A 230,686-nucleotide genomic window follows, 5' to 3' on the forward strand; every position below is an offset into this window, starting at 1 on the left:
CAGCTCCACCAAAAAGCCAAGCCTCACGCATAGAGGAATTAAAATAAGTAATAGCATATAGCTGCTTTTACGTTAAATTAGGAAAAAACACTGCACCAGACATTAATGTTCGTGCAGTGTTTTATTGTATTGTTTAATAATGCTTATTGATCGCTTAAACGTTTCCCGGCAACGGCATAATGATTTTTGGACATTTCTTCAATAAAGACAACGATGTTTTCCTGTTTAGCTCCTGTTGTTTCCTTTACCGCCTCAGTGACTTTTTCCACCAACGCTTTTTTTTGTTCCTCAGTACGACCTTCAAGCATTTTCACTGTTACGTATGGCATGATCATTCCTCCTCTTATGTAATTCAATCACAAGTAGTGTTCCATATTTTCAGTGGATATGCAAGGGGCAGCTGTGAAACTTCCTCTTTTCCCTTTCTGAAAAGAATCATGTATACTTTAAATGGAATAAATTCTTTTATTTATTAGTCACCAATAACCAACTAGATAAGTGGCGGCTGTCATATATCTCAAACATTAAATATTTTGGCAAACTGTGTAGGAAAGAGATTGAATACATAAAATGAATATGGAGGAGTTTTACGGTTGGAACAATTTTTAGCATTTCCCATAAATCAAATTCCGTATGTGGTGATTACCTTAATGGTTGCATTTACGGTACATGAATTTGCCCATGCCTATGTAGCATACCGTTTTGGTGATCCTACAGCGAAAAATCAAGGGAGATTAACGTTAAACCCCATTCATCATCTTGACCCAATTGGTACGATCCTCATTTTTATTGCCGGTTTTGGCTGGGCAAGACCTGTCCCTGTGAACCGTTTCTTTTTCAAAAAGCCGCGCCTAGCGAGTATTATGGTTTCAATTGCAGGGCCGTTGAGTAATTTGGTTATGGGCTGTATCGGCTTTATTATTTGGTATGTCCTTGTGGGAACAGGACTTGCTGTAGAAGCGCCTATTTATGTGTCAGAGTTTCTTGATATGTTTATTAAGTTAAATTTGCTCTTGTTTGTTTTTAACTTATTGCCGTTCCCACCCCTCGACGGTTATCGTATTATTGAGGATTTAGTACCTGCGACCGTTCGACCGAAGCTGACGCAGTTCGAACAATACGGCTCCATTATTTTTTTAATTTTAGTCATTACTCCGTTGGATCAATATACGATTCACCCCATTTTAAATACTTTTTACCCGGCAATTGTCGGAGGACTAAATGACTTTTTCTATTACTTATTAACATAATGCTTGAAAGGGAGGAATTCCGATGACTGAGAAGAAAAAAAAGGTTGGTTTCAATATTATTAAAAGCGATCCGATGGATGGTCATAAAGGATTTGGTGTTGGAACTTTAAGTTTAGATAATATTTCACCAGTTATTATTGATGTTGAGGCAGGAGAAGCGGTCGTCGATATTGGAGCATTGCATGCCCGAAGTGCAGTAGAAAAACGAATTAAATTTTTAAAAAATAAAGAGGAAGTTCCGAACGGAAAGCCTTACTGGTTAGTATGGGTCACCATCGATCGCAATGAAGAAGGACCTTATTATGCAGGGGTTACTGCTTGTGAAATGACTGTTGATCAGGAAATTCGCAGAGGGTATAAATCCCTTCCCGAACATGTGAATCGTATGGATAAATCGCTGAAGCGCCATATTATTGTGGAGCATATGGATGAGAAATCGAAACGGGTTTTAGCTGACTTTCTAAGGTCACATAATGAAGATATGTGGGAGAGGTCATCCCAACAGTTGAAGGATGATTTAATCGTATCAGGCGGTTGATAACCGCCGTTTTCTTTGGTGCTTGCTTGTCTACTATTTCTTTATCTACCATGGTCATTCCGCTCCTCTAAAGCTTCGCGCGGTAATGCGTCAAATGCTTTCAATGATGATAGCTATTATTTTTGACTTTGCTTCACTTTGGACTGGATAAAAAGTTTGATTTAAGCGTAACAGTACAGGCTTTATTGAAATTGTGTCTAAAATGTGACAGTTTTCTGAATTTTTCTAAGAGGACTTGCTGTTTTTCTATAAAAAAAGTACACTATGGTCAGCGAAACACGCTATAAAACTAGGACAAGAAAAGCCTCGGCCTTTATTAAAGGTTCGAGGCTTTTCTATAAGTTATTTAAGAAATGTAGGGCGGATGGAGTGGCATGTGGCAGTCATCCGATGGAAACAATTATTTATTTTTTGTGAATTGGACGTCACGCTGAGCCATATGGAGCAAAAGTTACTCCATTCACTTCAATCAAAGACCAGCACTCATTTAACCCCACATAAAAATTTTCTTATACCATGGTACTTTTTCCTCATGATCATGAGGGACTTCTTTTTTAGGGAGCTCTTCATCTTCGAGAATATGGTCAATGCAATATTCGGTTGGTTCCGTTCCGGCTACATAATAGGTGAGCCGTTTTACAGGGCAGTCTTTTGTCGCTAATTTTCCATTTTCCGGGTTAATATAGATGCCGACTGTACCTTTAGGTGCTTTAAACGGTTTAACTGCTTCACCTGCAAGAGCATCTTCCATAAAATGAAGCCAAATGTTTTTTGCATAGCTTTTTTCAGCGACGATTTCAATCGGTTTTCCTTGATCGTAGCCTGTCCATACAGCGGTGACAAGCTGTGGAGTAAAGCCGATCATCCAGTTATCGGTATTGGTCGAACCTGATTTACCGGCATAGATTCTCGTCATATCATTAATGACGGTATTGCCTGTTACACTTGTATAACCATTTAATTTACGATCAAACATTCCCGTCATCATATGAGTCGTGACAAAGGCTGCGTCTGGGCGCAATACTTCTTCATCCACTGGATTATGCTCATAGATAACATCGCCGCGATGGTTTTCCACTCTTGTTATTAACACAGGTGTAACCTTTTTTCCACCGTTGGCAAAGTGGCTGTACGCATTGGCCATCTCGACGACCCGCACTCCTGAAGTGCCGAGTGCCAATGATGGAACCTCCTGTAATTTTGTTGAAATTCCTAATCTTTTCGCTGTTTCTATTAAAGCATCTTCGCCTAAAAATAAATGGGTTTTCACGGCAAAAACGTTGTCAGAGAGAGCGAGTGCCTGAGCCATCGTAATTTCCTTGTTTGCATACAAATTATTGTAATTGTGCGGAGTGTAATCTGCTCGATTGTCATCAAATTTAAAAGTTGTAATTTCACTGCGCATCGTTGTCGACGGGGTAAACCCTTGTTCAATCGCTTTATAGTATAAAAAGGGTTTCATCGTCGAACCGGGTTGTCTCACCGCCTGTGTTGCCCGGTTAAAAGGGCTGTTCTCATAATCGCGACCGCCAACCATTGCCTTCACATGGCCATTGGCAGGATTCATGGCCACCAATCCGACTTGAATCTCGGAATCTGTCGCAATTAACTTATCAATATTTTTTTCTGCATCCTCCTGTTGCTTTGTATTGAGTGTTGTGTAGACTCTTAGGCCTCCCAATTCAATAGTACGTTCATCTAAATGGAGAACATTTTTCAAGGCACTTTTAACCGCGTCCTGAAAGTAGGGAGCAATTTTTCCGATGGAGTGACTATGTTCGCCAATAATGTCAAGCTTTGCTTGTGACGCAGCAGCAGCTTCTTCCTCTGAGATCAGTTCGTTGTTGGCCATCATTTTTAAAACAAGCTGTTGACGAGACGTTGCTTTCTCCATGGAGGCTAGAGGGCTGTAAAGGCTTGGTCCCTTAGGAATTCCTGCTAGCATCGCCGCCTCCGCCAAACTAAGATCGGCAGCATCTTTTCCAAAATAAAACTGACTGGCTGCTTGAATGCCGTAGGCACCTTCACCGTAATAGATTGTATTTAAGTAGCCCTCCAATATTTCATTTTTCGTATAATTCATCTCAATGCGAATCGTATAAAAAGCTTCCAATAGCTTTCTTTTCCATGTTTTCTCATGCTCTAAAAACAGATTCCGTGCATATTGTTGACTGATCGTGCTTGCACCTTGCACTTTCGCCATCGCTTTAATATCCGCTACTACCGCTCCGGCGATTCGTTTATAATCAAAGCCATGATGTCGGTAAAAACTCCGGTCTTCAATGGCTAAAGTGGCATCGACCAATTCTGGAGCAATATCCTCAAGCGCAACCCAATATCGCTTTTGTCCGCTATGGCTTTCTCCGATAATTGTTCCATCATCAGAATAGTAGAGTGATGATTGTGGAACGGCCAAAGGTGGAGGGCCTAGAATTTTCGCATAAATAAGGATGCTCACATAAACGATCAATGCAAAAGCTAGGAAGATTGAGCCGATAATGAGTAGGGCTCGCAAATATTTTAGCGTTCTCTTAAACCTTTGATCTGTCATAAGTTCCATTGCTTCATCCCCCCTTGCCATCTATTTATTCGTTATGTCTAGTATGAAAAAAATGGCATCGTTTTAAACATGAAAGTCGAAAATTTACAATTCTATTAAGCAAAGGTTTAGCGGACGGCAGATTTTCTAATTTTTTTCTTGCATTTTTGCTAGATTCAACTATACTTTTCTCATGTTTGCAAAATGTTGGGGAATAATAGCAACTGCAGATCCAACAGCTGTATCCCAAGTTGGACATAGTGAAGAGACACTGTTGTCTGATGCTAAGCTTTCGGGCGGTTTTGGCACCGTTTAATGTGGTAAAAGCTTGTAAAAGTTTGATTTTGTAGCAGTCTCTCAACGGCTCACATGCCAATATAGAAAGGACTGAAGCAGATGGGTATTTGGTTTACGGAAAAACAAACGGAAAACTTTGGAATAACGATGAAAGTGAAACAAACTTTACATACGGAACAGACTGATTTTCAAAAACTTGATATGATTGAAACAGAAGAGTGGGGCAATATGCTTCTTCTCGACAATATGGTGATGACGTCTGTAAAGGATGAATTTGTATATCATGAAATGGTTGCTCATGTGCCATTATTTACACATCCTCAGCCTGAGCATGTTTTAGTAGTGGGCGGTGGTGATGGAGGCGTTATTCGTGAGGTATTAAAGCATCCAAGTGTGAAAAAGGCGACGCTCGTTGACATTGATGGCAAGGTTATTGAATACTCTAAGAAATTCCTTCCCGAAATTGCAGGTAAGCTAGATGATCCACGTGTCGATGTCCGTGTTGACGATGGGTTTATGCATATTGCTAAAAGCGAAAACGAATATGATGTCATCATGGTCGACTCTACTGAACCAGTGGGTCCTGCCGTTAACTTATTCACAAAGGGTTTTTATGCAGGAATTGCGAAAGCGTTGAAGGACGATGGGATTTTCGTTGCTCAATCCGATAATCCATGGTTCAAAGCAGATTTAATTCGCAGTGTTCAAAAGGATGTCAAAGAAATTTTTCCCATAACTCGTCTATATACAGCGAATATTCCAACCTATCCTAGTGGACTTTGGGCGTTTACGATTGGTTCAAAGAAGTATGATCCATTAGAGGTACCCGCGGAGCGGTTCCACGAAATTGACAGCAAATACTATACAAAAGAATTGCATAAGGCAGCCTTTGTTCTGCCGAAATTTGTACAAGATTTAGTGAAATAACTGGAGGAAAAGTGAATGCGTTTTGATGAAGCTTATTCAGGCAATGTTTTTATTAAAAGTCACCCGAATTTTGAAGAAAGCCAAGCGGTGCTGTACGGAATGCCGATGGATTGGACCGTAAGCTATCGACCAGGTTCTCGTTTTGGTCCCACGAGAATTCGTGAAGTTTCAATCGGGCTAGAAGAATACAGTGCTTACTTAGATCGGGAATTAGAGGAAGTGAAATACTTTGATGCGGGTGATATCCCCCTTCCTTTTGGGAATGCGCAAAAGAGCCTTGATGAAATTGAAAATTTCGTTGATAAAGTATTAGCCGCAGGGAAATTCCCACTAGGAATGGGAGGAGAACATCTTGTCTCATGGCCCGTTATAAAATCGGTCTATAAAAGGTACCCGAACTTAGCAATCATCCATATTGACGCCCATGCGGACCTGCGCACCGATTATGAAGGAGAGCCATTATCCCACTCAACTCCAATTCGCAAGGCAGCGGAATTGATCGGTCCAAAGAATGTATACTCTTTTGGGATTCGGTCTGGGATGAAGGAAGAATTTCAATGGGCGAAGGAAGTAGGGATGCATATTTCAAAATTTGATGTTCATAAGCCGCTAATGGAGATCCTTCCGGTTTTGGCTGGACGACCTGTTTATGTGACAATTGATATCGATGTGCTCGATCCAGCGCACGCGCCTGGAACAGGAACAGTTGATGCAGGAGGAATTACGTCACGAGAACTGCTTGCCTCAATTCATGAAATCGCTCGCTCTGATCTCAATGTTGTGGGAGCTGACCTAGTCGAGGTTGCCCCGATATATGACGCTTCAGAACAAACGGCTAACACCGCCAGCAAGCTTATTCGAGAAATGATTTTGGGCTTTGTCAAATAATACAATCGGTCTTTGACTGATTGTATTTTTTCTGTTTCTAGTAGTTTTGCTTTCAACTTTGTTGGGCACAATTAAGAACTGCTCTGTTGATTTGAATGATCACGGGAGGTTTTTTCAGTGAGAATATATCGATGATTTGAGTAGTTTTGACAAAATCTAAATCGTGATATAGTTATCCTGTTGAATGGGACTTGTAGTGGTATAATAGTATACGACCCTGAGTCATTGTACTCTGTCATTCACTGGAAGTGAAGGGCGTCAAAATAATTATGATTTCAATAAAAAGGATGTGTCGCAGTTGTCAGGACGTCCAACAGAGCAAAAGCCTGTGAAAATAAATGTAAATACGACGATTTGGGACAACGGTGAGAAGGAAACTTTTGAATTAACGACATTTGGACGATACTATGAAAAAAGGGGTTCTGCCTTTCTCCAATATGAAGAGATTATGGAAGAAGGCACCGTTAAATCGATCGTAAAGATCTCAAAGGATGAAACGCTAATTTTACGAAGTGGCGCTGTTAATATGAGAATGGTGTTTGAAGCGAATAAAAAGCACCCAGGTAGGTATGAAACTCCGTTTGGAACGTTGGGAATAACCACGAAAACAAAGAGCCTTGTGCATCGTTTGGAAAATGAAGCGGGAAGGCTCTCTATTTCTTATGATTTACATATGCACGGAGCCCTTGCAGGAATGTATCAATTGGATATTAAGTTTGAGGAGGAGAAAAAATGAATATCGTCGAGGAAGTACAAAGTAAATTAAAAGATGAAATCAGAGCAGCTGTCATTAAAGCAGGTTTGGCACAAGAAAATGAGCTGCCGAACGTTGTCTTAGAGATTCCGAAAGATAAGACGCACGGTGATTACTCAACAAATATGGCCATGCAATTAGCAAGAGTGGCAAAGAAAGCACCGCGTATGATCGCAGAGGAACTTATCAATCACTTTGATAAAACAAAGGCTTCCATTGAAAAAATTGAAATAGCCGGTCCTGGATTTATTAATTTTTATATGGATAATAGCTACTTGACCCATTTAATCCCAACCATTCTTCAGGCAGGAGAAAACTACGGTGAAACCACGGTAGGGAATCACCAAAAGATCCAAGTTGAGTTTGTGTCAGCGAACCCTACAGGAGACCTCCATTTAGGACATGCACGCGGAGCGGCGGTTGGAGATTCTTTATGTAATATTCTAGCTAAAGCGGGTTATGATGTTTCTCGAGAGTATTATATTAATGATGCTGGAAATCAAATCAATAACTTGGCTCTGTCAGTAGAGGCCCGTTATTTTCAGGCGCTTGGCTTAGAGAAAGAGATGCCGGAGGACGGTTACCATGGGGAAGATATTATTGGCATCGGGAAAAAATTAGCGGAAAAATTTGGTGATAAGTACGTTCATGTCGAGGAAACGGAACGCTTCGATACATTCCGCCAATACGGTCTTCAATATGAAATGGAAAAGCTTAAAAAAGACTTGGAAGATTTTCGCGTCCGCTTTGACGTTTGGTATTCTGAAACATCCCTTTACCATAATGGAAAAATCGATACCGCCCTGCAAAAGCTCAGAGATAATGGCTATATTTATGAAAAAGACGGAGCAACATGGTTTAAATCAACGGAATTAGGGGACGACAAGGACAGAGTGCTCATTAAGCAAGACGGTTCGTATACGTATTTAACACCGGATATTGCTTACCATAAGGATAAATTAGATCGCGGTTTTGAAAAGCTGATAAATATTTGGGGTGCTGACCACCACGGTTATATTCCAAGGATGAAAGCAGCGATTCAAGCATTAGGTTATTCTAAGGATGCACTTGAAGTCGAGATTATTCAGCTTGTGCACCTTTATAAAAACGGTGAGAAAATGAAAATGAGCAAACGGACGGGGAAAGCTGTCACGATGCGCGATCTAGTCGATGAAGTAGGATTGGATGGGGTCCGCTATTTCTTTGCGATGAGAAGTGCCGATACACACATGGACTTTGATTTAGACTTAGCAGTTTCCCAATCAAATGAAAATCCTGTTTACTATGCTCAATATGCCCATGCCAGAATTTGCAGCATATTACGTCAAGGCGAGGAACAAAATATCACCATTAGCAAAGAGGTTGATTTAGCACAAATTACGGCTGAAAAAGAAATTGAAGTGTTAAAGAAGCTCGGTGAATTCCCATTAGCAGTGGCTGAGGCGGCAGAAAAGCGGATGCCGCATCGTATTACGAACTATATTTTTGAATTAGCATCAACCTTCCATAGCTTTTATAATGCGGAAAAGGTACTGGATGTGGAAAATATGGAACGGACGAAGGCGCGTCTTGCTCTTATTAAATCAGTTCAAATTACTCTTAACAATGCATTATCATTAATCGGAGTATCAGCTCCTGAAAAGATGTAACAGCTGGGTCTCCTTTGGAGACCCTTTTGAAATTAGCAGAACAAGGATGAGGCAAGATGGAGGCAATAACGATGAATTATGACCGAACAGTTGAGGAATTTCTAAATCATCAAGAGATTTACATTCCTGTCGATGTGCGATCTCCCGGTGAATTTCAGGACAGCCGCATTCCGAATGCAATTAATGTTCCTCTATTTACGGATGAAGAACGATCTGAAATTGGTACATTATATAAGCATGAAGGTCAAAAGGCGGCTAAATGGAGAGCAATGGAATTGGTTTCTCCGAAGCTTCCGTCGCTATTAGAGGAAATTAGAGAAATTGAAAAAACAAATAGGAAGCCTCTTCTTTACTGTTGGCGTGGAGGAATGAGAAGTCAGTCGATTGCCCATTTTGCCATGATGTCTGGTTTACATATACAACGGCTAGAAGGTGGCTATCGAGCCTATCGCGAGTATATTGTTGACCGCATCCCGACCATGCTTCCAAAACAGGCAGTTGTCATTTATGGTTTAACGGGTACAGGAAAGACAGAGATTCTTCATCGTCTAAAGGAATTCGGTTATCCGGTTCTTGATTTAGAAGGCTATGCCAATCATAAAGGTTCTGTTTTCGGAGCGATTGATGGGCATCAGCCATATAATCAAAAAATGTTTGATGCTTTATTGTTTGAAGACTTACAATGCATTGCAAACAGTCCATATTTTTTTATGGAGGGAGAAAGCAAACGAATTGGCCATGCTGTTCAGCCCCAAGAGCTTTATGAGAAGAAGGAGAATGGCATTCATATTCGCATCGTTTCAGATTTGCAATCAAGGGTCGAGCGGATTTATGAACAATATGTTGAAGAAACAGACGCTTTCCACGCTAGAGTGGAGTATGCCTTGGGAAGAATTATAAAAAGAATTAAGCCAGAGGAAATCCAAAAGAAAATTCAGCACTGTTTGGCAGAGAAGAACTATCGTGAAATGATTCAGTTACTTATTGTTCATTATTATGATCCGAGATACGATAACAAAATTAATGAAAGCTTGAATACAGCTCTAGAGGTTCAATTTGAGTCGCCAGAAAAAGCAGCAAAACAGATTATGGATTTTATTGAAGAGAGATTCGCGTCTCACCCGAAAAGCTTAGTCTAGATAATTGAGCTTATTCTGGGAAAAATAATGTTAGATTCCTATGATTTTGAAGGAGGATAACATGAAGCTTGTACTTTTATCAATTCTCACAGGATTTATCGTCGGCTTTATTTTTGCTTTGCTTAAGCTTCCGATCCCTGCACCGCCTGCACTTGCCGGGGTAACAGGGATCATTGGGATTTATTTTGGCTTTAAAGTATATGAACAAATATCACCGTGGTTACAGCGAATTTTTAGCTAGGAAATGCGGAGGGGCGGCTTTTTTTATGGCTTCCCTCCTTTGTACTTCCATTTGAAAGGAACCTGAAGATGAAAGCGGAACAAACTGATTTTTTTATTAATCAATTACATTATTGCATTAGGTCTGCAAATGATGAGGATGCAAAAGAACTATCTGAAGTAAGAGTGCAAATTGATGGTGAAACTGAAAATATGGCTCGGGAGCAAGGCGAGGGATACATAGATGAGCAAGGATTTAAGCGGATCATTGCGGAGGATCTCCAAGCAGAAAAAAACCTATTTCTTGTTACCGAAACGAATGGGAAAATTATTTGATTTTCGAGGTGTGAAGGAAACAAGTTGAAGAGAAGCTTACATAAAGTCGAATTCGGAATCTGTGTTTTAAGAGAATATTGGGGCTTTGGCATCGGAAGAAATTTATTGCAGCAATCGATTCAATGGGCTGACAGCAATGGAATCATCAAAATGGAATTGAACGTTATTGAAACAAATGAAAAAGCGATTAGCTTATATCAGAAAAATGGTTTTGCGGTTGAAGGTGTTTTAAAGAAGGATAAACGTTTATCAGATGGGAATTTCTACAATACGATAGTGATGGGACGACTTAACCAAAATAATTAATCATGATTGCTTAATATATCATTTTGTGATATATTTTTAATGTGATATATCATAAAGTGATATAAAAGGAGGATGAAATGAAATCATTAGAACAGCTTACGGATTCAGTATTTTACATTATGGCAGCATTAACGGAGCCAAGGCACGGCTATGCAGTCATGAATTTAGTGGAAGAAACGACAAACGGACAGGTTGTAATCGGGCCTGCGTCGCTCTACACGATTATTAAAAAACTATTAAACGAACAACTAATTAGCCTCCACGATGATACGGATTCACGCAGAAAAGTCTACGTATTAACCAAAAAAGGATGCGATATTTTACGTGAGGATATTAAACGGCGCAAAATCATGGTCGAACTGGCGGAAAAAGGACTTGAGAGGAGATGGGAGTAATGGCGCAAACGAAATATCTAATGTCAAACGGACTCGCCTTTTCAGAACAAAAGGACATGGAAACGCTTAGGAAAAAGGCGTTAAAAGGCTGGAACTTAAAGGGTTTTCGATTCATGGGCTATAAACTTGAATATGGGGAACCAGAGGATGTCATTTATAGCATCGATTATCGCTTGTTGGCGCCTGATGAAGAAGCGGAATACTTTGAAATGTTCTCTTCAGCAGGCTGGACTCATGTTTGTTCTGAGTACGATAGGCATATCTTTAAAGCAGAGCCAGGAACAGCGCCGATCTATAGTGATATAGAGTCCAAGATAGACAAGATTGATCGCTTGGCAAACCCAATAAAAATGGTTGTACTATTTCTAGTCGGAATGATGCTTGCATTTTGGTTATTGTTCACCTTTGCCTCAGGGATTGTTCAAAGCGTCAGTCGAGGGATTTTCCTTTTCTTTCTCGTCCTAACGATTCCGGCACTCATGACTTTATTTGCAACTTACTATCATAGGTGGAAAAAGCTATAGGAAAGAAACAACCATTCCGTTATCTAAAATGAATTGTAGCCATATTTGCACAGAAAAAGAGGATACCAAGTTTGGAAAGTCCGAATAGAGAGCGACTATTCGACCGGAAAGGGGAGCCCGCGAGCAGGAAGAATCCGAATAGAGAGTGTATTCGGACAGAAAAGGGAGCCCGCGAGCAGGAAGGGTCCGAATAGAGAGTGTATTCGGCAGAAAAGGGAGTTCGCGAGCAGGAAGAGTCCAATAACGATTTTAGTTAGAATAGTTTGCAGATTCGGCTGGTGAACAGTTGCCGGGGGGGGGGCCAGCCGAGTCCGAATGCTTCTCAAATAAAACCTCAAAAAGGTACAAACTGATTATTGTCTGTACCCAATGACTTTAAACGAAGTCTTATAAAAAATGGGAGATCGATTTTGCAACTCCTTCTTTAATACGCGAGAAGAGACTAAGGGAGTTTAAATCCTCTAATGAAAGCTTCACTGAATCCTGTAAATCTTTTTTTAAAATAAGTTTAACTTCTTCAATCACTTGCAGGTCGTAAATATAGCAGTTTATTTCGTGATTAAGAAAGAAGCTGCGATTATCAAAATTAGCTGTTCCGAGGTCGCAAATTTGATCGTCAAATAGCAGGATCTTGGCATGATAAAAGCCATTTTTAAACTGGTATACATTGGCGCCGGCAGCGATGATGGCTCTCAGGTGTGGAAAGGACGCTTCTTTTACAAGGATATGATCGGATACATAAGGGACAATGATTGTTAATTCCACTCCCCGTTTCAGTGCATCAAGAAGGTCGTCGAGAATTCTTTTACTTGGAATAAAATAAGGGCTTCCAATAGTGATCGATTTTTTGGCTTGCTGGATGAGAGTTGAAAAAGTGTCTTCTAAAATAAATCCTTCTGTTGAAATGATTTTATGTCGGCTTCTGCCTTTTTCCAATGGTGGAAAATAGATTTTGTTTTGCCGTAAGTTGGTCTTAGTTGCTTCTTGCCAATCAAGAAGAAATTGCTGTTGTAAATCGAGAACGCCCTCGGCAGTAATTTTAAGATGATAATCACGCCAAGGGCTAAGCTTCGGATCTAAGTCAATGTATTCATTGCCGACATTGTAGCCACCTATATAGCCAATTTTCCCATCGATCACAGTAATTTTGCGATGATTGCGTACTTGGGAAGAATAAAAATAAAAAGGAAATGTTGGTACGTTGGAAAAAGCAAACTCTGCTCCAGCACTTTGCAGTTCCTTAATCTTTTTTCTTGAGACCTTTAGGCTCCCAGCCCAATCGAGTAAAAGTCTGACCTCGATACCTTCCTCTGCTTTCTTTTTAAGAAGAGAAAGAAATTCATTGCCGAACCGATCATCATTGCAAATATAAAATAAGACGTGGATATGTTTTTTGGCATGATTAAAATCATCAAACATATGATTAAATAGGTCAGTCCCATGAGTGAAGATTTCAAGATTGCTTTCACGGAACGGAAAGGCATTGCTTTTTATCGTCGGCAATTGCTTTTTTCTTCCAAATTTATAATCAAAGGTCAAAAATGCACCGATGACAAAGATAGCAATTAAAATAAAAATTAGGATTTTCAATGCTATCCGCTCCTTTATCTGATTGGTAATCATATTGTCCCCGAAATAATACCTTCTATAACGGTTTTTCAAGTCTGATTTAAAAAGAAAATATTGACTGAACGCTCATTCATTATATAATGGAATTATATAAATTCTGAAAATTTTACATGTTAGGACCATTTCACTCATGGTAAAGCTTCGATTGTGAAGGGCTCTGTTATTAAAATTTTCCTCACTCAACAATATTCGAATAAAGAAAGGAGCGTTTCATTTCAAATGAATGGACTATTATGGATCAATCTTATTGCAACCCTTTTTGTAATCGCTTACGGAGTGAGCCTTTTTGTGTATGTTGTGAAAACAAGGATCGAATACATTAAGCTCGGGAAAAAAGAAGAGTTTGATAACAATGTGAAAGAACGGATGAACAAAATATGGGTGATGGTGTTCGGGCAAAAAAAGCTTCTTAAGGACAAAAAGAGCGGAATCATTCATGTAATGTTTTTTTACGGTTTTATCCTTGTACAATTCGGAGCGATTGATTTCATTATCAAAGGGATTTATCCTGGCGCCCATTTACCATTTGGCCCCCTTTACGGTGGCTTTACATTCTTCCAGGAAATTGTCACTTTAATCATTTTAGTGGCGGTTGCTTGGGCTTTCCATAGACGTTATATTGAAAAGCTCGTTCGGCTAAAAAGAGGTTTTAAGTCAGGATTGGTATTGATTTTTATTGGCGGTTTAATGCTTTCAGTACTGCTGGGGAATGGTATGAGTATGATCTGGCATGGGCATGAGGCTACTTGGACGGAGCCTGTTGCTTCTCTCATTGCGACAGCGTTTTCGGGTATGGGAGAGACTGCTTCTATCGTTGTCTTTTACCTCGCTTGGTGGATCCATTTACTGTTCTTATTAACTTTCCTCGTCTATGTGCCGCAAGGGAAGCATGCTCATTTAATTGCGGGTCCAGCAAATGTTTACTTTAATCGCCTTGAAAAACCAGGGAAATTAAGAAAGATTGATTTTGAAGACGAAACGCAAGAAACGTTTGGCGTAGGGAAAATTGAGGACTTCACACAGCTTCAATTAGTGGATTTATATGCTTGCGTAGAGTGTGGACGCTGTACAAATATGTGTCCGGCGACCAGTACGGGAAAAATGCTTTCACCGATGGATCTTATTTTAAAGCTTCGCGATCATTTAACAAACCACGGTGCGGCCGTAACCTCGAAACAGCCGTGGGTTCCAACCTTCGCTTTTGCAAAAACACAAGGGAATCAGCTTGCTCTTGCCGCTGCAGGAAAAGGTGTTGAGGAGAGTGCTGCGTCCCTTGCTTACAGCCCGAGCTTAATAGGTGAGGTGATTACCGAAGAGGAGATCTGGGCTTGTACAACTTGCCGAAATTGTGAGGACCAATGCCCTGTTATGAATGAGCATGTAGAAAAAATTATCGATCTTCGCCGTTACTTAGTGTTAACGGAAGGAAAAATGGATGCGGATGCTCAGCGTGCGATGCAAAACATTGAACGTCAAGGAAATCCATGGGGGTTAAACCGGAAAGAACGTGAAAATTGGCGTGATGCTAGAGAAGATGTAGAAGTAAAAACGGTGAAAGAAATGAAAAAGGCAGGTGAAGAGTTCGAATATCTTTTCTGGGTAGGCTCTATGGGTTCTTATGATAATCGTAGTCAAAAGATAGCCTTATCATTTGCAAAATTATTAAATGAGGCAGGGGTGAAATTTGCCATTCTTGGCAATAAGGAAAAGAATTCTGGCGATACGGCCCGTCGCCTTGGAAATGAGTTTGTCTTCCAGGAGCTTGCTGCCAATAATATTGCAGAATTTGAAAAAAATGACGTGAAAAAGATCGTGACGATCGATCCACATGCATACAATATCTTTAAGAATGAGTATCCTGATTTTGGATTAGAGGCAGAAGTCTATCATCATACGGAAGTCCTGTACCAATTGGTGAAAGATGGCCGCTTAAAACCGAAATATGCGGTCAATGAAACCATTACTTTCCATGATTCTTGTTATTTAGGGCGCTACAATGAAGTCTACGATCCGCCGCGTGAAATTCTTAAAGCGATTTCAGGTGTGAAACTAGTGGAAATGGAACGGAACCGTGATACGGGGATGTGCTGTGGAGCTGGCGGAGGTCTGATGTGGATGGAAGAGGAGACCGGACACCGCATTAATGTTGCTCGCACAGAGCAGGCATTAGAGGTTAATCCGACTGTTATTAGCTCCGGGTGTCCATACTGCTTGACAATGCTTTCCGATGGTACTAAAGCGAAAGAAGTAGAAGAGCAAGTTTCCACATATGATGTTGCAGAACTTCTAGAAAAGGCAGTTTGCGGCGAGGCTGCAGAACTAGCTTCGTAAAGAATGGCTCCAGCGAGTTATCAGCTCGCTGGAAATGCCAATTTTTTTTGCTATAATCATTCGGAATTTTTGATTTTTTAAAAACATATTCAAATTTTTCAGTGGATACTGTAAAATGAGTGTGAATAAAGCGTTTTCAAAATCTGCGAGACAGTATGGAAACGAAAAGTTTCCATTTCTTCACGTTTAACTTCGAGCGAGCGTTCAGTCAGTCATGTTCAACACCTACCAAGATCAATCAAATCTTATGAATTCCATTAAAAATTTAATAGAAAAGGAGAATCTAGGATGGGGAAAACAGTCATTCTCAGCGGGGTAAGAACGCCTTTTGGCAAATCAGGAGGAGCATTAAGCAGTCTTACAGCTTCAGATTTAGGAGGAATTGCCGTTAAAGCAGCTTTAGAACGGGCGCAAGTGAAGGGGGAAGAAGTGCAGGAGGTTATTTTAGGAAATGTTCTGCAAGGTGGTCAAGGGCAAATTCCGTCACGGCAAGCGGCTAAAAAAGCTGGTATTCCTTGGAGTGTGAAAACAGAGACAATTAATAAAGTTTGTGCATCTGGGATGAGGAGTGTCACTTTGGCGGATCAAATAATTCGCGCAGGAGATGAGGAAGTAATCGTAGCCGGTGGGATGGAATCGATGAGCAATGCCCCGTATTTTTTACCGAATGTCCGCTTTGGCCTGAAAATGGGAGATTCCGTTGTAAAGGATTTAATGGTGCATGACGGATTAACATGTAGCTTTACAGGCGTCCATATGGGGACATACGGAAATGGGGTTGCCGAGGAGCTAGCAATTAGCCGGGAAGAACAGGATCAGTGGGCTTTGCGCAGCCATGAGCTCGCATTAGCGGCGATTGAATCAGGAAAGCTCTCTGAAGAAATCATAGCAGTCGAAGTACGGCAAAGAAAAGGGGCAGCGGTGACGGTTTCCGCCGATGAGGCGCCAAGGAAAGATACATCACTTGAACGATTGGCGAAATTGCCGCCCGTATTTGATGCTGATGGAACGATTACGGCGGGTAATGCCCCGGGGGTAAATGATGGAGCTGCTGCCCTCGTGCTCATGAGTGAAGAACGAGCGATAAGAGAAGGAAAAACGGTGGAAGCCTACATTATTGGGCAGGCAGCAGTTGCGGTTGAAGCTAAGGACTTTCCGAAAACCCCTGGAATGGTCATTAATGAGCTTTTGGTGAAAACGGGAAAAAGCGTTGAGGAAATCGCGCTATTTGAAATTAATGAAGCTTTTGCTGCGGTTGCCCTTGCCAGCAGTCAGATCGCCCAGCTAAATCCAGAAAAGGTCAATGTAAATGGTGGTGCGGTTGCTTTAGGACACCCAATCGGTGCGAGTGGTGCGAGAATCATTGTCACGCTTATGCATGAATTGAAGCGTCGTGGAGGCGGTATAGGAGTCGCAGCCATATGCTCCGGCGGTGGTCAAGGGGATGCCATTATGATTGAAGTTCCAAAGGGTGAAGCCTAATGAAGATAGATAAAATAATGGTGATTGGTGCAGGGCAAATGGGCTCAGGTATTGCCCAAGTATGTGCTCAGGCCGGATTTAAAGTGCTATTGCATGATTTGAAAACGGAATTCGTGGAGAAGGGGCTAAGTGTAATTAAAAAGAATCTGGCGAGACAGGTCGCGAAAGAAAGAATGACTGAGGCAGAGCTAGAGAATATTTTAGGAAACATCACGCCATCCACCGAACTCCGCAATGCCGGTACTGTCGATTTGGTCATTGAGGCGGCTGTGGAAAATATGGAAATAAAAGCGGAACTTTTTAAGGAGCTAGATCAACTCGCACCTGCTCACGCGATTTTAGCAAGCAATACATCCTCCTTGCCAATTACAGAGATCGCCGCCGCTACGACACGGCCGGAAAAAGTGATAGGGATGCATTTTATGAATCCTGTTCCAGTTATGAAGCTCGTTGAAATTATTCGCGGACTTGCAACAGCAGATGAAGTGTACAACACGATTGAAGATATTACCAAAAAATTAAATAAAGTTCCAGTTGAGGTGAATGATTTTCCTGGATTTGTCTCCAATCGAATTTTAATGCCGATGATTAATGAAGCGATTTATACCTTGTATGAGGGCGTGGCTACGAAAGAAGCGATTGATGAAGTGATGAAGCTCGGTATGAATCATCCGATGGGGCCGTTAACACTCGCCGATTTTATCGGATTGGACACATGTCTCTACATTATGGAAACGCTTCATGAAGGCTTTGGTGATGATAAATATCGCCCATGTCCGCTGCTGCGCAAATACGTCAAGGCAGGCTGGCTTGGTAAGAAGTCAGGAAGAGGATTTTACGAATATGCATAAGGATTGAACTTTTCCGGAATCAACACTGAAAATTTCGGAATTCGTACTCACTTTTCCGGAATTCGCACTCGTTTTCCGGAATTAAGGCTTAAATTTCTGGAATCAACACCAAGTTTTCCGGAATTACATCAAGAAAGGGGGAGAAGTATGAATTTGCGATTGACAGACGAACAGGAAATGTTGCGAAAAATGGTTCAGGATTTTGCACAGAAAGAGATTGCCCCATTTATTGAAAGGATGGAGCAAGGTGAATTTCCACGCAGCATTGTCAAGCGAATGGGCGAGCTTGGTTTGATGGGAATTCCTGTTCCAGCAAAATATGGCGGGGCAGATATGGACTTTATCTCTTATATATTAGCAATCCATGAAATTTCCAAGGTTAGTGCGACGGCTGGCGTCATTTTATCTGTCCACACATCCGTTGGGACGAATCCGATTCTTTATTTTGGAAATGAGGAGCAAAAGGAAAAATATGTTTCAAAGCTTGCTTCTGGTCAATATTTAGGGGCATTTTGCCTAACGGAACCAAGCTCGGGCTCAGATGCAGGGAGTATAAAGACAAAGGCGGTATTAGACGGTGAGCACTATATATTAAATGGTTCAAAAGTGTTTATTACGAACGGTGGAGAGGCGGATATCTACATCGTCTTTGCTTCGACAAGACCAGCGGCAGGTGCAAGGGGGATTTCAGCTTTTATCGTGGAAAAGGATACTCCAGGGCTTATTGTCGGCAAAGATGAACATAAAATGGGCCTGCACGGATCGAGGACTGTTCAGGTGACCTTTGAAGATATGAAGGTAGCAAGGGAGAATCTCCTTGGCCAGGAAGACCACGGCTTTAAAATTGCGATGGGGAATTTAGAAGTTGGCAGAATTGGCATTGCAGCTCAGGCACTTGGTATTGCAGAAGCCGCATTTGAAGCAGCGACGAATTATGCAAAAGAGCGCCATCAATTTGGCAAGCCAATCGCCACTCAGCAAGGGATAGCATTTAAACTTGCCGATATGGCTACGCAGATTGAAGCAGCAAAACTATTAATCTACCGAGCGGCTGATTTGAAAGCAAATGGATTGAAATGTGGAAAGGAAGCATCGATGGCCAAGCTTTACGCTTCAAAAACGGCAGTTTCCGTAACAACAGAGGCGATTCAAGTATTTGGCGGTTATGGCTATACAAAGGATTATCCGGTAGAGCGTTATTTCCGCGATGCAAAGGTAACGGAAATTTATGAAGGGACAAGTGAAATTCAGCGTATTGTGATTAGCAAGAATTTATAAAGAAAGAGGGAGCAAAAATGAGATTCCAATTATCCGAAGAACATGAAATGATTCGTAAAATGGTAAGAGACTTTGCAAATAATGAAGTCGCCCCCACTGCTGCTGAACGGGATGAAGAGGAACGTTTTGATCGGGAAATTTTCACACAAATGGCGGAGCTCGGTTTAACAGGAATTCCTTGGCCAGAAGAGTATGGGGGAATTGGCAGTGATTATTTAGCGTATTGTATTGCGGTTGAGGAATTGTCCCGAGTTGACGCATCCATCGGTGTAACTCTCTCAGCCCATACTTCCTTAGCTGGCTGGCCAATCTATAAGTTTGGCAGTGAGGAACAGAAACAAAAGTATTTACGCCCGATGGCTTTGGGGGAAAAAATCGGTGCTTACGGATTAACAGAACCAGGAAGCGGCTCGGATGCAGGTGGTATGAAGACAACTGCTCGCCTTGAAGGTGATCATTATGTTTTAAATGGTTCGAAAATTTTTATTACAAATGGCGGAGTAGCAGACATTTATGTCGTCTTTGCCCTAACCGATCCAGCCCAAAAGACTAGGGGAACGACAGCCTTTATTATTGAAAGTGGTTTTCCAGGTTTTTCGGTGGGGAAAAAGGAGAAAAAACTCGGGATTCGTTCATCACCAACGACGGAGATCATTTTTGAAGACTGCCGTGTGCCGGTGGAAAATGTACTAGGCCGAGTTGGCGAAGGCTTTAAAATCGCGATGATGACATTAGATGGCGGGCGTAACGGAATTGCCGCCCAAGCAGTTGGAATTGCTCAAGGGGCATTGGATGCAGCAGCCAATTATGCAAAGGAACGTCATCAATTTGGCAAACCAATCGCTGCCAATCAAGGGATCGGTTTTAAATTAGCAGATATGGCTACGAATATTGAAGCGGCTCGACTATTAACCTATCAAGCGGCATGGCTTGAATCGGAAGGGCTTCCATATGGGAAGGAATCGGCGATGTCAAAGCTATTTGCTGGGGACACAGCGATGAACGTGACAACAGAAGCGGTTCAAATTTTCGGCGGCTACGGCTATACGAAGGATTATCCAGTTGAACGGTTTATGCGCGATGCGAAAATTACGCAAATTTATGAAGGGACACAGGAAATTCAACGTCTTGTTATTTCAAGAATGATAACAAAATAAAAATCTCCTGAAAAAGGAGGGAGGATATCATGAATGAAAAAGCGTGAGGTTCATGCATCCGTAAAAGATGAGCGTCTTGTCATAAAAAGGAGAAATCAAATGATTAAAGGGGCTGTTACGCTTTTTAAAGAAAAGGGATTCCACCGAACAACAACAAGAGAAATTGCAAAAGCAGCTGGGTTTAGCATTGGAACGTTATATGAATATATTCGTTCGAAGGAAGATGTCCTGTATTTAGTGTGTGACAGTATTTATGATGAGGTACACAATCGCCTACAAAAGGATATTGATACAAAACGCGGAACTCTTGAAAGCCTTCGACTTGGCATCGGCAACTATTTTAGAGTCGTAGATGATCTTCAAGACGAAGTGCTTGTCATGTATCAGGAGGCGAAATCTCTTTCCAAGGATGCACTTCCATATGTGTTGAGAAAGGAAGCAGAGATGGCGCTCATCATTGAGGATATTATTAATCGTTGCGTTGAAAATGGTGAGTTGGAACTGTCGGCAGAACAGGTGAAGCTCATGTCACATAATATTGTTGTATTAGGGCAAATGTGGGCGTTTCGCCGTTGGAATATTCAAAAGATGTACTCTCTAGAGGAATATATCGAAATTCAAATCAAGCTTATTTTTGAGGGGATTAAGAACAAAGAAGTTTCATCACCATGAATGGAGCCAGCTTTAAACATGAATAAAGGGTGGCTTGAATAATCATCGCAGGAACAATTCGGGCTTTCATTGTTCCGAGGTGTCCTGCGCTTTTCTAACTAAGGGGGAGAAAGATGAGTACGCAGACTATTTATAAGCCGAAAAATCATATCCGTTTTGTGTCTGCTTCCAGCTTGTTTGATGGGCACGATGCCTCAATTAATATTATGCGCCGCATCCTTCAGGCAAGTGGAGCAGAAGTGATTCATCTCGGGCATAATCGTTCTGTGGAAGAAGTGGTAAATGCGGCTATTCAGGAGGATGTCCAAGGGATTGCCATGTCTTCTTATCAAGGTGGGCATGTTGAATATTTTAAGTATATGTACGATCTGTTAAAAGAAAAAGGAGCCTCCCATATTCGTATTTATGGCGGCGGGGGCGGGGTAATTATTCCGCGTGAAATCAAGGAGCTGCATGACTATGGAATTGCGCGAATTTTTTCTCCGGAAGACGGCCGGAAGCTCGGTCTTCAAGGCATGATTAATTTGATGCTGCAGGAATGCGATTTTCCAACGATCGCAGCAGATGTCTCGAACTATATCAACAAGGTGTCGGAAGGAGATGTAGTGGCGACGGCAAAGCTGATTACGTTAGCAGAGCATCAAACAATTGAAGTGGCGACGGCAACTGAAGCAGCTGTATTAGAACAATTAAAATCGATGGATAGACAGGCGCCAGTCCTTGGAATAACAGGAACTGGCGGTGCCGGGAAAAGCTCCTTAACCGATGAATTAATCCGTCGTTTTTTAAATGAGATTCCCGAAAAAAAGGTTGCCATTTTGTCGGTCGATCCTACGAAGCAAAAAACAGGAGGCGCGCTTCTTGGTGACCGTATTCGCATGAATTCCATATTCTCACCACGCGTCTATATGCGGAGCTTAGCAACAAGGGAGTCGAAATCCGAGCTGTCGTTGGCAATTAAGGAAGCGATTGCTGTTGTCAAAGCGGCAGGCTACGATTTAATCGTTGTCGAAACAAGTGGGATTGGTCAAGGAGATGCAGGCATTACGGAGATATGCGATGTCTCGATGTATGTCATGACCAGTGACTTTGGCGCGCCTTCCCAGCTCGAAAAAATTGATATGATTGATTATGCCGATTTAATCGTCATTAACAAATTTGAGCGAAAAGGCTCGGAGGATGCTTTAAAGCAAGTGCAAAAACAATATCAGCGAAGTCGTATGCTCTTTGAAAAAGAGTTGGATGATATGCCGGTCTTTGGAACGATCGCTAGTCAATTTAATGATCAAGGAACGAATGCTCTATTCGCTGCATTAATCGAAACGATTAATGAAAAAATGGCTACGAATTGGGGCACCTCCTTCAGTAAAAATGCGAAAGTTGAAAAGCAAAATATCATCATTCCTAATGAGCGTCGTTACTATTTAAGGGAGATTTCCGACACAGTTCGAAAATATCACCAAACAGCGGAGGAACAAGTGGAGCTGGCAAGAAGGCTATTCCAAATAGAAGGTGCATTGGAGGCATTGAAAGAGAGAGAAGAAAATGCCGAAGCCCTCACTGCTCTCCAACGTTTAAAGGAAGAGGTGGAAAGTAAGCTCACCCCTGAATCAAAAAATATATTAGAAAATTGGGAAGCGACAAAAGAAAAATATGCTGGAGAACAGTTTGTCACAAGAATTCGTGATAAGGAAATCGTGACAGCTTTAAGAACGAAAAGTCTGTCAGGACTTAATATTCCAAAGGTTGCTTTACCGAAATACAAAGATTATGGCGAAATTATCAAATGGGTCTATAAAGAAAATATTCCAGGCAGCTTTCCCTACACTGCCGGGGTTTTCCCTTTTAAACGGGAAGGTGAGGATCCGAAGCGTCAATTTGCCGGAGAAGGGACACCTGAAAGAACAAATCGCCGTTTTCATTATTTGTCAAAGGATGATGCGGCAAAGCGCTTGAGCACGGCTTTCGACTCGGTCACATTATACGGAGAAGACCCTGATTATCGACCGGATATTTATGGGAAAGTTGGGGAAAGCGGTGTCAGTGTTTGTACCCTTGATGACATGAAAAAGTTATATAAAGGCTTTGATCTTTGTCATCCTTCAACCTCAGTATCAATGACGATCAATGGACCTGCACCAATTATTTTGGCGATGTTCATGAACACGGCCATTCAACAGCAGGTAGACAGGAAAGAGGAAGAACTGGGCCGTCCTTTGAGTGAGAAGGAGCTTGAAGATGTAAAAGCTAAAACATTGCAAACGGTGCGGGGAACGGTGCAGGCTGATATCCTTAAGGAAGATCAGGGGCAAAATACATGTATTTTTTCCACGGAGTTTGCCTTAAGAATGATGGGTGATATCCAGCAATATTTTATTGACCATAAAGTTCGTAATTACTATTCTGTTTCTATTTCCGGCTATCATATTGCCGAGGCGGGAGCAAATCCGATTTCGCAGCTCGCATTTACACTGGCCAACGGCCTTACCTATGTGGAGTATTACTTGAGCCGTGGCATGCATATTGATGATTTCGCACCAAACTTATCCTTCTTTTTCTCGAACGGATTGGATCCAGAGTATACGGTAATTGGTCGTGTAGCACGGCGAATTTGGGCGACTGTTATGAAAAATAAGTACGGGGCCAATGAACGTAGTCAAAAGCTTAAATACCATGTACAAACGTCAGGCCGTTCCCTCCATGCCCAAGAAATTGATTTCAATGATATAAGGACGACATTGCAGGCTCTAATGGCTCTCCATGATAACTGTAATTCTCTTCATACAAATGCATATGATGAGGCCATTACGACGCCAACAGAGGAATCGGTAAGACGGGCAATGGCCATCCAAATGATTATTACAAAGGAACACGGATTAACGAAAAACGAGAATCCGCTGCAAGGTTCTTTTATTGTCGAGGAGTTAACGGATTTAGTTGAGGAAGCCGTTTTGCAGGAATTTGAGCGGATGGATGATCGCGGCGGTGTGTTAGGAGCGATGGAGACTCAGTATCAACGAGGGAAAATTCAAGAGGAGTCAATGTTTTACGAAATGAAAAAACATACTGGCGAGCTTCCGATCATTGGCGTCAATACTTATTTAAATCCAAACCCGCCATCAGAAGAGGAATTGGATAATATGGAGCTGGCCCGGGCCTCTAAGGAGGAAAAGGAACTGCAAATCCGGAATTTGCAAGAGTTTCAAAAAAGGAATGAAGATAGAGCAGAGATTGCTTTAAAACGCTTAAAAGAAGTCGCGGTTAGCGGGGGCAATATTTTTGCTGAATTAATGGAAACAGTGAAAGTAGCAAGTCTGGGACAAATTACCCGTTCCCTTTATGAAGTAGGCGGACAATATCGCAGGAACATGTGAGTGATCAGACCAGGGGAAACGGTTTTCTCTGGTCTGAATTATTTTGTTTTCCCAAGTAATGAAGGAAAATAGGACAGGATCTTTACATTTCTTTACAAAATATATTTAGAGGAATTTTCACATTATCAATCATTTTACTTTATAATCAAGATAGTATGCAGATTGGGATGTGAGCGACGTTGAGAAGACGGATTATCATTTTTTTGACATTAAGTGTCATCCTTATGACCCTTGTTTTTTTATATGAGCGGCAGTTGGGTGCTGTTTCTTTTTTCCTATTGGCAATCTTTTTTTTTACGCTTGCCTACGATCAGTTGTCCGATCCGTCAAAGAAGAAAAGGAAACAAAAAATGAAGCAAAAATCACCTTGAGATATTACCTTAAAATAGATGAAGTTACAACTTTTAGAAAAAAGTAACAGATTGACTAACTGAAACTAGCATAAAGGGCTATATTTTGTTTATAATGGAGAATATGCTATTCAGAGTGTCAACAGAAGTAATATCAGTCGTAAGTGCTGATAACTCTAGGTTTACAGTGTTTAGATGGTGAAAGGATGTGCAAATATTGAGTCTTAAACAATTCTCAAAAGAACAATTGCAAGAAATGTCATTAATAGAAATGGCTTACGAATTATTGAATAGTCAGAAGCAGCCAGCTTCATTTAAAGAAATCATGGATGAAATTACGGCAACATTAGGGTTAACGGAAGAAGAAGTACGAGCAAAAATTGCTCAGTTCTATACCGATTTAAATATTGATGGTCGTTTTCTCTCGTTAGGTGAGAACCGCTGGGGACTGCGAGTTTGGTATCCAGTTGATCAATCTGAAGAAGAAGTGATCACACCAACTAAGCCAAAGAAGAAGAAGGCTAAGAAAGTATTGGATGAAGACCTTGAGTTCGAAGAGGATGACGATGAAGACGATATCGATTATGATGATATTCTCGCTGATGAAGATGACGATGATCTACTAGATCTTGACGAAGACGATGAGGACTTCGATGAAGATTTTGAGGATGACGATGATGATCTTCTAACGGCTGATGACGATGAAGACGACTTTGATGATTTAGATGATGATCTGGATGAAGACGAGGAAGAGGATTTATAATCTTGACTTTTTTATAAGAGGCTTGTAGAATCATTTTTGGGCTCCTTAAAAAAGGAACGACAATAGTGATATGATTTACGCTCCCTTACAATAATTTGTAAGTGGGGCGTTTTTATTTTATCTAAAAGGGAGACTCTTTTATTTCCATAGAAGAGTCTCGCGAGCTTTATGAAGAGTAGTCCAAAATAAATAGCTTATCAATTTTTGGCATTCAGCGATAAGAAAAATAAAGATTGAGAAAACTAATGGGTGCAGGTGGTACATCTGATCTTTTCATAGGCAAATTTCTAGATATCTATTACCCCTAACGCAAGCAATATCAAATATATCAACGGTTCACAGGCGATGCGAAAGAGGTTTTATTTTATGAAAAACGGGCAATTTTTAGTTTAAGTATTAAGAACTGTTTTTCATCATTATTTTCGCTTTGTGGATATGCAAGTAGGAAAAATTAATCTAAAGGGGGATTTTTTTGATGACAAAATATATCTTTGTAACTGGTGGAGTGGTGTCATCGCTAGGAAAAGGAATTACTGCTGCTTCACTTGGCAGATTGTTGAAAAACCGAGGCCTGAGCGTGACAATTCAAAAATTCGATCCATATATAAATGTGGATCCTGGAACGATGAGCCCGTACCAACACGGAGAGGTTTTTGTAACGGATGATGGTGCAGAAACGGATCTAGACCTTGGTCATTACGAGCGTTTTGTAGATATTAATGTGACGAAGTTCAGCAATGTAACAACAGGAAAAATTTATTCAACCGTTTTGCAAAAGGAACGTCGTGGCGATTATTTAGGAGGAACTGTACAGGTTATTCCACATATTACGAATGAAATAAAAGATAGAGTGTTCCGTGCCGGTCAAGAAACGAATGCTGATGTCGTGATAACGGAAATCGGGGGAACGGTTGGCGATATCGAATCATTGCCTTTCCTTGAAGCGATCCGCCAAATCAAAAGCGACATCGGACGTGATAACGTCATGTATATCCACTGCACCTTAGTTCCTTATATTAAAGCGGCAGGTGAAATGAAGACAAAACCTACGCAGCATAGCGTGAAAGAGCTGAGGAGCTTAGGAATTCAGCCAAACATCATTGTTGTTCGTACAGAAATGCCAATTGCTGAAGATATGAAAGATAAAATTGCCCTGTTCTGTGATATTGATCCAAGAGCTGTTATTGAATGTCCAGATGCAAGCACTTTATACTCGATTCCTCTTACATTACAAGAGCAGCATATGGATCAAATTGTGTTAGAGCATTTAAAAATTCAAGCTCCAGAGGCAGAAATGACTGAATGGAAAGCATTGGTTGATAAAGTCCTTAACTTGTCAAAAACAACAAAAATTGCCCTTGTTGGGAAATATGTCGAGCTTCAAGACGCATACATTTCTGTGGTCGAAGCATTAAAGCATGCAGGCTATGCCTTTGATGCAGACATTGACATTAAGTGGATTAATTCAGAAGAAGTGAATGCAGACAATGTAAGGGCTCTTCTTCAAGATGCAGACGGTATTCTTGTTCCTGGTGGATTTGGAGACCGTGGCATCGAGGGGAAAATCCTTGCGACGCAGTTTGCTCGTGAAAATAAGATTCCGTTCCTGGGTATTTGCTTAGGAATGCAGCTAGCTTCAGTAGAGTATGCCCGCAATGTTCTTGGTTATACAGATGCACATTCAGCTGAAATAGCTCCAAATACAACGCATCCGATTATCGATTTGCTTCCTGAGCAAAAAGATATTGAAGATTTAGGGGGAACCCTGCGTCTCGGCTTATATCCATGTAAGCTAACTGAAGGATCAAAAGCGCATGCTGCTTATGCTGATGAAGTAATCTACGAACGTCATCGTCATCGTTATGAGTTCAATAATAAATATCGCCAAGAAATGGAAGAGGCTGGTTTCATTTTCTCTGGTACGAGTCCGGACGGACGCTTAGTGGAAATTATTGAATTAGCAGACCACCCTTGGTTCGTGGCTTCTCAATTTCATCCGGAGTTCACATCAAGACCAAATCGTCCACAGCCATTATTTAGAGACTTCGTAGAAGCATCCATGAAAATTAAGAAGTAGGACGAAAGTATTATAATATGAAAATGGCGTATAACTGGATCCAGTTTATACGCCATTTTTTGGTTTGGATAAAGTGCGCGAATGGTTCATATCAGCTTATCTCGGCCGACTCCAAACCGGCGCTTGTGCGAGTATGTGTATTCGGCTGAACAGAAGTATACGGTCGGAGAAGAGGTAAATCGGCGATCATACGTATTGACTGCTACTCGGTACCATCCCGTTCGTTCCGGACGAATGGACTTCGAATTCGGTCTATTCGAGAATACCTGCGTTCGTTCCGGTTGAATCGGCCTCGTTATCGGCAACAATCCGGAAATACTCCGGTCAAATCGGGGCCCCTAATCGAACATGCCCTCCTAGTAGTCTGCCAAAATTTCCTTTAAGGTTAAGGTTAATCCGTAATAGACAAAAAGGGCTGCCATGGAAGCTGGATAGCCGTAACGGCTTCCATCTTCATCAGGGAGCAGGGCCCTTGTTACGTGTAAATTAATATGTACATCAGAGAGTGCGGCAATACACTCCTTCTCATCGTTGGATTTTGTTGCAACGGTGACAAAGGGAATTCTCTGTTCCCGTAACCACTTGGCAACTTTCAGCGTCTCTTCGTCATTGGAATATCTTGAAAAGATAACAACTCGATCTGCTGCAGTGACTTCCTGCTCATGACCTTCCAAAGGCTTAGCATTCTTTAACGGTTCGCTGCTATGAAATGCTTCGGCTAATATAGCTGCCATTTCCTGCTTTCCATACAGGTAAATGAGCCCGTCTCCGACCGCGGCTTGTGCGAGCAATCTCGCTCCATCTTCGAATGAAAATTCTTCCTTTTCATGTATTCGATTAAATAAACCCGTTAATTGGGTGGAAAACATTTTTAACATCGTAAAACCTCCTCGTCTAGATTATAATCAAGCTTTTTGGAAAAAGGCAAAATAATGATTTATTATGCAGGAATCTGAATGGAAGAAATAGAATTTAATGAGGTGGAAGGATTATCAACATTTTCCATCAATAGTCAGGCAATATCTTAAAAAGAATTTGCCCACTTCTCTTATTGGTTTCTTTCTCTTACATCAGGGGAAAAGAACTGAACACAGAATGTCTTTCAGAATGGTGTTAAAAAATTTGGAAAAAGGAATGAACTATTCCTCTATTATTTGTTTTTATCAACTTGAGCCATGCTGAAATTCATATACATAAATTGTCACAACAGCATCAAAGTAGATTCTAAATTGAGGAAGAGGTGGTTTTATGAAAGGGAAGATTTTAATTGTTGATGATCAGTTTGGCATTCGTATTCTGCTAAATGAGGTGTTGCAAAAAGAAGGTTACGAAACCCATCAGGCGGCGAATGGAGTACAGGCTTTAGATATTGTGGCAAATAACTGCCCAGACCTTGTGTTACTTGATATGAAAATTCCAGGGATGGATGGAATTGAGATTCTTAAAAGAATGAAGCTCATGAATAATGAAATTCGAGTCATTATTATGACTGCATATGGAGAATTGGATATGATCCAAGAGGCTAAAAATTTGGGTGCTTTAGCTCATTTTGCCAAGCCGTTTGACATTGATGATATTCGTGAAGCCGTAAAAAAATATATTTCTGTTGCGGAAGAGTAAAATGATATTAAATTTTTATGAACAATACTGTTTTGGAATGGGTGCTTGCTGCAATAAGATTTCTTTGTTTTGAGCGCTCAAAGACAACGGTTTCAATTGCTTTGATAGTTTTTTGTCTTTTACATATTTTTGCCTTTGTCCACAATCTGCATAGCTTTTCTTGAGCATATTTGGTAGAATGTTTTACAGGGTCATTCTTCACAATGCTTGAATGATAAGTACATAACCGGGATTTATAAAGGGAAAACTCTTAAAGAATTCAGCTGTTGGGAGAATAGATCATGTAAAAGGAGGAAGAAAAATGCCTTTAGTTTCAATGAAGGAAATGCTTATTCAAGCAAAAGAGGGCGGCTATGCTGTCGGCCAATTTAACCTTAATAATCTAGAGTTTACACAAGCGATTTTACAAGCTGCTGAGGAGGAGAAATCTCCAGTAATTCTTGGCGTATCTGAGGGTGCAGGTCGTTATATGGGAGGCTTTAAAACTGTTGTTAAAATGGTTGAAGGGCTTTTAGAAGACTATAAAATTACAATTCCAGTGGCGATTCATTTAGATCACGGGTCAAGCTTTGATAAATGTAAGGAAGCGATTGATGCAGGTTTTACTTCTGTAATGATCGACGCTTCACATCACCCTTTTGAAGAGAATGTTGAAACAACGAAAAAAGTAGTTGAATATGCACATTCAAAAGGTGTTTCTGTAGAGGCTGAGCTTGGCACAGTTGGCGGTCAAGAGGATGATGTCGTGGCAGACGGCGTTATTTATGCTGATCCAAAAGAGTGCGAAGAACTAGTGAAGCTAACAGGCATTGACTGCCTTGCTCCAGCATTAGGTTCCGTTCATGGACCTTACAAAGGAGAACCTAATCTTGGCTTTAAAGAAATGGAGGAAATCGGCAAAGCAACAGGCCTGCCTCTAGTTCTTCATGGCGGAACTGGTATTCCAACAAAGGATATTCAAAGGGCAGTATCTTTAGGAACAGCCAAAATTAACGTAAATACTGAAAACCAAATTGCATCTGCGAAAAAAGTACGTGAAGTGCTTGCGGCAGACACTGAAGTGTACGATCCGCGTAAATATCTTGGACCAGCACGTGAAGCAATTAAAGAAACGGTTATTGGCAAAATGCGTGAATTTGGTTCTTCAGGAAAAGCGTAATATTTCCAAAACAATGAACATGTCGACATAAAACCGCCTTTTCCCTTAAGGCGGTTTTAATTTCATTATTCTTGAATTTGCCTCTTATTTTGGGAGGATATGCTCTTTTGCTTAATTGAGTCAATAGTAGTGCTTGATAGCATACATATAATGAAAAAGGAGAAATGGACGATGAAATTTTTTATTGATACGGCAAATATAGAAGAAATTAAAGAAGCTTTTTCCCTTGGTATTATCGCTGGTGTGACAACAAACCCATCGCTTGTAGCAAAAGAGAAAAATGTTACATTCGAGGAACGCCTTCGTGAAATTACTGCTCTCGTTCCAGGGTCCGTTAGTGCAGAGGTTATCTCGCTTGAGGCAGAAGGAATGATCCGCGAAGGGCGTGAACTGGCAAAAATAGCACCAAACATCACGATCAAAGTGCCGATGACACCGGAAGGTTTAAAAGCAGTATCTGTTTTTTCGAAAGAAGGAATTAAAACGAATGTGACATTGATATTTAGTGCTAATCAAGCTTTGTTAGCAGCTCGTGCTGGAGCTTCTTACGTTTCGCCATTTCTCGGAAGACTTGATGATATCGGTCATAATGGCTTAGAGCTTATTTCCACTATTTCTGAAATCTTCGCTATCCACGATATTGAAACTGAAATTATTGCAGCATCTATTAGACATCCACAACATGTAACAGAGGCAGCTTTACGAGGTGCCCATATCGCAACTATTCCCTATAAGGTAATTCTGCAACTGTGCAATCATCCTTTAACGGATAAAGGAATTGAGGCATTTTTAGCAGATTGGAAAAATCGAGAAACAACATAATACATGTATTTTTTACAAACATAGGCGAGGTGCCAAGCTCTACATTTATGGTAAAGTGGTTAATGAAATAATCATTTTAAAAACAACGAATGTATTTGCTTGAACATGTCTATATTGCTAAATAAGCGAGTAGATTGGTTGACCCATATTCTTTCATCATCAAAGTCGTGATGTTTGGAGGAAGCTACCTGTAAATGACAACATCATACTTAGAAGGGAGTCAGAGATGGATAAGCTCAAAATTGCAGGCGGTTACCCTTTAACAGGGACAGTGCGGATAAGCGGTGCCAAAAACAGCGCTGTGGCTCTTATCCCGGCGACTATATTAGCCGATTCACCTGTTACGATTGAAGGTTTGCCGGAGATTTCTGATGTCGAGTTACTGAAAAGTCTTCTAGAGGAGATTGGTGGATCTGTGCAGTTTTCTAATCATGAAATGACCGTAGATCCTTCTTCAATGATTTCCATGCCATTGCCGAATGGGAAAGTGAAAAAGCTTCGGGCCTCCTATTATTTAATGGGAGCGATGCTCGGACGCTTTAAGAAGGCCGTCATCGGTTTGCCAGGAGGATGCCATTTAGGCCCGAGACCGATTGACCAGCATATAAAAGGTTTTGAAGCATTGGGTGCGAGTGTAACAAACGAGCAGGGAGCCATTTATTTGCGTGCCGACGAATTAGTTGGTGCTAGAATTTATTTAGATGTGGTCAGTGTTGGAGCGACCATCAATATTATGCTTGCAGCTGTCCGCGCAAAAGGACGTACGATTATTGAAAATGCAGCGAAAGAACCTGAAATTATTGATGTCGCCACCCTTTTAACGAATATGGGCGCTAAGATTAAGGGAGCAGGTACAGATGTCATCCGTATCGACGGTGTTGATGAGCTTCATGGCTGCAGACATACGATCATTCCTGATCGGATCGAGGCGGGCACATATTTGATTTTAGGTGCAGCGGTGGGTGAAGGAATTCTTATCGATAACATTATCCCTCAACACCTTGAATCATTAATTGCCAAATTGAGGGAAATGGGCGTTCCGATTGAGACGAAGGATGATCAGGTCTTTGTTGGAAAAGCGGATATTTTTAAAGCGGTAGATATAAAAACGCTTGTATATCCAGGGTTTCCAACTGACCTGCAGCAGCCTTTTACCTCATTGTTAACAAAGGCAGAAGGAACGAGCGTTGTCACGGATACGATTTATGGTGCCCGCTTTAAGCATATTGATGAGTTGCGAAGAATGAATGCTAATATTAAGGTGGAGGGGCGTTCGGCAATTGTTAGCGGTCCGGTCAAACTTCAAGGAGCTAAAGTAAAGGCAAGTGACCTGCGTGCAGGGGCGTCTTTAATAATAGCTGGATTAATTGCAGAAGGGGTCACCGAAATTACTGGAGTCGACCATATAGATAGAGGCTATAGTCATCTAGTTGAAAAGCTCGAAGGCTTAGGAGCAACAATTTGGAGAGAGCAGCTTTCGAAAGAAGAGATGGAGCAAATGAAACAAGCTTAAACAAACTAGAAATGGCAGATTGTTACTTCAGTCGTTCATATGCTGGAGGATAGTTGGGGGAGGAAGACCGATGGAAAGAAGTTTATCAATGGAATTGGTTCGTGTCACAGAGGCGGCTGCATTGTCATCTGCTCGTTGGATGGGTAGAGGAAAAAAGGACGAAGCTGATGATGCTGCGACAACAGCGATGAGAGATGTTTTTAACACGATCCCGATGAGAGGTACAGTCGTAATCGGTGAAGGTGAAATGGACGAAGCGCCGATGCTTTATATTGGTGAACAGCTAGGAACTGGAAACGGACCTGAAGTGGATGTTGCTGTCGATCCTCTGGAAGGGACGAATATTGTCGCTTCAGGAGGATGGAATGCGCTGGCAGTAATTGCAATTGCTGACCGGGGCAACCTGCTTCATGCTCCAGACATGTATATGGACAAAATTGCTGTGGGTCCGGAATCTGTCGGTCAAGTTGATATTAATGCTTCTGTCACTGATAATTTAAGAGCGGTTGCAAAAGCTAAAAATAAAGATATCGAGGATGTTGTGGCAACGGTATTGAATCGTCCGCGCCATGCCAAAATCATTGAAGAGATCCGTGAAGCTGGTGCGCGTATTAAATTAATTAATGATGGAGACGTTGCTGGTGCGTATAATACGGCATTTAATCGGACGGGGGTAGACATTTTATTCGGCACAGGTGGAGCCCCGGAGGGAGTGCTTGCAGCAGTCGCCTTAAAATGCTTAGGTGGTGAACTTCAAGGAAGACTTCTTCCTCAGGACGATGCAGAATTAGAACGATGCAAGAAGATGGGGATCGAGGTGAATAAGGTGCTGCGGATGGATGACCTTGTGAAGGGGGATGATGCCATCTTTGCAGCAACTGGTATTACAGACGGTGAACTACTGAAAGGTGTGCAATACAATGGGGCATACGGTTCTACTCACTCAATCGTCATGAGAGCCAAGTCGGGAACAGTACGCTTTGTTGAGGGTCGCCACAGCCTTAAAAAGAAACCTCATTTAGTGATAAAATAACCTATTCACGCTCTGGCTCCTCCCATATTTGAGCCAGAGCTGCAACCTAGAATAACGAGAGATCAAAACAAAGGTTTAAGAAAGTTGAGGTCAACAGGAAGACATCAACTCCTTCCAAAACAAAAAACCTTCCTAACATGACAACCAAATTAAAAATTTATATTGATTACTATTTATAAAACAGGGTAAAATAAAAATTGTTTTTTATTGAAGTCAAGTTCTCACAATTTAGGCGAAGTATATAAAACGATATTTATACGTTCGTTTTCCCAATCGGGATTTTCCAAACCAAGGCATTTTTCTGATCGATGAAATTGACTGAAAATAAGTGAATTTATCTCTTCTCATGCTTCTTATAGCCTCAAAATGAATTCTTTCCTTATTTTTTAGCGAAGTCCCGTGATCAATAAATAAAAAATAGTTCGTCAAACTAGAGGCTCAAGATAAAAAATCCAATTTATAAAAATTAAAGAGTGGTGTAATGATGGAATTAACAATTTCAGGCTTAGAAAATATGAAGCTAAAAGAACTCTATGAACTTGCAAAAACTTATAGAGTATCTTACTACAGTAAACTAACAAAAAAAGAACTAATATTTGCCATCCTCAAAGCACGTGCAGAGCAGGAAGGTTATTTCTTCATGGAGGGAGTACTTGAGATTATTCAATCTGAAGGATTCGGTTTCCTGCGCCCGATAAACTATTCCCCTAGCTCAGAAGATATTTATATTTCTGCATCGCAAATTAGAAGATTTGATTTAAGAAACGGTGATAAAGTTTCAGGTAAGGTTCGCCCTCCTAAAGAAAATGAGCGTTATTTCGGCCTTCTTCATGTTGAAGCAGTGAATGGAGATGACCCAGAATCAGCGAAAGAACGTGTTCATTTCCCGGCCTTAACTCCACTCTATCCAGATAGACAAATGAAGCTTGAAACAACACCGAAGCACATGTCTACGAGAATTATGGATTTAATCGCACCAGTTGGATTTGGACAGCGCGGTTTAATCGTGGCGCCGCCAAAGGCAGGTAAAACAGTGCTATTAAAACAAATTGCCAATAGTATCACCACGAATCATCCTGAAGCGGAGTTAATCGTTCTTCTCATTGACGAACGTCCGGAAGAAGTAACAGATATTGAGCGTTCTGTCGCAGGTGATGTTGTCAGCTCGACCTTTGATGAAGTTCCTGAGAACCATATTAAAGTTGCAGAGCTCGTCCTTGAAAGAGCAATGAGGCTTGTTGAGCATAAAAGAGATGTTATTATCTTAATGGATAGCATTACACGTCTTGCCCGTGCCTATAATCTTGTCATCCCGCCGAGTGGACGAACTCTCTCCGGAGGAATTGATCCTGCTGCATTTCATCGACCAAAGCGTTTCTTTGGGGCAGCCCGAAATATTGAAGAGGGCGGCAGCTTGACGATTTTAGCGACAGCTCTTGTCGATACAGGATCCCGTATGGATGATGTTATTTACGAAGAATTTAAAGGGACAGGGAATCTTGAGCTTCACCTTGATCGCGGCCTTGCCGAGAGAAGGATTTTCCCTGCGATTGATATTCGTCGTTCTGGTACACGTAAAGAAGAACTACTTATTCCGAAGGATCATTTAGATAAGCTGTGGGCAATCCGTAAATCAATGACGGATAGTCCAGATTTTGTGGATAAATTTTTACGTAAGCTTAAATCAACAAAATCGAATGAAGAGTTCTTTGCCAAGCTTGATGAGGAGATTAAAGCGAAGCGATCTTAAATTCTTAAGCTAATTTTAAGCATTTTCCTGAAAAAATGCATATCTTTTAAAGGGAGGTTGGCATAAGACAAAATCTATATGGTGTGAAAAAATTCTCATATTGCAAAACAGATCTCTCGCTGTTATAATAGATTTTGTGCGTTTATGATTTTTAGACAGCATGGCCATACTATGCTGTATATGATAACTCTGTTTCGAAAGATTCAGGGCGGAAGGAGATGAAAAGGAATGAAATCAGGAATTCATCCAAATTATAAAAAAGCAACGGTGAAATGTGCTTGCGGTAACGAGTTTGAAACAGGTTCTGTTCAAGAAGAAATCCGTGTTGAAACTTGTTCTGAGTGCCATCCATTCTATACTGGACGTCAAAAATTCGCTGAAGCTGGCGGACGTGTTGACCGTTTCAATAAGAAATATGGCCTTAAATCACAACAACAATAATCAATCATTAAACAGGCAGAACCTTTGCCTGTTTTTTATTTCAATTTTGCCAAATTTCCAAGGATTTATATCGATCATTTTTACATAGATTGAGTCCAAGTCATTGTGCAAGTGGAAAGGAAGCTTCTCCTAGTTGAAGCTAGAACATGGTGACATTGGTTCGAATCGTATGTATCATGGAAGGAGAGACCTGTACATGTATGTAGTAAATCATCACGGCTGGGTGGAAGTAGTGTGCGGAAGCATGTTTTCTGGTAAATCGGAGGAACTGATTCGCCGCGTTCGTAGGGCTGAATACGCGAAACAGAAAGTGGTTGTTTTTAAGCCGAAAATTGATAACCGCTATAGCAGCGATGCTGTTGTCTCTCATAATGGTACATCATTCAATGCTATTCCAATCGCTCATTCAACAGATATTTTTAAATATATTGAATCAAATGAAGAGATAGTGGCCATCGATGAAGTTCAATTTTTTGATTCAGAGATCGTGAGCGTTATTCAGCATTTAGCAGATAGTGGCCATCGTGTCATTGCTGCGGGGCTTGATCAGGATTTCCGCGGCGAGCCTTTCGGGCAAATGCCAAATATAATGGCGATTGCAGAATCGGTCACAAAGCTTCAAGCAGTTTGCACAGTGTGCGGTTCGCCGGCTAGTCGCACACAACGTTTAATTAACGGCAGTCCTGCTTCCTATGATGATCCTATTATTTTAGTAGGAGCAGCAGAAGCATATGAGGCCCGTTGTCGCCATCATCATGAAGTTCCAAAGTCGCCGAACGTGCTAGCAAAAAAAAACATATCTAAGTCAGTTTGACGTAGTGCGGCAACTATTTGAAGAGATCTTTTAACTATAGCAGGTAAAGGAAATGGCGTGTGTTTCTTTCCTTGTTTTTTATTTTTCGCAGGAAATCTGCTTTCCGAATTATTACGAAGGCGCTCTGTGCTTTTGTTTTGTTGAGAAGATTATGGAAAAGGTAAGAAAGCCACTTGTAGGCGATGCGAACGTTTGCTGCCATGAATTTAAAGAAGATGATCACTTGGACATGTCAACCTGCTTTTAAAAGAATCATTTTGGGGGGCCTTGACTCCGGGTGAATTTGCCGGAACAGGTGGGATCCCACGGGAGCGCCTGCGACCGAGGCCCACGCTTGTCTTCCGCAGTAAATTTAACCATAAAAAACACCCCGTAAATTAGAATGGTGTCTAACTTTACGGGGCACATCAGTCCCGCTGCCTTTTGTTGGTGAAAAACCACTGTCCGTTGCTGATTATAATCTTATATGAACCTCCGTACCGTCCTTATCTTTAATATCCACGAGAACAAGGCCCTTATAATTTTTTAACTCTCTGATGATTGGCTTAAGCATTTCTTTTTCAATTGGTGGAAGGGTATAGTCCATTTTTTTTCTTTCAAAGTGTTCTTTTGTCCGCTTGCTAAGCTGTTGTTGAACCAATTTTGAAGATAAAATCGAGATGCCGATGTCTAATATAGCATACGGAATGGGGATGGAAAAATGGATGTCCTTTGTTTTCACTTTTAAATGTATCATAATCACTCACTATTCAATGATGACAGAAACGGTATCGCCGTTTGCTGACTTCACATCAACAATGGGGCCATCCAATTCATTTTCAATTGCATCAATAATAAGATTTATATCAATATCCTTTATATATTTCTCGGACTCAGGGATGCTTGCCGCGATGCTGTGACCGGCCATTAAAACGACCTTAACAAGCTTTAGGGGCAAATTGACTGTTACATTATCGTTATCCGTTGATTGAATTCGAACTTTGAGCATTTTGTCTAAGTAATTGTTCGTTTTTGGTTTTTCAACAAACAACTCTGTAGATTCTTCTTTGTCCTGTAAAATTTGAATCAGTTCTGCCCCCTTATCGGCATCAATTTTTCCATCTTGAACCATTGTTAATATTTTGGCAATTTCCTCTCTCATCGCTCATTCCTCCTATTCTTCTTTTAACAGCTTAATGGCTTCTTCTGCAGTAATTTCTCCATTTTCTAACATCGTTACAACTTTCTTCTGATCTACTTCATTTTTCTTCTTTGATTCATATCCAAGTGCCGAAATGATATCGGTTAATTTCCCGCGAACGGTTGGATAAGAGATCCCCAGTTCTTTTTCAACTTCTTTGATATTTCCTCGGCATGTTAAAAATATCTCAACAAAATGAAGCTGTTCTTTTGACAATGAAGCTAGTTTAGACAATTCAAATTCATTCTCAATGGTTGTATGACAATGGGAGCAGTGTAGCTTTGTAACCTTCAATGTTTTACTGCAGACAGGACAGTTTGTAATGATTTTATAAGTCATTATTAAAACCCTTTCCTTTGTTTGTTTTGATTATATATCAAATAATTTAAATAGTAAATAATAAAAATTGATATTTTTAATAAAATTAATTAATTATTTTTATTTTAAATTAAAAATATTGATTTTTATAAAAACATATCGCGATTAAACAAAAAGGAAATAACTTCTTCTGCACATTTTCGAAAATTGGGCATTCTAAAAAGAGAATAGTGAAGGATGTGAGATGAATGAAGAAATTTTCGTTGCTTGTCTTTCTTTTCTGCTTAACGGCCTGTAATGGCGCACTGCAAAATGAACTGGTTGAAGATAAAAATCCGACCGAAACGAATGTAATGAATCGTGAACTTCCTGGAAGGACAATGTCTGACCAAAATCCGAATTTAATTCATACAGGTTCAGAACGTAATCAAGGAACGGATATCGAGCATGCGAAAAAGGTCATTTCTGATACTGGTGAATTCACTCCTGATTCTGTTTGGATTAACGGCAATGATTTATGGGTAACGGCTCATACAGATAAAAATCTTTCCGCAAAGGAAAAAATGGAGGCGCAGGCTAAACTCCATAAAATTTTGATTGCCGCACTCCCTAGTTATGATATCGAAGTCAAGGTTAATGAGGATTAATGAAAAGCATGCTCAAACTTGGGCATGTTTTTTTCTGTTTGGTTTTGACGATGTTTTACCTCTATACTATAATTAGAATGTTATGGGTATTTGATGGAGTCCACAAATCAATAATTGAAAACTAATGATAAAATGCCAATTAGTAAAGTTTTTATAAATGAATGGATGTCAAACCCTTTATAAGGGAAATAAACCTGAGGTGAAACACATGTTTGATCGATTACAAGCGGTAGAAGACCGTTATGAGAAGTTAAATGAACTACTGAGCGATCCGGAAATTGTTAATGATCCGAAGAAATTACGAGAGTACTCTAAGGAACAGTCAGATATTCAAGAAACAGTCGACGTTTACCGCGAATATAAAGAGGTGCGCTCGCAATTTCAAGATGCAAAAGCGATGCTTGAGGAAAAGCTCGATCCTGAAATGCGTGAAATGGTAAAGGAAGAGCTTAGTGAACTAGAAGAAAGGGTGGAAGAGCTTGAAGCTCGTTTAAAGATTCTTCTGATTCCTAAAGATCCAAATGATGATAAGAACGTAATAATGGAAATTCGTGGGGCTGCTGGTGGCGATGAGGCTGCCTTGTTTGCAGGAGATCTTTATCGCATGTACAGCCGTTTTGCAGAAGCACAGGGCTGGAAAATAGAAGTAATTGAATCCAGCTCCACTGGTGTAGGCGGATTTAAAGAAATTATCTTTATGATCAATGGAAATGGTGCTTATTCAAAGCTTAAATTTGAAAATGGAGCACATCGTGTTCAGCGTGTTCCTGAGACTGAATCTGGTGGACGTATTCATACTTCTACAGCGACAGTAGTTGTTTTGCCAGAAGCAGAAGATGTTGAAGTTGAAATCCATGATAAAGATATTCGCTTTGACACATACGCTTCTTCTGGTGCGGGTGGACAGAGCGTCAACACGACCATGTCGGCTGTACGTTTAACCCATATTCCTACCGGCATTGTTGTTACTTGTCAGGATGAAAAGTCCCAGCATAAAAACAGGGATAAGGCAATGAAAGTATTGCGTGCTCGCGTATACGATAAATTTCAACAAGAAGCGCAAGCAGAATATGACCAAAATCGGAAATCTGCTGTTGGAACAGGCGATCGTTCAGAGCGCATTCGCACATACAACTTCCCGCAAAATCGTGTGACAGATCATCGTATCGGATTAACCATTCAAAAGCTCGATCAAATTTTGCAAGGGAAATTGGATGAAATTATTGACGCTTTAATTCTAGAAGATCAGTCCGCAAAATTGGAAAGTGCTTCAGATGTGTAAGAAAGTGTTCGAAGCCCTCAAGTGGGCTTCTTCTTTTTTAACGGAACGGGGTCGCGATGAAAATGCGGGGGAATTATTGCTTCGTCATTATATGGGTACGAGCCGAGCAAAATTGTTTGCGAGCTTCCGTGATGAGCTTCCGCAGGACGTTTGGCTAGCTTTTGCAAAGGCAGTCCATCAACATGGTGAAGGGGAGCCGATACAATATTTAATCGGATACGAGGAATTTTACGGTCGAACTTTTTCAGTTAATAGAGAAGTTCTTATTCCAAGACCAGAAACGGAAGAGCTTGTCTATCATGCTCTACAGCGGATAAAGGAAAAGTTTGGGGATAAGGCCGCTTCTCTTGTGGACATCGGGACGGGCAGTGGGGCTATAGCGATAACGATGAAGCTGGAAAGGGAAAACCTCATCGTCACAGCGACAGATATTGCCAGGGAATCTCTTGAGGTAGCGAAGCAAAATGCAACTGAGCTAGGAGCGGAGATTTCTTTTGTTGAAGGCGATTTACTAACACCTTTCATGGAAAAAGGGCAAAAATTTGATGTTCTTCTTTCGAATCCCCCCTATATTCCTGAAGGGGATCGGGAAACGATGTCGGTAGTAGTTACAGAGCACGAGCCACATCGAGCTCTTTTTGCAGGGAACGATGGGCTTGACATTTATCGCCGCTTACTGGAGCAATTGCCATTTGTTATGAATGAAAAGGCAATGATTGCTTTTGAAGTTGGGGCTGGGCAAGGTGAGCTTGTGGCGCAATTGGTGCAGGATGCCTTTTCGCAGGCAAGCGTTGAAATTATCCATGATATTAATGGCAAGGATCGCATGGTGTTTGCTGAATGGGGATGACGAGAAGGACTTCTTAGGAAGCCCTTTTTTGTTTGACCGATAAAACGGGATGAAGACCGATATATTGATTTTAAGGCCGATATAATTTGATAAAGACCGATATAACACAATGAAGGCCGATATATTTAATTAAAGACCGAAATCGGAAAAACACGACTGGTAAAAAATTTTAATTTTAATAGTTTAAGATTCTCAACTCCTGTCCACACTGTGTGGTGAAGGGGTGGTCAAACATGAAAGCCAAAACAGTAGCAATGGCATATATTTTAATTCTGTCAATTGGAACAATTTTTAGTTTATATATTCCTAAAAATGAAGTAACTGCGAATGACTTAGTTGTGATTCCGAATGAAGCGATTCGGTTGCGTATTTTAGCAAATAGTGATCATGAAAAAGATCAAGAGATGAAAAGAAAAGTCCGCGATGCCATTAATGCAGAAATTACAGCATGGGTGGAGGATTTAACTTCTGTAGAAGCAGCACGCAGATTAATAGAGTCAAGAATGCCGGACATTCAAAAGATTGCAGAAAACGTAGTACGTGATAACGGCAGCACCGATAAAGTGGAAGCTGCTTACGATAAAAAAGTCGAATTTCCAACAAAGCTATACGGTGAGTTTCTCTATCCAGCAGGTGAATACGAGGCAATTCTTGTTACGATTGGAGAAGGGCAAGGTGCGAACTGGTGGTGTGTTCTTTTTCCCCCGCTATGCTTCCTTGATTTTTCCAACAGTGTAGCAGTAAGTGAAGGGATAGACGAAGAATCGGTGGAAGTCGAACAAGAGAATCAAGAGAATCAAGAGGAGCCGCTTTTCGTCGAGGATGAAGAAGAAGAAGTGAAAGTAAAGTTCTTCCTAGTAGAAATTTTTGAAAAGATCTTTGGATAATAGGATTCGGATCTTCTGATTACGTACAGAAAATGCAAATGAACGTAGTACAATGTATTCTAGCAAAAAGTGTTCTATCTACAACATATCCACATATTAATAGAGTAGATATTAAAAAAAGAGGTGTTAGTAGGTGGAAGCATTAGTACGTTGTGCCCGAATGAAAGATAAGGATAAGTTAGTAGCATTTCTAGAAAAGGCGAACCTTGGAACAGAAGGGGTCGAAGCAGCGATCGATTACTTTTTAATTCTGGAAGATGAGGATGAACGAATCCTGGCAACAATAGGGATAGAGCCGTTAGGGGCATATGGCTTACTACGTTCTTTAGCAATGACGCAAAAACTTAGTGAAAATGATTTACTTTTTCTTCTTGAACAAATGCTTAAGCTTGCCCGGGAAAAAAAGTTTGAAAGTCTATATCTTGCAACAAACAAACGCTCTGCGCTATCGTTATTTTCAGTATTGGGTTTTGACAGAGAAGATAAAGAGAATTTGCCTAAAGGATTATTTGCTTCAGAGCATGTGAAACATATTATGAATGTGGACAATTCGTTATTTATGTGTTTAAAACTTGAATAATGTGGATATATCCACAAAGTTATCCACTTTTCAAACAGTTTTATCCACAATTTGTGGATAAAACTTGAGAATCATATCCCCTTCTCTTATACTTTTTTACGTGATAAAGTAGGAAAGTACCGTTTAGATGGAAGGAAAAAGAAGGTGGAAGATTATGGATACATTATACTTGAAAGTGGATAAAAATGTGGATAATCTGTCAACATATCCACAAATAATAGATGCTGCAGATAGATTAGCGAAAAATGAGGTTGTCGCCTTTCCGACGGAAACCGTTTATGGTTTGGGTGGAAACGCAAAGTCAGATGCTGCGGTGAGGAAGATTTTTGCAGCAAAAGGAAGACCGAGTGATAATCCGTTAATTATTCATATAAGTGAATTTCAGCAAATTGAGGAGTTTGTTGCGGACATTCCGCAGACGGCGAAGCTTTTAATGGAAAAGTTTTGGCCAGGTCCTTTAACGATTATTTTTCAAAAGAAAGCAGGGGTACTGTCTGAACTTGCAACTGCGGGGTTATCCACAGTTGCAATCCGCATGCCTGAACATCCGGTTGCTTTGGCGCTCATTCAAGCGTCAGGTCTCCCCATTGCAGCGCCGAGTGCAAACCGTTCTGGCAGGCCTAGTCCGACAACGGCAGAGCATGTTTGGGAAGACTTAAATGGGAAAGTATCCGCCATTGTGGATGGTGGGCCAACGGGTATTGGAGTGGAATCAACCGTCTTAGATTGCACGGGTGACATTCCACAAATCTTGCGGCCTGGCGGTGTTACAAAGGAACAGCTAGAAGCGGAAATTGGTTTCATCAAGGTTGATCCAGCGTTGACAAATCAGGATAAGGCGCCAAAGTCACCTGGAATGAAATATACCCATTATGCACCTGATGCGCCTCTTTTTTTAGTAAAAGGAAGTCGAGAATATATTCAACAGCTCATCTCTGAAAAGAAACGAGAGGGTCTTAAGGTCGGTGTGCTGACCACGGAAGAGAACCGAGAATATTATGATAGTGACATCGTTCGGGTTTGTGGACAAAGAAGCAGGCTAGAGTCTGTAGCGAGTGGATTGTATGATGCGCTTAGAAGCTTCAACAAATCGGAAGTGGACATTATTTTTAGTGAAACCTTCGTTCATGAAGGAGTTGGTGTAGCGATTATGAATCGCCTTTTGAAAGCAGCTGGGCATAAGGTGATCCCGGAAAATTAGAATATTACATTTATGTTACAAAATGATTTCTAGTTCTTGTCCCCTTATGGACATGCATATGCTGAAATAGCAGATCCAAAGGGGGCGCATGGATGTCTGAAATAATTGGAGAAATGATCACACTAATGATAATGGCATTTGCTCTTGGGATGGATGCATTCTCCGTAGGGTTAGGAATGGGAATGATCCCAATAAGATTGAAGCAAATCCTTAAAATCGGGATCACAATCGGCTGTTTCCATGTGCTAATGCCAATGCTGGGAATGGTGGCTGGTCGCTTTCTGTCAAAACAATTTGGAGAGGTTGCAGCCCTGCTTGGCGGGGGGCTATTGCTTCTTTTAGGAGTACAAATGATTTTATCAAGCTTTAAAAAGGAGGAAGAATCACGGTTCACACCCGTTGGTTTAGGGCTCCTTCTTTTTGCGCTAGGGGTGAGTATTGACAGTTTTTCCGTAGGCTTGACCTTAGGAATTTACGGGGCAAAAACGGTGTTAGTTCTTGTTTGTTTTGGGTTGGGAGCATGTATTCTTACATGGCTTGGCTTATTGCTAGGAAGAAAAGTACAAGGCTGGTTGGGAACGTATAGCGAAGCCCTTGGTGGCGGCATTTTGCTTGCGTTTGGAATAAAATTGCTGCTGCTGTAAAATGGCAGCTTTTTTTTATTTTGTTTCAGAGAGATAGAGGATATAATGAGAAATATTAGAAAGGGAAATACAACAGGCTTGAATGGTTTATCTTAATGATGGGAAAGGTTTCATTCAGGACATAAATATTCGACTAGGACTATAGATGGTGTTTTTTTGTAAAAAAATTCTTCTTTTCTAATAAAAATGTCTTATAATGTAGAAAGAAGGGGGAACCAGGGTGACTCGCATACTATTTGTTTGCACAGGTAATACTTGCAGAAGTCCAATGGCAGAAGCTATTTTAAAAAGTAAAAAAATTCCTGGAATTGAAGTGAAATCTGCTGGAGTATATGCAATGGATGGGGCACCTGCATCATCGCATGTACAAAAAATATTGGAAGAAGAGAGTATTGAGCACGTTCACCAGTCGTCTATGCTTACGAAGGGGTTAGTGGATTGGGCTTCTTATATATTCACGATGACGGAAAGCCATAAGCGAACTGTTCTCTCTATGTTTCCAAACTCTGAGGGGAAAGTATTTACTTTAAAGGAATTTGCAGGTGAAAAAATAAATAGTGATATTCACGATCCATTTGGTGGCTCCTTAGAAACATATAGAAAGACCTATATTGACATCAGTGAGAATATAAAGAAAATAATCGAGAAATTAATGGTCTCGGAGACATTTAGGGAGGAAGAAGATGGAGGAGAAAAAGAAATATAAGTTTGGCCTAAGAAAAAAATTGGTCTTATTTATTACGACGCTTGCACTCATTACTTATACAACGAGTGGACTATTTATTTACTTTTTATATCCAATTATTCAAGATATGCTGCCATTCGGAGAAATTACATTCACGATTATTACATTAAGCTTAGGGATTATTTGGTCTGGTATCTTGGCTTTTCTAGCAGCCGGATTTATTATTAAACCGTTGCAAAAATTGGAAAAGGTTGCGTTGAAGGCGGCCCATGGCGATATCTCCGTTGATGTTGAACTTTCAAAATCCGATGATGAGATTCGTGCTCTAGGAGTTGCTTTCAATCACATGCTTTTCAACCTGAAAGAAATGGTGCAAAAAATTGATGAAAACTTCCAAGCGACGAATGAAAAAGTAATCTCCATTTCCCGTGAATCCTCTGCTGCTGCTGAACAAGCAGAAGCGATTGCAAGAACGATTAGCGAAATTTCGATGGGAGCAGATAATTCAGCAGTGTCGATTCAAGCAACAGCAGAGTCTGTTGAAGATGTAATCCGCATTGCAGAAGAGGTTCAGGAGACAGCTAAGAGTTCTGGAAATGTTTCGCGCGAACTGGTACAGGATCTTCAAGAATCAAAAGATATTATTCATTCATTAGTATCCGGTATTCAACGTCTTGCAAAGGAAAATGAAGATTCCTTGCAAACGGTTAAACGATTGGAAGATAACGCTGCAAAAGTAGAACAAATTATTCAGCTTGTAGGCGATATTGCAGCTCAAACGAATTTATTAGCGTTGAATGCTTCCATTGAAGCGGCGCGGGCTGGTGAACATGGCAAGGGCTTTGCTGTCGTAGCGGAGGAAGTCCGGACCCTCGCTGACGAAAGTGGAAAAGCCGTGCAGGGTATTTCTGAACTGATTAAAAATATTCAGGAAGAAGTACAAAATGTCGTTCAACAAATTGCCAACCAAGTTGAAGTGGCCAATGCAGAAGCAGAAAAAGGTGCTAAAACAAATAATGTCATTGAGGAAATGACGAAAACAGTCAATGAAATGGCTGAATCGGTCACAGCAATTACAGCATTAGTCGACAAACAAATGGAAAGCATCGTTCATACCTCCACCCAATCGCAAGAAGTGGCCGCAATTGCTGAAGAAACGTCTGCCGGTGCACAAGAGGTTACGACGGCAACAAACCAGCAGGCAGCGGTTATTGAAAATGTTGAAAAGCTTGCCTCCGAATTAAAAGGACAAGCTGAAGCGTTAAAAAATACAATTACTCGTTTTAAGCTATAAATGATGTGTTTACGGCTCCGATTATCGGAGCCTTTTTTAGGTTGGTGCAATTTAGATGTTTTGCCGATATATTGATTTTTTCGCTGATATATTCCGATTTTCGCCGATATATCCATTTAAGCCGTCATTAGTTTCAAGGTTTGAGGTACTTTCTGCCTTTATTAGTGCTTTTTGTTGGTAGGTTCAAAGACTTTAATCGTCTTTTTGCAGTATCCTTGGACTGCAAATGCACAAAATCTTGAAATTGTTTATTGGTTATGGACGCACCGAACAAAATGGATATTTAAGTTAAAGCCAAAGTATAAATCAGTTCTTGGGCGAAAACAGTAAGTGAGTGACGAGTTTCATTGTTAAAAATAGCGGATTGTGTCAAAATATAATCGATATTAATTTCGGAAACAATGCGCATGGGAGGAAAACAGATATGAAGGTTGCAATTGCATCAGATCACGGCGGAATGAATATCCGCCAAGAGTTAAAGCAATTAATGGATGAGATGGGTATTCAATATGAAGATTTTGGCTGCGAATGCGAAACATCTGTTGACTATCCGGATTATGCCTTGCCAGTTGCTGAAAAAGTGGCTTCTGGTGAATTTGATCGAGGCATCTTAATTTGTGGAACAGGAATTGGCATGAGCATTGCAGCAAATAAGGTAAAAGGCATTCGCTGCGCACTTGTCCACGATGTGTTTAGTGCGAAGGCAACTCGAGAGCATAATAATAGTAATATTTTGGCGATGGGAGAGCGCGTTATTGGACCAGGATTGGCTCGTGAAATTGCCAAGGTGTGGTTGTCCACTCATTATGAAGGTGGCCGCCATGAAAAACGTGTCGGGAAAATTACAGCCTACGAGGACCAACTTTAAGTTTCCTAAAAAGGAGGTATGGGCATGGTAATGGAATTATCGCAATGGGAAAAGCAGCTAGAAACCATTTTACGAGAATTTAAAGAGCAGACAACGATAGCGAAAGGTCATCTTTTCGTGATTGGCTGCAGTACAAGTGAAGTAGTCGGTCGAAAAATTGGTACTGCTGGGACAATCGAAGTTGCGGAAATGATTTTTCGAAAAGTGAAAGAATTCGCTGATGAAACCGGGGTTCAGCTTGCTTTCCAATGTTGTGAACATTTGAATCGGGCGCTCGTTGTTGAGCGAAAGACGTCAGACAGTCGAAGGCTTGAGGAAGTAACCGTGATTCCTGTTCGTAATGCAGGTGGTGCAATGGCAACCTATGCTTATCATCATTTTGCTGATCCGGTTTTAGTTGAACACATCCGTGCAGAAGCAGGGATAGATATCGGCGATACACTGATTGGTATGCATATTAAACATGTTGCTGTTCCTGTCCGTGTCTCATTAAAAACGCTTGGAAACGCTCATATTACATTGGCAACGAGTCGTCCGAAGCTAATTGGTGGTGCTCGTGCGGTATATGAACGAACAACTGAAAACAAATCATGTTAAAAACCTCTAAAAAAATTTGCATACATCTACATTTTTTTGCTTCTACTATTCGGTAGAAGCTTTTTTTATTTTTAGTGTAACTTTAAAGTAAGAGAGACGTGTACCTTACGGATTACTTTTTAAAGGGGAAAAAGCATGCGCACTCGAAAAAATGAACTTGAAATTTTATACAGGCAATATGCGAAATCCCTGTACTTTTTTTTATTAAAAATGTCGGGCTCGAAAGAACTGGCAGAGGATTTAACACAGGAAACCTTCGTGCGAGCAACGATTTCTCTGTCAGAGTATAATCGCGAGGACGTCCGAGCGTGGTTATTTAAAGTGGCGAGAAACGTCTATATAGATGAGTGGAGAAAGCGGCAGAGAAGAAAGAAAATTCCCTTTGCAGAAATTTTTACAAAAGAAAATGAGATCCTCAGCCCTTATGGATTGCCTGAGGAAGAAGCATTAAAGATGGAGGAAAGGGAAGATCTACATACTTTCTTAAAATTTTTGCCAGAGCAATATAGAACAACTTTATATTTAAGAGAATTTGAATCATTTAGCTATAAAGAAATCGCCGAGGCACTTGATTTGACGGAAAGTCAAGTAAAAGTGACCATTCACAGGGCGCGAAAGAAATTATTACAATTAGCGAAAGAGAATAATTGGAGGGAAGAACGTGAATGAGTGGAATAAGGAGAAGGAGAAAAAAATTTTATTAAAGTATCGCTTTATGTTAACGATGAAAATTTTGCGCATCTTAATTGTGTTCTTTTTTCTGTACGTGGTCTACATGATGATTGTCTCCATTAGTTATGAATCGCTACATTTGGATAGAAAGCATGCGTATTATAGTAAAGTTGCTTTAGAGTGGACAAATCCAAACATAAATGGGGATATAGGCGGATTTGTGGATAGTGAAATTACGCCATTTCTGACGCAAAAGATCTCTTACCCGTTGTTCAAGACGATTGGGAAGGAGGAGAAGCAAGTAGGCGAAATGAACATTCGTAAATCGCTGTTGTTTTCATCGCGGCCGTTGGACAATGTGACGATCCCTGAGGACAATCACTTTTCTTTTTCCTTACCGGAACACCCTAAAACAGGAGACAGGCTAAAGGCTAACGAGGATCCGAGGGTTTGGGATACGTTAGCTAAACTTCATGAAGGAACGGTAGGGGAGCTCGCCTTTTCAACGACTGATTTCATGACAGCTGAAGAACTTATTGATTTGTTAAAACCGTATGATATTGATATATTATGGGCCCCGCTTTATACAGGTGAATTCACCGTTTTTCAACCAGGAGGATGGGGTGGAGGAGAAGAAATCTCAATTATGAGTCCCTTTGGGCTTACGGGAGGACGAGAGATAGATGATGATTATTTATCGGAAGGACAAATAACCGTTATATCAGAGGAACACCTAGAAGAAAATGAAAAAATGATGCTAACCAATATGAAAAACCTCCTCACCGAAGAGTCAAAGAGATACTACGAAGGGTTTTTAGGGCTGGACTATCTTAAAGAGCGCTATGATTATTTGCGGGAGAATGGATTTATCGTCTATGGAGCAGTAGTGACCGGTCCGGTAAAAGAACTGCTGAAGCTTCAGGATGTACCCGAAATACGAGGGGAAAGGCTTGGAGAGCTCGATTATTGGAATTGGGAGGAATAACGAACATTTTTATTATAATCATATAATATTATTCGGATTTCATTCGTAAATCATCTTGCGTATTTTTCTATTAACGATTAAAATGGGAAGCATGTGGCAGGAGAAATAAAACATATGAGGGGGATTATGATGAAGCATTTGGCGCAGCAGGATGAGCAAGTATTTCAAGCGATTCAAAAAGAATTAGGTCGACAACGTACAAAAATCGAACTTATTGCATCTGAAAACTTTGTGAGTGAAGCAGTGATGGAAGCGCAAGGTTCTGTATTAACAAATAAATATGCAGAAGGTTACCCTGGCAGACGTTATTACGGTGGCTGTGAATATGTGGATATAGCCGAGGATTTAGCCCGTGATCGTGCAAAGCAAATTTTCGGTGCAGAGCATGTAAATGTTCAACCTCACTCAGGTGCTCAAGCAAATATGGCTGTTTATTTCACAATCTTAGAGCAAGGGGAAACAGTGTTGGGAATGAACCTTTCCCATGGTGGCCATTTAACACACGGAAGCCCTGTTAATTTTTCTGGTATTCAATACAATTTTGTCGAGTACGGTGTAGATGAAGTTTCTCACACCATCAATTATGATGATGTGTTAGAAAAAGCACGGACACATAAGCCGAAGCTGATTGTTGCTGGTGCAAGTGCGTACCCTCGTGTGATCGATTTCAAACGCTTCAGAGAAATCGCGGATGAAGTGGGTGCATACTTAATGGTGGATATGGCTCATATTGCAGGACTTGTCGCTGCTGGTCTCCATCCAAACCCAGTTCCTTATGCTGACTTTGTTACAACAACAACGCATAAAACCCTTCGCGGTCCTCGCGGGGGCATGATTCTTTGCAAAGAAGAATTTGCGAAAAAGATTGATAAATCGATTTTTCCGGGAATTCAAGGCGGTCCACTTATGCACGTAATCGCTGCGAAAGCAGTGGCATTTGGGGAGGCACTACAAGATTCCTTTAAGGATTATGCAGCGAATATTATTGCCAATGCTAAGCATTTAGCAGAAGAACTGCAAAAGCAAGGGCTCAACCTTGTTTCTGGGGGAACGGACAACCATCTTCTATTAGTGGATGTACGTTCACTAGGTCTTACTGGTAAAGTCGCTGAAAAGGTTCTCGATGAAGTCGGAATCACTGTTAATAAAAATACCATTCCCTATGATCCGGAAAGCCCGTTTGTAACAAGTGGCGTTCGAATTGGAACGGCTGCCGTTACCTCTCGTGGTTTTGGTAAAACAGAGATGGAAGAAATTGCCTCCATCATCGGTTTTACATTGAAAAATCACGAAGATGAAGGAAAGCTTGAAGAGGCGAAACAACGAGTGGAAGCCTTAACAGGTAGATTTCCGTTATATCAACAACAATAATTATGGAAGAAGAGCGAAGTTCTGTTGCTGGAATCTCGCTCTTTTATTTTTGGGGACATTGATTTGTTGTTAGTGCATTGGGCAAGTTAGCATCCGTAAGCTTGTGTGGGCACAAAGAGAGGCCTCTTGATTCATCCTTGCAGAAACGTACTTTTCTCCGAAATAGGAGAAAAACTGGAAGCAAATAGTAACTTAAATATTCACTCCTTCGTCTAAATGAATATAAGTCAATAGAATCGAGGGAGTTAATGATGAAATGGAAATGGGGCGCCTCTCTCCTTATCATTCTGTTTTTAACTGCATGTGATACAGCGTCCACGCAGCAGAAAGCGGATGGAGGGCAATTGAAAAGTCAATCGCAAAATCCTGAAAACAACTCAGGCTGGGAAACGATTGAAGTAGTCAATAACCAAAGTATTATTGCGAAATTAGAACAAACGACAAATGATACGTCAAAGCGAGATAAGGTATTGGAAGAGTTAGATAAAAGACAAGATTTTATAGATGAGCAGCTTGGTGAACCAACAAAAGAACATGCAGAAAAATTAGCTGTTCAGGGAATCGAAGGAACGGTTGTTCTCCCCATATTAGAAGAAATATATGGTGGAAATGCGGAATTTGAGAAAAATGGTGTAGTCTTCTTTGGGGATGAAGCAACAGGCGTTGAGCCAAACGGTATTTGGATAGGGATCAAACAAGCGGATGAGAGACTTCAACGTTTCGTGGATACTCTACAAGAAAAAGTGGATAACGGAGACATACTGGCTAAGTATATTTATATTTATTATACTCCGTATACGACGGCTGAAAATAATCAGTTAATGGAGGAGGTGTATAGGGCTACTAACGAAATAGCCAAACAGCATTCAACACCTGAACGTCTTTCTTTTGGAGTGAGCGTCGATGTGAAAACCGGAACCATAGAAATTGAGCATAATTTTTTAACAAAAGAACAACAACAAGTATTGCGAGAAGAATTTTCTGAAAGAGACACCGTGATTAAACAGGATGGACGTCTAGCTCCAAAAGAAGGTGAAACAGATATTACATATCCAGATGAGCCTTACACCACAAAGTTAACAGATGAAAGAAGATTTGTGCTTGGTCTTTCGGAAAATGAAATGTTTGTTAGAGGTATAGCATTCCAGAATTTTAGTGATGACGACGGTGTTGGCAATGGTGGAATTTACTACAAATACCCTGATGCAAAGGATAAGCTGAAGATTGGCCAAAGAGTCAAAGTTGATGAATCTGGACCAATAAAGGCATCAAACCCAGCTCAAGGAAAAGCTCTTTATGTTGAAGTACTTCCTGACTATAAACCAGAAGGTGCTGACCTGTCGGAATCTCAAGTTATCCAAAAATTACTCGCTCAAACAGAAAAAAATGACTCTGTGATTATTCGAGCTCTTTCTTATAATAAGAGTCAAGACGAATGGTTTATTAGCTATCGACAAAACTGGGAAAAGGTTGAAACCACCCTTAAAGACGTATTAGAATAGTAATTTTGTATATGAAATAGAGTTTAATTTCCAATATAACGCTAACTTTATCCCTTATGAGTAATATGGGAAGATGTCATTTCTTTAACAATTTAGGATAGGAGTTGCTCTTGGATCTCTTTTTCTGTAAAATTAGACGAAGTGTGAATAGAAAAGGAGAGTGTAGCATGGCAAAAGTATACGTTTTTGACCACCCCTTAATCCAACATAAACTTACATACATCCGTGAAAAGGACACTGGAACAAAGGAATTTCGTGAACTAGTTGATGAAGTGGCAACGTTAATGGCTTTCGAAATTACACGTGACATGCCCTTGGAGGAAATTGAAATTCAAACACCAGTCAGCACTATGAAATCAAAGGTATTGGCAGGGAAAAAAATTGGTGTCATTCCAATTTTACGTGCTGGAATTGGAATGGTCGATGGTGTACTTAAGCTTATTCCTGCAGCAAAAGTTGGCCATATTGGACTTTATCGGGACCCGAAAACGTTAAAGCCAGTTGAATACTATGTGAAGCTACCAAGCGATGTCGAAGAGAGAGATTTCATTGTGGTTGACCCAATGCTTGCAACAGGTGGTTCGGCGATCGAGGCAATTAACTCTTTGAAGAAACGCGGAGCTAAAAATATTAAATTTATGTGTCTAATCGCTGCTCCAGAAGGGGTCGAAGCCGTCAAAGAAGCTCATTCTGATGTAGATATTTATATTGCGGCATTGGATGAAAAGCTCAACGAAAAGGGCTATATCGTCCCAGGTTTAGGAGACGCAGGAGATCGTTTATTTGGTACGAAGTAAGGCGATAGGGGCATGAATGAGAAGGAAAGAGAGTGTGCATAATGGACAAGCCGATTAAAGTAATGACGATTTTTGGGACCAGACCTGAGGCAATTAAGATGGCCCCATTGGTTTTAGAGCTGCAAAAATACCCAGAGTACTTTGAATCGATTGTGACGGTTACTGCTCAACATCGTCAAATGCTAGATCAAGTGCTGGCGATTTTTGGCATAACTCCTGACTATGATTTAAATATTATGAAGGACCGCCAAACGCTGATTGACGTAACCACTCGAGGCTTAGAAGGTCTAGATAAAGTTATGAAAGAAGTGAAGCCGGATATTGTCCTGGTTCATGGCGATACAACGACTACCTTCGTAGCTAGCCTGGCAGCCTTCTACAATCAGATCGTTGTTGGTCATGTGGAGGCGGGGTTAAGAACGTGGAATAAATATTCTCCTTTTCCAGAGGAAATGAATCGGCAGTTAACAGGTGTAATGGCGGATCTGCATTTTTCACCAACATCTAAATCTGCTGAAAATTTACGCCGGGAAAACAAGCAAGAAGAGAGTATTTTCATTACAGGAAACACAGCGATCGATGCTTTAAAGACAACGGTAAAAGAAGAGTATCATCATGAAGTGCTGTCAAGTCTTGGCAGCGATCGACTTATTCTTTTAACAGCCCATCGCCGTGAAAATTTAGGTGAGCCGATGCGCAATATGTTCCGTGCTGTCAAACGCATTGTCGACGAGCAAAAGGATGTTCAAGTTGTCTACCCAGTCCATTTGAATCCTGTTGTCCGCGAGTTGGCGGCTGAGATTTTGGGAGATGATCCGCGCATTCGTCTAATCGAACCTCTCGATGTCATTGATTTTCACAATGTAGCTGCCCGTGCCCATCTAATTTTAACAGATTCAGGCGGGGTTCAAGAAGAAGCCCCATCTTTAGGCGTACCTGTATTAGTGCTTCGTGATACGACCGAAAGACCAGAGGGAATTGAAGCAGGTACATTAAAGCTTGCAGGCGTTGATGAAGAAACGATCTACTCTCTCGCCACTGAACTTTTAACCGATGCTACGGCATATGAAAAAATGGCAAAAGCAACAAACCCATACGGTGACGGCGAAGCCTCCCGCAGAATATGCGAGGCGATTCGCTATTATTTCGACAAAACGAATGCACGACCTGAACCATATAATCCATTAGACAAGTAAAAGGAACACACCTTCAATATGAAGGTGTGTTTTATCTCTGAAAATTAGTATCTAAAATTTTCGAGTCTACGCAAATCCGCAATCAACTACAACTAACCCGCAATCCTGTTCGATTTACCCGAAATAATCTCAAAATGCCCGCAATCATGGCCAAAAGACCCGCAATCACCCACGGATCACCCGCAATCCTTACCGCTGGTACCTATTAAACAAGTTAAATTGACTCCTAATTCGTAAACTGTTCACAGAAATTAAACAGGAGAATCTGGATATGAAGCGAATTTCATTATTAATCTAATAATAAGGAGTGAAAGACCCATTATGATATTAAAAGAAAGAGATAAACCCTTTAGAATTATGCAAAATGATGTACTTCTTCGTAGGTTACCTAAAGACCATCCGAAAATTCAATCTATCTTAGATGATCAAGCAAAGCGGAAAGCGGGTTTACGTGGTGAGCAAAATGTATCCTACCACCTTACGTTTCTACCAGAAAAGTATGATGTTATCCATGATATCCGCCTCAAAATTAAATCAGGACAAACGTTTCAGATTGATAGCTTGGTCGTATCCCCTTACTTTTTCCTCAGCCTTGAAACCAAAAATATGATAGGAACCTTATATTTTGATAAACATTCGAAACAATTCACGAGAACATTTAATGGGGTTGAAGAAGGCTTTCCTAATCCGATCATTCAAGCGGAAAGGCACAAAATACAATTAAATAAATGGATTCTTGAGCGTAAACTTCCAATCCTTCCGCTCGAATGCTATGCAGTCATTAGCAACCCCTCAACAATAATTAAATCCAATAATCCAGAAATTTTTAAGAAAGTATTCCATGCTGAGCACCTGCCAAGCAAAATAAAACCATTTGAAAATTTGCATAAACAAAAGATTAGTGAAAAAGATTATCGGCGCCTTACTAAGACCATGATTAAAAACCACACTCCATCAAAGCAAGATGTTTTCGAGATATATAAACTACAAAAATCAGAAGTCAATTCAGGTGTGCAATGCCCGAACTGTAATTTCATTCCGATGAATTATCGTTATGGGACCTGGTCATGTCCATCCTGTGCTACATCTTCAAAAACAGCTTATAAAAAAGCGATAGAAGATTATCTCTATTTGTTTGGGGAAACCATAAATAATCAACAATGTCGTGACTTCCTTCATATGTCGTCTAGGCATGTGGTTCGTGAACTCCTATTAAGAATGGAACTTGAACAATCGGGAACGACCAAAAATGTGATCTATCATTGGTGATCCACAAAGTAGTTACCTAAAATAAGTATTTGAATTTCGCTGAATTACGCAAATCCGCAATAACCTATAAATTACCCGCAATCCTGTTGGATTTACCCGCAATAAATCACAAAAGACCCGCAATCCCCCCTGAAACCCCCGCAATCCTCACCAAAACAACAGCAATCCAACCGTCTAAACAGCACAAGGCCTCTTAACCCAACCACAAAATCCAAACTTTCATGCATACTCCACTCTCAATCAGAACATTCTAGTGAAAAAAGAGGGTGTTTTCATGAAAAAAATCATATTACTTCTACTAATATTTCTTTTCCCCTTAACGACAACTACAAATGCCCAAAATTTTCAGCGCCCTTCTCTCCCAGAGGAATCTCCTCTTACAGAAAAAGTGGCGATTGTCACACTACCCGAAGAAATGACGGAAACTGACATTCGCAACATCATCAACCATTATCCCGACTTAGAACTAAGACATATTTTCAAACATGCACTAAACGGTTTTTCGGTAAAAGGCAGCAAAGAAACGCTCGCACAGCTAGCACAATCGAACAAAGTAGAACTTGTATCCCCAGTTAAAACATATAAAGCACAGCTTGAGAATATTGATATTATTGGAGGGCAAAGCGTTCGGGGGATATTCGATGATCATAACAACAGGCTGACAGGAAAAGGAGTGACCGTTGGCGTCATTGATACAGGTATCGATTATCACCATCCGGATTTAAGCAGGAGCTATAAAAGCGGACATGACCTCGTCGATGGGGATGAGGACCCGATGGAGTCAGAGGCAGAAGATGGTCCAATGACATTGCATGGCACCCATGTAGCAGGGATTATTGCAGCAAATGGACGAATTAACGGAGTTGCGCCTGATGCGAACGTCATTGCCTATCGAGCGCTCGGTCCTGGCGGTTCGGGGACGACGGAGCAAGTGTTGGCTGCGATTGAAGAAGCGATAAAAGATAAAGTAGATGTTCTTAATCTCTCACTTGGAAATGAAATTAACGGTCCTGATTTGCCGATAAGCCTTGCTTTAAATAAAGCAGCGGAGAAAGGGATTGTACCAGTTACGTCATCGGGAAATTCCGGTCCGAATATGTGGACAGTTGGGTCTCCGGGGACTGCGACGAAGGCGATTTCTGTAGGAGCGTCAACTCCGCCGTTGAAAATTCCGTACCTTCAGGTGGAAGGACTTGACGGAAAAATCAGACTGGAGCCCATGCAAGGATCAAAGCAATGGAAGTTCGACCGTTCTTATCCGTTAGCGCTCGGAGGTTTAGGGAAAAGGGAAGAGTTAACAGCGGTTAATGGGAAAATAGCCTTGGTAGAACGAGGAGAATTGACATTTACTGAAAAAGCTTATAATGCCTTGCAAGCAGGAGCAGTGGCGGTCATTATTTATAACCACATTAATGGAAGCTTTATCGGCAATCTCGAGAGCGAGGTGGAGCTCCCAGTCGCAACGATTTCGAAGAAAGACGGGAAAAGGCTCAAGGAGCTTGCGCTGAGTGGAGCTTTTGCAAAAACAGATGTAATCGAAGAAAAGGACTTAATAGCAGATTTTAGTTCCCGTGGTCCGGTCACATCAACATGGGAAATTAAGCCTGATGTGGTCGCTCCTGGAGTGGCAATTACAAGCACGATTCCAGGGGGCTATCTAGCTTTACAGGGGACCAGCATGGCAGCACCACATGTAGCGGGAGCTAGTGCGATACTAAAACAGGCGCATCCAAACTGGACGCCGGAGCAAATCAAAGCCGCTTTAATGAACACGGCAAAACCGCTGGCAAATATGAAGGGGAAGCCATATCGAACGTACGAACAAGGAGCTGGGAGAATTCAACTGGATGAAGCTGTCAAAACACAATCGCTTGTAATTCCTGGCTCATTGCAGTTTGGGAAATTCAAGCTGGCTGAAAATCAGCATAAACATAAACAATATCTAACAGTCGAAAATGTCAGCAACAAAACATTATCATATTCCTTCGTCATCCCTAAAAATGAAGTGGGAATCGAATGGGATCTGCCTCTTTCTTTTACTCTAAAACCAAAGGAAAAAAAGCAGCTAGAAATTAACATGATGGTAGACCCAACTGCGTTCACAAAGAAAATTTATGATGGTCACTTAAGTCTACGTGCGGGTTCCCAACAGATTCAAATTCCTTATTTGTATGTACTAGAAGAACCGAACTATCCACGTGTAATGGGATTTGATTTTGGTGTGGGAGATAAGGAAGGAATGTATCAATATGAAGTGTATTTGCCTGGAGGGGCAGAAGAATTTGGCATTGCTTTATTTAATCCAGATACGTATCAATTTATTGGATTTTTGGATGCAAAAAGAATGGTAGGAAAAGGTTTGTTAAAGGAAGAGATAAAAGTGGAGGATCTACCAGAAGAAGGACTTTATCTTGCACAGGTATTTGCGAAAAAATCGGGTCAAGAAGATATGATCGAAACCACTCTTTTTATTGAAAAATGACATGTGGAACAAGTAGGGAGAAAAAATGCAATATCTATCGAAAAGTATTTTTGAAAATTTTGTGAACACGCATAAATTTGCCACTCGAATGTGTGTTTTTTTTCCCTACAAACCAATTGACATTAAATAGTCGCTATTGTATGCTTACAAAGGGTATAAATGATAAGGTTTTCAACATACGCATAGAAGAAAGTTTTTAACCTTTTGATTTTATATGAAATCACCTGACAGCCTTCCTACCGTTCTCTTTAATAATAGAGAGGATGCGTTACTATGAAACAAAGCAACCGCCACCCGTTTCAAGCGATGGCGTTAATGTCCGCGATTCTTTCTCAATTAGTCGGTTCAGTTCTGATTGGTATCTTCACAGGTAGATGGATCGACAGCCGAATAGAGACCGAGCCTCTTTTTTTGATCATAGGCTTATTCATCGGTCTAACTGTCGGGGTATATTCTACGATTCGCTTAATCCAACATTTTTTTTCGGGAGAATAGATAATGCAGGATATTAAAACAACATACATGAGGCAACGAAGGAGCTTATTTTTTTTGTTATCCTTCTATGTACTTGGTTGGGGTTTTACAGACTATAAGCCAATATTTCTTGGGCTGATTTTAGGTACAGCCTTGAGTCTGTTTAATTTGTGGCTCTTGGCCAAACGAATGGAAAGGTTCGGAGAAGCTGTTGTAAGAGGAGAAAGAGTTCGTTCCCTCGGAATGTTTTCAAGAATGGCAACAGCCGTCTTAGCAGTAATGATAGCCTTGAAGTATCCAGAAATGTTTCATTTTTATAGTGTGATATTTGGATTAATGACATCTTATATAGTCATTATGATAGATTTTCTTTTTACAAAATTTTTACTTTCTAAATAGAGAAAAGAGAGGTGATAACTGTTGAATCATGAATCTCCAATGATTAATATAATGGGCTTATGGTTTAATCTATCAAACGTACTCATGATTACGGTTGCGAGTATCATTGTATTAATTATTGCAGTAGTTTGCACACGCAACCTTTCTATGAAACCAACTGGGAAACAAAACTTCATGGAATGGGTAATGGATTTTGTAAGGAATATCATCAATAGCTCTATGGATTGGAAAACTGGTGGTAGATTTCATGTTCTAGGGGTAACCCTTATTATGTTTATTTTTGTTTCCAATATGCTAGGTTTACCATTTGCAATTATAGTAGACCACACATTATGGTGGAAATCGCCAACTGCAGATCCCGTCGTTACACTTACATTAGCGGCGATGGTCGTGGCTTTATCACACTATTACGGCATACAACTCAAAGGTGCAAAAGAATATGGGCGCTCTTACTTCCAGCCAGTAGGTTTTATATTTCCACTTAAAATAATCGAGGAATTCTCTAATACGCTTACACTCGGTCTTCGTCTCTATGGAAATATTTACGCAGGTGAAATTTTATTATCTTTACTAGCAGGTTTAGCCACATCAAGTTTTATCGGTGTACTAGCGGCAGCTCCGCTTACCATCGTATGGCAAGGTTTCTCAGTCTTTATCGGATCCATTCAAGCATTTATTTTCACTTTATTGTCAATGGTCTATATTTCTCACAAAGTAAGTCATGACCATTAATAATATAGGTTCAATATAAATTGAACTAAAACTTTAATAACTTTAACTATCAAGGAGGAAAAATAATGGGTGCAATAGCAGCAGCAATCGCAATTGGTTTAGCAGCATTAGGAGCAGGTTTAGGAAATGGTTTGATCGTATCTCGTACAGTTGAAGGGATCGCACGTCAACCTGAAGCACGTGGAATGTTACAAACAACAATGTTTATCGGGGTAGCATTCGTTGAGGCGATTCCTATTATGGCCGTTGTTATCGCGTTTATGGCTATAGGTCAATAATAGGGTATATAGTTTTAGCAAATGGCGAAGATGATCTATATTAGGAGCTTCGCCTTTCCTTTATCTTAAATTAAACTGTCTGAATCGATTTCATAATGGGTTGCCGCCAGTTATAAATCTACGTTTTTTACAAATTTGAAAGACGTTCGTTATTTAACTTAATGTGCGCAATGATGAAATTGACTCATCCTTATATCAATTTTAAATCTTTTCCTTAATGTTTCAGTGTTTTCTGAAGGGAGTGAATCAAGCGTGTTGTTAAGTAATACTTTTGTTTTAGGCGCATCTGCGGGTGTTTTTAATAGTGGAGATATACTATTTACAATCGCAATGTTTGCGATATTGCTTTTTTTAGTGAAAAAGCTTGCATGGGGTCCATTAATGGGCATCATGAAACAGCGTGAAGAACATATTGCTAATGAAATAGAGTCGGCTGAACAAAGTCGTGCCGAAGCGAAGAAGTTATTGGAAGAGCAGCGCAATCTTTTAAAGGAAGCGCGTACAGAGGCACAAATCTTAATTGAAAATGCGAAAAAGCAAGGGGATCTTCAACGTGAAGAAATTATTACGTTGGCTCGAACTGAAGCTGATCGCATGAAAGAATCAGCCAAGCTTGAAATTGAACAGCAGAAGGAACAAGCTGTTTCAGCAATCCGTGATCAAGTTGCTTCCTTATCTGTTTTAATTGCTTCTAAAGTGATTGAAAAAGAACTTTCTGTCGAAGACCAAGAAAAGTTGATTAATGAATATATTCAAGAAGGCGGGAGATAAAGATGAGTAGCTCAAGTGTAGCAAAACGCTATGCAACAGCTCTTTTCCAGCTTTCCAAAGAACATCAACTTCTTGACCAGATGGAAGCAGAGCTTCGTGTAGTAAAAGAGGTAGTAGCAGATAATGCCGAGTTGCATGCTGTGTTGAAATCTCCTAAGCTTCCAATTGAACAGAAGAAAGAGATTTTAAAAACGGCATTCTCTAAAATGAACACATTCGTGTTAAATACACTTATGCTATTAATTGAACGTCATCGTGAAGATGAGATTGCAGCGATAGCCGATGAATTTATTCAATTGGCAAATGAAGAAAGAGGGATTGCAGAGGCTAAGGTTTTTACAACTCGCCCTTTAACAGAGGCGGAACGTGCAGCTTTGTCTTCGACCTTTGCAAAAAAAGTAGGCAAATCAGCTCTTCGTATTAATAATATTGTCGATTCTAATTTGCTTGGTGGAGTTAAAATCCGCATTGGGAATCGTATATTTGATGGCAGCTTAAGCGGTAAACTTGAGCGCTTGGAACGTAAACTTTTAGGTTAATAACCTATTGTTATTAGAACCGTATTGCGTCATGTTGACGCATTCTATTCGTAGATAGGGGTGAAACTCATGAGCATCAATGCTGAAGAAATTAGTGCGCTGATAAAAAAGCAGATTGAAAACTATCAGTCGGAAATTCAAGTGAGTGATGTAGGTACAGTTATCACAGTCGGTGACGGTATCGCCCGTGCTCATGGCCTCGACAATGTCATGGCTGGGGAGCTTCTTGAATTTTCAAATGGCGTTATGGGTATGGCGCAAAACCTTGAAGAGAATAACGTCGGTATTATCATTTTGGGACCATTCACAGAAATCCGCGAAGGCGACGAAGTACGTCGTACAGGCCGGATCATGGAAGTCCCTGTAGGTGAAGAGTTAATCGGTCGTGTCGTTAATCCGCTCGGTCAGCCAGTGGATGGTCTAGGGCCGATCAATACAACGAAGTCTCGTCCAATCGAAAGCCAAGCTCCAGGAGTAATGGATCGTAAATCCGTTCATGAGCCGCTTCAAACGGGTATTAAAGCGATTGACGCTCTAGTGCCAATCGGTCGTGGACAACGTGAGTTAATCATTGGTGACCGCCAAACTGGTAAAACATCCGTTGCTGTAGATACAATCTTGAATCAGAAGGATCAAGACATGATCTGTATTTACGTAGCGATCGGGCAAAAAGAATCTACCGTTCGTGGACTTGTTGAGACTTTACGTAAAAACGGTGCACTTGATTACACGATCGTTGTAACAGCTTCTGCATCTCAACCAGCTCCATTACTATACTTAGCTCCTTATGCTGGTGTTTCAATGGCTGAGGAATTTATGTATAACGGAAAACATGTATTAGTTGTCTATGATGACTTAACAAAGCAAGCTGCAGCATATCGTGAGCTTTCCTTGTTATTACGTCGTCCTCCAGGTCGTGAAGCATATCCAGGGGATGTTTTCTACTTGCACAGCCGTTTGCTAGAGCGCGCCGCTAAGCTTAGCGATGCAAAAGGTGCTGGTTCAATCACAGCACTACCATTCATCGAAACACAAGCTGGTGACGTTTCTGCTTATATTCCAACAAACGTTATCTCTATCACAGATGGACAAATTTTCTTACAATCTGATCTATTCTTCTCTGGTGTTCGTCCAGCGATTAACCCAGGTCTTTCAGTATCGCGTGTTGGTGGATCAGCGCAAATTAAAGCGATGAAAAAGGTATCTGGTACGCTGCGTCTAGACCTTGCATCATACCGTGAACTTGAAGCATTTGCTCAGTTCGGATCAGACCTAGATAAAGCAACACAAGCAAAATTAAATCGTGGTGCCCGTACAGTAGAGATTCTCAAACAGGATCTGAACAAGCCATTAAAGGTTGAAAAACAAGTTGCGATTCTATATGCGTTAACCCGTGGTTTCTTAGATGATATTCCATTACAGGATATTCGTCGTTTTGAATCTGAATTCCTTTCATGGTTAGACCACAATCACAAGAATGTGTTAGACCATATTGCTACTACGAAAGAGCTTCCGACCGATGAAGAAATGGCGGCAGCGATTAACGAATTCAAGAAATCTTTCGCAGTTTCTGAGTAATATCGTCTAAAAAGGAGTTGGAGTAACCTAAAAGGTGCTTTAACCGAACAATCTTGATAAGGTGGTGAGAACTGAGTGGCATCATTACGTGATATAAAAAATAAAATCACTTCTACTAAGAAAATGAGCCAAATTACGAAAGCGATGGAGATGGTTGCGGCATCTAATTTTAGTCGTGCTGAAGGTAACGCAAAGGCATTTGTCCCTTATATGGAGAAAATCCAAGAAGTTACTGCATCCGTTGCGCTTGGTAGCAGTGATGCATCCCATCCGATGTTGGTCAAACGTCCCGTCAAGAAAACGGCATATTTGGTCATTACTGCCGAACGTGGACTTGCAGGTGCGTTTAACAGTAACGTATTGCGTGCAGCGTTACAAGCGATTCAAAAACGCCATCAATCAAATGATGAGTTTGTCATCATTGCTTTAGGCAAAGTAGGACGCGAATTTTTCCGAAAGCGCGATATGAATATTGCCCTTGATTTAACAGCAATCGCAAATCAGCCAACGTTTAACGAGGTAAAAGACACGGTGAATAAAACAATTGGTATGTTTGCTGACGGTGCGTTTGATGAATTATACATGTACTACAATCATTTCGTCAGTGCTATTCAAAACGATGTTGTCGAGAAGAAAATTCTTCCGCTCACTGATATTGCTACCTCTAAAAAGCCGATGTCTTATGAATTCGAGCCTTCAGCAGAAGAGATTTTAGAAGTATTACTTCCTCAATATGCGGAAAGCTTAATTTTCGGTGCCCTTTTAGATAGTAAGGCGGGAGAGCATGCGGCTCGGATGAACGCGATGAGAAGTGCAACCGATAACGCCAAAGAACTTATCGATTCATACAGCCTCTTATTCAACCGTGCTAGACAGGCTGCCATCACGCAGGAAATTACAGAAATCGTTGGTGGGGCTACAGCGTTAGAATAATATAGCTTAGTCGGCGAGTAAAGTGAGCTATTGAGCAAGAATTAGAACATAAATTTTATTGGAGGTTGGGAAGCCTAGACTTCCTACTCTATTTGCTATGAGAACGTGATTAGGAGGGAAAAAGATGAACATAGGACGCGTTGTTCAAGTTATGGGTCCGGTTGTTGACGTGAAATTCGAAAGCGGACAGCTACCTGAAATCTATAACGCTTTAACAATCGTTAACGAAGCGCGTAACGAATCTGAAGTTGCTATCAACTTAACTCTTGAAGTTGCCCTTCATTTAGGTGATGATACAGTTCGTGCCATTGCTATGGCTTCAACTGACGGATTAACACGTGGAGCTGAAGTTACTGACACTGGTAAACCAATCTCTGTTCCTGTAGGGGACATTACATTAGGACGTGTATTTAACGTACTTGGCGAAAATATCGATCTTGATGAGCCAATTCCGGCAGAATCTCGTCGTGACTCTATTCACAGAGAAGCACCTAATTTTGAACAGCTTTCAACAGAAGTTGAAATCCTTGAAACTGGAATTAAAGTAGTAGATCTTCTTGCGCCGTATATTAAGGGTGGAAAAATCGGTCTATTTGGTGGTGCCGGTGTAGGTAAAACCGTTTTAATTCAGGAATTGATCAATAACATCGCTCAAGAGCACGGCGGTATCTCGGTATTCGCTGGTGTCGGTGAGCGTACTCGTGAAGGTAACGATCTTTATCATGAAATGACTGATTCAGGCGTTATTAAGAAAACAGCGATGGTATTCGGTCAGATGAATGAGCCACCAGGAGCACGTATGCGTGTTGCTCTTACTGGTTTAACGATGGCTGAATATTTCCGTGATGAACAAGGACAGGACGTTCTCTTCTTCATGGATAACATTTTCCGTTTCACGCAAGCAGGTTCAGAAGTGTCGGCCCTTTTAGGACGTATGCCTTCAGCCGTTGGTTACCAACCAACACTAGCTACTGAAATGGGTAAACTTCAAGAACGTATCACATCAACAAATGTTGGTTCAGTTACATCTATCCAAGCGATTTATGTTCCTGCCGATGACTATACGGATCCGGCTCCAGCAACTACATTCGCTCACTTAGATGCAACAACGAACCTTGAGCGTAAACTTTCTGAAATGGGTATTTACCCAGCGGTGGATCCACTTGCATCAACTTCTCGTGCATTGTCACCGGAAATTGTTGGTGAAGAGCACTACCAAGTGGCTCGTGAAGTGCAATCCACATTACAAAAATATAAAGAATTACAAGATATTATCGCGATGTTAGGTATGGATGAGCTTTCTGAAGAGGATAAGCTTGTCGTACAACGTGCGCGTCGTATTCAAGTATTCTTATCACAAAACTTCCACGTTGCTGAACAGTTCACTGGTCAGCCAGGTTCATACGTACCTGTTAAAGAAACTGTTAAAGGTTTCAAAGAAATTCTGGAAGGTAAATGGGACCACCTTCCAGAAGATGCTTTCCGTCTCGTAGGTCGAATTGAAGACGCAATCGAGAACGCGAAGAAAATGGGCGTAGAGGTCTAAACTAGGACCAGGAGGGTAAAAAATGAAGACGATTAAAGTCAGTGTTGTTACTCCCGATGGCCCGGTGTATGAATCAGATGTGGAAATGGTCAGCACAAAGGCTCTAAGCGGTGAGCTTGGGATCTTACCAGGACACATTCCAATGGTTGCACCGTTACAAATAGGAGCTGTCCGTTTAATCACGGGTGGAAATACAAAATATATTGCGGTCAGTGGTGGTCTGCTTGAAGTCAGACCTGACCAAGTGTCGATCTTGGCAGAGGCAGCAGAAGTCGCTGATAGCATTGATGTAGATCGTGCATTAAAGGCAAAGGAACGTGCCGAGCAACGCCTGCATGCACAAAAGCAAGAAAACATTGATTACAAACGTGCTGAACTTGCTCTGCAAAGAGCTCTTAACCGTATCAGCGTAGCAGGCAAATAAATAATAGCAAACACCTTTCGACGATTTGTCGGAAGGTGTTTTTATCGTGATCACAGAGCTGATATTAAAGGGAATCGTGCCTGCATCTTGTTCATTCCATATTTCGCCAAATAGCAGGAATAAGTGAAATGATCGGTAAAAACTGAAAAAACGTGCGATGATCAGCAAAACAAGTGCAATCACTAAAAAAGCATAACCTTCACCACTGCCGTAACGAGCTCCTCTTAAAAACCTCATTATTCTACGGATACAATCATCCTACTAAAATAGATCGTTAAAAAGTGAACAATTATTGACAATTCTCACAGACAAGTTTATGAAACTAGTTTTAAATAAAAAATGAAACTGTGCATAGACTGGATAGAGAGGTGTTTTTTTGAAGTCGTCAAGGAAAATATTTACTATCAAAAAAATGGAAGAATGTCATTTTAAAAGTGTCTAGGCTTTATCGACACAAGTTTGTAACAATGTTATAATGAATTCGGTTACAAGTTATAAAGTTTTGAAAAGTTATACTACTTTGGAGGGGAAGGGGTATGGAACTTTTAAACTTATATCAGAATAACTATCTGATTGTAGTGGTGTTTCTATGTCTCGGGGTATTATTACCAGTGGTGGCGCTATTTTTAGCGAAACTTTTACGTCCAAGTGTTCCTTCGGATGCAAAATATACCACATACGAAAGCGGTAACGATCCATTTAATGACTCGCTCATTCAATTTAATGTTCGTTACTATATTTTTGCCCTGTTATTCGTCATTTTTGATGTGGAAACGGTCTTTTTGTACCCATGGGCAGTTGCCTATGAAAAGCTTGGGATTTTTGCTTTAATAGAAATGCTTATTTTCGTATTTATGCTACTTATCGGACTTGTCTATGCATGGAAGAAGAAGGTGCTAAAATGGATTTAAGACTAGAGAATATTTCACCAGAAGAAATGGAAGAGGTAAAGCGATCGGTTTTAATGGCATCACTTGAACAAATAAAAGGCTGGGCTCGGAGTAATTCATTGTGGCCAATGACATTCGGGCTTGCTTGTTGTGCCATCGAAATGATGGCTTCAAGTAGTGCTCATTATGATTTAGATCGCTATGGAACCTTTTATCGCAACTCACCGCGTCAATCGGATGTCATGATTGTTTCTGGAACAGTAACAAAAAAAATGGCACCAATTGTAAGACGCCTTTACGATCAAATGGCTGAACCGAAATGGGTAATTGCCATGGGTTCTTGTGCAACAGCAGGGGGTCCTTATGTAAAGTCCTATTCAGTAGTTAAAGGGGTTGACCAAATCGTTCCAGTGGATGTCTATATTCCAGGATGCCCACCGAATCCTGCAGCCCTAATTTATGGAATTAATAAATTAAAAGAGAAAATCCGTTACGAGGCGAAGACCGGGAAGAAGGTGATCTAATCGATGAGCGGAGAGAAAGATTTAGAACAGTTAAAAAAAGAAGCTGCTGAGAAAGCAAAGGCAGCGGCACTGGCAAAGAAGAAAGCAAGAGAACAGCAAGAAACAGAAGTGTCGGAAGCAGTAGCCCCAGCGGAGGATGAAGACCTAGCGAAAAAGAAAGCAGCCGCAGCGGCGAAGGCAAAAGCCGCCGCAGCAGCCAAGGCAAAGGCCGCCAGAGCGAAACAGGAAAGTCCAGAAGCCGTCGGAGATGATGCAAAAGCGAAGGCAATCGCAGCCGCAAAAGCGAAGGCTGCAGCAGCCGGGAAAGCAAAAGCCGCGGCAAAGGCGAAACAAGAAGGTGGAGAAGCGAGCGATGATGCAAAGGCGAAGGCTATTGCCGCCGCAAAAGCAAAAGCCGCAGCAGCCGCAAGGGCAAAAGCTGGGAGCAAAGGAGCCGAAGCGCCTGTTGCAGAGGTAAAGCCTTCAGTCAATCAACCTTATCTTGATAAATATGTGAAAGTTATAGAAGAGCATCTTGGCAACGATGTTTTGGAAGATTCTTATATTAATAGGCTCTCCAAGGACGTTCCAACCCTTGTTGCGAAACGGGAGACTTATTATAAAGTGGTCCAATTTCTTAAATATAACGAACAATTAGGCTTTGATTACTTATCAGAATTGCATGGTGTCGATTACGAGACCCATATGGAAGTGTATGTCCACTTATATTCTTATAAAAACAGTCAATCAGTGGCTGTAAAAGTGAAGCTTGACCGGGATGAACCGACGATTGAATCTCTATGCCCCCTTTGGGCTGGGGCAAACTGGCCTGAATGTGAAGCGTATGATTTATTAGGGATTAAGTTCTTAAATCATCCGAATTTGCACCGCATTATGCTTGGTGAAGATTGGGTAGGTCATCCACTAAGAAAAGATTATGAGCCGTATGATGTGGAGGTGTGAACATGCTTAGAACAGAAGAAATGCTCTTGAATGTAGGGCCTCAGCATCCTAGTACACACGGTGTATTTCGGTTGATTTTAAAGATTGATGGAGAAACCATTAAGGAAGCAAAACCGGTTATCGGCTATCTTCATCGTGGAACGGAGAAGCTGGCAGAAGACCTTCAATATACACAAATTATTCCTTATACGGACCGGATGGATTATGTTTCTGCGATGACCAATAATTATGTCATCTGTCATGCGGTGGAAACGATGATGGGAATTGAAGTTCCTGAACGGGCAGAATATCTTCGTGTGATGGCAATGGAACTAGGGCGTGTATCCAGCCACTTACTTTGGTGGGGAACATTTGTCCTTGATTTAGGTGCTACAAGTCCGCTTCTGTATGCATTTCGTGAGAGAGAAATGATTTTGAACCTTCTAAATGAACTTTCCGGCGCCCGTTTAACCTTTAACTATATGCGTGTAGGCGGCGTAAAATGGGACGCCCCTGAAGGATGGGTAGATAAAGTTCGAGATTTTATCCCTCATATGCGAGAGCAAGTAAAAGGCTATCATGATCTCGTGACAGGAAACGAAATCTTTCTTAACCGTGTAAAAGGAATTGGCAAGTATTCGAAAGAGGACGCTCTAAATTATTCATTAAGCGGCCCAAATCTACGTTGTACAGGAATGAAGTGGGATCTTCGCAAAAATGAGCCATACTCCATTTACGACCGGTTCGATTTCGATGTCCCAACAAGAGAAGAGGGCGACGTTCTTTCTCGTTATCATGTTCGATTTGCTGAAATTGAAGAGTCTTTGAAAATATTAGAGCAGTGCGTGGAACAATTTCCAGAAGAAGGTCCTGTGATCGCAAAAGTGCCAAAAATCATTAAGGCACCAAAAGGAGAAGCATTCGTTAGAATTGAATCTCCACGTGGTGAAATTGGCTGTTACATCGCAAGCGACGGCAAGAAGGAGCCGTACCGCTTAAAATTTAGAAGACCATCTTTCTACAATCTGCAAATTCTCCCGAAGCTTTTGGAAGGAGAAAGCATCTCCAATTTGATTGCCATTCTAGGAGCTGTTGATATTATCCTAGGGGAGGTGGACGGCTAATGGTTCAGGATTTATTGCACTCACAGCCAGGGATTTTAAACTTTGGAATCTTTTTTATCCTTGCCTTAGTTTTGCTACTTGTCATATTAGGATTTGTTACATATGCCATTTTGGCAGAACGTAAAGTAATGGGATTTATGCAGCTTCGGTATGGGCCGAATCAGGTAGGAGGGCCTTGGGGACTGCTGCAAACCGTGGCTGATGTCTTAAAGCTTCTATTAAAAGAAGACACGATTCCAAAATTAGCTGACAGACCGCTATTTATTTTAGCTCCAGTGATAGCCTTTGCTCCATCCTTTGTCGTTATTGCAACGATTCCATTTACGGACAAATTGCAATTTGCCGATATTGGTGTGGGACTTCTCTATTATATAGCCATCTCAGGGTTGACCACGATAGGAGTTGTCATGGCTGGTTGGTCATCGAATAATAAATACGCCTTGCTTGGGGGAATGCGTGCAGCCGCACAGATGATTTCTTATGAAATTCCGCTCGTTATGTCTGTGCTTGGCGTTATCCTATTAACTGGAAGCATGAATTTGAATGAAATAGTGGCGGCACAAGAAAACGTTTGGTACATTCTCATTCAGCCTATTGGGTTTTTAGTGTTTTTTATCGCATCAGTGGCGGAGCTGAATCGGATTCCTTTTGACCTTCCAGAGGCGGAAAATGAGCTTATAGCCGGATACTTTGTTGAGTATTCAGGATTTCGCTGGGCCTTTTTCATGCTTGCAGAATATGTCTATATGTTTGCGATGGCCTCATTGACAACTGTGCTATTTTTAGGTGGTTGGTTGCCAATCTTCTCATTCCTAGACTTTATTCCAGGAGCGGTATGGTTTGCATTAAAGTTCAGCCTAGTGGTGTTTATGTTGCTTTGGTTCCGCAGTACGTTCCCGCGGATTAAAGCGGATCAACTAATGGAATTTGGTTGGAAGGTGCTTTTACCAGTGGCGCTTGCGAACATCTTTTTAACGGCGATTATTAAAGAGCTTCTCAGCCTTTTTTAAAGGATACATCACTTTTATCACAAGGGGTGAAAAAACATGCTTGGATTAGCGAAAGGTTTAAAGTATACCCTGAAAAACTTAACAAAAGAAAAGCCAACCTACGATTATCCGAAAAAACCAATTCCTCTGCCAGATCGGTTTCGTGGAATTCAGAAATTTTATCCGGAAAAATGTATTGTCTGCAATCAATGTGCCAATATTTGCCCGACTGATTGTATTCAATTAACTGGAAAAAAACATCCAGACCCGACGAAAAAGGGTAAAATTATCGATACGTATGATATTAATTTTGAAATTTGTATTCTCTGCGACTTATGTACGGAAGTCTGTCCGACGGAAGCAATCGTCATGACCAATAATTTTGAACTAGCCGAGTATAGCCGCGATGATCTTTTTAAAAATCTTGAATGGTTGGACGAAAATGATGAGAATGTTCGGAAGGTGAATAAAGCATGACATTTTCAGGTGAATTATTAGCGTTCCTTATTCTAGCCATTGTAGCGGTTATGGGAGGCGTCCTATTACTCAATTTATCAAAGGTTGTGCATATGGTCGTCGCCCTTGTCTTTACATTTGTCAGCCTTGCGGGAATTTACGTCATGCTGTCAGCGGAATTTGTAGCGGTTGTACAAATTCTCATCTATTCTGGCGCGATTACGATTATTATGTTATTTGGCATTATGCTGACACGCCATAACGACACAAGCGAAGTGAAGGGAGGAAGGCTGAGAAAAGTGCTGCTCTTTTTGGGCGTGCTTGGATTTGCTTTTGCTGTCTATATTGGAATTTACAATCTAGACTTCAATTCGCCAGCCGCGAACCTTCATGAAAATAATACAGAACAAATCGGGATAGCGCTGTATACGAAGTTTATTATTCCATTTGAGTTAACGTCTGTTGTGCTTTTAGTAGCGCTGATCGGGGCGATTATTTTGGCCAAAAAAGATGATGAAGAGGAGGCGAAAAAGGAATGAGTGGAGTTCCCATTTCTGCCTACCTGACGCTCGCATTAGTGCTATTCTGTATCGGACTATACGGTGCACTAACGAAGCGAAATACGGTCATCGTGTTAATTTCAATTGAACTCATGCTTAACGCAGTCAACATTAATCTCGTTGCATTTAGTAAATTTGGCATGATTCCATCGATAACTGGGCAAGTTTTTGCGTTATTTACCATTGCAGTTGCAGCGGCGGAAGCCGCCGTTGGTCTCGCGATCTTAATCGCCCTTTACCGCAATCGTAAAACAGTCAATATCGATGAAATGGACACAATGAAAAACTAATAATCTGTTACACGACCCGCTTAAAATGCGGGCCTCAATCAAACGCGTGAGAACAAACGCGTTCTAAAAAGGGGATTGTGATATTGATGGAGAATGCATGGATCATACCGCTTTTCCCGCTTTTATCATTTTTGTTCCTTCTTCTATTTGGGAGGAGACTAAAGGAAAATAGTGCGTACATCGGAATGGTGCTCACACTTGCATCTTTGGTCTACTCTTTGGTGGTGTTGTTTGAGCGCTTCAACCACCCGACTTATAAAGCCGAAGTGACATGGCTTACAATAGGGGATGTTCAATTAACAGCGGGTTTTGAAGTCAATCAATTAAATGCGTTAATGCTCGTCATCGTATCGCTTGTTAGCTTTCTCGTACATACTTATTCAAAAGGCTACATGCATGGAGATGGGCGGTTTCACATTTTTTATGCCTATTTAGGGCTGTTTACATTTGCGATGTTGGGGCTGGTCGTATCCCCAAATTTATTGCAAACTTATATTTTCTGGGAGTTAGTGGGAGCAGGTTCTTTCCTCTTAATTGGATTTTATTTTTATAAAGAGGAGGCAAAGGCTGCTGCCAAAAAAGCTTTTATCATGACGCGCATCGGTGATGTCGGCTTGCTGATCGGGATGATTCTATTATTCTGGCAAGTTGGAAGCTTTGAGTATAATGAGATTTTCCAAGCAGTAGATGAAGGCGCAATTTCAGCAGGAATGATCACCCTTACCGCCATATTGATTTTTGTTGGGGCGGTGGGAAAATCTGGTCAATTTCCGTTGCACACTTGGCTACCTGACGCAATGGAAGGTCCAACGCCAGTTTCTGCTTTAATCCATGCTGCGACAATGGTTGCCGCTGGTGTTTATTTAGTAGCAGCATTATTCCCGCTCTTTGCAGCAAGTGAGGCTGCACTAATGACGATTGCCATCATCGGGGCGTTCACTGCTATTTTTGCTGCCAGTATCGGTTTAGTGCAAAAGGATATTAAAAGAGTACTCGCTTACTCCACTGTCAGTCAGCTTGGCTATATGATGCTGGCCTTAGGATCGGCAGGCTATGTTGCGGGTGTCTTTCATTTAATGACACATGCCTTTTTTAAAGCATTGCTGTTCTTGGCTGCTGGTAGTGTCATTCATGCGGTACACACGCAAAATATAGAGGAAATGGGCGGTCTTTGGAAAAAACTGAAGCTCACGGGGCCGTTATTCTTAATTGGAACGCTGGCGATTAGCGGGGTTCCGTTATTCTCCGGTTTCTTCAGTAAGGATGAAATTTTAATTTCAACCTGGGTTCATGGGAATACATTTTTGTTTTGGCTAGCTGTCATTGCTGCGTTTTTTACCGCGTTCTACATGTTCCGGTTATTCTTTATGGTCTTTACCGGGGATGCTCGCGGCAAGCAGAAAGAAGTCCACGAGTCACCATCTGTCATGACGTTCCCGATGATCGTTCTTGGAATTTTAGCGATTGTAGCGGGTTATGTAAATACCCCATGGTTTGGTACCTTCCTCGGAGACTGGCTTGTTGCTGATAATGACGCATTGGGGCATGGTCATATTGAAGGTCCAGCATGGATTATGATTGTGGCAACAGTGGTGTCTCTACTTGGAATTTATTTAGCATGGCTCATCTATGGTAAAAAATCAATTCAAAGAGACTGGCTGACGGTAAGAATGCCGCTTACGTACAATGTGCTGTATAACAAGTACTATATCGATGAGTTTTATCAATTAACCGTAGTGAAAGCAACAAAAGGCTTCACAGCGGTTCTTAGCTTCATTGAAACATTCATTGTCGAAGGATTAGTGAAGCTGGTGGCTGGAATCGTTCATGGGCTTGGCATCATTGGCTCTAAAATTCAAAATGGCCAGGTACAAGCATATGGAACAGTGGCCTTTGTTGGATTGGCTGTCCTGATTGTGATTTTTGCTTTAACAGGGGGGTACTTAAAATGAACGAATATTTTCTTTCTATCCTAGTGTTTTCCCCTCTTTTAGGAATAGCTGTTCTTGCTCTTATGCCAAAAACACAAGAAGTAGCGATTAAAGCAGTCGGTTTTTTAGCAACCCTCCCTGCTCTTGTGCTAGCGCTTGTCGCCTTTATTGGAGGGAGCGATCATTTAAAGAAATACGATATTCAAATCGAATGGATTCGCTTTGGGGATTATGAGGCCTTTGACTTATTTAAAATTGACTATGAATTAGGCTTAAATGGTTTTTCCTTAGTATTAATCGTCTTAACGGCAGTTATTTCTACACTCGCCGCCATTGCCTCCATTCATATTAAAAAAGAATGGAAAGGCTACTTCATGTTATTCCTTTTATTGGAGGTCGGGATGCTTGGAGTATTTGCTGCTCAAAACCTTATTCTTTTCTTCATCTTTTTTGAAATTACGATGATCCCGATGTTTTTCCTGATTGGAAAATGGGGTTATTTCGAAAAGGAAAAAGCAGCCTATAGTTATTTAATCTATAACGGCTTAGGGTCGGCCATCCTTTTAATCGTGATCATGGTTCTGTTTGCAAGAACAGGAACAGCAAATATTGATGCGCTGGCACAGCTGATGGCCGTAGAGAATGCAAATACTGTTGCGCCGTTTTCTGAGACGTTGAAATTTGGCTTGCTAATTGCCCTTCTTATTGCTTTTGGTGTAAAGCTGCCAATCTTTCCGTTGCATACATGGATGCTGCGGGTTCACGTTCAGGCACCGCCAGCGATCGTGATGCTTCACTCAGGAATTTTATTGAAAATTGGCGCCTTCGGTTTGATTCGTTTCGGAATGGGAATCTTCCCGGAGCAGTTTAAATCTATCGCCGTACTACTTGCCGTACTGGGAGTCGTGAACCTTTTATACGGGGCATTTCTTGCCTTTAAGCAAAGCGATTTTAAAATGGTTCTTGCTTACTCGTCCATATCCCATATGGGGATCGTACTGATTGGTTTAGGTGCTCTCAATGAAGCAGGAATTCAAGGAGCCATTTTCCAAGTTGTCTCACACGGATTGATCTCCGCCCTTCTTTTCTTCTTAGTAGGGGTCTTTTACGAACGATTCCACACATCGACGATTGCAAACCTTGGTGGGATGGCGAAAGGAATGCCACTGGCTGCAGGCTTTTTGTTAGCCGGTGCTATGGCGTCGTTAGGTTTGCCGGGAATGTCGGGTTTTGTTAGTGAATTTATGGCCTTTCTCGGACTGTTCGAGGAAATGCCAATTCTCGCTGCCATTGGCTGTATAGGGATTATTATGACGGCTGTTTATTTACTCCGAGCTGTCCTTGGCATGACCTATGGAAGAGCCAATCGTGATTTTATAGCAGTGTCTGATTTAAAGTCAGTTGAATTTATTCCAGTTGTTGCGCTGTTGGCGCTAATTGTCTTGATTGGTGTTTACCCAAGTGTACTAAGCGATCCGCTCCATTCCACACTTGAAACTATCATGCTTGGGTTAGGGGGTTGATGAGATGGATCTAGATACGCTTTTATCATATCAATGGGGCGCGATGGCTCCGGAATTTATCATCTTGGGAGTTGCGACCATTTTATCGATAGTAGACCTTTTCGCACCGAAGCGTTTTGATAGAAGGATTCTTGGCTGGGTCGGTTTTGCTGGTATACTTGCAGCACTTGCAGCGTTAATGAATTTATTTGCCGTAGATACGGTCACCATTTTATACGATACATTTAAGCTAGACGCATTTGCGAAGGTATTCAAGCTTCTTTTGCTCATCGGAGCGGCTCTAATTATGCTCCTTGCGATAGGCTATAGACCAAAAGAAGGAATGGAAGAGTTTAAAGGGGAATTCTACTACCTATTATTGGCCGGTTTGCTCGGTACGATGATCATGTCCTCAAGTGGTGATTTAATTACGTTGTTTGTTGGTCTAGAGCTTCTTTCCCTTTCTTCCTATATTTTAGCGGGAATTCGGAAGAAGCATCTGCCATCAAATGAATCAGCGATGAAATATATCATTAATGGAAGTATTGCCACAGCCGTTACTCTTTTTGGAATGAGCTATCTTTACGGGATTACCGGAACGACGAATTTAGCGGAAATGACAAACGTTCTACCTCAATTGAATAATTCTCAATACAGCTATTTAATGGGGATTGCTTTTTTCATGCTACTAGTTGGTTTATCCTTTAAGCTGGCCACAGCTCCGTTTCATATGTGGGCACCGGACGTTTACCAAGGGGCGGCAACTCCTGTTACAGCTTTCTTAAGTGTTGTGTCAAAAACAGCAGGATTTGTCATTTTAATTCGAATGGTTGTCATCGTGTTTTCCAATACGCAGGCTGGAGCTACTGGTGTTGATTCAGTTACTCCGTTGCTGTTCAAGCTGCAAGATTTCATTGCTGTTCTAGCAGGAGTCACGATGGTTGTTGGAAATGTTATTGCTTTGCGTCAGCGCAATATTAAACGGCTGTTTGCTTATTCAAGTATTGCCCACGCCGGTTATTTATTAGTCGCTGTCACTTCGATGTCGGTTTTTATGTTCGAGAGCATCTGGTTCTACTTAGGAGCATACCTCTTCATGAACGTAGGAGCCTTTGCTGTGATTCAATTAATGACAGCAAATAACGACAACGAGGATATTGCCCAATTTGCAGGAATGTACAAACGTACACCATGGCTCGCTGTCGCAATGGGAGTATTTATCCTTTCACTGGCAGGCATTCCGGGAACCGCAGGGTTTATCGGAAAATTAAACATTTTCATGGGAGCGTTAATATCAGAACCAGCACACTATATTCTGGCAGCACTAATGATTGCCACAACGGTCGTTTCTTACTTCTACTATTTTGGCATTTTAACGCAAATGTTCTTTAGACCATCTCCGGTAGATGGGGAAGTGGAAAAAAAGAAAATACCAGTCGGTATTGGTGTAGCAATTGGAATATGTGTCCTCGCAACGATTGCATTTGGATTTTTTCCAAATACGGCGCTTGATTTCTTCCACACCAACTTCGGTGGTTTTCAATAACGGGTATTTTCTGATTTGGGGGAATCAGAAAATGAACAAGGGGATTTATATAATAGAACGCGAAAAGAAGGGGAAGGGGGCCCCTTCTTTTCATGTTGATAACGTTAGCAGCTGTCGTGCTGCCTAATGTAAGAGTCAATTGAGAGGAAAAAGTGGGTCAAACAAAAAAGCAATTAAGTTCTGATACTCACTCAGACAGCGTTAGTTGGAGTGCCCACGGCCTTTTAGAGCGGGTATTCGATCAGAGGAAAGAAGAGCTGAAGGTCTTTGGTTGAAGCACACATTCAGACCGAGGAAAGAAGGGCTGAGAGTATCCTACGCCAAATGTCGACAAAACTTGCCTCCTATATGAGGACAACAGTAAAAATAGGATCGAAAATAAATTTTGTAAAAAATAAAAATAACTGAAACCTTTTTGTAACATAAACGTCAAATAGAAGGGTACGTTTGCGAATGTGAACGATGTATGCTAGCTTGATAAAGAAGGGGGAGTAGTCCATGACTTCAGGATTTGGGCACCAAGCACTGATCAGTATTATTTCACATCTCTGTTTTATTGCATTAGCTTGGTGGGCTTTGCAGAGCTTAAATTTTGATAAATTTTTGCGAGCAAACCATGTTTTTCAAGCACGAGTATTATTTATATTATTGTCTATTATTATTGGTTCTAGCGTAAGCAATTTTTTCCTGGATTACCTATTGTGGTCCCAGCAGTTGCCAATGATTTTTCAGTAATGTAAAAAAATGTTCATACTTGAGCAATTTTAGACAAGGCAAATCGAACACAAATCATGGAAACCTTTTTTCGAAAAAACACGACAGAAGACTGCCTATTTGGAAAATATTTTTCAAAACAGGGCTTTAAGCTTGGATAAATGGGGAAATAATCTTACAAAAGATAGGTCATCCTGCCTTTTTTATTTATGGGATTATTCGATACAATTCTCCTTGTGTGATAAATTAAACATATTAAGCCATCCAGTGATACTTAGGTGAGTCAATTTCATACTTGCGCACTTCAAGTTAAAAAACGAACATGAATGAACTATTACAGATATTTAATTCGTATTATGCGGATATAAATGACTTTAAACTCAATATTGTTCGTTTTTTAAAGACCGGTTGTATATTATGAAATCGATTCAGGTGAATGAAAAAAGAAACAACCTTCGTTGGAACATAATCAATACGTCATTTTTTAAAAGCTTGCATATTTGTCAAAAAGTGACGATAACTCTTCAGTATGCTTATTCTCTTCTTGGTAACAATGGTATTAAGGGGAGGAATTAAAAGATGAAGAGAAATTGGATGGCGTTTATTGTTGTAGTGGTAATCATAGGAGTTACTTTTGTTCAAGCTGGGGAAAAATTCGCAAATACCAAAAATATGCACGACCTTTTATCAATAGTGACAGTTTTAAAGGGTGAGAATATAGATATTAATGAATGGTCTTTACATGCAAGAGAAAAAATAACGGCAAACAGCCCAGAGGATATTCAGGATCTTGTTCGACACCTCAAGAACGTCTTTCCAGATTGGACATGGGAGACTAATTCTGATTCTGAAAAATGGGAATCAAAAGCGAGCAAAACATCGAATCAAACAATGGAAGAGAGCATTCAGATTTTATCTACCCTCACAGATCAAAACCCACAAACTTACATTATTTATGAAATCCAAGGCAAGAATTTTACGCGAAAAACAGAGCAATTTATAAAAGAGGACCTTAATGCACTCTTATCTGACATATTTCGAGAAAAACCCACAATTTTCACTTGTGTAAAAGGTGATTTCAATGATAAGATAAATACGTCTTTGCCTTTTACTGTAAATCGACTACTTGACAAGTTTGAGGCAACAGAAATTGAATCACTAAATGAAACAGATTTTATCTCGACATCTGCTTATTCACCAAAATTTACCAATGGGTTAACAACGAATAATCAGGATATGAATTTACAACTTGGAATCCGAACTACAGGATTGGGCGCAAAGACTACCCTTGTAGTTGGCACACCAATCATAACGATTGAATATTAATATAGAGAAATTGGACGCGGAGGGGAATACACTTGGAAAAAATCATCGTCCGCGGCGGTAGAAGGCTAAGCGGTTCTGTTAAAGTTGAAGGAGCAAAGAATGCAGTTTTGCCAGTTATTGCCGCATCATTATTAGCAAGTGACGGAAAAAGCGTAATTCGTGATGTGCCAACTCTCTCCGATGTATACACGATCAATGAGGTATTACGCTATTTAAACGCCGATGTGACGTTTAAAAATAATGAAGTCACTGTCGATGCATCTAGAGAGTTAAAAGTCGAGGCACCATTTGAATATGTTCGTAAAATGCGTGCTTCAGTTCTAGTAATGGGTTCATTACTTGCAAGAAATGGCCGTGCTCGTGTGGCACTTCCTGGCGGTTGTGCGATTGGGTCGAGACCAATTGACCAGCATTTGAAAGGCTTTGAGGCAATGGGGGCAACGGTCAAAGTAGGAAATGGCTTTATTGAAGCAGAATCAAATGGCCGATTACATGGTGCCAAGATTTACTTGGACTTTCCAAGTGTTGGTGCTACAGAAAATATTATGATGGCTGCTACTTTAGCACAAGGTACTACGATCATTGAGAATGTTGCCAAAGAACCGGAAATTGTTGATTTAGCTAACTTCTTGAATAAAATGGGTGCAAAAGTACGTGGCGCTGGAACTGGAACGATTCGCATTGAAGGTGTTGACGTTCTATTTGGTGCTGATCACACAATTATTCCTGATCGAATTGAAGCTGGAACATTCATGGTTGCAGCGGCTATTACGGGAGGAAATGTATTAGTGAGAGGTGCGGTTCCAGAACACTTAACATCTCTCATTGCAAAAATGGAAGAGATGGGTGTTATGTTTGAGGAGGAAGCAGACGGTCTAAGAGTTATTGGGCCTGAGAAGCTTAAGGCTGTCGATATTAAGACAATGCCGCATCCTGGCTTCCCAACAGATATGCAATCACAAATGATGGCTTTGCTATTACATGCAAATGGAACAAGTATGATTACAGAGACCGTATTTGAAAATCGCTTCATGCATGTGGAAGAATTCCGCAGAATGAATGCCGATATCAAAATTGAGGGTCGTTCTGTCATTTTAAACGGACCGTGTAATTTACAAGGTGCAGAAGTAGCTGCCACAGATCTCCGGGCTGCAGCTGCTCTAATTTTAACAGGATTAGTTGCAGATGGTGTGACTCGGGTCACAGAATTAAAGCATCTTGATCGAGGGTACGTTGACTTCCATCAAAAGCTCGCTGTTTTAGGTGCCGATATTGAACGAGTTTCAGCAGTGGAAGAAACACCATCCTTTCCGAAAGCGTTTGTTGCTGATTTAAATGCATAATTAAAATAAAAACCGTGAAATGGGTGTCCATTTTTGCGGTTTTTTTTATTGTAGTTGATGTTTGAGTAATAAACTGAAAATGCCCCGATAAGTCAACTGGAGACGAGCCTGCACCCCAATCAAAAGGAAAGCATCTCCGCAAGGCCGTCATACGCTTCTCTTCTTCTCTAAATACCAACATAGACTATTTTGGTTTATGACTGAAAAAATTATGCATTTTCCCTTAATTTTTATAAGGTTTAAAAATTTGTACATATTAGCTTGTCCACCCCCATATGTATGAAAGGAGAGTACTTCTACTCTAACGAAACTTACATATGGAGGCTCAAGAAGAATGTTAAAAATGAAACCAATCGTAGTTCTAGCTGCTGTATTATTTGCTGTCACCCTCATGATTCCTACTTTACTCGTCCTCCCTTTTATGGAAAAAACAACAGGGAAATTAGGAGAAGAGCTAGCGTTAAAAGAAACAGAGGCAATTGCCGATCAGCCTGCTGTTGAGGTGGCTGTCTACCGTGTAGGCCAGGAAAAAATTGAAAACCTCCCACTAGAGGATTATATTGCAGGTGTAGTGGCGGCAGAAATGCCGACTGATTTTGAATTAGAGGCTTTAAAAGCCCAGGCTCTTACGGCAAGAACCTATTACCTTTATCATTTAATGAGTGGTGAAAAATCAGGGGTTCCTGAAGGAGCAGATGTAACAGATACAGAGAATCACCAAGTTTTTAAAAGTGATGAAGAACTAAGAAAAGAGTGGAATAAAGATTACCAATGGAGAATGAAGAAAATTAAAGAGGCCGTAGCAGCAACGAGTGGTCAAGTATTAACCTACGATGGTAAACCGATCTATGCTGCTTTTTTCTCCACAAGCAATGGCTATACAGAAAACTCAGAAGATTATTGGAGCAGCCCGCTTCCTTATTTAAAAAGTGTGGAAAGTCCCTGGGACGTAAATACAGAGAAATTCAATGGGCAAAAGATTATTTCTGTCGCCGACTTTGAGAAAAAGCTAGGTGTTCAATTAACAGATGCTTCCGAAGTAGGGAAAATTATTGAGAAAACAAAAGGAAATCGCGTTGGCAAGGTCGACATTAACGGAAAAATATTAACAGGCAAGGATATCAGGGTTAAACTAGAGTTGAAATCATCCGATTTTACATGGGAGAGAAAAGGCGATAATATCGTGATCAATACAAAAGGCTTCGGACATGGAGTGGGAATGAGCCAGTTTGGCGCCAACGAAATGGCGAAGGCAGGGAAAACCTACAAGGAAATCGTCGAACACTATTACAGTGGAGCAACGATTGACACGACGAAAACATTGTTGTCGAAAATCACGGCAAGTAAATAAAGAAGCAGGAACCGAGTACTCGAAAAGGGTACTCGGTTTTGTCTTCCGGAACTGAATATGTCCAATTCGAACTTTTATTGCCTTTTTTTACGAAAATAAACGAAGTAATTCTGCGAAGGCCATAAAAAGAAAACGACCGCTTATGAAAAATATTTCAGTATTCGTTCGAACTTGTGCTTACGATAAGAACGATGAACAAAATAAGCAGCGACAATGACCCCAATAACATCCTTAACGACATCAATTACCGTAGCTGAGCGAGCAGGGACAAAGGATTGATGTATCTCGTCGACCAAACCGTATAAAGAAGCGAAGACAGCAAAAATAAAGCTCCAGCGCAGCGAAAACTTTCCCGTTGTTAGAAGTGCAGCGACCAATAGTAAATAAAGAATCGCGAATTCTACTAAGTGTAGCGATTCTTTTATAAAGCGATCAGTCGAAGAGTGGGGAAGCTCGACAATAGCGTTTGCTGGCATGCTCGACATCACCCAAATCATCATCATATAAATAAAAGGTAAAAAACGAATGAACCATTTTAAGATGCTCTGCAAGAAAGATTTCCCCTTTGATTTGATTTTTTTTAAAACTTTTTTTCATTTCTTTGTATAATTCCAAACTCTTTGTCGAAAAATAAGATTAAAAAATTTTTTTCGAAATGTATATATTTATCATGATCTGTTCAGAATGATTGCTGAGGTGATGATAAATGAGAGAGGAAGAAAAGAAACAATCTTCTCAAGGTTCAAAGATTAAGCGCTTCATGAAAAAGCGTTGGGTTTACCCTAGCGTTTATATTGCAAGTGCTGCAATCATTCTAACCGCGGTTCTTTGGTTCCAAAATAGTAACAATAATACAACAGATGATCAAATCGATTACGAGGCAACTGATCTTTCAAGCAAATATGATGAACCTGCTTTGGAAGTTAACAGATCAATGGAAAACTTTGCAATGCCTGTTATGGATCCGGATTCTGTAGTCATTCAAAAAGAATTTTATGATTACGATGCTTCGGAAGATAAACAGGAAGCGGCATTGGTGTTCTATAATAATACGTTTCATCCGAATACCGGTATTGACATTACGATGGAAAACGGTGAATCGTTTGATGTTGTAGCCGCATTAAGTGGTAAGGTTACAAATGTTGCAGAAGATGCTTTATTAGGAAACGTAATCGAAATTGAGCATGACAAAGGTATTGTAACACAATATCAATCTGTAACCGATATTGATGTGAAGGTTGGGGACCAAGTAGACCAAGGACAGACACTTGCTAAAGCTGGGAAAAGCTTATATAACGAAGAAGCTGGTACCCATCTGCATTTCGAAATTCGCAAGGATGGAATAGCTGTCAATCCGCTCGATTATTTCAATAAGCCATTAAGTGCTCTACAGGAAGCAAGCTTAACAGAAAATGTTGATGACAGCGGAAAGGCTGATGAGTCCACAGGTGCTTCTGAAGAAGAAGACGTTAATCCTGACAACGGCGAAGAAAAAGATAACAACGATTCAACAGAAGATGAAGCAGAAGAAGATGGTGCATCTTCGAATGATGAAGAGACAGAAACAACAAAGTCTTCTGATGCATAAGACAATTTGTCATTTTGACCCGCCCTTGGCGGGTTTTTTGCATTTTAGCAGAATGGCAAGTTACACTTAGCAAAAAATTTCGTGTTTCGTAATAGTACCTCCTTTTAATACCTGCTTAAAAATTTGACCATTTTTTTACAAGTTTTTGCTTGACCTTCAATTCATTTAAATAGATAATGATATTACGAAATTTTCTTAATATTTAATTTATACAGAACTTTTAGTTAATATCCACAATAAGCATTTTCAAAAACAAAGGGGGAATTTGATGGCATTTTATTTTTTTATTGCACTGACAGCCATATGCTTAATAGTCACACTACGTAAGAAAAAAACCATCTTCTTAGTTATCCCATTCCTATCCATCATCGTCTATTTCATTATTCAAGTAGCCCTAGTTCCCTTACCATTCATTGAAACGTTGAAGTTCATTTTTAGCTTGAATTAAAGGTATTTTCAAAAAAGTAATTACTTTGAAAGCGCTTTAAAATGCTTTTGAAGAATTATAAATATTAAAGCAAAGGGGGACTAAAAAAGGGAGAGGTCTGTCATTTTGGAGTACTTTTACAAAGAAGACAATCTTGGAGGTGGAAAAATGAAGAAAATCGATAAGGCTGTTGCCGATCGCTATTTTCGAGAGAAAAATCGTAACATCATTATTTATTTTATTATTTGGTTTATTGTTTCTTATGGTGTGGTCTTATTTGCTGAGCCATTGAGTACGATTACGTTTATGGGCTTCCCGCTTCATTATTATATGGGAGCTCAAGGTGCAATCCTAACCTTTATTATCTTGCTATTTGTCAATGCCAAGCTTGGAGATAAAATTGATCAAAAATATGGCATTGATGAAAGCAAAAATGAGCAAATCAGTTCAGGAACAACATTGGAGCATTAATAGTATCTTTTTCTGAGATGGTGAGAAAAGAAAATAAAATAAGTAATCAGCGAATAGTGCTATTGTATGGGGGGAATTCATTTGGATGGACAATTCATTATCTCATTAGCGATTATTCTAGCAACGTTTGCATTATATATTGGAATTGCACTCTATAATACGGCTAAGGAGACATCTGAATTTTATGTAGCAGGACGTGGCGTTCCACCGATATTCAATGGGATGGCGATCGGTGCTGACTGGATGAGCGCCGCTTCCTTTATCGGAATGGCTGGAACGGTGATGATTCTAGGATATGATGGTTTAGCCTATATTATGGGTTGGACCGGAGGATATTTATTTCTCACATTTTTATTAGCACCTCAGTTACGGAAATATGGTCGGTACACAGTGCCGGAATTTATTGGTGATCGGTATGACAGTCATACTGCTCGTGTGATCGCGGCGGTGTGTACCATCATTATCAGTTTTACGTACTCAATCGGACAGCTTTCAGGATCAGGTGTTGTGATTGGTCGTCTTTTTGAAATTGACGCAAAAATTGGTACGATGATCGGGGTTGTACTCATTGCTTTTTACGCAGCTTTTGGAGGAATGAAAGGAATCACATGGACGCAGGTGGCCCAGTATCTCATTTTGATTATTGCCTATTTAATTCCAGTCATATTTATGGCACTGCAAATTACGGGAAATCCCATTCCATGGATATCATACGGGGAAGTTATTAGCAAATTAGGAGAGCTGGATCGAGAGCTTGGTATCTCTGAATATTTTGCTCCATTCACGAATGGAACAAAGTGGCAGTTTCTTGCGTTAATGTTTACGTTAATGGCAGGTACTGCTGGGTTGCCACATGTAATAGTTCGATTCTACACGGTTTCTACAATGAAAGCGGCTCGCTGGTCAGGAGCTTGGGCATTGCTGTTTATAGGTCTTCTTTATTTATCGGCACCTGCTTACGCGGCTTTCTCCCGTTTTATTTTAATGACACAGGTGGCAGGAAGCCAAATTAGTCAGCTTCCAGCATGGACAAAATCCTGGGTGGATACAGGAATGCTTCAAGTGGCTGACACGAATGGTGATGGTATCTTGCAATGGAGCGAACTTATTATTTCCAATGATATTGTCGTAATGGCGACTCCGGAAATTGCCAACTTAGGAGCGTTTGTCATCGGCCTTGTAGCTGCTGGCGCAATGGCGGCTGCCCTTTCAACGGCCGGTGGATTGATGATTTCGCTATCCTCTTCCTTCGCTCACGATATATACTATCGTGTATGGAAGCCACAAGCAACTGAGAAAAACCGTTTATTAGTTGCCCGTTGGTCAATCGTTATCGCCACGTTATTGGCAGGATTTATCGCTTTAGATCCGCCAGGAGTGATAACCCAAATTGTCGCATGGGCATTTGCGATTGCGTCCGGAACCTTCTTCCCGGCACTTGTGCTTGGAGTTTGGTGGAAACGTTCCAACACGAAAGGAGTTATTGCCGGTCTATTAATTGGATTAGCGGTAACCTTAAGCTATATTTTTGCTGCTAAATATGGAGGTTTTACGATTCTAGGAATCATTGATACAGGTGCTGGGGTCTTTGGAGCAGCAGCCGGATTTTTAGCCAATATTATTGTTTCTTTATCAACTGAAGCACCAGCGCAAAAGCTACAGGATGAAGTAATCAATTTACGTTATCCGGAGCAGATGGTCTATAAAGATGGCGAGGTTTGGATGCATGATGGAGAACCAAAACAAGGCTAAGGAGTTGCTTGAGGCTGTGCAATTCCACCCCTTTTTTCAAGGGGTGGAGGTTGGCACAGCCCTTTCCCTTATTGAGGATTGTTCATATAAGATTTATGAGAAGGAAAGGATCCTCCTCCGCAAGGATCGACATCGGGAGGGGTTAATATTAATTTTAGAAGGAACGGTAGAGGTCTATATTGAAAACGAACTCAATGCTGAACATGAGGTTTTGGAGATTGTTCAAAAAGGAGAGTTGATCGGTTTTTCGAGCTTAGCTGATTTTCTAGGTGTTCCTCGGCCAATGAAGGAGGAGGTGACCGTCGAGGTTCGTGCGCTCAGTGATGTAAAAGCACTGCATATTCCTTTCACTGTGATTGCGCGAAGGTGGGAAGATTCTTATGTCCGCGATTATTTATTGACACAGGTTGCGGTTCGTTTGCGTGATGTGTACGCATCATTGGCTGAACAAATCAAAACAGCGCAGGCTCGCGATGAACATCACTCATACATGGCCAGAGTTCAGGATGTGATGACGGAGCGAGTCATCGCAGTTCCCTCGAAAATAACGATTGCAGCAGCAGCTAAAAAGATGGATGTAGAAAAGACGAGTTCCATTCTTGTGATGGATGGCAAAAAACTAAGGGGGATTATTACAGAAAGAGATATTGTGGCACGAGTAGTGGCAGAGGGAGTGGCTTTAACTGAGGAAGTGGCTGAGATAATGACGAAGGAGCCGATTACGATAGCAAAAACAGCATATTATGATGATGCCCTTTCGCTCATCCTTTTAAAGGGAGTGAAGCATTTACCGGTTATAGAGGATGACGAGGTCGTTGGGATTGTCACCTTGTCTGATTTACTGCGAAAAGAAAACGAAAGTGTCATGAAGACAATTAAACAAATTACTGAAGCAGATGAATCCAATATAAGTCATATAAAAAATGCTATTTATGCTGTATTGGATATTCTTTTAAGAGAGAAGATTCCTATTCAACGAACTTTAGATATTGTCACAAAGCTATATGATCGCTTAGTCATTCGCCTTATTGAACTGGCAATCAAAACGCTTGAGAAGAAAGGCTATAAGGCGAAAGGCAACTTTGCCTTTTATCAAATGGGAAGCAGTGGCCGCGGCGAGCAATTTATTTTAACTGATCAGGATCATTTCCTTGTTTATGAAGGGGATGAAGATGAGTATTACCAATTATTAGGAATGGAAATTACACTCTATATGGAAAAGGCCGGTTATGCCCGTTGCCAAGGATTGATGATGTGCAGTGAGGCACAATGGAGAGGAAGAATTGCTGATTGGGAAGAACGGCTACGGACATGGAGTCTGCAATCTACTCGCGATAATTTGCTGCTTGCGCAAAACTTTTTTTCCTATCGTTTCATAGAAGGTAATAGAGAACTTCACCGTCAATTTGAAAAAATGATGATCAATTTGCTGGAAAAAGCGAAAATCTTTCTCTATCGGTTGGCACAAGTTGAAAGAGAACATCCTATTTCCACTCTTGAGCAGCCATTTCGAGTTCTATTTCGGATAGAAAGAAAGCAACTTGATATAAAAAGGTCAGTCCTGTTTCCTTATCACCACAGCTTGCAAATTCTTGCTTTATTACATGGAAGCCCATCAGGAACCTCCTTTGAAAAAATGGTGAAGTTGACAGAAAGAGGCGTCATTTCTCAAAGCTTCTCTCGTGATTTAAAGGAAGCGGCAAACTATGTTCTGTCCTTATATGTGAAGCAGCGTTGGGAACAAGTGAAAAACGGCGAGGAATTAACTTCTGTTCTCCAATTTGCAAAATTATCTTCACGAGAGAAGAAGGAATTGATTTTAAGTCTTAAAACATTAAAAGAGTTGCAAACTCTTGTTTTCAATCATTTTTCGCTTTAATAATCAAGGAGGATATATGTTTTTTCAACGAAGAAATATTTCCTGCCCTTTAATCTATCGTGATATTCCATTAGCGTCTCCGTTAGAAAGCTTAAAATATATTGTCTTCGACACGGAGACGACAGGTTTTCTCGTATCCTCGGGAGACAGATTAATTGAGATAGGGGCAGTGATGATTGAAGGTTTTAATGTTCGTGAGGATAAAGTTTTTCAAACATATGTGAATCCGAAGCGACAAATTTCTCGGGAAATAACGGAGTTAACGTCGATAACAGACGAAAAAGTAAAGAATGCGCCAACCGCATTACAAGCAATAGAACGCTTTTTCGACTTTGTCGAATCGGAAGAGACGGTTTGTCTTATCGGACATTATATTAGTTTTGATGCTCTTGTGTTAAAAACCGAATTAAAAAGAGAAAAATTTAATTTAAAACATTTATATACCATTGATACTCTTGATTTAATTGGATTTATCGCTCCCTCATATGATATGAGGGATTTAGAACGGTACGCGAGAATTTTTGGTACAAGGATTTACGAGCGGCATACAGCATTAGGCGATGCGTTAACGACAGCGTACCTCTTCGTTGAACTACTCTGGCAATTTAAGCAACGTGGTTATGATACATGGGGTGAATTGATGGATGTAACGAAGAAAATGGAGGAGGTTTAACACTTTGTCCATGCAAAATGCATGGATAAAGTCTTGTTAAGCAGGACCGTAACAGCTTGCGTATTTGTTTGCATATGGTCTAGCTCAGTAATTGAGCTGGATTTTTTTATCTTCTCAGAAATTATAAAAATTCATTTGTTGAAGAGAATTTTTTATCTACACCTAGCTTTAAGCAGCCAAATCCTGAACGTTCGTCCTTGGATTTTACAACCTACGAGAAGAATTCTAGTTTCCTTAATCGACTCTTTCAAGGGTTGTACGTTGATGACACGTAGGAAAACAACTTTGAATAATCAGTGCAGGAACATTTTGAATTTTAATGGTTTCGAAGGCTCCCCGCGCTTTTGTTCATGATGTTATCAAATTTTTCAAAAAAAATATCATATATCTTGTCCCTATTGCGGTTTTCGTGCATATTCCGTTATCCAAGCTAATAAACTGTTACAAACCTTACAAAGAGAGTGTTTGAGGTGAGCAATCGTTTGAGAATGAAAATTGGATATATAGTTGGGGTCATGTATATTTCCTGATAACCAGAGGGCTAATGGCTTTCTGACGCATCCTTTTTACAGGATGCGGAGAAGCAGTACTTAATGAAGCGAGAAAGCGAGTCTCATTTCACACTTCTCACATCCAATTTAGGGAGGGCGAGTGGTGTGCACGATTACATCAAAGAGAGAACTATCAAGATTGGAAAGTATATCGTGGAGACGAAAAAAACGGTTCGCGTAATTGCGAAAGAGTTTGGCGTATCCAAAAGTACAGTCCATAAGGATTTAACAGAAAGGCTACCTGAAATAAACCCAGAGCTTGCAAATGAAGTGAAAGAAATTTTAGATTATCATAAATCTATTCGCCATTTACGCGGTGGAGAAGCAACAAAATTGAAGTATAAGAAGGAAGAGCTAGAAAGCGAACCCATCAAATAAAAGGCTCCTTTTTCAACAATTCCTTGGAATAATGACAAATAAATTAAAAATCCCTCAAAATTTGACAAATTACTACGATATTTTAGTCAAATATGGTAGAATTGAAAATTAGGGTAGACTACATTAAAAAAAGTAGTAACATCAGGAGAATTAGTGATTTAAGTGCATTTAGAAATAGATATGGATCATTTTTTCAAGGAGGATTTTTGGGAATGCTTGCTAGGGATATTGGAATTGATTTAGGAACAGCGAATGTATTGATTCACGTAAAAGGGAAAGGTATTGTTTTAAATGAGCCATCAGTGGTAGCAATTGATAAGAACAATAATAAAGTTTTGGCAGTTGGTGAGGAAGCAAGACGTATGGTCGGGCGTACCCCGGGCAATATTGTTGCGATTCGTCCATTAAAGGATGGAGTTATTGCCGATTTTGATGTGACGGAGGCCATGCTTAAACACTTTATTAACAAGCTTAATGTGAAAGGTTTCCTTTCGAAGCCGCGCATTTTAATTTGCTGTCCAACAAACATTACAAGCGTTGAACAAAAGGCAATAAAAGAGGCAGCGGAAAAAAGCGGTGGAAAGAAAGTTTATTTAGAAGAAGAGCCAAAAGTGGCGGCGATCGGTGCTGGAATGGATATTTTTCAACCAAGTGGAAATATGGTCGTAGATATCGGTGGAGGTACAACAGATATAGCTGTACTGTCCATGGGTGATATTGTCACGTCTTCTTCTATTAAAATGGCTGGAGATAAATTTGATAGTGAAATTCTTCAGTATATCAAACGTGAATACAAGCTTTTAATTGGAGAGCGTACTGCTGAAAACATTAAAATTCAAATCGGTACGGTCTTCCCTGGAGCACGAAACGAATCAATGGAGATTCGTGGTCGTGATATGGTATCAGGATTGCCAAGAACGATTTCAGTTAATTCCGAGGAAATTGAACTTGCTTTACGTGAATCTGTGTCTGTCATTGTACAAGCGGCAAAAAGCGTTCTCGAGAGAACACCTCCTGAACTTTCGGCTGATATTATCGACCGTGGTGTGATCCTAACAGGTGGAGGCGCACTTCTGCATGGTTTTGACTTATTGCTAGCAGAGGAGTTAAAAGTTCCAGTTCTAGTAGCGGAGAATCCGATGGATTGCGTTGCTGTCGGAACGGGAATTATGCTTGACAATATCGACAAGATCAAAGGTTACCGCTTTGCATAGTCGAAAATAACGGGGGCTTCCAGAGTTAGAAGCTAACTAACTCTATCGCCTATCCAACGTGGTGATGAGAATCAGTGGAAGAACTGGTACTTGTCACCATTTTCGTATTTTTGCCTTTTTTCAACAAAATTTTAATGTTTATTCGCCGAATTTTTTTTATAATAGAAGATGAATGAATTTATGATAGTGCAGACGAAGATTGCGAAGGAAACGACCTTACATAAGAGGTGAATCGAATGTTTAGAGGTTTTTATACGGTTGCATCAGGAATGTTGACTCAGCAAAGACGGACAGAAATGTTGACCAATAATATGGCAAATGCCAATACTCCGGGATTTAAAGCGGATCAATCATCGCTGCGTGCTTTTCCAGAGATGCTGTTGCAGCGTTTTGATAAGGAGAGGATTCCAACTGAAAGAGGATTGAACCTCCCGGGGAGCAATGTAGTAGGATCGATTAATACAGGCGTCTATATGCAAGAGGTGATGCCGAAGTTTATTCAAGGTGACTTGCGCGAAACGGGACAAAAAACGGATCTTGCATTACTTGATATCGTGATGCCGCAAAATGAAGAAACAGGGTATGCTGGTTCGATCTTTTTTACCGTACAAAATGCAGCGGGAGAAACTCGCTACACAAGAAATGGCGATTTTACACTGGATGGACAAGGCTACTTAACGACTGCAAGCGGTAATTATGTTCTTGATACGACAGGAAATCGAATTCAACTTTCAAGTGAAGATTTTACAGTTGATGCTAATGGTCTCGTTCAAGGGGCGGCCGGCGAAACAGCCCTTTTAGGGATCGGTTATTCTGCAGATCCTTTTCAAATGGTCAAGGAAGGCGATGGCCTTCTGCGCAATGAAGCGGGAGCAGCGCTTGTTGATGTTAGAGGAGTGGCAGGTACAGAGTTTTCTATTCAGCAAGGTTTTCTTGAGGCTTCCAACGTTGATGTTAGTCGGACGATGACCGATATGTTAACAGCATACCGGGCATTTGAGGCTAATCAGAAGGTGCTGCAAGCTTATGATAAAAGCATGGACAAAGCAGCGAACGAAGTCGGCCGAATTGGCTAACAATCCTTAAAAGAAATGTAGGAAGAGGGGAGGCAAACATATGAATCGCACAATGATAACAGCAACGAACACATTGGCACAATTACAAAAACAAATGGACGTTATCTCTCATAACATGGCCAACATTGATACGAACGGATATAAAAGGAGAGAAGCGACTTTTACCGAGTTGATTTATCAGCAGTTTAACAACCAGAGAAGGGCTCAAGCCGAGGTGAACCGTCTGACTCCAAATGGGATTCGTCAAGGAACGGGTGCCAAGCTTGCTCAAATACAATTGGTCATGACGCAGGGGAATATTAAGCCTTCAGACCGTTTTCTTGATACGGCTTTGACAAAAGAAGGCCAATTATACAAAGTATTAGTCCAAACTGATGCGGGAGCAGAGATACAATACACTCGCAATGGAGCATTTTATTTATCGCCAATCAGTGAAAATGAACTTGCATTAGTTACAGCAGATGGACATTCGATTGTCGATGAAAATAATAATCCCATTTATATAAATGCGGATGCAAAAGATTTTACCATTGATAGCATGGGGCAAATGACGGTTACGATGAATAACGGTCTGCCGCAAGTGTTCAATCTTGGAGTGGTGCAGGTAGACAAGCCGCAATTCTTGATTGCTAAGGGTAATAACTTATATGGTCTCCCGACAAACTTTGATCAACTGAATGTTGGAATCGATGACATTCTCACTGACTTAGTAGGACCACTACGAACTGAAATTGGGATTCAACAAGGTGCATTAGAGTCATCTAACGTCGATATGGCTAAGGAAATGACCGATCTGATTAACACTCAGCGTGCCTATCAATTCCAATCCAGATCCGTTAGCATTGCAGATCAGATGATGGGGCTTGTGAACGGAATTCGTTAGAAGGAGAAAGAACATGTCGTTAAACAATAGTAACCAAAAGGTAGCAGAAACAAGAGAACAGGTAAGGCAAGAAAAGAAGGAAAAAGCAAAAGCAGAAGCAAACAGTGGAGGAAAGCGAAGAAGAATTCGCATTCGCCTTATTCCGCTGTGGCTTAGACTTCTTATAATCGCCTTATCATTAGTGGTATGTGTTATTCTTGGAGCGATGTTTGGTTATAGTGTCATTGGCGAGGGAAAAGCAATGGACATCTTTCAAAAGTCAACATGGACACATATTATTGATTTGATTGAGCACGAATAAACCATTTAAGGCCGGCATATTGCTGGCTTTTTTGACTCATTGTATGAAACTGACGCATATAGGAAAAATACCACAGAACTTAATCCTGTGGTATTTTTCTTATATGATGCCAAATTTAAAGGCATTCTTTCATTAATTGTGCTGTTACAAACTAGTATGAGACTTGATACAAGCTGCCTCGAATAAGGCAAATTATCGAAGGCTAGGTCTAATTTTTACGTGGCAAGTTAACACTTGCTTTCATAGACTAGTTCCCATACAATAAATATAAAACCTAGTATTAGTAGGAGGTACTAATAAAATGCTTGATATTAATGAAATTAAAGAAATAATCCCTCATCGTTATCCTTTTTTGCTTGTTGATAAAATCATTGAAATTGAAGAAGGGAAAAGGGCGGTAGGAATTAAAAATGTCACGGCAAATGAGGAATTTTTTAATGGGCATTTTCCCGACTATCCCGTTATGCCAGGGGTACTTATCGTGGAGGCGTTAGCTCAGGTTGGAGCAGTCGCCGTTTTGAAGATGGAGGAGAACAAAGGACGTCTTGCCTTCTTTACGGGAATTGATAATTGTCGGATTAAACGCCAAGTAAAGCCGGGTGATCAGCTTCGTTTGGAGGTAGAAATGACGCGGCTTCGTGGTTCTTTTGGTAAAGGAAAGGCGACGGCAACGGTTGATGGAGAACTGGCGGTCGAAGCGGAGATTATGTTTGCCCTCGGGGCGAAACAGGAATAATTTTTGCGTAAAGACCGATATATTTATTTTAAGACCGATATAATTTGATAAAGACCGATAAAATGAAACAAAGACCGAAATAGTAAAAACATATTTACGAATTTTAAGCATATGCCGAATGTACCGGAAAATTTGTCTGTAAAAGGATAAAATCATTACAATTCTTCAAACAAAAGGCTCTAACGGGCAAATTCGTTGCGATTTTACTACTTTTTCTGGTATTCGATGCACAATCGAGAAAACTTTCTCATAAGATGCAAGTTTTTTCTAATTTTTGGGCATGTTAACATCAGACCGTATTTGAGGTCAAAATCCAAAAAATTTGAAAGGGGCTTTTACTTATGAAGAAAAAGCTTTTAGCACTTCTTAGTTGTGCTCTATTATCTGTATTCGTCTTTGCTGGCTGTGCCAATAATAACAATCAGGACCCACCGCCAGAGAATGGCGGAAACATGGAAGATCAAGTAGATGACAATATCACAAATGATAATGGAACTAGGAATAATGATGTCAACACAAATAACGATGGCGATGTTGTGGAAGACAACAACACTCCAGATGAAGAAATCATGGAAGATGATCGCGACGTAAGAGATAAAGATAATCAGGATAGATAATGAGAAAAGGACAGGGTAATGCCTGTCCTTTTTCCATCACCTTTTAGCAGTAATCTTTGTGTTATTTACTAACATATGTTAATATTTAATATTGGAGTTATAAAAAATTTTGTCGTTTTATGTCAATTGTGATACAGTGGAAAAAGTAAGGATTAAATTCATCAATGGATAAAAAGCTTTTTTATGTATTGATGAGCTTAATCAAATCCGGTTTAGATAAATCTTGGGAGGTACTTTTACTAGATGTTTAAAGAATTTTCACCTGGCATTAAGATAAGTATTACGCGTTCCATTACCACTTCTTTTGAAAAATATATGAATGATATTGGCTGGAACGAAGAAAAATTTAATATTGAAAAATTTGTACAGGAATGGAAACACTATATCACTGGAAGTTCATCTTGGTATGATAAGATTAGCGACGAAGTGAAAAATGATCCAGCATTCCATGAGCAATTAGCCGAAAAAATCAATGAAACGATTGATAAAATATTGTCCGAAGCACCAACAAAGGAACAAATGGCTGAGATTGAAAGTTTACAGAAGGAATGGGGAGAAGAATTCGACTATTCTTGTAAGACAGAAGCAAAATATGTCATTGAAAAGTATAAGGAATTGTTAAAAAAAAAGCAGAACAACTAATGCCTGCTAGTGAGAAAAAGCTAACATTGGCTTCTTTAATGTACCACCAAATCTATGGAGTAGAACTTCCCAATTATAACTATACACAACAAGACATAGACTATATTATCCAGCAATTAGAGCTGAAGATTAAAGAAGATGTTGAAATTTTTCAAACGGAATATCTACATTAAAGGAGGTCGGGATAAAACCCACCTCTTTTTTGTTTAAATAAAAATAAGGACAGACGCCCCTGTCCTTTTGTAAGCTGAGAAACGCTAAAACTTATTTTGTTTGATTGAATCTCGGTTTGCGCACCATGCCATTTCGAAACTCATTCATAAGCTCATCACCAGACAAACCTCTTTGAATGAGACTATCCAAGAGTAGCTCGGCATACTGATTCTTTGATCTTTTCAAGGTTCCTTCGAGGAGTACACTGATGTGGTTGTCAAAGGTCTGCAATGAACGAATTTTTACTTTAAAAGGGGCAGGTTCGTTTTCCTTTTTCGAAATGACGACCTGTACCAATAGTTCTTTTTCTTCTTTGCTCGCTTCATGAAATAGTTCATAAAAGGATTTGTCTACATATCCTTCTATGAGCCATGAATGATGATCATCTTCCTTATTAATAATCAATCCATCAACCAACGGGACATCATACCATTCTTCCTTCTTTACGAGCTGCAGCGAGATCAACTTAAACGTCTTCATCTTTACCCTCCAATCAAAGCTCCTTAAAAAATTATAACATACAGTCCATTTTATGCGCATGTCTCCTTTGGCAAACTTTGCAAAGTAGCGATGAAGTAAGCGGTAAATATGGCAAATTTAATGTGTCGAATAGTGTCGATCGATTCTTGTCGAAAGTCGATACTTTCCTTTTTCTTGTTATTTTTCACGGAAATGGTCAACTTCAAGGCCGTTTTTAATGGAAAAATAACATTTTACCCCAAAGTTCTATCGAAAGTTGTATTTTTCCTTATTTTACCTACCTAAAAACTTTCATTATAATGTGGACATTACAGATGAAAGGAGTTGAGAACATGATTAACCAAGTAACACTAGTTGGGAGGCTAACAAAGGATCCGGAGTTGAGGGTAACTACAGAAGGCAGTTCAGTCGTTAATATTATCCTTGCAGTCAATCGCAACTATCGCAATCAAAAAGGGGAAATCGATGCTGACTTTGTTCAATGTACCATTTGGCGTAAAAATGCTGAAAATCTTTCCCTTTATTGCAAAAAGGGGACTTTGATTGGACTCATGGGAAGAATACAGACGCGAACTTATGAAAGCGAGGATGGTCGCAAATATGTCACGGAGGTTATTGCAGAATCCGTTAGATTTCTTGAGGGTAAAAGAAATCAAGTGGCCAACGTGGAAAAAGAGGTGTTACAGACTTGAACGAGATGGTGAGCCGGGAAAAAAGCCTGGAAATTTTACTTGAACGTCTGATTATGATGGTTGGAAAATCGAACGAAAGAGCAGAACATCTTCACAAACGTGTCCTTCAACTAGAACGCATCCTCTTAGAAGAATCCTCTCAGGGAGAAAAGGAGAAAAAAACCTTTATTTCCTAATTCCGAAAACTGATTTTTATCCCCCATAAATCCGCACTAGAGAGAATCAATCAAATCCTCATGCACCCTCATTTTTACGGCGGGAAAACCCGCCGTATTTATTTTAGGACGACAAATGAATCAAATCATGGAGCTCGTCGGTAGAAAGCTCAGTGATCCAACTGTCGCTTTGGATGATTTGATCGTTTAATGACTGCTTTTTTTCAAGCATGGCATCGATTTTTTCCTCGAGTGTGCCTGTGCTAATAAATTTGTGGACGTGGACAAAGCGCTTTTGGCCGATTCGATAAGCGCGGTCTGTTGCTTGATTTTCAACAGCAGGATTCCACCAGCGATCATAGTGGATGACATGATTGGCTGCTGTTAAATTTAGGCCAGTTCCTCCGGCCTTTAAGGACAAAATAAAAATCGGAAATTCACGGTTTTGGAAGCGCGAAATTAATTCATCTCGTTTTCCTTTTGGGATGCTTCCGTTCAAGAAAGGTGCCTCAACGGCAAACTTTTCTTTTAGTAATGTTCGGATCATTTCCCCCATTTCAATATATTGGGTGAAAATTAAACAGCTTTCGCCTTGCTCGAGAACGGCCTCAATTAGCTCAGCAAGCTTCTCCATTTTAAGCGAGCGTTCGAGAACATCCTTTGGTTTTTCTTCTTTTAAGTAAAGGGCAGGGTGATTGCAAAGTTGCTTTAGTCGCCCTAATAGTTGGAGAATTAAGCCCTTTCGTTCAAAACCTGTCAACGCCTCAATTTGGGCAAAGGTATCTTGAACAAGCTGCTCATACAGAGACGCTTGCTCCGCTGTTAACGGACAGTACTCCTTTTGCTCCTGCTTATCAGGTAAATTGAGAGCGACCTCCTCATCCTTCTTCGTTCTTCGCAATAAAAACGGCCGAATTAAAGTTTGCAGTTCTTCAATTTTTCCTTTTTCATCCTCTTTTTCAATTGGGACAACATAGTTTCTTTGGAACTGATTTAGGCTTCCAAGGTAACCGTGATTCGTAAAATCAAAAATCGACCAAAGCTCCGTAAGCCGATTTTCCATTGGTGTACCAGTAAGGGCAATATGATGTTTCCCTTTAAGCTGACGAACGGCTCTCGACTGTTTTGTATGAGCATTTTTAATATTTTGCGCCTCATCAATGGCGATCGTGCTCCACTGCACTTTCTCGAATTGGGGCAAATCGAGGTGGGTTAAGCCGTAAGAGGTAAGGACGATATCAGCGCGGTTTGCTGCTTCGATAAAGGCTTCATCCTTAAGCCTCGCAGGCCCATAATGCAAATGCACAGTTAAACCGGGAGCAAATTTCTCCACTTCTTTCTGCCAATTCCCCAACACCGACGTCGGACAAATGATAAGTGCAGATCCGTTACCTTCATGCGCCTTTACGGCGAGCAGATAGGAAATAAGCTGGATCGTTTTTCCGAGCCCCATATCATCGGCTAAACAAGCGCCGAAGCCATATTTTCGCAAAAATAGAAGCCAGCTCATCCCTAATGTTTGATATGGACGCAATTCACCTTCAAAGCCGGAGGGAACCGGTGCGATAGGAATGGAATGAATGTCGCGAAGCTGTTTAATCATTTGCTTCCACTGACGATTCAATTCAATTTGAACTCGGGCAAAAGCCTTATCATCTTCAGAAGCTTCTCTTTCCGATCCATCGACAAGGAGCTCCTGCTCAATTAAATCACGGACATGCAAGCCTTCTTTTTCAGCCCGTTTCATTAAATCTTGAATCTGATGAATAAAACGATGGTCGAGCTTAATCCAGCGGCCGCGAATTTTTACGAGACGACGTTTTTCCTCCACGAGGTGATTAAACTCCTCTTCCGAAAGCTCAATGCCGTTCATGGAAAAGCGCCAATTATAATCAAGCATTGCTTGCAGCCCAACAAATGAAGGACGGTTATTGGACGTTCCTTTTAGCCTTGCTTTCACTTTCATGCTGGCGTTTTTCATCGCTTGCCACCATGACGGAAGTAATATTTCTACGCCAATGGCAAGGAGAATCTCACTTGCTTCTGTTAAAAACATCCATGCTTCATCTTCTGTAAGCTCTTTTACAATTCCTTTTCTTCCTTTTAGCATCGGAAAAAGCTTACTCCATCTTTCTTCTTCCCGTTCAACCTGATCAAGGTAATTCAGCCAGTTTTTCGGCATATTGGTCTCGTCACGAACATCGACGATATAGTCTTGTTCCTTCTTTCCGCGTAAAAAAATCTGCAAATCCCAAGTACCATCGATATCAGCAGGCTCTTCCAAGCGCAGTCCGATCGTGAACGGACAGTTGTTTTCTTTCAGACCGATCCACTCACTCCATGTTTCTTCATCAAAATAGGCAGACAACGCTTGAGGAGAAACGGATTGAGTTCGTAGAGCATTAAGCTTGTCACCAACCTTTGTCTTCCATTCGCGATTTTTTTCAAAAAAAGTATTTAACGAAGCGTTGAACCAATTGGATATGAATGCTTGCAATGGTTGATTTCCAATAGATTGTTCCCAAAAGGAGGGGGCGAATTCCTTGATCACCCTCTCAGGGAGCTTCCATTTGAACTCATTTGTTGCAAGCGCCTCAAAATCAGGAAACCAATCTTTTTCTTGAATGGAATCGTATAAAGGCTGGGCAGCAGCTAAACAAATTTGCCCACATTCATCCCAATCCCAGTCAATCAGCCGATTGAATTGTTCCTTGGCCAATAGAGTCACCAATTGCCAGCCATCAACAGTTACACCGCTTGCCCCATTTTCAATTAACGTGCCGTAATAGCTTTCTTCATGCCGGTTGAATAAAAGTCCTTTCCATTCAGAGGGCGGGAGAAGTTCATCTTCACTTTGAACCGTTAGAAAGAATTTGCCATTTTCGACGGGCTCAATCAATATTGTTAAGGCATTCGTTTTAAGCATGGGTTAATTTTCCCCTTTCGCACTCTTGGTGAAAGGCCCGGAGTCGCTTTGTTTTATCTAAGAGAAGCTCCAAAAAATGCTGGAAATCATCAGGGCGCTTTAACTTCTTATACAAGGTTCTTAATTTCTTCAGTTGTTTTACAGCTTCACGATAATTTCCCCGGTTTTTCATCTCAATATGCTGCTGAATGGACTGATGATAAAGGGGAAGGAGTACATCGGGACGTTCCTTTTGGAGCAAGCGAATTTTCTCCGTTGGAATGGAACTGATGTCAAAGCCGATATATCCTTGGAGATCACACCATTTTTCATATAGACCTTGATCAAATAGAAATTCATCATAGCCCCGATAACTATAAGGCAGAGCTTGAATTAATATTTTTTCATATAGATCATGCTTTTTTGTCTCTTTGGCATAAGCCCCGACTGTTTTGATGGCAACCCTTGTAAAATCCATTCGTGCGTAATGGTCATGTAATGTTTGAATATAAGGTCTAACCATGGTAGAAAAGGTGTCAACATAGAGACCCATTCGTTTCCACTCTCTTCCTGAACTTAATTTTTCTAACCAGTAAATCATAAAAGGCGTCGCCTGCTCATTTAGGAGCTGCAATGTTTGCAGTGCTTTCTCGTCCTTTCTTAACATGACATGCTGGTGGATATAAGCGATTAGGCCAGGAAGTGTTTCTTTTTTGCGGGTCAGCTCAGACACCTTTGGCAATTCTTCTTCATGCCATTGTTTTTTTCTAAATAATTTTGTCCATAAAATGACATAGAGATGAGCAGATTCAAACTCTAATATCGACTCTCCTGTAATCAACAAGTATGTATCATCCTTCAGCTTCTCCATAAAGCTGTCAAAAGCAAAGGGCAGGGCATGGACATTTAGTTTTTCAACTAAGTCCTCAATATCATCTATTAATTGGTAGAACAGATTTTGATAATAGCGCTGAATGTCTTCTAAAGCAAAAGCTTGTTCTTCGCTAAACTTCAAAAGGTATTGAAAGGAATGGATGGAGGCAATCAACTGATAGAGCTGCTTCCATTCCTGTTCAACAGGGGCGCTCGCTCGAATTTTGCGGGAATACACTTGAAATAATTCTGTAACGAGATAAGGCTTTGTTGCTTTTGGATCCCCCATTATGGAGGCAAAGCTAGATTGAAAAGCCTGCTTCCATTGTTCATAATCAGGCTTTGTTGAACCGGCTGTTTTCAATAAATCCTTCGCCCGCTGAATTCCTAAAGTTTTAGCAGTTCTTCTTTCTTGAATCGGTTGTCTCCAGCGATCGACCCATTCCGTTACGCGGGATATTTGAGAAAAGACTTGGAAAAAGGCAGCAAGCTGATGGCGACAAATTCCTTCAGCAGGGCAACTACAACTGCTTATTTGGAAAAAATTAAGATTCACTTCTACTTGGACACGGGTTACATCTTGAACATTGGCAACAATGCTATCATTCTCAAGGCGAACTTTAGAAACGAGGCCTTGTCTGTATAAAAGCAGTCCCTTCTGAACGAGTTTTGCATCGTCTTCCCGTTCAGACCATAAGATGCTTTTTAAATCATTTGCTGCCGTGTGCAAAAGCTCTTTATATTTATCTGGAATCGATGACAAGATCGACACCCCCAACCTGAATACTTTAATCAATTTCTCAGTAGAAATGGCTATATAATAACATAATTTATACTTTATTTATGGGCAGTGTACAACAAGGATGCAAAAATAACGTATTCCTATATTATACCAAAATTTATATGGAGTTAGGAGAGGAAAGTGAAGGATCAAGTGAAGAGTTCATTTAAATAAAAAAATCTGAAATGAATGATCATTTTATCCGATTTGCGATATCTTTTTTATTCCTATTGTTATAACTCATTATAAGAACGGTAGAATATAGGAGTAAACATAGGAAAAAGTCTATGAAATGCCTGAATTTGAGGAATTCATATAAAAGCATAATATGTTTTAATGAATTTATGAAACTGCATACTGATATCTACGTTGGTTTGCGGCCATTGTTCAATGAACATTATATTTCATTGAATAACCAATCAATCTCCATTATTTGCACTCCATTTTTGGGGTGCCTTTTTTTTGGCTCATTTTCTCATTCATACCATGGCACGAAATTTTTTCCTTCTATCGAATCAGAAGGTGATATGGAAAGATTATCGAAATAAAGCCCAAAATGCTTTATCATCAATGATAAAGGTGAACGAGCTTTGCAAGCTGGAAAATATGTATGATCGATTCGCGCGCGATCCAAGTTGAAACTGGCATAATCGTAGTCGATTCCCTTACAAATCAAGACGATACAGGCGCAATCCATTGCGATTTACGCGCAATCAGGGCAAAAATCGGCGCAATCATCGCCAAAACGTGCGCAATCCTTGTTCAATTCTGAAATCCAAAGAGGACACTCTTTTCCGAAACGAGTCAGCATTGTTTTGGATCTCACCAAACCAAGGTCTTGGGCTGAAACGCCAAGTCAATCGTGTTAGTTCCAAAATATTGTTCAATCGCAAAAATGCTCGAATATAGTCCTCCCCAAAAACTATTCTCTACCTGGACACTTCAATTCATAAAAAACATGTGATTTTACTCTGAATCTCCTATTTTTTTCGCTAAAAAATGACAATCAACTAAATAGATAGAACTATTTTTTGGTAGTGTCGGCAATTGCGTGCCGATTCCCAATTATTGTTGTAAAATAGTAGAGACAGATTATGACAAATAGTTGGGGGATAACACATGTATTACCAGGTGCAAATTTGGAAGGGGCTTACTTCACCTTATGTGAGTGCGCATCAGATCAATAAAGCGGAGAAATTGAACGGTATTTGGAAGTGGACGGTACGGTTGTTGCTGATTTCCCTCATTCTATCGGGAGTTTCCGCTTATTTGGGAATTGGAAATGAGTCTCTATCAAAGCTAATCTATGACACGACACCATCGGAATTCCAAACGATTAAGGGCTTTTTTGCGATTGGACAAGTTGTTCAATCAACAGTAACGACAGCAATATTAATTTTCTTGCCAGCCTTAATTTTTTGGATATTTACCGATATTGAATACTATAAGCTTGTTGTCGTTCAGCTTTTTGTTGCCGGGATATGGCTTATAGAAAAAATCGTCTTTTTCCCGCTGCAATTTTATTTTGGTTTGGATCACGCATCCTCTCCGTTTTCGTTAGGAATCTTGGCACAATATATCACAGATTATCAGTTACTTAGTCATTTTTTTGGCGAAATTTCACTCTTTTCTATTTGGGTAATGATCGTTCAATATAAATATTTGCGTGTTATAACCGAGAAAAGTCCGAAAATAATAGTATTGCTGATTGTATCTATTCAATTATTTATTTGGGTTTTCACAGCACTTTTTTCATATATAAAATTTGAAGTGTTATTTTAAGGAGGCAGCAAAGATGAACTGGAAAAAGTGGACGATTATAATATTCATCGCACTCTTTGTTGCTGTTAACTTTTATTTGATTTTCAAAAAAGACAGCGAAATTGCGAGATCGAAATATATTGATGAATGGAGATTGATCCAAAAGCAAAATCTTGTTTTAACTACCGAAAGGGCGGGAGTTGTGACTTCTGCGCAAGAAGAATATGTATATTTCCAGCATGGTGCAGGGGAATTTGAACAATTTTTCGTAAAAAAGGGGGATGAAGTTTCATCCGGCACTCCTCTTTTCTCCTATTCACCTCGTGACTTTGAAGCGGCGATAGAACAATTTGAAGCGGAAATCAAGAGACTGCAATTGGAACAAGAGGCCCTTGAAGACAATATTAGCAGCCTGGAAAGTATTGAAATGAGTTTGTCCACGGCGGTAAAAGACGAAGAGGAAAACTTTACAAGTCAGGCAACTGTCAGCAATATTGAAGCACAAATTTATGAAAAAGAATTGCAATTAAGCAGAATAGAAGCGGAAATTGATAAGTATGAAGAGTTGATCTCGAATTCTAGAAATCATTTAGGAACATTAACAGTAGAAAGTCCAATTTCCGGTACGGTGAAGGAAATTTCCCATGAACTGCAGAATCCTGTTGTGACAATCATTTCCTCTGATCAGCATGTAAAAGGAATTCTCGAGGAAGAAGATCTGCTAGAAATAGAAGAGGGGATGGAGGTTGTTGTCACGGGCTCATTTGGAAAAAAGGATGGGGTGATAGCGAAAATAGCCACTACTCCGGAAGCAGATCCGAAGGTTGGGGTCAAGAGTGAGTATGAGTATATTGTCGAGTTTGAAGAAGGTTTGGATCAAGAGTCTGGATATGACGAAGAAGACTCCACTGAAGAGAATGGAAAAGAGGGAGAAGTGGAAGAGGACAACAGCGAACAAGTTATTTACACTGGTTCGCATGTTTCAGTGAAAATGATCAAAAAGGAAGTCGAGGATGCACTAACTCTCCCGAATGAAACGAACCGTCTTGGAAATATTTATGTGTTAAAAGGCGATGGAACGATTGAAAAGCGTCAGGTACAAACCGGCATAAAGCTCAATGATGTTTATGAAATAACGAGTGATGCAGAAGAAGGCGAGCTCGTCATTTATGAGCCAACGAATATCCGCAACAATACAACTTTTTTTACCCCACTAGAATTTAGCGAAATGAGAAAAAGCGCTCTTAAAAAATTAGGAAAGAAAGAAATTTTTAAGTCTGTAGGAAGAGGGCTATTAAGCAGATAAGTTTTATAATGCCTTTTCGTGCTTTAGGTTCTTAACAATAGAAACCATTTCTATAATAAAGAGAGAAGCTTTAATGAGTGTGCCGACAAAGTATTTGAAAAAGGAGTGGAGAAATGAAACTAAAACTTTGGTTATGGTTGATCCCTCTAATGTTTATTGTGTTAGGCTTAAGCGTATGGATCGGATGGTCATTATTGGGAACTTCAAATACTGCAAAAAGTACTGAGGCAAGTGGAGCTGATCCATCTGTAACGCAGGAGGATCAGGATTTCTCTGCCGAAGTGGTCAATACTCCTGTGTCTGAATCGATCATTGTTTTTAAAAATGATGAACTGGGATTCAAAAACGGACATGATTTTATCGGTCAACTGCATAAATTCTATAATGAAACATTAGGGTGGGGACGAATCGATACGACTAGTTACTCGGAACAGCAGGAAAAAGCAGAGCTTATCATACGGGCACTTGAGAATGTTGAAGTGATGGACGCAGCCGTGCAGATGGACTTTGATAGGATAAAAGAATATGCTGAAATCGTTGCCAAAGAAGATGATCGGGAGGCGATGAGAAATCTCCATCGCTATTTCCATGATCTCGACATTTATCTCAATGGCTATGACTACAAGGAGACTTTTAAAGTTACGATTTTTCAAGGGGAGGGAAGAGAGTAACGATAAAAGTCACATAAGGGTTAGGAATATGCTCCTTTCCCTTTTTTGTTAGTGTTGGTGATTTCATAGTTTGATCGACCAAAAAATGACAAAAACATAAAATCATTTACAAATGCGCTATGCTATACTGGAAATAAAGAAAATCTGTTTGTGCTCGTTCCCTGCCCTTAGGGAAACGGTAGCAACTAGCATAGGAATAATTTATTTTAAAAAGGAAGGGATCATGTGAAAAAGGTTAGGAAAGCAATTATTCCAGCAGCAGGATTAGGAACTCGGTTTCTCCCAGCGACAAAAGCGATGCCAAAAGAAATGCTGCCGATTGTCGATAAACCAACGATTCAATACATTGTTGAAGAAGCAGTAGCTTCAGGTATCGAGGATATCATTATTGTCACTGGTAAAGGAAAAAGAGCGATAGAGGATCATTTTGACTTTGCTTTTGAACTGGAGCAAAACTTGCGGGAAAAAGGAAAGACCGAGCTGCTAGATAAAGTCCAGTATGCTACTAATCTTGCAGATATTCACTACATCCGTCAAAAAGAACCAAAGGGACTTGGACATGCCGTATGGTGTGCGAGGAATTTTATTGGGGACGAACCATTTGCAGTTTTATTAGGGGACGACATCGTTCAAAGTGAAAAACCGTGTTTAAAGCAATTGATTGAACAGCATGATGAAACGCGCTCCTCAGTCATTGGTGTGAAAACAGTTCCAGAAAATGAGACGCATCGTTATGGCATTATCGAGCCATCTACACAATTAAATAGACGATATCAAGTTGAAAACTTTGTTGAAAAGCCGGCCCCGGGTACAGCCCCTTCCAATTTAGCAATAATGGGAAGATACATTTTAACACCGGAGATTTTTCTGTTTTTGGATCAACAAGAAAAAGGTTCAGGTGGAGAGATCCAGTTAACCGATGCTATTCAAAAACTCAATCAAATTCAGCGTGTATTTGCCTATGAATTCGAGGGCAAACGTTATGATGTCGGGGAGAAATTTGGATTTGTGAAAACAACCTTAGAGTTTGCCTTACAAGATGAGGGTATAAGGGATGACTTATTAACATACTTAAGAGCGTTAGTAGAGCAAGAAAAAGTCACCAACCTCAATGAAAACTGAGACATCTATTAGTGAAAGAGTTGACTTTGTTGCAGTATAGTAAAAAACGCCACCTTAAAAGTCGGCTTTTATTTAAGAAAACCCTGCCCGAAAAATACCGTTCAAAAAAAGCAAGTGAAGACACAGACACATGGTTGTTTCCTTCATTTGCTTTTTTTGATCGAAATGAGCTCTTGTGCAACCTTCTCCTAAAGCAAATCGGCTGCGCAATTATAGGCAGGCGCAATCAAAAATGATTTTGACGCAATCTCCGGTGAAACGCACGCAATCAAGCTGAATTTCAGCGCAAATCTCTGCGAAATAGGCGCAATCAAGCTGAATTTCAGCGCAATCTCCGGCAAAACATGAGCAATCAACCGTAATCTCAACGCAATCCCCGGCGCCCCCGCGTAATCATGCCAAATTCACACGCAATCTCCAACAAACCTGGCACAATCCAGCGTAATCTCAACGCTTCAACGAAATAAATTCTATCCTCTTCCAAAATTTTCAGATCATATTCATACATAATAATAGTTGAAAAGGAGTGCTGCGTTATGGGATGATCAGTCTATTAAAAAGGTATGGCAGTAATGAGGTGAGAAAGGAGTGTTGAAATATGGATTTTGAAACGGTTATGCAAGAGTTGGAAGCACTAGGCAAGGAGCGAACGAAAAAATCATATATGAGTAACGGGGCGAAGGAGCCGCTTTTTGGTGTGGCGACAGGTGCGATGAAGCCTCTTTCAAGGAAAATTAAGAAAGATCAGCTGTTGGCTGAGGAGCTTTATGCAACGGGCAATTACGACGCCATGTACTTTGCTGGTGTTATTGCTGATCCGCTGCTGATGACGGAGGACGACTTTGAGCGTTGGATTGACGGTGCATATTTTTATATGATTTCCGATTATGTCGTTGCAGTGACCTTATCAGAATCGCCAATCGCCCAAAAGGTAGCTGATAAATGGATCGCAAGTGGTGAAGAGCTAAAGATGTCGGCAGGATGGAGCTGTTATTGCTGGCTGTTGGGAAATCGCAAAGATACTGAATTTGATGGGGATAAAATTGAAGCAATGCTCGAGAAAGTGAAAAATGAGATCTATGATGCACCGGAACGGACAAAATCTGCTATGAACAATTTTGTATACACGGTTGCAATTTCCTATTTACCCCGCCATGAAAAGGCCTTTGAAATCGCCAAGGCAATAGGCCCGGTTGAAATGAAGCGGGGTGAAAAAAAGAGTAGCATCTTACACGCTGCTGAAAACATCCAAAAGGAATTAGATCGGGGAAGACTTGGATTTAAACGGAAGTATGTTCGATGCTAATTAAGCAGGTAAGTTGTTTAAACGACTAGATCAAACGATTGATCAAAATATTTTGAAAAATAAAGCGATAGCAGAGGTGGGGGAGTGAGGGGCATGCCGCCCACTCCCCCGGACTAATGCTGGAATGAATTACACAGGTAAGCTTTTAGCTGCAGTCGGAAGTGTAATCGTGAATGTCGTGCCAATTCCCTCTGTACTATCCATTTCAATAACACCACCGTAGTTCTCGATGATTTGGTAACAAACCATTAGGCCGATTCCTGTTCCCTTCTCCTTCGTTGTATAGAAAGGTTCACCGATTTTATCAAGAAGCTCCTTTGGGATGCCACAGCCTTGATCAATTACTTGAATTTGAATGGACTCCTTTATTTCCATAACATAAAGGATGATATTTCCCCCGTTTTCCATCGCATCAATGGCATTTTTGATCAAATTGATGAAAACCTGCTTGATTTTAGTATCTTCACAACAGACATACAGTTCTCGATTCGTACATTCGAGCAGCAATTCGATATTTTTCATATTTGCCTCCGACGTGAGCAGCAGCTTAACCTCTTCAATAATTTGCACAATATTATGGCTTTTGCGATTTTCAGAATGTGGCTTTGCTAGTGTTAATAATTCACTTGAGATTTGCTCAATTCGAGAAAGCTCATCTTCAATAATGCTGTAGTATAACTCTTTTCCTTCCCCAGAATCTCTTAACATACGAAAAAAGCCTTTAACAGAAGTCAACGGATTCCGCAATTCGTGAGCAATGCTAGCAGCAAGCTCCCCAGCAATATTCATTTTTTCAGCGCGAATTAAGAGACTTTCATTTTCCTTTTCCTTCGTAATGTCAACAAATGCATGAAGAATGGCAGGCTTACTCTTGAACAATATAGTAATTGATTTTACTAAGTAAAAATTCTTTTTTCCGTTTATATGTATAAATTGGTGTTCTTGGATTTCACTTCTTGAAGATTTCGTAAACTTACATGGATACTCATCAAAAAAATTTTTAAAAGGGGTTTCTTTCGTAAAATGATGGTTATGAATATATAACTTTTCCGCTGCAATTTCGTTATAAAAGAGAATATGAGTTCGATTTCGAATAATAATAGGGATTGGAAGTTCATTTATAATCGTGCGGAGCTTTAATTCATTTTCTTTCATTACTTCATTTTTTACTTTTATTGAATTATTTTCTAAAGCCAAATGCGTATTTTTTTTCTGCAACAGCTTAATTTGTTCCTCAATTTTGTGAAATCTTTCTGCCTCTGCAAGTGAAAGGGACTGGTGATTTTTTTTATTATAGAATGGGGATACCTGCTGTTCGCCATCGGTCATGAAATGTGTATGTGTTTTTAAAAGTTCATTTTGTACATAGGCTGGAGTGGAAATTCCGTTATAACAACAAACAGAAATGACTCTATTTTCGTTAATAAATTCATCACAGGAACACTCATAAGTGATTAAATGTTTCAGTGGTTCTTCTAAAGGGAAAGGAACCTGCCCCCAAGTTCGGATATGCTGGCCTTTGTCCAGAAGTGGCTTAATCAGCTTCATTAGTTTGGTGGCGGCTCCATTATGATTAAAGGAAGTGCCTTCTAAATAAAACTCGTAGCTATTAACGTATATAATTGAATTTAACTGGTGATCAGGAATACCTGTCTCAGCCAACTTATTTCGAATAATTCTAAAGGTTTCTTCGTTTTCCATGAAAAAAATGACGGCTTCCTTTTGGATGCCCTCATAAATATAGTGGACGGCATTGCCAATATATTTATCTTCTTCTGTGAACATATACAAAATATGTCCACCTTTTTTTTCTAGAGTTGGATGCTTCAATAGTTGACTAATCGAATAAAAATCAGCCATACAGCTTCTCCTTTCTTATGGTGGGATACTTGTCCCACCTAAATGATGAGTGGGGTAGTTTTTTGAAACAATATCCTCTGTAAAAAAGGAAATAACTTCATCATGAATAAGGGCTGCTTTGATGACCGAACGAATGATTTCGTCTGGAGCGCGAATCGATTAATTTCAATCCACTCAGTGAGAAACCATGCGACCGTAATCAGGCTCAGCTGTTTAGCTAAGAACTCGCTATGATTGAAGAAGAAAGTATACATGTCCATCTCATATATTTTAGGCTCTGTTATATGTCGGTGTTGATATTTGGCTCATTTTCTCTCTGACCTCTCAGCTATACTGAAAGGCATGTGAAACTTTGGTTTCACATGAAATAAGCCCAAAATCATTTTAACAACCATTCTATTTAACAAAGCCATATTTTAAAAAAACATGCAAGATTCAATTGATTAATTGTATGATAATTCTAATAATTCTGTTTATAATGATTATATTTTACCCACAGTATATAAAAAGTATAGTCTATAACGACTAGCAAGTAAATTGATAAATGTGTGATGGGGAATAACGACCTAGTTAAAAATTGAAAGGAAAAGCTGCTTGAGGAAAAGGGCAATATGCAGCGCTTCATATTGCCTTTTAATGGAACTTTATTTATCTTTTTGCAGCTCCTTGAGCAGTTTTGCACGGGCCCCCTTCCGCCATGCTTTAACTGCTGAAATGGACACATTCTCAATTTCAGCAATCTTCTTAACAGACAGGTCAGCAAATATGGTGTAAAGAACCCATTTCTTTTGGTTGGCGGTTAAATTTTGGCAATATGTGAGAATGGTTTCTCTTTCCAATGGAGTACATAATGAGTGATCTTCGAGCATATTCCAATAATTTTCCTCAGGTGCAACGTGATTTTCTTCATGTTTATGATGTTTCGTTAGTTCTGTAAGGATGCGCCCACGAATGTAGGAGTAAGCAAAGCTGCTAAAGCTCCCTTTCGCAAGATCATAACGTTCACTTGCCTGCCAAAGGGCGATGAGTCCAGTTTGATAAAACTCTTCTTGGTTTTTGTATATATGCAGTGAGTGGATTACTTGCCAAATCATCGCCCCGTATTGTTTCTCCAATTCCACAAAATCTTCCAATGTTTTTCCCTTTCAGGAAAGTGCACGATCCTTTAGTATTCCTAGGTAGCCTAAACATAACGGGAACATGGGCGAAGGTCTAATTCCATAAATTCCTTTATGTGGAAATAAAAAAAGGGGCGCTTCTTGGTTCAAAATTCTTTTAACAAATAAGAGAAAGAATAGGGGCTGTGCTTTAAAAAAAGGTGTAAATGTGCAAAAAAGAGAAAAATCACTGCTAGTAAGGGGCTAAGGTTACTGCCCCAAATAGGTTAGTCAAGAAGGAGAGAATTTTTGTCCAAAATCCTTCATTTCCACCATCCTTTTTCTTCAGTCAAGGTTTGTGCTTCATGCCCTGCACCAACTTGAATCATTTCCTTTAGCAAATTTTACTTTGTTGAGCCGTCTTCTTCATAACCCAAATACCGCAATCAGGAAAGCACTTGCTGCCAATCTTCGTTTCAACGTCATCCTTTTTTAGACGAAACAAGCATGTAAATTCGACAAAAAAATCAAAAATGAGGAGTTAATACTAGATTATTTGTGATAAAATGTAGAAAAAAGGAAGGAAGGGGAGTCATACACTTAATGAAAAAAATAGTTCTCACGATCCTACTATTTCTTTTACTCCTACCGCTTACTGAAATTCAATCTCAAGCGGCAATGTTTAAAGATGTGGGAACCACATATCGGGCTGCGAAAGAAATTAATTATTTAGCAGAAGGCAAGATCGTAAACGGAGATCTGTCTGGTAGATTTAATGTAGATGGAATTGTCACCAGAGCAGAAGCCGCTGCTATGGTTGGTCGCGCGCTTAATGTCGATGGTAACAAAAGAAATACGCAATTCAAAGACGTAGGCAGTCAAAATTTTGCATCTGGATACATACAGTCAATGGCAAACCAAAATATCCTCTCAGGTTACAGTGATGGTACGTTTAGACCGAATGCCAATGTAACAAGAGGAGAAATGGCAATTCTTATTAGCAAAGCTTTTGGCTTTGAATATGGAGGAACTCGTTCAGGAGCGGCCAACGCCCTTTTGCAACGTGGAATCGCCCAAGGGCTGAAAGATGGGACATTCGGTTTTGATCAGCAAATTAAGAGAGCAGATTTCGCTGTTTTCTTAGCGAGAACAATCAATTACAAATTAAGACTGAATCCATCAGTAGATTTTAAGTTTTCTGCAACTGTAACAGCTTCAAGCCTAAATGTCCGCTCAGGCCCATCAACGAACTATGCAAGAACAGGAACGCTTCAGCAAGGTGCGAAAATCGAAGTGGCCTACAACGTTGGACCGTGGTTGTATTTCCGTTCTGGTTCATTAGAAGGCTTCGTTCATCAGGATTATGTAAGTGGTTCAAACCTACCTGCACCACCGAAAGACGAAAGTCCAATTGCTCAGCAAGTTATTGTTATTGACCCGGGTCATGGCGGTAAGGATTCAGGTGCTGTTGGTTTTGGTCTAAGGGAAAAGGATGTTGTTCTCGATACTTCCCTTAAGCTCAAGACATTATTAGCGAAAACACCTTTTCAAGTTAAGCTAACCCGTGAAACAGATGTTTTCTTGGAATTATCAGATAGAGTTGCTTTTGCAAAGAGGGCAAATGCTGATATTTTCGTTAGTATTCATGCCAATGCATTTACTAGTGAGTCGGCCAATGGTACAGAAACCTACTATTATGCTGCCGCACAAAATACGAGATCGGAAGATAGTAAGCTGCTGGCAACGAAGATACAAAGTAGAATGCTAGATGCATGGAAGCTGAATAATAGAGGCGTTAAACATGGAAACTTCCATGTGCTTCGTGAAAATACGATGCCTGCTGCATTGGTAGAGCTTGGGTTTATCACAAATAAATCCGATAATGAAAAATTAGCCTCTGCAACATGGAGGCAGCGAGCGGCAGAAGCGATTTACTTAGGAATTTTAGATTATTATAAAGAAAAGGGCTATAACGTCAATTCCTATTATAATTTCTAAAATTTTGTCAAAAAATGAGTCCAGTTACTAAGCGGACTCATTTTTTTCTATCAAGATACCAAATGGGTCTCACTACAATGGAATGAACAATGGTGTGAGATGATAATTTACTAGTTTACTATAATCGTATCTTTTTAAAACGACTTTTGTTTGGTCGGGAAAGTGGGGGCAGAAGCGGAAAGAACCTACTTTACGAACGGAACAGGGGAAACCGTCAGTTAGACAGTGAAATCTATCGAGAAAATGGAGGGTATACAAAGTGAAAAAAAAGCATTTGTTATGGCTTGCCATCGTTATGTCATTTTCTCTATTCGTAGCTCCTATAGAAATGAATGCAGAAGCTCAAGAGCCATTGGAGGATTCATCAAGATATGTGGTCATTTTTAATGGCGAACATGATTTTGCTGATATTGAAGAATCAGGGGTTAAGCTGATAAGGGAATATGAAAATATTCACGGCGCAACCATTGAGTTAGAAAATTCAAAGTTGGAGTCGCTAAAGGATAATAAAGCTGTTCAAATTATTGAGAAGGAAAGTGTTGTGGAGATTAATGCCCAAGTAACACCATACGCTTTTACAAATCTTAATATGGCAGATAAGTATCCAAAGGATCTAACAGGAAAAGGAATCAAGGTAGCCATTATTGATTCAGGAGTAGCGACACACCCGGACTTAAAGATTAAAGCGGGAGTCTGTGTTTTAGACAGTTCGGATTGTTATAATTCATACCATGACAATAATGGCCATGGTACACATGTAGCTGGAATTATTGCAGCGCTTGATAACGATATTGGAACAGTAGGAGTAGCTCCTGGAGTGGAGATTTATGCCGTAAAGGCCCTTGATCGGAAGGGGGAAGGTACATTAACGACGATTATGGCTGGAATAGATTGGGCAATCAGTCAAAAAGTCGACATCATTAACTTGAGTCTTTCCACACCAAATCTCAATCCAGCGATGAAGACGCTGCTCGATCAAGCCTATAAAAATGGAATTCTAATTATCGCAGCTACTGGGAATGAAGGCACAGCAAGTGGTAACACCGACACGGTTCAATATCCGGCAAGATTTGACAGTGTTATTGCAGTTTCAGCGGTAAATAAGAACAATGTGCGCTTGCCGACTTCGGGAACTGGAGACAGCGTTGAACTTGCCGCTCCTGGGGATGCCATTTATAGCACAGTTCCAGGTGGATATATGTATATGACAGGTTCCTCAATGGCAGCACCATATGTTTCCGGACTTGCCGCATTGTATATGGAGAAATACCCCCATCTATCTAATGTGGAAATTAGGGAATTGTTACGGGAAAATGCACTAGATCTGGGGACTCCAGGTAGAGATCGATTCTATGGATATGGACTGGCGCAAGTTGATTCCGCACATTTTTTACCAGAACCAGTAATAGGCTCAGATGGCTCCGTTCAGCTGGACCTTAAAGATTTTTTAAGCAAATATCCGTCTTACAATTTATATCGCTTTGATCAGTTAATTGTCTCAAACTCTACCAATCCTACTGTTTATGATTATGGAGTACAAGGAGATATAGAGTATACGGTTTACCCTGTTGAAGATGGAATGGAACAAACGAGTAAAAAGTTTAAGGCAGAGGTTACGTTGACAGCCCCTCACTTTAAAGATTTAACAAATTCTCTTTGGTACAGCAGACACATGATCTACTTAAATTCTCAATCGATTTTATTGGGGCTTGGGGATCAGCTCATGGGTCCAACTCAGCAGGTTACAAGAGCACAGGCAGTGGCCATGATGGGCAGAGCACTAGAACTTAATAAGACGCAGCGAAACACCAGGTTTTCAGACGTAGGGAAAAATAATTTTGCATCAGGATATATTGAGTCAGCGGCAGAGCAAGGTTATCTCTCTGGTTTCCCAGACGGCACCTTTAGACCAGACCAGCCTGTAACAAGAGCGGAAATGGCAATCCTCCTTTCAAAAGGATTTGGTCTCGCGAACTCTCATAACACAAGCTTTTCCGATGTAAATGGGAATGTGACCGGTGCACAGGAAATAGCCAATATTGCAGGTTCAGGGATAACGTTAGGCTATCCGGATGGCACCTTTAGACCGTATGAATATATGACTCGTGCCACGTTTTCTGTTTTTCTAGCAAGAGCGGAAAACGATTTTTTCCGATGAATTTGCAGTCTTAATTTAAAAATAAAAACGAAACCTATAGAATAAGAGGTCCTAATCATGTGTTAGGCACCTCTTATTTTTTTGTTTTAAGTTGGGGTGTTTTTCTGTTTTTGAATGGTATATTTTACAGTTTGTTAACATATTCTGGTTATTTTCAAAATATTCAAACTATGGCAAAGGCATAAAAAATAGAAAAAGAGGATAACGGTAAGGCATTAAAGGCTTATACGAATCGAAACGTTCATAATGCAACAAAATTTAGAAAAGTGGGAGAGTGTAACGACTTTACCAAAAGGTGCAAAAAAACAATATGAATATGTTTTCCTGCAATCAAAGACGATCAAATTGGGTGAAAAAAAAGACAATCCTTCGCCATTACAGGAGGTTGCTAGACTTATCATATACAAAGAAATCCCGTATCTTTTATTGATTTATATTTTCAAGTGCCCGATGAAGTTGCAGCATATTTGAATTTATACTGATCCTGATAAGATACCGAAAAGAAGGTCATTCAATAATTAATGTGAATAGGAACCCCTGAAGATCAATCCAGGGGTATCACTTTAATATAGATTGGCATGGTCATTCTTTTCCCTATGTAATGCTAATTTTTTGAAATAGGAACAAATGCTACGATAAATCAGATGATATTCATCATGAACTTTATCATAAGCATCCATTATATAAAGAATTTGTCGAGCAGCAACTTGAAGTAGTTTCAGAAAATGAATTTGCAAATGCTGGTGCTAATTAACGTAGCGCTTATTCATCCATTCGTTATTCAAAATCACATATGCTTAATGAGGCATTTTATTGTCGGAATTTTCGAGATAAAAGCGAAAAATGCGTCGATAGCGTCACCTCTTATTAGGAATTTGTACAGTGTAATGTAAATCGGCTTTCTGTTAAACTTGCCAGTAAGAGGAGGAAAATGGATGAGAAAAATATACATAACAGCTCTGTTTTTACTTGGTCTTTTTATAGTTCCTCTTGGTTCGAGTACATCTGCAGCCTCTTTTAAGGATGTTGGATCAACCCATTGGGCATATAAGGAAATTAGTTTTTTATCCAGTAAAGGAATTGTTCAAGGGTATACGACTGGCAGGTTTGGAGTGAATGATTCAATTACGGTTACCCAAGGGATGCTCATGGTTGAAAGGGTAGTAAAGAAAAAAGTACCTTCACCGGTGATGGGAGGAGATGGAAAGAAGGCGCTGACGAGAGGAGAAGTTGCTGTTCTTTTAGACGGAGCTTTCGATTTTAATACTGGCGCAGTTTTCCCATTTTATGATTTGGAGCAAACGAGTCCATATGTGAAGGCAATCAATAATCTCACTTCGAATCAAATTGCTTTTGGCTATCCGGATGGTTCTTATCGGTCAGAAGAGCCGGTGACTCGGGCTCAATTTTCAGCATTGCTTGCGAGAGTGCTAGATACGCAGTTTCGAAAGGTGGATGTAATGGTGCCTACAGTGAAGCAAAGAATTTTAGTGAAAAGTACTTCTTTAAACAAAGCGCAAGTGCAGCTTCAGGAGCTGGACGGTGCAAATTGGAAGAATGTCCAAACGTATGAAGCGCTGATTGGAAAAAATGGTACTGGCAAAACAAAAGAAGGCGATGGCAAAACACCAATTGGAGCTTATTCGCTCGGAACAGCATTTGGCTGGGGTGAAGCCCTGCCTAATTTGCAATATCCATTCAAAAAGGTGACGAGCAACGATTATTGGGTCGATGATGTGAAGTCTAAGGACTACAATAAGTGGGTTACGTACAGTGGCAATCCGAGTCAAAGATGGAGCTCATTTGAACGAATGAACCATCCTCTTTATAAATATGGCGTAGTCATTCGCTATAATGAGGACCCAATTATTGCAGGCAAGGGAAGCGCTATTTTCCTGCATATGAAAAATAGCACAACGAAATATACTCTTGGCTGTATCGCCTTAAATGAGGAGGATCTCATTACGTTAATAAAGTGGTTAAATAAAGATAAAAACCCGAAAATGATCATTTCCTAAATTCCTATTTAAATCAGGAGATGCTTCTCACTTGACCTATGATAAAATGGAAATATAAGGTGGTGATGTGATTTCATGGTTATTATTTTTATCCTTGTTATTTCCATCTTAGCACTCTGAATAGAATACAAACTAAACAAAAAAGGTCCGGGCGGTTTTCTTATGTTTCCGGAATTGTAGGGTGAAATTCCGGAATTAATGCAATTTTTCCGGAAATATATCTGCTTTTTCCGGAATTAAGCAGAAAAATTCCGGAATTAATCACGATTTTTCCGGAATGCACCTTCGTTTAAGTAGTACAGACGATTTTTTGTTTGTTCTGTGCTAAATAGGCGTTGAGATAGGGACTATCGACTAAAAAAATGGCATACTTTTACAAAATTGATCGATAAATCACCAATGTAATCAAATCGTAAAGTAAGGCTCTGCTGTTTTCTGATAAAATACTTTTAGTAAATACATAGTTCGCTATGATTAGACAAAGAAATCATGAAATGACGGGGTGACAAATGAAACAAATAGCAAAAAAATTACTAACTTTGAGTTTAGTTTTCATCCTATTGCCATTTTCTTCAGTGGAGGCTGCCTCGAAGCCTGAGGATGTAGTGAGGATTGCCAAAAATTATATTGGCGTTCCGTATCTTGATGCAGGTGCTACCCCAAGCGGATTTGACTGTTCAGGCTTTACCTATTTCGTCTATAATTTGGTAGGAGTCACTATTCCTCGCATCGCTGCTTCCCAGTATACGATTGGGAAGAGTGTCGATAAGGCGAATCTGCAGCTAGGTGATTTAGTTTTCTTTGAAAAAACAATGAACAAGCCGGGTATTACGCATGTAGGAATTTATGTTGGCAATAATGAGTTTATTAGTGCCACATCAAGCAAAGGAATTAAAATTGACTCTTTAAGCAATACGTATTGGGAACCGAAATATGTTGGAGCAAAGCGTATTTTGGAGGACGGTGGATTTACGGACCTTGCCAACGGGCATCCAGCGTATAACGCTATTATGATGCTTAGCCAACAAGGGATTATCTACGGTTTTGAAGATAACACATTTAGAGCTGAAAGCCCTGTCACACGTGGACAAGCTGCAGCCATTATCAATCGGGTTTTAAAAAAAGAACCGAAGAATTTAAATGCTTTTGTCGATGTTCCAACATCGTCAAGATTTGCCAAGGATATTGCCGCAATTAAAGAAGCGGGAATCATTAATGGCTTTAAAGATGGCACCTTTAGACCGGATGCTAATATGACAAAGGCAGAAATGGCCCTTATTGTACACGGGGCATTCCAATTAAGCAAACAAAACTTAACGATTGGCAGCAATTCCTATATCGATGTGAAACCGGACTATTGGGCGTATGAAGCTATTGAAACATTAAGGTATATTGACTCGACAACTCTATTTGCTGGAAATCGATATAATACGGGAGAATTTGCAAGTAGAGCCATATTTTCTGCTTCTATTTACAATTCTATGAATACAGTAGGAAAATAAGCGAAACCCAGGACATTATCCCGGGTTTTCTGCTGTTTTTTACCAAAAATTGAATATCTTCAGCAATAAACTACAAATCTACTATTAAAAATCGATGCGTTCTCTGTTAGAATGAGGAAAGGTAACAAGTGTAAAAAACTAGTGCAATAGAGAGGAGAAAGATCATTGAGAAATAAAGCAGTAAAGGTAATACTTTCGTTCCTACTACTATTAGCTGTATTTCCAGCGGTAACGACATATGCGGATGATATAACGGGAATTAGTTTAGAAAAGGAGTTAAGAGAAGCGATTGAAAAGGAAATACTTTACGGTTATGGTGATGGTGTGTACAAGCCAGGTAACAGAGTTACTCGTGCTGAGTTTGCCACCTTTATTACAAGGGCATTGCACCTTCCGGAAGCAGACCATGTATTTTCAGATGTAGGACGAAACTCAAATTTGGCTCCTGGGATTAATTCTGCGGCGGCCGCAGGAATTGTCCAAGGACTTGGCGGAGGAAAATTTGGTCCGGATCAAGAGATTACAAGAGAACAAATGGTCATCATGATCAATAATGCGCTGACTTTTCAAAATGTAAATGTTGAATATCAAATACCGACAATTTTAACGGACTTTAACGAGATCACTTCGTCTATTTCTAGAACGGCGATTGCAAATAGTGTTTCGTTAAACATTACAGTAGGTTTCCCGAATGCGGATGGGAAAACATATCGTTTCGCGCCAAAAAATAAAGCAACACGCGCTGAAGCGGCAGCGTTTATTATTCGCATGATTCATGCGATTGAAGAAGTGGAAGTTCCAACACCGATCCCAGGGGAAACTCCGTTTGCGATTGCAAACATTGGAAGTGATCGCCAGTTAGAGCCAGCACAAGAATTTAAAACGTATAGTGAGGCTCTTGCCAAATGGAACAAAAGCAGTACGCAAGTGATCACATATAAGGGAAAAATCATTAAAATGGCTTCAGGGTTAGCATTTGGGAACCCTTCTGTCAGTACTTCCTCAAATGTGACAGAATTATACAGAACAGCTAGCTTCAGTGGTGGTTCTGTTACGTACGTACAACGTGGGGAAGAGATGAAATATATTTCATCTGATGAAAATGCTGTCGAAGTGTATATTGGTGGGCAAACATTATTTGCTAGGCAAGCGGACATAGAACTTGTGCCATTCTCAATGGTAGAGCAACAAAATTATTATAGCGTCAACGCCAGTAACGAACTGGTATTGAATGTTTACTCTAAAACGTCCAATATGAATGGTTCGATCGTTATTGGCAAAGCACCAAGCATTTTAAAGCAAGGAACTAGATACTATAGCTGGGATGGAAATAAATTCTATACAAATTCAACGGGCTTGTCTACATCCTATGTAGGTCAATCCTATTCATATTTTCAATATTTGCCTACTAGAGTGCAAACTTCGTACACAGCGGCAGAATTGAATCAATATATTAATAAGAGATTATTAGATTTAGAGAAAACGGGATTGAGCAAGTATAAAGATGCTTCAAAGCGCAGTAAAATAATCGGTCTTGGCACTTATTTGAAGCAAGTTGAGCAAACACATCGTGTCAATGCGCTGCTTATTTTAGCAATGGCCTTCCACGAAGGTGACTACGGCATGAGTGAAAAATCGTTTAAATACAATAACGTGTTTGGAATCGGCGCTTATGACAGCACGAATACAGCAAAGCCGTATCCTTCTGTAGAAGCAAGTGTTGATGCGTTAATCAATGATTATTTAGGGAAGAATTATATTCCCCCTAATGCTTGGGCTGCAAATGGCGCAGTACCAGGAAACAAAATGATTGGCTTCAATGTTAAATACGCATCAGATGCCTATTGGGGTGCGAAAGTAGCGAGCCATATGTATCGTATCGATAAAGAAATGGGAAGCAAGGATTACGGAAAGTACAAGACAATCGGTATGGTTAATACAGATAACACAGCCGTACGCTCTTCTGCAAATTCAAGCCTTGGCAACGCCAACTTAATTTATCGCTATAATACAAAGAACAAACCAGTGATCATAACTGGTGAAGAAAAAGCAAGTGATGGTTGGGTTTGGTATAAAGTTCTAACAGATGATAAAACAACGGTAAATGGCTATATCAGATCCGATCTAGTTGACAAACTACCTGTCAACTAATCTGATAACAACATCCGAATATTCGTAGCACAGACCAAAAAGCATGGTCTGTGCTATTTTTTTTGCAAGGAAGGAAGTTCGCTGCTTGGATTGCGCGCTCGATTGGGAAATGCGCAGATTCTCACGATGATTGCGCAGGTTTGTCGTGGAAATGCGCGAGTTTCCATAAAAATTGCACTGATTTGGTTTTGGATTGCGCCTGTATTTATGAAAATTGCGCCGATTATGGCCAGGATTGCGTCAGTTTGTCGCAAAATTGCGTAAGAAACGTATTCCCCAAAAAAGTGAAGCTCAAAAAAGGAAGTGGAGAAACATCACATTGTGTTTCTGCACTTCCTTTTCAAATTTTTATACGAATCTTGCTCATCACATTGCCGTAAATCTCTACAGCAGTTCTTCTAAGCCTTGCGCTTCCAATTGAATCGTGACCTTGTCCAAAAGTTGGATATTTTCCGATTTTAAGTATTCAAGCTTGGACTTTATTAATACGTCGATAAGCGCGCTTCTTGTTTCGCCGATGCTTTCCCATTTTGCTTGATGATTAAGTAAATCGACTAAGGTTAACTGTTCATAATCATTGCCGGCAAAAGTTAAATCGGGATTGACTTGATACCAGAGATCTCCCGTTTCCCTGATCCAATCTTCACCGATATATTCAATCGCTGTGCGGATTTCCTTCGCAGCCTGCAAATATTTTTCATCCTTTGTTTGTTCGTAGCATTCTAACAATAAATTGGCTCCTCCTAAAATATGGTTCAAGGAGGCGTGCGTTTTTTGACTCGGATCATAAGGGGAAAAATAGTCGGAAATAAAGAGGCCGTCTCCTGCATGAATAACATTTCCGATCGCGATCTGTTCAATTAAGTAGTCGCCATAATGGAGCTGGGCATCTGTTAACTCTTGGATTTGCAGCTCTTCGCCCATTTTATGTAAATAGAGCGCGATAAACTCGTTATGACGCGTATCGATGTATGGCGCATTTAATCCATAGGCTTTTTGGAGCCAAGTACTGGTGTACTCTGTTTCCCATATGGAAGTATCCTTTTCTTTCCGGTATTCGTATAAATCAGCTACAGAGTTTACCGACAAATTATAGAAATATCTTTCTTTTTCTGTGAAATAGCGGTCAATCGCTTCACGATCGACCATCACGCCAAGATTTCGCCCATATCCTTCCTGTGTGTAGGGCTCAATCGACCATGGCAGTTTTTTGAGCGGCCCGCCAATCGTCAGCCAGCCGTTTGCCTCTTTATACTGTTCGATTTGGTAGTGAATCCAGCTTTCATGGTGTTTCGGCTCGGCAAACAGTTCTTCATTCGCAAGCATGAACCATCCTTCTGCTAATTCTCCCTTACTGGCAGTAAGAGGGAAAGATAGCGTCAGTTGCTCATCCTCCGTTTTAAGATCATATTCGGCAAATTCATCATGAAGCTCTCGCACATCACTTTTCAACCCATTATCGTATTCTTTTTGAAGGGGGATAGAGGTGTATTGCTTGCTTAACACAAGCTGAAGCGCACCTTCTCCTTCCCCTGACAGTTCAAACAAGCCGATTGGCTGCGTCGTTCGATCTATCCCTGTATTGCCATCATGGGTTCGTTCAAATTCAAATGCATCCCAAGTTGTAAACTCATAATCGTTCATATGGTGAAAAGGAACATGAATTTGGATGGGAACTTCCTTCTTCTCCAGCTCTCCTTCTAATTGCAGGAAGACAAGTTGATCGCCGTTATCGATCGTTCTTACTTTTACATGTAATGAACCAGCTTCCTTTCTCCCTTTCTTCACGTCAAACTCGTAATGGATGTCATCGTATACGTTTAAGAGGCTAGAGTTCTCTTTTTTTACCTCAACGAATGAATAATCCTCAGAAGTAATTCTCATTGAAGCCTCCTCCAGAAGTGGAACCTCAACATGCTCCTCTGAAGAGGATTGGCAGCCAGCTAAAATGAGAAACAAAGAGCATAAAAAGAACCTTTTCATAAAAACAACCACCTTAACTTCTAGCCTTCTTTTTGACAATTCCGAGCAAACGGGTGAAGCCTTCTCGGTAAAAGATGTATACACCAGCTACATATAAGACAACGCCAAGAGAAATCAAAATTAGGAGCTGAACAAGTGAGTAGAGCTCTCCGATTGGCGTAATCTTTTGGAGCATGTATAACGGCACGGCCATGATCAATGTTGGAATGAGCACACGAATGATTAGGTTGAACAGCTTTACTGCCTCAGAGCGATCGAAATCCTTATAAACAATGAACGTCGTCACGGTTAAATAATAGAGAGAAACGAAGGCGCTCGATAATGCCAGCCCAGGATAGCCAAAAGGTTTCACGAAAAGCCAGTTTAAAAGGACGTTCAAGGCAATGGTCGTTACGCTAACTCGGAAAATAATCGCTGTTTTTCCTCTTGCGTACATCGACTTAGAGATAATGTATTGCAGCCCTTGTGTGACAATCATCGGCAAGTAAAAGACGAGTGCAATGTAGGTCGCATGGGTATCCTCAGCAGAGAATTTTCCTCTTTCATAAATAAAGGAAATCGCCTGTTCCCCGACGAGAAATAATCCTACAGCAACGGGCATTAACGTGACCAAAGAGATTTGCATTCCCATGAAAACAGTGGATTGGAACTTTTTCAGATTGTCAACCTGCTCTGACAGCAGCGTGAAGATGATCACCGCGATCGTCGTTCCATAAATCGTGTGCGGAATACTGACGAGCAGTGACGCGTTATTTAAATAGGTTACCGCACCATCGATTGTCCCGGAAGCAAATGTTTTATTGACAAACATATTGATTTGTCCAACGACAGAATTCAGGAGAGAAGGGACGAGAAGGACAAGAAAGGCTTTCCCAAATTCCTTCTCCACTTTGAGCGTTGGATTCCACTTGTATCCACTTCTATGTAAATAGTAAAACTGAATCACGGAACCGAGTATCGTTCCGAAAATAAAACCGTACGCTAAACTATTAATGCCCCATCTTTCTGAGAACAAGAGGGCGAATACGGCACCCATCAAAGTCGCCAGCAATTTGGAAATTTGCGATGGCACGAACACTCTTCTTCCTTGTAAATAGGAATCGAGAATGCCGTTTAAGGCAATGGCACTCATGAAGAGGAAAAAGAATTTCGTGATGCTAATGGCCACCTCTTCAGTCGTTGGGCTCATGTCCCCATAAATAAAAGGAACAAAATACGGAACTAAGAAATAGCCGCCAACGGTCACGACTAAGAAGATTAAAAATGTTAAATTCATGACGCCGTTTGCGTTCTGTTCCGTTTCTACTGGTTTTTCCTTTCGATTCTGTACATATAATGGAAGAAAGACGTTGTTAAACCCTCCGCTAATCATCGCGATTACAAGGGTGATAAATGAAAAAGCAAGGATGTAAGCATCCGTATATTCGGTCGCCCCGAACTGGCGGGCGATAATACTCTCCCGGAGAAATCCGGACAGTTTCAGAACAATCGCTAATAAAGTAATCAGCAGGGCTGATTTTTTTAATGATGGCAAATTCCTTCACTTCCTACTCAGTTTCCAAGGGAAATTTTGTATTTAATCACTCAAAACGAGGGTGTCCCCCAATTTTAGGGGACACCCTCAACCAATAAGCATTAGCCCCGTCTCATCTGCCTTTGAAAAAACATGTAATTGAATGTTATCGGCGATATTTTCGATATATCGGCGAAAAACGGAATTTATCGGCGTTTATGAAAATATATCGGCGAAACATAAGATTTATCGGCGAAAAAACGATTATATCGGCGAAACGTTCAAAGCAGCCATTACTTTTCCAAAGCTGATAGATAAATTTGTTCGTACTTCTCCGCTGCGGCTAAATGGGAATATTGTTCCTCGATCTTTTTTCGTGCTTGTTCCGCTAGGCTTGCTCCTTTAGTCGGGTTTTCAAGCAGAGCGATCATCGCCTCGCTTAATTGTTCAACATTGCGCTCCTCCACAAGGAGACCGTCTTTTTCGTGCTCGACGATTTCTTTTAAGCCGCCGACTGCGCAGGCGATAAGGGGAACACCGGAACCCATTGCCTCAAGGGCGGAGATCGATGTCGCTTCTTCTACGCCTGCCGAGTGAATGCTTGGGACAAGAACGACGTCAGAAAGGGCGAAATAATCCTTGACCTTGCTGTGGGGAATCGCCCCTAATAATTGCGCGTTCTCCGTCAGTCCCTTTTCAGCGATCAGGTTTTTCAACTCTTCGTGCGCTTCACCCATCCCTGCATAAACAAGCTTCGCATTGGGGAATTGCTCCAATACCTTCGGCAAGGCTAGAGCTGGATAAATGACCCCGTTTTTCTTCGTTAAACGGCGAGGTACGAAGAAAATTTGCTCGTCCTCCTTAAAGCCGTATTGGCGGCGAAGTTCACTTTTCCTCTCAACTGCTGGCTTGAAATCATGGATATCAATGAAATTTCGAATCGCATTTCCTTCGACGCCTGCCTGGTTATACACATAGTCCTTAATTCTTTGATCGACAGTAATGACTTTTCTAGTGCTTTTAAAGGCTTTTTTCTCCATCTCTTGTAGGAATTTCGCCTCATCGCTGTTTTCGATCACAGAGCCGGCGCTTACTGCTTCAAAAGCCATATATCCGTGCACCGTTGAAACGGTCGGAATCCCTGATTCAATCGAAGCGAAGGTAGCAAAGACGTCCTGAGCATTGATAATATCGTAGCCTTGCCCCTTTCGCTCTGCAATCAGCTCCTCAAGTATTTTCTGTCTCGCTTTACGGCTCCAAATAATTCCTTTGCCTTTTTTAAATTTATTGAGAACGAAGCTAGGTCCTCGCGCATACCATTTTCTTTTCCAGCTTGGTGCGTCGCTGAATGAAACGATATCCACTTCATGTCCTCTTGCTTCAAGCCCGGCTTTTAACGTGGTGACATGGGTAGATAAGCCGCCAGCATGGGGGTAATCAAAAACGGTTGTAATTAAAATTTTCATTTTATCTTCTCCTCAGGTATTGTTCGTGTGAAACGGCCTCTTTCGCTACACAAAAACCTGCCCTATTTTAAAAAGTGTTTCTTCAATAAATCGATATTTTCCATTGCGTCCTCACGCATTTTAAATGCCTGTTCTTCGATGCGGGAGCTGAGCACAGCTCGCTTGCTTAAGACCATGCGCGCATTTTCCACTAGCTTTTGCCCGTCAAGCTCCTCCAGTTGGAAGGAATATTCCCACATTCCTGAACGTTTCAGCAAGCTTTCCACCTTTTTATCGTAGCTAATGCCGATATGGGGAACAGCTACTAAAGCAGAAAAGATCAGGGAATGGAGCCTTAATCCAATTGTGATCTCACACTCGGCAATAAAATTTAAATATTGATTTGGTGAAAAATCGGGTCCTAACACATGACAATGCTCTTTGTGCTTCATTTGTTCTAACACATGGTTCGAAGCGCGTACGTCATGATGCCCTTCCATCGGAACGAAGACAGGAGTAACGCCGTCTTGTTCAATTAACTCGTCTAATGCCTTGGCAATTTCCTCATAATGAGCCGTGTGCTGAAACCATGGACGAACGGAAACGGCCAAGATTTTTTCATCCCCCCGTAAAGGAAGGCTCTTCATGCAGGCATCATCCTCCTTCTTTTTAAAGGCGAAGACGATATCTGCCGTGACTTTTGATTCCGGGCGATTGACACCAAGCTTATGAAGCAAGTCTTTCGAGAACTGATCACGCACGGTAACGAAATCAGCCATATTGGCAAAAATCTTCATTAAAATTTTCCCCCATAAACTATTAACCGGACCAATCCCTTGGGAAAAAAACATGACCTTCGTTCCACATAGTTTCGCTAAGAATACAATTAATAAATAATACGGCAATGGCCCGAACAGAAATTTTGTCGGGTATGTATCTTGAAGAAGGCCGCCGCCGCCGCTAATCAGCAGATCGGCTTCCTTTAACGCTCTCACTTTTCCTTTAAAATCATGGCGCCAACCACGATAGACACTTTTTACTTGATGAGTTTCGGCAGTTTTATTTGGGGACAATGAAAAAACCGTGATCTCTGGATCGGGTAATTCTTCCTTAAGATTATCGACGATTGCCTCAAGAATCGCCTCATCTCCAGTGTTCCCAAGACCGTAAAAACCTGAAATAACAACTTTCAAAAAAGGAATCCTCCTTACGGATAAAAATAAATTTAGTTCAATAGAAAGCCAACCTTTATTTTATCATCAGAATACGTGACATTCAATGTAATTGGTGCAAGGTTTGGCGGAATTTGTTATACTATGTTAGGATTAAAACCAAATTATTGGCTAGAGAAACTTGACTGAAAAGAGGTCCTAAAGGATGAAGAAAATCTGTGTTGTTGGTTTAGGATATATTGGATTACCAACATCGGCGGTCTTTGCTCGCGCTGGTTATGACATTGTTGGTGTTGATATTAGCGAGCGAGTAGTGAAAATGTTGAATCAAGGTGAAATTCATATAGAAGAAGTGGGTCTGCCTGAATTGGTGAAGGAAGTTGTCGAAAAAGGCAAATTAAGAGCATCTGTAACACCGGAGAAAGCAGATGTCTTCATTATAGCTGTGCCAACGCCGATTCACGAAGATCTCTCGGCTAATGTCGATTACGTGATCGATGCGACAAAGGCAATTGTTCCATTTTTGGAGAAGGGCAATGTCGTCATCGTCGAATCAACGATTCCGCCGAGAACGATGGATGATATCGTTGCGCCAATTCTTCAGGAAGCAGGATTCAATACAATGGATGATATATATCTAGCTCATTGTCCAGAGCGGGTACTTCCAGGACGTATTTTAATTGAGCTTATTGAAAACACGAGGATTGTTGGGGGAACAACGCCTGAAGCAGCGAAGCGGGCAGCGGATGTTTATCGTACGATTGTGACAGGTGATGTGATAGAGACCGAAGCGGTGACAGCGGAAATGTCGAAATTAATGGAGAACACCTTCAGAGATGTGAACATTGCATTGGCCAATGAATTGGTGAAAATTTCAAGTCGACTTGGCGTCAATGCCCATAAAGTCATTGAGTTGGCTAATAAGCACCCGCGCGTCAATATTCACCAGCCAGGTCCTGGCGTTGGTGGACATTGCCTTGCGGTTGATCCTTATTTCATTGTTGAGAAGGCCCGTGAGGAATCACCGCTCATTAAATTATCAAGGGATATTAATAATTCAATGCCACACTTTGTCGTTGAAAATGTGGAGAAGCTGACGGTTGAATTGAAGGAGCCAAAGATCGCGGTATTTGGGTTAACGTATAAGGGCAATATTGATGATGTACGAGAAAGCCCGGCGCTTGAAATTGTCGAAATGCTCATGGGCAACCCGCGTTTTCATATTAACGTATGGGACCCCCATGTGAAGCAGGAGCAAGTGAGCTTTGATTTACATTCATTTGAAGAAGCGGTGACGGGAGCGCATCTCGTTTTAATCCTTGCTGATCACCAAGAATTCAGAGTGCTGACCGAGGACAGCTTTGCTGCGATGAAAACAGCGGTTGTATTTGATACGAAAAACTGTTTGCATTTACAGTCGGAAAAGGTTCAAGTGCTTAAGCTAGGAAACTTAAGAGAACTTAGAACAATACAGGAATAGGAAGTATTCTATATGGAGAAGGAACAATATTTAGGCGTTGACGTCTCCCTTTTAACATACGATGAGATTCTTGCTGCTACGAAAGAGCGAATTGCCAAAGGGGAGCAGTCGACCATTATTGCCGTCAACCCTGAAAAAGTGATGGTTGCCAATCAAGATCCGCTCGTGAAGGAGCTTATTAACGGCTCGACCTTTCAAATTCCCGATGGAGTTGGCATCTTGCTCGCATCAAAGCTAAAAGGCGGCAAGCTAAAGGAACGCGTCACAGGGGTTGACATGATGGAAAGACTGCTCCAGTTTGCCGCACAAGAAGGACATGGCGTCTTTTTCTACGGCGCAAAAGAGGAAGTCGTCTCAGAAGCGAAGCGGAAATTGGAAGAACGCTATCCATCATTACAGATTGTAGGCTATGAAAATGGCTATGTGACCGATCATGAAAAACTGGTCGAAAGCATCAATCAATCGGGTGCGACCCTCTTATTTGTTGCGTTGGGAAGTCCAAAGCAGGAATTATGGATACGCGAGCATATGCCTAAGCTCAATGTTAAAGTTTTTCAAGGGGTTGGTGGAAGCTTTGACGTTTTTGCCGGAAAAGTCAAAAGAGCGCCCCTTTTCTTTAGAAAGCTTGGCTTAGAATGGTTCTACCGTCTTATGAAGGAGCCGAAAAGGTTGAAGCGACAACTAAATTTACCTCGATTCTTGTGGAGAGTTTTAAAGGATCGCTAAGGAGCAGAAAGCATGATTCGATTCTATCAAAAAGGCGACGAACATGAAATCAATGCGCTGTTTTTCGAAGTATTTGGAAAACAGCGCTCCCTTTTGCATTGGAATTGGAAGTTTATTGACAACCATTTGCAGCAATCCCTCATCCTTGTCGATGAGGAAGAGGGGCAACTAGCTGGACATGTTGCCTTAGTTCCAAGTGAAGCGAAATGGCATGATAGAGAAGTGAAGCTTGGAGCGAGAAATGACACAATGGTTTCCCCGAAATTTCGTGGGAAAGGAATTTATGGAGACCTGAACAAGGCATTAATTTCTTCCTCAAAACAACATGATTACGATTATTTATACGGCTACCCGGCAGAAAAAGCAAAAAAGCTTTTTATCCGTTATACCGATGCGACGGAAATTGCGCAAATTCCGCGCCTGATGAGAATCAATCGTTTGTCAGCTTTAGTCATGAATCGAATTCCATTATTAAAGCTGGCAAAGCCGATTTTCTTATTGCTTGATCGTTTTTTTACGGTGAAAGAGTCGAAGCTTCCTGCAGCATTTGAGATCAAAACGATTACCCATTGCGGTTCGGAATTTGATCAGCTATGGGAACAGGCGAAAAATGTGGCGCCGATTTTGCTCAAGCGCGATGCGAAATTTCTGAACTGGCGCTTTCACAACCATCCAGATCGGGACTATCAAATGCTCGGATTATTTGAAAATGGCACACTTCGCGGTTATGCCGTACTTCATGTAGAGGAAAAGAAATTCGGTAAAGGGACCGTGCTGAACGGGACGATCGTCGATCTGTTGGCGATCGACAAGCCCGCTGTTTGGGATGCGTTAATCCGTGCAACTTTGCAAAAACTCCGCCAAGTGGACATTATCCAAACATGGGCATTGCCGCATACGGATCTTTATCCATTGCTGAAACAGCAGCGCTTCGTTCATAAGGATAGTCCCATGTCTTTGGTGGGCAAATATATAAATGAAGATTTACATGAATCAGAGACGACGGATTCTATTGAAAACTGGTATATTACACCAGCGGATGTGGATTCTTTCTAGGAGGATGAGAGATGGCATCGAATCTGAAAAGGGCGGTTTTGAACTTAGCAAAGCCAATCGTCCTTCCAGTTACAAGAGCAAAATTAAAAAGTTTTTATCAGGGAACCCTTCCTCTCACACCGATCGGCTCAGAAAAAGTATTGGTGTTGGCGCCACATGTCGACGATGAAACGATCGGGCTTGGCGGAACGCTGAACGAGCATCTGAATAAAGGCGGGCACGTAACCGTGGCCTATATAACGGATGGCTCTGGCAGCGTCAGTTCCTTGGAGAAAGCGGAATTGATCCGGAAGCGGAAGGAAGAAGCGGAAGCGGTGCAAAAGCTGTTCGGCTTTCAAAGCATCCGCTATTTAGATTTGCCCGATGGCAGGATTGAAAGTAATGACAACTCTCGCACGCTCATGCTTGAACTGCTTGAGGACGTTCGTCCAGAGATTGTTTATTGTCCAACCTTTGTGGATTGTCACCCTGATCATGTTGCAACGGGAAGGATCTTAGCCGATGTGCTCGCCGGCGAGCAGAACACGACCGTTCAGTCCGTTCGTTTATATGAAATCAATTGCCCGATTCCTCCGAATGAAATCAATGTTGTTGTCAATATTACGGATTCATTGGCGAAAAAGGAAGAGGCAGTGGAAATTTTTCAATCGCAGGCAATTGATTTTGATGGCTTTATTGAATTGAGCAAACTAAAAGCAGAGCTGACAAAGGAAGCCAATGTTCGTGCAGTTGAAACCTTTTTACAAATTCCAGCTGCCCACTATCCTGCTCAATTTCAACAGATCGACAGGGACAAGCACCGCTATTCCCAACTTTTTAAGCAAGTCAATAAAGCGGTCACCCTCTTGTGGGGAATCTTTAAAAACTTAGAATTAAAGAAACAAATTTACGGCAATCGTCATAAGGAGACAAAGGGAGCATGAAGATATTACATGTCATTAGTGGTGGAGAAACCGGAGGATCGAGGAAGCATCTCGTGACGCTGCTTGCGCAATTTCCGAAAGAAATGGTGACATTGGCTGTCTTTCAAGAAGGGGCTCTCGCCGAAGAAGCGCGGGAGGCAGGCATTCAAGTGGAAGTGTTCAAGCAGTCTTCACGATACGACCTCTCGATCCTGAATCGCCTTGTCCGTTTTGTGCAAGAGGAAAACTTTGATATCCTTCATACCCATGGTCCGCGAGCCAATTTATTTGGAATTTACGTTTCATTGCGTTCCAAGATTAAATGGGTCACGACCGTTCACAGTGATCCCATGCTCGACTTCATGAAGTCTGGGCTAAAGGGAACGATTTTTACAAAGCTTCATCTTCTCGCATTAAAAAGAATGGATTACTACTTTGCTGTATCGGCATTATTTAAAGAAAATTTAGTGAAGATGGGGATCCCGTCCGAGAAAATTAAAACGATTTATAATGGAATTGAGTTTAACGAACTGTCTGCTACCCCGATAATGCGGGAAAGTTTGGGCGTAGGCGAAGAGGACTTTGTCATGACGATGGTGGCAAGACTGCATCCGGTCAAAGGCCATGAAGTCGTTTTTCAGGCGTTAAAGGAAGTGCAATTGCCGCAAGTAAAGCTGCTCCTTGTTGGCGATGGTCCGATTAAGGAAGAATTGCTCGCCAAGGTGAAAGCTTTAAATATTGAAAATGAGGTGAAATTCCTCGGCTTTCGTGATGATGTCGATGCCCTTTATGCAACATCGAATCTCGCGCTGCTGGCTTCATATAGTGAAAGCTTTCCTCTTGCCTTGCTTGAAGCTGCGAATCAAAGATTGCCGCTCATTACGACAGATGTTGGCGGCGTCGGTGAACTCGTCCGCACCGATGAAACAGGTTGGATCGTTCCGATTAAAGATGCGGAGGCGCTCGCTGCGGCGATCAATAGTGCATATGCCCTTTGGCAAGAAGGGATACTAACGGAGATGGGAGAGAAACTATACGATCACGCATCCGAACATTTTTCTTTAAACCATCTATATAGAGAGATAATCGAAACATATGAAAAAATGATCATTGTCTAGACGCATAAATTCATGTAAGCTATACAAGGAAATGCGTGATTTTGAATAAGGGAGTAACAGAATGGAGAATAAAAACACGATTACTTACTATTTAGTAGTACTTAGTTTATTTTTAATACCGATTGTTTATTTTAAAACGTATGTGGGCCCCATCCCACTTTCAATTGAGATTATTTTAATTCCACTCGTAACACTAGCTGCCATTTACGAATTTCTAAAGGGGAAAATTCGCTTAAATGATTTCAAGGTGTTGCCTCTAGCGTTAGCATTTGCATTGTTTTTCATCATCTCGGCCATCTCCGTCATACATGCGGTCGATTTAAAATCAGCCGTTATGGAAATTGCTCGCTACTTATCCTACGTCGTTCTATTTCTGATAGTCGCGAAGGTTGATTTTACGAAGAAGCAATATTTAGGCTTTGGCCTGGCATTTGGTGCCGCTGTTGTCATCATTGGCGCATTTGGGATTATTCAATACATCTTCGGCATCTCCCTTAATACAGCAGGGCTTTACGCATTGCAAGAAGCAAAGGGAAGAGTCGATTCAACCCTTGTTAATCCCAATTATTATTCTGCGTTCTTAAATTATATTATTCCAACATTAATTTTGCTTTCTGTTGTCTATTTCAAGAATCGCACTGTCCAATTGCTCATTTTTGCCGTCTATGGCATCTATGTAGTCAACGTCATCTTAACGTACACACGCGCTGCCTGGGTTACGATGGCCTGTGCCTTTATTTTAATGGTCCTGTTAATTCCAAAGCATTTCTTTAAAAATGTGATCAAGCCGCATATTTTAATATCTTTTGTCATTTTAATCACCGTCGTCTTCTTTTTGCCAGACTTCCAGTCGCGGGCAAATTCGGCCTTATATGCAATTGAGAAATTATTGCCTAGCGGCGTCTCCCTCAATATTGCCAAAGGAGATCCGGAAAACCTTGAAGGCGATGATGGTGAACTGCTGGAAGAAGAGGACGAAATTGAGGATGCGACGACAAGCAGAGCGGTTGTCTCGAGAACGACCTTATGGAAAACGGGCTGGTTTATGCTCAGAGATAACCCGGTTCTCGGCGTCGGAATGGGGAATTACACCGCCAACTATAAGGAATATGTAGAGAAGTATCCAGAGCTGTACATTGGACATGACAGCTACTCTGTTCACAATTCCTATCTGAAGGTGGGGGCAGAAACCGGATTTATCGGCTTAGCCGCTTTTCTTCTTATATATATCATGTACTTCCTGACCCTAATCAAGCTTTACTTTAAACAGAACCTGTTAGGAAAAGTACTGGCAATCGGTTTATTTGTCGGAAGCGTCTGCTACATGGTACAAAACCTGTCGAACAACTTAATCTTTATTCCGCAGCTGAACGTTACCTTCTGGTTAACCGCCGGCTTAATGTTAGCCTTCCTGCATAAAAACAAACAGGAACAGGAGCGGATACGTTTTTAAAATAAGCACCCATTTGGGTGCTTATTTTATTGATCCGAAGCAATCTGAGGCATATTTACTTTAGTGTTATATTTTGAAACTTGAGGAAAATATAGATAATTTATTTCCTAGATTAACTTTTTAATAAAAAAACTTCCATTTTTTAATACATATATGTATAATATAGTAGTGCAACCTATATATTGGGTACATGGCACTATTTCAGTCTTCTTTCCTATTAGACTTTTATACTGGTAATATTTACAGACTGTGAAACTTGTAAAAAACAGTTGAAAAATAGTAGAATTTTGGTAGAATGAAAGCATGTTAAACATTCCATTTCTGCTAAAATATACTTTTTTTTCTTATTCTTACCGTATAGTTTAGTAGAATAGGGATTTTGACTCAACTAGTGTTGCCCGTCAATGAGCAATCATTGATAAAATAATTTTTTTGCAAAACAAGGAGGAAATATTACATGGCTTACCAACCAAAGTCTTACCGTAAGTTTGTAGCAACTGCTGCTACTGCAACTTTAGTTGCATCTGCTGTTGCTCCAGCTGCTGCTGCGGGATTTACTGATGTTTCAGACAATTACAAAGAAGCAGTAGATTTCGTAGTTTCTAAAGGAGCAAAAGGTTTAACTGAAACAAGATTCGGCGTTAGCGAAAACATCAAGCGTGTTGACGCTGCTGTATTGCTTGCTAACGTACTTGAGCTAGACACTGATAAAGCTCCAGCTGCTGGTTTCACTGATGTACCTGCTCGTGCTCAAGGTGCTGTTAACGCACTTAAAGCTGCTGGTATTACAAACGGTAAATCAGACACTAAATTCGGTGCTAACGATTTAATCACTCGTGGTGAACTTGCTATCTGGATTCAAAAAGGATTCGGATTAGAAGGAAAAGCTGATTTCAAATTCACTGATGTAGGTTCTCGTTACACTGAAGCAGTTGCTGCTTTAGTAGCGAACAAAATCACTCAAGGTAAGAGTGAAACACAATTCGGAACTGCTGACAACGCTAAGCGTGGAGACTATGCGATTTTCTTACATAGAGCTGCAAATGTTGATGCGACTCCAGAAGCTCCGGAAGTTGTCGAAGTAAGTGCGCTTAACGGTACTCAATTACTTGTTAAATTTAGTCAAGAGGTTGATGCAACAACTGCTGAAACTGAAGCTAATTACTTAATCAAGAAAAATGGAGCAGCTGCACCTTTAACAACTGCTGATTATACAGCAAAAGTTCAAGAAGATGGTAAATCAGTTATTATCACACTTGCTACTCCAATTCCAAATGACGAGGTTGCAGTTTTCTCTATTACTGTTGAAGATATTTTATTAAAAGGTTCTTTAACTGATAAGTTTCCTGTTTTCACATCAACAGTGACTGTAAGTGATAAAGTAGCTCCAACAGTGGCTTCTGTTTCTGCTAAAACAGCTGGTACTGAGGCCGATACTTTATATGTGACTTTTTCTGAGCCAGTAGTTCAACCAACAGTAAAGGTTAACGGTGTTACAAGAACAATCATTTTAGCAGATGATGGATTATCTGGTACAGTTACCAATTTATCTTTAGAAACTGGTAAAACTCATTCAGTCGAATTTGTAAATTTAACTGATTTATCGAACAATGTAACTGCTAATGAATCTAAAACATTCACAGTGACTGTTGATACAACAGCTCCAACATACTCAATTTCTACTGTAAGTGATAAGAGAATTAAGCTAACGTTTGATAAAAAAATGGATGTTGATTCAGTTATTGCTGGAGTAGTTCTTAAGAAAGAAGATCTGAATGATTTAACAAAAGATACTCACTATAGAGTAACAGAATCTACAGTTGCTAGTGAGAAAGGTAAAGTCTTTAATGTAGACTTAATTGGTGGTGGTTTTGATCCTTACGCTTCAAAATCTTCATATGATTTTACATTAATGACAAACGCTCATGTTAAAGATAGCTTAGGTAACAAAGCTGCAGCTACATCTAAGGTTGTCAAATTGACAAAGGATACTGTAAAACCAAAACTTACTTCAATTCAATATTTGAAAAATTCTTCAGGACGAGTAACAACACTCCTTTTAAAATATGATGAAGTAATCGATGGAGTGCCTGGTACTATTACAGATTTAACTGCTAAGAATGTTACAACTGGTGCAACTGTTAATATTCTTGGTACTGCTCCAACAGCTTCAGTTTTAGATGATGGTCAAACTGTAAGAATTAATATTGATACAAATACTGCTACTGAAATCAAATCTGGAAAACTTGAGATTGAAGTTGCTGCAGGATATGTAAATGATATCGCTAGCTCACCTAATGCTTCAAGTGCATTCAAAGGAACTGTAGATTTTGGTGCTGGCTCAAGCGCATCACTAAAAGTTAAAGATGTAACCAGAACTGGAACTAATGAATTCAAAGTAGAGTTTGACGCTGCAGTTACTTATGCAAGTGCTACAAACCCTGCAAATTATACTATTAATGGTGTAGCTTTACCTGCAGATACTACGTTTGCATTCGATACAACTAATCAGGATAATGTTACAATTACTTTACCAGCACAATTTGTTAAAGCAGATGATACTGGTGCAGTATTACGTGTTCAAAACGTAGAAACAGCAACTGGTACAAAAGTTGCTGCAAATCAAAAAGTAATTTCAATTGAAGATAATGCTGGTCCTGTCATCGTTAAGGCTAATTCTTCAATTAACAGCAATGGTACGTTAACATTAGGATTTGACGAAAGAGTTGCTACAATTGCGAGTGGATTAACTTCTGCTGATATTTTAGCTGATTTAAGAATCTTCTTAAATGGAGAAGAAGTAACTGTTGATTCTACAGCAACTGGTGGAGCTGAAACAGTGGTTGTAACTGATGGTACTGGTGCAGACGCTGGAAAATATGTTCTAACATTCAATACAACATTTGAGTCTAACGCTGCAACTGGTGCAAACGCAGATGGAGATTACATTGAGTACTTTGATGTTAATGGAAATGGCGTGTACGATGCTAACACGGACATATTAGTTAAGAGAGCAGTTAATGTTACAAATGATGAAATTGCAGCTTATACTGTTGCAAATACTCTTAACTTAAACAGAGTAGCGAATATTACAATAGGTACAGCAGATACAACATCAAGTATTGTAGACCTATCAGCTGCACAAAATGTAATTCTTAATAAGCAATCAGTGGTTATTAAATAATAGTTAAGTATTACTTGTAATTTAAGATAGTCTCAATGAAAATATCATTTTCTTGTAGGCAGCTCCGCAAAGTGGAATCTTTGCGGGGCTTTTTTGTTCGCCCAGCATGGGCGAACTCTAACGGGTGAAAGTCCCGAGTACGACCTGGTAGCGGTAAGTACATAGCTGACAGCAAGGGTGTCCACGGCGGACGTGGAATCTGAAGGAAGCTCGAGGCAAACCTCCGGTCTGACGCACAGAAATCATATAAGAGGCAACACATGAGGATAAGACTGCAAAAGAAGTTGAAGTCCAATAGCTACTTATTCATGAGTTGTATATATGGCAGATAGATGGAGGGCAAGAGTTCGCGCCTTAACTGGGGAGGTCTCACGAGTCTGTACCAAAATCCTGTAGTGATACAGGACTGGACGGTGAGAAGTCAGCAGAAGCCGTAGTAGTGAAGACATCTCACGAAAATGAGAAAGAGCGAAGGGCTGAACAATTTTATCGTTGTAGAAATCTTAATTGGGGAAGGAAATAGACCACTGGCTAATCGCGGAAAAGTGGATACCGAACCACGAGAAAGAAAGGAAATAACAAACATGCATGAAAGAAAATTACTCGACAAAATACTCGATAAGGACAACCTTGAACAAGCATTTAAGCAAGTCAAAAGAAACAAAGGTTCTGCAGGTGTGGATGGTATGACGGTGGATGAGTTAGCTCGATATATGGTGTTAAACAAGGATGAAATGATTCGTCAAATCCGAAAAAGAGAATACCAACCACAGCCAGTCCTAAGGATTGAAATTCCAAAATCAAATGGTGGAAAACGCTTATTAGGAATTCCAACTGTCCTAGACAGAGTGATTCAACAGGTGATTGCACAAGTACTAACACCGATTTTCGATAAACAGTTCAGCGAATACAGCTACGGTTTCAGACCGAGACGTTATGCCGAAATGGCCATCCTAAAAGCGTTAGAGTTTATGAATGATGGTTACGATTGGATGGTAGATATTGATTTAGAACGTTTCTTTGATACTGTACACCATGATAGGTTAATGAATCTCATATCGAGAACAATTGATGATGGGGATGTAATCTCACTCATCCGCAAATTCTTGGTGAGTGGCGTACAAATGGATGAAGAATATAAAGAAACAGTAATAGGTACTCCGCAAGGAGGAAACCTATCTCCCTTACTCAGTAATATCATGCTGAACGAATTGGATAGGGAATTAGAAAATCGAGGATTACAGTTCGTTCGCTAAGCTGATGACTGTATTATTATGGTGAAGAGTGAGATGTCAGCTAAACGAGTCATGAGGTCTGTATCGAGATTTATCGAAGAAAAACTAGGGTTAATTGTAAATGTGGAAAAATCGAGAGTGACGAAGACTAGTGACCCTGACATGAAGTTTCTAGGGTTTGGATTCTTTAAAGACTATCGAGCTGATTTGTATAAAGCAAGACCACATCAAAAATCCCTAGAAAGTTTTAAGTTCAAACTTAAGCAACTCACAAGAAAGAATTGGAGTGTCGATACAAAGTATCAAGTGGAGCGAATCAATCAGTTAATAAGAGGATGGGTCAATTACTTCAGGGTGAGTTATATGAAGACTGCGCTTGGTAAGGTAGATGCCCATACAAGATTTAGATTGCGAATGTGTATCTGGAAGAAATGGAAAACAGCGAAAAATCGCAAGAAAAACCTTATTAAATTAGGTATGGATAAATATAATGCCTATAAAAACAGCCATACAAGTAAAGGTGCGGCACGAATCGCTAACTCATGGGTACTCGGCACGACTATAACAAATAAGAGATTAGCCCAATTTGGACTAATCTCTAGTCAACAACATTACATTAAAGTGCATGTTTAGTATAAAATTGAACCGTCGTATACGGATCCGTACGTACGGTGGTGTGAGAGGTCGGATGATCAATTAATGATTATCCTCCTACTCGATGGCTATAAAAAAGGCTCTATAATATTGATTCTATAATATTTGTTAGGGTTATCACACCATTTAATGTGCAAAAAAAGAGCACGATATCGCCCATTCTTTTATACTTGAATTGTCGAGAAACGAGTATAGAGTGGGCATACTTGCATGATGAATTCTAACATATTTTAACCTAGGTTTGAAAAAGTGATCGCCAAGAAGATAGTTAGGGATAACTATTGCATTCTAAGATACTTGAAAAAATTTGCTTCCATTGTGTGACATTAAAAACTAGATTCATGGAGTTAGTTGAATAGAAAGTATGCTTCAACCTTCTAAAAACAACAATTGAAGACCTCACTTGAGCAAGGTCTCCAATCACAAATGTAAAAGTGATCATGCTCTGCATAAAACACTAACTAGATTGAGCATCATTTACACAACTTATTCCATATGTAGGCTACATAAACATCGTTATCTTCATTTCTTCTCCGCCTTATTCATTTCCTTTTTCAGCTTTAATAATAATCTTTGCTTTTTCACTAAGTATTGGGTGATCGGGTAGCGATCAGGGCCAACGGTTAATCGTTTATATTGGTCGGCTGTCGTCAGCTTATGGTTGAAGGAAGACTGCTGTCCTGGAATCGAGAATGATAAGTCATTCATGAACAAAATCAATGTACGTGCTCGTAAAAAGAATGTTCGTTTAATATGATCAGGGTTGAACCATATATTATCTTCATGAAATCGGGATCTTGTTGGGAAAAGGATAATTTGTTCAATCGGGTCAACGACAATTGGGCAAAGGTGGTTTTTACCAAGGAGCCATTTAGCGGTATCAAGGGCGCTTTTTAAGTTATAGCCATTGCAGCGAATGCTGTAATCAATGACATTCAGCGGGGGAAGAGTGACAACAAATAGACGATCTTCTTCTCTGACTAAGGAATAGTGGTTCCCGTGTCGATCAAAAATGCTAGAAATACAGATCATTTTTGGCGATATTCGATAACTTTCTTTTAAGTACAATGGTTTCATCCTCCTTAAATTTATTAGCCCATCCGCACTTTACTGGTTATCATCACTCTTAAAATATATGACAATCAGCCTATACAATAGCTCCTTTTCTTCTAAATTAGTGAAAATGGGTCTAAATACCTCAATACAAAAATACTATTATTTGGAAGATAAATCAGCTAATGAATCAGTAAAAATGTGACAAAATTAGTAAATTTTTCAAAAATAAAAGAAGACGAACTCTATAGAAATTAAATATAGAGACCGTCTTCTTTTGTTTGCCTTCAAGAAAAGGGATGGCTTCTCCCATAAAGAGAGCAATATCCAAAAAGGTTGTTTTTTTTAGCAACACATCTTACAGTCAACATATGATAATCAAGCGCTGACGACTTTCGAGCTTATTATAAAGTGAACATGGATTAGAGAGCCTCAGCTTTATTCGCTTTAGCTGCATCAACCATGAGCAAAATGGCAGTAATAATATGCATGACCATTCCTACAAACGGAATCCATGCAATCGCAGATGTGACGATGCCAAGAATACTCCCATGCTTACTCTCATTATCTCGCAAAGAAAAAACTAACGTAATAATATGCAATATCCCCATTAGCATTAAAGGTGTCCACAGGTATGCAAGGACAATCGAACCACCGATAATCGGAATCCCCAAAAATGCTTCAAGCCCTCCTGTAACCCATTTTAAAATGGTTGAAACTTTCATTGCGCACATAACCTCCTCTTACGATCTAAATGTGTCCATAACTAGCGAAATGGATGAATGAATAATGAATGATGACGAATGGACGATTTAAGTATATCAAACTTCTTTTACCTATAGGGGCAAACTAGTGAATTTCCTTTGTTCAAAGACGATGTGTAAACGGGCACACCATGAACATGACGGCTCAAGCCACTTTCCATCAGTGAAGACAAACGCATAGCAAAGAAGCTTGCTTACTTACTCTGCAAGCTTCAGCGTGTTGCCAACTCTTAAGGTAAAAAGCCTTCGGAGCAGTGAAGCACCGAAAACAGGGAACGTTTGCGTCCACTTTGCCACATGTCAATTATGGATTCTTTTTGCTTTCAACGATTTCTAAATGCTCTTTCAGCGCTTTCTGAATCGTTTCTTTCTCTTCATCAGAAACAATGAGGTAATAAATCGAATGGATGCGTGTTCCTTCACCGGTAATCGTCAGCTGCTCCATTTCCTTCGCTGCATCCTTATAATTCTTTTGAATATCGATCATTTCGTTAAAGGTAAGATTCGTGCGGATATTTTCCCCAAGTGCATTGAAAATATTTTTATAATTGGTCAAGGAGGATAAGCTAGCCCCTTCTTTAATGACCGCTTCGATGATTTGCCGCTGTCTTAATTGGCGCCCGAAATCACCTCTCGGATCTTCGTATCTCATCCGCGTATACAACAATGCTTTTTCTCCGTCCAAGGTGATTTCCTTTTTTGGGAAGTGGACGCCCTCAATTGTAAAATCCAAATCATTATCAACCGTGACTCCGCCGACGGCATCGACGATGTCTTCAAAGCCCTCCATATTTACTTGCAAATAGAAATCGATCGGGATGTCTAAAAAGTTTTCAACCGTGTCCATCGACATTTTCACTCCGCCAAAGGCGTAAGCATGGTTGATTTTATCCTCCGTTCCACGCCCGATAATTTCTGTGCGCGTGTCGCGGGGAATGCTTAACATTTTGACTGATTGCAACGTAGGATTTACGGTTAATACAATCATCGTATCGGAGCGCCCCCGATCCCCTTCTCTTTCATCGACTCCCAGCATTAAAACCGAGAAGGGCTCCTTATCCTTTAGAGTAAGATCCTCGACTCTCTTCTCAGACACTTCTCGCTCGATAGGTTCGTGCATCGTATCGACCGTGTCTGTCAAAGCTTTATACACAGAATAGCCATATGCTCCCACCGCAACTAGAAGTAAAAGGGAGAAAACTCCGATGATCTTTACCCATTTTTTCCTCTTCTTTTTTGCCTTTGCTGAGCGCCCTTCCATAAACGAATTCCTCCACGGGTTAGTATAATTGAACTATATCAAATTTCATGAAAATAATATAGAAAAACTCATATACCTTTTCATTAGAATGCACAAAAGTAGGCGATTTCACACTTGTGAATAGATAGATACGATCAGCGCAAGTAAAGATTGATGAGAAATTTTTACAGCGAAGTAAATATATTTAAAATATTATTAATAGTTCGAATTGTCGTGGTTGAACTATTTTTCATTTGCTAGAATTAGCAATGGATCGTATATAAAAATTTGAAGAGGAGGTTAACGAATTTGAAAAAGTTTGCGAAAAACCGGAGTGGCAGAGTTCTCATTGCTTCTGCGATTGCAGCAGGTTTTCTCATTATGGGTGTTCAATCGGCATCTGCTCAACCATTCACCGATGTTTCTGCCAAATATGCCGAAGCGGTCGGCTTTTTAACTGAAAATGGCGCACAAGGGCTGACCGAGCGTACATTTGGTGTGAATGAGGAGATTAAGAGGGTCGATGCGGCTGTCTTAATCGCCAACACGCTTCAGCTTGACACAGATAAGGCTCCGGAATCAGGGTTTACGGATGTTCCGAAGAGAGCGCAAGGGGCCGTCAACGCATTGAAAGCACAAGGAATTACGTCCGGAAAAACGAACACAAGCTTTGGTTCCGCAAATTCCATCACCCGTGGGGAGCTGGCGCTTTGGCTGCAAAGGGGATTTCAGTTAACTGGCAAAGAAAGTGAGCAATTCACAGACGTTTCGCCGCGATACAAAACCGCAGTTTCAGCGCTCCTAGAGAATCGGATTACAAATGGAATTTCAAATCATCAGTTTGGTACGAACAAACCTATAAAACGTGGGGATTTCTCTATTCTTGCCTATAAGTCCTTCATTGCTAATCAATATTCGAAAGTCCAGCCGCTTGAATTAAAATCAATCAACGGCACAACTGTACAGGTAAAAATAAAGGGTAAACTGACGATTGCACGCCCATCCCTTTTTCAATTTACCGGCGGTCTTGATGTAAAAGAGGCTCGCATTATTGCGAATAGCGAAGAGACAATAGTTGAATTAACGACATCTCTTCAGAAACCGGGGGAAACCTATAAACTAACCGTATTTGGACTTCTTCCCGTAAAGGGTGAGCTTTCTTTCACAACACCACCAACGACAGATACGCCAACGAACCCGGGTAATCCTGGAATCCCAGGCAATCCTGGTAATCCAGGAGGGGAGCGACCTGGCGGGAGCTACACCGGTAACGATTTTTCCGGAACTGCTGCCAGCCCGAAAATTTATAACGGCGATGTCACCGTCAATCTAGCGAATATAGCTACGCTCAGCCATTCGGTCGTAAAAGGGAATCTTACTTTGAGCGGGACAGCAGCGCCGAACCTTACCTTGACAAATATAACCGTTGAAGGCGATCTCGATTTATCAAAGCTCAGCAATGCGGTCAATCTTGAATTAACAAACGTAACGGTTGCCGGAGAAACCACTTTTTAATAAAAATGAGGGAGATTGAGAAATGAACAAAAGGAAATGGAAGAAGTGTCTTAACTTATTTTTGTCATTCGTTATCACGGTCAGTCTCATCATACCGGTCCATTCCTCCGCCGCAACCGCCGCAGTCGTGGCAGATGATTTGCTGATTTCGGAGTATATTGAGGGGTCAAGCTTTAATAAAGCGATAGAATTATTTAATGGGACAGGCACGGCGGTTGATTTAAGTGATTATACGTTGGAGCTCCATACAAATGGTGCTGCAACAGCCGGAAACAGGCTTGCTTTATCAGGTACACTGGAGAATGGAGAAACGTACGTTATATCCCATTCGTCTGCAAATCAAGAAATTAAAGCTGTAAGTGATCTCGAGCATTCAAGTGTTATAAATTTTAATGGCAATGATCCAGTTGTCCTTCGAAAAAGTGGTGAAGTGGTCGATTCCATCGGACAAGTTGGTAAAGATGTTGACAATATGAAGGATGTCACCCTTGTCAGAAAACCGCATATCACAACGGGAGATAAAGTCATTGACGACCCTTTTGACCCGAGTGTCGAGTGGCTTTCCCTTCCTACTAATGATACATCCAATCTTGGTCGTCACACTTTTGGAGTGGAAGCTCCAGATGAAGAACCTGAACAGCCTGAGATTCTTTCGATTGCAGATGCGCGCAAACTTTCATTAGGCTCTACTGTAGCGGTTAAAGGAGTTGTTGCGGCAAAGCTGAAGAATACGATTTCGATTCAGGACGAGACAGGTGGAATTGCTGTCAGACCGACGAGCTTGAATGCTGCGGTCGGTGATGAAATGACGGTAACAGGGAAACTGGCTGACTACCATGGATTATTGCAGCTCGATTCCGCTGTCATCGTTAACAAAGTCGAGAATGTCGGAACTCCTGCACCACTTGAGGTGGAAGGGAATGAATTGAACGAAGACTTAGAATCACAGCTTGTTGTCGTAAAAAATGTCCAGTTAACAGAGGTTGATGACGGCGGTGCTTGGGCTAATTTTACCGCAACAGATGGAACGGGCGAATTTCTTGTTCGTGATGAAAACAATCATTTGGGCTTAATGAAAGGCAACACATATGAATCGATTACCGGAATTGTCCAGCAATATGATCAAAGCTATCAAATTCTTCCGCGCTCCATCGCCGATATTGTAGAGGATAGCTCGGTCATCCAGCCAGTAGTTGCTTCACCGGGCAGCGGAACATTTGTGAACGGCACAACGGTCGCACTGGCGACAAGCACAAAGGATGCGACCATTTATTATACATTGGATGGCAGCGATCCGATTGAAAATGGCATAGAGTACACTTCTCCACTGGAAATAAAGGAAGATACGACTCTTAAAGCCGTTATCAAAACAGTTGATGGGCAATGGGGAGAAGTGCAGACCTTTCAGTATAACATAACAGATGCCCTGAGAATACATGATATTCAAGGAGCGGGCCATGTAAGTGAGTATGAAGGACAAACAGTAGAAGGAATTGAAGGGGTTGTCACGTATTCATTCTTTTTAAATAGCTCCAACTATTATCATATTCAAACACCGGATGACCAAATGGACGACGACCCTGCCACATCTGAGGCCATCATTCTTTACAGTGGCAACAAGGCTTGGCCGATTGAAGTCGGGGATTTAGTCTCAGTTACGGGAATGGTCAGTGAGTATGCCATTGATGGTTATAACGATCGTCAGGAAACAGATTTAAAGATGACGCAAATCAATGTTCGTGATGATCGCGGCGGAAATGTAGAATTGATTGAAAAAGATGTTCCGTTGCCTGAGCCGATTTTAATTGATGAAAGCAATTTACCGACGGAACATATTGATAGTGATCATTTACAAGTCTTTAACCCAGATGTAGATGCGATCGATTTTTGGGAAAGTCTTGAGGCGATGAGGGTCCAAGTCGGTAACGTCAAAGCGGTCGCCCCGCAGGAGCATGGCGATTTGGTCACCGTATTAGAAAGTGCTCCAACAGATACGATTCATGGCGGTGTATTATACGAGGAAGATGATCAAAACGCCCATCGCATCCATTTCCGCCTTGAGCCGAACGGACCTGCCCGCAATTTTGAAGTAGCGACAGGTGATCGCTTCAATGGTCCGATTACAGGTGTCGTCGGATACTCTTATCAAAATTACAAAATTTACACTTCATTGGCTGAAATGGAAGATGCTTTTGAAAGAGGAGAAACAGAGCCGGAAACAACATCGATTGTGAAAGCTCTGAGGAAACTAACCGTGGCTTCTTATAATCTCGAGAATTTTTCCAACAACATAAGCCAAACCTCTAATGATAAAGCACAGAGATTAGCGCGGGCATTTGTTGCCGATATGAAAAATCCCGATATTGTCGGGGTCACAGAAGTTCAAGATAACAACGGGACAAACGAAGGGGATTCAGATGCCTCCGAGAGTTATCAACGGTTGATCGCTGAGATTAAAAAGGCAGGTGGTGTCGAGTACGATTACGTCAATATTAACCCGATCAATAACCAAGATGGGGGTGCGCCAGATGCTAATATCCGTGTCGGATTCCTGTATAATCCTGAACGAGTATCACTCGTTGATGGCATTCCTCACGGAGATGCAACAACGGCTGTCGGCTTTGAAAATGGCAAATTAACGCTTAACCCAGGGCGAATTGATCCGACGAATCCGGCCTTTAACAGTAGCAGAAAGCCGCTCGCAGCCCAATTCCATTTTAACGGCGAAGATGTGATCGTCATTGCCAACCATTGGAATTCAAAATCAGGTGACACGCCGTTATTCGGAGCTATTCAGCCGCCTGAATATAAAAGCGAAGTGCAAAGGCAGCAAATTGCCCAAATTGTTTATAATTTTATACGTGACATAAAAGCGAAGGACCCGCAAGCGAATGTCATCTCACTAGGCGATTTCAATGATTATCCATTTTCCAAGTCGTTGAAGATTCATGAAGGCGATTTAATGACGAACATGATAAATAAGGTCCCTGCTGCTGAGCGATACACATATGTCTATCAGGGGAATTCACAAGTATTGGATCATATTCTCGTCTCGAATCATCTTGCTGCAAAAACGGAAGTCGATATTCTTCATATCAATGCGGATTTTACGGATATGGCAGGACGAGCCAGTGATCATGATCCGGTTATGATTCAAGTGGATCTCGCCGGCGACATGGTTGAGGCAGAAAAAACGTACCATCTGGTGGCATTTAAAACGAATAAATTAACGATTTCATCAGAACGTGTCGCCCTAACATTAGCTGCTTCATCGGAAATCAAAGAGGCGATCTATCTGCACAGTCAATACACTGAACTAAAGGGTGCAGGCTTGAAGGAAACAACGATTGTCGTTCAGCCGTCTGAGCCAAATGCCATTCTCGATTTTAACGGCAACGAGGTAAAGCAGGTCATGATTGACGGAACGAATGTGAAAGAAATACGCGGTGCCGAGCATATTATCGATCACATTCAATACAAAAACGGAGCAACTCCAGAAGCGATTAAGTTCACGGATTCGAAAGGAAAGCTTATCAGCTCTCCTTCTTTACCGGAAGCTGCCTACTATCAAGCGGCCTTTGGTAAAACAGGTGCCGAGCTGAAAAGCACGCTTCACAATATTATTAACGATCATACGATGCTCCCTTACAGCACGGTTTGGGAAGCGTTAAAGGAAACCGATGAAGACCCGAACAACCCGGATCATGTCATTCTCTTCTATTCGGGAATTTCCCGCGCAAAATCGAGCAATGGCGGAAATGTCGGGCAATGGAATAGGGAGCATGTTTGGGCACAATCGCACGGAAATTTTGGAACAAGCATGGGGCCGGGAACCGACATCCATCATTTGCGCCCGACAGATGTCCAAGTCAACAGCGCAAGAGGAAATTTAGATTTTGACTATGGCGGCAATCCCGTTAAAAACTGCGACGGCTGCTTGCGCACATCGCAATCATGGGAACCCCCTGATCGTGTCAAAGGCGATGTCGCACGAATGCTCTTCTACATGGCTGTCCGCTACGAAAGCGATGATCGGGTAGATTTAGAACTGAATGATTCATTAAACAACGGTTCAACGCCTTACCACGGGAAACTATCCGTTCTCCTGCAATGGCATGAACAAGATCCGGTCGACGACTATGAACGCAACCGTAATGACATCATCTATGAAAACTGGCAACACAATCGCAACCCCTTCATCGATTACCCGGAGTGGGCAGAAGACATATGGGGTGAAATATAATAGTCCAGAAACAGCACAGGCATGGAGCCTGTGTTGTTTTTTTACTATTCCTTATTGTAGGCGGAATGAATCTTGGCAAAGTCAGGGCGTCAGTATTGTTAAAGTGGATGTTGTCGGGGTGAGTGCACGAAATTGCGTGTGAAATCATCCTAAGCCCCATGAGCTTGTTTCTGAGCAATGTCGTGTCAGCCGCCCAACGTTCTCTTAATTGGTGACGGCACAATTATTTATTATACAGACGCAATTCGGTGCCAAACACGCGCAATCATTGCGAGAATCAGCGTAATCCGGAGTCAAGCGCGCAATAGAGCGTTAAACCAGCGCAATCCCGTGTCAATTGGCGCAATCCTCAAGAAAATCAGTGCAATTCCGGGCTAAACACGCCTAATCATTGCGAGAATCAGCGCAATCCCGCACGAAACTCTCATGCAAACCAAATTAAATACTAGTATTTTAGCGATAAACAATGAAACTATTTAACCAAAAAATAAAATAATAGTAAATATAGGTAAATTTATGAAACTATTAACAGTAAAATAACGTATAATTATATGTATGCGTCATTCCGGAACCATTTTTTGTTTCTGGACTCTCGTATCTATTACATTCAAGGAGGCTAGAAAATGAAGAAATCTATCAAAGGGAAAGGACTGGCAGTTGGACTAGCGGCTTCGTTAGTCATAAGTTCATTCCTGCCGGGAATTTCTCTCGCTGCTGAAAAGGGAGTTGGTGAACGAACCTATGAACAGCTTGAACGCTTAGGTCTTAAACAAGACGAAGTCAAAGCCAGCAATGTGACAAAAGGTGAAGAGCAAAAGTATGCGGACAACCAGCTCGTCATTAAGTACACAACTCCTCTTTCTGCTAGTGATCATCGCAAAGCTGGCGGTAAGCAAGTGAAAAGGTTCTCGAGCTTGGGTTATGATGTCATCGAGATTCAGGGGAAAAATACTCTAGAGGCGGTTGCGAAGGCATATGCGAAACTGCCGAACGTTACATCTGTCTCAAGAAGTGCATACGCAAAGCGTTTAGGAACCGTTGATCCAAAGGCTTCATCGATGTACCATTTGAAAAATTTAAATGTGGCCAAAGCACAATCGATGGCCGGCAAAAACAAGGTAAAGGTTGGGGTTATTGATACAGGAGTTTACGCTAACCATCCTGAATTGAAAAATCAGATTGTTGCCAATAAAAATGCAATGGACCCAATGAAAAAAGGGTTGGCAGATACTCACGGCACCCATGTTGCTGGGATTATTGGCGCGGAAAAGAATAATGGAGTGGGAGGATACGGAATTGCTCCTAATAGTGATATCGTCTCCATCGATGTATTCAACCGTTCAATGTTTGTAACAGACTATGTTATTGCCGAAGGGATTTTAGAAGCCATTCGCCAAAAGGTTAAAGTTGTCAACATGAGTTTAGGTACTTATATGCCATCACCGATTCTACAAGACGCTGTTCAAAAAGCGATCGACAGTGGCATTGTGATCGTTGCAGCTGCAGGGAATGATGGAGAGAGCATTCAAAATTATCCAGCATCGTTTGATGGTGTCATAAGCGTTGGCGCAACTGATTCAAGCAATAAGCTCGCATTTTTCTCTACATATGGGCCATCAGTTGATGTTGTCGCTCCAGGACATATGGTTTATGCACCTGTATTTGATCCAGATAAAGGCGCTTCATTTGTTGAGATGAGTGGAACATCTATGGCATCACCTGTTGTGGCAGGTGCGGTATCACTTTTATTATCGAAACATCCTAATCTAACACCATATCAAGTAAACTATATTTTAACGAAGACGGCTAAAGATCTTGGAGATAAAGGCTATGATTTAAAGTATGGTTATGGAATGGTAGATTTGGAGAAGATGCTATCATTTGATCCAAAGAAAATTCCAGCAAATCCTGCTGTGAAAGAAAGTGAAAAACTTTCTAAAGCAAAAGAACTTGGTGAGTTTGAAGAGAAAGAACTCTCAGGGAAAATTACAAAGTTAAATCAAGAAGATTTGTATAAAACGACTGTTAACAAAGATGAGTATGTTCAAATTAGCCTTGAAGGGGCAAAGAAATTTGATCTTAAGTTCGAGCTTCTGTTCTTCAAAGAAGGGCAAACAAAGCCTGCCAAAGTGAAAGAAATCAACGATGCTATTGAGGGAGCAACAGAAGGGACTTTATTCAAAGCTCCTGATAACGGTACCCTCGTTGTAGCTGTAAAGGATAGCTTCGGAAAATATTTGGAAGATGGTCAATACACGTATAAGCTACAATTGGAAAAGAGTGAGCAATTACCAGAGGATACAAACACTTTTGATAATCCAGTAGTGATAGATAAGCTTCCGTATAAGAGTGGCCTTGAGTTTTACTATGTAGATGAGAAAGAATTGGATGAAGAAGTAGAGGAAAATGGCGATTCAGACTTTTTCCAATTCACGATCCCTGGAAGTGAAGAAGCTGGTCCGCAGTTAGTGAAAATTGATCTATCTGGCGTACCTGGAATTGACTCAACGATTATTCTTCATGCGATTGAAGAAATGGATGGTGAGGAATTCCAATATGAAATGGAGATGGTGTCAGATCAAGGATTTGGCCAAGGTGAGTCCTTAACATTTGTTGCTTATCCGGGACAAAAGTTTGTTGCTGAAATTACAAACAAACCATATTTCTCTGATTTCTTCTTCCTTCTTGGTGCTGAACCGGTAATCGATAAGGAAAGAAGCTATTCTTCTTTAAAACCTTATGGAATTTCCATTGATTATAAGGAAGCAACAGAAGATGAAGATGGTCTTCCATTGGATATGGAATATCCGGAAGATTATTTATTTGAAGACGATTTTGAAGGGTATCAACAGAAAAAAGCTGAGTTGCGCTCAAAAGCTTTATCTGGAGAAAAAGCCATAGATGCATTCGATAGCGAAGATGCAGTGGATGATGAAGTAAATGAAGAGCTGCAAATGATTATGGATTTAGCGATACCTTTTGAGGAAAATGAAACAGTTACAGGCTCTCTTCAAATGAGTGGTGACCAAGATTGGTATGCCTTCACTCCAGAGGAAAGCTCTATTTTTGAATTGTCTATGAACAATTCATCCAGCTACAGTCCTGTAGGAATGGAAGTTTATAAATATGATCCAGACGCGAAAGATATGACTTATCTCTATACAAATGTATCGATGCCATTTGACGGTCCGGCAACGTATAAAGATAAATTCACTGTAGGTTTACAGGAAGGGGAAACATATTACTTTGTGGCTGTAGACCCAATGTACCGTCCTGTATACAACCCATATCGCTTTACGATTAAGTCAAAAATTAAAAATGTTGCAGACCAATTCGAATCTAATGATACTTTTGAAAATGCAACAAAGATTACAACAAAAGCAATCACTGGAAACTACTCTCTCGTTGGTGACATTGATATCTATTATTTCAAACCAGGGAAAGAAAGCATTTACGGGGTTAGCGTAACACCAGGTGCCTTCCCGGCTAAGTATAAAAATGCACCAGATGCACAAAAATCAGAAATTGACCCTGTTTTAGCGATTATTGAAGATACGAATGGCAACGGCAAGCTTGATCCAGATGAAGAGGGCAGAATCACTTTAATTGATAACACTCTTTATAATCAAGAAGAGCGTGGAAGCTTCCGTTCGAAAAAGAAAGCTGGTTACTTCATTGTTACGTACGATTATGATGGAAACAATTCCTCACTAAATCCATACGTTTTAAAAGTTACCGAGGCAAATCAAAAGGATGAAGATAGCGGTTCAGTAGTTAAGAACAACATCCCATCGAAGCCGTTATCACTTAAGCGTCCGGCACCAAATCGTTATTATGCAACCGGATATATGAACATGACCTCTAACAAAGGGGACGTGGACTACTACAAGTTTGTGGCAAGCAAAGATACTAAGCTGACTCTAACTTTAGAATTGCCATCAGATTTAGATGGCAAAGTCACTGTTTACAATGCTAAAGGAAAAGCAGTCGCAAGTGCTGACCATTATGGCAAAGGCGACGATGAAATCCTGCCGCTGAACCTGAAAAAAGGAACCTACTACATCAAAGTCGAAGATGTGATGGGAGCTGCCAGCACAGAACCATATCGACTCGTTTTAAAATAAGTCAAACAATGCCAATAAATTGTCATCCATTTGACCATTTATTGGCTTTTTCTTATTACGTCCTCAAGAATCCGTTTTTAAAGATTGCAAGGGTTTTTTTGGGTGCTTGGCTGGCTAACAAACTTTAGGGATTAGGCACGAAACAATTCGTTGCGGTCGAATGAGAGCTGTATTAGACATAAATCGAAGTCACCTTCCCGAGTTTGCGGTCGAATGGAAGTTGTATTAGACATAAATCGCAGTCAATCTCCGAGTTTGCGGTCGAATGGAAGACGTATTGGACATAAATCGAAGTTAATCTCCCGAGCTTACGGTCAAATGGAAGACGTATTGGACATAAATCGCAGTCAATCTCCGAGTTTGCGGTCAAATGGAAGTCGTATTAGACATAAATCGAAGTCACCTTCCCGAGCTTGCAGTCAAATAGGAGTCATATTGGACATAAATCGCAGTCAATCTCCCGAGTTTGCGTTCAAATAGAAGTCGTATTGGACATAAATCGAAGTCAAATTCCCGAGTTTGCGTTCAAATAGAAGTCGTATTAGACACTAAACCAAGTCAATCTCCAGAGCTAGCGGTCAAATGGAAGTCGTATTGGACACGAAGCCAAGTCAATCCCCCGAGCTAGCGGTCAAATGGAAGTCGTATTGGACATGAAGCCAATCCAATCCCCAGTGTTCCCGCCTAATTAGAGCAGCATTAGACGATAAGCGAAGTCAACCCACCTCCCCGAATTTTCGCTCAAATCGCAGCAACACTGGAAGCGGAACAAAGTAAAAAAACTCGCATCCGACCGAATCAATCACACCAAGATTTAATCCAACTCCTAATCCATCCAACTTTCATCCTCCCTTATTTCATTATAAAAAAAGCGCAGACCCTATTTGCTCACGGGTCTGCGCTTTTTGTGTGGGGACTGGGTTTATTCAACGGTAATGTCAATTGTTAAAGTAACGGTGTTGTTGCTCTTATCTGTGAATGGTGCTTGAAGGACATAGTTTCCTGTTGGAATGATGTCATAGTTAGGGTGGTCGACTAGCTTCCACTTGCTATCTTCATAAACCAATGTTCCCCATGTTAGACCTTCTCCAGGTTTAGCAGCTTCAACGTCCGTGCTTTCAAGAATGACTGTTACTTCTTGTCCTTCTGTGAACTGGTCGACTACTTCTAACTCAAGACCGTTTAAGTTAGCTACGCCATCTGTTGCAGGTAGTTTAATAGTCGTTTCAGTAGCACCGTCGAAATCAAATGTGAACGGTGTGTCAAAACCTTCTAATGTCACAGAACCAGTTGTGGCGACAGGCTTTGCATAGTCGAATGCTGCTTGAATGTCGTCAACGAAAATCGTTCCTTCTTTTCCAGCGAGGTCAGCATGATCGACAATGATGGATGTACGATCCTCAGAAATCGTAATCTTCGTTGGCAATAGCTCCACTACTTTATTAGAGCCTGCTAACTCCATTTCTAATAATAAGAAATCAGCAATATCTTCTTCTGTTAAATCTTCTGCAAGTTCTTCGTCGAATGTAATAGAAAGAGATGATGAATTAATAAGTTCCATTGACTCTGCATAGAAGAAATAAGAATTATCAAAAATAAACTGAATCGTATTATAAAGAAGGTTTGCAAAATCTCCACGTTTGATATTTTGCACAGCACCGAACGATGTTTTTGTAACTCCATTTGTAATGCCTGTTCCGTATAATGCTTCAATTGACTTTTGGAAAGTACCGCCAGCATCTGTGAATGGAGTAGGAGCTGCAAAATCTTCTAACCCAAAGCCAAGTACAAGAATTTGTGCCATTGCACCACGAGAAATCGGTTCATTAGGGGCAAATTTTTCTTTTGTAAAACCTTTAACAATGCCCTCTGCAGCTAAAGCATTAACAGCACCAGCTACTCTTGGGAATAAATCTTTAAAGCCAGCATCCTTAGCATTTTCTGTATCTAGACCTAAGGTGTTTGCTAAAATTACCGCAGCATCACCGCGTGTTAAGCTTGAATTAACACCAAATGAAGTTGTGCTTTTTCCTTTAACAATCTCATAATGGTAAAGAAAACTAACTGCTTCATCGTAGCGAGGACCAACATCCGTAAATTGATGCTGTCTGATTTCTTCAGCTGATGCAAAAGGTGCGATCGCAGTTGTAGCTAGAGCTATTGTTGCACTTGTGGCGATGAATTTTTTATGAGAGTTGAGCATTCAATTGTTTCCCCCTGGAAATGTAGTTTAATTTTTTTGTAAAGCTTGCCTTGCCAACTTATATTAGCAAAAAAAGTGAAATTGGAATATCAGTAAATAATCCCAATTAAGGGATAAATCTGGGGGCATTTATCAATGATGTAGCAACCTTGCTTATTGGAAAAAAATAGCATATCATTAAACTATAAATTTTTTTCACGAATTGTGTAAATTTTAAGTAAGTTTATCCTCTAGCTATTCATTTTTGCTATAATAATAGATGGTATTTGCCAATCCTCTACAAAATCTTACACGGTTTTGTAGTGGGCGAATCAAAAAAACGTTCGCGGTAAAGGGAGGATAACAGATGAGTAACGGAAGAACATTATTTAAAAAATTCATAGCCACTGCTACAACTGCAGCTTTGGTTACGGCGGTTGGAGCCAGTGTTTCTGCTTCATCTAACGGGTTTACAGATGTGCCAGAACGATATCAAGAGGCAGTGGATTTCTTAGTTTCCAAAGGGGCAAACGGCTTAACAAAAACATCTTTTGGCATTGATCAGGGCATTAAGCGTGTCGATGCAGCAGTTCTATTGTCGAATGCTTTAGAATTGGATATAGAAAATGCTCCTGCTTCCAACTTCACAGATGTTCCGGCTCGCGCTGAAGGTGCTGTAAATGCACTTAAAGCTGCAGGGATTACAAATGGAAAAACAGCAACAAAATTTGATTCAAATAGTACGATCACAAGAGGTGAAATCGCTATTTGGCTTCATAGAGCCTATAAGCTAGAGGGCGATGTGAATATTGGCTTTACAGATGTGAGTGAAAGATACGCAGAAGCAGTTAAAGCTTTAGTTGCAAACAACATTTCTGTTGGATTTTCGCCAACAAAGTTTGGCACAGGCCAAGCAGCGAAGCGCGGCGACTATGCACTGTTACTGTATAAAGCTTCCCAATTAGAAATGGACGGTTTTGCCTTAACGATTATGCATACAAATGATACACATGCTCATTTAGAAAATGCGGCAAAACGGGCGACAGCCATTAAGGAAGTAAGAGCGGAAAATGAAGATGCTCTTCTTTTAGATGCAGGTGATGTTTTTTCAGGTACTCTTTATTTCAATAAGTACGAAGGACAAGCCGATCTTGAAGTGATGAATTATTTAAAATATGATGCGATGACTTTTGGAAATCACGAATTTGATTTAGGTGCAAGTGAGAATGGACATAAAGCATTAGCTGAATTTGTGAAGGGTGCAGACTTCCCACTTATCAGTGCGAATGTTGATTTTTCAAAAGACCCATTATTTAATGATATTTACAAAGCTGGTATTGGTGATGCTAGTGATGAAATCAACGGTTTAATCTTCGATGGAATGGTCAAAGAAGTAAATGGCGAAAAAATTGGGATTTTCGGTTTAACAACTGAGGAAACGGTTGAAATTTCTAGCCCTGGTTCTATTGAATTTACGAACTACATTGAAGAAGCACGGAAAATGGTTTCAACGTTTCAAGAGGAATATGGAATTAACAAAATTATCGCCGTAACCCATTTAGGATTTGATGATAGTCTTGATTTCGATAATGACTTAGAGCTTGCCAAGCAAGTGGATGGCATTGATGTTATTGTGGGTGGTCACACTCATACGAAACTAGATCAACCAGTACTGGTTGAAGAAGGGGAAGAACCAACCGTAATCGTTCAAGCGAACGAATACAGCAAATTCCTCGGTGTTCTTGATGTGGTCTTCGATGAAGATGGAATCGTGACCCATTATGCTGGAGAGCTTATTGATGTAAGTACGAAAGCTGAAGATACAGCTGTGGTAAACATTTTAGCGCCATATGCAGCTGGTGTTGAAGAAATGGAAAATGAATCGATCGGTGTTGAAGCAGTTGTTGCGCTAGATGGAGAACGCTCCAATGTCCGCACAAAAGAAACAAACCTTGGTAATTTGATTACAGATGGTATGTTAGCTACAGCTAAAAGCATTAATCCAAACACAGTAATAGCTGTCCAAAATGGTGGAGGGATTCGTGCTTCTATTGAAGCGGGCGATATTACACTCGGTAAAATTTTAACAACCATGCCTTTTGGTAATACATTAGGAATTATGAATTTAACAGGAGCAGAGATTATTGCCGCTCTTGAGCATAGCGTTAGTCAAGCACCGAATGAAAACGGTGGATTCCTTCAAGTTTCAGGTTTGAAATTTACTTATGACAGCAGCAAGCCTGCAGGTGAAAGAGTTGTCACAGTCGAAGTAAGTGATGGAAACGGAGGCTACGCTGCAATCGATGAAACAGCTTCCTATTTTGTTGCTACGAATACCTTTACTGCTAAGGGTGGAGACGGCTATGATGTATTTAAAGCAGCTTACGAAGATGGTCGCGTAAGTGAGCCAGGTTTTGTTGATTATGAAATGTTTAGAGATTACTTACAAACTCTTACTGAGGTTAATCCTACAGTTGAAGGTCGAATTGTCGATGTAAATACAGCTGAATAATCTCAATGAATTAAACCAACTTCAAGTTCCATTTTGGACGCTTGAAGTTGGTTTTTTGTTGGGGGATACCATAGTGCTAAGTCTAGTTGATGAACGTCATGCCTAGACCGATAAATGGACTGTTTTGACCGATATATTTGTATAAGGACCGAAAAAATGAAAAAAGGACCGAAATATTTCGATGTAGACCGATATCCAGAAAAGAGCTTCATTTCGTATTTGTCGACTCGCATCGGATCGAAGCATATGCTGGTCAAAACGTGACGTTTAAATATAAGGGTTTAGCGAATCTGCTAAATCCTTTCATGCTTCTACTTTTGCTCACGCGTTTAGTAGATTTAATTTTACGTCATTAAAGTAGGCTCAAAAAAAATAACAAAATCGTATAGAACATGATATACCTGAAATGCAACCTATTTTTTTATCCAAAACAAGAAAAATTTTCATATTCTATCTTGTAACATATCCCTTATATGGTAAAATAGTTATGTAATATATCTTCCATTAAGGCGATAGATGTGGGACGATGGTTGGTTCTGGCCAAAAAGATATCTGCTTGCTTAAAGCAGATATCTTTTTGTCTTTATAGGACTATTCCCGATCTTGTTAATTATTTTTTGAATGTTACGAAATTTTAAAATAACATTACACTGTGAAATCTTTTTGTAAAAAAATTTGTCGAAGTATTGGGATTTGTGGAAAACTAGGTTATAATTGGAAAATGATAGGTTGTTATTTTTGAAGTTTAAAAGAGGGGTTGGTTACACCAAATGAAAAAGAAATATCTCATACTAGGCCTTGCATTACTTTTTATGCTGCCGACTAGTACAAATGTAGCAGCAGCCGAAACGAATCAGCAATTAACGCCGGGAATTAAATTAACGAAACAAAGCACAACAATTTCCAAGCAGAAACAGTCGGTAAATATATTGGACGTTAATTTAAGTGACCCTTACACGACCGTGAACTTTGGCGTATCAGACCCAATTACGAAATTAAATCCCGTTACTACATTAGCAAAATTACATACTCGCGACAAACATCATGTCGTGGGAGCGATTAATGCTTCTTTTTTCCATATGGATAATGGCAATCCTACTTATTTATTAGCGACTAAAAATAAGATTAATAATTTAGGAGCTGTCTCCGGTGCTGACACAGGTTATATGTATACACCGGCAGCCTTTGGCATTGATAAAAACGGAAAAGCGATTATTGATAAGTTTAAGCTGAAAATTTCGATTTCACACAGTAATAAAACATACGAGCTTACGGATTTCAACCGTCAGCGCAATCCAAATGAAAGTATTCTCTTCACCAAAAGTTTCCGTTACAGCAATACGAGGACGAATGCTACCGGATTGGAAGTAGTCGTAACCGGATTGGACAAGAACCTTGATCCAGGAGCAACCTTCGGGGAAAAAATAACGGGTAAAGTAACATCCATTAGACCTTATGGAAGAACTTCAAGCGCGATGATTCCGAAAAATGGTTTCGTTATTTCGGCCCATGGATCAAAGGTAGAGCAAATTAGAGCGTTAAAGGTCGGCGATCCGATCTCAATTACCGTCGATATCGAGGATAAGTGGAAAGGCTCTGAATTTATGCTCGCGAGCGGTCCGCTTTTAGTTCAGGGCGGAAAAGTGAACATGAGTATTAACCCAACGAGTCCACGTGCAACGCAAAGGGAGCCGCGCAGTGCTGTGGCAGTCGATAAAACGGGTAAGCGTGTTTTCTTAGTCACTGTTGATGGAAGACAGAAAAATCATAGTGCAGGGATGACGCTGAAAGAATTTAGCAATTACTTATTGAGCAAGGGAGCCTATCAAGCCATCAATCTAGATGGGGGCGGTTCTACAACGATGGCGGCTAGATTGCCAGGGAACCGTTATGCAACCTTAATTAATAAGCCGTCAGATGGAAGACAGAGGTCTGTATCTGCTATTTTAGAAGCTATTAGTACGGCTCCATATGGAGACGCCGTTTCATTTAGTGCAGCCTCATCAGCAGGTGGGAAATTGGCAATTGGTGGTTCAACAACCTTTACAATATCGAATGCTTTAGATTCTTATAATAATCTGCTTACCGTTAATTATGATAAAGTTTCCTATACGGTCGAAGGTGGCATTGGCAGAGTAGAGGGAAATAAATTTATTGCAGAAAAAGATGGGACAGGCTCTGTCACCGTTAAATATGGAAAAGCACAAAAGAAAATCCCGATTACGGTTACGGCACCTGCCAAAATTACGATTGAACCGAGTTCTATAAAAATCGGAATCAATCAAACACAAAATTTATCAGTTAAAGCCTTTGATTCAAGTGGAAAAGAACTGAAAATTAGTCAAAGCAATATTAAATGGAGTACAAAGGGAAATGTTGGGACATTCTCAAGCAATGGGGCGTTTAAAGCTGCATCTGCTCCAGCGAGCGGCAGCATCATTGCCCAGCATGGGACAAAAAAGGTTGAAATTCCTGTATCTGTGACGAATAAACCAACACTTCTTGATGGCTTCGAATCGGCCGCAAAATGGAAAGCTGATAGCGTGCGTGCCAAAACATCTATTGGGCTCATGAAAGACGGCACCCAAAAGGATGGAACTGGTTACTTAAGATTGAACTATGATTTTACGAATCAGAAAGGGACTGTAGCTTCTTATGCAGTGGCAGCCAGCCGCATTAAAATGGATGGAATGCCTCATTCTATCGGCTTATGGGTTTATGGTGATGGCAATAATCATTGGATCCGAGGACGATTATATGATGCAGCAGGAAAAGAAGTGATTGTCAACTTTACTGAAGAGGGCGGGCAAAATTGGATCGGCTGGAAGTTTGTCCAAGCAACAATTCCGAAAAACGTTAAGTACCCTGTCTCTTTTGAGCGGATTTATGTCGCAGAAACAAAGGATACAAACAAAAATAAAGGGACCATTTACTTTGATAAACTGCAGGCGATTTATCATACCCCGTATACAGAAAACTATTTTGATACAAGCAAGGCTACAAGCACGGTCAGCACTGAAAAGAAGTGGACAGTCGCTTTTAACATCGAATTGGATGAAAAATCGGTAAGCGGCAAATCAATCTTTGTCGAGGATGTCCGGGGCAATCGCCTACCGGCTACGGTAAAACTCGCTGCTGATAAAAAATCAGTCATCGTGGAAGCTCCAAAAGACGGCTATGCAAAAAATACAGCCTATCGTCTCGTCATATCAAGAGGCGTAAAATCAACGGAAGGAGCTCCGATGAAAAAGGATTACTACGTCCTCTTTAAAACAAATTAAACAAAAGGCCTTTCCGATAAGTCCTTAAAATAAAGGAAGTGGAGAAAAACAGTTCGTTTTTTCCACTTCCTTTTGTATTTTTGACGGATTCAATTAAAAGGAAGCTACTATCAGTGTGTTGTCGGCTCATACCTGGCTCCGCGATCAGTATGGTTAACCAGTTAAGGAAAAGCCCCGATTAAGGTATCAATTTCTCCATAAGAACGTAGAGGCACCAAAACCCCACGTATCCGCCTAGAGAACGTCCCAGACCCCACATCTTCCAAGCAATGCTCTGTAACCTTTAACACCTTAAACAGCGGCTGGAAGCTAAATATAAAAAACAGAACACCACGTGAAGTCTGTGTTCTGTTTGAGTGGGCAAGTCCAACTATTACTGAGCGGATAGTCCGTTTATTGAACGATCGATGCTCTCCAGTTGGAGAAATCCGGATTGTCTTTTTGCACAAGCTCTTTTGGAAAGACAAACGTCCAAGGTTTCGTTGTGTTAGCTTTCACTTCAAAGTTTTCCAGCTTAAATCCGCCTTGTGCGACAAGGTCATTGGCCGCATCCTCAACTTTTAATGGGATTTGCTGAAGATTGATGGTCTTTTCATTGCCATTTCGAATCAGGATCGTTACGTGTAAATCGCCATTTTCATTAAATCTCGCCTGCAGACCCATGAAATTGACTTCGCCATTCTTTGGTGGCTGTAATGAATCGACAAGGTTCTCAAGCTTATCCTTTTCCTCTTGCGGAAGGGCAGACTCCCAATTAGGATCTAAATCAAGGGCATGCTTTGTCTTCAATTCAAAGGCTAACGTCCAATTTTCTTTGCTAAATTCAGACTTTTTGAGCGAGCTAGCTGGAAATAAAAATTTCCACGGTATGCTGCTCTTTCCAGGCAATTCTCCGATGCTGCTTAAGTCAAAGTTATGTCTTGCAATGATTTCATTTTTAGAATCTAAAAGGATAAGTCCAATGTCTGAAAACCGTATTCCTTTATTTAGGCTATTGCGCACGAAAGCGGTCGCCTCAATCCCGCCCTCCGCAAGGTTTAACTCGATTCCTGAAATGGAAAGCTGGTTTGCCTTTAGTGGAGGCAATTCATTATTCAAAAATCGAAGTACATAAGACTCCTCATTACTTAGTTTCCACGAAGGATGAACAAATAATTCCGTATGAATCTCCTCATCAACAGAATTTTCTTTTTCGTTCATCAGTTCATCGGAAGAAACACTACTATCTAAACCTGTTCTTTTTACATCCTTTGGATCTTTTTTCTTAAAAATAGAAAGCATTTGCCATTCTCCTTTTAGAGTAAAGCTAGATTTGTTTACTTTGATTAAATTCCGGAACAATTCTTTGTGCTATTTGTAAAGCAGTATCTTTTTGGATTTTGTGGAATGTATATGTGAATAATTCTAATCCTTCTTTTTGATACAGCCTCATTGGGTCCTCCTGCTGATAGTAACGGAGCCCGATGCCTTCTTTTAATCGAGACATCGATTCGAGGTGTTGAATCCAATTATAATCCAAAATGGCAATCATTGTGCCCTTTAACGCATCTTGGAAGGAGTCATCCTCTTGATAATTATCAATGATCCTTTCATACTTCTCAAGGGCTGCGGCGATATTTTGTTGAATCTCCTTCTTACTAAGCGGACCATCTGCTGCTAGTGAAATCTCTTCGCCTGTAATCAGGCTATTAACGGTTTGCGATAGTTCAGCGAGATTCCATTCGTCTGCATCCATCTCCTCGACGCAAATTCGCTCCACCTCATGTTCAACAGCCTCTTTGAGCATCGGAATGAAGATCGCGACCTGATTTTCTTCTTCAAGCATCCGGTTGCGCAATGTATAAATAATTCTTCTTTGTTCATTAATAATATCATCAAGCTTTAAATTATATTCTCGCATCGAGAAATTGGCACCTTCAACAATGCGCTGAACTCTTGTAACAAATTCATCAATCTTACTGTTCATGACTAATCCATTTTCATCGACTTTAAGGCTCTTCTCCAGTTTTTCCAAATCATCCTTGGCGAAGCGTCTAAACATGTCATCCTCTAAGGAGATGAAGAACTGACTTGAACCTGGATCACCTTGGCGTCCAGCTCTGCCTCGCAATTGGTTGTCAATTCGTCGGCTTTCATGCTTTTCGGTTCCGAGAACGTGAAGCCCGCCTAGTTCAGCAACACCTTCACCTAAAATGATGTCAGTACCGCGTCCGGCCATATTGGTGGCAATGGTTATATGACCACGTTGTCCAGAATTGGCAATAAGCTGAACCTCCTGCTCAACACTTTTCGCATTTAAAATCTCATATGGAAGCTTTGCCTTATCAAAATACTCGGCGACTTTCTCCGATTGTAAAATAGAAGTGGTGCCGACAAGTACCGGTTGTCCAGTTTTATGGCGTTTCTCTACTTCAGCGGTAACGGCCACATATTTCTCATGAGCAGTCTTGAACACCTTATCTTCTAAGTCCAATCGGATTTTCGGTTTGTTCGTTGGAATTTGACAAACGGACATCCCGTAAACCTGCTCAAATTCCTTTTCCTCCGTTTTCGCAGTTCCCGTCATACCAGCTAGATTTGGATACATTCTGAAATAATTTTGAATCGTAATCGAAGCTTGAGTTTTGTTCTCTTCGGTAATTTCTAACCCTTCTTTGGCCTCAATCGCTTGATGCAGTCCATCACTTAAGGTTCTGCCATCCATTACCCGACCCGTAAACATATCAACCAGCATGATTTTTCCATCACGAATGATATAATCAACATCCAGTGTGAACATCACATGGGCGCGGACCGCTTGAATGACATAATGGTACAAGGTTTGATGCTCTAACTCGTATAAGTTATCAACGCCGAATGCCTTTTCGACTTTTTCGATTCCTTCTTCCGTTAAGCTGGTTGCTTTTGTTTCCTCATCATAGCTATAATCAACATCTTTAACAAACCGTTTTGCCAAGCGCGCTGCAATATAATGCAGGTCCGCACTCGATGGCATTTTCCCAGCAATAATAAGAGGGGTTTTCGCTTCATCAATAAGAATACTATCGACTTCATCGATTATCGCATAGTGATATGGTCGTTGAACCTTTTCTCTTACATCTCTCACCATATTATCCCGTAAATAATCAAACCCAAATTCTGTTCCGACACCATAAGTGATGTCAGCTTGATAAGCTAGAACTTTTTCTTCGGGCTGCATCAGTGGGACGTTGATCCCAACTGTTAATCCGAGAAATTCATGGATTTGTCCAATGATTTCACGATCTCGTCTTACGAGGTATTCATTGACCGTAACAACGTGTACGCCCTTGCCTTCCAGTGCTCTTAAATAACTTGGAAGGGAAGCGACAAGGGTTTTCCCCTCACCAGTGGCCATTTCCGCTATATTGCCGTCAGAAAGGGCCAAGCCACCTACAAGCTGGACGTCAAAGTGGCGCATGCCAAGAATCCTTTTAGAGGCTTCGCGGACAGTTGCGAACGCATCAGCTTTAATATCATCAAGGCTGCTTCCTTCATTTAATTGGTTTTTAAATTCAATGGTTTTATTTTTTAATTCTTCATCAGTTAGTGACGCATAATGCTGTTCCAAGCCATTTATTTTTTCAACTATTTTGTCATATTTTTTTAATCTTTTCTCGTTTGTGTCTCCAAATGTATTTTTGAGAAACGTGATCATGTTTTACGCTCCTTCGTAGTCAATGGGTTTTTCATTATTTGTGGAGTAGTTGGCGAATGATCTGACTTCTGGAAAAATGTAAACTATCCACAACTATTAATCTTATCAAATTAATAGTTGTATTACTACTTAGTTTGTCAAACTAACAATAATTGCAACTTTTTTTGGCGATTTACGTCTAAATAAATGGGGAAAAAATGCGAGTGATCAGAGTTTGGGGTACATACAATTCTTTACATCTATTAAAAATGTCTGGAAAAAATCTTGAGTAAACATTATAATATTGAAATTGAAGCGTATGTAAAAAGTGAATTTACTAAAAATCATGAACCATTTTTAGTCTGGAAAGCACGAACTTGTTGATTTAAAAAATAATTCATTGGTTATGCTAATGGTTGAGGAGGTACTTCATGTTATACCTTACCTTGTTAATATGTTTTATTACTTCGATAATTATAACACCGATTATTAAAAAATTCGCCTTGAAAATTGGCGCAGTTGACAAGCCTAACAATCGAAAAGTTCATCAAAAAATTATGCCTCGTCTCGGAGGTTTAGCGATATATATCACGTTTATTCTGGGAATTGTGATTTTGCGTCCACAGGATGAATATGCGATTCCGATTATTTTAGGAAGTATCATTATTATCATCACAGGCATGCTAGATGATTTGTTCGAACTATCGGCTAAAGTGAAATTAATTGGTCAGTTACTTGCAGCCCTAACGGTTGTTCTTGGTGGGGTCAGTGTCGAATTCATCAACCTGCCATTCGGGGGGAAACTAGAATTTGGACTTTTGAGTATCCCTCTTACAATTATTTGGATTGTTGGAATCACCAATGCCATTAATTTAATCGACGGCTTAGACGGTTTAGCAGCCGGTGTATCCTCCATCGCCTTAATCACGATCTCAGGGATGGCGATTTTAAAAGGGGATCCTTTCGTTGTTGCTGTCGGTTTGATTTTATTATTTAGCACATTAGGCTTTCTATTCTATAATTTTCATCCGGCAAAGATTTTTATGGGGGATACGGGAGCCTTATTTCTCGGTTACATGATTGCTGTCCTGTCTTTATTAGGATTTAAAAATGTCACGATGATTTCATTGATTATTCCAGTCATCATTCTGGGAGTGCCGATTTCGGATACATTCTTTGCGATTATTAGACGTTTTGTCAATAAACAGCCTTTATCAGCGCCCGACAAATCCCATTTGCACCATTGCTTACTAAGATTAGGATATTCTCATCGCCAAACGGTGCTCATCATTTATGCAATGGCCGCGATGTTTGGTCTTGCCGCAGTTATTTTTTCGCAAGCAACCATGTGGGGTGCGTTAGTCGTTATCGCTGTCTTGGTTTTGGTCATTGAAGTCTTTGTGGAAAAGATTGGTCTTGTCAATCATCATTATAAGCCGTTATTAAAAATGGTTAGTCAGAAGAAAAGCGAATAAATGTCAAGAAGCCTTGAATCTTATGATTCGAGGTTTTTTTGTAGTCATAAGTCAATTGATATGTTAAAATCCGAAATAAATTTCTAAATTTTCAAAAAAGAGGGAAATTTCATGTATCAAATGATGGATAGTTGCATTTTTATTGGCAGGTGCTTTCAATAAAAAACGATTGAAGCGAAAGGTGAGGGAGAATATTGGAAGGCGCAGCTCATATAGGAGCTGACCGATTCGAACCTCTATGAGCATGGAGGAATTGAATACATTGGAGACGAGTCGCTAACCTATGTAGCCTATTCTGTAATGGTCGCTAATCAGCCGAGAAGGGGGAATTCTCCCCTCGGGGAAATCAAAGGACAGAAAGCTTTGAACAAATCATCCGTCATCCAAAGATGAAGCAGTGAGTTTGTTGGGACATTTCTACATGGAGATGGAGTGGCACATAAGTAAAAGGGGGTATACAGAGAGAATGGATTTACAAGTGGTATCTAACGTTATAAAGGGTGTTCTAGCAGCTAGAACACCCTTTAACCTAAATTAATTTTGCGCAATATCCGGTCGTCCCAAATGGGTCTTTAAAATCCTTTTCGAGTCATCTAAAGAGAGTTCATCCAATTGATAGTAATAAATTCCATCAATATAATCGTCTTCACCATCAAGGTTTAGGGTATCGATATCTAGCTTTGTGCCGGCTAGAGCATAGTCGATAAAGGCATTCATGTCTTTAAATGTTAAATCCGTTGCTAAATTTTCTCCCACTGCTTCGATAATGTCAGCGTATTTTGTAATTCCTTGCACTGACACAGCTTTATTAACAATCGCTTTAATAATTTCCTGCTGTCTTTTTCCACGTTCAATGTCGTTATCTTTTTTCCGCGTTCTTGCCAATGCAAGCGCCTCTTCACCGTCCAATTCCTGGAATCCAGGTTCAAGATGGATCGCATTTCTTCTATCCTTCGAGTCCATTTCATTTATCGTATAGGGTACTTCAACGTCGATGCCGCCTAATGCGTCAACAACATCAATAAAAGCATTAAAGTTCATTTTGACATAATAATCGATCGGGATGTCAAATAATTTCTCAACTGTCTCTATCGTAGCGGCAGGTCCCCCGAAGGCATGGGCGTGGGCAATCTTGTCTTCGTACCCTACCTCTGGAATGTAAACATATGAATCACGAGGGATGCTGACGAGCTTGACCGACTTTGCCTTTTCATTAAAGGTGGCCAGCATTAAAGCATCTGATCTTGAGCCGCTATTATAGTTTCGAGTGTCGCTATCGTCTACCCCAATAATGAGAATAGAGGTGTTTTCAACCTTTGGGTCAACTTTGCTGCCGGAGGCCTCAGAGCGCTCAATTGGTTGGTAGGAATCATTCATGACGGAGTGTGCCTTGCTGAATAGGAAAGCGCCGTAACTAGTTGCCCCTAATATCAGAACTAATATAGGAGTTAATACCCATAGTGCAACCCTCCTGCGTTTCTTTTTCTTTTTAATAGCTTTATAGCTTTGTCTATTGACAGACATATTTACTCTCCTTAAGTATGATTATTGTTAGTTTATTCTATTTTTCATTGGACTAAATTACTATACATTTAAATTTTATTTTACATTTTTTTTCGCATTCCGTAAAATACATTTTAAAAAATCAGTTTTTGTGGATAGTCTAATAGGGAAAATTTTTATTTCTATACTTAATGAAAGCATCCTATTCTTTCAGCTCTTCTAAATACAATCTTTCACCTTCACGAACTTTACATTGGCCGTTCGTTAGCTCCACCATCCATGCTTTAAAAGCGTCTGTTTGGCTTTCTTCGACATATGTTTCAATTTCTACTGCATCAAGGTAATGGATTTCTTTCACGTTATAAATGGACGATCTGAGCTCATTTTCAAGCTTGCCAAGCCAAGTGTAGTCGATATTTGTATGCATCACTTTCATGAGCTTTCGTTCCACGATTCCGGTTGCGTTAATTCCTTCAGATGTAGCTTTTCCGTATGCGCGAATAAGACCGCCTGCTCCGAGCTTAATCCCGCCAAAATATCGGGTCACGACAACAACGGTATCCTTTAGCTTCCTCTTTTTTAGTACTTCCAAAATGGGTACGCCAGCGGTTCCGCTAGGTTCTCCGTCATCATTTGCTTTCTGAATTTCATCATGCTCTCCAATTAAGTATGCTGAACAGTTATGAGTAGCATTCCAATGTTCTTTTTTAATCGTTTGAATAAACTCCTGTGCTTCTTCTTCGGTTTCAGCTCTTGAAACATGAGCGATAAATCGGGATTTATCGATAATCATTTCATTTTCCCCATACCCTTTAACGGTTAAATAGCTTGGGAGCATAAGACCACTCCTTATCTGGTTTGTATTGGAGTCTAAAACTGCATTTTCATTTTGATAATGGGTCGGTATTGCGGTTCCGATTCGTTTTCTCGCGGGACTTTTTAGCCTAACTGGTGTGTGAAATGGAGGTTTCACACGAAAAGAGGCTAAACCTGTCAAATCAACCATATGGTTTAACAAAGCTTATCATAAAAATTCGACATTTCTATTATAATTCGACAAGAGCCTCAGTTTCAAATTAACATCACTCTGTAACGAAACTTTAACAGTCCTGTCTTTTTGTCATGTTATAATGAAAAGAAATGAAAAAGATATTTTAGAATAACATTAATTACGGTTCTTGCTTAATGGGTCATAAGAACCTATCGGGAATGAGTCAAATGTCCTGTCTATTAATTCCTATTCTCCTTCTTTTTAACGATTTTTTAAAGGTTTTCGAACATTTTCAAGTTAGAAAGATAGTAACTTTTAACAATTCAAGGTAAAATATTGTAAAATGATTGATGAGTTGCTTTGTTTTTCTAATTGAAAAATGGATGGTATGTCTTTGCTTTATGAAAGAAACCAACACGATGAATGGATAAAGACATAGAATATTTGAAAAAATTTTTAAAAATGTAAAGGGTTTTTGCTTCACTTGGAGGAATTAGTAGATGATTAAAAAATTTGATACAAAAACTCTTGATATGATTTTGGACAAGATGGTGGAAACCGTAGGTGATAGCAAAAATGAAATTTTTCGCATTGGCGAACAATGTAGAAGTGATTATGAATCATTAGTTGATGAATTAAAAGATGTGCGAAGAATGGTTGGCCAAATCATTGAAGAGGGAGATCAATTAGAAATCAAATCACGAGCAGCGAGAAAACATCTTTCGGAAGTGAGCATGCATTTTAAGGATTTCACTGAGGCTCAAGTAAGGGAAGCTTATGAGAAGGCCCATCAAATTCATATGGATCTAACCTTAAATCGACAGACGGAGAAGCAGCTTCGTGATCGAAGAGATGATATTGAAAGACGACTTGTCGGTCTGACGCGAACGATTGAACGAGCGGAGCATCTTGTTTCTCAAATAACCGTCGTGATGAATTATTTGATGAGTGATTTAAAACAGGTTGGCGAGGCGCTTCAGGATGCGAAACTGAAACAGGATTTTGGCTTGAAAATTATTGAGGCTCAGGAAGAAGAGCGGAAGAGACTTTCTCGTGAAATTCATGATGGACCTGCGCAAATGATGGCAAACGTCATGATGCGCTCTGATCTAATTGAAAGAATTTACAAGGAATACGGTGCCACTGAAGCACTTGCCGAAGTGAAAAATCTCAAGACCATGGTCAGAAATGCCTTATATGAGGTACGCCGTATCATTTACGACTTACGTCCAATGGCTCTTGACGATTTAGGTTTAGTTCCTACCCTCAAAAAATATTTACAGACGATCGAAGAGTATCATAGTACAACATCGATTTCTTATAAAAATGTGGGGGAAGAAAAAAGGCTGCCGACCAAATACGAGGTGGCACTATTTCGCCTTGTACAAGAGTCTGTGCAAAACGTCCTAAAGCATGCAAATGCAAAGGAAATTAAAGTTAAGCTAGAGATGGCTCAAGAACAGATAACTGTTTTAGTAAAGGATAATGGACAAGGTTTTAATATAGATGAAAGAAAGGATGAGTCCTTTGGAATTATCGGGATGAGGGAAAGAGTAGAGCTTTTAGGAGGAAAACTCTCGATTAATTCAAAAATAGGCAAAGGGACTACTGTTCTCATCAAGGTTCCATTACCAAAATAAGAGAGAGAAATCATTTGGGGAGGCGACACGCATGACTACGAAGATTATCATTATAGATGACCATCAATTATTTAGAGAAGGCGTTAAAAGAATACTTGATTTTGAAAAAACATTTGAGGTTGTAGCAGAGGGAGATGACGGTACTGAGGCCATTTCCTTGGTAGAAGAGCATCAGCCTGATGTAGTCCTTATGGATATTAATATGCCAACAATTAATGGTGTGGAAGCAACACGTCAATTAGTTGAAAGATACCCGTCAACAAAAGTGATCATTTTATCAATTCACGATGATGAAAGTTATGTGCAGCACGCATTAAAAACGGGGGCAACCGGATATTTACTTAAGGAAATGGATGCAGACGCTCTGATTGAAGCGGTAAAGGTAGTCGCAGATGGCGGTTCCTATCTCCATCCAAAGGTTACTCACAATCTTGTCAAAGAATACCGCCGCCTAGCGGTAGAGGCAGCAGGAGTAAGCAGCGGCTATCTCCAACAGGTTGAGATTCGTCGACCGCTCCATCTGCTGACGCGTCGTGAGTGCGAGGTTCTTCAGCTTCTAGCAGACGGAAAAAGCAACCGCGGAATTGGCGAAGCACTATTTATAAGTGAAAAAACAGTTAAAAACCACGTAAGTAATATCCTGCAAAAAATGAATGTTAACGATCGAACTCAAGCTGTTGTGGAAGCAATCAAAAACGGCTGGGTTGAAGTAAGATAAACCATATATTCATGAAAAAACGCCGACGAAACGGCGTTTTTTTATTTTATGTTAAATTCTCTCCTTATCCAAAGTGAATGGAGTAGCTATACAATGGCAAAGGGAGATAAAAGTGCCCTAGCCCCTGGTGATACCTTAGTTTGACACGATTTTCAGTTATGTTGAAAAGTCCTGTGAGAAAAATCGTTTTTTCTCCCCGCTTCATGGAGTCAAAGATTAACATCGGCAAACAAAAAATTCGAGATTACTAAGCTGAAATTAGGTCAATGAACTTCAATTTTCAGCCTATTTATGTTAAGAAAATGAAAAATCACGATAAATTAATGAACAAATTGTTAAATAATGGTGTTATCAGTTTACATGTTCGATTAAAATAGGTGATAATGGGATATAGGACACAAGACTAAAGGAGGATTCTAGCATGACTTCTTTACGAATACTCTCAGATTATCAATTAAAAATGGTTTTCTACAAAGCAATCGAGAAAAATTTAGAGAAGGATTTTATCGAACTACTAAATATTGAATTAAAAAACAGGGGAATAGAGATAAGCTAATAGCGGGCTTTTTGTCTTTCCTCGTAAAGGGATTATTTAAATTAATGCAATTTCATTCGTTTTCATATAAAATGGATACTAAACGTATAGTAAGAAGCAGGTTCTTTTTCTACTAGATAATTGTTTTTACCTCCTAATCCCATCCAGAAGTGTGCGGGCCGTTTAAGCTTCGTAGAGTTCAAAACAAATTCGGCTTATCAGCTTAACATTTCCATACTGTGTTTTTCTCAAAAAAGTAAATTAGGAAGTAGCTTTACAACTATCTATGCGAAAAAGCCTGGGACAAAATGAATAAGGATGGTATCCCATTTATGAAAACGGCAGTTGTAACGGATAGTACTGCGTACATCCCGAAGGAATTGCGCGAACAGCTAAATATCCATATGATTCCCTTGAGTGTAAATTTCGGAAACGAAACGTATAAAGAAGAGATTGAGATTCAAACAGATGACTTTTATGAAGAAGTAAAAACAAAAGAACTTCCTACAACATCCCAGCCTGCGATCGGGGAATTTGTTACGCTATTTGAACAGCTGGCAAAGGACTACGATACTGTGATAAGCATTCATCTTTCCAGCGGAATTAGTGGAACATTCCAAGGAGCAGTATCGGCAGGAGAAATGGTAGAAGGAATTGATGTCCATGCTTTTGATTCTGAAATCAGTTGCATGGTTCAAGGTTTCTACGTCATTGAAGCTGCTGAAATGGCCAAAGCTGGTAAAAGCTATAAGGAAATCCTCGCACGGCTAGAGGAAATGAAACAATCAATCCGCGCTTATTTTATGGTTGATGATCTTAGCCATTTACAGCGTGGGGGACGTCTTTCAAGCGCTCAGGCGATCATTGGCAGCTTGTTGCAGGTTAAACCGCTTCTGCATTTTGAAAATAAGTTGATCGTCCCATTCGAAAAGATTCGTACTCGGAAGCGAGCGATGAAGCGAATGGTCGAACTTCTTGAAGAAGATGCGAAAAGTGGAGCTGAATACAAAGCAGTCATCATCCACGCTAAACGTGAGGATGAGGCAAATGAATGGAAGGCCGAACTAGAAGCGAAGCTACCAAATGTTGAGTTCTTTCTCAGTTATTTTGGACCGGTCATTGGTACTCATCTTGGCGAAGGTTCGATGGGACTCGGCTGGGTGAAAAAATAAGCAAGTCAACTGCAAGTGATCAATTGTTTGAACAAACGCCATTCATATGAATATTGAATGGCGTTTGCTATTTATAGGCAAGCGCGAGTGTGGTGCATTTGTGAAATATAGTTCGTTTGTTTGAATTCCGGAAAAACTGACAATAATTCCGGAAAAAACAGAAGTAATTCCGGAAAAACTGATAATAATTCCGGAAAAATTGCAATTAATTCCGGAAAACTACCATTAAATCCGGAAAACAGCCAAATCAATCCAATATAGAGAGGTGTTTTCATGCGATTTGCCATTCTTGACAAAAAGCTTGTTCCAGAGCCATTGCTTTCAGAACCTCAAACCACGCAAACGATCGCCAAACTAGGCGAAATTCCCCAACCTTCTCGAAACCTGCATTTTCAGTATTGTCATGACGTACGAAAAAGACTCATTGGAAAACAACTACTCCTTGATGAAATCCCCCATACTTTAGACGAAATCCATCAGCATTATGAACAGGGATATATTACTTTGCGAAAAGGAATTGTTTTTGAAAAAGGAACTCCTCGCTGTCAGAGGTGTGGAAATCAAGAATCCCATTTATTTGCCAGCTTTCCATGCTCAAGATGTCGGGAGCTGTGCACTTATTGTCGGAAATGCATTATGATGGGCAGAGTCAGTACGTGTACACCTCTCTATAGCTGGAGTGACTCTGAGTGTCAAAGCGCGAGGGAAACTGCCAACTTGGTTTGGAATGGAACGCTTTCGTTCGGACAGCAAGTTGCCTCAGACGAAGTGGTGAAAGCCAGTTCTACAAATGATGACCTATTAGTTTGGGCCGTTTGTGGATCAGGAAAAACTGAGCTGCTGTTTGAAGGGATTCGCTATGCATTATCGCTTCAGAAAAGAGTTTGTATCGCAACCCCACGCACCGATGTCGTTCAGGAATTAACCCCGCGCCTTCAGGCGGTATTTCCCCAGATAGATGTTGCCTCTTTATATGCAGGCTCACCAGACCGCCACAAATATTCCCCCTTAACGATTTCAACCACTCATCAGCTTTTTCGTTTTTATCAGGCTTTTGATGTTGTCATTGTGGATGAAGTAGACGCATTTCCCTATTCGATGGATGAAACTTTACAATATGCCGTCCAAAATGCTCGAAAAGAAAGGTCCTCAATGATTTATCTCTCTGCAACTCCCAATCAACAATGGCAAAAGGATTGTCGTCAAGGAAAAAGGAATTTTGTGACAATTCCGGCCCGTTATCATCGTAAGCCTTTACCAGTTCCAGAACTTAAGTGGTGCGGGAATTGGGACAAGAAGCTGAAGCAGAATAAGCTTCCGCCCAATGTAATGAAATGGTTAAAAATTCGTTTAGATATGGAAAAACAGGCTCTCTTTTTTATTCCGAAAATTGAGTTAATCCCAAAGCTTTTGGCGATTTTACAGAAGCTTGATTCGCGAATTGAGGCAGTGCATGCGGCAGATCCTGAGCGCAAAGCAAAGGTTCAATCTATGCGGCAAAAAGACATTCCCATTCTCGTCACCACGACAATTTTAGAAAGGGGGGTGACTTTTCCCAATCTGGATGTAGCTGTTCTCGGTTCAGAGGAGCAAATTTTCACAGCTAGTGCTCTCGTACAAATTGCCGGACGTGTTGGGAGGAGTGCACAATATCCTACTGGCAATATAACTTTTTTTCATTTTGGACGTACAGAAGCGATGCTTCAAGCAAGAAAGCAGATTCAAAATATGAATGCGGAAGCGGCAAAGAAAGGGATGATCGACATTGAGTGAATATTGCCTTTTTTGTCATGAAGAATTGATTGAGCATATTAGCTGGTCAACCTTTTTTTCGAAAAGAGAAGAGGAATTAGTTTGCCCCTCTTGTCAGGAGCAATTGGAGGAAATAACGGGGAAAAGATGTGATATCTGCAGCCGCCCTTTAGAGAGAATAGATGCTCAATATGTAGTGGGCACTCGTTGTTCCGACTGTGTTCGCTGGGAGAGCGATTCAGAATGGCAGGGATATTTAGCAGGAAATCTCTCCATCTATTTATATAATGATTTCTTAAAGGAAATCATTAGTCAGTATAAATTCCGGGGCGATTATCTATTAGCTAAAGTGTTTGCTCAAAAGCTTAAAACCTCCATTCGTATGCTGCACGCTGATTATCTTGTTCCGATTCCATTGAGCACAGAGCGCCAATTCGAGCGCGGTTTTAATCAAGCAGAAGCCCTCCTGCGCGAAGCCGGCCTCCATTCAACCCATTTACTGCAAAGAACCCATGGTGAAAAGCAATCGAAAAAGTCGCGTGAAGACAGGATTCACCTCCCGCAAATTTTTCAGCTAACTGATTCGTTCGTGATAAGTGGCAAACGGATTCTCCTCATCGACGACATTTACACGACCGGCTCAACATTAAGGCATGCTGCGAAGCTCCTTAGGAAGGCAGGAGCGGACTATGTGTTTGCACTGACCTTGGCCCGGAGTTAGAGTTGCTCTTTGTTGCGAAAGAGCGATATATTTTGATAAGGACCGATAAAATGAAACAAAGACCGATATATTTTGATAAGGACCGATAAAATGAAACAAAGACCGATATATTTCATTTAAGACCGATATCGCCCACAAAAGCAGAGAAATTTTAGTCGAGAACAAGCAGCTCAGTGCCAGTATTCGACGATTTCCATCAAATGTCTCTAATTTTTCATATTCTTCCACAGATCTTCACGCTATAATGGTAGCAAAAGGATGTAAACTTTTTAGGGGGAGCAAAAAATGGATCAATTAGCGAACTGTCCAAAATGCGGAGAAATCTTTGTTAAAAATAAATTTCGTGATATTTGCCAAGCTTGCTGGCAGGAGGAAGAAGCGGCATATGAAAAGGTGTATCAGTTTATTCGTAAACGAGAAAATCGCATGGCCACGATGCATCAGGTTGAAGAAGGCACAGGGGTGGAAGAAGCGCTAATTCTCAAATTCATCAAAACAGGGCGTTTAAAACTGGCACAATTTCCGAATCTTGGCTACCCATGTGACAGATGTGGGAAATTGATTCAAAAAGGCAAGCTTTGTAACGCGTGCACAGAGACATTGAAAAAAGAACTGGATCTTCATAATATGGAAGAAGAACGTAAAAAAGAATTAGAAAAACGAGAAAAACAAATAACTTATTTTACTTTAGATGAAAAGAAATGAGAATCCGTATGCTGATGCATGCGGGTTTTTTGATCTGTAAAAAGCTAGCCACTCAAAAAAATAGTAGTGTAAACAAAACATTCCAATTAATATGTTTGCAACTTAACCGATATTAGAATTAGAAGTTTGTACGGGGAGTGGCATAAATGCAAATCACCAATCAAGGGCTGACTAATACAGCAAGTATAGATCTTTCATTTGATGTTAAAAAAGATGAAATTTACTCTGCACAAATTAAACAACGAATTTCAGATAAAGAAGCTGTTCTGCAAATAAGAGGGAAGGAATTTGTCGCTGAATTTGAAGGGAAGGTACCAGCTGGAGAGCGAGCAACGGTTCAAGTCACCAGTCATCAAGAAGATAAGCTGAATGTGAAGGCGATTCAAAGTGAGGCATCTAAATCATCGAACTTGAAGGCACCAGAACTTTCTGCAGTATTGCAAAAGGTAGGATTAACTTCAAAGGATGCCCCGGAGTTAAGAGAAGCAGCGAGATTATTGTTAGATAAGGGATATCCGCTATCAAAAGAAGTAGTTTCTGAGCTGAAGACCTTTTTTGAAAAAGGGCAAGGCTCGTTTGAAACAAAAAGTGATACAGTCAGAGCACTAGTGAATAAGGGCTTGGAGGTTACTCAAACGCATCTCCGATCTATCCATGAAGCGCTGCACGGAAAGCCATTAAATGAAGTGCTGACAAATCTGGCAAAGGAACTGAATCTTGATACTTCTGGTAAAAGAGAACAGGCTGTTTTTTCCAATGTGAAAGAAGGAGCCATAACAGCTAAGGCAGCAGAGAGCGTGGTCAAAGCCCCTCTTTCCAACGAAAAAGCCTATAATCAAACAGCAGTTCGAGAGATTGTCAGCCAAATTCGCTCTATTTTAGAAAAAGAGGCAGATCCGCAAAAAGCAATTCAGGCTGTAAAAACGGTGATTGCCAATAACGCAAAAATAGATAGAGAAGTGGTTAATGAGATTAACAAGGTCATTTCAGATGCGGAAAAACTCCAATCTATCGGCAAGGATCGTTTAGTTCAGACTTTAAATCGTTCTGAAGCCGAAATGGTCGCTCCAAAAGCGGTTGCAGTGGATAATAGGGCTGAACAAAGCCGACCTGTTACAAATGCAAGTTTAAGTGATGTTGTTAGAGAGCTGCGAAATCAAGTCAGCTCCAATCCGAATTTGCAAAAATCAATTGAAAAAGTTCAAACGGAATTGTTAAACAATCGCAATCTTTCGGCAGATGCTGCTGGAAAAATTGCCAAAGCAATTACGGAGGCTACAGTGTTAATGCAGCAGGGGCGGATTACGACAGGGAAGGAAGTGCTCAGCTCCGCATTGGCAAGCGTGGAACATGACGCCATTGACTTAAAACCTTCTGAAGTCATTCGCCAAGCACGAGAATCGGTGCAACAGGAACCGCGCCTGCAAAAAACGATTGAGCAAGTGCGCGAACAGGTGGTCCAAAATCCGAAGATCGATCGTGAAATAGCGCAAAAGATCGAACGGGCCTTGCAGGAAGCGAGTCAGCTGCAAAGAGCAGGTCAGGAATCGGCGGGAAGAGAACGAATCGTTCAGGCGCTCAGCAGTGCTGAAGCAGAAACGGCAGCAAGAGAAACGCAGCGAAATGAGGCACCGGCACCGGTAAGGCAAGGTTCACAGGAAACTGTGCAACCAGATTCCCGCCGCATGGAATCACAGCTCAACCATTCTTCTAATGCAAAAACGGTGCAGACACAGCAAGGGGCCGCTTCTCAAACCGTTGAATTAAAGGAAACGATTAAGCAAGTACGTGAGCAGCTTCAAGCGGGTCAAGATGTAAAAAAGGTCCTTCAGGAACAGGTGCTAAAATCTCCAAGCATTGATCCGGATATTGCCAGAAATATCGAAAAGGCGTTGAATCAAGCAGACCAGCTTAGCGAGGCGGGGCGTGAACGGTTAACGAAGCTATTGCTGCAATTAGAGGCAAATGCTTTAAAGTCGCAGCCGCAAACCGCTCAAGCTGGCCAGCAAGCAAATCAGAATATTCAACAAACTGAATCGCAGAGCGGTGGAGAAATGAAGCCCGTGCTAATACCGAAGCTGCCAAGCGAAACCGTGCAGCAGGCTTTAAAGCAATTCCACAATGAACCGGATGTGGACAAGGCTTTGAATCTAGTCAGAAAAGAAATATCTAGCAATCCAAATATAGATGTCAAAAATATCGCAAAAATTGAAGAGGCGCTAGAACGGGCACAACAATTGAATGATCGAGGGCGGGAAATTGCCTCAAGGCAGCATGTAGCCAATGAATTAACCCAAATCCAGAAGTCCCTTTCTCTGTCAGAACCGAAAGTGGATCCAACGCAAGGGATGAACAGCCAATATGACGTCAATGAGCTCCTTCAATCCATGCAAGTTCAATCTAAAGATATTTTAGTTACAAGGGTTACACAAAAGCTCGCCGAAGCGACGCATGAATTCAGGGAATTAAAAAGAGAGATTACGAGAAATTTGGATAGTGTCCAGCGCACGATTGACACTTTTAAAGGAAGTGCACAGCCGCAAGCGAGCAAAATGCTGGAGACTGCTATTAGCAAACTGGATAATGCGATTTTAAAAAGCGATTTAATGTTATTTACGGACATGAAAACAGAAAGGCAGCTTTTGCAGGCAAGCTCCCAATTAGCTGATGCGAAAAAACTTTTGGCAAAAGGCAATTTCTCTGAAGCTTCGAAAATTGTCGGACAAGTGAAAGAATTGATTGATAAATTAAATTTCAAGCCTTCAGAACAAAAGATCATGCATTTTGTCAGCAAGGAAAGCCTTGCGATGGACAATCGCCATGCCCCTTTAGAGGCAGGAGCAAGAGGCTTCTCTTTACAGGAGCCGTCAGGAAGGCAAATGTTCGAAATGGTTCGCTCGCTTGGGCTAAACCATGATAGTGATTTAGCAAACTCGCTTGTGTTTAAAAATGGCGAGCACAACCAGCAGGAGCAGCAAAATAATATGAAGGCTGCTTTAATGAAACTTCAGCAAGAAGAAGCTAACCCTCGTGTGGCCCAGCAAGCGGAACAAGCACTGAACAATTTGACAGGCCAGCAGTTATTAAGTAAGGCAGATTCGCCTGGTACGATGCAAAACATGCTCTTTAACCTGCCGTTGCTGCTTGGAGGAAAGCCGGAAAACTTACAGGTCTTTGTCAACTCTAAAAACGAAGGCCAGCAGGTCGATTGGGAAAACTGCAATCTCTATTTCCTTATCGAAACGAAGAAGCTAGGTGATGTCGGAATCATGCTTTCGGCGACCGAACGGAATTTAACGATTACGATTAAAAATGATAAACCAGGTTTTAAAGAAAAAATGGAGCCGTTAGCGAATATGGCAAAGGATAAGCTAAATGAAATTGGCTATAACGTCAATGCCCTTCATTTCACGAGAATGACACCGATTAAAACTCAAAGTCAACCTGATCAAACGATTGAACAAAAACCGCAAAAACCTATTTTTACAGAGAAGGGAATGGATTTTAGAATATGATGGTATCGTCTGCTTTCTATAATCAAAAAAGACGCAAAGAAATGAATGGCCCTTCTGCTGCTGTTATTAAATATGACGAAGGTTCTAATCAGGCGCCGACCGTTGTCGCACAAGGAAAAGGGCAGGTTGCGCAGCAAATTATTGAACTGGCCAAAAGGAATAATGTTCATATGCAAGAGGATTCAACATTAGTGGCCAATTTATTGGATATGGACTTGGGGGACAATGTTCCCCCGCAATTATATTCAGTCATGGCGGAAATTTTACTTTTAATCGAGGAAATGGAAAAAAATTATTAAACACTTTTCGACTTTTTCCGATAAATAAGTTAGATAACCAATTGGAGGTGTACAACAGGTGACTGAAATCTTTACAGAATCAGCTATTCACCAAAAATCACCACAGGAAATAACCGCGCTCTTATACGAAGGGTGTATGACAAATTTGGAAGAAGCGATCGATTTTATTAATAGCAAAGATTATATCTTAGCGAATCGAAAGCTCCAAAACGCAAATGATATCCTTCAACGTCTTGGTGCTGGACTCAATTATGATGCTGGCATCATCGCCGACCAATTAGATGCACTTTATAACTATATGGCAGACAAGATTGTTGAAGCGAATTTAAATAAAGATGTCAAAATCATCAAAGAAGTTCTTCATTCATTAGAAGAAATTTCAGCTGCCTGGAATCAGGCGATGAAAAATAAAACAGCTGACCCAGCAGCAGGCATTCGAAAGAAAGCTTCTGTTTATGAAAAAAGTGTTTTAACTGAAGAATATTAAAATAAAAGGAGCATAAAAAATGAAAATCAATAATAATATTCAAGCTTTAAATGCTTACCGCAACTTATATCAAAACCAAGCGGCAACTTCTAAAAACCTTGAAAGACTATCTTCTGGATTACGTATTAATCGCGCTGCTGATGATGCTGCAGGACTTGCGATTTCAGAAAAAATGCGTTCACAAATCCGCGGTTTAAAACAAGCGGAAAGAAACTCGCTTGATGGAATTTCCCTCATGCAAACAGCTGAAGGAGCAATGACAGAAGTTCACTCCATGCTACAACGTATGCGCGAGCTAGCAGTGCAAGCGGCAAACGATACAAACACGACTGAAGACCGCGAGCAAATTCAAAAAGAAATCGACCAATTGCGATTGGAAATCGACAGCATCGCATCGAAAACTGAATTCAACACTCGTAAATTACTTGACGGTTCAAGTGCTGCCGACACTCAATTTGCACTTACGAATGAGACTGGTTTAGTTGATGTGCCTGTTGTAACGAATGCTTCAATGAAAACAGGTGACTATCAAGTTACTGTGGCTTCTGGTTCCATCGCCTTAAATTTAAAATTAACTCAACCTGAGGCAGGAGTGCAGGATGCCTCTGTAATAAGTAGTGAATTGGCAGATTTCCAAGCACAAGATTTAAAATTAGGTGAATATTCAATTGTTGTCACGAACTATGCTACTGAAGGCGGTACAATGAGTGCGACGATTGAAGTCTTTGATCCAGACGGGTTCTCTATCGGCTCGAAAGCGGCGGAAATTGGTAATTCAGGAAATGCTGGTGTTATTGCAATCGGAGAACCAGGGAAACAAATTGAAATTGACACATCAAAAATCACAAAGGCTGGAACAGCAAAGATAAAAATTGAATATAATGCGACTGTATCGATCCAAAAGAAGGATGGTGCAGACTACGAGGATATTACATTTGATAAAACAATCACAACATCAAATGGTGTTATTAAACACGGTGGAATGGAACTTAAATTTGACAGTCAAATGGCTGAAGGCGTAACGCAGTTTACGTTAACGAACAAAGCATTGGCTTTCCAAATCGGTGCTAACACAAACCAAAACGTCATGATTGATGTTCCACAGTTAAGCACTGTCAAGCTTGGTATTGACGAAATTAACGTGCTTGATCATAAATCGGCTAACGAAGCCATTTTCAAGCTTGAAAAAGCGATCAATCAAATTTCATCTACTCGTTCTAAGCTTGGTGCGACGCAAAACCGTTTGGAGCATACGATTAATAACCTGCAAGTAACACATGAAAACTTAACATCTGCTGAGTCACGTATCCGCGATGCTGATATGGCTCTTGAAATGACTGAGTTCACTAGAAATAATATCCTTAATCAGTCTGCACAAGCGATGCTTGCTCAAGCAAATCAATTGCCACAAGGTGTTCTTCAATTACTACAAGGATAAATTTCACAAGAGAGGTAAGGCTATCTGTAAAGGTCTTTCCTCTCTTTTTTATGACAGCGATGCGATAAGAAGATTTTTCGATCGAGTGAATCGTTATGATAAAATATTGCTATCAACACAATTAAAAGGATGGATTAATCAATGGAGATCCAAAAAGTAAATAAAGCCGGTCTTGATCGAGTGAAGGCAAAAAATAACGTACCCGCTGAAAGCGTATCCTTTCAGGAAGTGATGGCAAAGGGACGTCAACAAACAGTATACGACAAGTTAACTAAAATGGTTGAAGAAATTGAGGAACAAGGGAAGACTCTTGCAGAGAACCGCACGGTTGATGACTTGCGTAAATATAAAAAAATGGTCAAAGAGTTTATGGAAGAAGCGGTACAAAATGGGCTTCAGCTCGAAGAACAAAGAGGCTTTAATCGCAGGGGACGCACAAAGATTTACAAAATTGTAAAGGAAGTAGACAAAAAGCTAATAGACCTTGCAAACGATGTGTTAAACAAAGAAAAGAATGGACTTGATATTTTAAAGCAAGTAGGGGAAATTCAAGGACTTTTAATCAATATATATACATGATTTTTTATTAAGGGTTTTGTGCCGAGAACTCATCAACGTTAAAAATGATTTAAAGTCGCTTGGGCAACAATACTGTTCACATAGCTTTTTTATTAGCTTTGTTGGATGTTGTCGGTGTTGATTTTTGACTCATTTTCTTTCTGATTCCATGAAACGATAGGAGAAATCTCGCTTTCTCCTATCGTTTCATGGAATCAGAGAACCTTTCATTATAACTGAAAGGCGTGTGAAACCAAGGTTTCACACGAAATGAGGCAAAAATCGTTTTAGTAATAAATAATGTTTCACGCAGCCTTTTTATTAAATAAGGTCTTTACAAACTAGAAATGCTGCCGATATATAGTATAGATGATAAACTTAGTAACGGAACTGTGTATGTAAGAGGTGAGAAAAAAATGAAAATCAATCATTTGCGCAATATAAATGTTAATCCGTATAACAAGCAAGTGGAAAAATTGGAGCAAACACAAAAAGCAAAGTCGAAAGACAAAATTGAAATTTCATCAGAGGCAATCAAGCTCCAAAAGATTGGCAATATCGAGCTTGAAAGACAAGAAAAAGTAGATGAGCTTAAAAGGGAAGTTCAATCTGGCCAATACGAGCTGAATGCAAAGAAAGTGGCCGAAAAAATGTATTCATATTGGGATGACTTGAAATAGGAGTGAATCCATTGCCTGAGAAAACAATACTTGAATCTGTAAAGGAACTAACCAGTTTACATGAAGGTTTGCACACGATAGCCCTTCAAAAAACAGAGATTGTTAAAAAGGGAGATTTAGACGGTCTGCAATCACTCCTCAAAAAAGAAAATCTCTATATTAAACAGATTCGCCAAACAGAGGGCAAACTCGTACAAGAAACACAAACTTTTTTGGAAAAACATGGGGCATCCCCCGATTCTCCTAGCTTATCTAAAGTAATCGAGTTAGTAGAGGATAAAACGTCATTTGTAAAAGAAAAAACGAAGCTTGAAACTCAAATTGAGGCTTTGCGTCAACAAAATTTATTGAATCAAGATTTACTAGAACAATCCTTGCAATTTGTTCAGATGAATTTGGAACTATTGCAGCCGGATATCGATTCTTTTAATTATAACCGTCCTGAGGTGAACCAAGAATCGCCTCATCCGAAACGGTCCATTTTTGATTCCAACGCTTAATGGAGGATATTTATTATGACTTCAACCTTTTTTGGATTAGAAACTGCGAAGAGGGCACTTGCGACACAACAATCGGCTCTTTATACGACAGGACATAATATTTCAAATGCGAATACACCTGGCTACACAAGACAGCGCGTAAACATGCAAACGACCCTACCTTACCCTTCTCCATCATTAAACAGGCCACAAATTCCAGGTCAGCTCGGAACAGGTGTGAAGGCGGGAGATATTACGAGAATTCGTGATAGTTTTACCGATATGCAATTTCGCACAGAAAGTAGCAAACTAGGGTATTGGCAATCTAAAGTCGAAATGTTGAGCCAAATGGAAAATATTATGAATGAACCTTCTGATATCGGTCTTGCCAATACGATGAATCAATTTTGGAATGCTCTTCAGGATTTAGCTGTGCAGCCACAGAACGACGGTGCGCGAAGAGTCGTGCGTGAGCGGGGAATCACCCTTGCGGACACATTTAACTACATGGCTAATTCCTTGAAGACGATACAAGCAGATTATCGCAAAGAGATTGAAACGTCTCAAGATTCCATTAATTCGATTTTAAGACAAATTAATGCCATCAATAAAGAAATTGGTTCGATTGAACCTCATGGCTATTTGCCGAATGACTTATACGATGAGCGCGATCGCTTGCTTGATGAATTATCAACTTATATGAATATCAGGGTTGATTCGAAATCAAGTGGAGGTTTAGCATCTGCTAATGCGGAAGGCAAATTGGATGTCTATTTAGCAACACCAGAAGGGGATATTTTAAAGGATTCTAATGGGAAACCTATTAAACTGGTAGATGCAACAATGGGGATTGCCACTGGCATCCATATTCAATTTGAAAATCGTTCAGAGATTGATAGTCCGATGACGCAAATCAAGTTTTTCCAATTAAATGAAAACGATAGCGGATTTGCCGGAATGGCCAACAACACAGTTGCCGATCAGTCAACAAATCCCCGCTATATTTTAGAGGATTTTAATGCGTTTAAATCAAACGGCGCATTAAAAGGCTATATCGAAGGCTTTGGCTATAAAATAGGAGATGAAGTAAAGGGAAAATACAATGATATGCTCGCAGACCTCGATCAAATGGCTTATACATTTGCTACCCATTTCAATCTTGTTCACGGTTCAGGCTGGAGCTTGAATGAAATTGAAAATGGTGCACAGAATGATACGTTTGGGGATTTCTTTGCAATTGGCACTTCTGTGAAGGGAGCAGCCTCCAGAATTGCTGTTGCGAGCCATATTATTGATGATGTAAAAAATATTGCAGCGGCTGCAGAGGGAAATGTGATAGCTGGTGCGATGAAAAGGGAAAATGCTAATAATAAAGCAGTAGGGAATCCTTCTTTTACTGGAATTTATGATTCAGCTGATAGCTCCCTTTTAACAATTACAGACTCAACCGGAGCAACTGTTACATGGCCAGCAGGACTTGATAATATAAATGTGAAGGTCGAATACGATTCAGATGTAGACCCAAGTATTTGGAATTATACTTTTACAGCCGTTGATGCGGATGGCAATACGTTTACTGCAACACATTCTACATCGGATAAAACGGTGAAATTATTCGGAATCAACTTTGATACAAGCTCATTATCTTCATTAACGGATGGGGATACATGGTCTTTAACCTTCAAAGCTGAAGGAGTTAAATCTACAGATGAGGCATTCATTGGAAATGGCTCGAATGCACTAGCATTGGCAAATGTGAAGGACGCTCTAATTGATTTTGGAGGCAATCTCACAAATGTCCAATCATTTTATCAAGGAATGATTGGAAAGCTTGGCGATAATGCGTCTGAAGCAAATCGAATGGCGATAACCGCACTAACATTAAAAGGTTCAGTTGAACAAAGACGCATGTCAGAGAGCAGTGTTTCTTTAGATGAAGAAATGGTCAATATGATTCAATATCAGCATGCTTATAATGCGGCAGCAAGACAGGTGACCCTTATTGATGAATTACTTGATAAGGTGATTAATGGCATGGGCATAGTTGGAAGATAGGTAGGTGAATGAATATGCGTGTTACTCAATCAATGCTTTCAAACAGTAATCTGAAATATATTAGTCAAAACTATAATCAATTAGCCAGGCTGCAGGATCAGCTTATAACAGGAAAGAAGATTACGAGACCATCGGATGATCCTGTTATTGCGATGAAAGGGATGCGTTATCGAACTGATTTGGTTGAAGTTGACCAGTTCCGCCGTAATTTAAATGAAGGCTTTAACTGGATGGATAATGCGGATTCAGCTCTTGATGAAACAAACTTAGTTTTGCAAAGAATACGTGAACTGGTTGTACAAGCTTCTAACGATAGCTATGAGGAAGAGGCGCGTAAAAATATTGAAAAAGAGATTAGCAGCTTGCAAGCGCATATTGTCGCGCTAGCGAATACAAAGATTGGGGAAAATTACATTTTCAACGGAACGGATACAGTTTCAAGTCCTATTAATGAAAACCAATTTAATGTCGATTTCACTAAATTTGCGAGCGATATTGCCAATGTGGATGATTATGTGATTAGCTACAAGGGAAAAACGTATAAATATGATTCTACGAACGGTGATGTGACAACATTTACAGTTCAGCCTGACATTAAGTATAAAACGATTGATGCTAATGGAAATGAGATCGAAGAAACGGGCCCGCCAGCCACGATTTCGATTGATACATCTACAACACCACCATCGATTAAACAGTTTCAACTAGAAGAGCAAGAGGGTCTCAATGGTGCGGTGATTGGAAGCACCAGAGATTTAGAAGTAAATGATCTCGTTGTTTCCAACATAGGAGCGATTTCCTCCAACACGCAAAAAGTTGAAATTGAGGTCATGAAGGGTGTTAAAATTCCAATTAACGTTAATTCACAAGATGTATTTTCTATAGAGATGTTTAGTGGCTTAGAATCCATTAAAAAGATGTTAACAGACCCAGAAACCACAGGTGAAGAAATTACAAAAGCACTTGACTCGATTGATAGCTATCTTAATAATATTGTTTCAACACGAGCAGAGCTAGGGGCTCAAATCAATCGAGCTGAGATGGTGGACAGCCGCCTTCTTGATCAGAGAGTAATTGCGAAAAATACGATATCTACTAATGAGGACATAGATTTTGAAGAAGCCATCATTAACCTAACTATTCAAGAAAGTATCCATCGTGCTTCCCTTGCAGCTGGGGCCAGAATCATTCAGCCAACATTAATGGACTTTCTACGCTAAGCTATTCCTTCGGGGGTAGCTTTTTTTAAAGGGCTTTGTTGATGCAATGATTTTTCGCTCATTTCGTGTGAAATCATGGTTTCGCCCCCCTTTCAGTTAAATTGAAAGGCGAAAAGATGAGTCAAATATGAATATCGCCTCATATAGCAATGCTTTTTTAAAATAAAACGAAGGTTTTAATTGTTACCATCTTTAGCTAAAATAGAATTATAAATCCTTAAGGGAGGACTAGCGATGAAGCTACCTCGATTAGAAATTGATAGTCAGCTCGCTTATTTAGGTCTAAATAAGAGCCGATCAACAATTGAAATAAGGCAGCCTAAAGCTGATATGAGTCTGAATCAACCGCAGCCGGAAGTAGAATACATGAAGACGGACAGTAAATTGGAAATTGACCAGACGGAAGCTTTTGCTGATGCCAACTTAAAGAATCCGCTAAGAGTGGTGAAAGAGTGGGCAGCAAAGGCAAAACAAAAGGCCCTTCAAAGCATTGCCGAGAATGCAGTAGAAGGGAATCGTCTTATGAGGATTGAAGGTCAGCGCAAAAGTGCCATTCCAGAGATTGCCCGGGAGAACAGTGAACCTGACCAAATGCAGTTTAATATTGGGTATATGCCCTCCTCGGCTGATAAGGTGAAATTCAGCTATCAGCCATCAACGATAGAGATAAAAGTACATAGAGGAAATTTCAATATTGATATTAAACCGAATGAACCTATCATTAAATACAACCCAGGAAACCTGCAGATTTACTTAAAGCAAAAGGCATCCATGCAAATAAGAGCGGTGGGAGCCGCCCTTGACCAAAAAATCTAGAAGTGGTGACGAAAAATGAAAATTGCAACGAAGTATCATGGTGAAATCGAAATTGATCAAGCGAATATCATTCATTTTAATAGCGGTATACCTAGCTTTTTAGAAGAAAAACAGTTTTACGTATTACCATTTGCAGATGATGGACCTTTCTTTATATTACAATCGATTCAAACACCAAGTCTTGCATTTGTGATCGTGAGTCCATTTGAGTTTTTTCCAGGATATGAACTAAAGTTGCCGGAGCATGTAGTAGAAGCTCTGGAAATCGCGCAAGCAGAGGATGTTGCAACATTTGTTATTCTTACAGTTCAGGAACCCTTCCAAAACACAACTGCGAACCTGCAAGGTCCTATAGTGATCAACAATAAGAAAAAATTAGGGAAGCAAGTGATTCTTAGTGACAGCTCCTACACGACGAAGCATCTTTTAGTCCAAACTGCAGCAGCAACCGGTAAGGAGGGCTAAACAATGCTTGTACTTACAAGGAAACTTAACCAAGCGATTCAAATCGGCGATGACATCGAAATCAAAATTCTTTCTGTTGATGGTGAACAAATTAAAATTGGTATCAACGCCCCCAAAAATGTCGAAATTCATCGAAAAGAAGTATATTTGGCAATTCAAGAAGAAAACTCGCAGGCCATAGACACAACAATGGATCTTTTGACAAAATTCTCCGATCAACTAAAAAATAAATAAAAAAATGAAATTAACCCTTCACAACCTAAGAAAAATGTCGATATAATGGTTGTAACCAATCTAGTCATTCGGGCGGCCGACCAAATGACTAGATTGAACATACAAAACCACATGGATGTGGGATAAAACCATTTCAAGGAGGAACTTATACATGATTATCAACACTAACGTTTCAGCGTTAAACACTTACCGTCAAATGGGTGTTAACAACAACGCTGGTGCAAAAGCTATGGAAAAATTATCTTCAGGTCTTCGTATCAACCGTGCTGGTGACGATGCTGCAGGTCTAGCAATTTCTGAAAAAATGCGTGCGCAAGTACGTGGTTTAGATCAAGCGAGCCGCAACTCTCAAGACGGTATTTCCATGATCCAAACTGCTGAAGGTGCATTACAAGAAACACAAAACATTCTACAACGTATGCGTGAGCTTGCTACTCAAGCAGCGAACGATACAAACGTTGATGTTGACCGTAATGAGATCCAAAAAGAAATCAACGAGTTAACTTCAGAAATTAACCGTATTGCTAACACAACTGAATTCAACACTCAAAAAATGTTAAATACAAGTGGTGCTGGTTTTACTGCTACTTTCCAAGTTGGTGCTAACAATGGTCAAAGCATGTCTATCAAAATTTATGATATGAGTGCTAAAGCTCTAGGACTTGAAGGTACTGCAAATGGTAATCATGCTGAAGGTGCATCTCTTGCTTCTGGAAGATTGAATGTTGGAACTGGAGCTGTAGATGGAGCTGTTTATGCGGCGGCAAGCGGAGTTACTAACGGAACAGATAGCACTGCTCAAGGAGCAGCATTAAGTGTTGCTTCTCATGAAGATGCTGCGGCAGCAATTGAAGTTATCAATAGTGCTATTGAAGCTGTATCTGCTCAACGTTCTAATCTTGGTGCATACCAAAACCGTTTAGAGCACACGATTTCTAACTTAAATAACTCTTCTGAAAACCTATCTGCTGCTGAATCTCGTATTCGCGATGTAGATATGGCGAAAGAGGTAATGGAAATGACGCGTGCAAACATCTTAGGACAAGCTTCCCAAGCAATGCTTGCTCAAGCAAACCAAAAGCCTCAATCAGTATTACAATTACTTCAATAATTAATTATTTGAATTCCCCGGGCGAAATTTCGTCTGGGGTTTTTTGTGCTTCATTTTTTAAATTAAAAAATTCTTAAATTTTTTCAATAAGATAACTACCAATAATTCCCTTATCAAGTCGTCTTAACATTTGTTGAAAAATGTCGATATTATAAGTATCTAATTAGACGGAGGAACGATAATGAAATTAACGATATTAGATCAAATATACATGTTTGACAACGAAACAAATGTAACTGAAAAAATTATTGAAAAAATTAATAGTATTATCTCTGAAAAGAACTTGTTTTTCAGCCATTTAATCATTGATGGTCAAGAAGTATACGAGGATCATGAGGAATATATGCTAGCTAAAATAGAAGATGTTAAAGAAATAGAGGCGATAGTAAAAACAGTGCAAGAGCTTATTGATGACGTACTGATTACGTTAGATGATTATACTAGTCGAGCAATTCCTGAAATCAAAAGGCTTGTTAATGAATTTTACCAAATTCCATCTGAAAATACATGGCTCTCATTAACTTATTTATTAGATGGGATAGATTGGCTTTACCAATCATTGAAAAAAATTGATCAAATAAAACATTCCATTGTGAATTGGGGAAAATTTGTAAAAAGTATTGCTGTTTTCGAGGTGGAATTACCGAACTTAATGGAAGCAATAGAAAATAAAGATTCAATCCTGATAGCAGACATTATTCAATATGAAATTTTACCTCAATTTGAGATTATTAATGGCGAGACTAAGAAAAATTTTGCAGTGAAATAAATCCAATGAAGTAGGTAAGATAATGCGGACAACTATGTATAAGAATAAAAACATTTTAATAATAGGTGGAACGGGCACTATCGGGCGCAGGTTGACAAAAAAATTGCTTGAACAGAACCCGAAAGTAATCCGAATTTTTAGCAGGGATGAATATAAGCAGTTTGAAATGCAACAAGAGCTTCATAGACATAAAAATATTAGATATTTAATCGGCGATGTCCGCGATGAAAATCGACTGTTGAGGGCAATGGAGGATATTGATTATGTTTTCCATTTAGCAGCAATGAAGCAAGTTCCTGCTTGTGAATATAATCCTTTCGAAGCGGTTCAAACAAATGTGTTAGGGACGCAAAATCTTATTCAGGCCGCATTGACAACAAATGTTAAAAAGGTTCTCTTTACTAGTACCGACAAGGCAATTGCCCCAACAAACACTTATGGGGCAACTAAGTTAACCGCTGAAAGATTAATATCGGCGGCACAATACCAAAAAGGACCAAAGCAAACTATATTTAGCTCAGTACGGTTTGGGAATGTCATGGGGTCAAGAGGTTCAGTCATTCCCCTATTTATTAAACAAATATTAAAAGAGAATAAAATAACGGTGACGGACGCCAACATGTTGAGATATATGATGACCTCAACCGAAGCAATAAATCTAATTCTTGAAGCAAATGAAATGGCTAAGGGCGGAGAAGTGTTTGTCTTAAAGATGCCAATTATTAAATTATGTGATCTTGTTGATGTTCTAATAGAAGAGGTAACTCAAAAGTATAACTTATCAAAAGCTGTTGCAATCAAACAAATCGGTATTCGTCCAGGCGAGAAAATGTTTGAAGAATTAATGACTGAAGATGAAGTTAGAGTGGGCTTAGAAACGAGCAATATGTATATTATTCAGGCACCTTATGTTGGGGGCCATTCGTACAAGGATGCCCATCCAATTCATAATCCTCCTCGTGTTAGAGAGGATGCTGCCATTGATAAAGAAACATTAAGAAGCTGGATTTTAGAAGAAGGACTCGTGGACAATCAATAGTTCTTCATGTGAGGGATTGTCCGGAGAAGAACGGAATGGACATTGTCCGAAATAATAGGTTTCGAGTAAACCACTTATTCACACAGATTAAGCCCTATCGTTTATAAAAGCTGTCTGTTCTAAGCAAAAGGTTAAACTACTATAATGATTTTGCTTTAATCGAGATGCTTTGAAAGTGAAAACCGTTATTGAAGTTCTGGAGAATTTAATAAAATTTGCAGGTGAAAAAAATGAAGATTGCAATCATTGGGACAGGTTATGTTGGACTTGTAACCGGCGTATGTCTTGCGGAGATCGGTCATGATGTTACATGTATTGATATAGATGAACAGAAGGTTAAAAAACTAGGCAGTGGAATATCTCCTATTTATGAACCCGGTTTACAGGAGCTGTTAAAGAAAAACATATCTGACAAAAAACTGCGGTTTACTTTAAGTCATGAAATAGGACTCGATGATGCAGACGCAGTTTATCTTGCCGTAGATACGCCGCAAAGTGAGGATGGATCAGCGGACTTAACTTATATTTTGCAGGCAGCCAAGGATATTGCGAGACATTTAAAAAGCAATATCGTAGTTATTACAAAAAGTACAGTACCTGTTGGAACAAACAGAACTATTAAGAAAACAATTATCGAACATCTTCAGGTAAATGTGGAAGTAGAAATAGTTTCGAATCCCGAGTTTTTAAGAGAAGGTCATGCAATATTTGACACTTTTCATGGGGACAGAATTGTCATTGGTGCAGATACAAAGGAAACTGCTAATTTTGTTGAAAGGATTTACAATCCGTTTAACCTCCCTGTAGTACATACTGATATTGAGAGTGCTGAACTAATAAAATATGCTTCTAACGCATTTCTAGCAACTAAGATAAGTTTTATAAATGAAATAGCAAATTTATGCGGAAAAGTTGGTGCGAATATAACAGACGTTTCAAAGGGCATGGGAATGGATCAACGAATTGGCCATGCTTTTTTAAATGCAGGTATAGGCTATGGGGGTTCTTGTTTTCCGAAAGATACGAATGCGTTGTTGCATATTGGACAAGAAAATGGCTATGAATTAGAAATCTTGAATAGTGTCATTCATGTCAATGAAAAACAACCGTTAAAATTGGTAGAAAAAGTGCTTCGTAGATTTTCTAATTTGCAAGATAAAAAACTCGCTGTTCTTGGTCTTTCTTTTAAGCCTAATACTGATGATATGCGTAAGGCCCCTTCAATTAAGATTATTAATGAACTGATCAGTCATGGTGCTCAAATAGTAGCATATGATCCAATTGCAATGGAGAAGGCGAAATCAGTTCTTCCTTATGAGGTGCAATATAAAGATTCCTTTTATGAGGCTATAAAGGGAGCGGATGCTTGTCTATTTTTAACGGAATGGGACGAGTTCAAAAAAATTGATCTGGCGAAAATGAAGCTATTAATGAAAACGGCAATTGTATTTGACGGGCGTTATTGTCTATCAATGGAAGAATTACAAAAGCGTGGATTTGAATATTATACAGTTGATTCCGTCAGCAACTTAGATTTTCTGTTGAAGAGGGAGGCGATTTACTTATGGTAGCTGAAAATTTATCCTTTTTAAAACTAAACTACCCTGAGCTAGTAAAGAAATTGGAAAACAGATGGGATAATAAAGAAGAAATTTCCTGTCGGACGATCGAGTCAAGAAAAGGGAAGCCGACTATCCAAATCACACTTGATGAAAGCAACATGCTTGTCCATAGTAAATATGATCCTGAAAGAGAAGCAGAACAACTAATCGATCAAGCTAATCTAAATATTGATATTAACGATTATGAGCATGTGCTATTTTATGGTGTCGGACTAGGCTATCATGTAAAGGAGTTTTTAAAGAGGTATCCTAATTTTAATTTTTCTATTTATGAACCAAGTATAGACATTTTTCACGAGTTTATAAATGAACAGTCACTAAAAGAGCTTCCCCTTCACAAATTAAAAAATATCTTTGTCGAGAGCTCCAACGAGGATGGGAAGTTTTTTTTAGAACAGTTAACACATAATATACGAGAGCGGATTTTACTTGTAGTCTTGCCTAGCTATCAACAGATATTTAAAGAGAAATTCGTGCTATTTTCTGAAAATTTTAAAGCGGCCGTTTCTTCTAAAAGACAAACTTTGTATGTAGACAGTGCTTATAGTACAAGATGGACATTAAATAGCTTAGTAAATTTGCCAAAAACTGCTCATACTCCCAATATATTAAGTGATGAATTTAAGCTTCGATTTCGTGATAAGCCTCTAATTATCGTATCTGCTGGCCCCTCTTTAGAGGATGAATATGAACATCTTCGCTATATTAAAGAAAAAAAACTAGCTTATATTTTTGCAGTTGGCTCAGCTAATCGTGCGTTAGTAGCACAAAATATTATGCCCGATGCTGTTTGTACCTATGATCCTCAAAAACATAATCATCAGGTGTTTGCAAGTATGATTGAACAAGGGATTACAAGCATACCAATGATTTACGGAACAAGTGTTGGTTATGAAACGTTAGATATGTATCAAGGTCCAAAACTTCATATGGTTACAAGTCAAGACACGGTGGCAAAGTATTATTTAAGAAATTCAAATGGGGGCGAAATTGATGTGGTACAGGACTCGCCAACCATTGCCGCAGTTACTTTCCAACTTGGAGCAAAACTAGGATGTAATCCTATAGCGTTTGTCGGGCAAAACTTGGCTTTTAAAAATGAGCAGTACTACTCAAAGGATGTTGAATACCAACAAAAAAATCGTTCTATAAAAGTAGAAGAGAAGGATCGCCAATTCACTTTATTTGTTGAAGACGTATATGGAAACAGCGTTGAGACTAATTCTTCTTTTAATAGTATGAGGGAATTTCTTGAGAATCAAATTAGCCAATACCCTAATGTAAAAGTATTTAATACAACTAAAGGCGGAGCAGCTATAAAGGGGACTATTTTTAAATCACTAGAAGAGTTAATCCATGAAGAATTTAAAAAAGAAGTCGTGGACGAGAATTGGTATTTAGGGATTGAAAATAAGTATGATCTTAATTATCTACTTGAATGCTGTAAAAAAATTGAACGCTCTATTGATCGGTTTCGAAAAGATTACAAGGAAGTTCGTTCAGGATTAGTAGAAATGCAAGCAAGAGTCGAAAATAAAAAAACAGATAAGTTGACAAAAATTATAGAGAAGTTTAACAAGTTAATGAAGAAATTCATTGGTAATGAAATCTATTTTTATGTTGTTCAACCGATTCTTCGGACCCAATTTCAAGCATTGACGATTAAAGCGGCAAATATCCGGAAACTGACAAGTGAAATTGAGAGAGCAAAGTTGATTATAGAAGGGTATTTTCCTTTTATAGACCAATGTAAGCAAACGTTAGAACAGGTAGCTGGAAATATCTATAGGGTTCATTGGGAACTTTCGAATAAAGTTGAAATGCCGCTAAGTAAATTTTACGCAAGCGATTGTGGGGCTTTTCACTATATTGGAGAATGGGAAAAGCAAAATCCGACGGCTGGTTACTCTGTTGACTACTCCGTGAAACAAATGAATGGAAGAAACAATGCTTCCGTAACATTTCGTTTTAAAGGAACTTCATTAAAAATTTTAGGTTCAATGAGAAGAGACAGCTCAAAAAAACAAATTGAGATTACGATTGACGGGAGCACAGAAAAGGTTTCAGTAAGAAATTCAGATCTACATAATTTTGAAACGGCAAATTTCAAGCAAATCTTGTTTGAAAAGCATTATTTAAAAAATGAAGAACACCTTATTGAGTTAAAAGTGTTAGATGAAGGAAATTTCGTATTCTCAGGAATAGAAACTGCGTCAAATAGCCGGATCAGCCATGTACATGAAGTGAGCAACATTGAGGAATTAGAACTTGGCAAGAGAATTCGCTGTCACTATAAAGCTACATATAATAAGGTCGGTGAGTTTCTAGGTTTAGGAAAAGAAACTAAGGAATTTATTCCACCTGAGTCTAGCGCATTTCCAGATGGAGATTTCTATTTCATTATGGTTGATGAGGTTGATGGTAAAAAGAAATTGATTGCTGATCGAAATGTGCAGCACAGTATTTCTTGGGATCAACTTTATGAAAATGGAATTGCGACTTCAAATGGAAGGGAAATATTTAAAGATATAAAGGGCTATAGTTCAAAAGTGAAATTAATGACTGGTGGAGTATCTCAGAATGATAAGAATAACGATTGGGATAAGTATTTAGTATCTGATGAAAATGGTGTATTTCCAAGAAGAGATGATATTTGGCATTTTCAAAATAGTACTATAAAAGATATAGCTTCGTGGACAAATTCTCCTATCCAGGGCACCGAAAATAGAAAAATGAGAAGAATGTTAAAAAGGCCGTACTATATTACATCTAAAAACTCTTTATCAAACAAAGTTTTAAGTACTACTGGTTTTCGCCCCATTTTGACAATAAATAATGTGTTGGAGCTGAAATAAAAATGATTGATAAGAATAAAGATATCGTATTGTTTGGAGCATCTAGTTTTGGAGAACAAGCGAAAAAAAAACTCAATAAATTTGGACTAACAGTTAGCTTCTTTGTAGATAACGATAGTAAAAAATGGGGTAAAATAATAGATGGTGCTGTAATAAAATCACCTACAGAATTAAGAGAAATTGATGTAAAACAAACTCTAATTATTATATCAAGTTCTTTTCATGAAGAAATTAAGGAACAACTATCGCAAATGGGATTTAAACACAATGTTCATTTTTTTGGTGGCAACGGTGAATGGGGAGAGTATCCCTTTGAAATTACCTTGAAAGGGAAGCCTTTTGCTGTGAATTTAGCTGACCAGAGGATTATTAATCTTTTAACTAAGGAATTCCCATCTCAAAAGAGATTAATGGAATTTTGGGCAAAAAAGGTTACTGAAATAAAACCAGATCTAGTGTTAGATATAGGTGTAAATTATGGAGAATGTATTCTTTCTAGTGAATATGATTTTAATTGTAAAGTATATGGTATTGAAGCTAATCCAGAGTTAATTCCGTATTTAGAGAGAACTATAAAAATTCAAAACAGGAAAAATGTTCATATAGTTAATGCTCTTGCAGGTAATAGTGAAAGAAAAACTCAAGATTTTTATATTAATACATATTCTTCAGGGGAATCAAAAGCTTTTAAAACACTTGATAATCATAAAAGAGTTGTTATACCAACAATTAAAGTAGATGATTTGCTTAAAAATGATAGTGAGAAGAAAGTATTGCTTTTCAAAATAGACGTTGAAGGTTTTGAGTATGAAGTAATTAAAGGTATGAAAAATATCCTATCACAGGTTAAAAAAGCTACTGGTTATATAGAGTTTGATAAAAGGTTACTGGAATTAAATAAAGTAAACGCTGAGGACTTTCTAAGATATCTTGCTGAAACATTTTGGATTTCAATTTTTGATATGAATAATGAAATAGTTCGTGAAATGAAGAGAATAAGAGAAATTCTTTTAGAAAAGAATTTCCACACAGATATAATTTTGGAATTAAAGAGTTGATACTTTATGAGTGATTTTAACAATAAATCTGGTGAAAAAAGTAACCTAAAATCTATTTAAATTATAAGGAGAACTTAATGGAAAAAATTCAAATAGTTGCTGTTTCTGATGATAATTATGCGCAACATTTAGGTGTAATGTTAATATCTTTATTTGAACAAACCACCTCAAGAAAGTTAATTTCAATTTATATAATTGATGGAGGTATCTCGTCTATCAATAAAAGTTACTTGACTGAGACAGTGAAAGAATATGGTTCAGACATTTTTTTTGTTCAAATTGATAAAAAAAAGTACAAAGAATTGGCAGTAAAGGATAACATGAGTCATGCAGCATATTATAAACTGTCAATACCAGAGGCACTTCATTTTTTGAATGATAAAGTATTGTTTTTAGATTGTGATTTAATTGTAAATCGAGATATTAAAGGTTTATGGGACATTGATATTAGTAATTACATATTGGCAGCTGTAGTTGAACCTGAGTTTAATAGACATGGCGAAATAAAGATAGCAAAAACCTCCAAATATTTCAATTCTGGAGTAATGCTGATTAACTTAAAACTGTGGCGAGAGAATAAAGTGTCGGAAAAAGCATTGGATTACTTGGTAGAGATGTCTAGCAGGATTAAACTTCATGATCAAGATGCTTTCAATGCTGTACTTGTTGATAAAGCTTGGCTGCCTCTTCCTAATTATTGGAATCAACGTACCTCGAAATATCAGCTCATGGATTCTTTTAAATTAAGTAATGAGAATATTTTTAGTGAGAGAGAAAATGAGTTAGCAATACTTCACTACACTGGTTATTCTAAACCGTGGCATTATTTAAGCATACAACCTTTTTCAGATGTATATGAAAGGTATTTGAGGAAGAGTAGATGGAAAAACTATGAACCACTTGAAAAAAAGGAAATGATAAAGTTATTAAGTAAAAAACTAGTGGTTTTTGGAACAGGCAAAGCGAGTCAGTTACTTACAGAGAGATTAATATGCCTTGGACATAGTATAGAATATTATGTGGATAACAACAAAGAACAATGGAATAGTACGTTTTATAATAAAAAGATATATGGTCTGGAAAAACTAGCAACAGAAAATAAAAAAGAAATCTATATACTGGTTGCTAGCATGTACTATGAAGAAATTAAATTGCAACTTGAGAAATTAAACTTTATCGAGTCGATACATTTTAATCTAGGTTGGAAGAGACGGTAAGAAAATATAGTATGACACAGTTCTATTTGTGATTCTTGTTGTAATTAGTGATCCATATTAATTATTTGAGGTGCGGAAAAATGAATGATAAGAACAAGATTATTGATTTCTTTGCGTGGAGACCACATCATTTTGATCATTTACTGCCTATTTGGAAAGAAATCCCTTGGGAGTATAAAGGAGAATTTGTTATCTATAATTATAAGCACTCGATTTCAGATTATAACTTGTCAAAAGAAGAGTATTCTATTAAAAAGTTTGATGATTTAAATAGTGTATTGGATTATTTGGAAAAGAGTCAACAATTGTTAATTACAGCAAGTATTTTTGATGGTTTTATAGAGAAATTAAAAAGACCGATCGGTTTAGTAGAGCATGGAGCAGGACAATACTATAAAGGGAAAGAACATTTGTTATTTCCGCTAAGAAAAAATGTAATATTGGATATTTTACCAAATGATTATACTGCAAGTATTATAAAGCATGTTTATCAAAATAATAATGTGGCAGTTGTAGGGTGCCCTAAATTGGATTATTGGCATACAAATTTTAAAAAGAATAAAAATGAGAAAACAGTAATTGCTATTTCCTTTCATTATGACCGCATGCTTGTACCAGAGACAAGAACCTCATTTCCACATTTTCAGAAGGCATTACCAGAGTTAGCTTTAGAAGCAAAAAAACGCGGATGGGAAATATTGGGTCATGGTCATCCCCAAATGATAGAGGAACTCATTCCACATTATAAAGAACTAGGATTCGAAATTGTTAAAAATTTTCATGAAGTTTTAACTCGAGCGGATCTTTACATTTGTGATCATATGTCAACTCTTTATGAGTTTGCCAGTACGAATCGGCCGGTTGTAGTCTTAAATGCACCATGGTATCGAAGAAACGTAGAACATGGTTTAAGATATTGGGAACATGCAGATGTTGGTGTGAATTGTAATGAACCTGAGGAACTAATAGAAAATATAGAAGTTGCTCTTATAGATAGTAAAACTCAAAAGCAAAAACGTGAAAAAGCAGTTAATGCTGTTTATAAGTTTGCTGATGGAACAGCAAGTAAGAGAGCTAGTGATGCTATAATTCATTTTGTTGAAAATCAGAAAATTGAGCTGCCAAATTATATCATTAATCATTTTAATAGAGATTATTGTGGATTAGAATCTATTATCAAAAGAGATATTATAAATAGAGTTGATTTAAATGAAGGAATGGTTATTTTTGGAGCTGGTGAACACACAAAGTGTTTATTAGAAAAAGTAAGTAATTTAAACCTTAATATTATTGGAATTATTGATAATGATAAACAAAAACATGGAAAGAGAATCATGGGTTTAGAAATTTATCCTAAAAATATGATTCAAACACTAAACCCGAAGGTGATTATTATTTCATCAGAGGCTTATGAAAGTGAAATTTATGACGAGCTAGTAAAAAAATATAACAATATTTTTATTTATCCTTTGTATAAGAGCAATAAAGAATTTGAAAAAGATATCTTCCTAGAACTATATTCATAAAGGGAGAAATTAATAATGAAAATAACAGCGATAATGCCCGCATATAATGCTTCGAAGTATATTGATGAATCAATAGAGAGCCTAATTGGGCAAAGTATTAAACTAGACGAAATTTTAATCATTGATGACTGTAGTACTGACAACACTTTAGAAATTATAAGAAAATATGCAAATACTGATAAAAGTATAAAGATACTTAGGCAAAGTCGTAATCTGGGAGTTTCAACAGCACGTAATAAAGGAATAGAAACTGCACACGGTGAGTGGCTACTTTTTATGGATGCGGACGATATTGCTCATCCCACTCTAGTGGAGGAAGAAATCAAATATTTGAAGAAGCTTGAAAAAAGCAGTCCCAATAAGTGGGCTCTTGTTCACCCTGCTTATTTACAAATAAATGAAAACGGAGAAAGTTTGGACAGAATTTTAAGAGGGAAGCAATATGGCACTGGCGAAATATTTGGTTATGAACTTTTTAGGAATCAAATTGTAACACCCTCAGGAGCTTTAATTAATAAAAAGGCACTGATGGATGTTGGGGGATTTAATGAAAAACTAAAATATAATGAAGATTGGGACTTATGGCTGAGGTTAGCAAAAAAATGGGGTTTTGCCTATGTTGATAAGCCGTTAGTAAAGGTAAGGAGGCATCCTAATAATACAACGAATGAGTTTAATAAAACGGCAAATGCAGAGATAGATATTTTAAGGAAATTCGAGTTAACAGAAATAAAAGGCGCATTATTTAATAGAAGACAGACTAAAGATAGAAATCGTTTAGACTATATTTCAATGCTATATCGACTAGAAAAATGGGAAGAGGCTTTTGAAGAATTTTCTAAATTAGATTATCATTCGGGAGATAGTGTGTTTTTTTTAAAGTCGCTTTATTATATTAAGAAAAAGAATTATGTTGAGGCAAAAGCTTGCTTAATTAAAGCCTTAGAATGTGAACCTTCGCATGGTGCTTCAGTAAACAATTTAGGTATATTGTATATTTATACGGGTGAAAGAAATAAAGCAAAGGAATTATTTGAACGAGCTTTAAAACTTTTTCCAGGTTATATGGATGCTGAATTAAATTTAAGAATTCTCATGAATAATGAAGAGGGAAATTTTCGATTTACTTGGAGAGAACTAAGGAAAGTTCTTCTAAGTTATTCAAAATAAGTTGGTATAGAGAACTATTAATAGCTTTAAGTGTCTTTTTGAATTGAAAAAATTTGTTCTTAGATGAACTTAAATACATTTGAATAGAAGTGAGGGAAATTATGAACCAGCAAAAACTAAAATCCATCTTTGCAGAAGCATTAGGTATTGAAGAAAGCCAAGTAACAGATACTCTAGCCTACAATACTATCCCCGAATGGGATTCAGTTGCTCATATGGCGTTGGTAGCAGAAATTGACGACCAGTTTGATATTATGCTTGATACGGATGATGTACTTGATTTGAGTTCCTTTGCAAAAGCAAAAGAAATTCTACAAAAGTATGATATTCGATTTGAATAGGTCCGATGCAAATGTTATTAAAGAATAAAGTAGTCTTTATTACGGGAGCTTCGAGAGGAATAGGACAAGCAGCAGCTCTTTTATTTGCGGAGCATGGCGCACGACTAATATTGCATGCTCGCAATGCAGCTTCTTTAACGGAGACAATAGAGAAGGTAGCGAAAGTTAGTTCAATTAGTCCGTATGTGCTAACCTATGATGTTAAAGATTTTCCGAGCATAAAAAATAGCTTTAAGGCAATCAAGAAAGAGTTCGGCAGACTTGATGTACTTATTAATAATGCAGGTGTGATGAATGAATCACTGCTTGGTTTGGTTAGTGATGAGCTTATAGGGCAAACAATGGAAACGAATGTACATTCTGTTTTGTACCATATGCAGTATGCATCGCGTATCATGATGAAGCAAAAGGAAGGTTCTATTATAAATGTCAGTTCAATAGCAGGGACGAATGGCATTGAAGGAAATTCTGCTTATTCAGCAAGCAAAGCTGCGGTGATAGGTGCAACAAAATCGGTTTCGAAAGAATTAGCACCGTATCATATTCGAGTTAATGCGGTAGCACCTGGGTTTATAAACACGGATTTAATAGGTCATTATAAAGACGAAAGATTGGAAAAAGTGATCGAGAGTATTAAAATGAAGCGAATTGGAGAGCCGAAAGAAGTGGCGAACGTCTTTCTTTTTCTAGCGTCAGATTTATCTTCATATGTTACTGGGCAGGTGATCGGTGTAGATGGGGGCATGGTCGTTTAATGGCTCCTTATCTACACTTTTTTTATTTTTGGCCGATGAAAAAGAAGAATGGAGATTCTTTAGTCGCGATAGTTTAAAATCTAATATAATTCGTAAATAGACAGGTGAGAAATCATGCATACATTTTGGAATAATTTCAATGAATATAAGGATCGCGTTGCTGTAGTCGAACAGGTAGGTAAGGCATATACTTACAGTGAATTACAACAGGATATGGAGAGATTGCAAAAGAAAATAAGAGCCTCTTATAAACAACTAATTCTGATTTTGGCCAAAAACAACTATGAGTATATTGTCTCTTATTTGGCTGTCCTTCAAAATAAAGATGCAGTTATGTTAGTTAATGCAGATCTGGAGGAAAGCCTTTTACAAACGATTATTGATTCGTATCAGCCGGCATATATAATTGGTGATGTTCATCATGAAGATTATAAGTCAATTGAAGCTGGTATTTTAAGAAGAAGTGTGGCTCCAGACTATGAGATTTTTCAAGATGTCGCTCTTTTATTAAGTACATCTGGTACTACTGGAAGCTTGAAATTTGTGAAATTATCATATGAAAATATTGCTGCTAATGCAAAATCGATATCCGAATATTTACATCTACAAACAGATGACAGAGGCTTGGTTAACCTACCCATCCATTATTCGTACGGTATTTCCATCATAAATAGCCACCTTCACGTAGGAGCATCCATTTTATTAACCAATGATAGCATCATTTCGAAAGAATTTTGGAAGTTTGTTGAAAATGAGAAAGCCACTTCACTGGCAGGGGTGCCTTATACTTATCAAACACTTTTGAGAATTGGTTTTCAAAAAATGGAGCTGCCTCATTTGAGATACTTTACGCAAGCGGGGGGAAGGTTAAGCGAAAAACTCATTTCCGTTTATGCTGAGTATGCGAGTAGATTTGCTAAAAAATTCTATGTGATGTATGGTCAAACTGAAGCAGCACCACGGATTAGCTATGTACCTCCAGAAGAGATTCTTAACAAAATAGGAAGCATAGGAAAGGCGATCCCAAATGGAAAGTTAACGATTGATGAAGAAACGGGAGAATTAATCTATGAGGGTCCTAATGTGATGCTGGGCTATGCCAAAGATTTTAACGATTTAGCAAGAGGTGATGAGCTACACGGCAAGCTGCATACGGGAGATATTGCGGAAGTCGATGCAGATGGTTACTTTTACATTAAGGGCCGCATGAAGCGATTTATTAAATTATTTGGGCTACGGTTAAATTTGGACGAGATCGAAAAGCAGCTTGAAAAAACCTTGCGAAAGGACGTTTTCTGTGTAGGTACGGATGATAAATTATTCGTAGTAACCGATGTGATGGAATTGAAGGAAGAGATAAAGAGGCTAATGGAAGATTTATATAAGCTACATAGAAGTGCTTTTCAAGTTAAAGTGGTGGAGGATATCCCAAGACTAGCGAATGGTAAAGTAAATTATGTAGTGTTAAAGGAAATGATGTTATAGTGGAACCTTTTATGACGAAAAGTGCTGACAAACAGAATTACTTATTAGCAGAATTAAATGAGCTGACGAAATTTCATTATAGTCACTGTGAACCATATAAACAAATGCTAAGTAAATCGAATCATGCTTTAGAAGTAACAAACTTAGAGGAGATTCCTTTCTTGCCAGTTCAACTTTTTAAAATGCTGGCATTGCACTCCATTGAAGAGAACGATATTTTTAAGGTTTTAACATCAAGCGGTACAACAGGTCAGCAAGTATCCAAAATATATTTAGATAAAGACACAGCTAAGGCACAGACTAAAGCTCTTGTAGAAGTTATGACCCCCTTGCTTGGCAAGAAACGCTTACCAATGATTATGATTGACACAAAAAATGTTTTAAAGGACCGAAAATCATTTAGTGCCAGAGGGGCAGGGATTTTAGGATTTTCCAATTTTGGAAGAAGGCATTTTTACTTGCTCCATGATGATATGACGATCGATTGGGACGGTTTAAATGAATTTTTGGAACAACACAAGGATGAAAGGGTTCTTCTATTTGGCTTTACATTTATGATTTGGCAATATTTTTATCAAGCTGCTTTAAGCAAAGGAATTAAATTAAATTTAAAAGACAGTGTGCTGATTCATGGTGGCGGTTGGAAAAAGTTAAAAGATCAGTCTGTTAGTAATGAGAGATTTAAGGACATGCTTTTCCAACAATTTGGTATTCAATCGATTCATAATTATTATGGAATGGTCGAGCAAGTCGGCTCCATTTTTGTAGAATGTCCAAAGGGGCATCTTCATACACCCGTTTATGCAGATGTTATTATAAGAGATCCCCTTTCTTTTCAGCCGCTTCCCTTTGGTGAACAAGGATTGATTCAAGTGCTGAGTACTTTACCAAAAAGTTATCCAGGGCACAGTTTGTTGACAGAAGATTTAGGGACCATTCATGGTGAAGATGATTGCTCATGCGGTTGGAAGGGAAAGTATTTTTCTGTCGCAGGTAGAATACCAAAAGCAGAGCTACGCGGATGTAGTGATACATTCGCTTTCGACAAAAAGGTGGGGAAGACGATATGAGATTTTATTGGCCAGCTACCTCGGAAAGATGGCAAACCCAGATAGAGTCTGTTATCCAGATGAAGCCACTAAAACCATTTGATCAAAGAGTGGTTGCTTTTCTGCAATCATTATCAAAAACGATCTTAAAGGATCATACTTATCGAAGATACCCAGAATTAATTACACTCGCCTATTGGTTGAGAAGGGCACATATCGAGGAAATGAAAGCTTCCTTTTTAAAAAGAGCTGACAATAGACTGTTACGGGCACGGGGAGTTGCATTGCATTTTGCCCCTTCCAATGTTGATACAATATTTGTTTATTCGTGGGTGCTTTCGATGCTTGCGGGAAATAACAATATATTGCGAGTTTCCGGACGTGAACAGCAGCAAACTGATCTGCTTATTGCGGCAATATTAAAAGAGATTGCTCAGTATCCAGAGGTTGCTAGTAGAACTGCAATTGTTACTTATGAACATAATGATGAAATTACCCGTTTTTTATCAGAGCGTTGTCATATCAGAATTGTTTGGGGCGGAGATGAGACGGTGCGGAAAATTCGTTCTATACCGCTGGCGCCATTAGCCACTGAGTTGGTTTTTCCCGATCGTTTTTCGTTGTCTGCCTTTGAGGCAAAGGAAGTCATTAATGCAAATGAGTCCGATATGAAAGAATTTGTTCATCAGTTTTATAATGATGGTTTTTGGTTTTCGCAAATGGCCTGTTCATCCCCTCGCTTGATCGCATGGATTGGAAGTCCAGATTTAATTGCCCTTGCACAAAAGCGTTTTTGGAACGAATTAAATGACCATTTAGATGCTCATCTGGAAGAGCTATCGGCAGCAATGCAGGTGCAGAAATTAACGACAGGTTATTTATTAAGTATTGATAATGAAACGACTTCTTTTATGCATCAACAGAATTTCACTCGTGTCCAATTGGAAGCTATTAATAGGGAAATGAAAGAAAGGCATTGCGGTGGGGGACTATTTTATGAATTAGAATTACCGAAATTAAAGGATTTAAATTCTCTACTTGATGATAAGGATCAGACTTTATCCTATTTTGGTTTTACGCGAGAGGCGTTGATAGATTTTGCAAACGCTATTGAAAATAGGAGTATTGACCGGATTGTACCTGTAGGACAGTCATTAGCTTTTGGAGGAGTTTGGGATGGCTATGATTTAATGATGCATTTTACTAGAGAACTTGTTATTAGGTGATATTATGCAATTTGTTTCTATTAAAGAAGAACATTTAGAATTAATTTTAAATTGGCGGACGAGCGAATTTGTAACGAGGTATATGTATACCGACATTGAGTATGATTTAGTAAAACAGAGAAGCTGGTTTGAGTCCATTAAAAAAGATCCTCACAGTTATTATTGGATTATGATCTATAGAGACGAGCCGATCGGACTTGTTTCCATAACGGATATTCATTCTCGTGATAAGAGAGCTTATTGGAACTTTTATATTGGGAATCCGAAGTTTAGTATGTTAGGTGGCTTTATCGGTCCGTATGTCTATAATTACGCTTTTAAAACGATGGGATTGAATAAGCTTGTAGGAGAAGTAATGGAAGAAAACGAGGGAGTCAGAAAGCTTCATTTGAAACAGGGTGCTAGAGAAGTGGGGTATTTTTCAGAACATATTTTTAAATATAACAAATATCATCATGTTTATATATATGAGATGACGAAAAATATGTGGGATACATGCGGAAGCAAATTCTCTAACTATATTCCAGAAGTACAATAAATTTATTTGATAGGTGTGGCGGCTTATGAAAACAATGGTCATTATTCAGGCACGAATGGGTTCTTCCCGATTGCCTGGTAAGATTTTAAAGCCCTTAGGCAAAAAAGATGTTCTTTCATATGTGGTCGAGCGATGTAAAAAAATGAACGGAGTGAGTGATGTAGTAGTGGCAACGTCCACCCTTGCACAAGACGATATTGTGGAAGAGTGGTGTAAACAAAAAGATATTGCCTATTTTCGTGGTTCTGAAGAACATGTCCTTTCTCGTTATGTGCAAGCAGCGGAACGATATAATCCCGATTATGTTATTAGAGTAACCGCTGATTGTCCGTATGTTGATTTTCAATTAGCATCAGAGATGATTATGAGAATGGAAGAATTTCCGAGTGATTTTATAAAAATTGGAGGAGAATTGCCAAGAGGGTTAGCAGTTGAATTATTCTCATTTGCTGCACTGAAATATATTGAGAAGCATGGTAAGGAGCAGCGTCATATAGAACATGTAACTTATTATGCGTATGAAAAGCATCATGAGTTTTCGTGGTCTTATGTAGCTCTACCTCAAGGGCTCAGCCATCCTCATCTTAGAATTACCTTAGACACAGAAGAAGACTATGAACTATGTCAGCAGATTGCTGAGCATTTCAAAGGGGATTTACTTGTACCTTCAGTAGAGGTCGTACGTTTTCTTTTAGACCATCCTGAAATTGCGAAAATTAACGCTCATATCGAGCAAAAACCGGTCGTGTAGAGATGAATATTTTTTTTCGCGTAGATGCTTCGTTTACAATAGGAACTGGACATATGATGCGCTGTCTTACCTTGGCCAATTTTTTAAAGGGGAATGGAGCCAGGGTTACTTTTATTTGTGCTGAGCTAGCTGGTAATATGATCGAGTACGTGAGGTCTTTCGGTTTTGAAGTGATTGCTGTTAGTGGGAAATTTGAGTATGATGCTATGCGTACAGTAGCCATATTGAAAGAACAAGAATGTGATCTAGTGATTGTTGATCATTATCAAATAGACGAAAAATGGGAAAGTGTTTTAAAAAGAAAATTAAGTAAGCTTAAGCTTATGGTGATTGATGATTTGGCGAATCGCAAGCATGATTGCGATCTTCTTTTAGATCAGAATTATCAAGAGAATTTTGAGAGCAGATACGATGCTTTAGTGCCAAAGCAATGTGAAAAGTTATTGGGACCATCCTATTTACTTCTCAGACCGGAGTTCTATAAAGAAAATAGGATTCGGACAAATGCTCAGGTTGGCAATATTTTAGTTTTTTACGGTGGCTCTGACCCGACAGGGGAAACGGTGAAGGCGCTGTATGCCCTTAGTCAGTTAGTGCAGGGGAATGTCCAGGTTCATGTAGTAGTTGGACTATCAAACCTAAAGAAAGATTTAATTGCAAAAATATGTAAGAAATCAGGCTTCCGCTATTATGAACAAATCAATTATCTTGCCGACTTAATGAGAGAGTCCGACTTGTCGTTGGGGGCCGGAGGTGTTACGATGTGGGAACGCTGCTATCTTGGGGTGCCTTCGATTGTGACGATTGTTGCTGAAAACCAACTGGAGTCTACCGTTGCAGCAGCTAAGTATGGAGCAATATGGAGTCTGGGCTGGCATGAAGGTGTAAAAGAAAGGGAACTTGTCGATATAATAAATAGAGCAATGGAATCCCCTGAGAAATTAAGGGAGCTTTCAGCGAAATCAACATTACTCATGCAAGCAAATCGAAAGCATGAAATACACCCTGTTGTTAAAGCAATTATGGAGGTTGGAAATGGCGATTAATATTGGAGGGCGTCTCGTAGGTTCTGCACATAAGCCTTTTATTATAGCGGAAATGTCAGGGAACCATAACCAGTCTTTAGAAAAGGCGTTGCAAATTGTAGAAGCAGCAGCTAAGACTGGGGTTGATGCATTGAAATTGCAGACATATACAGCAGATACTATGACTTTAGATATAAAAGAAGGAGAATTTTATATAGATAACCCGGAAAGTTTATGGAAGGGAACGTCTTACTATGACCTATATAAAGAAGCCTATACCCCTTGGGAGTGGCATGAACCGATTTTTCGGAGATGTCAGGAGCTAGGACTTATTGCTTTTAGTTCTCCCTTTGATGAGACAGCAGTGGATTTTCTTGAAGAGCTTAATGTACCATGTTATAAAATTGCATCCTTTGAAAATACGGATATCCCTCTTATTGAAAAGGCAGCTTCTACTGGAAAGCCACTCATCATCTCTACAGGAATGGCAACAGTAGCTGAGCTCGATGAATCTATTCGTGCTGCCCGCGCTGCAGGATGCAAAGATATTATCCTGTTAAAATGTACGAGTACTTATCCGGCTTCTCCTGAGAATTCGAATCTGTTGACTCTTCCTCACATGAAAGAGTTATTCCAATGTGAGGTTGGTTTATCCGACCATACGATGGGAATAGGAGTTGGCGTTGCGAGCGTTGTTTTAGGTGCAACTGTGATCGAAAAACATTTCACGACTTCTCGAACTGAAGGTGGAACAGATGCTGCGTTTTCTATGGAGCCAGAGGAAATGCAAGCACTCGTAGAAGAGACTGAAAAAGCATGGCAAAGTCTTGGTCAAATTAGCTATGGGCCAACAAAAGCGGAGGAGCGTTCGTTAAAAGATCGCCGTTCATTATACGTTGTCAACGATATAAAAGCGGGTGAAATGTTGACGAAGGACAATATTCGTGCTATCCGACCAGGATTTGGTCTGCCTCCAAAGCATTACAAAAATGTATTAGGAAAACAGGCGAAAGTAGATGTGAAAAAAGGAACCCCATTATCGTGGGACATTGTATAAAGTAAGGTGGGACAAAAATGAACGTGTTACTTACTGGTGGAGCTGGATTTATCGGTCGTGCCGTTGCGAAAAAACTACTCTCAGATGGGCATAAAGTTTGGATTTTAGATGATTTGTCGAATGGGCGTGAAGAGAATATCGCAGAATTTAAACAGGAACTTGAACAATTCATCATCGGGGATATTAAAGATGAACAGTTGCTGAAAGAGATCTTTTCCAAGAACGCTTTTGATATTTGCTATCATCTTGGTGCGTCCATTAATGTCCAAGATTCAATCGATGACCCTCGTACAACTTTTAATAATGATACGGTAGGAACCTTTTACATACTGGAACAATGCCGAAAGCATAACGTCAAGGTCGTGTTTATGAGTACATGCATGGTTTATGATCGTTGTTTTGATGAGACAGGAATTACGGAAAAGCATCCTATTAAACCAGCTTCACCTTATGCTGGTTCGAAGATTGCTGCCGAAAATATGGTATTGTCCTATTATCATGCTTACGGCTTGCCGACTGTGGTGATACGGCCTTTTAACACATATGGTCCCTTCCAAAAAACAGGAGGCGAAGGTGGTGTTGTCGCCATTTTTATTAAGAAGAAGCTTGCTGGTGAGAAATTAAGCATTTATGGCGAAGGTACGCAAACAAGAGATCTACTTTTTGTAGATGACTGTGCTGATTTTGTTGTCCAAACTGGTTATTCGGAGCAGGTGAATGGAGAAATCGTCAATGCAGGCCTTGGCAGAGATATTTCAGTCAATGATTTAGCGAAATTAATTGTTGAAGACTCAGCGAGAATTGAACATGTGGAGCATATCCATCCTCAAAGTGAAATTCAAAAGCTACTGTGTAACTATGAAAAAGCAAACAAACTTTTAGGATGGCAGCCAAAAGTAAGTCTCGAAGAGGGATTGCGCCGAACTGAACAATGGATTAAAACGAGTCACCTTATTTAAGGGTGACTTTTTTGGAGGAGACATTATGACACTTGCTATTTTTGGTGGTCAACCAGTGAGAGCCAACTATTTATCCTATGGTCAACAGTGGATTGATGAAGAGGATGTTCGAATCGTTGTCGATACATTGAAGGGAGCGTTTATTACGCAGGGACCTGCAATCGAACAATTTGAACGTACTGTTGCCGAATATGTTGGCGCAAAGTATGCAGTTGCCTTTTCTAATGGGACAGCAGCTTTGCACGGAGCTTGTTTTGCAGCCGGAATTGGGAAGGGTGACGAGGTGATTACTTCCCCTATTACATTTGCAGCAAGCAGTAATTGTGTTCTTTATTGTGGAGGAAGACCGGTATTTGTTGATATCGATGAACGCACGTACAATATTGATCCAAAAAAAATCAGTAGGGCTATTACTGAAAATACAAAAGCCATTGTTGCTGTTGATTTTACGGGACAACCTGCAGATATGGACGCTATTAGAGAAATAGCAGCAGAACATAAGCTAGTCGTTATTGAGGATGCGGCTCATTCATTAGGTGCAAGTTACAAAGGTCAAAAGATAGGAACGCTTGCTGATATGACAATGTTTAGCTTTCACCCAGTCAAACACGTGACAACTGCCGAAGGAGGAATGATTGTCACGAATTCGCAGGAGTATGCAGAGAAATTAAAACGGTTCCGTTCACATGGGATTACCAACCTTCATTTATCTAAGGATGAAGGCCCTTGGTATTATGAGATGATTGAGTTAGGCTACAATTATCGTTTGACCGATTTACAGGCATCTCTAGGTGTTTCGCAAATGAAGAAACTGGATTCTTTTATCGAGAGACGAAGAATGATCGTTGCTAATTACAACAAAGAATTTTCTAAACTTGACGGTGTGCAAATTCCCTATCAGTTGCAGTCAACGGATTCGAGCTGGCATTTATATATGCTCCAGTTGGATTTATCGAAGTTTAAGGCTGGACGAAGAGCTATTTTTGAAGCTCTTCGGGCAGAAAATATCGGTGTACATGTCCACTATCTGCCCGTTTATCACCATCCATATTATCAGGGGCTAGGGTATGAAAAAGGTCTTTGTCCGATTGCGGAAGAATGGTACGAATCTGCCATAACGATTCCTCTCTTTCCGAAAATGTCTGATGAAGATGTGCAATCAGTTATTGAGGCTGTTCGAAAAGTGATTAATCATTATCAATAATAAAAATACCTATTGGTAGACTTGGAAATTTGATTGAGAATAGAGGTAGCAATATGTCAACAGATTATGAAATGAATGTTCCGGCGCACCCAAATATATACAACAATAATAGTCAGAGGGAGATGAAAATTTACTTTTCATTTCCAGAGATAGTGAATGAAAACACAGGTTTGCTCTTGCTTATACCCGGTTTTGGAGCAAATGCACAATCCAATGTATACAAAAAAATGCGTACTAGATTTGCTGATGAATACAATTTAATCACCATACAATGTCACTATTTTGGACAAGAATTTATGCAAGGAAGTAACCGAATTACAACTCAAATTTCGAAAGAAGAAGTTAGCAATATTTTTACCTCAATTGAGATGAAGCAAGTTTTTGGACAAGGTTTTAATAGCGATAAATTTCTTCAGGTGGGGAGTAAATATAATATAGAGCTCAATGTTAATGAGGATTTAGATGAGAAAATTGAAAATTTTAATGATATGGGGATTATGCAAGCCTTGGATCACGTGACATCTTTGTCTTATATAGTCCAAATTTTAAAAGAGAACAATTTGCCATACAATACAAAAAAAATTATATTGTACGGTCACTCGCATGGGGCATATTTATGCTACCTTTGTAATGCCTTCGCACCAAATCTATTTACTTTGTTAATTGATAATTCTTCTTGGTTATACCCCGAGTATCTAAAGAGTTCTCGTTTTTTATTTAGTAATATTGGACAAATGAGAGTAAATACGGAATTCTCTTACCTCGCTTCAAGATTGGATTTCGATAAAGGACTCCTGTATTTGCCAGACCTTTATAAACAAGTAGACAATAACTGTAATATCATTTGTTTTCATGGCACAAATGATAATTTAATTAATCATCATGTTAAGAAGCAGTTTTGCGAACAGGTTGAGGGCTGTAAGTTTATTCAAATCGGTCAGGGGGAAGTAGACGGAAAAACATTTAGATCAACGAGTCATGGTTTGGACGCTGATTTTATTAATTTGTTTGACCTTGTAATGAAAAACAGAGTTTTCGAGAGCTCAAGGGATTTAAATTTACAGAGCAATACCATAGTAACTGAAAGATTTATCTATAATATAAAATACCAAAATGGAGTGCCGCTATTATTGGTGCAAGATAAATAATTAAAACTTGGAAATAGATATCCTAATAATACTTAAAAATTCTCTTCTCTTGTCCGATATAATAATTAGGATAAAAATGAGGAGTTGTTCTTATGAATATTGGAGGAGTTTCCCTTACTGCGAATTCATCTTCTCTTACAGCTTCTGCTGGTTTAAAGGAGATACCAACTAACCGAACAGGGCGAGTAAGACAATCAGAACAACATCACGACAGACATCAGGACAAAATAAAAGAAGAGCATAATGGCAAGCTTTCAAAAGAAGAGGTAGAACATATCGTAAAAGGGATGAATGAATTTTTACAACCGAAATTCACTTCGGTCGTCTTCAAACTCCATGAGGAATTGGATCGCTATTATGTAGAAGTCATTGATAAAGAGACGAAGGAAGTAGTGCGAGAAATCCCGGATAAAGAAATATTGGATATGTATGCGAAAATGACAGAATATCTAGGTCTGTTTATAGACAAAAAGCTGTAAATAGGAGGGCAAAATCATGGTAAGTACAATTAGATTTTCAGGGATTGCTAGTGGAATGGATACTCAATCCATCGTTGATTCACTCATGCAGGCTCAAAGAATACCGCTTGATAAATTAAATCAAAAAAAGCAAATCATTGAATGGCAGCGTGATAGCTATCGTGAGATGAATAAATTGTTAGACGAATTTAGCAATTTTATCTTTGATGGAATTTATAGACAAGCGAATATGCTAACAAGAACAGCGGTTAGCTCCAATTCAGATGTTGTTACCGCAAAGGCAGCTCCTAATGCTGGAACGATCTCTTACAAGATTGAAAATGTGACGATCGCAACGGCAGCTAGAATGCAAAGTACAGCGGCTATTAGTAAAGGTGAGAAAATTGATTCTACTAAAAGCTTATGGTCGCAAAGAGATAAGCTAGAAGGATTTACTTGGAAGCAGGAAGAGGTAACAAGTAGCTTTAAAGTGCCTGAAAAAGGTGCCACAAATTTTCAACTTCCAAAAGGTGCTGTTTCTGAAGTATTAAATCTCAATGCCAATGGAAAATTAGAAGTTACGAATGCTGATGGGGAAGTGCAGGAGTTTGACGTAGTAGTGGGAAGCATACCGGAAACGAAGGATGCGAACACGGTTTACATTGATGAAAATACTGGAAGTATGTCATTTGGAACGAAGCTTGAAGGCGACAGCAGTTTTTCTTTAAAATTTAATCATAACTACTTAGAATTCAATATTGAAACCTATAAAGAAGACGGCTCTACGAACAAAAGAAAAAATGATTTCAAAATCGCTGGTACATTATCATTAGATAGCATGCTGAGCCAAATCAATAGCTCTAACGTGGGCGTTAACATGTTCTATGATAGTCATACAGATCAAATCGTTGCACAGCGAAAAGATACAGGTAATCTTACAAATAGTGAAGGCAAGTCCATAAATTTTACAGGGGCTTCAGCAGACTTTTTTACACAATCATTGCATTTAACCGAGGAGCAATCTGGAACAAATGCTAAATTCACTGTTAATGGATTAGAAACTGAACGTGCTTCCAATACATTTACGATGAACGGTGTCACATTTACGCTGCATAATAATTCGGTAGCAGGCCAATCTACTTCCATAACAGTCGGCACTGACACTGATGCAATCATGACGACGATTAAAGATTTTGTCAATAAGTACAACGAGCTGCTTGATAAAGTAAATGGGAAATTGACTGAACAAAAGTTTTCTACCTTTACACCTCTTACACAAGAGCAAAAAATGGCCATGTCAGATAGAGAGGTTGAGCAGTGGGAAGAAAAAGCGAAAAGCGGTTTGCTGCGCAGGGATCAAATTTTGGATACTGCAATGACTACGTTGCGAAACAATTTATATACAGAGGTAACAGCTAACGAGGTTACTTTAGCCGATCCGAAGTTTAATCAATTGGCAGAGATTGGTATTACGACAACGAAAGATTATATGGCTCGCGGAAAGCTTGAAATAAATGAAGAAAAGCTGAAAAAAGCTATTGAGGAAGATCCGGAGGCAATTTTCCAGTTGTTTATGGCAGACGGTCCAACTTATGCTGAGCAAGGTTTAGCAAGACGTGTTCGTGATACGCTTTCAAACACCGTGAAAAAGATTGAAGAGCGTGCGGGAAATGCTTTTAAAACAGAGGATAATTATACATTAGGTAAACAGTTAGGAAGAGTAAAAGATGATATTTCCCGACTTGAAAACCGCTTGAAAATGGTGGAAAATCGCTATTGGAGCCAATTTAATGCGATGGAAAAGGCGATGCAGAACCTAAATAACCAATCAAATATGTTACTTTCTTATTTAGGCATGGGAGCACAACAACAATAAGTTGATAGAAGGTGATAAGGAAATGGCAATGAATCAACCGCATCAAGCGTATAAACAAAATTCAGTTAATACGGCATCACCTGGAGAATTAACATTGCTTCTATATAACGGCTGTTTAAAGTTTATTAAACTGGCAAAAAAGGCGATCGAAGATAATCAAGTTGAGCAGCGAAACGAAAATTTGCTTAAAGCTCAAAACATCGTGCAAGAGCTAATGGTAACACTAAATATGGATGTTGAAGTGTCCCATAATCTAATGCAAATGTATGATTATTTGCATAGGAGACTTGTTGAGGCCAATTTGAAGAATGATACACAAATCCTTGAAGAAGTTGAGAGCTTTGTAATGGAGTTCCGTGATATGTGGAAGGAAGTTATTCAATCAACAAGAAAACAATATGCTGAAAGTGGCCAAGCGTAATGAGAGAACTTGACCAATTCATGATTGTCTCAAAGGAATTGAAGAATTTGCTTGAAGGCGAGTTTTTAATTGAACAGCGGGAAGAACAGATTGAAAAAATCGATGAATTACTTGAGAAAAGGCAAGGTTTCTTAAACCAACTATCCGATCTTTCTCATCTGAATGAGGAAACAAAGCTGGAGTTAGCGCGTCAAGAGCACGAAATCCAGGCTTTAATGGAGCAAAGAAAGAACATGATAAAGCAGGATATAAAAACACTCCAATTAAAGAAACAAAAAAACGAACAGTACGCAAATCTATATGATAATTTATCTGTAGATGGTATGTTTCTTGATAAGAAAAAATAACAGTACACCGTTAGAATCATGGTGAAATCGGAGGTTCCAAATGGACGTCGCACGATTATCAATGGCTTTAAGCCAAGGGCAAGCAAGCCAACAGGCATCGATCGCCCTTTTGAAAAAAACGATGGATATGGCAGAAGGAAATGCAACGGATTTTATTAATCAAATGATGGACAGCGTCGATGTACAAGCACTTCAACATGCTGCTCAGCCCCATCTTGGTGGGAATATTGATATAAAAGGTTAAACAAAGCGGCCCTGCAAAGGGTCGTTTTTTGAGTTGCAGTTCTTTATTTCACGGCGTATCTTTGCGGTCACAGACAAAGCAAGGAATAGGGCATGCATTTCTCTCCTTCACCATTTCGACAAACTTTTTAAACCTTTTTCACTGTTTTAGCAGGAGTTTCTTGGGTTAAAATAGAAATATAATATATAGTCTTTTTTAAAGGGCTATATATCACATCTTTTGTCGTCTGAGCCGTGACGGTGACCGGGGCGCAAAAGGATTGATAGGTGAAGGATAATCAAAAAGGAGGAGTTCACTTATGAATTTTAACGTACGTGGAGAAAACATTGAGGTAACTCCAGCAATTAGAGAGTATGTTGAAAAGAAAATTGCTAAACTCGAAAGATATTTTACTGAAACTCCTGAAGCAAATGTCCATGTTAACTTAAAGACCTACAATGACAAGAAGTCTAAAGTAGAAGTAACGATTCCGATGCAAAGCCTTGTGTTACGTGCAGAGGAAATTCATGATGATATGTATGCGGCGATTGATTTAATCACAGATAAATTAGAACGCCAAATTCGCAAACATAAAACAAAAGTAAATCGCAAATTCCGTGAAAAAGGCGGTGTCAATACACTGTTTGCAAGCTTTGAAGAGCCGGATGCACCTGCAGCAGAAGAAGAGCAGGAAGAATTAGAGGTTGTTCGCCAAAAAAGCTTCGATTTGAAACCAATGGATAGCGAAGAAGCTATTCTGCAAATGAATATGCTAGGTCATAATTTCTACGTTTTTACCAACGCGGAAACAAACCTTACGAATGTAGTGTACAAGCGTAAGGACGGCCGTTACGGTTTAATTGAAGCCCAATAATGATTCGTTGTTCGAACCGCATTCCAAAATAGATGGAATGCGGTTTTTTAGAGTGGTTTCAGATGCACAATGATCTCGCAAACCCGCGTAATTCATGACTATGTTTTTTTGATTAGAACTGTGCCTCGTAAAAAAATGTGAATGGCTTTCTCAAAAAAACAAAAATTGTGAATTTTCCACTTGTCTATTACAATACGAGTATACGAATCTTTCGTCTTTCGGAATTTAAAAATGCTGACTGTTAACTTCTGGCTCATGTAAAGCCTGCGAAGGATACAGGCATTGAACATGCATAAGCAAAGTGAACGTTTGCGTATAGCTTATGTACGGTTTTTTCGTATTTTTCAAAATAAGAAAAAGACTCTCGTCACCAATTTTGGCTGGATAATACGCATTTCGAAACAATTTGCGTCATATTCTGAAAATAGGGTCTACGATAAAGGGGGACATACATATGAAGTTTGATTTTTTAAATTACCCATATCAATCGCAGCGAACGGCTGTATTAGCAAATAGAGGTATGGTCGCAACCTCGCAGCCGCTAGCGGCACAAGCAGGCCTTGATATACTGAAAAAAGGTGGGAATGCGATCGATGCGGCGATTGCTACGGCAGCGACATTGACCGTTGTGGAGCCGACATCGAATGGAATTGGCAGCGATGCGTTTGCGCTTGTATGGATGAAAGGGAAGCTGCATGGGTTAAACGGTAGCGGACCTTCGCCGCAATCAATTAGCATTGAAGCTGTCAAGGAGAGAGGCTTTGAAAAAATGCCGACCCATGGTTTAGTTCCGGTTACTGTGCCAGGCGCTCCATCCGCTTGGGCCGAATTATCACTGCGTTTTGGCAAGCTGTCTCTTCAAGAGGTGTTAGCACCTGCAATTGATTATGCGGAAAACGGTTATCCGCTAACACCGATACTCGGAAAATATTGGGAGCTTGCTTATCGTAATTATAAGCAAAAACTAACGGATGAGGAATTCCAGCATTGGTTTGAAACTTTTGCTCCAGATGGGAGAGCACCTAAAATCGGGGAGATCTGGAGATCGGCCGGTCATGCATCAACGCTTCGTTCGATTGCTGAAACGAACGGGGAAAGCTTTTATCGCGGTGAATTGGCTGAGAAAATGGTTCAGTTTTCGAAAAAATACAATGGTTTTCTCGCTGAGGAGGATTTCGCCGAGTATAAGGCTGAATGGGTGCAGCCTATTAAGGTAAATTACCGTGGCTATGATGTGTGGGAAATTCCGCCTAATGGTCAGGGCTTGGTCGCTCTTTTAGCATTAAATATTGCCAAAGGGTTTGAATTTAATGAGAAGGATACAGTTAATACGTATCATAAACAGATTGAGGCAATGAAGCTTGCCTATACAGATGGCAAAGCATTTATTACTGATTCAAGGGATATGCCTATAACGGTTGAAGAGCTGTTGTCAGATGGCTATGGGAAATCACGAAGAATGGAAATAGCTGAACAGGCACTTGATCCGACTCCATATCAACCGCCTCGTGGAGGCACCGTTTATTTGGCGACTGCTGATGGTGAGGGAAATATGGTTTCTTTCATTCAAAGCAATTATATGGGCTTTGGTTCTGGCCTAGTCGTTCCTGGTACAGGAATTTCCTTGCAAAATCGGGGCCATGATTTCTCGCTTGATCCGGAGCACCCTAATGCATTAAAGCCAGGAAAGAAAACCTATCATACCATTATTCCAGGCTTTTTGACAAAAGGTTATCAGGCTGTTGGTCCTTTCGGAGTAATGGGAGGATATATGCAGCCTCAAGGTCATATGCAGGTCATAATGAATACCATTGATTTTGGGTTGAACCCGCAGGCTGCTTTGGACGCACCACGTTGGCAGTGGATAGGGGATAAAAGGATTCAAGTTGAGCCGCAGTTTCCGAATCATATTGCGCAAGCACTTATACGGAAGGGTCATCAAATTGAAGCAACTGTTGATACAGGTGGATTTGGTCGTGGTCAAATCATTTGGCGCGATCCGGACACTGGTGTGTTAATGGGGGGAACGGAATCGAGGACAGACGGATCGATTGCCGCGTGGTAAAATGGTAAGAAGGCTTGTGGCCACGAGAAGGCCGCAAGCCATCAAAAGGGAGACATTGAAAATAATGAAGCAACTACACATTTTTATCGCTTTTTTTCGCTCGGGGATTTTAGGTTACGGTGGCGGTCCATCAGCAATCCCGCTTGTACATAAAGAGGTAGTCGATAATTTTAAATGGATGGATTCAGATGAATTCGGAGATATCCTCGCCCTCGCTAATGCGCTTCCAGGGCCAATTAATACAAAAATGGCGGGTTATATTGGCTATCGTGTTGGTGGAATAATAGGAATGTTGAATGCTATTCTTGCCTCTATTGTTCCGACGATTATTCTCATGATCCTTCTGTTAACGGTCTTAAATGCATACAAGGACGAGCCTTGGGTGCACGGGATGTCTGTAGCCGTTGTTCCCGTCGTCATGGTGATGCTTGGCACATTAACTTGGGATTTTGTGAAAAAATCGACGAATTCAAAGCTTGGCATGAAGTGGGCTATTATATTTATTATTGCGAGTGTTATTGTGTTGGAATTTTTACATATTCATCCGGCTATTATTATTGTTCTTTTATTAGTGGCTGCGTTATGGAAAAAGGATTCATCAAGTAAGGAAAAGAAGGAGGCAGAGGGAGCGTGATTTATTGGCAGATCTTTTTAGCTTTCTTCATTCCAGGGATTCTTGGATACGGTGGTGGCCCGTCTTCAATCCCGTTAATTGAAAATGAAGTGGTCGATCGTTACGGTTGGTTTACCGTTAATGAATTTAGTGAAATGCTCGCACTGGGAAATGCGTTGCCCGGTCCTATCGCCACGAAAATGGCCGGTTATATTGGCTATCAGCAAGGAGGAATTCTCGGCTCCATTGTGGCCGTTTTTGCTACAGTTGGTCCCTCGCTCATCCTCATGATTGCATTTCTAGGCTTATTAATGAAGTATAAGGAATCACCAAAAGTAAAATGGATGACCATTTATATTCGACCAGTCATTGCGGTATTGCTTGGGATTATGACGTATGATTTCTTTTTCTCATCCTATGAAGGAATTGGTATTGGGCAAACGCTCTTTATCGGCGGCTTGAGCTTTGTCTTAATGGAAAAAATGAAGGTGCATCCTGCCTATGTAATCGCAGGGGCACTTGTTTACGGAGCCTTAGTAATCGGTTAGGCTCCGCATACGTTGGTGAATTGCTCCCATTTATGGCTATTCTTCTTAAAATTTCCGGAACTGGTGAGAAACGCAGCGCTCTTAAGGGCGCTGTTTTGAATGGCGGAGCTTATTGCGCTTGCTTCGGAGTGAATGTGTGAGCTTCGGATGAGAGAGTGCCAGTTTTGGCGATAATTGCGCCAGTAACAAGTGAGGATGCGCCTGTATAGAGTTACGGAGCTTTTTTTAAACGCAAAATTTCGTCATTGCTTGAGTGTGAGTGTGTCAGTTTCTGAAACAAATGCACATGTAATGGCGGCATCTATTATTATTGCAGCGGGCAGATAACAGCCGCCATTCGCGCTACTTAAGTCTTCATCGGCCTAAGTTAACCTTGGAAAAAACATATAAACGGTAAAAACCGCATTCAGTTAAAGAATGCGGTTGCTTACAATTTTTTTTACAATTTAAACTTGCTTAATTCCTCTTGCATGGTTTCGGTCATTCCTCTGAGCTTTGCGACCATTTGGCTGACTTGTTCGAAGGCTTGAAGCTGATCCTCGGTTGAAGCGGAAATTTCCTCCGTTCCTGCAGCTGTTTCTTCGGTAATAGCAGAGATGTTTTCCACTGATCCCGTTACTTGATTGCTCATCTTATTCGATCTTTCTATGCTGCGGACAAGCTCTTCAAGTTTTTCTTGAATGGAGGTTACGTCTGTCGCAATGGTTTCAAAGGCGTGCTCTGTCTCTACTTTCGCTTGATTCTGCTGCGTTGATAATTCATGGCCAAGGTCGGTTGCTTTTACAATGCTTTGCAGACCGTCCATGATATTTGATACCATAGTTGTAATTAAATGGGTTGCTTTTGTTGAATCATCGGCAAGCTTGCGAACCTCATCAGCGACGACTGCAAAACCTTTACCCGCTTCGCCTGCTCTTGCAGCTTCAATTGCTGCGTTAAGGGCAAGTAAATTCGTCTGTTCGGCAATTTCCCGTACGGATTGGGCAGCGGTATTGATCTCATCAGTAAATTGAGTAAAATCTTGAACCGAGCAGGCAATCTCCTCTGTTGAAAGAGACAGACGCTGGGCGATTTCCCCTTGTTTTTCGAGCGATTCACGCCCTTGTTGGACCGATTGAAAGGCGCTCAAACTCGCTTCGGATGCAAGTCTGCTCTCATCCTGAACATGGAGAAAATCTTGGCTCATGCTGGTCATCAGTGAAGCAGTGGATTGAATATCCTCAGAAATTGATTCACTTCCTTTTGCCAATTCCTCTGTGGAAGCAGCAACCTGGGTGCTCACCTCTTGCAGTTTTCTCATTTGCTCGGAAACATCCCTCGTGAAGGTAGTTACTTCATCTCCGATTTGATCAATCGATTGAACAGTTCCGCGCAAATGATTAATCATAGAGGCGAAAGCGAAATTCAATTGTTCGATCTCAAACTTGCTATTTGCGTTTTTGTCCGATAATTCAATTTGATTGCTTAAATCCCCTGCTGCAATTTGGTTGGCCACTTGAACGACACTATTCAACGGTTTCGTGATTCTTCTCGCCACCAACCATGAAGCAGCGACCGATAATAGAATCATAACCACTATACTTATGCTGGAAAATATCACGACATAATTTATTTTCTTTTCAGTCTGTTGCAGCATTTCTTGGTACCATTCATCCGTCAACCTATCAAGGAGATAAATATCATTTAAAATTCCAGATGTTCGAAGAGATTGTCTTTTTACAGTTGGAACATCATTTTGCTCGAATGCTTCGTTTGACTCTGTTGAAAGCGCTTCGAACTTCTCCTTCGCTTTTGCTAAAATTTGTAGCTGATCTGTCTCCGTCATTTTCGCTTCTAGATCTTCAAAGCGAGTGTGAATTTTTTCAAATGTATTTAAAGCTTCTGTTTTATTCGCTTCGGATGCATTGTATGTGTAATTGGAGAGGGATTGCCTAACAGCGGCCAGTTCTCCGTTTAATTGCTCTACCTCTAGGAGGATCTGCACATCATTTTCTCCAGAGCTTTGGATATTGATTAATTGAACAATCATCGTTGAAATGACAATTACCGCTAAAATTAAAGGAATGATAGCGATAGTTAGTAAACGTTCTCTCAGTCTCATAGTCTATCTCCTTTACTCCGCTTCAACGGTTATTTCCCCTGAAGTAATTTTATTCGTTACATCTTCAAGCAGTTGTTGTTCTTCTGGAGTCAGTGATTTTAAGCGAATTTCTGCCAGACCGACTCCATCCTCAGCTAACCCGAGTTGGAAAGAGGAAGCCTCAATTTTTCCGTTTTCATGAAGTGTTTTGGCAATATCATAAACCGCTTGATCGACTTTTTTGATCATCGATGTAACAACGGCTTTTTCTGCAACAAAAAATTGATCGATATCCACTCCTGCTGCATAAATATTGTTTTCCTCAGCAGCTTGAAGGGAACCGTATCCGGTAAACCCGGCAGCGTGATATATAAAATCAGCGCCTTTCTCGATTTGAGCAAGTGCTAAAGTTCTTCCAAGTTCTGGATCATCAAATGTGCCTGCAAAATCGACGAACACTTCGGCATCCGGTTTTACATATTTAACACCTTGAATAAAACCCGCTTTAAAGTGGTGAATAAGGGGGACGTCGACACCGCCGATGAAGCCTATCTTATTGGTTTTACTGGTCATCGCAGCGATCATGCCGACAAGGAAGCTTCCTTCCTGTTCCTTGAAGGTGATGGAAATGATGTTATCCATGTCCGATACTTCATCTATCAATAAAAATTGTTGCTCTGGGTACTTTGCTGCAACATTTTCAAGAGCATCCTTTGCAGAGAAACCCAGTGCAATAACGATGTCATGGTTTTCCTCAACGAGCTCGGTCAGAGCACCCTCAGGATCTCCGTCTGTTGCCTCACGATAATCAAAAATCATTCCGAATTCGTCACGGGCATTTTCTAAGCCGCGGAAGGCAGAATCGTTGAACGATTCGTCACCAAGGCCGGCATCTGAAAGGAGTATCCCAATTCTATATTCTGTGTCCTTTTTCGTCGTCTCTGTGTTCGAACAACCTGCAATGATGAAAGAGGCGAGCAGTAACACTACAGCAATTTTTTTCATGTTGAAATCCCTCCATTGTAGTAATCACCCTACTAATATCGGAGAGACTCGGATAGGTTTTAGGGGATTTTGTCGAAAAATGTTATAATGAGAATAACTTTTACATGAAGTTAATAATTCATCAACATAATATAGAAAGAACTATTTTTTGCCGATCACATTGTTTTATTTTTGGGGAAAAATGTTTACACTTATTACTAGAATAGTAGGATATAGGAAAGAGGAGAAGCAAATGAATACGAAGGTGAGCCGTAATGAACCTTGTCCTTGCGGAAGTGGGAAGAAATATAAAAAATGCTGCGGGCTGCAGAAGACCGTTTCGATTACTTCCATTATAGAAAAAGAGGTGATGGATCTTCAGGTTCAATTGATTCAATATGCAACCCGTGAGTATGAACTGGAAATTGATCAAGATTTTGAGAGTGTGGCCGAGGAATTAATGATCGAAGATGAGGAGGAAATGGAGTATTTCCTTTTTGTCCATTTGGTCTGGTTTGCATTATTTGAACATGTCGATAACGGTGGCACGATTTTACAGCGTTTTATTAACGAAAAAAGTAAAATGATTCAACGGTCAAAAGTGAAGGAAATTTTACAATCATGGACAGAGCCGCGTCCAATTGCAGGAAAATTGCTTTCCATTGATGAGAACTATATGACTGTACAGGATACGTTGACGAAAGAATCATTTTCAATTAAGTTGCTTGAGCCAGCTGAGTCGGAACAGGGTTCTTTTGTGTTTGGATTTTTAGTTCCGTTTGCGAATGAGTGGATTCTGTTCCCAACAATCTTTGATTTGGAAGGGGAAGAGGATGGGAAAGATGAGCAGTATTTAATAGAGCGATTTGAAGCTTCAGAATACGAGAATGCAATTGAGTTTCTATCAGATGAGTTCCTATTTATCATGAATGAAATGCCATTTGCAGCAATCGAATATGGCTCCAAAGATTTTAAGTGGAGGACTGCATTTCATAAGGAAGTAGCTGAATTGTATGAGAGGGGAATGGAGAAGCTAGAAGCTCCGATGATCGTCGTAGCGTCCGGAGTAATCCTTTGGTACAAATACTGCGAACAAGGCTTGCGGCTTACGAAAAGAGCAGAGACTTATGCAGCAGCCATTCACTATCTCAATATGACCGCCAACCCTTTAAACAAATTAACGAAAAAAGAGGTTGCCCTTCAATACGGGATTTCCCCATCGACATTAAGTGCTGCGATTAAAGAACTGGAAGAAGATTTACAGGAGGAAATAAATAAGCTTCGGAGCATGTACTTTGAAGATATCGTCGAGGTTCTTGAGAAAAATCAAGTGAGCGATGATAAGGATATTCCGTTTTAATGGCTGGAGACTGACCTTTTTGGTTGGTCTCTTCAACATCTCAGTATGAGGTGATAGCAGATGAAAACCATTTGGATAACCTCATTCCTTTTAAGCCTAGGTCTGTCAATGGTAATAGTGCCAGTACTAGATGGTAACCCTGTTCTGAAGAGATGTACTCTATCATGTTTTAGATAATTATTCATTAATAAAAGTTTTTTGTACATATTATTAAATTGCGAAGGGTTAAATGGTATAATTTTACAAAGGAGGGGGTTGGATGACCTTTAAGAAAGGGTATTATTTGGGATATCTTATATTTGTTCTTGCCATCGCAATTGTGTATTTTATCATTCCACCTCAGTATGGTTTTCGCGCTTTAATCACATTAACGACTCTATTTTGTTTATATCAGTTTTTTTTATATTTAGGCTTTTTTAAATAGAATGGTTGTTAAAATGATTTGGGCTTATTACATGTGAAACCAAAGTTTTACATGCCTTTCAGTATAACTGAAAGGTCAGAGAGAAAATGAGCCAAAAATCAACACCGACATGTAACAGAGCCTATATTTAAAAGTAAAGAAACTTCGAAAAAACTAGCCCTCTTACTAAGAGGGATTTTGTTTGTTTGGCAGTGTTGAAAAGAATATTCGTAGCTTAGCTCCTTTAAAAAAGAAGGGAGAAGCGTTTTTTGTGTTTGGCAAAAGTTTTACTGCGAATTTTTACCAAAACGTGGGCGAACTTAAATTTTTAGACCGGTGTTTCCTTTGAAGGCTTGAGATTTCTCCATTTTAGTTGTAGGAGAGCATGAGTAAAGCTCTTTCATGAACATCGTTGAACCTTCAAAGCCCACCAAAGTTGTCACCCCAAAGTGGAAGTGGTAATATTAATTACGAATATAAGACGTATAAGACGATGGGAAGTATTGAGAAAAGAACGGTTTTTGCCAGTCTTTTTTTAATTGAAATAGGGCATGAAAGAAGAGCCTTACTTTATGAAATAAAGGAGCGTTTTCGATGCTTGGAATGTTAAATAAAGTATTTGATCCGAATAAGCGAGAGATAAAGAAGTTAACGAAGATGAGTGAGCAAATTGAGGCTCTTGCTTCTGAAACGGCTGCTTTAAGTGATGATCAGCTACGGGCAAAAACAGAGGAATTCAAAGCCCGCTACCAAAAAGGAGAAACATTAGACGAGCTTTTAACGGAGGCATTTGCCGTTGTCCGTGAAGCGGCAAAGCGCGTGCTGGGTTTATATCCATATCCGGTTCAGCTTATGGGGGGTATCGCCCTTCATGAAGGAAATATCGCAGAAATGAAAACCGGGGAAGGTAAAACATTAACGGCGACCATGCCTGTTTACTTAAACGCTCTTTCCGGAAAAGGTGTTCACGTTGTGACCGTCAACGAATATTTAGCAAGCCGTGATGCCACTGAGATGGGTGAGCTCTATACATTTTTAGGGTTAACCGTTGGTCTGAATTCCAATGGGCTTACGAAAGAAGAAAAGCAAGAAGCGTATGCATGTGACATTACGTATAGTACAAATAATGAACTTGGTTTCGATTACCTTCGCGACAATATGGTCCTTTATAAGGAGCAAAAGGTGCAGCGTCCATTGAATTTTGCTGTTATTGATGAGGTTGACTCCATTTTAATCGATGAAGCGAGAACGCCATTGATCATTTCTGGTTCTGCGCAAAAGTCGACTGCATTATATATTCAAGCGAATGCCTTTGTGCGCACATTGAAACAGGATGAAGATTATACGTATGACGAAAAAACAAAAGGGGTTCAATTAACAGAGGATGGAATTTCCAAAGCGGAGAAAGCGTTTGGAATCGAGAACCTCTTCGATATTCGCCATGTGGCACTTAATCATCATATTGGTCAAGCTTTAAAAGCGCATGCCAGTATGCATTTAGACGTGGATTATGTCGTTCAAGACGGGGAAATTGTGATCGTTGACCAATTTACAGGCCGTCTAATGAAAGGGCGTCGCTACAGTGATGGACTGCACCAAGCGATTGAAGCAAAAGAAGGCTTGGAAATCCAAAATGAAAGCATGACGCTTGCATCGATCACGTTCCAGAATTATTTCCGCATGTATGAGAAGTTATCTGGGATGACCGGTACGGCAAAAACGGAGGAAGAGGAATTCCGTAACATTTATAACATGAATGTTATTGCCATTCCAACGAATAAGCCGGTTACTCGTGATGACCGTCCAGATTTAATTTATGCAACAATGGATGGGAAGTTCCGAGCTGTCGTGGAAGATATCGCTGAGCGCAACAAGAAGGGACAACCTGTATTAGTTGGTACGGTCGCGATTGAAACTTCTGAATTAATCTCAAAGTATTTAACGAAAAAAGGCATTCATCACAATGTATTAAATGCGAAAAATCATGGGCGTGAAGCAGAAATTATTGCCAATGCCGGTGAAAAGGGCGCTGTGACGATTGCCACAAATATGGCGGGTCGTGGTACAGATATCAAGCTTGGCGAAGGGGTAATAGAACTTGGTGGCTTAGCGGTAATCGGTACGGAACGTCATGAAAGCCGCCGCATTGATAATCAGCTCCGCGGTCGTTCCGGTCGTCAAGGTGACCCTGGGGTGACTCAGTTCTACCTTTCGATGGAAGATGAATTGATGAGACGTTTCGGCTCAGATAACATGAAGGCAATGATGTCTAGGCTCGGTATGGACGATTCTCAGCCAATTCAAAGTAAAATGGTTTCAAAAGCAGTTGAATCTGCACAAAAACGTGTAGAAGGAAACAACTTTGATGCACGTAAGCAGTTGTTATCTTATGATGATGTTCTTCGTCAGCAACGGGAAATCATTTACAAGCAGCGTAATGAAGTACTTGAGTCAGAGAATTTACGCGACATCCTAGAAAATATGATTTTAAGTTCATTATCTCGTCATGTGGAGGCTTTTACACCAGTTGATGAAGAGAAAGAGACATGGAATCTACAAGGGATTATTGATTATGTAAACGGAAATCTTTTACAAGAAGGCGATATAACAGTTGAGGATATCAGCAACAAGGATACAGAGGAAATCATTGACGTTATTTTTGCCAAAGTGAAAGAGCGTTATGATGAAAAAGAAGGTCAGCTTGATGAAGGGCAAATGCGTGAGTTTGAAAAGGTTGTTCTTCTGCGCGCAGTCGATTCAAAATGGATTGATCATATTGATCAAATGGATCAGCTTCGCCAAGGAATTCATCTCCGTGCCTACGGTCAAATTGATCCACTGCGTGAATATAATAAAGAAGGCTTTGCTATGTTCGAAGAAATGGTTATGTCTATTGAAGACGACGCAGCGAAGTATGTGATGAAGGCGGAGATCCGTAATAACCTTGAGCGTGAAGAAGTAGCGAAGGGTCAAGCCGTTAATCCGAAGGAAGATGGCGAAAAAGTGAAGAAAAAGCCAGTTGTTAAAGCGATTAACGTCGGACGGAACGATCCATGTATTTGTGGCAGCGGCAAAAAATATAAAAATTGCTGCGGAAGAACGTCTTAATTTTGATCGTTTGTGGCAAAATTGGCATAAGGAAATATCGGAAAAAGGAGGGTCGGTGAGCCGGCTCTCTTTTTCTGCCGAATGATTTTATAAAAAAATACGAGGTGACATGAATGGAATTAGCGGATATTCGACATGAATTGGAAAATACAGCTAAGAAATTAGCGGACTTTAGGGGGTCTCTTTGACTTAGAGAACAAAGAGGCGCGCATTGCCGAACTTGAGGATGAAATGCTGCAGCCGGAATTTTGGAATGATCAGCAAAGTGCCCAAGCAGTCATTAGTGAGGCAAATGGTTTGAAGGATCAGGTTCATGAGTTTTACGATTTAACAGAAACGTTTGAAAATCTAGAGCTTACGTATGAGCTTGTGAAAGAGGAAAACGATGAGGAGCTTCGTGAAGAGCTTGTCACGGAAATGCAAGAGCTAGTCAAACGGATGAACGCTTATGAGCTTCAGCTTTTATTAAGTGAGCCATATGATAAAAACAATGCCATTCTAGAACTTCATCCAGGTGCTGGTGGGACAGAGTCTCAGGACTGGGGCTCAATGCTTCTTCGCATGTATACGCGCTGGGCAGAGAAAAAAGGCTTCAAGGTGGAAACATTGGATTATCTTCCTGGTGATGAAGCAGGAATTAAAAGTGTAACTCTTGCCATTAAAGGTCATAACGCCTATGGCTATTTGAAAGCGGAAAAAGGAGTTCACCGTCTTGTGCGAATTTCTCCTTTTGATTCATCTGGGCGCCGTCATACTTCTTTTGTCTCTTGTGAAGTGATGCCGGAAATGAATGATGAAATTGAAATCGAAATCCGTTCAGAGGATTTAAAAATTGATACGTACCGCGCCACTGGTGCCGGTGGTCAGCACATTAACACGACTGACTCTGCAGTTCGGATCACGCATCTGCCAACAGGTGTTGTCGTTCAATGTCAAAATGAACGCTCGCAAATTAAAAACCGTGAAGCAGCGATGAAAATGCTCCAAGCAAAACTTTATCAAAAGAAAATTGAAGAGCAGGAAGCGGAGCTTGCCGAAATTCGCGGCGAGCAAAAGGATATCGGCTGGGGCAGCCAAATTCGCTCTTACGTTTTTCACCCGTACTCCATGGTCAAGGATCACCGTACAAATACAGAGAGCGGAAATGTTCAGGGCGTAATGGACGGGGACTTAGATCCATTTATTAATGCTTACTTGCGTTCGAAATTAAGTTTATAATGATTGTTTGTTGAACCCTCACGAAGTCGTGAGGGTTTTTAAGTGGGAAGACCGATATATAGCGATAAAGATCGATAAAATGAAGTAAAGACCGAAAAAATTGTTTTTTCGCCGATATAATCGGGAAAACGCCGATAAAATTGTTTTTTTCGCCGATATAATCGGGAAAACGCCGAAAAAATTGTTTTTTCGCCGATATAACCAAAAAAACGCCGAAAAAATTGTTTTTTCGCCGATATAACCAGGAAAACGCCGATAAAATTGTTTTTTCGCCGATATAATCGGGAAAACGCCGATAAAATTCATATTTCGCCGATATATCTAAAAAAATGTCAAGATACAACATAGTTGCGGGAAATCGGCATTTTTGTCTCAATCAAAAAGCAGTGTTCAATCAATAAGTTTTACCCCATTAAAACGTTACTACAATAGCGTTTACAGCAATTTCCCCTCATGATATACTCACTGACAGCATGATCCATTCACATCTGAGATATCCTAAGCAAAAGGAGAAACTGTAAAAATGCGTAAAAGAACAAATGCAAACAATCCGAAGTGGGAGAAAGCTCTTGAATACATATATATTTTAATCGGTTCTGCGGCAGTCGCTCTTTCTTTTAATTTATTTTTGCTTCCCAATCGAGTAGCATCAGGTGGAGTAAGCGGGATAAGTACAATAACGGATGCAGTCTTTAATTGGGAACCTGCTTATGTACAGTGGGCATTTAATATTCCTTTATTTATAGCTGGAGTCGTTTTTTTAGGAAAGCAGTATGGTTTAAAGACGTTGATCGGAACGATCTTTCTGCCATTTATCGTCTTCTTATCAAAGGATCTGGAGCCGTGGACGAACGATCCCTTGTTGGCTTCCTTATTTGGCGGAATTGGTGTCGGGTTCGGGCTTGGCATTGTTTTTCGTGGTAAAGGCTCAACAGGTGGAACCGACTTAGCTGCACAGATCATCCATAAATTTACGGGCCTTTCCCTTGGCACATGTGTAGCCATTATTGATGGGCTGATTGTCTTAACGGCAGCGACTGTTTTTGATATTGAAAGAGGTTTATATGCCTTGATCGGTCTTTACGTTACGAGTAAAACGATTGATTTAGTGCAGATTGGCTGGGGCAGGTCGAAGATGGTCATGGTCATTACCAATCATCAGCAAGAAGTTCGTGAAGGAATTTTGAATAAAATTGATAGGGGCGTGACAAAACTATCAGCATACGGTGGTTATACGGATCAAGAAAGGCCGATCCTAATGTGTGTCGTCGATCAGACAGAGTTCACAAAATTGAAACAATTGGTGAAAAGCATTGATCCGACAGCCTTTGTCGTCGTAATGGACGCAGCAGAGGTGCTTGGAGAGGGTTTCAAACGAGTTTAGAATTGGTATAATTATGCCGTATATGTATTATTTACCTAGGGGGGTGTTGCAATTGAAGAAGAAACTTCTTGCACTATTGATGGGTACTTCATTAGTATTAGCTGCTTGTGGCGGCGGAGATGATGAAGCTAAGGAAAATACAGGTGACAAAGAGACTGCAAGCGTTGATGCAGAGCAAATTTATAATGAAAAAGGCTGTGTTGCTTGTCACGGTGGGGATTTGACTGGTGGAGTTGGTCCAGACCTAACAGCAGCGGGAGGACATTTATCGGCTGATGAAATTAAGGATGTTATTGTAAACGGAAGAGGCTCAATGGCCGCTCAGAATGTTTCTGATGAAGAAGCAAATGCGCTTGCCGATTGGCTTGCAGCAAAAAAATAATTATGAAAAACGTTCTGCCTCCTAATAGACAGAACGTTTTTTTATGGATTGATTCAGATTATAACAATTATAAGAAAAGAATAAGTTCACTAAATTGCTACAAATTTACGCCCTAAAGCATGGGTGGCTTTTTTATAATATAAAGAGGAAATCATGCTATTTTCACAGAATTTAGGGGGAGTTGTTATTGAAGAAACAGCATCTGGCAGTGTTAGCAGCACTTATAATCGTATTAATCGCTTTGGTCTTTTTCACTTTACAGAGTGAAAAAAATGATGGAGGTAACAATACAAACACAACCACTGAAACAAGCAACAAGACGGAAACAAATAAAAATGATGATACTGATGAGCAAGCAGGCGATGAAGAAGAAGTGGTCAGCGTTGACTATGAAAAATCTTACGCTCAAAAATGTTCGACTTGTCATGGTGGAGATTTAACTGGTGGAGTCGGTCCTGAGTTAACACAAATCGGTGCCAAAATGTCAAAAGAGGAAATTGAGCAAATCATTCTTGATGGAATCGGAATCATGCCGGGAGGTCAGTTGAAAGGTGAAGAAGCTTCAGCGGTCGCCGAATGGCTGGCAGATATGAAATAAAGTTAGGTACTGTAAGATATCGATGGACTTGAGCAAGCAAAGAAAAAGGACTCTTTTTCTTTGCTTGTTTACAAAACGGTAGATTTGCTTGTGCTCACATCCAGCAACCGCAAGCCTATGATGATGAACACGATGGAAAGCTCCTAAAAATGATCATTGAAGGACCAAGCTGCTTTCCGATTGTTCAAAGGCTCCCCTCACTTTTCTTTACATCTAACTCTCTCAAACTTCTAATCTCAGTAAAAACTCAGTACACCACGGTAAAACAAGGTGTTTCCGCCTTTGTACATCGAACTCCAGCGCCTGTCGCCTGATCCGATAAGTCATCGCAAAGCTATCGTAATTATCGAAAAAACAGGCCATTAGGCGATGAGCAAGGAGCTTGCACCTTGAATAAAACCAAGCATAATTCAATCATCTCTTCGTAATAAAATGAGTGAGAATACTACATTTTTCGAGGACCCTCATCTTCATCACATCCAATATTCGCCAATTTTACCATTAAAACTCATCGAAACTAGGTAAAATAGACGGTGTTCAGTTGGAAATTTTAGTGCAAAAATCCTTCTTTTTTGTAAAAAAATAGGGTTTTCCCCACTTTGAAAAGAAAATGTAATATTTTTTAAAGGGTGATCGACAAAATATGATGTTATAATGGGTTTGGCTACAAAAAAGAACAAAAATAATGAAAATGTTTATAAATATTATAGAAAGTGCCTAAAGGTGATATAGATGATAGAAATGGAAGATGTGTATAAAAAGTACCCGAATGGTGTTGTCGCTGTTAGTGGACTCAGTGTGCGTATCAATCAAGGGGAATTTGTATATATAGTAGGACCAAGTGGAGCCGGTAAATCGACTTTTATCAAAATGATGTACCGAGAGGAAAAGCCAAGCAAAGGGACAATCATGATTAACGGTGTGAATTTAGGGAAGCTGAAAGAGAGTAAAATCCCTCATTTCCGTAGACAGTTAGGCGTTGTTTTCCAAGATTTTAAATTGCTGCCAAAATTAACTGTCTATGAAAATGTTGCCTTTGCTCTGGAAGTAATCGAAGAGCAGCCTAAATATATTAAAAAGCGTGTAATGGAAACATTGGAGCTTGTTAATTTAAAGCATAAAGCAAGAATGCTTCCGACTGAACTTTCTGGAGGAGAACAGCAACGGGTCTCGATTGCCCGTTCCATCGTCAATTCTCCAAAGGTCGTGATCGCTGATGAACCAACTGGTAACCTCGATCCGGAAACTTCATGGGAGATTATGAAAATTTTTGAAGAGATTAATACAAGAGGAACAACGATTTTAATGGCCACCCATAATAAAGAAATTGTAAATACAATTAGACATCGCGTAATTGCTATTGAAAATGGGCAGATAATCCGTGATGAGCAGCGAGGTGATTATGGATATGAAAGCTAGGACACTTCGCCGACATATGAAGGAGAGCTTAAGGAACCTTGCGCGTAACGGCTGGATGACATTTGCATCCATAAGTGCTGTGACAGTGACGTTATTGCTTGTGGGTGTATTCTTCGTCATTATGATGAACTTAAATAAAGTAGCAACCGATATTGAAGAAGATGTCAGCATTCGAGTTCATATTGATATTGCTGCAACGAAGGAAGATCAGGACACTTTAAAAAGCAATATTGAAAAAATTTCTGAAGTGGACTCTGTCGTGTATTCCCCGAAAGAAGATGAGCTTAATAATTTAATTTCTAGCCTTGGTGAGGAAGGGGAGGCTTTTAAGCTCTTTGAACAGGATAATCCCTTATACGATGTGTTTATCGTCAAAACAAAACAACCTGAGCATCTAGAGAGTGTTGCTAAAAAAATTGAGAATCTTGACTTTGCCTTTAAGGTGCGATATGGACAAGACGATGTTGAGAAACTATTTTCTTTTATTAAAACAAGTAGAAACGTTGGTTTAGTTTTAATTGTTGGCCTATTATTTACAGCGATGTTCTTAATCTCAAATACAATTAAAATTACGATTGTTGCGAGACGAAAAGAAATTGAGATTATGAAGCTGGTAGGTGCAACCAATTCATTTATCCGTTGGCCTTTCTTTATGGAGGGGCTAATGCTAGGGATTCTAGGTTCGGTCATCCCGATTTCCTTCATTAGCATGATATATCGCTATTCCTACGAGTATATTTCATCAAAGCTTCAAGGGCATTTTATCCAATTGCTGGAATTTAATCCGTTTATGTTCCAAGTAGGCGGTTTACTAGTGTTACTAGGCGCATTCATCGGGATTTGGGGAAGTGTCATGTCCGTAAGGAAGTTCTTGAAAGTTTAATTACGATTCGTTTGCAAAGTATGTTCT

The 230,686-nt window shown here is 39.9% G+C and carries 200 protein-coding genes and 2 pseudogenes (1 of these 202 only partly in view); 174 read left to right on the plus strand and 28 right to left on the minus strand.

Annotated elements, in window-relative coordinates; genetic code table 11:
• On the plus strand, positions 1–33 hold the 3' portion of the coding sequence (locus tag NST02_RS03210) for a YwgA family protein (RefSeq protein WP_137743449.1). 480 nt of this gene lie to the left of the window's left edge; the window shows 33 of its 513 coding nt (coding positions 481–513); the start codon falls outside the window, past its left edge; the stop codon is at positions 31–33.
• A gap of 110 nt (positions 34–143) precedes the next feature.
• Here the strand turns inward: NST02_RS03210 and NST02_RS03215 are convergent, their stop codons facing one another.
• On the minus strand, positions 144–329 hold the full coding sequence (locus NST02_RS03215) for a 2-hydroxymuconate tautomerase (protein ID WP_095312190.1): 186 nt from the start codon (positions 327–329) through the stop codon (positions 144–146).
• A gap of 264 nt (positions 330–593) precedes the next feature.
• Between NST02_RS03215 and NST02_RS03220 the strand changes: the two genes are divergently transcribed.
• Both NST02_RS03220 and NST02_RS03225 read left to right on the plus strand, forming a co-directional pair.
• Positions 594–1,250 (plus strand): site-2 protease family protein, encoded by a 657-nt coding sequence (locus tag NST02_RS03220; RefSeq protein WP_137743451.1) that lies wholly within the window; start codon positions 594–596, stop codon positions 1,248–1,250.
• A 22-nt stretch (positions 1,251–1,272) separates the two neighbouring features.
• Positions 1,273–1,788: a YwhD family protein gene (locus NST02_RS03225; RefSeq protein WP_340947981.1), complete on the plus strand. Its 516-nt coding sequence runs from the start codon at positions 1,273–1,275 to the stop codon at positions 1,786–1,788.
• Positions 1,789–2,275: 487 nt separating this feature from the next.
• Here NST02_RS03225 and NST02_RS03230 read toward each other — a convergent pair whose 3' ends face one another.
• A complete protein-coding gene (locus NST02_RS03230; protein WP_340947983.1) occupies positions 2,276–4,348 on the minus strand; it encodes a transglycosylase domain-containing protein in 2,073 nt (690 codons plus the stop codon).
• A 375-nt stretch (positions 4,349–4,723) separates the two neighbouring features.
• On the opposite strand from NST02_RS03230, the gene speE reads away from it, so the two are divergent.
• From speE to NST02_RS03275, 9 genes and pseudogenes are all read left to right on the plus strand, one after another.
• Positions 4,724–5,551 (plus strand): spermidine synthase, encoded by an 828-nt coding sequence (speE, locus tag NST02_RS03235; RefSeq protein ID WP_095312178.1) that lies wholly within the window; start codon positions 4,724–4,726, stop codon positions 5,549–5,551.
• A gap of 15 nt (positions 5,552–5,566) precedes the next feature.
• A complete protein-coding gene (gene speB, locus NST02_RS03240; RefSeq protein WP_095312176.1) occupies positions 5,567–6,439 on the plus strand; it encodes an agmatinase in 873 nt (290 codons plus the stop codon).
• 289 nt (positions 6,440–6,728) lie between these two features.
• Positions 6,729–7,175, plus strand: a complete 447-nt coding sequence (locus NST02_RS03245; RefSeq protein ID WP_328591999.1) for a DUF1934 domain-containing protein — start codon at positions 6,729–6,731, stop codon at positions 7,173–7,175.
• Positions 7,172–8,842 carry an arginine--tRNA ligase gene (argS, locus tag NST02_RS03250; RefSeq protein ID WP_137743455.1) on the plus strand — a complete coding sequence of 557 codons (1,671 nt, stop codon included), beginning with the start codon at positions 7,172–7,174 and terminating at the stop codon, positions 8,840–8,842. The genes NST02_RS03245 and argS overlap by 4 nt, the downstream gene beginning before the upstream one ends.
• Before the next feature lie 56 nt (positions 8,843–8,898).
• Entirely contained in the window at positions 8,899–9,981 is a 1,083-nt protein-coding gene (gene mnmH, locus NST02_RS03255) for a tRNA 2-selenouridine(34) synthase MnmH (protein WP_340947988.1), read from the plus strand.
• Between the two features lie 61 nt (positions 9,982–10,042).
• A complete protein-coding gene (locus NST02_RS03260; RefSeq protein ID WP_095312167.1) occupies positions 10,043–10,222 on the plus strand; it encodes a XapX domain-containing protein in 180 nt (59 codons plus the stop codon).
• Between the two features lie 68 nt (positions 10,223–10,290).
• A pseudogene (locus NST02_RS03265) lies at positions 10,291–10,842 on the plus strand (GNAT family N-acetyltransferase).
• A gap of 77 nt (positions 10,843–10,919) precedes the next feature.
• The gene (locus NST02_RS03270; RefSeq protein WP_095312164.1) at positions 10,920–11,237 is read left to right on the plus strand and encodes a PadR family transcriptional regulator; all 318 of its coding nucleotides are present in this window, start codon (positions 10,920–10,922) and stop codon (positions 11,235–11,237) included.
• Positions 11,237–11,761 (plus strand): DUF2812 domain-containing protein, encoded by a 525-nt coding sequence (locus tag NST02_RS03275; protein WP_340947990.1) that lies wholly within the window; start codon positions 11,237–11,239, stop codon positions 11,759–11,761. Before NST02_RS03270 ends, NST02_RS03275 begins: the two co-directional genes overlap by 1 nt.
• A 387-nt stretch (positions 11,762–12,148) precedes the next feature.
• Here NST02_RS03275 and cls read toward each other — a convergent pair whose 3' ends face one another.
• Complete coding sequence (gene cls, locus NST02_RS03280) at positions 12,149–13,351, minus strand: cardiolipin synthase (RefSeq protein WP_095312158.1); 1,203 nt, start codon at positions 13,349–13,351, stop codon at positions 12,149–12,151.
• A gap of 258 nt (positions 13,352–13,609) precedes the next feature.
• Here cls and NST02_RS03285 point away from each other — a divergent pair, with 258 nt between their 5' ends.
• The 9 genes from NST02_RS03285 to NST02_RS03325 all read left to right on the plus strand — a co-directional run bounded on the left by NST02_RS03285 (position 13,610) and on the right by NST02_RS03325 (position 27,725).
• Entirely contained in the window at positions 13,610–15,721 is a 2,112-nt protein-coding gene (locus NST02_RS03285; RefSeq protein WP_340947992.1) for a heterodisulfide reductase-related iron-sulfur binding cluster, read from the plus strand.
• Positions 15,722–16,009: 288 nt separating this feature from the next.
• Positions 16,010–17,203: an acetyl-CoA C-acetyltransferase gene (locus tag NST02_RS03290; RefSeq protein WP_340947994.1), complete on the plus strand. Its 1,194-nt coding sequence runs from the start codon at positions 16,010–16,012 to the stop codon at positions 17,201–17,203.
• Entirely contained in the window at positions 17,203–18,054 is an 852-nt protein-coding gene (locus NST02_RS03295) for a 3-hydroxybutyryl-CoA dehydrogenase (protein WP_212934033.1), read from the plus strand. The genes NST02_RS03290 and NST02_RS03295 overlap by 1 nt, the downstream gene beginning before the upstream one ends.
• 147 nt (positions 18,055–18,201) lie before the next feature.
• A complete protein-coding gene (locus tag NST02_RS03300) occupies positions 18,202–19,332 on the plus strand; it encodes an acyl-CoA dehydrogenase (protein WP_137743459.1) in 1,131 nt (376 codons plus the stop codon).
• 17 nt (positions 19,333–19,349) lie between these two features.
• The gene (locus tag NST02_RS03305) at positions 19,350–20,489 is read left to right on the plus strand and encodes an acyl-CoA dehydrogenase (protein WP_137743460.1); all 1,140 of its coding nucleotides are present in this window, start codon (positions 19,350–19,352) and stop codon (positions 20,487–20,489) included.
• A 33-nt stretch (positions 20,490–20,522) separates the two neighbouring features.
• Positions 20,523–21,161: a TetR/AcrR family transcriptional regulator gene (locus NST02_RS03310; RefSeq protein ID WP_137743461.1), complete on the plus strand. Its 639-nt coding sequence runs from the start codon at positions 20,523–20,525 to the stop codon at positions 21,159–21,161.
• 113 nt (positions 21,162–21,274) lie between these two features.
• Entirely contained in the window at positions 21,275–24,535 is a 3,261-nt protein-coding gene (icmF, locus tag NST02_RS03315; protein ID WP_340947998.1) for a fused isobutyryl-CoA mutase/GTPase IcmF, read from the plus strand.
• 567 nt (positions 24,536–25,102) lie between these two features.
• Positions 25,103–25,648 (plus strand): DNA-directed RNA polymerase subunit delta, encoded by a 546-nt coding sequence (gene rpoE / locus NST02_RS03320; RefSeq protein WP_095312135.1) that lies wholly within the window; start codon positions 25,103–25,105, stop codon positions 25,646–25,648.
• A 475-nt stretch (positions 25,649–26,123) separates the two neighbouring features.
• Positions 26,124–27,725: a CTP synthase gene (locus tag NST02_RS03325; protein ID WP_095312133.1), complete on the plus strand. Its 1,602-nt coding sequence runs from the start codon at positions 26,124–26,126 to the stop codon at positions 27,723–27,725.
• 356 nt (positions 27,726–28,081) lie between these two features.
• Here NST02_RS03325 and NST02_RS03330 read toward each other — a convergent pair whose 3' ends face one another.
• Positions 28,082–28,603, minus strand: a complete 522-nt coding sequence (locus NST02_RS03330; RefSeq protein ID WP_340948003.1) for a DUF2529 domain-containing protein — start codon at positions 28,601–28,603, stop codon at positions 28,082–28,084.
• Positions 28,604–28,973: 370 nt separating this feature from the next.
• Between NST02_RS03330 and NST02_RS03335 the strand changes: the two genes are divergently transcribed.
• The 8 genes from NST02_RS03335 to NST02_RS03370 all read left to right on the plus strand — a co-directional run bounded on the left by NST02_RS03335 (position 28,974) and on the right by NST02_RS03370 (position 36,877).
• Positions 28,974–29,345 (plus strand): response regulator, encoded by a 372-nt coding sequence (locus NST02_RS03335; protein WP_095312129.1) that lies wholly within the window; start codon positions 28,974–28,976, stop codon positions 29,343–29,345.
• A gap of 301 nt (positions 29,346–29,646) precedes the next feature.
• Positions 29,647–30,504, plus strand: coding sequence for a class II fructose-bisphosphate aldolase (locus tag NST02_RS03340; RefSeq protein WP_095312127.1), 858 nt, complete (start codon positions 29,647–29,649; stop codon positions 30,502–30,504).
• Between the two features lie 171 nt (positions 30,505–30,675).
• Positions 30,676–31,326, plus strand: a complete 651-nt coding sequence (gene fsa / locus NST02_RS03345; RefSeq protein ID WP_095312125.1) for a fructose-6-phosphate aldolase — start codon at positions 30,676–30,678, stop codon at positions 31,324–31,326.
• 226 nt (positions 31,327–31,552) lie between these two features.
• Positions 31,553–32,839: a UDP-N-acetylglucosamine 1-carboxyvinyltransferase gene (locus NST02_RS03350; RefSeq protein WP_095312123.1), complete on the plus strand. Its 1,287-nt coding sequence runs from the start codon at positions 31,553–31,555 to the stop codon at positions 32,837–32,839.
• Between the two features lie 70 nt (positions 32,840–32,909).
• Positions 32,910–33,872, plus strand: coding sequence for a class II fructose-bisphosphatase (gene glpX / locus NST02_RS03355; RefSeq protein ID WP_137743463.1), 963 nt, complete (start codon positions 32,910–32,912; stop codon positions 33,870–33,872).
• Positions 33,873–34,356: 484 nt separating this feature from the next.
• Positions 34,357–35,622, plus strand: a complete 1,266-nt coding sequence (gene rho, locus NST02_RS03360; protein ID WP_095312256.1) for a transcription termination factor Rho — start codon at positions 34,357–34,359, stop codon at positions 35,620–35,622.
• A gap of 228 nt (positions 35,623–35,850) precedes the next feature.
• A complete protein-coding gene (gene rpmE / locus NST02_RS03365; protein ID WP_095312119.1) occupies positions 35,851–36,063 on the plus strand; it encodes a 50S ribosomal protein L31 in 213 nt (70 codons plus the stop codon).
• A gap of 196 nt (positions 36,064–36,259) precedes the next feature.
• Complete coding sequence (locus NST02_RS03370; protein WP_137743464.1) at positions 36,260–36,877, plus strand: thymidine kinase; 618 nt, start codon at positions 36,260–36,262, stop codon at positions 36,875–36,877.
• A 454-nt stretch (positions 36,878–37,331) separates the two neighbouring features.
• On the opposite strand, the gene NST02_RS03375 is transcribed toward NST02_RS03370, so the two are convergent.
• Genes NST02_RS03375 through NST02_RS03385 form a run of 3 tightly spaced genes read right to left on the minus strand, consistent with a single transcriptional unit; the run spans position 37,332 to position 38,396 of the window.
• Positions 37,332–37,613: a hypothetical protein gene (locus NST02_RS03375; RefSeq protein ID WP_137743465.1), complete on the minus strand. Its 282-nt coding sequence runs from the start codon at positions 37,611–37,613 to the stop codon at positions 37,332–37,334.
• 9 nt (positions 37,614–37,622) lie between these two features.
• On the minus strand, positions 37,623–38,018 hold the full coding sequence (locus NST02_RS03380) for an SHOCT-like domain-containing protein (protein WP_095312112.1): 396 nt from the start codon (positions 38,016–38,018) through the stop codon (positions 37,623–37,625).
• Between the two features lie 12 nt (positions 38,019–38,030).
• Positions 38,031–38,396, minus strand: coding sequence for a DUF2089 domain-containing protein (locus NST02_RS03385; protein WP_340948010.1), 366 nt, complete (start codon positions 38,394–38,396; stop codon positions 38,031–38,033).
• 227 nt (positions 38,397–38,623) lie between these two features.
• On the opposite strand from NST02_RS03385, the gene NST02_RS03390 reads away from it, so the two are divergent.
• The 44 genes and pseudogenes from NST02_RS03390 (at position 38,624) to spoIID (ending at position 81,325) form a co-directional block, all read left to right on the plus strand.
• Positions 38,624–39,022, plus strand: coding sequence for a hypothetical protein (locus NST02_RS03390; RefSeq protein WP_095312108.1), 399 nt, complete (start codon positions 38,624–38,626; stop codon positions 39,020–39,022).
• Positions 39,023–39,230: 208 nt separating this feature from the next.
• Complete coding sequence (gene prfA, locus NST02_RS03395) at positions 39,231–40,304, plus strand: peptide chain release factor 1 (RefSeq protein WP_095312106.1); 1,074 nt, start codon at positions 39,231–39,233, stop codon at positions 40,302–40,304.
• Positions 40,297–41,154 (plus strand): peptide chain release factor N(5)-glutamine methyltransferase, encoded by an 858-nt coding sequence (gene prmC, locus NST02_RS03400; protein ID WP_340948015.1) that lies wholly within the window; start codon positions 40,297–40,299, stop codon positions 41,152–41,154. Before prfA ends, prmC begins: the two co-directional genes overlap by 8 nt.
• A gap of 233 nt (positions 41,155–41,387) precedes the next feature.
• Positions 41,388–42,041, plus strand: a complete 654-nt coding sequence (gene spoIIR / locus NST02_RS03405) for a stage II sporulation protein R (RefSeq protein ID WP_095312102.1) — start codon at positions 41,388–41,390, stop codon at positions 42,039–42,041.
• Positions 42,042–42,174: 133 nt separating this feature from the next.
• Complete coding sequence (locus NST02_RS03410) at positions 42,175–42,621, plus strand: GNAT family N-acetyltransferase (RefSeq protein WP_095312101.1); 447 nt, start codon at positions 42,175–42,177, stop codon at positions 42,619–42,621.
• Between the two features lie 154 nt (positions 42,622–42,775).
• Positions 42,776–43,822, plus strand: a complete 1,047-nt coding sequence (locus tag NST02_RS03415; protein WP_095312099.1) for an L-threonylcarbamoyladenylate synthase — start codon at positions 42,776–42,778, stop codon at positions 43,820–43,822.
• Positions 43,823–43,914: 92 nt separating this feature from the next.
• Positions 43,915–44,466, plus strand: coding sequence for a manganese efflux pump MntP (locus NST02_RS03420; protein ID WP_095312097.1), 552 nt, complete (start codon positions 43,915–43,917; stop codon positions 44,464–44,466).
• A gap of 220 nt (positions 44,467–44,686) precedes the next feature.
• Positions 44,687–45,172, plus strand: coding sequence for a low molecular weight protein arginine phosphatase (locus NST02_RS03425; RefSeq protein ID WP_095312095.1), 486 nt, complete (start codon positions 44,687–44,689; stop codon positions 45,170–45,172).
• On the plus strand, positions 45,150–46,445 hold the full coding sequence (locus NST02_RS03430) for a methyl-accepting chemotaxis protein (RefSeq protein ID WP_095312093.1): 1,296 nt from the start codon (positions 45,150–45,152) through the stop codon (positions 46,443–46,445). Before NST02_RS03425 ends, NST02_RS03430 begins: the two co-directional genes overlap by 23 nt.
• A 424-nt stretch (positions 46,446–46,869) precedes the next feature.
• Positions 46,870–47,313: a ribose 5-phosphate isomerase B gene (gene rpiB / locus NST02_RS03435; protein WP_095312092.1), complete on the plus strand. Its 444-nt coding sequence runs from the start codon at positions 46,870–46,872 to the stop codon at positions 47,311–47,313.
• A 24-nt stretch (positions 47,314–47,337) separates the two neighbouring features.
• Entirely contained in the window at positions 47,338–47,910 is a 573-nt protein-coding gene (locus NST02_RS03440) for a TIGR01440 family protein (RefSeq protein ID WP_095312090.1), read from the plus strand.
• A 135-nt stretch (positions 47,911–48,045) separates the two neighbouring features.
• Complete coding sequence (locus NST02_RS03445) at positions 48,046–48,579, plus strand: sigma-70 family RNA polymerase sigma factor (RefSeq protein ID WP_095312088.1); 534 nt, start codon at positions 48,046–48,048, stop codon at positions 48,577–48,579.
• Positions 48,572–49,567: an anti-sigma factor gene (locus tag NST02_RS03450; RefSeq protein ID WP_340948021.1), complete on the plus strand. Its 996-nt coding sequence runs from the start codon at positions 48,572–48,574 to the stop codon at positions 49,565–49,567. Before NST02_RS03445 ends, NST02_RS03450 begins: the two co-directional genes overlap by 8 nt.
• A gap of 129 nt (positions 49,568–49,696) precedes the next feature.
• Positions 49,697–50,938: a serine hydroxymethyltransferase gene (glyA, locus tag NST02_RS03455; RefSeq protein WP_340949985.1), complete on the plus strand. Its 1,242-nt coding sequence runs from the start codon at positions 49,697–49,699 to the stop codon at positions 50,936–50,938.
• A gap of 248 nt (positions 50,939–51,186) precedes the next feature.
• Positions 51,187–52,440 (plus strand): hypothetical protein, encoded by a 1,254-nt coding sequence (locus NST02_RS03460; RefSeq protein ID WP_340948023.1) that lies wholly within the window; start codon positions 51,187–51,189, stop codon positions 52,438–52,440.
• Positions 52,441–52,607: 167 nt separating this feature from the next.
• Positions 52,608–53,237 (plus strand): uracil phosphoribosyltransferase, encoded by a 630-nt coding sequence (gene upp / locus NST02_RS03465; protein ID WP_095312078.1) that lies wholly within the window; start codon positions 52,608–52,610, stop codon positions 53,235–53,237.
• 41 nt (positions 53,238–53,278) lie between these two features.
• A complete protein-coding gene (wecB, locus tag NST02_RS03470; RefSeq protein WP_095312075.1) occupies positions 53,279–54,433 on the plus strand; it encodes a non-hydrolyzing UDP-N-acetylglucosamine 2-epimerase in 1,155 nt (384 codons plus the stop codon).
• A gap of 321 nt (positions 54,434–54,754) precedes the next feature.
• Positions 54,755–55,702 (plus strand): nuclease-related domain-containing protein, encoded by a 948-nt coding sequence (locus NST02_RS03475; protein WP_095312073.1) that lies wholly within the window; start codon positions 54,755–54,757, stop codon positions 55,700–55,702.
• Between the two features lie 274 nt (positions 55,703–55,976).
• Positions 55,977–58,184, plus strand: coding sequence for a S8 family serine peptidase (locus NST02_RS03480; protein WP_340948026.1), 2,208 nt, complete (start codon positions 55,977–55,979; stop codon positions 58,182–58,184).
• 273 nt (positions 58,185–58,457) lie between these two features.
• Positions 58,458–58,679: an AtpZ/AtpI family protein gene (locus NST02_RS03485; protein WP_095312069.1), complete on the plus strand. Its 222-nt coding sequence runs from the start codon at positions 58,458–58,460 to the stop codon at positions 58,677–58,679.
• Positions 58,680–58,682: 3 nt separating this feature from the next.
• Positions 58,683–59,057, plus strand: coding sequence for an ATP synthase subunit I (locus NST02_RS03490; protein WP_095312067.1), 375 nt, complete (start codon positions 58,683–58,685; stop codon positions 59,055–59,057).
• A gap of 21 nt (positions 59,058–59,078) precedes the next feature.
• Positions 59,079–59,789 carry a F0F1 ATP synthase subunit A gene (gene atpB, locus NST02_RS03495; protein WP_095312065.1) on the plus strand — a complete coding sequence of 237 codons (711 nt, stop codon included), beginning with the start codon at positions 59,079–59,081 and terminating at the stop codon, positions 59,787–59,789.
• Positions 59,790–59,854: 65 nt separating this feature from the next.
• Positions 59,855–60,067, plus strand: coding sequence for a F0F1 ATP synthase subunit C (atpE, locus tag NST02_RS03500; RefSeq protein ID WP_095312064.1), 213 nt, complete (start codon positions 59,855–59,857; stop codon positions 60,065–60,067).
• A gap of 255 nt (positions 60,068–60,322) precedes the next feature.
• The gene (locus NST02_RS03505; RefSeq protein WP_095312253.1) at positions 60,323–60,838 is read left to right on the plus strand and encodes a F0F1 ATP synthase subunit B; all 516 of its coding nucleotides are present in this window, start codon (positions 60,323–60,325) and stop codon (positions 60,836–60,838) included.
• Between the two features lie 2 nt (positions 60,839–60,840).
• The gene (locus NST02_RS03510) at positions 60,841–61,377 is read left to right on the plus strand and encodes a F0F1 ATP synthase subunit delta (protein WP_095312062.1); all 537 of its coding nucleotides are present in this window, start codon (positions 60,841–60,843) and stop codon (positions 61,375–61,377) included.
• Between the two features lie 69 nt (positions 61,378–61,446).
• Positions 61,447–62,955: a F0F1 ATP synthase subunit alpha gene (atpA, locus tag NST02_RS03515; RefSeq protein WP_095312060.1), complete on the plus strand. Its 1,509-nt coding sequence runs from the start codon at positions 61,447–61,449 to the stop codon at positions 62,953–62,955.
• 75 nt (positions 62,956–63,030) lie between these two features.
• Positions 63,031–63,888 carry an ATP synthase F1 subunit gamma gene (gene atpG / locus NST02_RS03520; protein ID WP_095312058.1) on the plus strand — a complete coding sequence of 286 codons (858 nt, stop codon included), beginning with the start codon at positions 63,031–63,033 and terminating at the stop codon, positions 63,886–63,888.
• 124 nt (positions 63,889–64,012) lie between these two features.
• On the plus strand, positions 64,013–65,434 hold the full coding sequence (atpD, locus tag NST02_RS03525; RefSeq protein WP_095312056.1) for a F0F1 ATP synthase subunit beta: 1,422 nt from the start codon (positions 64,013–64,015) through the stop codon (positions 65,432–65,434).
• 22 nt (positions 65,435–65,456) lie between these two features.
• Complete coding sequence (locus NST02_RS03530) at positions 65,457–65,858, plus strand: F0F1 ATP synthase subunit epsilon (RefSeq protein WP_095312054.1); 402 nt, start codon at positions 65,457–65,459, stop codon at positions 65,856–65,858.
• A 536-nt stretch (positions 65,859–66,394) separates the two neighbouring features.
• Positions 66,395–66,769, plus strand: a complete 375-nt coding sequence (locus NST02_RS03535) for an NADH-quinone oxidoreductase subunit A (protein WP_019153953.1) — start codon at positions 66,395–66,397, stop codon at positions 66,767–66,769.
• A 26-nt stretch (positions 66,770–66,795) separates the two neighbouring features.
• Positions 66,796–67,272, plus strand: a complete 477-nt coding sequence (locus NST02_RS03540) for a NuoB/complex I 20 kDa subunit family protein (RefSeq protein ID WP_373315125.1) — start codon at positions 66,796–66,798, stop codon at positions 67,270–67,272.
• A 12-nt stretch (positions 67,273–67,284) separates the two neighbouring features.
• Positions 67,285–68,214 (plus strand): annotated as a pseudogene (locus tag NST02_RS03545) (NADH-quinone oxidoreductase subunit C); the annotation flags it as partial.
• A 2-nt stretch (positions 68,215–68,216) separates the two neighbouring features.
• Positions 68,217–69,317: an NADH-quinone oxidoreductase subunit D gene (locus NST02_RS03550; RefSeq protein WP_095312048.1), complete on the plus strand. Its 1,101-nt coding sequence runs from the start codon at positions 68,217–68,219 to the stop codon at positions 69,315–69,317.
• Positions 69,317–70,327 (plus strand): NADH-quinone oxidoreductase subunit NuoH, encoded by a 1,011-nt coding sequence (gene nuoH, locus NST02_RS03555; RefSeq protein WP_095312046.1) that lies wholly within the window; start codon positions 69,317–69,319, stop codon positions 70,325–70,327. Before NST02_RS03550 ends, nuoH begins: the two co-directional genes overlap by 1 nt.
• Before the next feature lie 36 nt (positions 70,328–70,363).
• On the plus strand, positions 70,364–70,783 hold the full coding sequence (nuoI, locus tag NST02_RS03560) for an NADH-quinone oxidoreductase subunit NuoI (RefSeq protein WP_019153948.1): 420 nt from the start codon (positions 70,364–70,366) through the stop codon (positions 70,781–70,783).
• Positions 70,780–71,301, plus strand: a complete 522-nt coding sequence (locus tag NST02_RS03565) for an NADH-quinone oxidoreductase subunit J (RefSeq protein ID WP_095312044.1) — start codon at positions 70,780–70,782, stop codon at positions 71,299–71,301. Before nuoI ends, NST02_RS03565 begins: the two co-directional genes overlap by 4 nt.
• Positions 71,298–71,612, plus strand: a complete 315-nt coding sequence (gene nuoK, locus NST02_RS03570; protein ID WP_095312042.1) for an NADH-quinone oxidoreductase subunit NuoK — start codon at positions 71,298–71,300, stop codon at positions 71,610–71,612. Before NST02_RS03565 ends, nuoK begins: the two co-directional genes overlap by 4 nt.
• Before the next feature lie 83 nt (positions 71,613–71,695).
• A complete protein-coding gene (nuoL, locus tag NST02_RS03575; RefSeq protein WP_095312040.1) occupies positions 71,696–73,564 on the plus strand; it encodes an NADH-quinone oxidoreductase subunit L in 1,869 nt (622 codons plus the stop codon).
• Complete coding sequence (locus NST02_RS03580; RefSeq protein ID WP_095312038.1) at positions 73,561–75,066, plus strand: NADH-quinone oxidoreductase subunit M; 1,506 nt, start codon at positions 73,561–73,563, stop codon at positions 75,064–75,066. Before nuoL ends, NST02_RS03580 begins: the two co-directional genes overlap by 4 nt.
• Positions 75,067–75,070: 4 nt before the next feature.
• Positions 75,071–76,591, plus strand: coding sequence for an NADH-quinone oxidoreductase subunit NuoN (gene nuoN, locus NST02_RS03585; RefSeq protein WP_340948038.1), 1,521 nt, complete (start codon positions 75,071–75,073; stop codon positions 76,589–76,591).
• A 498-nt stretch (positions 76,592–77,089) separates the two neighbouring features.
• Positions 77,090–77,326, plus strand: a complete 237-nt coding sequence (locus NST02_RS03590; protein ID WP_095312034.1) for a DUF1146 family protein — start codon at positions 77,090–77,092, stop codon at positions 77,324–77,326.
• Positions 77,327–77,884: 558 nt separating this feature from the next.
• Complete coding sequence (locus tag NST02_RS03595; RefSeq protein WP_095312033.1) at positions 77,885–78,631, plus strand: YwmB family TATA-box binding protein; 747 nt, start codon at positions 77,885–77,887, stop codon at positions 78,629–78,631.
• A gap of 32 nt (positions 78,632–78,663) precedes the next feature.
• Entirely contained in the window at positions 78,664–79,974 is a 1,311-nt protein-coding gene (murA, locus tag NST02_RS03600; RefSeq protein WP_095312031.1) for a UDP-N-acetylglucosamine 1-carboxyvinyltransferase, read from the plus strand.
• Positions 79,975–80,308: 334 nt separating this feature from the next.
• The gene (spoIID, locus tag NST02_RS03605) at positions 80,309–81,325 is read left to right on the plus strand and encodes a stage II sporulation protein D (RefSeq protein WP_095312029.1); all 1,017 of its coding nucleotides are present in this window, start codon (positions 80,309–80,311) and stop codon (positions 81,323–81,325) included.
• 140 nt (positions 81,326–81,465) lie between these two features.
• Here spoIID and NST02_RS03610 read toward each other — a convergent pair whose 3' ends face one another.
• Complete coding sequence (locus tag NST02_RS03610) at positions 81,466–81,876, minus strand: VanZ family protein (RefSeq protein WP_340948041.1); 411 nt, start codon at positions 81,874–81,876, stop codon at positions 81,466–81,468.
• Between the two features lie 155 nt (positions 81,877–82,031).
• Between NST02_RS03610 and NST02_RS03615 the strand changes: the two genes are divergently transcribed.
• The 15 genes from NST02_RS03615 (at position 82,032) to NST02_RS03685 (ending at position 94,686) form a co-directional block, all read left to right on the plus strand.
• Positions 82,032–82,913 carry a M23 family metallopeptidase gene (locus tag NST02_RS03615; protein WP_095312027.1) on the plus strand — a complete coding sequence of 294 codons (882 nt, stop codon included), beginning with the start codon at positions 82,032–82,034 and terminating at the stop codon, positions 82,911–82,913.
• A 268-nt stretch (positions 82,914–83,181) separates the two neighbouring features.
• Complete coding sequence (locus NST02_RS03620) at positions 83,182–83,361, plus strand: hypothetical protein (protein WP_340948042.1); 180 nt, start codon at positions 83,182–83,184, stop codon at positions 83,359–83,361.
• Positions 83,362–83,508: 147 nt separating this feature from the next.
• Positions 83,509–83,811 carry a DUF4212 domain-containing protein gene (locus NST02_RS03625; RefSeq protein WP_095312024.1) on the plus strand — a complete coding sequence of 101 codons (303 nt, stop codon included), beginning with the start codon at positions 83,509–83,511 and terminating at the stop codon, positions 83,809–83,811.
• Between the two features lie 81 nt (positions 83,812–83,892).
• A complete protein-coding gene (locus tag NST02_RS03630) occupies positions 83,893–85,563 on the plus strand; it encodes a sodium:solute symporter family protein (RefSeq protein ID WP_095312022.1) in 1,671 nt (556 codons plus the stop codon).
• Complete coding sequence (locus tag NST02_RS03635; protein WP_321177965.1) at positions 85,538–87,442, plus strand: DUF294 nucleotidyltransferase-like domain-containing protein; 1,905 nt, start codon at positions 85,538–85,540, stop codon at positions 87,440–87,442. Before NST02_RS03630 ends, NST02_RS03635 begins: the two co-directional genes overlap by 26 nt.
• Positions 87,443–87,458: 16 nt before the next feature.
• The gene (locus NST02_RS03640; RefSeq protein WP_095312020.1) at positions 87,459–88,115 is read left to right on the plus strand and encodes a 3'-5' exonuclease; all 657 of its coding nucleotides are present in this window, start codon (positions 87,459–87,461) and stop codon (positions 88,113–88,115) included.
• A 656-nt stretch (positions 88,116–88,771) separates the two neighbouring features.
• Positions 88,772–89,044: a sporulation transcriptional regulator SpoIIID gene (spoIIID, locus tag NST02_RS03645; protein ID WP_095312018.1), complete on the plus strand. Its 273-nt coding sequence runs from the start codon at positions 88,772–88,774 to the stop codon at positions 89,042–89,044.
• A gap of 212 nt (positions 89,045–89,256) precedes the next feature.
• A complete protein-coding gene (locus NST02_RS03650) occupies positions 89,257–90,258 on the plus strand; it encodes a rod shape-determining protein (protein WP_095312016.1) in 1,002 nt (333 codons plus the stop codon).
• A gap of 236 nt (positions 90,259–90,494) precedes the next feature.
• Positions 90,495–91,334, plus strand: a complete 840-nt coding sequence (locus NST02_RS03655) for a flagellar hook-basal body protein (protein ID WP_095312014.1) — start codon at positions 90,495–90,497, stop codon at positions 91,332–91,334.
• A 40-nt stretch (positions 91,335–91,374) separates the two neighbouring features.
• Positions 91,375–92,217, plus strand: coding sequence for a flagellar hook-basal body protein (locus NST02_RS03660; protein ID WP_095312012.1), 843 nt, complete (start codon positions 91,375–91,377; stop codon positions 92,215–92,217).
• A 13-nt stretch (positions 92,218–92,230) separates the two neighbouring features.
• Positions 92,231–92,518, plus strand: coding sequence for a DNA-directed RNA polymerase subunit beta (locus NST02_RS03665; protein ID WP_095312010.1), 288 nt, complete (start codon positions 92,231–92,233; stop codon positions 92,516–92,518).
• Positions 92,519–92,819: 301 nt separating this feature from the next.
• Positions 92,820–93,254 (plus strand): 3-hydroxyacyl-ACP dehydratase FabZ, encoded by a 435-nt coding sequence (fabZ, locus tag NST02_RS03670; protein ID WP_095312007.1) that lies wholly within the window; start codon positions 92,820–92,822, stop codon positions 93,252–93,254.
• Between the two features lie 341 nt (positions 93,255–93,595).
• Positions 93,596–93,871, plus strand: a complete 276-nt coding sequence (locus tag NST02_RS03675) for a hypothetical protein (RefSeq protein WP_095312005.1) — start codon at positions 93,596–93,598, stop codon at positions 93,869–93,871.
• Between the two features lie 243 nt (positions 93,872–94,114).
• Positions 94,115–94,513 carry a hypothetical protein gene (locus NST02_RS03680; RefSeq protein WP_095312003.1) on the plus strand — a complete coding sequence of 133 codons (399 nt, stop codon included), beginning with the start codon at positions 94,115–94,117 and terminating at the stop codon, positions 94,511–94,513.
• Positions 94,513–94,686, plus strand: a complete 174-nt coding sequence (locus tag NST02_RS03685; RefSeq protein ID WP_170211270.1) for a hypothetical protein — start codon at positions 94,513–94,515, stop codon at positions 94,684–94,686. Before NST02_RS03680 ends, NST02_RS03685 begins: the two co-directional genes overlap by 1 nt.
• A 91-nt stretch (positions 94,687–94,777) precedes the next feature.
• Here the strand turns inward: NST02_RS03685 and NST02_RS03690 are convergent, their stop codons facing one another.
• Entirely contained in the window at positions 94,778–95,206 is a 429-nt protein-coding gene (locus NST02_RS03690; protein WP_095312001.1) for a YwpF-like family protein, read from the minus strand.
• Between the two features lie 332 nt (positions 95,207–95,538).
• Between NST02_RS03690 and ssb the strand changes: the two genes are divergently transcribed.
• Both ssb and NST02_RS03700 read left to right on the plus strand, forming a co-directional pair.
• Positions 95,539–95,898, plus strand: a complete 360-nt coding sequence (gene ssb, locus NST02_RS03695) for a single-stranded DNA-binding protein (RefSeq protein ID WP_340948049.1) — start codon at positions 95,539–95,541, stop codon at positions 95,896–95,898.
• The gene (locus tag NST02_RS03700) at positions 95,895–96,074 is read left to right on the plus strand and encodes a hypothetical protein (protein ID WP_137743479.1); all 180 of its coding nucleotides are present in this window, start codon (positions 95,895–95,897) and stop codon (positions 96,072–96,074) included. Before ssb ends, NST02_RS03700 begins: the two co-directional genes overlap by 4 nt.
• Before the next feature lie 103 nt (positions 96,075–96,177).
• Here NST02_RS03700 and NST02_RS03705 read toward each other — a convergent pair whose 3' ends face one another.
• Together NST02_RS03705 and NST02_RS03710 are read right to left on the minus strand one after the other, a co-directional pair.
• Entirely contained in the window at positions 96,178–98,979 is a 2,802-nt protein-coding gene (locus tag NST02_RS03705; protein WP_340948050.1) for a DEAD/DEAH box helicase, read from the minus strand.
• Positions 98,972–100,594: an SWIM zinc finger family protein gene (locus NST02_RS03710; RefSeq protein ID WP_340948051.1), complete on the minus strand. Its 1,623-nt coding sequence runs from the start codon at positions 100,592–100,594 to the stop codon at positions 98,972–98,974. Before NST02_RS03710 ends, NST02_RS03705 begins: the two co-directional genes overlap by 8 nt.
• Positions 100,595–101,222: 628 nt before the next feature.
• Between NST02_RS03710 and NST02_RS03715 the strand changes: the two genes are divergently transcribed.
• From NST02_RS03715 to NST02_RS03740, 6 genes are all read left to right on the plus strand, one after another.
• Positions 101,223–101,384: a hypothetical protein gene (locus NST02_RS03715; protein ID WP_212934406.1), complete on the plus strand. Its 162-nt coding sequence runs from the start codon at positions 101,223–101,225 to the stop codon at positions 101,382–101,384.
• Positions 101,385–101,731: 347 nt separating this feature from the next.
• The gene (locus NST02_RS03720; protein WP_095311977.1) at positions 101,732–102,394 is read left to right on the plus strand and encodes a hypothetical protein; all 663 of its coding nucleotides are present in this window, start codon (positions 101,732–101,734) and stop codon (positions 102,392–102,394) included.
• A 13-nt stretch (positions 102,395–102,407) separates the two neighbouring features.
• Positions 102,408–103,679 (plus strand): efflux RND transporter periplasmic adaptor subunit, encoded by a 1,272-nt coding sequence (locus NST02_RS03725; protein ID WP_340948052.1) that lies wholly within the window; start codon positions 102,408–102,410, stop codon positions 103,677–103,679.
• Positions 103,680–103,792: 113 nt separating this feature from the next.
• Complete coding sequence (locus tag NST02_RS03730) at positions 103,793–104,350, plus strand: hypothetical protein (protein WP_095311973.1); 558 nt, start codon at positions 103,793–103,795, stop codon at positions 104,348–104,350.
• A 225-nt stretch (positions 104,351–104,575) separates the two neighbouring features.
• Positions 104,576–105,472, plus strand: a complete 897-nt coding sequence (gene galU / locus NST02_RS03735; protein WP_340948054.1) for a UTP--glucose-1-phosphate uridylyltransferase GalU — start codon at positions 104,576–104,578, stop codon at positions 105,470–105,472.
• 598 nt (positions 105,473–106,070) lie between these two features.
• Positions 106,071–106,778, plus strand: coding sequence for a DNA alkylation repair protein (locus NST02_RS03740; RefSeq protein WP_212934401.1), 708 nt, complete (start codon positions 106,071–106,073; stop codon positions 106,776–106,778).
• Between the two features lie 129 nt (positions 106,779–106,907).
• On the opposite strand, the gene NST02_RS03745 is transcribed toward NST02_RS03740, so the two are convergent.
• Positions 106,908–108,638: an ATP-binding protein gene (locus tag NST02_RS03745; RefSeq protein ID WP_340948055.1), complete on the minus strand. Its 1,731-nt coding sequence runs from the start codon at positions 108,636–108,638 to the stop codon at positions 106,908–106,910.
• Between the two features lie 644 nt (positions 108,639–109,282).
• Complete coding sequence (locus NST02_RS03750) at positions 109,283–109,771, minus strand: sigma-70 family RNA polymerase sigma factor (protein ID WP_095311956.1); 489 nt, start codon at positions 109,769–109,771, stop codon at positions 109,283–109,285.
• Between the two features lie 567 nt (positions 109,772–110,338).
• Here NST02_RS03750 and NST02_RS03755 point away from each other — a divergent pair.
• From NST02_RS03755 to NST02_RS03775, 5 genes are all read left to right on the plus strand, one after another.
• Positions 110,339–111,733, plus strand: coding sequence for an N-acetylmuramoyl-L-alanine amidase (locus NST02_RS03755; RefSeq protein ID WP_137743489.1), 1,395 nt, complete (start codon positions 110,339–110,341; stop codon positions 111,731–111,733).
• Positions 111,734–111,992: 259 nt separating this feature from the next.
• Positions 111,993–113,891, plus strand: a complete 1,899-nt coding sequence (locus tag NST02_RS03760; RefSeq protein ID WP_340948058.1) for a S8 family peptidase — start codon at positions 111,993–111,995, stop codon at positions 113,889–113,891.
• Positions 113,892–114,826: 935 nt separating this feature from the next.
• The gene (locus NST02_RS03765) at positions 114,827–115,909 is read left to right on the plus strand and encodes an S-layer homology domain-containing protein (RefSeq protein ID WP_137743491.1); all 1,083 of its coding nucleotides are present in this window, start codon (positions 114,827–114,829) and stop codon (positions 115,907–115,909) included.
• Between the two features lie 509 nt (positions 115,910–116,418).
• Complete coding sequence (locus tag NST02_RS03770; RefSeq protein WP_340948060.1) at positions 116,419–117,411, plus strand: C40 family peptidase; 993 nt, start codon at positions 116,419–116,421, stop codon at positions 117,409–117,411.
• Positions 117,412–117,576: 165 nt separating this feature from the next.
• Positions 117,577–119,562 (plus strand): S-layer homology domain-containing protein, encoded by a 1,986-nt coding sequence (locus NST02_RS03775; RefSeq protein WP_340948061.1) that lies wholly within the window; start codon positions 117,577–117,579, stop codon positions 119,560–119,562.
• Positions 119,563–119,946: 384 nt separating this feature from the next.
• Here the strand turns inward: NST02_RS03775 and NST02_RS03780 are convergent, their stop codons facing one another.
• The 4 genes from NST02_RS03780 to csaB all read right to left on the minus strand — a co-directional run bounded on the left by NST02_RS03780 (position 119,947) and on the right by csaB (position 125,696).
• Positions 119,947–121,545: a hypothetical protein gene (locus tag NST02_RS03780; RefSeq protein WP_340948062.1), complete on the minus strand. Its 1,599-nt coding sequence runs from the start codon at positions 121,543–121,545 to the stop codon at positions 119,947–119,949.
• A gap of 13 nt (positions 121,546–121,558) precedes the next feature.
• Complete coding sequence (gene murJ, locus NST02_RS03785; RefSeq protein ID WP_340948064.1) at positions 121,559–123,079, minus strand: murein biosynthesis integral membrane protein MurJ; 1,521 nt, start codon at positions 123,077–123,079, stop codon at positions 121,559–121,561.
• Between the two features lie 272 nt (positions 123,080–123,351).
• Complete coding sequence (locus NST02_RS03790) at positions 123,352–124,524, minus strand: glycosyltransferase family 4 protein (protein ID WP_340948065.1); 1,173 nt, start codon at positions 124,522–124,524, stop codon at positions 123,352–123,354.
• A 62-nt stretch (positions 124,525–124,586) separates the two neighbouring features.
• Positions 124,587–125,696 carry a polysaccharide pyruvyl transferase CsaB gene (gene csaB / locus NST02_RS03795; RefSeq protein WP_340948066.1) on the minus strand — a complete coding sequence of 370 codons (1,110 nt, stop codon included), beginning with the start codon at positions 125,694–125,696 and terminating at the stop codon, positions 124,587–124,589.
• A gap of 184 nt (positions 125,697–125,880) precedes the next feature.
• Between csaB and NST02_RS03800 the strand changes: the two genes are divergently transcribed.
• From NST02_RS03800 to NST02_RS03840, 9 genes are all read left to right on the plus strand, one after another.
• Complete coding sequence (locus tag NST02_RS03800) at positions 125,881–127,155, plus strand: nucleotide sugar dehydrogenase (RefSeq protein ID WP_340948068.1); 1,275 nt, start codon at positions 125,881–125,883, stop codon at positions 127,153–127,155.
• Positions 127,156–127,167: 12 nt separating this feature from the next.
• Positions 127,168–127,881, plus strand: coding sequence for a WecB/TagA/CpsF family glycosyltransferase (locus NST02_RS03805; protein ID WP_340948070.1), 714 nt, complete (start codon positions 127,168–127,170; stop codon positions 127,879–127,881).
• Positions 127,882–127,893: 12 nt separating this feature from the next.
• Positions 127,894–128,937: a GNAT family N-acetyltransferase gene (locus NST02_RS03810; RefSeq protein ID WP_340948072.1), complete on the plus strand. Its 1,044-nt coding sequence runs from the start codon at positions 127,894–127,896 to the stop codon at positions 128,935–128,937.
• An 11-nt stretch (positions 128,938–128,948) separates the two neighbouring features.
• Entirely contained in the window at positions 128,949–129,860 is a 912-nt protein-coding gene (locus NST02_RS03815) for a PIG-L deacetylase family protein (RefSeq protein WP_340948074.1), read from the plus strand.
• Entirely contained in the window at positions 129,857–130,957 is a 1,101-nt protein-coding gene (locus NST02_RS03820; protein ID WP_340948076.1) for a glycosyltransferase, read from the plus strand. The genes NST02_RS03815 and NST02_RS03820 overlap by 4 nt, the downstream gene beginning before the upstream one ends.
• A 61-nt stretch (positions 130,958–131,018) precedes the next feature.
• Positions 131,019–132,410 carry an O-antigen ligase family protein gene (locus tag NST02_RS03825; RefSeq protein ID WP_340948078.1) on the plus strand — a complete coding sequence of 464 codons (1,392 nt, stop codon included), beginning with the start codon at positions 131,019–131,021 and terminating at the stop codon, positions 132,408–132,410.
• Positions 132,411–132,867: 457 nt separating this feature from the next.
• Positions 132,868–135,594, plus strand: a complete 2,727-nt coding sequence (locus NST02_RS03830; RefSeq protein WP_340948079.1) for an S-layer homology domain-containing protein — start codon at positions 132,868–132,870, stop codon at positions 135,592–135,594.
• 458 nt (positions 135,595–136,052) lie between these two features.
• Positions 136,053–136,850: a reverse transcriptase domain-containing protein gene (locus tag NST02_RS03835; protein ID WP_340948080.1), complete on the plus strand. Its 798-nt coding sequence runs from the start codon at positions 136,053–136,055 to the stop codon at positions 136,848–136,850.
• A 33-nt stretch (positions 136,851–136,883) separates the two neighbouring features.
• Positions 136,884–137,462 (plus strand): group II intron maturase-specific domain-containing protein, encoded by a 579-nt coding sequence (locus NST02_RS03840; protein ID WP_340948081.1) that lies wholly within the window; start codon positions 136,884–136,886, stop codon positions 137,460–137,462.
• 543 nt (positions 137,463–138,005) lie between these two features.
• Here the strand turns inward: NST02_RS03840 and NST02_RS03845 are convergent.
• From NST02_RS03845 to tagU, 3 genes are all read right to left on the minus strand, one after another.
• Positions 138,006–138,551: a competence protein ComK gene (locus tag NST02_RS03845; RefSeq protein ID WP_170943622.1), complete on the minus strand. Its 546-nt coding sequence runs from the start codon at positions 138,549–138,551 to the stop codon at positions 138,006–138,008.
• Positions 138,552–138,958: 407 nt separating this feature from the next.
• Complete coding sequence (locus NST02_RS03850; RefSeq protein ID WP_095311930.1) at positions 138,959–139,261, minus strand: hypothetical protein; 303 nt, start codon at positions 139,259–139,261, stop codon at positions 138,959–138,961.
• Between the two features lie 343 nt (positions 139,262–139,604).
• Entirely contained in the window at positions 139,605–140,561 is a 957-nt protein-coding gene (tagU, locus tag NST02_RS03855; RefSeq protein ID WP_340948086.1) for a polyisoprenyl-teichoic acid--peptidoglycan teichoic acid transferase TagU, read from the minus strand.
• Positions 140,562–140,849: 288 nt separating this feature from the next.
• Here tagU and NST02_RS03860 point away from each other — a divergent pair, with 288 nt between their 5' ends.
• The 3 genes from NST02_RS03860 (at position 140,850) to NST02_RS03870 (ending at position 150,422) form a co-directional block, all read left to right on the plus strand.
• Positions 140,850–142,055, plus strand: a complete 1,206-nt coding sequence (locus NST02_RS03860; protein WP_340948088.1) for an S-layer homology domain-containing protein — start codon at positions 140,850–140,852, stop codon at positions 142,053–142,055.
• Positions 142,056–142,077: 22 nt separating this feature from the next.
• The gene (locus NST02_RS03865; protein WP_340948090.1) at positions 142,078–146,298 is read left to right on the plus strand and encodes an endonuclease; all 4,221 of its coding nucleotides are present in this window, start codon (positions 142,078–142,080) and stop codon (positions 146,296–146,298) included.
• A gap of 623 nt (positions 146,299–146,921) precedes the next feature.
• Entirely contained in the window at positions 146,922–150,422 is a 3,501-nt protein-coding gene (locus tag NST02_RS03870) for a S8 family serine peptidase (protein WP_340948092.1), read from the plus strand.
• A 716-nt stretch (positions 150,423–151,138) separates the two neighbouring features.
• Here the strand turns inward: NST02_RS03870 and NST02_RS03875 are convergent.
• Positions 151,139–151,261, minus strand: coding sequence for a hypothetical protein (locus tag NST02_RS03875; RefSeq protein ID WP_340948094.1), 123 nt, complete (start codon positions 151,259–151,261; stop codon positions 151,139–151,141).
• Positions 151,262–151,344: 83 nt separating this feature from the next.
• Positions 151,345–152,625, minus strand: a complete 1,281-nt coding sequence (locus tag NST02_RS03880) for an S-layer homology domain-containing protein (protein ID WP_340948096.1) — start codon at positions 152,623–152,625, stop codon at positions 151,345–151,347.
• A 346-nt stretch (positions 152,626–152,971) separates the two neighbouring features.
• On the opposite strand from NST02_RS03880, the gene NST02_RS03885 reads away from it, so the two are divergent.
• Together NST02_RS03885 and NST02_RS03890 are read left to right on the plus strand one after the other, a co-directional pair.
• Complete coding sequence (locus tag NST02_RS03885) at positions 152,972–155,116, plus strand: 5'-nucleotidase C-terminal domain-containing protein (protein ID WP_340948097.1); 2,145 nt, start codon at positions 152,972–152,974, stop codon at positions 155,114–155,116.
• A 770-nt stretch (positions 155,117–155,886) separates the two neighbouring features.
• A complete protein-coding gene (locus NST02_RS03890) occupies positions 155,887–158,397 on the plus strand; it encodes a phosphodiester glycosidase family protein (protein WP_340948098.1) in 2,511 nt (836 codons plus the stop codon).
• A gap of 393 nt (positions 158,398–158,790) precedes the next feature.
• Here NST02_RS03890 and NST02_RS03895 read toward each other — a convergent pair whose 3' ends face one another.
• Entirely contained in the window at positions 158,791–159,678 is an 888-nt protein-coding gene (locus tag NST02_RS03895) for an accessory Sec system S-layer assembly protein (protein WP_340948100.1), read from the minus strand.
• 25 nt (positions 159,679–159,703) lie between these two features.
• Positions 159,704–162,073 (minus strand): accessory Sec system translocase SecA2, encoded by a 2,370-nt coding sequence (secA2, locus tag NST02_RS03900; protein ID WP_340948102.1) that lies wholly within the window; start codon positions 162,071–162,073, stop codon positions 159,704–159,706.
• A 410-nt stretch (positions 162,074–162,483) separates the two neighbouring features.
• Here secA2 and NST02_RS03905 point away from each other — a divergent pair, with 410 nt between their 5' ends.
• Positions 162,484–163,527, plus strand: coding sequence for a glycosyltransferase family 4 protein (locus NST02_RS03905; RefSeq protein WP_340948103.1), 1,044 nt, complete (start codon positions 162,484–162,486; stop codon positions 163,525–163,527).
• A 534-nt stretch (positions 163,528–164,061) separates the two neighbouring features.
• Here NST02_RS03905 and NST02_RS03910 read toward each other — a convergent pair.
• Together NST02_RS03910 and NST02_RS03915 are read right to left on the minus strand one after the other, a co-directional pair.
• The gene (locus NST02_RS03910; RefSeq protein ID WP_340948105.1) at positions 164,062–165,051 is read right to left on the minus strand and encodes an LCP family protein; all 990 of its coding nucleotides are present in this window, start codon (positions 165,049–165,051) and stop codon (positions 164,062–164,064) included.
• Positions 165,052–165,232: 181 nt separating this feature from the next.
• Entirely contained in the window at positions 165,233–165,868 is a 636-nt protein-coding gene (locus tag NST02_RS03915; protein ID WP_340948107.1) for a YigZ family protein, read from the minus strand.
• A 653-nt stretch (positions 165,869–166,521) separates the two neighbouring features.
• Between NST02_RS03915 and NST02_RS03920 the strand changes: the two genes are divergently transcribed.
• The 49 genes from NST02_RS03920 (at position 166,522) to NST02_RS04160 (ending at position 216,840) form a co-directional block, all read left to right on the plus strand.
• Positions 166,522–167,661 carry a sensor histidine kinase gene (locus tag NST02_RS03920; protein WP_137743521.1) on the plus strand — a complete coding sequence of 380 codons (1,140 nt, stop codon included), beginning with the start codon at positions 166,522–166,524 and terminating at the stop codon, positions 167,659–167,661.
• Between the two features lie 31 nt (positions 167,662–167,692).
• Positions 167,693–168,379 (plus strand): response regulator, encoded by a 687-nt coding sequence (locus NST02_RS03925; protein ID WP_095311905.1) that lies wholly within the window; start codon positions 167,693–167,695, stop codon positions 168,377–168,379.
• A 421-nt stretch (positions 168,380–168,800) separates the two neighbouring features.
• Positions 168,801–168,935, plus strand: coding sequence for a sporulation histidine kinase inhibitor Sda (sda, locus tag NST02_RS03930; RefSeq protein WP_095311898.1), 135 nt, complete (start codon positions 168,801–168,803; stop codon positions 168,933–168,935).
• Between the two features lie 311 nt (positions 168,936–169,246).
• A complete protein-coding gene (locus NST02_RS03935; RefSeq protein ID WP_137743522.1) occupies positions 169,247–170,086 on the plus strand; it encodes a DegV family protein in 840 nt (279 codons plus the stop codon).
• Positions 170,087–170,359: 273 nt separating this feature from the next.
• Positions 170,360–171,859 (plus strand): DEAD/DEAH box helicase, encoded by a 1,500-nt coding sequence (locus NST02_RS03940; RefSeq protein WP_340948109.1) that lies wholly within the window; start codon positions 170,360–170,362, stop codon positions 171,857–171,859.
• Positions 171,852–172,559, plus strand: a complete 708-nt coding sequence (locus NST02_RS03945) for a ComF family protein (RefSeq protein WP_340948111.1) — start codon at positions 171,852–171,854, stop codon at positions 172,557–172,559. Before NST02_RS03940 ends, NST02_RS03945 begins: the two co-directional genes overlap by 8 nt.
• A gap of 285 nt (positions 172,560–172,844) precedes the next feature.
• Positions 172,845–173,264: a TIGR03826 family flagellar region protein gene (locus NST02_RS03950; protein ID WP_137743525.1), complete on the plus strand. Its 420-nt coding sequence runs from the start codon at positions 172,845–172,847 to the stop codon at positions 173,262–173,264.
• Positions 173,265–173,410: 146 nt separating this feature from the next.
• Positions 173,411–176,779: a hypothetical protein gene (locus tag NST02_RS03955; protein WP_340948114.1), complete on the plus strand. Its 3,369-nt coding sequence runs from the start codon at positions 173,411–173,413 to the stop codon at positions 176,777–176,779.
• Complete coding sequence (locus tag NST02_RS03960) at positions 176,779–177,078, plus strand: EscU/YscU/HrcU family type III secretion system export apparatus switch protein (RefSeq protein ID WP_340949986.1); 300 nt, start codon at positions 176,779–176,781, stop codon at positions 177,076–177,078. Before NST02_RS03955 ends, NST02_RS03960 begins: the two co-directional genes overlap by 1 nt.
• 58 nt (positions 177,079–177,136) lie before the next feature.
• The gene (gene fliS, locus NST02_RS03965; RefSeq protein ID WP_340948116.1) at positions 177,137–177,565 is read left to right on the plus strand and encodes a flagellar export chaperone FliS; all 429 of its coding nucleotides are present in this window, start codon (positions 177,137–177,139) and stop codon (positions 177,563–177,565) included.
• A 19-nt stretch (positions 177,566–177,584) separates the two neighbouring features.
• Positions 177,585–179,003 (plus strand): flagellin N-terminal helical domain-containing protein, encoded by a 1,419-nt coding sequence (locus NST02_RS03970; protein ID WP_137743528.1) that lies wholly within the window; start codon positions 177,585–177,587, stop codon positions 179,001–179,003.
• 141 nt (positions 179,004–179,144) lie between these two features.
• Positions 179,145–179,582 (plus strand): YaaR family protein, encoded by a 438-nt coding sequence (locus tag NST02_RS03975; protein WP_137743529.1) that lies wholly within the window; start codon positions 179,145–179,147, stop codon positions 179,580–179,582.
• 395 nt (positions 179,583–179,977) lie between these two features.
• Positions 179,978–180,241 (plus strand): flagellar biosynthesis anti-sigma factor FlgM, encoded by a 264-nt coding sequence (flgM, locus tag NST02_RS03980; RefSeq protein ID WP_340948119.1) that lies wholly within the window; start codon positions 179,978–179,980, stop codon positions 180,239–180,241.
• An 11-nt stretch (positions 180,242–180,252) separates the two neighbouring features.
• Positions 180,253–180,741, plus strand: a complete 489-nt coding sequence (locus NST02_RS03985) for a flagellar protein FlgN (protein WP_340948120.1) — start codon at positions 180,253–180,255, stop codon at positions 180,739–180,741.
• 15 nt (positions 180,742–180,756) lie between these two features.
• Entirely contained in the window at positions 180,757–182,775 is a 2,019-nt protein-coding gene (flgK, locus tag NST02_RS03990) for a flagellar hook-associated protein FlgK (RefSeq protein WP_137743532.1), read from the plus strand.
• Positions 182,776–182,789: 14 nt separating this feature from the next.
• A complete protein-coding gene (flgL, locus tag NST02_RS03995; protein WP_340948121.1) occupies positions 182,790–183,995 on the plus strand; it encodes a flagellar hook-associated protein FlgL in 1,206 nt (401 codons plus the stop codon).
• Between the two features lie 234 nt (positions 183,996–184,229).
• Positions 184,230–184,811, plus strand: coding sequence for a DUF6470 family protein (locus NST02_RS04000; RefSeq protein WP_137743534.1), 582 nt, complete (start codon positions 184,230–184,232; stop codon positions 184,809–184,811).
• 15 nt (positions 184,812–184,826) lie between these two features.
• Positions 184,827–185,276: a flagellar assembly protein FliW gene (gene fliW, locus NST02_RS04005; RefSeq protein ID WP_137743535.1), complete on the plus strand. Its 450-nt coding sequence runs from the start codon at positions 184,827–184,829 to the stop codon at positions 185,274–185,276.
• A gap of 3 nt (positions 185,277–185,279) precedes the next feature.
• A complete protein-coding gene (csrA, locus tag NST02_RS04010) occupies positions 185,280–185,510 on the plus strand; it encodes a carbon storage regulator CsrA (protein WP_137743536.1) in 231 nt (76 codons plus the stop codon).
• A gap of 151 nt (positions 185,511–185,661) precedes the next feature.
• Complete coding sequence (locus NST02_RS04015; RefSeq protein WP_137743537.1) at positions 185,662–186,621, plus strand: flagellin N-terminal helical domain-containing protein; 960 nt, start codon at positions 185,662–185,664, stop codon at positions 186,619–186,621.
• A gap of 181 nt (positions 186,622–186,802) precedes the next feature.
• Positions 186,803–187,390: a hypothetical protein gene (locus NST02_RS04020; RefSeq protein ID WP_137743538.1), complete on the plus strand. Its 588-nt coding sequence runs from the start codon at positions 186,803–186,805 to the stop codon at positions 187,388–187,390.
• Positions 187,391–187,412: 22 nt separating this feature from the next.
• A complete protein-coding gene (locus tag NST02_RS04025) occupies positions 187,413–188,429 on the plus strand; it encodes an SDR family NAD(P)-dependent oxidoreductase (RefSeq protein WP_340948122.1) in 1,017 nt (338 codons plus the stop codon).
• A gap of 230 nt (positions 188,430–188,659) precedes the next feature.
• A complete protein-coding gene (locus NST02_RS04030; RefSeq protein WP_340948123.1) occupies positions 188,660–190,000 on the plus strand; it encodes a UDP-glucose dehydrogenase family protein in 1,341 nt (446 codons plus the stop codon).
• A complete protein-coding gene (locus NST02_RS04035; protein WP_137743541.1) occupies positions 189,994–192,906 on the plus strand; it encodes a 6-hydroxymethylpterin diphosphokinase MptE-like protein in 2,913 nt (970 codons plus the stop codon). The genes NST02_RS04030 and NST02_RS04035 overlap by 7 nt, the downstream gene beginning before the upstream one ends.
• Before the next feature lie 2 nt (positions 192,907–192,908).
• Positions 192,909–193,964 carry an FkbM family methyltransferase gene (locus NST02_RS04040; protein ID WP_137743542.1) on the plus strand — a complete coding sequence of 352 codons (1,056 nt, stop codon included), beginning with the start codon at positions 192,909–192,911 and terminating at the stop codon, positions 193,962–193,964.
• Positions 193,965–194,041: 77 nt separating this feature from the next.
• Positions 194,042–195,181, plus strand: coding sequence for a glycosyltransferase family 8 protein (locus NST02_RS04045; protein ID WP_137743543.1), 1,140 nt, complete (start codon positions 194,042–194,044; stop codon positions 195,179–195,181).
• An 80-nt stretch (positions 195,182–195,261) separates the two neighbouring features.
• Positions 195,262–196,707 (plus strand): CDP-glycerol glycerophosphotransferase family protein, encoded by a 1,446-nt coding sequence (locus NST02_RS04050; protein ID WP_137743544.1) that lies wholly within the window; start codon positions 195,262–195,264, stop codon positions 196,705–196,707.
• Positions 196,708–196,722: 15 nt separating this feature from the next.
• A complete protein-coding gene (locus NST02_RS04055) occupies positions 196,723–197,877 on the plus strand; it encodes a glycosyltransferase family 2 protein (RefSeq protein ID WP_137743545.1) in 1,155 nt (384 codons plus the stop codon).
• A gap of 101 nt (positions 197,878–197,978) precedes the next feature.
• Positions 197,979–198,218 carry an acyl carrier protein gene (locus NST02_RS04060; RefSeq protein WP_137743546.1) on the plus strand — a complete coding sequence of 80 codons (240 nt, stop codon included), beginning with the start codon at positions 197,979–197,981 and terminating at the stop codon, positions 198,216–198,218.
• 11 nt (positions 198,219–198,229) lie between these two features.
• A complete protein-coding gene (locus NST02_RS04065; protein WP_340948130.1) occupies positions 198,230–198,973 on the plus strand; it encodes an SDR family NAD(P)-dependent oxidoreductase in 744 nt (247 codons plus the stop codon).
• Between the two features lie 114 nt (positions 198,974–199,087).
• A complete protein-coding gene (locus tag NST02_RS04070) occupies positions 199,088–200,458 on the plus strand; it encodes an AMP-binding protein (protein ID WP_137743548.1) in 1,371 nt (456 codons plus the stop codon).
• Positions 200,459–200,469: 11 nt separating this feature from the next.
• Positions 200,470–201,528, plus strand: coding sequence for a LuxE/PaaK family acyltransferase (locus NST02_RS04075; protein ID WP_137743549.1), 1,059 nt, complete (start codon positions 200,470–200,472; stop codon positions 201,526–201,528).
• Positions 201,525–202,733, plus strand: a complete 1,209-nt coding sequence (locus NST02_RS04080; protein ID WP_137743550.1) for an acyl-CoA reductase — start codon at positions 201,525–201,527, stop codon at positions 202,731–202,733. The genes NST02_RS04075 and NST02_RS04080 overlap by 4 nt, the downstream gene beginning before the upstream one ends.
• Before the next feature lie 4 nt (positions 202,734–202,737).
• On the plus strand, positions 202,738–203,271 hold the full coding sequence (gene pseH, locus NST02_RS04085) for a UDP-4-amino-4,6-dideoxy-N-acetyl-beta-L-altrosamine N-acetyltransferase (RefSeq protein ID WP_137743551.1): 534 nt from the start codon (positions 202,738–202,740) through the stop codon (positions 203,269–203,271).
• A 25-nt stretch (positions 203,272–203,296) separates the two neighbouring features.
• Positions 203,297–204,022, plus strand: coding sequence for a cytidylyltransferase domain-containing protein (locus NST02_RS04090; protein WP_137743552.1), 726 nt, complete (start codon positions 203,297–203,299; stop codon positions 204,020–204,022).
• Between the two features lie 2 nt (positions 204,023–204,024).
• A complete protein-coding gene (pseG, locus tag NST02_RS04095; protein ID WP_137743553.1) occupies positions 204,025–205,068 on the plus strand; it encodes a UDP-2,4-diacetamido-2,4,6-trideoxy-beta-L-altropyranose hydrolase in 1,044 nt (347 codons plus the stop codon).
• Entirely contained in the window at positions 205,058–206,104 is a 1,047-nt protein-coding gene (gene pseI, locus NST02_RS04100; RefSeq protein WP_137743554.1) for a pseudaminic acid synthase, read from the plus strand. The genes pseG and pseI overlap by 11 nt, the downstream gene beginning before the upstream one ends.
• Positions 206,105–206,121: 17 nt before the next feature.
• Complete coding sequence (locus NST02_RS04105; protein ID WP_137743555.1) at positions 206,122–207,063, plus strand: SDR family NAD(P)-dependent oxidoreductase; 942 nt, start codon at positions 206,122–206,124, stop codon at positions 207,061–207,063.
• A gap of 25 nt (positions 207,064–207,088) precedes the next feature.
• The gene (gene pseC, locus NST02_RS04110; protein ID WP_137743556.1) at positions 207,089–208,267 is read left to right on the plus strand and encodes a UDP-4-amino-4,6-dideoxy-N-acetyl-beta-L-altrosamine transaminase; all 1,179 of its coding nucleotides are present in this window, start codon (positions 207,089–207,091) and stop codon (positions 208,265–208,267) included.
• Positions 208,268–208,320: 53 nt separating this feature from the next.
• The gene (locus tag NST02_RS04115) at positions 208,321–209,415 is read left to right on the plus strand and encodes a DUF2920 family protein (RefSeq protein ID WP_137743557.1); all 1,095 of its coding nucleotides are present in this window, start codon (positions 208,321–208,323) and stop codon (positions 209,413–209,415) included.
• Positions 209,416–209,507: 92 nt separating this feature from the next.
• The gene (gene flaG, locus NST02_RS04120) at positions 209,508–209,894 is read left to right on the plus strand and encodes a flagellar protein FlaG (RefSeq protein ID WP_137743558.1); all 387 of its coding nucleotides are present in this window, start codon (positions 209,508–209,510) and stop codon (positions 209,892–209,894) included.
• 16 nt (positions 209,895–209,910) lie between these two features.
• Complete coding sequence (locus NST02_RS04125) at positions 209,911–211,749, plus strand: flagellar hook-associated protein 2 (RefSeq protein WP_137743559.1); 1,839 nt, start codon at positions 209,911–209,913, stop codon at positions 211,747–211,749.
• A 22-nt stretch (positions 211,750–211,771) separates the two neighbouring features.
• Positions 211,772–212,170 carry a flagellar export chaperone FliS gene (gene fliS / locus NST02_RS04130; protein WP_137743560.1) on the plus strand — a complete coding sequence of 133 codons (399 nt, stop codon included), beginning with the start codon at positions 211,772–211,774 and terminating at the stop codon, positions 212,168–212,170.
• On the plus strand, positions 212,170–212,517 hold the full coding sequence (locus NST02_RS04135) for a flagellar protein FliT (protein ID WP_137743561.1): 348 nt from the start codon (positions 212,170–212,172) through the stop codon (positions 212,515–212,517). The genes fliS (NST02_RS04130) and NST02_RS04135 overlap by 1 nt, the downstream gene beginning before the upstream one ends.
• A gap of 40 nt (positions 212,518–212,557) precedes the next feature.
• Complete coding sequence (locus NST02_RS04140) at positions 212,558–212,761, plus strand: YjfB family protein (RefSeq protein ID WP_137743562.1); 204 nt, start codon at positions 212,558–212,560, stop codon at positions 212,759–212,761.
• 298 nt (positions 212,762–213,059) lie between these two features.
• Positions 213,060–213,614, plus strand: a complete 555-nt coding sequence (gene hpf, locus NST02_RS04145) for a ribosome hibernation-promoting factor, HPF/YfiA family (protein WP_137743563.1) — start codon at positions 213,060–213,062, stop codon at positions 213,612–213,614.
• A gap of 454 nt (positions 213,615–214,068) precedes the next feature.
• Positions 214,069–215,679 (plus strand): gamma-glutamyltransferase family protein, encoded by a 1,611-nt coding sequence (locus NST02_RS04150; RefSeq protein WP_137743564.1) that lies wholly within the window; start codon positions 214,069–214,071, stop codon positions 215,677–215,679.
• 64 nt (positions 215,680–215,743) lie between these two features.
• Complete coding sequence (locus NST02_RS04155) at positions 215,744–216,313, plus strand: chromate transporter (RefSeq protein WP_137743565.1); 570 nt, start codon at positions 215,744–215,746, stop codon at positions 216,311–216,313.
• On the plus strand, positions 216,310–216,840 hold the full coding sequence (locus NST02_RS04160; protein ID WP_137743566.1) for a chromate transporter: 531 nt from the start codon (positions 216,310–216,312) through the stop codon (positions 216,838–216,840). Before NST02_RS04155 ends, NST02_RS04160 begins: the two co-directional genes overlap by 4 nt.
• 439 nt (positions 216,841–217,279) lie before the next feature.
• Here the strand turns inward: NST02_RS04160 and NST02_RS04165 are convergent, their stop codons facing one another.
• Together NST02_RS04165 and NST02_RS04170 are read right to left on the minus strand one after the other, a co-directional pair.
• Positions 217,280–218,941, minus strand: a complete 1,662-nt coding sequence (locus NST02_RS04165; RefSeq protein ID WP_212934362.1) for a methyl-accepting chemotaxis protein — start codon at positions 218,939–218,941, stop codon at positions 217,280–217,282.
• 12 nt (positions 218,942–218,953) lie between these two features.
• Entirely contained in the window at positions 218,954–219,925 is a 972-nt protein-coding gene (locus NST02_RS04170; RefSeq protein WP_340948136.1) for a BMP family lipoprotein, read from the minus strand.
• A gap of 232 nt (positions 219,926–220,157) precedes the next feature.
• Between NST02_RS04170 and NST02_RS04175 the strand changes: the two genes are divergently transcribed.
• The 9 genes from NST02_RS04175 (at position 220,158) to ftsX (ending at position 230,659) form a co-directional block, all read left to right on the plus strand.
• Positions 220,158–221,264, plus strand: a complete 1,107-nt coding sequence (locus tag NST02_RS04175; RefSeq protein ID WP_340948138.1) for a YecA family protein — start codon at positions 220,158–220,160, stop codon at positions 221,262–221,264.
• A gap of 259 nt (positions 221,265–221,523) precedes the next feature.
• A complete protein-coding gene (locus tag NST02_RS04180) occupies positions 221,524–221,688 on the plus strand; it encodes a hypothetical protein (RefSeq protein WP_170211274.1) in 165 nt (54 codons plus the stop codon).
• Between the two features lie 573 nt (positions 221,689–222,261).
• On the plus strand, positions 222,262–224,775 hold the full coding sequence (secA, locus tag NST02_RS04185; RefSeq protein ID WP_340948139.1) for a preprotein translocase subunit SecA: 2,514 nt from the start codon (positions 222,262–222,264) through the stop codon (positions 224,773–224,775).
• A gap of 113 nt (positions 224,776–224,888) precedes the next feature.
• A protein-coding gene (gene prfB / locus NST02_RS04190) for a peptide chain release factor 2 (protein ID WP_137743571.1) occupies positions 224,889–225,993 on the plus strand; the annotation gives its coding sequence in 2 pieces (ribosomal slippage) (positions 224,889–224,960 and positions 224,962–225,993; 1,104 coding nt in all).
• A gap of 523 nt (positions 225,994–226,516) precedes the next feature.
• Complete coding sequence (locus NST02_RS04195; protein ID WP_095311818.1) at positions 226,517–227,377, plus strand: YitT family protein; 861 nt, start codon at positions 226,517–226,519, stop codon at positions 227,375–227,377.
• Positions 227,378–227,429: 52 nt separating this feature from the next.
• A complete protein-coding gene (cccB, locus tag NST02_RS04200) occupies positions 227,430–227,759 on the plus strand; it encodes a cytochrome c551 (RefSeq protein ID WP_095311816.1) in 330 nt (109 codons plus the stop codon).
• A 187-nt stretch (positions 227,760–227,946) separates the two neighbouring features.
• The gene (locus tag NST02_RS04205) at positions 227,947–228,357 is read left to right on the plus strand and encodes a c-type cytochrome (RefSeq protein ID WP_235879440.1); all 411 of its coding nucleotides are present in this window, start codon (positions 227,947–227,949) and stop codon (positions 228,355–228,357) included.
• A 732-nt stretch (positions 228,358–229,089) separates the two neighbouring features.
• Positions 229,090–229,776, plus strand: coding sequence for a cell division ATP-binding protein FtsE (gene ftsE / locus NST02_RS04210; protein ID WP_095311814.1), 687 nt, complete (start codon positions 229,090–229,092; stop codon positions 229,774–229,776).
• A complete protein-coding gene (ftsX, locus tag NST02_RS04215; protein WP_095311812.1) occupies positions 229,766–230,659 on the plus strand; it encodes a permease-like cell division protein FtsX in 894 nt (297 codons plus the stop codon). Before ftsE ends, ftsX begins: the two co-directional genes overlap by 11 nt.
• Positions 230,660–230,686 lie beyond the last annotated feature (27 nt).

It is taken from the genome of Robertmurraya sp. FSL W8-0741 (assembly GCF_038004005.1).
Taxonomy (GTDB): Bacteria; Bacillota; Bacilli; order Bacillales; family Cytobacillaceae; genus Robertmurraya; species Robertmurraya siralis.

Bases quoted from the DNA above. Each gene is read 5' to 3' on its own strand.
- atpE (WP_095312064.1), top strand. From the start codon at position 59,855: ATGGGTGCAATAGCAGCAGCAATCGCAATTGGTTTAGCAGCATTAGGA.
- NST02_RS03790 (WP_340948065.1), bottom strand. From the start codon at position 124,524: ATGAAAATTTTAATTACAACCGTTTTTGATTACCCCCATGCTGGCGGC.
- NST02_RS03310 (WP_137743461.1), top strand. From the start codon at position 20,523: ATGAAAAAGCGTGAGGTTCATGCATCCGTAAAAGATGAGCGTCTTGTC.
- spoIID (WP_095312029.1), top strand. From the start codon at position 80,309: ATGTTAAAAATGAAACCAATCGTAGTTCTAGCTGCTGTATTATTTGCT.
- NST02_RS03325 (WP_095312133.1), top strand. From the start codon at position 26,124: ATGACAAAATATATCTTTGTAACTGGTGGAGTGGTGTCATCGCTAGGA.
- NST02_RS03870 (WP_340948092.1), top strand. From the start codon at position 146,922: ATGAAGAAATCTATCAAAGGGAAAGGACTGGCAGTTGGACTAGCGGCT.
- atpD (WP_095312056.1), top strand. From the start codon at position 64,013: ATGAACATAGGACGCGTTGTTCAAGTTATGGGTCCGGTTGTTGACGTG.
- NST02_RS03745 (WP_340948055.1), bottom strand. From the start codon at position 108,638: ATGGCTGATTTTTATTCGATTAGTCAACTATTGAAGCATCCAACTCTA.
- NST02_RS03550 (WP_095312048.1), top strand. From the start codon at position 68,217: ATGCTTAGAACAGAAGAAATGCTCTTGAATGTAGGGCCTCAGCATCCT.
- NST02_RS03390 (WP_095312108.1), top strand. From the start codon at position 38,624: ATGAAGAAATTTTCGTTGCTTGTCTTTCTTTTCTGCTTAACGGCCTGT.
- NST02_RS03835 (WP_340948080.1), top strand. From the start codon at position 136,053: ATGAGAAAGAGCGAAGGGCTGAACAATTTTATCGTTGTAGAAATCTTA.
- ssb (WP_340948049.1), top strand. From the start codon at position 95,539: ATGATTAACCAAGTAACACTAGTTGGGAGGCTAACAAAGGATCCGGAG.
- glpX (WP_137743463.1), top strand. From the start codon at position 32,910: ATGGAAAGAAGTTTATCAATGGAATTGGTTCGTGTCACAGAGGCGGCT.
- NST02_RS04135 (WP_137743561.1), top strand. From the start codon at position 212,170: ATGAGAGAACTTGACCAATTCATGATTGTCTCAAAGGAATTGAAGAAT.
- NST02_RS03510 (WP_095312062.1), top strand. From the start codon at position 60,841: ATGAGTAGCTCAAGTGTAGCAAAACGCTATGCAACAGCTCTTTTCCAG.
- pseC (WP_137743556.1), top strand. From the start codon at position 207,089: ATGACACTTGCTATTTTTGGTGGTCAACCAGTGAGAGCCAACTATTTA.
- NST02_RS03890 (WP_340948098.1), top strand. From the start codon at position 155,887: ATGAAAAAGAAATATCTCATACTAGGCCTTGCATTACTTTTTATGCTG.
- NST02_RS03880 (WP_340948096.1), bottom strand. From the start codon at position 152,625: ATGCTCAACTCTCATAAAAAATTCATCGCCACAAGTGCAACAATAGCT.
- NST02_RS04175 (WP_340948138.1), top strand. From the start codon at position 220,158: ATGAATACGAAGGTGAGCCGTAATGAACCTTGTCCTTGCGGAAGTGGG.
- NST02_RS03590 (WP_095312034.1), top strand. From the start codon at position 77,090: ATGACTTCAGGATTTGGGCACCAAGCACTGATCAGTATTATTTCACAT.
- pseH (WP_137743551.1), top strand. From the start codon at position 202,738: ATGCAATTTGTTTCTATTAAAGAAGAACATTTAGAATTAATTTTAAAT.
- NST02_RS03540 (WP_373315125.1), top strand. From the start codon at position 66,796: ATGGAAGAGGTAAAGCGATCGGTTTTAATGGCATCACTTGAACAAATA.
- NST02_RS03935 (WP_137743522.1), top strand. From the start codon at position 169,247: ATGAAAACGGCAGTTGTAACGGATAGTACTGCGTACATCCCGAAGGAA.
- NST02_RS03725 (WP_340948052.1), top strand. From the start codon at position 102,408: ATGAACTGGAAAAAGTGGACGATTATAATATTCATCGCACTCTTTGTT.
- tagU (WP_340948086.1), bottom strand. From the start codon at position 140,561: ATGGAAGGGCGCTCAGCAAAGGCAAAAAAGAAGAGGAAAAAATGGGTA.
- NST02_RS04170 (WP_340948136.1), bottom strand. From the start codon at position 219,925: ATGAAAAAAATTGCTGTAGTGTTACTGCTCGCCTCTTTCATCATTGCA.
- NST02_RS04140 (WP_137743562.1), top strand. From the start codon at position 212,558: ATGGACGTCGCACGATTATCAATGGCTTTAAGCCAAGGGCAAGCAAGC.
- NST02_RS03530 (WP_095312054.1), top strand. From the start codon at position 65,457: ATGAAGACGATTAAAGTCAGTGTTGTTACTCCCGATGGCCCGGTGTAT.
- spoIIR (WP_095312102.1), top strand. From the start codon at position 41,388: ATGAAAGCCAAAACAGTAGCAATGGCATATATTTTAATTCTGTCAATT.
- NST02_RS04090 (WP_137743552.1), top strand. From the start codon at position 203,297: ATGAAAACAATGGTCATTATTCAGGCACGAATGGGTTCTTCCCGATTG.
- NST02_RS03625 (WP_095312024.1), top strand. From the start codon at position 83,509: ATGAAGAAAATCGATAAGGCTGTTGCCGATCGCTATTTTCGAGAGAAA.
- NST02_RS03595 (WP_095312033.1), top strand. From the start codon at position 77,885: ATGAAGAGAAATTGGATGGCGTTTATTGTTGTAGTGGTAATCATAGGA.
- pseG (WP_137743553.1), top strand. From the start codon at position 204,025: ATGAATATTTTTTTTCGCGTAGATGCTTCGTTTACAATAGGAACTGGA.
- NST02_RS03485 (WP_095312069.1), top strand. From the start codon at position 58,458: ATGAAACAAAGCAACCGCCACCCGTTTCAAGCGATGGCGTTAATGTCC.
- flgL (WP_340948121.1), top strand. From the start codon at position 182,790: ATGCGTGTTACTCAATCAATGCTTTCAAACAGTAATCTGAAATATATT.
- NST02_RS03565 (WP_095312044.1), top strand. From the start codon at position 70,780: ATGACATTTTCAGGTGAATTATTAGCGTTCCTTATTCTAGCCATTGTA.
- NST02_RS03940 (WP_340948109.1), top strand. From the start codon at position 170,360: ATGCGATTTGCCATTCTTGACAAAAAGCTTGTTCCAGAGCCATTGCTT.
- ftsX (WP_095311812.1), top strand. From the start codon at position 229,766: ATGAAAGCTAGGACACTTCGCCGACATATGAAGGAGAGCTTAAGGAAC.
- NST02_RS03535 (WP_019153953.1), top strand. From the start codon at position 66,395: ATGGAACTTTTAAACTTATATCAGAATAACTATCTGATTGTAGTGGTG.
- fabZ (WP_095312007.1), top strand. From the start codon at position 92,820: ATGCTTGATATTAATGAAATTAAAGAAATAATCCCTCATCGTTATCCT.
- glyA (WP_340949985.1), top strand. From the start codon at position 49,697: ATGAAGCATTTGGCGCAGCAGGATGAGCAAGTATTTCAAGCGATTCAA.
- ftsE (WP_095311814.1), top strand. From the start codon at position 229,090: ATGATAGAAATGGAAGATGTGTATAAAAAGTACCCGAATGGTGTTGTC.
- NST02_RS03665 (WP_095312010.1), top strand. From the start codon at position 92,231: ATGTCGTTAAACAATAGTAACCAAAAGGTAGCAGAAACAAGAGAACAG.
- fliW (WP_137743535.1), top strand. From the start codon at position 184,827: ATGAAAATTGCAACGAAGTATCATGGTGAAATCGAAATTGATCAAGCG.
- rpmE (WP_095312119.1), top strand. From the start codon at position 35,851: ATGAAATCAGGAATTCATCCAAATTATAAAAAAGCAACGGTGAAATGT.
- NST02_RS04125 (WP_137743559.1), top strand. From the start codon at position 209,911: ATGGTAAGTACAATTAGATTTTCAGGGATTGCTAGTGGAATGGATACT.
- NST02_RS03960 (WP_340949986.1), top strand. From the start codon at position 176,779: ATGGTATCGTCTGCTTTCTATAATCAAAAAAGACGCAAAGAAATGAAT.
- NST02_RS03925 (WP_095311905.1), top strand. From the start codon at position 167,693: ATGACTACGAAGATTATCATTATAGATGACCATCAATTATTTAGAGAA.
- NST02_RS04020 (WP_137743538.1), top strand. From the start codon at position 186,803: ATGAAATTAACGATATTAGATCAAATATACATGTTTGACAACGAAACA.
- NST02_RS03765 (WP_137743491.1), top strand. From the start codon at position 114,827: ATGAGAAAAATATACATAACAGCTCTGTTTTTACTTGGTCTTTTTATA.
- argS (WP_137743455.1), top strand. From the start codon at position 7,172: ATGAATATCGTCGAGGAAGTACAAAGTAAATTAAAAGATGAAATCAGA.
- NST02_RS04070 (WP_137743548.1), top strand. From the start codon at position 199,088: ATGCATACATTTTGGAATAATTTCAATGAATATAAGGATCGCGTTGCT.
- wecB (WP_095312075.1), top strand. From the start codon at position 53,279: ATGGACAAGCCGATTAAAGTAATGACGATTTTTGGGACCAGACCTGAG.
- hpf (WP_137743563.1), top strand. From the start codon at position 213,060: ATGAATTTTAACGTACGTGGAGAAAACATTGAGGTAACTCCAGCAATT.
- NST02_RS03420 (WP_095312097.1), top strand. From the start codon at position 43,915: ATGTCTGAAATAATTGGAGAAATGATCACACTAATGATAATGGCATTT.
- NST02_RS03275 (WP_340947990.1), top strand. From the start codon at position 11,237: ATGGCGCAAACGAAATATCTAATGTCAAACGGACTCGCCTTTTCAGAA.
- NST02_RS04035 (WP_137743541.1), top strand. From the start codon at position 189,994: ATGGTAGCTGAAAATTTATCCTTTTTAAAACTAAACTACCCTGAGCTA.
- NST02_RS03215 (WP_095312190.1), bottom strand. From the start codon at position 329: ATGCCATACGTAACAGTGAAAATGCTTGAAGGTCGTACTGAGGAACAA.
- icmF (WP_340947998.1), top strand. From the start codon at position 21,275: ATGAGTACGCAGACTATTTATAAGCCGAAAAATCATATCCGTTTTGTG.
- NST02_RS03840 (WP_340948081.1), top strand. From the start codon at position 136,884: ATGTCAGCTAAACGAGTCATGAGGTCTGTATCGAGATTTATCGAAGAA.
- NST02_RS03440 (WP_095312090.1), top strand. From the start codon at position 47,338: ATGGTAATGGAATTATCGCAATGGGAAAAGCAGCTAGAAACCATTTTA.
- NST02_RS03830 (WP_340948079.1), top strand. From the start codon at position 132,868: ATGGCTTACCAACCAAAGTCTTACCGTAAGTTTGTAGCAACTGCTGCT.
- NST02_RS03480 (WP_340948026.1), top strand. From the start codon at position 55,977: ATGAAAAAAATCATATTACTTCTACTAATATTTCTTTTCCCCTTAACG.
- NST02_RS03260 (WP_095312167.1), top strand. From the start codon at position 10,043: ATGAAGCTTGTACTTTTATCAATTCTCACAGGATTTATCGTCGGCTTT.
- NST02_RS03270 (WP_095312164.1), top strand. From the start codon at position 10,920: ATGAAATCATTAGAACAGCTTACGGATTCAGTATTTTACATTATGGCA.
- NST02_RS03620 (WP_340948042.1), top strand. From the start codon at position 83,182: ATGGCATTTTATTTTTTTATTGCACTGACAGCCATATGCTTAATAGTC.
- NST02_RS03800 (WP_340948068.1), top strand. From the start codon at position 125,881: ATGAAGAAAATCTGTGTTGTTGGTTTAGGATATATTGGATTACCAACA.
- NST02_RS03805 (WP_340948070.1), top strand. From the start codon at position 127,168: ATGGAGAAGGAACAATATTTAGGCGTTGACGTCTCCCTTTTAACATAC.
- NST02_RS03865 (WP_340948090.1), top strand. From the start codon at position 142,078: ATGAACAAAAGGAAATGGAAGAAGTGTCTTAACTTATTTTTGTCATTC.
- NST02_RS03820 (WP_340948076.1), top strand. From the start codon at position 129,857: ATGAAGATATTACATGTCATTAGTGGTGGAGAAACCGGAGGATCGAGG.
- NST02_RS04055 (WP_137743545.1), top strand. From the start codon at position 196,723: ATGAAAATAACAGCGATAATGCCCGCATATAATGCTTCGAAGTATATT.
- NST02_RS03650 (WP_095312016.1), top strand. From the start codon at position 89,257: ATGCTTGCTAGGGATATTGGAATTGATTTAGGAACAGCGAATGTATTG.
- NST02_RS03460 (WP_340948023.1), top strand. From the start codon at position 51,187: ATGATGAAATGGAAATGGGGCGCCTCTCTCCTTATCATTCTGTTTTTA.
- speE (WP_095312178.1), top strand. From the start codon at position 4,724: ATGGGTATTTGGTTTACGGAAAAACAAACGGAAAACTTTGGAATAACG.
- NST02_RS03720 (WP_095311977.1), top strand. From the start codon at position 101,732: ATGTATTACCAGGTGCAAATTTGGAAGGGGCTTACTTCACCTTATGTG.
- NST02_RS03685 (WP_170211270.1), top strand. From the start codon at position 94,513: ATGCCTGCTAGTGAGAAAAAGCTAACATTGGCTTCTTTAATGTACCAC.
- NST02_RS03375 (WP_137743465.1), bottom strand. From the start codon at position 37,613: ATGATACATTTAAAAGTGAAAACAAAGGACATCCATTTTTCCATCCCC.
- nuoH (WP_095312046.1), top strand. From the start codon at position 69,317: ATGGTTCAGGATTTATTGCACTCACAGCCAGGGATTTTAAACTTTGGA.
- NST02_RS04060 (WP_137743546.1), top strand. From the start codon at position 197,979: ATGAACCAGCAAAAACTAAAATCCATCTTTGCAGAAGCATTAGGTATT.
- nuoK (WP_095312042.1), top strand. From the start codon at position 71,298: ATGAGTGGAGTTCCCATTTCTGCCTACCTGACGCTCGCATTAGTGCTA.
- NST02_RS03815 (WP_340948074.1), top strand. From the start codon at position 128,949: ATGGCATCGAATCTGAAAAGGGCGGTTTTGAACTTAGCAAAGCCAATC.
- NST02_RS04040 (WP_137743542.1), top strand. From the start codon at position 192,909: ATGATTGATAAGAATAAAGATATCGTATTGTTTGGAGCATCTAGTTTT.
- NST02_RS03290 (WP_340947994.1), top strand. From the start codon at position 16,010: ATGGGGAAAACAGTCATTCTCAGCGGGGTAAGAACGCCTTTTGGCAAA.
- NST02_RS03730 (WP_095311973.1), top strand. From the start codon at position 103,793: ATGAAACTAAAACTTTGGTTATGGTTGATCCCTCTAATGTTTATTGTG.
- NST02_RS03225 (WP_340947981.1), top strand. From the start codon at position 1,273: ATGACTGAGAAGAAAAAAAAGGTTGGTTTCAATATTATTAAAAGCGAT.
- NST02_RS03490 (WP_095312067.1), top strand. From the start codon at position 58,683: ATGCAGGATATTAAAACAACATACATGAGGCAACGAAGGAGCTTATTT.
- NST02_RS03370 (WP_137743464.1), top strand. From the start codon at position 36,260: ATGTATGTAGTAAATCATCACGGCTGGGTGGAAGTAGTGTGCGGAAGC.
- NST02_RS03885 (WP_340948097.1), top strand. From the start codon at position 152,972: ATGAGTAACGGAAGAACATTATTTAAAAAATTCATAGCCACTGCTACA.
- NST02_RS03715 (WP_212934406.1), top strand. From the start codon at position 101,223: ATGATCGATTCGCGCGCGATCCAAGTTGAAACTGGCATAATCGTAGTC.
- NST02_RS04030 (WP_340948123.1), top strand. From the start codon at position 188,660: ATGAAGATTGCAATCATTGGGACAGGTTATGTTGGACTTGTAACCGGC.
- csrA (WP_137743536.1), top strand. From the start codon at position 185,280: ATGCTTGTACTTACAAGGAAACTTAACCAAGCGATTCAAATCGGCGAT.
- NST02_RS03340 (WP_095312127.1), top strand. From the start codon at position 29,647: ATGCCTTTAGTTTCAATGAAGGAAATGCTTATTCAAGCAAAAGAGGGC.
- NST02_RS03975 (WP_137743529.1), top strand. From the start codon at position 179,145: ATGGAGATCCAAAAAGTAAATAAAGCCGGTCTTGATCGAGTGAAGGCA.
- nuoN (WP_340948038.1), top strand. From the start codon at position 75,071: ATGGATCTAGATACGCTTTTATCATATCAATGGGGCGCGATGGCTCCG.
- NST02_RS04165 (WP_212934362.1), bottom strand. From the start codon at position 218,941: ATGAGACTGAGAGAACGTTTACTAACTATCGCTATCATTCCTTTAATT.
- flgK (WP_137743532.1), top strand. From the start codon at position 180,757: ATGACTTCAACCTTTTTTGGATTAGAAACTGCGAAGAGGGCACTTGCG.
- NST02_RS04080 (WP_137743550.1), top strand. From the start codon at position 201,525: ATGAGATTTTATTGGCCAGCTACCTCGGAAAGATGGCAAACCCAGATA.
- NST02_RS04105 (WP_137743555.1), top strand. From the start codon at position 206,122: ATGAACGTGTTACTTACTGGTGGAGCTGGATTTATCGGTCGTGCCGTT.
- atpA (WP_095312060.1), top strand. From the start codon at position 61,447: ATGAGCATCAATGCTGAAGAAATTAGTGCGCTGATAAAAAAGCAGATT.
- NST02_RS03825 (WP_340948078.1), top strand. From the start codon at position 131,019: ATGGAGAATAAAAACACGATTACTTACTATTTAGTAGTACTTAGTTTA.
- NST02_RS04000 (WP_137743534.1), top strand. From the start codon at position 184,230: ATGAAGCTACCTCGATTAGAAATTGATAGTCAGCTCGCTTATTTAGGT.
- NST02_RS03660 (WP_095312012.1), top strand. From the start codon at position 91,375: ATGAATCGCACAATGATAACAGCAACGAACACATTGGCACAATTACAA.
- NST02_RS04150 (WP_137743564.1), top strand. From the start codon at position 214,069: ATGAAGTTTGATTTTTTAAATTACCCATATCAATCGCAGCGAACGGCT.
- NST02_RS03295 (WP_212934033.1), top strand. From the start codon at position 17,203: ATGAAGATAGATAAAATAATGGTGATTGGTGCAGGGCAAATGGGCTCA.
- fliS (WP_137743560.1), top strand. From the start codon at position 211,772: ATGGCAATGAATCAACCGCATCAAGCGTATAAACAAAATTCAGTTAAT.
- rpiB (WP_095312092.1), top strand. From the start codon at position 46,870: ATGAAGGTTGCAATTGCATCAGATCACGGCGGAATGAATATCCGCCAA.
- NST02_RS03305 (WP_137743460.1), top strand. From the start codon at position 19,350: ATGAGATTCCAATTATCCGAAGAACATGAAATGATTCGTAAAATGGTA.
- secA2 (WP_340948102.1), bottom strand. From the start codon at position 162,073: ATGATCACGTTTCTCAAAAATACATTTGGAGACACAAACGAGAAAAGA.
- prmC (WP_340948015.1), top strand. From the start codon at position 40,297: ATGTGTAAGAAAGTGTTCGAAGCCCTCAAGTGGGCTTCTTCTTTTTTA.
- NST02_RS03895 (WP_340948100.1), bottom strand. From the start codon at position 159,678: ATGCTTTCTATTTTTAAGAAAAAAGATCCAAAGGATGTAAAAAGAACA.
- NST02_RS04015 (WP_137743537.1), top strand. From the start codon at position 185,662: ATGATTATCAACACTAACGTTTCAGCGTTAAACACTTACCGTCAAATG.
- NST02_RS04195 (WP_095311818.1), top strand. From the start codon at position 226,517: ATGCGTAAAAGAACAAATGCAAACAATCCGAAGTGGGAGAAAGCTCTT.
- NST02_RS03810 (WP_340948072.1), top strand. From the start codon at position 127,894: ATGATTCGATTCTATCAAAAAGGCGACGAACATGAAATCAATGCGCTG.
- NST02_RS03445 (WP_095312088.1), top strand. From the start codon at position 48,046: ATGCGCACTCGAAAAAATGAACTTGAAATTTTATACAGGCAATATGCG.
- NST02_RS03430 (WP_095312093.1), top strand. From the start codon at position 45,150: ATGGAGGAGAAAAAGAAATATAAGTTTGGCCTAAGAAAAAAATTGGTC.
- rho (WP_095312256.1), top strand. From the start codon at position 34,357: ATGGAATTAACAATTTCAGGCTTAGAAAATATGAAGCTAAAAGAACTC.
- NST02_RS03740 (WP_212934401.1), top strand. From the start codon at position 106,071: ATGGATTTTGAAACGGTTATGCAAGAGTTGGAAGCACTAGGCAAGGAG.
- NST02_RS04115 (WP_137743557.1), top strand. From the start codon at position 208,321: ATGTCAACAGATTATGAAATGAATGTTCCGGCGCACCCAAATATATAC.
- NST02_RS04075 (WP_137743549.1), top strand. From the start codon at position 200,470: ATGACGAAAAGTGCTGACAAACAGAATTACTTATTAGCAGAATTAAAT.
- NST02_RS03970 (WP_137743528.1), top strand. From the start codon at position 177,585: ATGAAAATCAATAATAATATTCAAGCTTTAAATGCTTACCGCAACTTA.
- NST02_RS03285 (WP_340947992.1), top strand. From the start codon at position 13,610: ATGAATGGACTATTATGGATCAATCTTATTGCAACCCTTTTTGTAATC.
- NST02_RS04180 (WP_170211274.1), top strand. From the start codon at position 221,524: ATGACCTTTAAGAAAGGGTATTATTTGGGATATCTTATATTTGTTCTT.
- NST02_RS04025 (WP_340948122.1), top strand. From the start codon at position 187,413: ATGCGGACAACTATGTATAAGAATAAAAACATTTTAATAATAGGTGGA.
- NST02_RS03770 (WP_340948060.1), top strand. From the start codon at position 116,419: ATGAAACAAATAGCAAAAAAATTACTAACTTTGAGTTTAGTTTTCATC.
- NST02_RS03230 (WP_340947983.1), bottom strand. From the start codon at position 4,348: ATGGAACTTATGACAGATCAAAGGTTTAAGAGAACGCTAAAATATTTG.
- NST02_RS03350 (WP_095312123.1), top strand. From the start codon at position 31,553: ATGGATAAGCTCAAAATTGCAGGCGGTTACCCTTTAACAGGGACAGTG.
- nuoI (WP_019153948.1), top strand. From the start codon at position 70,364: ATGCTTGGATTAGCGAAAGGTTTAAAGTATACCCTGAAAAACTTAACA.
- NST02_RS03640 (WP_095312020.1), top strand. From the start codon at position 87,459: ATGTTTTTTCAACGAAGAAATATTTCCTGCCCTTTAATCTATCGTGAT.
- NST02_RS03380 (WP_095312112.1), bottom strand. From the start codon at position 38,018: ATGAGAGAGGAAATTGCCAAAATATTAACAATGGTTCAAGATGGAAAA.
- fsa (WP_095312125.1), top strand. From the start codon at position 30,676: ATGAAATTTTTTATTGATACGGCAAATATAGAAGAAATTAAAGAAGCT.
- NST02_RS03850 (WP_095311930.1), bottom strand. From the start codon at position 139,261: ATGAAAGTTTCAACCATTTTAAAATGGGTTACAGGAGGGCTTGAAGCA.
- NST02_RS03655 (WP_095312014.1), top strand. From the start codon at position 90,495: ATGTTTAGAGGTTTTTATACGGTTGCATCAGGAATGTTGACTCAGCAA.
- NST02_RS03385 (WP_340948010.1), bottom strand. From the start codon at position 38,396: ATGACTTATAAAATCATTACAAACTGTCCTGTCTGCAGTAAAACATTG.
- flgM (WP_340948119.1), top strand. From the start codon at position 179,978: ATGAAAATCAATCATTTGCGCAATATAAATGTTAATCCGTATAACAAG.
- NST02_RS03755 (WP_137743489.1), top strand. From the start codon at position 110,339: ATGAAAAAAATAGTTCTCACGATCCTACTATTTCTTTTACTCCTACCG.
- NST02_RS03475 (WP_095312073.1), top strand. From the start codon at position 54,755: ATGATATTAAAAGAAAGAGATAAACCCTTTAGAATTATGCAAAATGAT.
- NST02_RS03950 (WP_137743525.1), top strand. From the start codon at position 172,845: ATGGATCAATTAGCGAACTGTCCAAAATGCGGAGAAATCTTTGTTAAA.
- NST02_RS03910 (WP_340948105.1), bottom strand. From the start codon at position 165,051: ATGTCTGTCAATAGACAAAGCTATAAAGCTATTAAAAAGAAAAAGAAA.
- NST02_RS04065 (WP_340948130.1), top strand. From the start codon at position 198,230: ATGTTATTAAAGAATAAAGTAGTCTTTATTACGGGAGCTTCGAGAGGA.
- NST02_RS03335 (WP_095312129.1), top strand. From the start codon at position 28,974: ATGAAAGGGAAGATTTTAATTGTTGATGATCAGTTTGGCATTCGTATT.
- NST02_RS03705 (WP_340948050.1), bottom strand. From the start codon at position 98,979: ATGCTTAAAACGAATGCCTTAACAATATTGATTGAGCCCGTCGAAAAT.
- upp (WP_095312078.1), top strand. From the start codon at position 52,608: ATGGCAAAAGTATACGTTTTTGACCACCCCTTAATCCAACATAAACTT.
- secA (WP_340948139.1), top strand. From the start codon at position 222,262: ATGCTTGGAATGTTAAATAAAGTATTTGATCCGAATAAGCGAGAGATA.
- NST02_RS04045 (WP_137743543.1), top strand. From the start codon at position 194,042: ATGGAAAAAATTCAAATAGTTGCTGTTTCTGATGATAATTATGCGCAA.
- NST02_RS03300 (WP_137743459.1), top strand. From the start codon at position 18,202: ATGAATTTGCGATTGACAGACGAACAGGAAATGTTGCGAAAAATGGTT.
- NST02_RS03635 (WP_321177965.1), top strand. From the start codon at position 85,538: ATGATGGAGAACCAAAACAAGGCTAAGGAGTTGCTTGAGGCTGTGCAA.
- NST02_RS03415 (WP_095312099.1), top strand. From the start codon at position 42,776: ATGGATACATTATACTTGAAAGTGGATAAAAATGTGGATAATCTGTCA.
- NST02_RS04155 (WP_137743565.1), top strand. From the start codon at position 215,744: ATGAAGCAACTACACATTTTTATCGCTTTTTTTCGCTCGGGGATTTTA.
- sda (WP_095311898.1), top strand. From the start codon at position 168,801: ATGACTTCTTTACGAATACTCTCAGATTATCAATTAAAAATGGTTTTC.
- NST02_RS03675 (WP_095312005.1), top strand. From the start codon at position 93,596: ATGAAGAAAAAGCTTTTAGCACTTCTTAGTTGTGCTCTATTATCTGTA.
- mnmH (WP_340947988.1), top strand. From the start codon at position 8,899: ATGGAGGCAATAACGATGAATTATGACCGAACAGTTGAGGAATTTCTA.
- NST02_RS03330 (WP_340948003.1), bottom strand. From the start codon at position 28,603: ATGTTAAAAATGTTTTCCACCCAATTAACGGGTTTATTTAATCGAATA.
- NST02_RS03680 (WP_095312003.1), top strand. From the start codon at position 94,115: ATGTTTAAAGAATTTTCACCTGGCATTAAGATAAGTATTACGCGTTCC.
- NST02_RS04050 (WP_137743544.1), top strand. From the start codon at position 195,262: ATGAATGATAAGAACAAGATTATTGATTTCTTTGCGTGGAGACCACAT.
- NST02_RS03915 (WP_340948107.1), bottom strand. From the start codon at position 165,868: ATGCTCCCAAGCTATTTAACCGTTAAAGGGTATGGGGAAAATGAAATG.
- NST02_RS03580 (WP_095312038.1), top strand. From the start codon at position 73,561: ATGAACGAATATTTTCTTTCTATCCTAGTGTTTTCCCCTCTTTTAGGA.
- NST02_RS03690 (WP_095312001.1), bottom strand. From the start codon at position 95,206: ATGAAGACGTTTAAGTTGATCTCGCTGCAGCTCGTAAAGAAGGAAGAA.
- speB (WP_095312176.1), top strand. From the start codon at position 5,567: ATGCGTTTTGATGAAGCTTATTCAGGCAATGTTTTTATTAAAAGTCAC.
- flaG (WP_137743558.1), top strand. From the start codon at position 209,508: ATGAATATTGGAGGAGTTTCCCTTACTGCGAATTCATCTTCTCTTACA.
- NST02_RS03615 (WP_095312027.1), top strand. From the start codon at position 82,032: ATGAGAGAGGAAGAAAAGAAACAATCTTCTCAAGGTTCAAAGATTAAG.
- NST02_RS03780 (WP_340948062.1), bottom strand. From the start codon at position 121,545: ATGAAAAGGTTCTTTTTATGCTCTTTGTTTCTCATTTTAGCTGGCTGC.
- NST02_RS03920 (WP_137743521.1), top strand. From the start codon at position 166,522: ATGATTAAAAAATTTGATACAAAAACTCTTGATATGATTTTGGACAAG.
- NST02_RS03955 (WP_340948114.1), top strand. From the start codon at position 173,411: ATGCAAATCACCAATCAAGGGCTGACTAATACAGCAAGTATAGATCTT.
- prfA (WP_095312106.1), top strand. From the start codon at position 39,231: ATGTTTGATCGATTACAAGCGGTAGAAGACCGTTATGAGAAGTTAAAT.
- pseI (WP_137743554.1), top strand. From the start codon at position 205,058: ATGGCGATTAATATTGGAGGGCGTCTCGTAGGTTCTGCACATAAGCCT.
- NST02_RS03905 (WP_340948103.1), top strand. From the start codon at position 162,484: ATGTTATACCTTACCTTGTTAATATGTTTTATTACTTCGATAATTATA.